The organism is Achromobacter pulmonis, from assembly GCF_021733725.1.
GTDB lineage: Bacteria > Pseudomonadota > Gammaproteobacteria > Burkholderiales > Burkholderiaceae_B > Achromobacter > Achromobacter pulmonis.
The window spans coordinates 3,958,190-4,182,930 of the sequence record NZ_JAIFOT010000001.1; the positions used below are offsets into that span (position 1 = coordinate 3,958,190).

General features: G+C 67.3%; 214 protein-coding genes and 1 tRNA gene (2 of these 215 running past the window's edge). 126 read left to right on the plus strand and 89 right to left on the minus strand.

The features are described 5' to 3' along the window. The 4 genes from K2W61_RS18200 to K2W61_RS18215 all read left to right on the plus strand — a co-directional run. Positions 1-588, plus strand: the final stretch of a protein-coding gene (locus K2W61_RS18200) for a lytic murein transglycosylase (protein ID WP_236756257.1). It extends 873 nt beyond the left edge of the window; the window shows 588 of its 1,461 coding nt (coding positions 874-1,461); its start codon lies beyond the left edge, outside the window; the stop codon is at positions 586-588. After that, complete coding sequence (locus tag K2W61_RS18205; protein WP_236756258.1) at positions 585-1,214, plus strand: class I SAM-dependent methyltransferase; 630 nt, start codon at positions 585-587, stop codon at positions 1,212-1,214. The genes K2W61_RS18200 and K2W61_RS18205 overlap by 4 nt, the downstream gene beginning before the upstream one ends. A gap of 91 nt (positions 1,215-1,305) precedes the next feature. Beyond that, on the plus strand, positions 1,306-1,881 hold the full coding sequence (locus tag K2W61_RS18210; RefSeq protein WP_175133893.1) for a GNAT family N-acetyltransferase: 576 nt from the start codon (positions 1,306-1,308) through the stop codon (positions 1,879-1,881). Then, positions 1,878-2,084 carry an oxidoreductase-like domain-containing protein gene (locus K2W61_RS18215; RefSeq protein ID WP_175133894.1) on the plus strand — a complete coding sequence of 69 codons (207 nt, stop codon included), beginning with the start codon at positions 1,878-1,880 and terminating at the stop codon, positions 2,082-2,084. Before K2W61_RS18210 ends, K2W61_RS18215 begins: the two co-directional genes overlap by 4 nt. A gap of 52 nt (positions 2,085-2,136) precedes the next feature. On the opposite strand, the gene K2W61_RS18220 is transcribed toward K2W61_RS18215, so the two are convergent. The 3 genes from K2W61_RS18220 to K2W61_RS18230 form a co-directional block, all read right to left on the minus strand. Further along, complete coding sequence (locus tag K2W61_RS18220; RefSeq protein ID WP_175133895.1) at positions 2,137-4,563, minus strand: TonB-dependent receptor; 2,427 nt, start codon at positions 4,561-4,563, stop codon at positions 2,137-2,139. A 244-nt stretch (positions 4,564-4,807) separates the two neighbouring features. Then, positions 4,808-5,872: a FecR domain-containing protein gene (locus K2W61_RS18225; RefSeq protein ID WP_236756259.1), complete on the minus strand. Its 1,065-nt coding sequence runs from the start codon at positions 5,870-5,872 to the stop codon at positions 4,808-4,810. After that, a complete protein-coding gene (locus K2W61_RS18230) occupies positions 5,865-6,392 on the minus strand; it encodes a sigma-70 family RNA polymerase sigma factor (RefSeq protein ID WP_175133896.1) in 528 nt (175 codons plus the stop codon). Before K2W61_RS18230 ends, K2W61_RS18225 begins: the two co-directional genes overlap by 8 nt. A gap of 243 nt (positions 6,393-6,635) precedes the next feature. On the opposite strand from K2W61_RS18230, the gene K2W61_RS18235 reads away from it, so the two are divergent. After that, the gene (locus tag K2W61_RS18235) at positions 6,636-6,902 is read left to right on the plus strand and encodes a CopG family ribbon-helix-helix protein (protein WP_175133897.1); all 267 of its coding nucleotides are present in this window, start codon (positions 6,636-6,638) and stop codon (positions 6,900-6,902) included. A 5-nt stretch (positions 6,903-6,907) separates the two neighbouring features. Next, the gene (locus K2W61_RS18240; protein ID WP_223203203.1) at positions 6,908-7,177 is read left to right on the plus strand and encodes a type II toxin-antitoxin system RelE/ParE family toxin; all 270 of its coding nucleotides are present in this window, start codon (positions 6,908-6,910) and stop codon (positions 7,175-7,177) included. 5 nt (positions 7,178-7,182) lie between these two features. Here the strand turns inward: K2W61_RS18240 and K2W61_RS18245 are convergent, their stop codons facing one another. The 8 genes from K2W61_RS18245 to K2W61_RS18280 all read right to left on the minus strand — a co-directional run bounded on the left by K2W61_RS18245 (position 7,183) and on the right by K2W61_RS18280 (position 16,019). Further along, entirely contained in the window at positions 7,183-7,620 is a 438-nt protein-coding gene (locus tag K2W61_RS18245; RefSeq protein WP_006385010.1) for an acetyltransferase, read from the minus strand. A gap of 12 nt (positions 7,621-7,632) precedes the next feature. Further along, the gene (locus K2W61_RS18250) at positions 7,633-9,372 is read right to left on the minus strand and encodes a M14 family metallopeptidase (RefSeq protein WP_236756260.1); all 1,740 of its coding nucleotides are present in this window, start codon (positions 9,370-9,372) and stop codon (positions 7,633-7,635) included. A 58-nt stretch (positions 9,373-9,430) separates the two neighbouring features. Beyond that, positions 9,431-10,297, minus strand: a complete 867-nt coding sequence (locus tag K2W61_RS18255; RefSeq protein WP_236756262.1) for an ABC transporter permease — start codon at positions 10,295-10,297, stop codon at positions 9,431-9,433. Positions 10,298-10,302: 5 nt separating this feature from the next. After that, on the minus strand, positions 10,303-11,226 hold the full coding sequence (locus K2W61_RS18260; protein ID WP_175140576.1) for an ABC transporter permease: 924 nt from the start codon (positions 11,224-11,226) through the stop codon (positions 10,303-10,305). A gap of 175 nt (positions 11,227-11,401) precedes the next feature. After that, entirely contained in the window at positions 11,402-12,934 is a 1,533-nt protein-coding gene (locus K2W61_RS18265; protein WP_236756263.1) for an ABC transporter substrate-binding protein, read from the minus strand. A gap of 54 nt (positions 12,935-12,988) precedes the next feature. After that, positions 12,989-14,842 (minus strand): ABC transporter ATP-binding protein, encoded by a 1,854-nt coding sequence (locus tag K2W61_RS18270; protein ID WP_272909315.1) that lies wholly within the window; start codon positions 14,840-14,842, stop codon positions 12,989-12,991. A 9-nt stretch (positions 14,843-14,851) separates the two neighbouring features. Next, positions 14,852-15,364, minus strand: coding sequence for a winged helix DNA-binding protein (locus K2W61_RS18275; RefSeq protein ID WP_175133902.1), 513 nt, complete (start codon positions 15,362-15,364; stop codon positions 14,852-14,854). Between the two features lie 172 nt (positions 15,365-15,536). After that, positions 15,537-16,019: an Lrp/AsnC family transcriptional regulator gene (locus K2W61_RS18280; RefSeq protein ID WP_217467967.1), complete on the minus strand. Its 483-nt coding sequence runs from the start codon at positions 16,017-16,019 to the stop codon at positions 15,537-15,539. A gap of 122 nt (positions 16,020-16,141) precedes the next feature. Between K2W61_RS18280 and K2W61_RS18285 the strand changes: the two genes are divergently transcribed. Next, entirely contained in the window at positions 16,142-17,620 is a 1,479-nt protein-coding gene (locus K2W61_RS18285; RefSeq protein ID WP_236756264.1) for an aminotransferase class V-fold PLP-dependent enzyme, read from the plus strand. Between the two features lie 51 nt (positions 17,621-17,671). Here the strand turns inward: K2W61_RS18285 and K2W61_RS18290 are convergent, their stop codons facing one another. Further along, entirely contained in the window at positions 17,672-18,037 is a 366-nt protein-coding gene (locus K2W61_RS18290; RefSeq protein WP_236756265.1) for a hypothetical protein, read from the minus strand. A gap of 129 nt (positions 18,038-18,166) precedes the next feature. Here K2W61_RS18290 and K2W61_RS18295 point away from each other — a divergent pair, with 129 nt between their 5' ends. The 3 genes from K2W61_RS18295 to K2W61_RS18305 all read left to right on the plus strand — a co-directional run bounded on the left by K2W61_RS18295 (position 18,167) and on the right by K2W61_RS18305 (position 20,561). Continuing rightward, entirely contained in the window at positions 18,167-18,775 is a 609-nt protein-coding gene (locus K2W61_RS18295; protein WP_175140578.1) for a class I SAM-dependent methyltransferase, read from the plus strand. Between the two features lie 201 nt (positions 18,776-18,976). Next, entirely contained in the window at positions 18,977-20,206 is a 1,230-nt protein-coding gene (gene fmdA, locus K2W61_RS18300; RefSeq protein ID WP_236756266.1) for a formamidase, read from the plus strand. 22 nt (positions 20,207-20,228) lie between these two features. After that, positions 20,229-20,561 (plus strand): zinc ribbon domain-containing protein, encoded by a 333-nt coding sequence (locus K2W61_RS18305; RefSeq protein WP_175133907.1) that lies wholly within the window; start codon positions 20,229-20,231, stop codon positions 20,559-20,561. Between the two features lie 152 nt (positions 20,562-20,713). On the opposite strand, the gene K2W61_RS18310 is transcribed toward K2W61_RS18305, so the two are convergent. The 11 genes from K2W61_RS18310 to K2W61_RS18360 form a co-directional block, all read right to left on the minus strand. Then, positions 20,714-21,460 (minus strand): ABC transporter substrate-binding protein, encoded by a 747-nt coding sequence (locus K2W61_RS18310; RefSeq protein ID WP_175133908.1) that lies wholly within the window; start codon positions 21,458-21,460, stop codon positions 20,714-20,716. Between the two features lie 112 nt (positions 21,461-21,572). Further along, positions 21,573-21,992, minus strand: a complete 420-nt coding sequence (locus tag K2W61_RS18315) for a copper resistance protein NlpE (protein WP_175133909.1) — start codon at positions 21,990-21,992, stop codon at positions 21,573-21,575. 142 nt (positions 21,993-22,134) lie between these two features. Further along, positions 22,135-23,052, minus strand: coding sequence for an SMP-30/gluconolactonase/LRE family protein (locus K2W61_RS18320; RefSeq protein WP_175133910.1), 918 nt, complete (start codon positions 23,050-23,052; stop codon positions 22,135-22,137). Positions 23,053-23,068: 16 nt separating this feature from the next. After that, complete coding sequence (locus tag K2W61_RS18325; protein ID WP_175133911.1) at positions 23,069-24,067, minus strand: Bug family tripartite tricarboxylate transporter substrate binding protein; 999 nt, start codon at positions 24,065-24,067, stop codon at positions 23,069-23,071. Positions 24,068-24,100: 33 nt separating this feature from the next. After that, complete coding sequence (locus K2W61_RS18330; RefSeq protein WP_175133912.1) at positions 24,101-25,063, minus strand: Bug family tripartite tricarboxylate transporter substrate binding protein; 963 nt, start codon at positions 25,061-25,063, stop codon at positions 24,101-24,103. 316 nt (positions 25,064-25,379) lie between these two features. Next, entirely contained in the window at positions 25,380-26,450 is a 1,071-nt protein-coding gene (locus K2W61_RS18335; protein WP_236756267.1) for a cyclase family protein, read from the minus strand. Positions 26,451-26,461: 11 nt separating this feature from the next. After that, the gene (locus K2W61_RS18340) at positions 26,462-27,409 is read right to left on the minus strand and encodes an NAD(P)-dependent oxidoreductase (RefSeq protein ID WP_419761606.1); all 948 of its coding nucleotides are present in this window, start codon (positions 27,407-27,409) and stop codon (positions 26,462-26,464) included. After that, positions 27,406-28,089, minus strand: coding sequence for an RraA family protein (locus K2W61_RS18345; protein ID WP_175133914.1), 684 nt, complete (start codon positions 28,087-28,089; stop codon positions 27,406-27,408). Before K2W61_RS18345 ends, K2W61_RS18340 begins: the two co-directional genes overlap by 4 nt. Before the next feature lie 38 nt (positions 28,090-28,127). Next, positions 28,128-29,123, minus strand: a complete 996-nt coding sequence (locus K2W61_RS18350; RefSeq protein ID WP_236756268.1) for a Bug family tripartite tricarboxylate transporter substrate binding protein — start codon at positions 29,121-29,123, stop codon at positions 28,128-28,130. 26 nt (positions 29,124-29,149) lie between these two features. Further along, complete coding sequence (locus tag K2W61_RS18355) at positions 29,150-30,016, minus strand: amidohydrolase family protein (protein ID WP_236756270.1); 867 nt, start codon at positions 30,014-30,016, stop codon at positions 29,150-29,152. A 7-nt stretch (positions 30,017-30,023) separates the two neighbouring features. Beyond that, positions 30,024-30,992 (minus strand): Bug family tripartite tricarboxylate transporter substrate binding protein, encoded by a 969-nt coding sequence (locus K2W61_RS18360; protein WP_175140582.1) that lies wholly within the window; start codon positions 30,990-30,992, stop codon positions 30,024-30,026. Between the two features lie 107 nt (positions 30,993-31,099). Here K2W61_RS18360 and K2W61_RS18365 point away from each other — a divergent pair, with 107 nt between their 5' ends. From K2W61_RS18365 to K2W61_RS18395, 7 genes are all read left to right on the plus strand, one after another. Next, entirely contained in the window at positions 31,100-31,825 is a 726-nt protein-coding gene (locus K2W61_RS18365; RefSeq protein ID WP_175133918.1) for an IclR family transcriptional regulator, read from the plus strand. A gap of 88 nt (positions 31,826-31,913) precedes the next feature. Continuing rightward, positions 31,914-32,387 carry an OsmC family protein gene (locus K2W61_RS18370; protein ID WP_175133982.1) on the plus strand — a complete coding sequence of 158 codons (474 nt, stop codon included), beginning with the start codon at positions 31,914-31,916 and terminating at the stop codon, positions 32,385-32,387. Positions 32,388-32,416: 29 nt separating this feature from the next. Further along, complete coding sequence (locus K2W61_RS18375; protein ID WP_175133919.1) at positions 32,417-33,064, plus strand: glutathione S-transferase family protein; 648 nt, start codon at positions 32,417-32,419, stop codon at positions 33,062-33,064. Between the two features lie 75 nt (positions 33,065-33,139). Continuing rightward, positions 33,140-33,715: a GNAT family N-acetyltransferase gene (locus tag K2W61_RS18380; protein ID WP_236756271.1), complete on the plus strand. Its 576-nt coding sequence runs from the start codon at positions 33,140-33,142 to the stop codon at positions 33,713-33,715. Between the two features lie 61 nt (positions 33,716-33,776). Continuing rightward, positions 33,777-34,322 (plus strand): cysteine hydrolase family protein, encoded by a 546-nt coding sequence (locus K2W61_RS18385; RefSeq protein ID WP_236756272.1) that lies wholly within the window; start codon positions 33,777-33,779, stop codon positions 34,320-34,322. A gap of 6 nt (positions 34,323-34,328) precedes the next feature. After that, the gene (locus K2W61_RS18390) at positions 34,329-34,553 is read left to right on the plus strand and encodes a DUF3820 family protein (protein WP_175133922.1); all 225 of its coding nucleotides are present in this window, start codon (positions 34,329-34,331) and stop codon (positions 34,551-34,553) included. 146 nt (positions 34,554-34,699) lie between these two features. Further along, a complete protein-coding gene (locus K2W61_RS18395; protein ID WP_236756273.1) occupies positions 34,700-35,035 on the plus strand; it encodes a hypothetical protein in 336 nt (111 codons plus the stop codon). A gap of 40 nt (positions 35,036-35,075) precedes the next feature. Here K2W61_RS18395 and K2W61_RS18400 read toward each other — a convergent pair whose 3' ends face one another. After that, positions 35,076-36,302, minus strand: a complete 1,227-nt coding sequence (locus tag K2W61_RS18400) for an MFS transporter (protein ID WP_236756274.1) — start codon at positions 36,300-36,302, stop codon at positions 35,076-35,078. 96 nt (positions 36,303-36,398) lie between these two features. Here K2W61_RS18400 and K2W61_RS18405 point away from each other — a divergent pair, with 96 nt between their 5' ends. From K2W61_RS18405 to K2W61_RS18425, 5 genes are all read left to right on the plus strand, one after another. Further along, positions 36,399-37,364: a GlxA family transcriptional regulator gene (locus K2W61_RS18405; protein ID WP_236756275.1), complete on the plus strand. Its 966-nt coding sequence runs from the start codon at positions 36,399-36,401 to the stop codon at positions 37,362-37,364. Positions 37,365-37,576: 212 nt separating this feature from the next. Continuing rightward, on the plus strand, positions 37,577-39,715 hold the full coding sequence (locus tag K2W61_RS18410; protein WP_236756276.1) for a TonB-dependent siderophore receptor: 2,139 nt from the start codon (positions 37,577-37,579) through the stop codon (positions 39,713-39,715). A gap of 202 nt (positions 39,716-39,917) precedes the next feature. Continuing rightward, positions 39,918-41,171 carry an Hsp70 family protein gene (locus K2W61_RS18415; RefSeq protein WP_175133928.1) on the plus strand — a complete coding sequence of 418 codons (1,254 nt, stop codon included), beginning with the start codon at positions 39,918-39,920 and terminating at the stop codon, positions 41,169-41,171. Between the two features lie 151 nt (positions 41,172-41,322). Then, the gene (locus K2W61_RS18420; RefSeq protein WP_236757020.1) at positions 41,323-41,910 is read left to right on the plus strand and encodes an NUDIX domain-containing protein; all 588 of its coding nucleotides are present in this window, start codon (positions 41,323-41,325) and stop codon (positions 41,908-41,910) included. 79 nt (positions 41,911-41,989) lie between these two features. Then, a complete protein-coding gene (locus tag K2W61_RS18425) occupies positions 41,990-42,325 on the plus strand; it encodes a 2Fe-2S iron-sulfur cluster-binding protein (RefSeq protein ID WP_175133929.1) in 336 nt (111 codons plus the stop codon). 12 nt (positions 42,326-42,337) lie between these two features. Here K2W61_RS18425 and K2W61_RS18430 read toward each other — a convergent pair whose 3' ends face one another. From K2W61_RS18430 to K2W61_RS18440, 3 genes are all read right to left on the minus strand, one after another. Beyond that, on the minus strand, positions 42,338-43,525 hold the full coding sequence (locus K2W61_RS18430) for a hypothetical protein (RefSeq protein ID WP_175133930.1): 1,188 nt from the start codon (positions 43,523-43,525) through the stop codon (positions 42,338-42,340). A 14-nt stretch (positions 43,526-43,539) separates the two neighbouring features. Further along, positions 43,540-44,268 carry a helix-turn-helix domain-containing protein gene (locus tag K2W61_RS18435; protein ID WP_236756278.1) on the minus strand — a complete coding sequence of 243 codons (729 nt, stop codon included), beginning with the start codon at positions 44,266-44,268 and terminating at the stop codon, positions 43,540-43,542. 88 nt (positions 44,269-44,356) lie between these two features. After that, positions 44,357-44,827, minus strand: coding sequence for a gamma-glutamylcyclotransferase family protein (locus K2W61_RS18440; protein ID WP_236756280.1), 471 nt, complete (start codon positions 44,825-44,827; stop codon positions 44,357-44,359). Between the two features lie 175 nt (positions 44,828-45,002). Here K2W61_RS18440 and clpB point away from each other — a divergent pair, with 175 nt between their 5' ends. Continuing rightward, complete coding sequence (gene clpB / locus K2W61_RS18445) at positions 45,003-47,609, plus strand: ATP-dependent chaperone ClpB (protein ID WP_175133933.1); 2,607 nt, start codon at positions 45,003-45,005, stop codon at positions 47,607-47,609. Positions 47,610-47,705: 96 nt separating this feature from the next. Here clpB and K2W61_RS18450 read toward each other — a convergent pair whose 3' ends face one another. Together K2W61_RS18450 and K2W61_RS18455 are read right to left on the minus strand one after the other, a co-directional pair. After that, complete coding sequence (locus K2W61_RS18450; RefSeq protein WP_236756282.1) at positions 47,706-49,343, minus strand: CehA/McbA family metallohydrolase domain-containing protein; 1,638 nt, start codon at positions 49,341-49,343, stop codon at positions 47,706-47,708. 112 nt (positions 49,344-49,455) lie between these two features. Next, entirely contained in the window at positions 49,456-50,121 is a 666-nt protein-coding gene (locus tag K2W61_RS18455) for a TetR/AcrR family transcriptional regulator (RefSeq protein ID WP_236757022.1), read from the minus strand. A 155-nt stretch (positions 50,122-50,276) separates the two neighbouring features. On the opposite strand from K2W61_RS18455, the gene K2W61_RS18460 reads away from it, so the two are divergent. From K2W61_RS18460 to K2W61_RS18470, 3 genes are read left to right on the plus strand one after another with little or no spacing between them, the layout of a single operon-like run. Further along, entirely contained in the window at positions 50,277-51,488 is a 1,212-nt protein-coding gene (locus tag K2W61_RS18460; protein WP_175133936.1) for a Tm-1-like ATP-binding domain-containing protein, read from the plus strand. Positions 51,489-51,499: 11 nt separating this feature from the next. After that, entirely contained in the window at positions 51,500-52,330 is an 831-nt protein-coding gene (locus K2W61_RS18465) for a phosphoenolpyruvate hydrolase family protein (RefSeq protein WP_175133937.1), read from the plus strand. 12 nt (positions 52,331-52,342) lie between these two features. Beyond that, positions 52,343-52,786 (plus strand): SRPBCC family protein, encoded by a 444-nt coding sequence (locus tag K2W61_RS18470; protein WP_175133938.1) that lies wholly within the window; start codon positions 52,343-52,345, stop codon positions 52,784-52,786. Positions 52,787-52,847: 61 nt separating this feature from the next. Here K2W61_RS18470 and K2W61_RS18475 read toward each other — a convergent pair whose 3' ends face one another. Next, a complete protein-coding gene (locus K2W61_RS18475; RefSeq protein ID WP_175133939.1) occupies positions 52,848-53,816 on the minus strand; it encodes a LysR family transcriptional regulator in 969 nt (322 codons plus the stop codon). A gap of 149 nt (positions 53,817-53,965) precedes the next feature. Between K2W61_RS18475 and K2W61_RS18480 the strand changes: the two genes are divergently transcribed. The 4 genes from K2W61_RS18480 (at position 53,966) to crcB (ending at position 57,504) form a co-directional block, all read left to right on the plus strand. Beyond that, complete coding sequence (locus tag K2W61_RS18480) at positions 53,966-55,432, plus strand: N-acyl-D-glutamate deacylase (protein WP_236756284.1); 1,467 nt, start codon at positions 53,966-53,968, stop codon at positions 55,430-55,432. Positions 55,433-55,465: 33 nt separating this feature from the next. After that, on the plus strand, positions 55,466-56,425 hold the full coding sequence (locus tag K2W61_RS18485; protein WP_175140592.1) for a tripartite tricarboxylate transporter substrate binding protein BugE: 960 nt from the start codon (positions 55,466-55,468) through the stop codon (positions 56,423-56,425). Positions 56,426-56,552: 127 nt separating this feature from the next. Further along, on the plus strand, positions 56,553-57,107 hold the full coding sequence (locus tag K2W61_RS18490) for an HdeD family acid-resistance protein (RefSeq protein ID WP_175140593.1): 555 nt from the start codon (positions 56,553-56,555) through the stop codon (positions 57,105-57,107). Between the two features lie 4 nt (positions 57,108-57,111). Beyond that, positions 57,112-57,504, plus strand: a complete 393-nt coding sequence (gene crcB, locus K2W61_RS18495; protein ID WP_175133943.1) for a fluoride efflux transporter CrcB — start codon at positions 57,112-57,114, stop codon at positions 57,502-57,504. A gap of 45 nt (positions 57,505-57,549) precedes the next feature. On the opposite strand, the gene hpnE is transcribed toward crcB, so the two are convergent. The 3 genes from hpnE to hpnC are packed head-to-tail and all read right to left on the minus strand — an operon-like array spanning position 57,550 to position 60,585. Then, positions 57,550-58,875, minus strand: a complete 1,326-nt coding sequence (gene hpnE / locus K2W61_RS18500) for a hydroxysqualene dehydroxylase HpnE (protein WP_236757027.1) — start codon at positions 58,873-58,875, stop codon at positions 57,550-57,552. Next, on the minus strand, positions 58,872-59,735 hold the full coding sequence (hpnD, locus tag K2W61_RS18505) for a presqualene diphosphate synthase HpnD (protein WP_175133944.1): 864 nt from the start codon (positions 59,733-59,735) through the stop codon (positions 58,872-58,874). Before hpnD ends, hpnE begins: the two co-directional genes overlap by 4 nt. Before the next feature lie 19 nt (positions 59,736-59,754). Beyond that, positions 59,755-60,585, minus strand: coding sequence for a squalene synthase HpnC (gene hpnC, locus K2W61_RS18510; protein ID WP_236756286.1), 831 nt, complete (start codon positions 60,583-60,585; stop codon positions 59,755-59,757). A 133-nt stretch (positions 60,586-60,718) separates the two neighbouring features. Here hpnC and alr point away from each other — a divergent pair, with 133 nt between their 5' ends. After that, positions 60,719-61,849 (plus strand): alanine racemase, encoded by a 1,131-nt coding sequence (gene alr, locus K2W61_RS18515; RefSeq protein WP_175133946.1) that lies wholly within the window; start codon positions 60,719-60,721, stop codon positions 61,847-61,849. A gap of 227 nt (positions 61,850-62,076) precedes the next feature. After that, on the plus strand, positions 62,077-62,796 hold the full coding sequence (locus tag K2W61_RS18520) for an SDR family oxidoreductase (protein ID WP_175133947.1): 720 nt from the start codon (positions 62,077-62,079) through the stop codon (positions 62,794-62,796). Positions 62,797-62,895: 99 nt separating this feature from the next. Here the strand turns inward: K2W61_RS18520 and hpaI are convergent, their stop codons facing one another. Genes hpaI through K2W61_RS18540 form a run of 4 tightly spaced genes read right to left on the minus strand, consistent with a single transcriptional unit; the run spans position 62,896 to position 66,338 of the window. Further along, positions 62,896-63,696 carry a 4-hydroxy-2-oxoheptanedioate aldolase gene (gene hpaI / locus K2W61_RS18525; RefSeq protein ID WP_175133948.1) on the minus strand — a complete coding sequence of 267 codons (801 nt, stop codon included), beginning with the start codon at positions 63,694-63,696 and terminating at the stop codon, positions 62,896-62,898. Positions 63,697-63,710: 14 nt separating this feature from the next. Further along, positions 63,711-64,514: a 2-oxo-hept-4-ene-1,7-dioate hydratase gene (hpaH, locus tag K2W61_RS18530; protein WP_236756288.1), complete on the minus strand. Its 804-nt coding sequence runs from the start codon at positions 64,512-64,514 to the stop codon at positions 63,711-63,713. Between the two features lie 25 nt (positions 64,515-64,539). Further along, entirely contained in the window at positions 64,540-65,289 is a 750-nt protein-coding gene (locus K2W61_RS18535; RefSeq protein WP_175133950.1) for a fumarylacetoacetate hydrolase family protein, read from the minus strand. 20 nt (positions 65,290-65,309) lie between these two features. After that, positions 65,310-66,338: a fumarylacetoacetate hydrolase family protein gene (locus tag K2W61_RS18540; protein WP_175133951.1), complete on the minus strand. Its 1,029-nt coding sequence runs from the start codon at positions 66,336-66,338 to the stop codon at positions 65,310-65,312. 216 nt (positions 66,339-66,554) lie between these two features. On the opposite strand from K2W61_RS18540, the gene hpaE reads away from it, so the two are divergent. After that, positions 66,555-68,021, plus strand: coding sequence for a 5-carboxymethyl-2-hydroxymuconate semialdehyde dehydrogenase (gene hpaE, locus K2W61_RS18545; RefSeq protein ID WP_236756289.1), 1,467 nt, complete (start codon positions 66,555-66,557; stop codon positions 68,019-68,021). Positions 68,022-68,056: 35 nt separating this feature from the next. Further along, entirely contained in the window at positions 68,057-68,908 is an 852-nt protein-coding gene (gene hpaD, locus K2W61_RS18550) for a 3,4-dihydroxyphenylacetate 2,3-dioxygenase (protein WP_175133953.1), read from the plus strand. Between the two features lies 1 nt (position 68,909). Here hpaD and hpaR read toward each other — a convergent pair whose 3' ends face one another. Continuing rightward, complete coding sequence (gene hpaR / locus K2W61_RS18555; protein ID WP_236756291.1) at positions 68,910-69,356, minus strand: homoprotocatechuate degradation operon regulator HpaR; 447 nt, start codon at positions 69,354-69,356, stop codon at positions 68,910-68,912. Between the two features lie 115 nt (positions 69,357-69,471). Beyond that, positions 69,472-70,101 carry a hypothetical protein gene (locus K2W61_RS18560; protein ID WP_236756293.1) on the minus strand — a complete coding sequence of 210 codons (630 nt, stop codon included), beginning with the start codon at positions 70,099-70,101 and terminating at the stop codon, positions 69,472-69,474. A 425-nt stretch (positions 70,102-70,526) separates the two neighbouring features. Here K2W61_RS18560 and radA point away from each other — a divergent pair, with 425 nt between their 5' ends. From radA to K2W61_RS18575, 3 genes are all read left to right on the plus strand, one after another. Further along, complete coding sequence (gene radA / locus K2W61_RS18565; RefSeq protein WP_175133956.1) at positions 70,527-71,891, plus strand: DNA repair protein RadA; 1,365 nt, start codon at positions 70,527-70,529, stop codon at positions 71,889-71,891. Positions 71,892-71,903: 12 nt separating this feature from the next. Then, the gene (locus K2W61_RS18570; protein WP_175140599.1) at positions 71,904-72,680 is read left to right on the plus strand and encodes a sulfite exporter TauE/SafE family protein; all 777 of its coding nucleotides are present in this window, start codon (positions 71,904-71,906) and stop codon (positions 72,678-72,680) included. A 200-nt stretch (positions 72,681-72,880) separates the two neighbouring features. Beyond that, the gene (locus tag K2W61_RS18575; protein ID WP_236756295.1) at positions 72,881-73,120 is read left to right on the plus strand and encodes a hypothetical protein; all 240 of its coding nucleotides are present in this window, start codon (positions 72,881-72,883) and stop codon (positions 73,118-73,120) included. A gap of 128 nt (positions 73,121-73,248) precedes the next feature. Here K2W61_RS18575 and K2W61_RS18580 read toward each other — a convergent pair whose 3' ends face one another. From K2W61_RS18580 to K2W61_RS18590, 3 genes are all read right to left on the minus strand, one after another. Then, positions 73,249-74,205 carry a 2-hydroxyacid dehydrogenase gene (locus K2W61_RS18580; RefSeq protein ID WP_175133959.1) on the minus strand — a complete coding sequence of 319 codons (957 nt, stop codon included), beginning with the start codon at positions 74,203-74,205 and terminating at the stop codon, positions 73,249-73,251. A 102-nt stretch (positions 74,206-74,307) separates the two neighbouring features. Continuing rightward, positions 74,308-75,279, minus strand: a complete 972-nt coding sequence (locus tag K2W61_RS18585; protein ID WP_236756297.1) for a Bug family tripartite tricarboxylate transporter substrate binding protein — start codon at positions 75,277-75,279, stop codon at positions 74,308-74,310. Between the two features lie 73 nt (positions 75,280-75,352). Beyond that, positions 75,353-76,354 carry a tripartite tricarboxylate transporter substrate binding protein gene (locus K2W61_RS18590; protein WP_175133961.1) on the minus strand — a complete coding sequence of 334 codons (1,002 nt, stop codon included), beginning with the start codon at positions 76,352-76,354 and terminating at the stop codon, positions 75,353-75,355. A gap of 233 nt (positions 76,355-76,587) precedes the next feature. Between K2W61_RS18590 and K2W61_RS18595 the strand changes: the two genes are divergently transcribed. The 5 genes from K2W61_RS18595 to garL all read left to right on the plus strand — a co-directional run bounded on the left by K2W61_RS18595 (position 76,588) and on the right by garL (position 81,459). Beyond that, positions 76,588-77,517 (plus strand): dihydrodipicolinate synthase family protein, encoded by a 930-nt coding sequence (locus K2W61_RS18595; RefSeq protein ID WP_236756298.1) that lies wholly within the window; start codon positions 76,588-76,590, stop codon positions 77,515-77,517. A 120-nt stretch (positions 77,518-77,637) separates the two neighbouring features. Next, positions 77,638-78,351: a FadR/GntR family transcriptional regulator gene (locus K2W61_RS18600; protein ID WP_175133988.1), complete on the plus strand. Its 714-nt coding sequence runs from the start codon at positions 77,638-77,640 to the stop codon at positions 78,349-78,351. A 53-nt stretch (positions 78,352-78,404) separates the two neighbouring features. Next, positions 78,405-79,511 carry an Ldh family oxidoreductase gene (locus K2W61_RS18605; protein WP_336885398.1) on the plus strand — a complete coding sequence of 369 codons (1,107 nt, stop codon included), beginning with the start codon at positions 78,405-78,407 and terminating at the stop codon, positions 79,509-79,511. 115 nt (positions 79,512-79,626) lie between these two features. Next, positions 79,627-80,622, plus strand: coding sequence for a Bug family tripartite tricarboxylate transporter substrate binding protein (locus tag K2W61_RS18610; RefSeq protein ID WP_236756299.1), 996 nt, complete (start codon positions 79,627-79,629; stop codon positions 80,620-80,622). 69 nt (positions 80,623-80,691) lie between these two features. Next, positions 80,692-81,459: a 2-dehydro-3-deoxyglucarate aldolase gene (gene garL, locus K2W61_RS18615; protein ID WP_175133964.1), complete on the plus strand. Its 768-nt coding sequence runs from the start codon at positions 80,692-80,694 to the stop codon at positions 81,457-81,459. A gap of 51 nt (positions 81,460-81,510) precedes the next feature. On the opposite strand, the gene lysA is transcribed toward garL, so the two are convergent. Then, positions 81,511-82,740, minus strand: a complete 1,230-nt coding sequence (gene lysA / locus K2W61_RS18620) for a diaminopimelate decarboxylase (protein WP_175133965.1) — start codon at positions 82,738-82,740, stop codon at positions 81,511-81,513. 127 nt (positions 82,741-82,867) lie between these two features. On the opposite strand from lysA, the gene K2W61_RS18625 reads away from it, so the two are divergent. Beyond that, positions 82,868-83,782 carry a LysR family transcriptional regulator gene (locus K2W61_RS18625; protein ID WP_175133966.1) on the plus strand — a complete coding sequence of 305 codons (915 nt, stop codon included), beginning with the start codon at positions 82,868-82,870 and terminating at the stop codon, positions 83,780-83,782. Between the two features lie 121 nt (positions 83,783-83,903). Here the strand turns inward: K2W61_RS18625 and rpsT are convergent, their stop codons facing one another. The 7 genes from rpsT to K2W61_RS18660 form a co-directional block, all read right to left on the minus strand. Next, entirely contained in the window at positions 83,904-84,167 is a 264-nt protein-coding gene (gene rpsT, locus K2W61_RS18630) for a 30S ribosomal protein S20 (protein ID WP_006396042.1), read from the minus strand. A gap of 327 nt (positions 84,168-84,494) precedes the next feature. Further along, a complete protein-coding gene (locus K2W61_RS18635) occupies positions 84,495-85,466 on the minus strand; it encodes a FecR domain-containing protein (RefSeq protein ID WP_175140604.1) in 972 nt (323 codons plus the stop codon). 197 nt (positions 85,467-85,663) lie between these two features. Further along, on the minus strand, positions 85,664-87,223 hold the full coding sequence (murJ, locus tag K2W61_RS18640) for a murein biosynthesis integral membrane protein MurJ (protein ID WP_236756300.1): 1,560 nt from the start codon (positions 87,221-87,223) through the stop codon (positions 85,664-85,666). 111 nt (positions 87,224-87,334) lie between these two features. Further along, entirely contained in the window at positions 87,335-88,093 is a 759-nt protein-coding gene (locus K2W61_RS18645) for a 3-hydroxyacyl-CoA dehydrogenase (protein ID WP_175133969.1), read from the minus strand. 133 nt (positions 88,094-88,226) lie between these two features. Continuing rightward, positions 88,227-88,883: an adenylate kinase gene (gene adk / locus K2W61_RS18650; protein ID WP_175133970.1), complete on the minus strand. Its 657-nt coding sequence runs from the start codon at positions 88,881-88,883 to the stop codon at positions 88,227-88,229. A 92-nt stretch (positions 88,884-88,975) separates the two neighbouring features. Further along, a complete protein-coding gene (kdsB, locus tag K2W61_RS18655) occupies positions 88,976-89,740 on the minus strand; it encodes a 3-deoxy-manno-octulosonate cytidylyltransferase (protein WP_236756301.1) in 765 nt (254 codons plus the stop codon). 11 nt (positions 89,741-89,751) lie between these two features. Beyond that, the gene (locus K2W61_RS18660; RefSeq protein ID WP_175140606.1) at positions 89,752-89,946 is read right to left on the minus strand and encodes a Trm112 family protein; all 195 of its coding nucleotides are present in this window, start codon (positions 89,944-89,946) and stop codon (positions 89,752-89,754) included. A gap of 210 nt (positions 89,947-90,156) precedes the next feature. Between K2W61_RS18660 and K2W61_RS18665 the strand changes: the two genes are divergently transcribed. Continuing rightward, positions 90,157-92,403 (plus strand): IgaA/UmoB family intracellular growth attenuator, encoded by a 2,247-nt coding sequence (locus tag K2W61_RS18665; protein WP_236756302.1) that lies wholly within the window; start codon positions 90,157-90,159, stop codon positions 92,401-92,403. Here the strand turns inward: K2W61_RS18665 and lpxK are convergent. The 3 genes from lpxK to K2W61_RS18680 are packed head-to-tail and all read right to left on the minus strand — an operon-like array spanning position 92,400 to position 94,467. Then, entirely contained in the window at positions 92,400-93,443 is a 1,044-nt protein-coding gene (gene lpxK, locus K2W61_RS18670; RefSeq protein WP_175140608.1) for a tetraacyldisaccharide 4'-kinase, read from the minus strand. The genes K2W61_RS18665 and lpxK overlap by 4 nt on opposite strands. Continuing rightward, positions 93,440-93,853 carry an ExbD/TolR family protein gene (locus K2W61_RS18675; protein ID WP_175133975.1) on the minus strand — a complete coding sequence of 138 codons (414 nt, stop codon included), beginning with the start codon at positions 93,851-93,853 and terminating at the stop codon, positions 93,440-93,442. Before K2W61_RS18675 ends, lpxK begins: the two co-directional genes overlap by 4 nt. Then, positions 93,850-94,467 (minus strand): MotA/TolQ/ExbB proton channel family protein, encoded by a 618-nt coding sequence (locus tag K2W61_RS18680; protein WP_236756303.1) that lies wholly within the window; start codon positions 94,465-94,467, stop codon positions 93,850-93,852. The genes K2W61_RS18675 and K2W61_RS18680 overlap by 4 nt, the downstream gene beginning before the upstream one ends. A 343-nt stretch (positions 94,468-94,810) precedes the next feature. On the opposite strand from K2W61_RS18680, the gene xseA reads away from it, so the two are divergent. The 5 genes from xseA to pcaF all read left to right on the plus strand — a co-directional run bounded on the left by xseA (position 94,811) and on the right by pcaF (position 101,830). After that, complete coding sequence (gene xseA, locus K2W61_RS18685) at positions 94,811-96,175, plus strand: exodeoxyribonuclease VII large subunit (RefSeq protein ID WP_236756304.1); 1,365 nt, start codon at positions 94,811-94,813, stop codon at positions 96,173-96,175. Positions 96,176-96,411: 236 nt separating this feature from the next. After that, the gene (sodB, locus tag K2W61_RS18690) at positions 96,412-96,990 is read left to right on the plus strand and encodes a superoxide dismutase [Fe] (protein ID WP_175131642.1); all 579 of its coding nucleotides are present in this window, start codon (positions 96,412-96,414) and stop codon (positions 96,988-96,990) included. Between the two features lie 287 nt (positions 96,991-97,277). Next, positions 97,278-98,987 carry a methyl-accepting chemotaxis protein gene (locus K2W61_RS18695; protein ID WP_175131641.1) on the plus strand — a complete coding sequence of 570 codons (1,710 nt, stop codon included), beginning with the start codon at positions 97,278-97,280 and terminating at the stop codon, positions 98,985-98,987. Between the two features lie 89 nt (positions 98,988-99,076). Next, positions 99,077-100,483 (plus strand): chloride channel protein, encoded by a 1,407-nt coding sequence (locus K2W61_RS18700; protein ID WP_236756305.1) that lies wholly within the window; start codon positions 99,077-99,079, stop codon positions 100,481-100,483. Between the two features lie 141 nt (positions 100,484-100,624). Further along, positions 100,625-101,830, plus strand: a complete 1,206-nt coding sequence (pcaF, locus tag K2W61_RS18705; protein WP_236756306.1) for a 3-oxoadipyl-CoA thiolase — start codon at positions 100,625-100,627, stop codon at positions 101,828-101,830. A gap of 120 nt (positions 101,831-101,950) precedes the next feature. Here pcaF and K2W61_RS18710 read toward each other — a convergent pair whose 3' ends face one another. Together K2W61_RS18710 and K2W61_RS18715 are read right to left on the minus strand one after the other, a co-directional pair. Beyond that, positions 101,951-102,463: a DUF192 domain-containing protein gene (locus tag K2W61_RS18710; RefSeq protein ID WP_175131638.1), complete on the minus strand. Its 513-nt coding sequence runs from the start codon at positions 102,461-102,463 to the stop codon at positions 101,951-101,953. 101 nt (positions 102,464-102,564) lie between these two features. Next, entirely contained in the window at positions 102,565-102,810 is a 246-nt protein-coding gene (locus tag K2W61_RS18715) for a cold-shock protein (protein ID WP_006220277.1), read from the minus strand. Between the two features lie 226 nt (positions 102,811-103,036). On the opposite strand from K2W61_RS18715, the gene clpS reads away from it, so the two are divergent. The 13 genes from clpS (at position 103,037) to K2W61_RS18780 (ending at position 126,058) form a co-directional block, all read left to right on the plus strand. Then, positions 103,037-103,351 carry an ATP-dependent Clp protease adapter ClpS gene (clpS, locus tag K2W61_RS18720; RefSeq protein ID WP_049073105.1) on the plus strand — a complete coding sequence of 105 codons (315 nt, stop codon included), beginning with the start codon at positions 103,037-103,039 and terminating at the stop codon, positions 103,349-103,351. Positions 103,352-103,500: 149 nt separating this feature from the next. Continuing rightward, positions 103,501-108,723 carry an alpha-2-macroglobulin family protein gene (locus tag K2W61_RS18725; RefSeq protein WP_419761607.1) on the plus strand — a complete coding sequence of 1,741 codons (5,223 nt, stop codon included), beginning with the start codon at positions 103,501-103,503 and terminating at the stop codon, positions 108,721-108,723. After that, positions 108,720-110,942, plus strand: coding sequence for a penicillin-binding protein 1C (gene pbpC, locus K2W61_RS18730; RefSeq protein ID WP_175131636.1), 2,223 nt, complete (start codon positions 108,720-108,722; stop codon positions 110,940-110,942). The genes K2W61_RS18725 and pbpC overlap by 4 nt, the downstream gene beginning before the upstream one ends. 55 nt (positions 110,943-110,997) lie before the next feature. Then, positions 110,998-113,307, plus strand: coding sequence for an ATP-dependent Clp protease ATP-binding subunit ClpA (gene clpA, locus K2W61_RS18735; protein ID WP_175131635.1), 2,310 nt, complete (start codon positions 110,998-111,000; stop codon positions 113,305-113,307). Between the two features lie 10 nt (positions 113,308-113,317). Then, complete coding sequence (locus tag K2W61_RS18740) at positions 113,318-114,643, plus strand: paraquat-inducible protein A (protein WP_175131634.1); 1,326 nt, start codon at positions 113,318-113,320, stop codon at positions 114,641-114,643. Positions 114,644-114,709: 66 nt separating this feature from the next. Then, entirely contained in the window at positions 114,710-116,374 is a 1,665-nt protein-coding gene (locus K2W61_RS18745) for a PqiB family protein (protein ID WP_175131633.1), read from the plus strand. 4 nt (positions 116,375-116,378) lie between these two features. Continuing rightward, positions 116,379-117,056, plus strand: a complete 678-nt coding sequence (locus K2W61_RS18750; protein ID WP_236756307.1) for a PqiC family protein — start codon at positions 116,379-116,381, stop codon at positions 117,054-117,056. Between the two features lie 170 nt (positions 117,057-117,226). Then, complete coding sequence (gene putA / locus K2W61_RS18755; RefSeq protein ID WP_236756309.1) at positions 117,227-121,048, plus strand: trifunctional transcriptional regulator/proline dehydrogenase/L-glutamate gamma-semialdehyde dehydrogenase; 3,822 nt, start codon at positions 117,227-117,229, stop codon at positions 121,046-121,048. 193 nt (positions 121,049-121,241) lie between these two features. Then, complete coding sequence (locus K2W61_RS18760) at positions 121,242-122,387, plus strand: branched-chain amino acid ABC transporter substrate-binding protein (RefSeq protein WP_175131631.1); 1,146 nt, start codon at positions 121,242-121,244, stop codon at positions 122,385-122,387. Positions 122,388-122,590: 203 nt separating this feature from the next. Continuing rightward, positions 122,591-123,442, plus strand: coding sequence for a branched-chain amino acid ABC transporter permease (locus tag K2W61_RS18765; protein WP_419761648.1), 852 nt, complete (start codon positions 122,591-122,593; stop codon positions 123,440-123,442). Beyond that, complete coding sequence (locus tag K2W61_RS18770; RefSeq protein ID WP_175131629.1) at positions 123,439-124,527, plus strand: ABC transporter permease subunit; 1,089 nt, start codon at positions 123,439-123,441, stop codon at positions 124,525-124,527. The genes K2W61_RS18765 and K2W61_RS18770 overlap by 4 nt, the downstream gene beginning before the upstream one ends. Next, positions 124,524-125,324 (plus strand): ABC transporter ATP-binding protein, encoded by an 801-nt coding sequence (locus K2W61_RS18775; RefSeq protein WP_175131628.1) that lies wholly within the window; start codon positions 124,524-124,526, stop codon positions 125,322-125,324. Before K2W61_RS18770 ends, K2W61_RS18775 begins: the two co-directional genes overlap by 4 nt. Continuing rightward, positions 125,321-126,058, plus strand: a complete 738-nt coding sequence (locus tag K2W61_RS18780) for an ABC transporter ATP-binding protein (protein ID WP_175131627.1) — start codon at positions 125,321-125,323, stop codon at positions 126,056-126,058. The genes K2W61_RS18775 and K2W61_RS18780 overlap by 4 nt, the downstream gene beginning before the upstream one ends. Positions 126,059-126,124: 66 nt before the next feature. Here the strand turns inward: K2W61_RS18780 and K2W61_RS18785 are convergent, their stop codons facing one another. Next, the gene (locus tag K2W61_RS18785) at positions 126,125-127,408 is read right to left on the minus strand and encodes an MFS transporter (protein WP_175140615.1); all 1,284 of its coding nucleotides are present in this window, start codon (positions 127,406-127,408) and stop codon (positions 126,125-126,127) included. A gap of 131 nt (positions 127,409-127,539) precedes the next feature. Here K2W61_RS18785 and K2W61_RS18790 point away from each other — a divergent pair, with 131 nt between their 5' ends. From K2W61_RS18790 to K2W61_RS18800, 3 genes are all read left to right on the plus strand, one after another. Continuing rightward, complete coding sequence (locus K2W61_RS18790) at positions 127,540-128,160, plus strand: TetR/AcrR family transcriptional regulator (protein ID WP_236756310.1); 621 nt, start codon at positions 127,540-127,542, stop codon at positions 128,158-128,160. Positions 128,161-128,355: 195 nt separating this feature from the next. Next, positions 128,356-128,577: an XRE family transcriptional regulator gene (locus K2W61_RS18795; protein WP_175131625.1), complete on the plus strand. Its 222-nt coding sequence runs from the start codon at positions 128,356-128,358 to the stop codon at positions 128,575-128,577. A gap of 280 nt (positions 128,578-128,857) precedes the next feature. Next, a complete protein-coding gene (locus K2W61_RS18800) occupies positions 128,858-130,540 on the plus strand; it encodes an ABC transporter ATP-binding protein/permease (RefSeq protein ID WP_236756311.1) in 1,683 nt (560 codons plus the stop codon). A 48-nt stretch (positions 130,541-130,588) separates the two neighbouring features. On the opposite strand, the gene K2W61_RS18805 is transcribed toward K2W61_RS18800, so the two are convergent. Then, positions 130,589-131,878, minus strand: coding sequence for an Nramp family divalent metal transporter (locus tag K2W61_RS18805; protein ID WP_175140618.1), 1,290 nt, complete (start codon positions 131,876-131,878; stop codon positions 130,589-130,591). 122 nt (positions 131,879-132,000) lie between these two features. Beyond that, the gene (locus tag K2W61_RS18810) at positions 132,001-132,426 is read right to left on the minus strand and encodes an OsmC family protein (RefSeq protein ID WP_175140619.1); all 426 of its coding nucleotides are present in this window, start codon (positions 132,424-132,426) and stop codon (positions 132,001-132,003) included. Positions 132,427-132,653: 227 nt separating this feature from the next. On the opposite strand from K2W61_RS18810, the gene lhpI reads away from it, so the two are divergent. The 7 genes from lhpI to K2W61_RS18845 all read left to right on the plus strand — a co-directional run bounded on the left by lhpI (position 132,654) and on the right by K2W61_RS18845 (position 139,230). Beyond that, entirely contained in the window at positions 132,654-133,598 is a 945-nt protein-coding gene (gene lhpI, locus K2W61_RS18815; protein WP_236756312.1) for a bifunctional Delta(1)-pyrroline-2-carboxylate/Delta(1)-piperideine-2-carboxylate reductase, read from the plus strand. 37 nt (positions 133,599-133,635) lie between these two features. Continuing rightward, a complete protein-coding gene (locus K2W61_RS18820; protein WP_236756313.1) occupies positions 133,636-134,805 on the plus strand; it encodes an ABC transporter substrate-binding protein in 1,170 nt (389 codons plus the stop codon). 175 nt (positions 134,806-134,980) lie between these two features. Beyond that, the gene (gene ehuB / locus K2W61_RS18825; protein ID WP_236756314.1) at positions 134,981-135,895 is read left to right on the plus strand and encodes an ectoine/hydroxyectoine ABC transporter substrate-binding protein EhuB; all 915 of its coding nucleotides are present in this window, start codon (positions 134,981-134,983) and stop codon (positions 135,893-135,895) included. A 9-nt stretch (positions 135,896-135,904) separates the two neighbouring features. Continuing rightward, entirely contained in the window at positions 135,905-136,558 is a 654-nt protein-coding gene (gene ehuC, locus K2W61_RS18830; protein ID WP_175131618.1) for an ectoine/hydroxyectoine ABC transporter permease subunit EhuC, read from the plus strand. Beyond that, positions 136,555-137,226 carry an ectoine/hydroxyectoine ABC transporter permease subunit EhuD gene (gene ehuD / locus K2W61_RS18835; RefSeq protein WP_175140621.1) on the plus strand — a complete coding sequence of 224 codons (672 nt, stop codon included), beginning with the start codon at positions 136,555-136,557 and terminating at the stop codon, positions 137,224-137,226. Before ehuC ends, ehuD begins: the two co-directional genes overlap by 4 nt. Next, positions 137,223-137,993 carry an ectoine/hydroxyectoine ABC transporter ATP-binding protein EhuA gene (ehuA, locus tag K2W61_RS18840; RefSeq protein ID WP_175140622.1) on the plus strand — a complete coding sequence of 257 codons (771 nt, stop codon included), beginning with the start codon at positions 137,223-137,225 and terminating at the stop codon, positions 137,991-137,993. The genes ehuD and ehuA overlap by 4 nt, the downstream gene beginning before the upstream one ends. Before the next feature lie 124 nt (positions 137,994-138,117). After that, on the plus strand, positions 138,118-139,230 hold the full coding sequence (locus K2W61_RS18845) for an NADH:flavin oxidoreductase/NADH oxidase (protein ID WP_175131615.1): 1,113 nt from the start codon (positions 138,118-138,120) through the stop codon (positions 139,228-139,230). 69 nt (positions 139,231-139,299) lie between these two features. Here the strand turns inward: K2W61_RS18845 and K2W61_RS18850 are convergent, their stop codons facing one another. From K2W61_RS18850 to K2W61_RS18860, 3 genes are all read right to left on the minus strand, one after another. Beyond that, positions 139,300-139,926 carry a dUTPase gene (locus K2W61_RS18850; protein WP_175131653.1) on the minus strand — a complete coding sequence of 209 codons (627 nt, stop codon included), beginning with the start codon at positions 139,924-139,926 and terminating at the stop codon, positions 139,300-139,302. Between the two features lie 120 nt (positions 139,927-140,046). Continuing rightward, positions 140,047-140,574 carry a hypothetical protein gene (locus K2W61_RS18855; protein ID WP_236756315.1) on the minus strand — a complete coding sequence of 176 codons (528 nt, stop codon included), beginning with the start codon at positions 140,572-140,574 and terminating at the stop codon, positions 140,047-140,049. Between the two features lie 11 nt (positions 140,575-140,585). Beyond that, the gene (locus tag K2W61_RS18860) at positions 140,586-141,224 is read right to left on the minus strand and encodes a DedA family protein (protein WP_175131612.1); all 639 of its coding nucleotides are present in this window, start codon (positions 141,222-141,224) and stop codon (positions 140,586-140,588) included. Between the two features lie 105 nt (positions 141,225-141,329). On the opposite strand from K2W61_RS18860, the gene K2W61_RS18865 reads away from it, so the two are divergent. From K2W61_RS18865 to K2W61_RS18880, 4 genes are all read left to right on the plus strand, one after another. After that, a complete protein-coding gene (locus K2W61_RS18865) occupies positions 141,330-142,370 on the plus strand; it encodes a metal-dependent hydrolase (protein WP_175131611.1) in 1,041 nt (346 codons plus the stop codon). 187 nt (positions 142,371-142,557) lie between these two features. Beyond that, complete coding sequence (locus K2W61_RS18870; protein ID WP_175131610.1) at positions 142,558-143,325, plus strand: IclR family transcriptional regulator; 768 nt, start codon at positions 142,558-142,560, stop codon at positions 143,323-143,325. Positions 143,326-143,415: 90 nt separating this feature from the next. Continuing rightward, the gene (pepE, locus tag K2W61_RS18875; RefSeq protein ID WP_236756317.1) at positions 143,416-144,120 is read left to right on the plus strand and encodes a dipeptidase PepE; all 705 of its coding nucleotides are present in this window, start codon (positions 143,416-143,418) and stop codon (positions 144,118-144,120) included. Then, entirely contained in the window at positions 144,117-145,046 is a 930-nt protein-coding gene (locus tag K2W61_RS18880; protein ID WP_236756318.1) for a DUF1177 domain-containing protein, read from the plus strand. Before pepE ends, K2W61_RS18880 begins: the two co-directional genes overlap by 4 nt. A gap of 90 nt (positions 145,047-145,136) precedes the next feature. On the opposite strand, the gene coaBC is transcribed toward K2W61_RS18880, so the two are convergent. The 4 genes from coaBC to K2W61_RS18900 form a co-directional block, all read right to left on the minus strand. After that, positions 145,137-146,333: a bifunctional phosphopantothenoylcysteine decarboxylase/phosphopantothenate--cysteine ligase CoaBC gene (coaBC, locus tag K2W61_RS18885; protein ID WP_175131607.1), complete on the minus strand. Its 1,197-nt coding sequence runs from the start codon at positions 146,331-146,333 to the stop codon at positions 145,137-145,139. A gap of 155 nt (positions 146,334-146,488) precedes the next feature. Beyond that, entirely contained in the window at positions 146,489-147,013 is a 525-nt protein-coding gene (gene lspA, locus K2W61_RS18890) for a signal peptidase II (RefSeq protein ID WP_175131606.1), read from the minus strand. Positions 147,014-147,015: 2 nt separating this feature from the next. Then, the gene (gene ileS, locus K2W61_RS18895) at positions 147,016-149,877 is read right to left on the minus strand and encodes an isoleucine--tRNA ligase (protein ID WP_175131605.1); all 2,862 of its coding nucleotides are present in this window, start codon (positions 149,875-149,877) and stop codon (positions 147,016-147,018) included. Further along, a complete protein-coding gene (locus K2W61_RS18900; protein WP_175131604.1) occupies positions 149,867-150,832 on the minus strand; it encodes a bifunctional riboflavin kinase/FAD synthetase in 966 nt (321 codons plus the stop codon). Before K2W61_RS18900 ends, ileS begins: the two co-directional genes overlap by 11 nt. A gap of 63 nt (positions 150,833-150,895) precedes the next feature. Between K2W61_RS18900 and purN the strand changes: the two genes are divergently transcribed. Both purN and K2W61_RS18910 read left to right on the plus strand, forming a co-directional pair. Next, on the plus strand, positions 150,896-151,561 hold the full coding sequence (gene purN / locus K2W61_RS18905) for a phosphoribosylglycinamide formyltransferase (RefSeq protein WP_175131603.1): 666 nt from the start codon (positions 150,896-150,898) through the stop codon (positions 151,559-151,561). 824 nt (positions 151,562-152,385) lie between these two features. Beyond that, positions 152,386-153,765: an RsmB/NOP family class I SAM-dependent RNA methyltransferase gene (locus K2W61_RS18910; protein WP_175131652.1), complete on the plus strand. Its 1,380-nt coding sequence runs from the start codon at positions 152,386-152,388 to the stop codon at positions 153,763-153,765. 102 nt (positions 153,766-153,867) lie between these two features. Here K2W61_RS18910 and K2W61_RS18915 read toward each other — a convergent pair whose 3' ends face one another. Beyond that, entirely contained in the window at positions 153,868-154,155 is a 288-nt protein-coding gene (locus K2W61_RS18915) for a hypothetical protein (RefSeq protein ID WP_419761608.1), read from the minus strand. 445 nt (positions 154,156-154,600) lie between these two features. On the opposite strand from K2W61_RS18915, the gene K2W61_RS18920 reads away from it, so the two are divergent. The 3 genes from K2W61_RS18920 to K2W61_RS18930 are packed head-to-tail and all read left to right on the plus strand — an operon-like array spanning position 154,601 to position 158,408. Beyond that, complete coding sequence (locus K2W61_RS18920; RefSeq protein ID WP_236756321.1) at positions 154,601-155,809, plus strand: DesA family fatty acid desaturase; 1,209 nt, start codon at positions 154,601-154,603, stop codon at positions 155,807-155,809. After that, a complete protein-coding gene (locus K2W61_RS18925) occupies positions 155,806-158,097 on the plus strand; it encodes a UvrD-helicase domain-containing protein (protein WP_175131600.1) in 2,292 nt (763 codons plus the stop codon). The genes K2W61_RS18920 and K2W61_RS18925 overlap by 4 nt, the downstream gene beginning before the upstream one ends. A gap of 5 nt (positions 158,098-158,102) precedes the next feature. Continuing rightward, positions 158,103-158,408, plus strand: coding sequence for a chorismate mutase (locus tag K2W61_RS18930; RefSeq protein ID WP_054430021.1), 306 nt, complete (start codon positions 158,103-158,105; stop codon positions 158,406-158,408). A gap of 117 nt (positions 158,409-158,525) precedes the next feature. Here the strand turns inward: K2W61_RS18930 and K2W61_RS18935 are convergent, their stop codons facing one another. The 11 genes from K2W61_RS18935 to dapC form a co-directional block, all read right to left on the minus strand. Continuing rightward, positions 158,526-159,842, minus strand: coding sequence for a cytochrome-c peroxidase (locus K2W61_RS18935; protein ID WP_236756322.1), 1,317 nt, complete (start codon positions 159,840-159,842; stop codon positions 158,526-158,528). Between the two features lie 209 nt (positions 159,843-160,051). Then, on the minus strand, positions 160,052-162,673 hold the full coding sequence (locus tag K2W61_RS18940; protein WP_236756323.1) for a TonB-dependent receptor: 2,622 nt from the start codon (positions 162,671-162,673) through the stop codon (positions 160,052-160,054). 101 nt (positions 162,674-162,774) lie between these two features. Further along, on the minus strand, positions 162,775-165,270 hold the full coding sequence (locus K2W61_RS18945; RefSeq protein ID WP_336885399.1) for a TonB-dependent receptor plug domain-containing protein: 2,496 nt from the start codon (positions 165,268-165,270) through the stop codon (positions 162,775-162,777). Between the two features lie 286 nt (positions 165,271-165,556). Continuing rightward, a complete protein-coding gene (locus tag K2W61_RS18950; protein WP_236756325.1) occupies positions 165,557-168,187 on the minus strand; it encodes a TonB-dependent receptor plug domain-containing protein in 2,631 nt (876 codons plus the stop codon). Between the two features lie 261 nt (positions 168,188-168,448). Then, a complete protein-coding gene (locus tag K2W61_RS18955) occupies positions 168,449-169,381 on the minus strand; it encodes a FecR family protein (RefSeq protein WP_175140632.1) in 933 nt (310 codons plus the stop codon). Further along, positions 169,378-169,866: an RNA polymerase sigma factor gene (locus K2W61_RS18960; protein ID WP_175131594.1), complete on the minus strand. Its 489-nt coding sequence runs from the start codon at positions 169,864-169,866 to the stop codon at positions 169,378-169,380. The genes K2W61_RS18955 and K2W61_RS18960 overlap by 4 nt, the downstream gene beginning before the upstream one ends. Positions 169,867-169,997: 131 nt before the next feature. Then, positions 169,998-171,932 carry an ABC-F family ATP-binding cassette domain-containing protein gene (locus K2W61_RS18965; protein ID WP_175131593.1) on the minus strand — a complete coding sequence of 645 codons (1,935 nt, stop codon included), beginning with the start codon at positions 171,930-171,932 and terminating at the stop codon, positions 169,998-170,000. Beyond that, positions 171,929-172,825 (minus strand): 50S ribosomal protein L3 N(5)-glutamine methyltransferase, encoded by an 897-nt coding sequence (prmB, locus tag K2W61_RS18970; protein WP_175140633.1) that lies wholly within the window; start codon positions 172,823-172,825, stop codon positions 171,929-171,931. Before prmB ends, K2W61_RS18965 begins: the two co-directional genes overlap by 4 nt. A gap of 10 nt (positions 172,826-172,835) precedes the next feature. Then, positions 172,836-173,975 carry a succinyl-diaminopimelate desuccinylase gene (gene dapE, locus K2W61_RS18975; protein WP_236756327.1) on the minus strand — a complete coding sequence of 380 codons (1,140 nt, stop codon included), beginning with the start codon at positions 173,973-173,975 and terminating at the stop codon, positions 172,836-172,838. Further along, the gene (gene dapD, locus K2W61_RS18980) at positions 173,976-174,797 is read right to left on the minus strand and encodes a 2,3,4,5-tetrahydropyridine-2,6-dicarboxylate N-succinyltransferase (RefSeq protein WP_175131590.1); all 822 of its coding nucleotides are present in this window, start codon (positions 174,795-174,797) and stop codon (positions 173,976-173,978) included. It lies immediately after the preceding gene. A 29-nt stretch (positions 174,798-174,826) separates the two neighbouring features. Continuing rightward, complete coding sequence (gene dapC, locus K2W61_RS18985) at positions 174,827-176,023, minus strand: succinyldiaminopimelate transaminase (RefSeq protein ID WP_175131589.1); 1,197 nt, start codon at positions 176,021-176,023, stop codon at positions 174,827-174,829. A gap of 46 nt (positions 176,024-176,069) precedes the next feature. On the opposite strand from dapC, the gene K2W61_RS18990 reads away from it, so the two are divergent. Further along, positions 176,070-176,156, plus strand: a tRNA-Leu gene (locus K2W61_RS18990). A gap of 318 nt (positions 176,157-176,474) precedes the next feature. After that, complete coding sequence (locus K2W61_RS27900; RefSeq protein ID WP_419761609.1) at positions 176,475-176,600, plus strand: hypothetical protein; 126 nt, start codon at positions 176,475-176,477, stop codon at positions 176,598-176,600. Between the two features lie 9 nt (positions 176,601-176,609). On the opposite strand, the gene K2W61_RS19000 is transcribed toward K2W61_RS27900, so the two are convergent. Both K2W61_RS19000 and K2W61_RS19005 read right to left on the minus strand, forming a co-directional pair. Beyond that, entirely contained in the window at positions 176,610-177,119 is a 510-nt protein-coding gene (locus K2W61_RS19000) for a hypothetical protein (protein ID WP_236756328.1), read from the minus strand. Positions 177,120-177,134: 15 nt separating this feature from the next. Beyond that, positions 177,135-177,497, minus strand: coding sequence for a hypothetical protein (locus K2W61_RS19005; RefSeq protein ID WP_175131586.1), 363 nt, complete (start codon positions 177,495-177,497; stop codon positions 177,135-177,137). 200 nt (positions 177,498-177,697) lie between these two features. On the opposite strand from K2W61_RS19005, the gene aqpZ reads away from it, so the two are divergent. Beyond that, on the plus strand, positions 177,698-178,408 hold the full coding sequence (gene aqpZ / locus K2W61_RS19010) for an aquaporin Z (protein ID WP_175131585.1): 711 nt from the start codon (positions 177,698-177,700) through the stop codon (positions 178,406-178,408). 35 nt (positions 178,409-178,443) lie between these two features. Here the strand turns inward: aqpZ and K2W61_RS19015 are convergent, their stop codons facing one another. Both K2W61_RS19015 and K2W61_RS19020 read right to left on the minus strand, forming a co-directional pair. Beyond that, the gene (locus K2W61_RS19015) at positions 178,444-179,661 is read right to left on the minus strand and encodes a DUF1444 domain-containing protein (protein WP_236756329.1); all 1,218 of its coding nucleotides are present in this window, start codon (positions 179,659-179,661) and stop codon (positions 178,444-178,446) included. Positions 179,662-179,720: 59 nt separating this feature from the next. Further along, positions 179,721-179,951 carry an HD domain-containing protein gene (locus K2W61_RS19020; protein ID WP_175131583.1) on the minus strand — a complete coding sequence of 77 codons (231 nt, stop codon included), beginning with the start codon at positions 179,949-179,951 and terminating at the stop codon, positions 179,721-179,723. A 43-nt stretch (positions 179,952-179,994) separates the two neighbouring features. Here K2W61_RS19020 and kdsA point away from each other — a divergent pair, with 43 nt between their 5' ends. From kdsA to K2W61_RS19035, 3 genes are all read left to right on the plus strand, one after another. Further along, complete coding sequence (gene kdsA / locus K2W61_RS19025) at positions 179,995-180,852, plus strand: 3-deoxy-8-phosphooctulonate synthase (RefSeq protein ID WP_236756330.1); 858 nt, start codon at positions 179,995-179,997, stop codon at positions 180,850-180,852. Positions 180,853-180,918: 66 nt separating this feature from the next. Next, the gene (locus K2W61_RS19030) at positions 180,919-181,227 is read left to right on the plus strand and encodes a carbohydrate isomerase (protein ID WP_175131581.1); all 309 of its coding nucleotides are present in this window, start codon (positions 180,919-180,921) and stop codon (positions 181,225-181,227) included. Positions 181,228-181,364: 137 nt separating this feature from the next. Beyond that, complete coding sequence (locus K2W61_RS19035) at positions 181,365-181,625, plus strand: hypothetical protein (RefSeq protein WP_236756331.1); 261 nt, start codon at positions 181,365-181,367, stop codon at positions 181,623-181,625. Between the two features lie 23 nt (positions 181,626-181,648). Here the strand turns inward: K2W61_RS19035 and K2W61_RS19040 are convergent, their stop codons facing one another. Further along, the gene (locus K2W61_RS19040) at positions 181,649-181,954 is read right to left on the minus strand and encodes a hypothetical protein (RefSeq protein WP_175131580.1); all 306 of its coding nucleotides are present in this window, start codon (positions 181,952-181,954) and stop codon (positions 181,649-181,651) included. 93 nt (positions 181,955-182,047) lie between these two features. Next, positions 182,048-182,629, minus strand: a complete 582-nt coding sequence (locus K2W61_RS19045) for a TetR/AcrR family transcriptional regulator (RefSeq protein ID WP_175131579.1) — start codon at positions 182,627-182,629, stop codon at positions 182,048-182,050. 131 nt (positions 182,630-182,760) lie between these two features. Here K2W61_RS19045 and K2W61_RS19050 point away from each other — a divergent pair, with 131 nt between their 5' ends. Together K2W61_RS19050 and K2W61_RS19055 are read left to right on the plus strand one after the other, a co-directional pair. Next, complete coding sequence (locus tag K2W61_RS19050; protein ID WP_175140637.1) at positions 182,761-183,951, plus strand: MFS transporter; 1,191 nt, start codon at positions 182,761-182,763, stop codon at positions 183,949-183,951. Positions 183,952-184,015: 64 nt separating this feature from the next. Next, the gene (locus tag K2W61_RS19055) at positions 184,016-184,414 is read left to right on the plus strand and encodes a RidA family protein (RefSeq protein ID WP_175131577.1); all 399 of its coding nucleotides are present in this window, start codon (positions 184,016-184,018) and stop codon (positions 184,412-184,414) included. A 21-nt stretch (positions 184,415-184,435) separates the two neighbouring features. Here the strand turns inward: K2W61_RS19055 and K2W61_RS19060 are convergent, their stop codons facing one another. Beyond that, on the minus strand, positions 184,436-185,353 hold the full coding sequence (locus K2W61_RS19060) for a LysR family transcriptional regulator (protein WP_175140638.1): 918 nt from the start codon (positions 185,351-185,353) through the stop codon (positions 184,436-184,438). Between the two features lie 145 nt (positions 185,354-185,498). Between K2W61_RS19060 and K2W61_RS19065 the strand changes: the two genes are divergently transcribed. The 3 genes from K2W61_RS19065 to K2W61_RS19075 all read left to right on the plus strand — a co-directional run bounded on the left by K2W61_RS19065 (position 185,499) and on the right by K2W61_RS19075 (position 187,489). Continuing rightward, the gene (locus K2W61_RS19065) at positions 185,499-186,647 is read left to right on the plus strand and encodes a DSD1 family PLP-dependent enzyme (protein ID WP_236756332.1); all 1,149 of its coding nucleotides are present in this window, start codon (positions 185,499-185,501) and stop codon (positions 186,645-186,647) included. A gap of 28 nt (positions 186,648-186,675) precedes the next feature. Next, positions 186,676-187,071, plus strand: coding sequence for a RidA family protein (locus K2W61_RS19070; protein WP_175131574.1), 396 nt, complete (start codon positions 186,676-186,678; stop codon positions 187,069-187,071). Between the two features lie 145 nt (positions 187,072-187,216). After that, a complete protein-coding gene (locus K2W61_RS19075) occupies positions 187,217-187,489 on the plus strand; it encodes a hypothetical protein (protein WP_236756333.1) in 273 nt (90 codons plus the stop codon). A 77-nt stretch (positions 187,490-187,566) separates the two neighbouring features. On the opposite strand, the gene K2W61_RS19080 is transcribed toward K2W61_RS19075, so the two are convergent. Beyond that, the gene (locus tag K2W61_RS19080) at positions 187,567-187,851 is read right to left on the minus strand and encodes a DUF2513 domain-containing protein (RefSeq protein ID WP_175131572.1); all 285 of its coding nucleotides are present in this window, start codon (positions 187,849-187,851) and stop codon (positions 187,567-187,569) included. Between the two features lie 125 nt (positions 187,852-187,976). Here K2W61_RS19080 and K2W61_RS19085 point away from each other — a divergent pair, with 125 nt between their 5' ends. The 5 genes from K2W61_RS19085 to K2W61_RS19105 all read left to right on the plus strand — a co-directional run bounded on the left by K2W61_RS19085 (position 187,977) and on the right by K2W61_RS19105 (position 190,606). Continuing rightward, positions 187,977-188,375, plus strand: coding sequence for a hypothetical protein (locus K2W61_RS19085; RefSeq protein WP_175131571.1), 399 nt, complete (start codon positions 187,977-187,979; stop codon positions 188,373-188,375). Positions 188,376-188,465: 90 nt separating this feature from the next. After that, the gene (locus tag K2W61_RS19090; protein WP_175131570.1) at positions 188,466-188,786 is read left to right on the plus strand and encodes a hypothetical protein; all 321 of its coding nucleotides are present in this window, start codon (positions 188,466-188,468) and stop codon (positions 188,784-188,786) included. A 374-nt stretch (positions 188,787-189,160) separates the two neighbouring features. Beyond that, complete coding sequence (locus K2W61_RS19095; RefSeq protein WP_006220190.1) at positions 189,161-189,364, plus strand: cold-shock protein; 204 nt, start codon at positions 189,161-189,163, stop codon at positions 189,362-189,364. Between the two features lie 204 nt (positions 189,365-189,568). After that, a complete protein-coding gene (locus K2W61_RS19100; protein WP_175131569.1) occupies positions 189,569-190,132 on the plus strand; it encodes a DUF924 family protein in 564 nt (187 codons plus the stop codon). 267 nt (positions 190,133-190,399) lie between these two features. After that, positions 190,400-190,606, plus strand: coding sequence for a cold-shock protein (locus K2W61_RS19105; RefSeq protein WP_046805802.1), 207 nt, complete (start codon positions 190,400-190,402; stop codon positions 190,604-190,606). Positions 190,607-190,697: 91 nt separating this feature from the next. Here K2W61_RS19105 and K2W61_RS19110 read toward each other — a convergent pair whose 3' ends face one another. Then, positions 190,698-191,243 (minus strand): TIGR00645 family protein, encoded by a 546-nt coding sequence (locus tag K2W61_RS19110; protein ID WP_175131568.1) that lies wholly within the window; start codon positions 191,241-191,243, stop codon positions 190,698-190,700. Between the two features lie 260 nt (positions 191,244-191,503). Between K2W61_RS19110 and loiP the strand changes: the two genes are divergently transcribed. From loiP to lon, 5 genes are all read left to right on the plus strand, one after another. Then, positions 191,504-192,259 carry a metalloprotease LoiP gene (gene loiP, locus K2W61_RS19115; protein WP_175131567.1) on the plus strand — a complete coding sequence of 252 codons (756 nt, stop codon included), beginning with the start codon at positions 191,504-191,506 and terminating at the stop codon, positions 192,257-192,259. 167 nt (positions 192,260-192,426) lie between these two features. Continuing rightward, on the plus strand, positions 192,427-193,737 hold the full coding sequence (tig, locus tag K2W61_RS19120) for a trigger factor (protein ID WP_175131566.1): 1,311 nt from the start codon (positions 192,427-192,429) through the stop codon (positions 193,735-193,737). Between the two features lie 4 nt (positions 193,738-193,741). Continuing rightward, positions 193,742-194,395, plus strand: a complete 654-nt coding sequence (clpP, locus tag K2W61_RS19125) for an ATP-dependent Clp endopeptidase proteolytic subunit ClpP (protein WP_175131565.1) — start codon at positions 193,742-193,744, stop codon at positions 194,393-194,395. Between the two features lie 101 nt (positions 194,396-194,496). Continuing rightward, complete coding sequence (clpX, locus tag K2W61_RS19130) at positions 194,497-195,795, plus strand: ATP-dependent Clp protease ATP-binding subunit ClpX (RefSeq protein WP_175131564.1); 1,299 nt, start codon at positions 194,497-194,499, stop codon at positions 195,793-195,795. 247 nt (positions 195,796-196,042) lie between these two features. After that, the gene (gene lon, locus K2W61_RS19135; RefSeq protein WP_175131563.1) at positions 196,043-198,493 is read left to right on the plus strand and encodes an endopeptidase La; all 2,451 of its coding nucleotides are present in this window, start codon (positions 196,043-196,045) and stop codon (positions 198,491-198,493) included. A 113-nt stretch (positions 198,494-198,606) separates the two neighbouring features. Here lon and lexA read toward each other — a convergent pair whose 3' ends face one another. Both lexA and K2W61_RS19145 read right to left on the minus strand, forming a co-directional pair. Beyond that, positions 198,607-199,257 (minus strand): transcriptional repressor LexA, encoded by a 651-nt coding sequence (lexA, locus tag K2W61_RS19140; protein ID WP_175131562.1) that lies wholly within the window; start codon positions 199,255-199,257, stop codon positions 198,607-198,609. 159 nt (positions 199,258-199,416) lie between these two features. After that, positions 199,417-200,616, minus strand: a complete 1,200-nt coding sequence (locus K2W61_RS19145; RefSeq protein ID WP_175140642.1) for an amino acid aminotransferase — start codon at positions 200,614-200,616, stop codon at positions 199,417-199,419. 77 nt (positions 200,617-200,693) lie between these two features. Here K2W61_RS19145 and uvrB point away from each other — a divergent pair, with 77 nt between their 5' ends. From uvrB to K2W61_RS19205, 12 genes are all read left to right on the plus strand, one after another. Beyond that, positions 200,694-202,817 (plus strand): excinuclease ABC subunit UvrB, encoded by a 2,124-nt coding sequence (uvrB, locus tag K2W61_RS19150; RefSeq protein WP_236756334.1) that lies wholly within the window; start codon positions 200,694-200,696, stop codon positions 202,815-202,817. Positions 202,818-203,066: 249 nt separating this feature from the next. Further along, the gene (locus K2W61_RS19155) at positions 203,067-203,558 is read left to right on the plus strand and encodes a low molecular weight protein-tyrosine-phosphatase (protein ID WP_006386176.1); all 492 of its coding nucleotides are present in this window, start codon (positions 203,067-203,069) and stop codon (positions 203,556-203,558) included. 191 nt (positions 203,559-203,749) lie between these two features. After that, positions 203,750-204,295, plus strand: coding sequence for a Fe-S cluster assembly transcriptional regulator IscR (gene iscR, locus K2W61_RS19160; protein WP_175131558.1), 546 nt, complete (start codon positions 203,750-203,752; stop codon positions 204,293-204,295). An 18-nt stretch (positions 204,296-204,313) separates the two neighbouring features. Next, the gene (locus K2W61_RS19165) at positions 204,314-205,525 is read left to right on the plus strand and encodes an IscS subfamily cysteine desulfurase (RefSeq protein ID WP_175131557.1); all 1,212 of its coding nucleotides are present in this window, start codon (positions 204,314-204,316) and stop codon (positions 205,523-205,525) included. Positions 205,526-205,558: 33 nt separating this feature from the next. Further along, complete coding sequence (gene iscU, locus K2W61_RS19170) at positions 205,559-205,963, plus strand: Fe-S cluster assembly scaffold IscU (RefSeq protein ID WP_006386173.1); 405 nt, start codon at positions 205,559-205,561, stop codon at positions 205,961-205,963. A 2-nt stretch (positions 205,964-205,965) separates the two neighbouring features. Continuing rightward, on the plus strand, positions 205,966-206,289 hold the full coding sequence (gene iscA / locus K2W61_RS19175; RefSeq protein WP_006386172.1) for an iron-sulfur cluster assembly protein IscA: 324 nt from the start codon (positions 205,966-205,968) through the stop codon (positions 206,287-206,289). 3 nt (positions 206,290-206,292) lie between these two features. After that, positions 206,293-206,799: a Fe-S protein assembly co-chaperone HscB gene (gene hscB, locus K2W61_RS19180; RefSeq protein WP_175131556.1), complete on the plus strand. Its 507-nt coding sequence runs from the start codon at positions 206,293-206,295 to the stop codon at positions 206,797-206,799. Positions 206,800-206,871: 72 nt separating this feature from the next. Continuing rightward, positions 206,872-208,734, plus strand: coding sequence for a Fe-S protein assembly chaperone HscA (hscA, locus tag K2W61_RS19185; RefSeq protein ID WP_236756335.1), 1,863 nt, complete (start codon positions 206,872-206,874; stop codon positions 208,732-208,734). 9 nt (positions 208,735-208,743) lie between these two features. Beyond that, positions 208,744-209,085, plus strand: coding sequence for an ISC system 2Fe-2S type ferredoxin (fdx, locus tag K2W61_RS19190; protein ID WP_175131554.1), 342 nt, complete (start codon positions 208,744-208,746; stop codon positions 209,083-209,085). Then, the gene (iscX, locus tag K2W61_RS19195; protein WP_175131553.1) at positions 209,085-209,279 is read left to right on the plus strand and encodes a Fe-S cluster assembly protein IscX; all 195 of its coding nucleotides are present in this window, start codon (positions 209,085-209,087) and stop codon (positions 209,277-209,279) included. The genes fdx and iscX overlap by 1 nt, the downstream gene beginning before the upstream one ends. Positions 209,280-209,381: 102 nt before the next feature. Further along, on the plus strand, positions 209,382-210,272 hold the full coding sequence (locus K2W61_RS19200) for a methylglyoxal synthase (RefSeq protein ID WP_175131552.1): 891 nt from the start codon (positions 209,382-209,384) through the stop codon (positions 210,270-210,272). 201 nt (positions 210,273-210,473) lie between these two features. Then, positions 210,474-212,576 (plus strand): TonB-dependent siderophore receptor, encoded by a 2,103-nt coding sequence (locus K2W61_RS19205; protein ID WP_236756336.1) that lies wholly within the window; start codon positions 210,474-210,476, stop codon positions 212,574-212,576. Between the two features lie 18 nt (positions 212,577-212,594). On the opposite strand, the gene K2W61_RS19210 is transcribed toward K2W61_RS19205, so the two are convergent. After that, a complete protein-coding gene (locus K2W61_RS19210) occupies positions 212,595-213,398 on the minus strand; it encodes an enoyl-CoA hydratase/isomerase family protein (RefSeq protein ID WP_236756337.1) in 804 nt (267 codons plus the stop codon). A 232-nt stretch (positions 213,399-213,630) separates the two neighbouring features. On the opposite strand from K2W61_RS19210, the gene K2W61_RS19215 reads away from it, so the two are divergent. The 12 genes from K2W61_RS19215 to K2W61_RS19270 all read left to right on the plus strand — a co-directional run. Further along, entirely contained in the window at positions 213,631-214,455 is an 825-nt protein-coding gene (locus K2W61_RS19215) for an ABC transporter ATP-binding protein (RefSeq protein ID WP_236756338.1), read from the plus strand. Further along, positions 214,455-215,333, plus strand: a complete 879-nt coding sequence (locus K2W61_RS19220; RefSeq protein ID WP_236756339.1) for a branched-chain amino acid ABC transporter permease — start codon at positions 214,455-214,457, stop codon at positions 215,331-215,333. The genes K2W61_RS19215 and K2W61_RS19220 overlap by 1 nt, the downstream gene beginning before the upstream one ends. Before the next feature lie 2 nt (positions 215,334-215,335). Beyond that, positions 215,336-216,373 (plus strand): branched-chain amino acid ABC transporter permease, encoded by a 1,038-nt coding sequence (locus K2W61_RS19225; RefSeq protein ID WP_236756340.1) that lies wholly within the window; start codon positions 215,336-215,338, stop codon positions 216,371-216,373. Between the two features lie 91 nt (positions 216,374-216,464). After that, complete coding sequence (locus tag K2W61_RS19230; RefSeq protein WP_419761649.1) at positions 216,465-217,586, plus strand: ABC transporter substrate-binding protein; 1,122 nt, start codon at positions 216,465-216,467, stop codon at positions 217,584-217,586. 40 nt (positions 217,587-217,626) lie between these two features. Beyond that, entirely contained in the window at positions 217,627-218,421 is a 795-nt protein-coding gene (locus K2W61_RS19235) for an ABC transporter ATP-binding protein (RefSeq protein WP_175140693.1), read from the plus strand. Beyond that, entirely contained in the window at positions 218,418-220,274 is a 1,857-nt protein-coding gene (locus K2W61_RS19240; RefSeq protein ID WP_236756342.1) for an AMP-dependent synthetase/ligase, read from the plus strand. Before K2W61_RS19235 ends, K2W61_RS19240 begins: the two co-directional genes overlap by 4 nt. Beyond that, positions 220,271-221,425 (plus strand): thiolase family protein, encoded by a 1,155-nt coding sequence (locus tag K2W61_RS19245; protein ID WP_175140648.1) that lies wholly within the window; start codon positions 220,271-220,273, stop codon positions 221,423-221,425. The genes K2W61_RS19240 and K2W61_RS19245 overlap by 4 nt, the downstream gene beginning before the upstream one ends. Further along, a complete protein-coding gene (locus K2W61_RS19250) occupies positions 221,422-222,081 on the plus strand; it encodes a TetR/AcrR family transcriptional regulator (protein WP_236756343.1) in 660 nt (219 codons plus the stop codon). Before K2W61_RS19245 ends, K2W61_RS19250 begins: the two co-directional genes overlap by 4 nt. Before the next feature lie 108 nt (positions 222,082-222,189). Then, on the plus strand, positions 222,190-223,605 hold the full coding sequence (locus tag K2W61_RS19255) for a COG3014 family protein (protein ID WP_236756344.1): 1,416 nt from the start codon (positions 222,190-222,192) through the stop codon (positions 223,603-223,605). A gap of 29 nt (positions 223,606-223,634) precedes the next feature. Further along, complete coding sequence (locus K2W61_RS19260) at positions 223,635-224,039, plus strand: YcfL family putative periplasmic lipoprotein (RefSeq protein WP_175131542.1); 405 nt, start codon at positions 223,635-223,637, stop codon at positions 224,037-224,039. Between the two features lie 64 nt (positions 224,040-224,103). Then, positions 224,104-224,712: a penicillin-binding protein activator LpoB gene (gene lpoB / locus K2W61_RS19265; RefSeq protein WP_175131541.1), complete on the plus strand. Its 609-nt coding sequence runs from the start codon at positions 224,104-224,106 to the stop codon at positions 224,710-224,712. A 26-nt stretch (positions 224,713-224,738) separates the two neighbouring features. Then, positions 224,739-224,741, plus strand: partial view of a penicillin-binding protein activator LpoB gene (locus K2W61_RS19270; protein WP_175131540.1) — the start only. Its footprint extends 813 nt past the window's final position; the window shows 3 of its 816 coding nt (coding positions 1-3); its start codon is at positions 224,739-224,741; the stop codon falls past the right edge of the window.

Below are 224,741 nucleotides of genomic sequence, written 5' to 3' on the forward strand. Positions count from 1 at the left end.
TCGACCGCCAACCACCTGCGCAAGCGCCGCGCCAAATGGACTCACGGCCTGCCGGCGGTGGTGGAAGTGCGCGTGCCGGCCGACGTGGCCGCCGCCATCCCGCCCGCGCCCGACGCCGAGTATGTCGGCTCGCAGGACCGCCGCAGCATCGCGCAATGGGCCCAGGCCGGCCTCAAGCAGGCGGATGGTTCGGCGCTCAAGCTGGCCTACGGCAATGACCAGCAGGCCTACCTGTTCGCGCCCACTGGCGCCAAGGGGCCGGTGTTCCTGGCCACCGTCAATTTCGACGCGATCCTGCACTACAACCAGTCGCGCCGCTACGGGCTGGCGGTGTCGCTGTTGCTGAACCGCCTGCAGGGCGGCCCGGCGCTGGCCACGCCCTGGCCGACGGACGACCCCGGCCTGTCGCGTGCGCAGATCAAGCAAGTGCAGGAGATGCTCAACGCCCGCGGCTACGACGTCGGCACCGCCGACGGCATTCCCGGCGCCAAGACCCGCGACGCGGTGCGCGCCGAACAGGAAAAGCGCAACCTGCCGCAGGATGGCCGTGTCGGCAAGCGCATCTACGACGCGCTCAAGGCCAAATGAGCGCGGACGCGCTTGCGCCCGGGACGGGCGCGGCGGTGGTGTCGGGCACCCAGGGCTACGGCGAAAACGCCGCGGCCCTGGCCGAGCAGTACGAAAGCATCGCCTTTGCCGACGTGCATCGCGACGTGGCGCACCTGATCCCGGCCGCGCCCGCGCGCATCGCCGACATCGGCGCCGGCTCGGGCCGCGATGCCGCCGCGCTGGCGCGCATGGGTCACCAGGTGGTGGCGGCCGAGCCCACGCCCGAATTGCGGCGCGAGGGCCAGCGCCGCCACGCGCTGCCCAACCTGGAATGGGTCGATGACGCCTTGCCTGAACTTGCGGGCCTGCAAGGGCGCGAGTTCGATGTGATCATGCTGACCGCCGTCTGGATGCACCTGGACGCGGACGAGCGCGCCCGCGGCATGGCGGCGCTGGCGGCCCTGCTGGCGCCCGGCGGACAACTCCTGATGTCGCTGCGCCACGGCCCCGTGCCGCCTGGCCGCCGCATGTTCGACGTCTCGGCCGAAGAAACCATCGCGCTGGCGGCAAGGCATGGCCTGTCGGCGCATCACCGCGTCACGCGCGAGGACATGCTGGATCGCGCCGACGTGCACTGGAGCTTTCTGGGCTTGCGGCGCGGCTAGCAGGGTGTGTCCACGGTGCGAAAGTGCGATGGCATGCAGGGGCGGGCATGGATATGATGCAAGGCACCGTGTGTGTCCATGCTTCGAGATCATGCCGTCCGCCCCGCTGCCCGAATCCTTCGTCACCCGGCGCCTGCGCGCCGAGCGCATGTCGTCGACCCATCTGCCCTTCATCACCGCGATGCACGCCGACGCTGCCCTGATGGCCACCATGGGCGGCACGCGCGACGCCACCGCGAGCCGGCGCTACGTCGAGCACAACATGCTGCATTGGGCCGAACATGGCTACGGCATGTATGTGCTGAGCGAGCGCGATAGCGGCGCGCTGGCCGGCCGCGCCGGCCTCAAGCTGGCGCTGTCGGGCAAGATCGAGCGGGTCGAGATCGCCTACGCGTTCATGCCCACCTGTTGGGGCCGGGGCTACGCCTCGGAAATCACCCGCGCCCTGCTGGCGCTGGGATTCGAACGCCTGCCGGTGGACGCGCTGAGCGCCGTGGCCATACAGGCCAACGCCGCGTCCCTGCGCGTCATGGAAAAATGCGGGATGCGCTGGATCGAGACCACTGGCGAAGGGGAGGCGCGCAAGCTGCGCTACGAGATCCGGCGCCAGCAATGGCGGGCGCTGGCGGACGAAGCGGCGCCGATCGGCGCTAACATGCGGCCATGAGTCCCGCGAATACCCCCGATACCCCGAACACCGCTCCGCCCGTCGACGACGATCCGCCGCCCGTGCCGCCCGAGGCCCCCGCGCCCGAGGAATGCTGCAACAGCGGCTGTATCCCCTGCGTCTACGATACCTACAACGAAGCCATGGACGAATACCGCGCCGCGCTCAAGGCGTGGCGGGTGCGGCACGGCGAGGCGGGGTAGGGGGCAAGGGCTGCCTGAGTGCGCAGTCGCAAGTCATGCGATGGGCCGCAAGTCAGAAATCCACGCTGACCGCCAGCTTGACCGTGCGTGGCGCGCCGACGGAGGAGAAGCCGTTCCACGCGCCTGACCAATAGCGCTGATTGAAGGCATTCTCCACGCTCGCACGGAAAGCGACAGGGTGCGCCGCCAGCCGGGTGACGTAACGGGCGCCCAGATCGACCCGAGTCCAGGCCGGCAATTTCTGCGTATTGGCGTTGTCGGCATATTGCCGGCCTGTGTGGATGGCTGCGGCCCGCAGCGTCAGGCCGGGTAACCACGGGGGATCCCATTCGGCGCCCAGGTTGACCAACCAGGTGGGAACGCCCATGGCCGTCCTTCCGTCCAGCAGCCCGGCGCGGGTCCGTGTGTTGATCGCCTTGAGATAAGTCGCTCCGCCCAGCAAGCGCAATCCCGGTGTCACCGCGCCGGCGATGTTCCATTCAAGGCCACGATTGCGCTGTTCTCCGTCGGGCGCATATCTGTTGCTGCCGTTGTCCTTGATGAGACTCGGACGAGTGATCTGGAATACGGCAAGGGTATTCAGTAGATTGCCTGCATCCCACTTTGCCCCCAGTTCCATCTGCTTGCTTTTGTACGGCGGGAAGACCTCGCCAAAGTTGGCGGCAGTGGTATCCGTGACTCTGTCGCCCTGCGAGAGTCCTTCGATATAGTTGGCGTAAATGGAGACGGGTGTGGTCCATGGCTTGACGACGAAGCCAACGGCGGGCGTCAGCGCTTGTTCATCATATCGGGTAGTCACGGCGCCCGATGGCGCATAGTTCTTCGTTCGGACGCGCTGCTGCCGCGCGCCCAGCGTCAGCAGGTACTTGTCCTGCGAGAACGAAAGCGTGTCGCTGAGGGCAATACTGCTGAAGGTGGAGTCGGACGATTTTGGCACCATGGCCGGGCCGACCGTCAGCGTAGGTTGGCTTGGCCTGTAGATGTTCGACGCCCACATCGTCACCGGGCCTTGGACGGCGCCGCCGGCTTGTTGGATGGCATTGCCGCTGAAGGTGATCTCGTGTCCGACGGGGCCCGTGCTCAGACGTCCGCGAATGCCGGTATTGGCGGAGTTGACGTTGGAGAAGCTTCTCGTATTCTTGGCCATGCCCATGTAGTCGCCTGAGGCTTGCGCATTCATGCCCAGCGCGTTGTTCATATAGCCGGAACTGCTTTGATGCTTGGTGCCGATGGCCGCGAATCCGGTCCAATGCTCATTGAAATCGAATTCGAGCGAGCCGATGAGCGCCTTGCTGCGCTCGGAGGAATACGCCCCCGGCATGGTGTTGGTCGTGGGATCGGGAGCCGCAGGAACGTGTTCGTTGGCGAAAGTGGTGAAGAGCGGCATGGCGCCGCGCTTCTTGCCATCGATGCTGTAGGCATCCAGCGCGATGCGCAGCCGCTCTGCGCGAAAGTCGAGTGCCACCGCGGCCATTTCCCGCTTCTCTCTCTGGCCGTCCAATGCGGTGTTGCCATTGGATGTGGCGGTATTGACCCGGATGCCGAATCCATTCTCCTGTCCGAATCGTCGCCCCATGTCCAAGTGGGCGCCCAGCTCCGAATCCGAGGCATACCTGGTAGTCAGGCGGGTCAACGGCTTGTCGCCAGCGCGTTTGGGCACCAAGTTGATGACCCCGCCCACGGAACCGGCCGGAGTCATGCCATACAACAGAGCGCCCGGGCCTTTCAGCACTTCCACCCGTTCAAGGAACTCCGTGGCGACGCGAAAGCCCGGCGTCAGACCGAAAAGGCCATTCCAGGCGAAATCCGTGCTTGGCATGTGGAAGCCCCGCACATTGAAGAATTCTGTCGGACCCGATTCGGGGAACGTCTCTCTTACCGATGAGTCCGCGCGCAACACCTCCGCCACCGTATCGGCCTGCCAATCCTCGATCATGCGCGAGGTATAGCTGCTCGTGCTGAACGGCGTTTCCATGACATCCTTGTTGCCCAGCAAGCCCAGGCGGCCACCCCGGGCCACGTGGCCGCCGGCATAGGGCTCGGGCAGTGCCGATGGCGCGGACGGCGCGGCCGTTACGCGCACGGCCGGCAAGGTCACGGCACTGCTATCTGGCGTGGACTGATGCAAGACATAGCTACCATCAGCCAGGCGTATTGCCTGCAATCCTTGGCCCTGAAGCAGCCGGGCGAAGCCCTGTTCGACCGTCGCCGAGCCGGACAGTCCAGGCCCGTACCTGCCTTGTGTCAGGGTGCCTGGCGCGGATAACAATATCCCTGCCTCTTCTGCGTAGCGGTTCAAGGTCGTGTTGAGCGGGCCGGCGGGAATGTCATAACGGCGTGCCGGTGCGGCGGCGGTCTGCGCCTGTGCGGCGGGCGTCGCGCCCATGGCGGCGAGCAGCGAGCCCGCCATGGCCAGGTTCAGTGCCAACGCCAACGGACGCAGCGCGGGGCCGCGCGGGCGGATAATGGGAAGCGGCATCAATTGATCACTCCGGAAGTCACTTGGATGGAGAGACGACCATCGATGGCAGGCACGGTTTTCCGTCGCATTCCGTGGGCGGGCCGGATCGGGACGAAAGGCCCGCGTTCCTCCGATCGTCGTCTCTTATGCACTAAACCGAACTGGACGGAAAAAGGGGAACTGCCTTTGGTCCTATTGAGGAGGCGAGGCCGGTACGATGCGTGCGGATCAAGGAAGACGATCGACGCGGGCGTGATGCCTTTCAACTCGGGGCGTTTGGGCGACCTTCGACCGTCGTCCACCACGGCAGGCGACGGCGTACCCGGATGGGCAGGGTCTGCTCCAGCATGGCCAGCGCCCGGTCCGTATCGTCGGTCGGGAAGACGCCCATGACGCGAATGTCCGCCACTTCCGGGGCGACGCCGAGATGGCCGTGGCGATAGCGGCCCAGTTCGGCCAGCAAATCCGCCAGGCGGATGTTGTCCGCCGGCACCACGCCGTGAACCCAGGCTTCACGCATCGGATCGGCGCCCGCCAGCGCGCGGATTTGCTGGGTGTCGAACGCGGCGGCCTGTCCGTTGTGAACCCGCAGTGTCCGTCCCGCGGTCGTGCGGATTTCCACCGAGCCCTCGAATACGTCGACGCGCGTCGATGCGCAGTCCAGGAGCACCGAGTAGCGGGTGCCCAGGGCTTGCAGCCGGCCATGCACCGTATCCACGTAGAACGGGCGCCGCAGCTTGTCTTGCGCGGTCTGGACCAGGATTTCACCGTCCAGAACGATGAGGCGCCGTTCCTGGCGCCGGTAGTCCACGTCCAGCGCGCTGCGGGTGTTGAGCCATACGCGTGAACCGTCCGTCAACACCAGGCGCTGCCGCTTGCCGGTGCCGGTGTGGTGGTCGGCGCGCAGCGCCGCCATCATCTCGGGCAGCGGCGTGTAGCGCCAACCCAGGGCGAACAGGCCCAGGCCCATGACGCCGGGAATGACTTTCAGGGCCTGTCGTCGGGCGTTCACCGTGCGTCGCGCCGCCTCGCCGCTGGCGACCGCGGCCGTCGTGCCGGGTGGGCCATAGCCGCGCAACGGGTCGAACTTGCGGCTGACCTTGTCGATACAGGCCCAGGCGGCCTGATGCTCCGGCGCCTGCAGCCAGGCCTGCCAGGCGACCCGATCCGCGTCGGTGGCGCGCTCGTCGCGCAGTCTGGCGTACCACTGCGCCGCCTGCTCCAGGCTCTGGATACCGGGCTTGGTTCGCGCCGCGGCAGGCGCGGTTGCCGCGGCCCGTTGGCTCCGCGGGGGGCGCTTCGCTTCGGCGGGCGCGGGATCAGTCACCCCGGCCGGCCTCGATCAAGGCGCATTGCAGCATGGCCTGGGCGATGTACTTCTTGACCATGCGTTCGGAGACGGACAACTGCGCCGCGATGGCGTGATAGGGCATCCCGTCCACCTGCGCCATGATGAAAGCGCTCGCCGCCTTTTGCGACAGGCGGCCGAGCATCGCGCCGATTTGCAGCAGGGCCTCGACGACGAGCGCCTGATCCTCGGGCGACGGCGCCAGCGGCTCGGGCTGGGCGGCCAGGGTTTGCAGCCAGACGCGTTCGATTTCGCGGCGACGCCACAGGTCCACGCACAGCCCGTTGGCGGCGGTGCGCAGCCAGGCGCGAGCCTGGAGAAAGCCGTGGAACTCGCGGCCCACCGGTTTGGCCAACAAGCGCAGGAAGGCGTCGTGCGCCAGATCCGCGGCATCGGAATCGTTGCCCAGGCGGTGTTGCAACCAGCTCCGTAACCAGCCGTGATGATCGTGGTAGAGGGTTTCCAGCGAGGGAGGGGAGGGATAGGCGGGGGCGCTCATGCACAAGTCACCATGCCGGGGTGACCGAAGGATCATGGTTTGTCTATTGCAAGGGAATGATTTTTATTATCGTATGGCTATCAAGCGTCCGAACCGGGCGATTGTCTGAAACCGTCTTGTCTTGTGCGGGGACGTCTGGCTTCTGACCTGCCAACCGCATCTGATGATCTTCTTTGATTGAAAATTAATCACTTCGATTAAAATAGGCTGCCCATGCTGACAGTACCCCTCTGGAGATACAAGATGAATCCCGCAACCAAGGTGCTGACCGCACATGTGCCGCTTCCGTTGGCCGAGAAGGTCGATCAGATGGCTGCGCGTCTGGACCGATCTCGCGGCTGGATCGTGAAGCAGGCACTGTCCGCTTGGATTGCCCAAGAGGAGGAACGTGACAAGCTCACCCAGCAAGCGCTTGCTGACGTGGATGCTGGTCGGGTTGTGGATGACCAAGCCGTGCAAGCCTGGGCGGAGAGCCTGGGCTCTGCCCAGCCATTGCCGCTGCCGCGATGATGGAAATGAAGTGGACCAGCAAGGCGCTTTCCGATCTGGCGCGCTTGCATGAATTCCTGGCGGCGGTGAATAGGCCCGCAGCCGTACGGGCTGTGCAAGCGCTGGTCAAGGCTTCAAGTGTTTTGCCGACCAACTCCCGCATTGGAGAGCAGCTATTTCAGTTCGAACCGCGCGAGGTACGCAGGATATTGGTCGGGGAGTACGAAATACGTTACGAGATCCGGGATTCGATCATCTACGTATTGCGACTGTGGCACACCCGGGAGAACCGCTGACGGCCTCAGCCCGCCAGCTTCATATGAATGATCGGCCGTGGCCGTCCCGCGTCGTCGGTTTCCGAACGGCCCACGTCCTCGAAGCCATAGTGCTTGTAGAACCCATGCGCCTGCGGGTTCTGCTCGTTGACGTCAACCCGCAGGCTGCCGTGCAGCGACAGCGCGAAATTCAGCAGGCGCCGCCCGGCGCCCTTGCCGCGCTTGTTGGCGTCCACGAACAGCATCTCGACCTTGTTGCCGTTCAGGCCCATGAAGCCGGCGACCTCGCCGGCATCGTCCTCGCAGACCCAGACGCGCACCGACGGCAGGTGGGTGTTGAGCACCTGCGGGTACATGGCCTGGATTTCCTTTTCGGACAGGAACGTATGCGTGGCGCGCACCGACCGGAGCCAGATGTCCACCAGGGCGAGGTCGTCGCCGTGGTTGCGTTCTCGGATGTTCATGTCGAGCGATGACTAATGTCCGGAGCGGTGGATGTCGGTCGCTGCCAGGACGGTTTCCATTTGCACAGTATGCGCGAAAACGAAGCGGTCCCCGTACACGGTTTCATCCGGAAACTCCGAGATCAGCGCCATGGGCAGCGCTTCGCGGTCGGTTTCGGTGACCTGCACGGGGATGCCGTTCAGCACATCGAATCCGGTTTCGAGCGCGTGCGCGTGGAATAGTTCAAGCTGGCGCGCATTGAATTCGACCAGGCCGGGCACTTTGCGGGCCAGCCGCGCCGTGACGCCCTCGATCAGGCGGCGGGCGCGTTCGCTCCAGCCCGGGTGGTGGCGCAACACCAGGAAAAAGCCCTTGGGAATGGTCCACAGCTCGAAATTGCGCGGCAGGTAGCCCGACAGGGGCCGCGTCCATTCGTGCGCCGGATAGCCGTGCAGGTTGATGTGCAGTTGCGCGCCGCTGATGGCGTGCGCCTGGTGGCGGCCCTCGCGCTCGAAGAACGGCGCGTGCTCGCGGTAGGCGATGTCGTCGCCCAGCGCGCTGTAGCGCGAGGCGTGCAGCATGTGGCGCGGATGCTGTTCGCGCAGGCGGTTGAAGAGCGCATAGCCGTCCGGGTTCTCGGCCGCGATCAGGGCGAAGTGGGCATCGCCGCGGGCCTTGAGCGCCTGCGCCGCGCGCAGCGCGCCCACCACGCCCGAGGTTTCATTGGCATGCTGCGCGCCCGAGATGAAGACCGCCGGGCCGGGGCCGCGCAGGTAGGTGCCGAGCACCGGGCGGCCCTGGCGCGAGATAGCCTGGAAGCTGTCGCCGCCCAGCGCCGCCATGCAGCCGGCGATCTGCGCCGCCGCCAGCGGCTCGCGCAGTCCGGCCAGCGGTTCGGCCGGCGCCACGGGCGTTACCGCCACGGGCGGCGCGAACGGCTCCAGCGTGACTAGCACGCGCGCCGCGCCATCATGGCGGCGGATATCGGGAATGATCTGGCCCGGTTGCAGGCCGCGGTCGCCCGAAGGGCGGCCGGAATGGTGCTGGAAGTGCTCCAGCAACGTGAAGTACAGATCTTCGTGCAGCGCTTCGAAGGTGCTGACGATTTCCTCGTCCACCGGCAGGGCGAAGTCCATGCCCGGCAGGTCGACGCGGATTTCCAGGCGGTCGAAATACGGTTCGTGCGCGCCCCAGGGGTGATTGCGCACGGTGTCGACGATGCTGCGGAAGACCTGCTGGTATTCGGTGGTCTGGGCGGCGTCGGTCTGCAGTGTGCCCCCGGCATCGCGCACACGCAGCCAGCCGGTGGGCGATAGCTCGGGGGTGCCGTCCTGCGCCTGGCCGAGCTGGTTGGGCGCGAACACGCGCGCCTCGCGGCGCGTGCCGTCGGCGTAGGCCAGGGCGACGTCGTAGTGCAGGTCCGAGGCGCCGGGCTTCATCGTCACGCGTACGCCCTGCAGCAGCGCCACCAACGGGTAGGCTTCCAGCGTGAAACGCTTGGCCTGGGCATGCTCGTGCAGCGGGTAGCCCAGCTCGACCGCCGTCAAGCCGTCGCGCTCGACCTCTTCCAGGAAGTAGTGCAGCAGCGGCTTGTAGGCGCTGCGAAAGCGCGCCGTCACGCCGGCCTGCGCCAGCCGCGCCTCGGCCTCGCGGCGCGCCTCGACGCCCTCGAACAGCCAGCCTTCCACCGCCGCGCCGCGCCAGGCGGGAGCCTTGTAGGCGTGGATCCAGGCGTCCAGGGTGCGGTCGAATGTCTTTTCCAGCAATGCCATCGTCAGTCATCCTCAAGTGCCCCGGCCGCGCGTCTGCCGCGCCGCCCGGGGCGGACATTTATACCTTGCCGGTCGGGTCCAGACGGTCGCGCAGCCAATCGCCCAGCAGATTCAGCCCCAACACCGTCAGCATGATCGCCAGGCCGGGAAACACGCTCACCCACCACGCCGTCTGCATGTAGGTGCGGCCATCGGCCAGCATGCCGCCCCAGCTCGGGATCATGGGGTCCACGCCCAGGCCCAGGAAGGTCAGGCTGCTTTCCAGCAGGATATTGTTGGCGACGTTCAGCGTCATCAGGATCACTAGCGGGCCCAGCAGGTTGGGCACGATGTGGTGGCGGATCATGGCCAGGTCGCGCACGCCGAAGGCGCGCGCCGCCAGCACGAATTCGCGTTCGCGCAGCGCCAGCACCTGGGCCCGCACCAGGCGCGCGTACTGCACCCACTGCGAGACGATCATGAAGAAGATCACGTTGAACAGGCCGCCGCCCAGGATCGCGATGAAGGTGATGGCCACCAGGATGAACGGCAGCGCCAGCTGCACGTCGGCGAAGCGCATCACTACCATGTCCCAGAAGCCGCGGTAATAGCCGGCGATCAGGCCCATGATGACCCCCAGCAGGGCGCCGCCCAGCACCGAGGCGAAACCCACCATCAGCGAGATCTTGCCGCCGACGATGACGCGGGCCAGCACGTCGCGGCCCAGCGGATCGGTGCCGAAGACGTGGGCGGCGGTGGTGAAGGGAGCGGTCAGGCGGGCGGCCAGGTCCATGGTTTCGCCGCCGTCGGGAAACAGCCAGCCCGAGGCCAGCACCAGGGCGACCATGATGCCGGTCAGCGCGGCGCCCAGCACGAATTCCAGCGAGCGGTAGCGGCTGCGCGGCTTGGTGGCCTTGGGGGCGGCGGAGGAAGTAGTGGTCTGCATGGCGTTCACCGCGTGCGGATACGGGGATCGACGATGCCATAGGCGATGTCGACGATCAGGTTGACCAGGACAATGACGGCCGCCAGCACGGTGACCGTGCCTTGCAGCACCGGGTAGTCGCGGCCGGAGATGGCGTCGAATGCCAGCGTGCCCAGGCCGGGCCAGTTGAACACCATCTCGATGACCACGATGCCGCCGATCAGGCCGCCGAATTGCAGCCCCAGGTAGGTGATGAGCGGAATGGCGCAATTGCGCAGCGCGTGCTTGTACAGCACGATGCGTTCTTTCAGGCCCTTGCTGCGCGCCACCATGATGTACTGCGCCGACAGCGTCTCCAGCATGGTGGTGCGCACCAGGCGGATGTTGGTGGCCGACAGGATGATGGCCATGGTCAGCGACGGCAGCACCAGGCTGGCCGGACCGCTCCAGCCCGATGGCGGCAGCAGCGGGAAGGTGATCGACAGCAGCAGCACCAGCATCAGCGCCAGCCAGAAATTGGGAAACGACAGCCCCACCAGCGACAGGATGCGGATGGCCTGGTCGGTGGGCTTGCCGCGCTTGATGGCGGCCTGGATGCCCAGCGGCAGTGAAATCAGGATCGAGGCGATCAGCGAGGTGAACGCCAGCATCAGCGTGGCCGGCAACGCGTCGCCGATCAGCTTGGCGACCGAGGTGCCGCCCATGAAGCTGCGGCCGAAATCGCCGTGCAGCAGGCCCTGCATGTAGCCCAGGTACTGCTCGTGGAACGGCCGGTTCAGGCCCAGCGCCTGGCGGATGTTGGCCAGGTCCTGCTCGGTGACGCTGCCCGAGCCCTGGCTGAGCATCAGGGCGGGGTCGCCGGTCAGGCGCACGGCATACGAGACGAGCAGCGTCACGGCCACGATCACGAAGACCGCCTGCAATACGCGTTTAATCAGAAATCCGGTCATGAGGCTCCGCCAGGCCTTTCGCCCCGGCGAATCAGTAGGGTTAATGCGTCAAGTGCTTCACAGACATCGCGACGCCCAATCAGGCATCGCCCCCCTAGCGGGATGCCGCGGATCCGGCTCCGCCGGTCCGCAGGCATGCCCCTGGGGGAAGGCGCGCAGCGCCTCGGGGGGGACTCTACTCCACCGCCGTATCGAGGAACCGGAAGCGGATGTCGCCCGGCACTTCCAGGTTCTTCACGCGCTTGTTCACGCCGACAATGGTGTTCAGGCTGTACAGCGGCATTTCCAGCGCCTGGTCGGCTACGTAGGCGGCGATCTCATGCAGCATGGCTTCGCGCTTCTTCACGTCATAGACGGTGCGCTGCGCCTCCAGCATGGCGTTGAGCTTGGGATCGTTGTCGTACGGGTTCCACTTCTGGCCCGAGTGGTACATCAGGTAGGCGGTGTTGTCGTAGTCGTAGGTCCAGCCGCCCCATTGGTTCTGCCACATCTCGCCGGTCTTGCCGCCGGGGATGATGTCGTTGAGCAGCACGCCGGTTTCATACGGCTTGATGGTGGCGCGCACGCCCACCGCCTGCAGGTAGCCGGACACTGCCTGGGCCACTTCGCGGAAGTTCGAATCGCTGCCGCGCACGTCGATCTGCACCGTCGCGCCCGGCTTGATGCCGGCGCCGGCCAGCAGCTTCTTGGCTTCGGCGGGGTTGAAGGGCAGGGGCTTCTGCTCGGGGTTGTAGCCGAAAGACTGCGGGCCCTGGAAGCTGGCGATGGTCTTGGCCTGGCCCAGCAGCAGCTGCTTGACGATGGTGTCGCGGTCCACCGCCATGATCAGCGCACGGCGCACGTCGCGGTGCTGGGTGATGCCGTTCTTGGTGTTGTAGCGCAGCGCGAAGGCGACCGGACCGCCGGTCGAGATGACATCGGCCTTGCCCGACTTCTTGACCGTCTCGATCAGGCCCAGCGGGATCAGCGTGGCAATGTCGACGCGGCCGGCCTGCAGCTCGGCAACCTGGGTGCCGGGCTCGCTGATGAAGCGGTACACCACCTTGTCCAGCTTGGGCTTGCCGCCCCAGTAGTCGTCATTGCGCGCCAGGGTCACGTTGACCTTGGGCTGGTAGCTTTCGAACTTGAACGGGCCGGTGCCGACCGGATGGGTGTTGAAGTTCTCTTCGCCCTTTTCCTGGATGTACTTGGGCGGCACGATCATGGCGCCGTAGCCGGCCAGCTTGGTCAGCAGCACGGGATCGGGGTGCTTGAGGATGAAGTCGACGGTGTATTCATCCACCACCTTGACCTCGCCGATCGAGTCGTAGTTCGACTTCTGCGGGCCCTTGGCGCCTTCCGCGCCCAGCAGGCGATCGAAGGTGAATTTGACGGCTTCGGCGTTGAACGGCTCGCCATTGTGGAACTTGACGCCCTGGCGCAGCGTGAAGCGCAGGCGCTTGTTGTCGTCCAGGTATTCCCACTTGGTGGCCAGGCCCGGTTGCAGCTTCAGGTCGGCGCCGCGCATGGTCAGGCCGTCGTACAGGTTGCTGCCGACCGAACCCCAGAAGGTCACGAAGGTGTCGATCGGATCCCAGCTGCCCGGGTCCTGGTTGATGGCTACATTGAGCGTGCCGGCGGCCTGGGCGGTCGACAGGACCGCGGGCAGGGCGCCGCCCAGCGCCAGGGCCAGGGCGGTGGCGGTGAAGGTTTTGCGTAGGAAGAGCATGTTCAACTCCAGGGACGGGAAATCGGCCGGGCCGACGTGTAGAAAACGGAAGGTTCAGGCGGCGCGGGCCACGCGGTGGCCGGGCGCGCATTCAACCAGGGGAATGATCGCCGGCTCGTCGCCCACGCGCCGCACCGGGCTGGGAATCTCGCCCTCGATCAGCGAGGTGTCGATGTGGCGGCCGGGCTCGGCCACCGGCACGGCGGCCAGCAACTTGCGGGTGTAGGCGTGCTGCGGCGACTCGAAGATCTGGCGGCGCGTGCCCAGCTCGACGATCTGGCCCAGGTACAGCACCGCCACGCGGTGGCTGACCTTCTCCACCACCGCCATGTCGTGGGTGATGAACAGGTACGACAGGCCGCGGTCCTGCTGCAGGTCCATCAGCAGGTTCAGGATCTGCGCCTGGATCGAGACGTCCAGCGCCGACACCGATTCGTCGGCGATGATCAGCTTGGGGTCGCTGGCCAGGGCGCGGGCGATGCAGACGCGCTGGCGCTGGCCGCCCGAGAATTCATGCGGATAGCGGCGCGCGTGCTCGGGCTTGAGGCCCACCTGTTCCAGCAGTTCGCCGACGCGGCGCGCGATGGCGGCCTCGTCGCTCAGCAGGCGGTGGGTGCGGATCGGCTCGGCGATGCTGAAGGCCACGGTCTTGCGCGGGTCCAGCGAGGCATACGGATCCTGGAAGATGTACTGGATCTCCTGCCGCAGGCGCTGGCGGCCGGCGGCGTCCATCGCGAAGATGTCCTGGCCGTTGTAGCGCACCGCGCCCGAGGTCGGCGCCACCAGTTGCTGCAGGGTCTTGCCGATGGTCGACTTGCCGCTGCCCGATTCGCCCACCAGCGCCAGCGTCTCGCCGGGGTAGACGTCGAAGCTCACTTCCTCGACCGCGTGCACGCGGTGGGTGACGCGGCCGAACAGGTTGTGGCCGACGTCAAAGCGCGTGGTCAATTTCTCCACGCGCAGCACCGGTTCGTCGTAGCGCGCCGTGTCCTGCTCGCGGGTCTGGCCCACTTCGCGCAGCGTGTCGCCTTCCAGCACCGTCTGCGGCGTGCGCAGCGGCAGGTCGCGGCCGGTCAGGCTGCCCAGGCGGGGCACGGCGGCCAGCAGGGCGCGGGTGTAGGGGTGCTTGGGGGCGCGGAAGATCTCTTCCACCGGCCCCTGCTCGACCTTTCTGCCGCGCAGCATCACCACCACGTCGTCGGCCATCTCGGCCACCACGCCCATGTCGTGCGTGATGAAGATGACGGCCGTGCCCAGGTCGCGCTGCAATTGGCGGATGGTGTTCAGGATCTGCGCCTGGATGGTCACGTCCAGCGCGGTGGTCGGCTCGTCGGCGATCAGCAGGCGCGGCTGGCACGACAGCGCCATGGCGATCATCACGCGCTGGCGCATGCCGCCCGACAACTGGTGCGGATAGCGGTCCAGCAATTGCTCGGCATCCGGCAGGCGCACCTTTTCCAGCAGCGCGCGCGCCGCCTTGCGGGCGGCCGAGCGCGACAACTGCTGGTGCAGCATGATGGCCTCGATGATCTGGTCGCCGATGGTGAACACCGGGTTCAGCGAGGTCATCGGCTCCTGGAAGATCATGGCGATGTCGTTGCCGCGGATCGCGCGCATCTGTTCGTCGGACGCGGCGGTCAGGTCGATCTCGCGGTCGTCGCCATCGCGCAGCAGGATCTGGCCGGTGGCGATGCGGCCGTTGTTGTAGTCCGTCAGCCGCATGATGGCCATGGACGTCACCGACTTGCCCGAGCCGGACTCGCCGACGATGGCCAGCGTCTTGCCGGGCCGCACGTCGAAGTCCAGGTTCTCGACGGCGCGGAACACACCGTTGTCGGTATTGAAGTCCACCGAGACGCCGCGCACGGACAGCAGCGGCTGGGCGGAGGGGGCGGGAATGCTAGACAACGTGGATTCTCACAGCGAGGTGGCGGCGCGGGCGGCCTGGTCGTACAGGCCCGACAGGGCGCGCAGGGTATTGGCCAACTGGTGGCTGGCATCGTCCGCGGCGGGGGAGTCGATGAAGGGTTGCACCAGGCATTGCTCGCGCACTTCGGCGTAGCGCTGGATAGCGGCCGCGCCGGCATCGGTGGTGGTGTAGATCACTTCCTTGCCGGTCTTGGCGCTTTGCACCACGCCCAGCCGCTCCAGCTTCTTGAGCGAATAGTTCACCAGATGGGTGTCTTCGACATTGAGCGTGAAGCAGATGTCCGCCAGTTTCTTGCCGCGGCCGCGATGGAACACGTGGTTCAGCACCAGAATGTCCAGCGAGGTCAGCTCGGGCAGGCCGGCGCAGGCCATGCAGCGGACCATCCAGCGGTTGAAGGCGTGCGAGGCGATGATCAGGCCGAACTCCACCTCGGACAACTCCGGGGCGGACGAGGCGAGATGAGAGGAGGAAACAATGGCGTCCCTGACGGAGACAGGCATGAGCAGATGGGGACGGATCGACAATAAAACGTTGGCGAATTATTGACGATTTGTCTATATGCAGGCACCCGGGATAACCCGTGGATATAAGGCGGCGGGCGACTCATGGGCAGGGGTCGCCTGGCGCCAGTCCCGGTCCGTGGCGCGCGCCGCCGGGCCGGCGTCCGTCGGGCTAGGCGGCGGCATCATGCAGCAACCCCAGGTCGGGTGGCCGGTTTTCGATGATGGCTTCCATGCTGAAGAACCCCGTCACCGTGGACAGTTCGAAATCGGTGATCAGCTTCTGATAGAAGCGGTCGTACCCGGCGATGCCGCGGCAGACCACCTGGATCAGGTAATCCCAGTCGCCGCCGATGCGGTAGAAGCCGGTCACTTCGGGCAAGCGCTCGACGTGCTTGCGAAAGCCGTCGGCCCATGCCTTGGCGTGGTGGCTGGTGCGGATCATCACGAACACCGTCAGGTCCAGCCCGAGTTCCGCCAGGTTCACCTCGGCGCGGGTGCCGCGAATGATGCCGCAGGCGTTCAACCGTTGCAGCCGGCGCCAGCAGGCGTTCTGTGACAACCCGACCCGGTCGGCCAGCTCGCGCTGCGACAGCGAGCCTTCGCGTTGCAGGCAGGAAATGATATTCAGATCAAACTTGTCAATTTTTTCCATAATCCAGTTCAAATGATCTGTTTTTGAGGATTTTAAGGAAAATTTAGGTGAGGTTTCAAAATTCCTTCCATCGTATGATATTCCGATAACTTTCCCGCCAGCCGTTTCTTCGAATCCTCATCATGTCTACCCCCGCGACCCCGGCCGCCACAGGGCCGTTGCGCCAGTTCCAGCTCTCCCTGCAATCCTCCGACATCGTCGCCAGCCTCGCCGACGGGCTGATCGGCAAGGACGCCGTCATTGAAGGCCCGTTCGGCCTCAAGCCTCTGGTCTACGCCGATTACGTGGCCTCCGGCCGCGCGCTCATGCAGGTCGAACGCTTCGTGCTCGAGCACGTGCTGCCGTACTACGCCAATTCGCACACCGAAGCCTCCTTCTGCGGCGGCTTCATCACGCGCCTGCGGCGCGAGGCGCGCGCCGCGGTCGGCCGCTGCTGCGGCGCCGGCGACGAACACGCCGTGATCTTCTCCGGCTCGGGCGCCACCCAGGGCATCAACCGCCTGGTGCACCTGTTCGGTGTGCCGGCCGCGCTGGCCGCCGGCCGCAAGGTGCGCGTGGTCATGGGGCCATACGAACACCATTCCAACATCCTGCCGTGGCGCGAATGCGGCGCCGACATCGTCGTGCTGGCGGAAAGCCCGCAGGGCGGCCCGGACCTGGGCGAGCTGGACGCCGCGCTGCAGGCGCCGGACGGCACGCTGGTCATCTGCGCGCTGTCGGCCGCCTCCAACGTCACCGGCATCGTCGCCGACGTCCCGGCCATCACCCGCCGCGTCAAGCGCGCCGGCGCCCGGATGATCTGGGACTACGCCGGCGGCGCGCCGTACCTGGACATCCGCATGACGCCCGCGGCCGATGCGCCGATCGACGCCATCGTGTTCTCGCCGCACAAGTTCATCGGCGGTCCCGGCGCCTCCGGCATCCTGATCGTGCGCCGCGATGCCGTGGTCGCCGCCACGCCCACCTTCCCGGGCGGCGGCACCGTCAAGTTCGTCTCGCCTACGGCCCACGACTACAGCGCCAGCCTCGAGGCGCGCGAAGAGGCCGGCACGCCCAATGTGGTGGGCGACATCCGCGCCGCGCTGGTGCTGCTGGTCAAGGAGGCGCTTGGCGCCGACCTGATGGCGCGGCGCAATGCCGCCTTCGTGCAGCGCGCGCTGGCCCGCTGGCAGGACGATCCCCGCCTCGAACTGCTGGGGTCATTGCGCGCGCCGCGCCTGCCGATCTTCTCGTTCCGCGTGCGCAACGGCCAGGGCGGCTACGTGCACCAGCAACTGGTCACGCGCATGCTGAGCGACCGCTTCGGCATCCAGGCGCGCGGCGGCTGCGCTTGCGCCGGCCCGTATGTGCATCAGCTGCTGGCGATCGACGAGGCCGAATCGGCGCGCATGCGCCAGGCCATCCTGGATGGCCGCGAGATCGAAAAGCCGGGCTTCGTCCGCCTGAACTTCAGTGTGCTGCTGTCCGACGCCAAGGCTGATTTCATTCTCGACTCGGTGCTGGCGCTGGCCGCCGACGCCACCGACTTCGAAAGCCGCTACGACTTCGATCCGGCCCGCGCGATCTTCTTTCCGCGGGCCGAACCGGCGGCGGTCGCTTGACGCGGCCACGATGCATCGCGGGGGCCTGGCCCCCGCTGCCAGACCGCCCCGCTATGGTTTCATGTAGGGACCGCAGGTATTGATCCACGCGGTCTTGAGCGCGGCCAGGTTGTCAGACTGGCCCGTCATCGCGCGCACGGTGTCTGCGGGAAATTCCCCGCCATCGCGCACGCATTGCTCATAGTCGTCGACCTGTTCGAACGCCATGTCCAACAGGTCCAGCCGGCCCTGGCACAGCGGCGCGTTCAGCTCTTGCCAGTTGGCCGTCTCGCGGCCTTTCTGCACCGCCACGGCGTCCTGGTAGCGGGCGGCGCTGGCGTCGAACCGCGCCACGCATTCCGCGGCCGCCTGGGCGGCGCCCAGGGGCAGGGCACAGGTGAGCAGGAGCAACGCGGGCAGGGGGCGGGAAAGGGACATGGTCAAAGTATTTCGTTGCGGCCGGAGCGCGCGTGTTCTAGGTACCGGTGTGAAAATATCGGATCATTCCCATAGTCACGCCAGCTTGTGTAACGCATATTGCTCTCCCTCGAAGCAAGAGGGACTGTGATGCGCAAATTGAAATATATCGCCAAGCGGGCGTTGTTCAGGCTGTCGCCTGTTCTGGCCGAACGCTGTGGGGCCCACTTCAGGCTGGACACCCCGAGCCGCGCATTTCTCGAAGCGTCTATTTTCGGATATCTGAACCGGCTGGCAGCCGCCGGGCCCGAACCACAGCAACTGCTGTTCCTCGGCGTGGACAAGCACAATTGGCACTATCCCCGCTTGCTGCGGGCAGACTTCCATTCGCTCGACATCTCGCCGCGCAACGCGGTCTACGGACGCCCGGGGCGGCATTGGACCGGCGATGCGCTCGAGATGGCGGCGCATTACGGCCCGGACGCCTTCGATGTGGTGGTCGCCAACGGCCTGCTCGGCTTCGGCATTGACGGTGAGGCCGCCCTGCGTCGCCTGCTGGCGCAATGCCACCAGGTGCTCAAGCCCGGCGGCGTGCTGGTGCTGGGCTACAACGATCTGCCCGAGCGCACGCCGTTTCCGGTCGTGGTGGACGACGGGTTGGAGGAGTTCGTGCCCGCCATCGACGGCATGACCGCCTCGCGCCACATGGTGGACGACTGCTACCGGCACGTCTATTGCTTCTGCCGCAAGCGCGGCTGACGGCGCGGTCCGGGCAAGGGGGCGCCGGCCCGCGGCGATGGCGTCACTGTGAAAAAACCCAGTTTACCGTTGCCTGAATCTGGCCTACCGTGCATGACGCATCAATGGTCGCCGACGCCCACGCGAACGCGTCAGGCCGGTCGGCAGGCCAAGGATGGCAAGTTCTGTTTTATCAACACGTTGCGTTGGAGATGAAAGAGAATGACCGACACCCTCATCCAGGTTGACCTGACCCAGTCCCCCTACGAGAACGAGAAGATTCACAACCGCTGGCATCCGGATATCCCGATGGCCGTCTGGGTCAAACCCGGCGACGACTTCATCCTGGAGACCTACGACTGGACCGGCGGCGCCATCAAGAACGACGACAGCGCCGACGATGTGCGCGATGTCGACCTGTCCACCGTGCACTTCCTGTCCGGCCCGGTCGGCGTCGAAGGCGCCGAGCCTGGCGACCTGCTGGTGGTGGACCTGCTGGACATCGGCGCCAAGCCCGACAGCCTGTGGGGCTTCAACGGCTTCTTCAGCCGCAACAACGGCGGCGGCTTTCTTACCGACCACTTCCCGCATGCGCAGAAGTCCATCTGGGATTTCCACGGCATGTTCACGTCGTCGCGCCACATCCCGGGCGTCAGCTTCGCCGGCCTGATCCATCCCGGTCTGATCGGATGCCTGCCCGACAAGAAGCTGCTGGATACCTGGAACCAGCGCGAGCAGGCGCTGATCGACACCGACCCCAACCGCGTGCCGCCGCTGGCCAACCCGCCGGCGCCCAAGACGGCGCACATGGGCGCGCTGCAAGGGGCCGAGCGCGACCGCGCGGCGGCCGAGGGCGCGCGCACCGTGCCGCCGCGCGAGCACGGCGGCAACTGCGACATCAAGGACCTGTCGCGCGGCGCGCGGGTGTTCTTCCCGGTCTACGTCAAAGGCGGCGGGCTGTCGGTGGGCGACCTGCATTTCTCGCAGGGGGATGGCGAGATCACGTTCTGTGGCGCCATCGAGATGGCCGGCCGGGTGCACATGCGCGTTACGCTGATCAAGGGCGGCATGGACAAGTACGCCATCCGCAATCCGATCTTCAAGCCCAGCCCGATCACGCCGGCCTACAAGGACTTCCTGATCTTCGAAGGCATCTCGGTGGACGAGGGCGGCAAGCAGCACTACCTGGACGTGAACGTGGCCTATCGCCAGGCCTGCCTGAACGCCATCGAATACCTGAAGAAATTCGGCTACTCGGGGGCGCAGGCCTATTCGCTCCTGGGCTGCGCGCCGGTGCAGGGGCACATCAGCGGGGTGGTGGACATTCCCAACTCCTGCGCCACGCTATGGCTGCCGACCGAGATCTTCGACTTCGACATCCAACCGTCGGCGTCGGGACCGGTCCAGCACATCAAGGGCGGCGTCGACATGCCCCTGTCGCGCGACCGCTGAGCCCCGCGCCAAGGAGACCGACATGCCCATGTATGACTACGCCTGTGCCGACTGCGGCGAGTTCGCGGCCTTGCGGCCGCTGGCGCAATGGCGCGATCCGGCCGACTGCCCGCGCTGCGGCGCCGCTTCGAGCCGCATCGTCGGCGGCGCGCCCGCGATCTCGGCGCTGTCCTCGGCCGTCAACCGCGCCCATGCCGCCAACGAGCGCAGCGCCAACGAACCGCGCAGCTCGCGTTCGGGCCACGGCTTGAACTGCGGCTGTTGTGCGGGCGCACGCAAGTCCGGCAAGACGCGCACCGCGGCCGACGGCGCCAAGTCCTTTGCCGGCGCCCGGCCCTGGATGATCAGCCACTGAGGCGCGCGCGGGTTGCCGCCGATGGCGCCCGGTTTGCCGGGCCGTCATCGGCGGATTGCGCCGGCCGGCGCGCGGCCGGCCGACAGGGCCGCGCGCGACACGCCCCGGGTGGCATCCAGGCCAGAGGGCCGCTGGCGTGGCCCGGCATCCCTTTATTGCGGCGCCGCGTCCAGCGGCGCCACCGCGGCGCCCTGGATCTTGTGGCGCGCCAGGGCCTCGGCGACGAAGCCGCTTTTCTTCATGGCTTCGACAAAGGCGGCCAGGTAGGCGCTGGCCTTGGCGCCGCGGCGCTTGGGCACGCCCATGGCCTGGCGGATCAGCATGAAATGGCCGTCCAGCAGGCGCAGGCCGCCCAGGCGTTGCGCATCGGCCTGCAACTGCTGCCTGACCCCGGCCGCCACTTCCATGTTTTCCTTGACGAAGGTGTCGACCACGGCGGGCGAGGTGGGCGCGCGGAACAACTCGGCGTGCTTGATCTCGCGCGTCAGGTACAGGTCATAGGCGCTGCCCTTGCCGACCACCACGCGCTGGCCGGCGCGGTCCACCTCTTCCATGCGGGTGATGGGGGAATCATCGCGCACCAGGTAGGCGCCTTCGATCACCACGTACGGCGCGGTGAAGGCGATCTGTTCGCCGCGCAGCGGATCGATCGCGAAAAAGCCCACGTCGGCCTGCTCGGCGGCGACCGCGTTGACCGATTCGCCGGCGGACTTGAACACCACCAGCTCCAGCTTCACGTCCAGCCGGCGGGCCAGTTCGGTGGCCAGGTCGACCGACACGCCGCCGGGCGCGCCGGTTTCCGGGTGGGTATTGGCGAGGATGGGGTTGCCCAGGTTGATGGAGGCGCGCAGCACGCCGGTCGGGGCAAAGGCGTCGAGCAGTTCGTGATCGGTCTTCATGGCTTCCTTTGTTGGAGGCGCGGCGCCCATGGCGGGGCGGGCGGCGCGGCGGGTGCTGCGGCAGAGAATAGCCGGAAGCGGGAGGCTTGCGGGCGGCCGGCGCGGCGGCGCGCTAGTGCGCGCGCCGCAGGATGTAGTGCGGCGCCAGCGGCCCGGTGGGGCGGGTGCCGTCGCGGTACAGCATGATCACCTGGTTTTCGGCGATGAAGTAACGCTGGCTGTCACCCGAGGCGTCCAGGCGGATGGTGCTGCCGTCGGACTCCCAGCTGAAGGTGCCGGCCACCGCTTCGGGTTGCGGCTGACGGTCCAGGTACTGCGTGGTGCGCTCGTAGCGGCCATCCTTCATCAGCGTCAGGCGGGTGCGGATGCCGGGGCAGTCGGCGCAGGGCAGGGTGCCTTCGTAGCTGCCGGGCCAGTCGAGCGAATCGCGCGCGGTGTGGCTGTCCACGGGCACGGCGGACGTGTGGCGGGAGGGGGCGCAGCCGGCAAGCAGGGCGACGGTCAGGGTGCAGGTCAGGGTGGTTTTCATCATGGCGAGCTCCTGTGTTGCTGTGCGTCCACGATACGGACGCAAGCCCATCCTTGCTGAAACGGGATGTAAGGGCACGCGCGGCGGGCGCCCCAGGCCCGCCGCGCTTGTCCCCCGTTCGAACTGGCCCGGCGCCGCGACCGTTTCAGCGCGGAGCGCGGGCCAGCAGGCCGGGGTGTGGCGCGCGCGCGGTCAGGATCGTGCCCGACACCGATTCGGTGCAGAACAGCGTGCGGCCGTCCTCGCCGCCAAAAGCGAGGTTGGTGGTCGACATGCCCTCGGGACTGCGCCAGACGATCTCCGGCTCGGCGCGGTGGTTGAGCAGCCACACGTAGCCCAGGCCGGGATTGCACACCAGCAGATTGCCGGCGCGGTCCACCGCCAGGCCGTCCGGGCCGCTGGGACCGTACGAGGTGAAGAACTGGCTCACCTTGCTGACGCCGCCGTCCGCCATCAGCGGCACGCGCCAGACGCAATTGCCGCGCGTCACCGCGAGGTACAGGACCTTGCCGTCAGGCGACAGCGCCACGCCATTGGGGCTGGGCACGTTGTCGAGCAGGCAATCGAGCTGGCCACCCGGGCGCAGACGGTACAGCCGGCCGCTGGGATCGTGCAGGCCGCTCTGGCCCTGGTCGGTGAAATAGATATTGCCCTGCGCGTCGAGGATCAGATCGTTCACGCCCTTGAAGCGCTCGCTGTTGCGGCGGGCCAGGTAGGGTGCGACCTGCCCGCTAGCCACGTCCAGGACCATCAGGCCGTTCTTGTAGTCGGTGATCAGCAGGCGTTGCTCGTCCAGGAACTTCATGCCGTTGGGCTCGCCGTCGTATTCGACCACCAGCGACCACTGGCGATCGGGCCCGATGCGGAACACCCGCCCCCAGGGGATGTCGGTGACGTACAGGTTGCCATGGCGATCGAACACCGGGCCTTCCAGGAACGAATCGACCGGCGCCCCGCCGCGGTTCGCGTCGGCCCAGTCGCTGCGCTGGTGGCGGCGGAAGCGGTCGGGCATGGCGGTCCATGCGTCCAGTTGCGCCACTTGGGGCGGTTGCAGGAAAAACATGCGGTCTCCTCGGCGTCTACTTGGCGTCGTAGCCAATGCTGCGGGCCACGTTGCCCCACATTGTGCTGCTGTCGGCCAGGATGCGGGCGAATTGCGCCGCGTCGACGGCGCGCGGCTCGGCGCCCATCTTGGTGGCGAAGGTCTGCATTTCCTGCGATGCCATGGCCTTGGCCACCTCGCGCTGCAGGCGTTCGGTGACCGCCGGCGGGGTGCCCTTGGGCGCCCACAAACCGGTCCAGTTGATCACGCCAAAATCCTTCACGCCGGCCTGCGCGAAAGTCGGCACATCGGGAAGCACCGGCAGCCGCTTGGTGCCGCTCACCGCCAGCAGGCGCAATTGCCCGCCCTGAGCCGGCCCCATCAGGCCGGTGGTCGAAGCGAATTGGAAGTCGATCACCTTGCCCAGCACCGCCTGGGTGGCTTCGGCGGCGCCCTTGAAGGGCACGTGCATGAACTTCACGCCGGTCGCCAGCGCCAGCCCTTCGGCGGCGAAGTGGGGCGTAGTGCCGGGGCCGCCCGAGCCATACGTGACGGTGTCGGGCTTGGCGCGCGCCCGCGCTATCAGATCATCGAGGGTGCGATACGGGCCATCGGCCGCCACCGCCAGCGCCATGGGCGCGAAGATGAAGGCCGACACGGGCTGCAAGTCCTTTGCCGGATCAAAGGGCAGTTGCTTGAAGATGTGCGGCAACAGCGAATAGGTGGTGTCGTTGGCCACCAGCGTGTAGCCATCGGCCGGCGCGCGGGCCACCTGGCTGACGCCGATGGTGCCGGTCGCGCCCGGCTTGTTCTCCACGACGAAACTCTGGCCGGTCTGCGTCGACAGCAACTGCGCGACCTTGCGCGTGGCCACGTCGACCGCGCCGCCCGGGCCGTAGGGCACCACGATCCGCACCGGGCGGCTGGGCCAGGGGTCGGCGGCGCGGGCGATGCCGCAAGCCAGCAGCGGCAGGGTGGCCGCGACAAGCAGCGCGGCGCGTCGACGGCAGGAGCGGGTTCGGGGATGGTGAGTCATCTGTCTTCCTCTGCTTATGGTGGTGCGGGAGCGTTATTCGGCTTTGAGTCCCAGCTCGCCGGCCAGGTTACGGTACGTATCGACTTCATGGGCCAACTGCGTGCTGAAGGCCTCGCCGCAGGTCTGGCGCGGCTGCATGCCCAGGGCGTCCAGGCTCTTGATCGTGGCGTCGGCCCGCGAGAACTCGCTCGCCACCTGCTCCAGCTTGGCGCGCACGTCCTGCGCCAGGCCAGCGGGGGCCAGCAGGCCATACCAGGCGTCGGCGCGGTAGCCCGGCACGCCGGCCTCGTCGAACGTCGGCACTTGCGGCAGTTGCGCCAGGCGCCGGGGCGCGGCCACGGCCAGGGCCGAGAGCTTGCCGGACTGGATCTGCGGCAGTACCGAGCCGAGCGTCGCCAGAGAGCTGTCGACCTGGCCGCCCATCAGATCGGAGACCGCCTGCGCCGCGCCCTTGTACGGGATGTGATTCATCTGGATGCCGGTCTGGCGCAGGAACTGCGCCGTGGCGAAGTGGCCGGAACTGCCGGTGCCGGGCGTCGCATAGGTCAAGCGGCCCGGCTCGGCGCGGGCGCGCGCCAGGAACGCGTCCAGCGTCTTCACCTTCAGGGCGGGACCGGTGACCAGCACGGTCGGGCTGACCGCCACCGCGCATAGCGGCGTGAAGGATTTCAGCGCATCGAAACGGACCCGGTCGGCGTAGAGCGCCGGAATCATGGTGTGGTTGGTGGCGCCGAACAACAGCGTGTAGCCATCGGGCGCGGACTTGGCGACGGCCTCCGCGGCCAGGATGGTGTTGGCGCCCGGGCGGTTCTCGACCACGAAGGTCTGGCCCAGCGCCTGCGAGGCATACGAGGCGAAGGCGCGGGCCACCACGTCGGTGGGGCCGCCGGGCGAGAAGCCGACGACGACGCGCACGGGACGGTCGGGATAGGCGGCTTGGGCGGCGCCGGCTGCAAGCAGCAGCGAGGCCGCCAGGGCGGACAGCTTGAATTTCATGGCAGGTCTCCGTTTGCCTTGGGGTCGCGGCAGGGCGCCGCGTTATTCGTTGTGGATGCCGGCGTCGGCCAGGGTGCGGGCCGCGCGTTCCGTCTGCGGGTCAGTCAATGACCGCGCGGAATTCGGCGGCGCCGCGGACAGCGTGGGTGCGCCGCCCGCTTGAGCGGACGGTCGGGCGATTGCGTGGCCACGATGCTGGCGCAGAACGCTGGCGCCAGCGGCAAAAGACGGATCGGTTTCACGAGATGTCTCCTCGGGGGGGGGCTGGGCGCGCTGCCTGTGCCGGCGGCTGCGCCCATGGGGAATTTGGGGGGATTCAGACCGTGGCGATGGGCGTGGCCGGTGAGCCGGCCGCGCCCGGCAGGCGTAGCGGGGGCGCGGTCAAGAGGAAGCGGTGGCGCCCATTGGCGCGCAGCCAGCGCGCCAATGGCGTCAGCCACCACAACTCGCCCAGGTGGATGCCATTCTTGAACAGGCAGTGCTCATGCAGCGGCAGGCGCGGGCGGCGCAGCGGCGTCGCCGGGCCGCCCAGGCTGACCGGCCACACCAGTTCGACGGCGGGGTTGTCGGCAATCAGGCATGCCAGGCGCGAGTCGACGATCCATTGCAGCAGCCGCGCATCGTCGCCGTCCAGACCGCTGCCGGTGGCATGCAGGTGCGCGACGTCGGGCTGGCGGTTCATCGACATCAGCGTGTCGCCGAAGCCGGTGTGCAGGCACACCATGTCGCCCGCTTCGATGGTCACGCCGTCGGCCTCCAGAATGCGCATCAGCGCGTCATAGCCCACGGCGGCGCGGGTGCGGCCGACATGGGCTTCCAGGTCGATCAGCACCGCGCGGCCCTGCACGCCGTGCTCGGCCAGTTGCTCGATGCCGAGCGCGTCGGCGCGGGGCCCGGGAAAGCGGGCCCAGTCCGCCACGGCCCCCGGGTCCTCCGAGGCCGCCAGGACCTCGGCGCCGGCCCGGAAGCCGTTGTAGAACACCGCCTCGGCCTGGCCGTCGCCGTCGGCGTCGAACCGGCTGCCCATGTGCGCCAGGCTGTCCCATTGCGTCGAGTACTGTGTATTCATCAGCAGTACGTCGTCGCACACCACGTCGGTGAGCAACGGGTCTTCCGTCGCGTAGGACCAGCAAAAGCCCTGGGCCCCGGCGCTCTTGCCGTCGCGCAGCGTGGCAAAGCGTTGCGGCGGCAGGCGGCGCGGGTTCAGCGCCATGCCGCCCGGCACGTCCAGCGGCAGCGACAGGCAGAATGTCAGGCCCTCGCGGACTTCCGCGATGCCCTGCAGTACCTTGGCGCGATCCACCAGGTTCATGCGGCCGCGTTGGTCGTCGGGGCCGAATTCGCCCCAGTTGCTGCCCGGCGGCGCGTGCTTCCAGCGTTGCGGCATGGCGTGGCTCCTCAGGCTGGCGAGGCTGCGCGGGCCAGCACATCCAGCACATTGCGCGCCGCGGCCACGCCCATGTTGACGTAGGCCGCGCTGGTCACGCCGCCGATGTGCGGGCTGAGAATGATGCGCGGCTCCTGCAGGAAGGGGTGGCCGGCCGTCATGGGCTCGACGGCGAAACTGTCCAGGCCGGCGGCGCGCACCTGGCCCGAGCGGACCGCCTGCAACAGCGCGTCTTCGTCGACCAGGCCGCCGCGCGCGGTGTTGACCAACACCACGCCGGGCTTGCACTGCGCCAGCGTCGCGGCATTGATCATGCCGCGGTTCCCGTCGGTCAGCGGACAGTGCAGCGACACCACGTCGGCCTCGCGCCAGATCGCTTCGAGCGGCGCCTGGGTGATGTAGCCGGGCAGGTCGCCGGCGTACGGGTCGAAGCCGATCACGCGCATGTTCAGGCCGTGCGCCATGGCGGCCATGCGCCGGCCGATGGCGCCCAGGCCCACCAGGCCGATGGTCTTGCCGTCCAGTTCCAGGCTCTTGTGCGTCGATTTGTCCCAATGGCCCGCGCGCATGCGCGCATCCAGGGCCACGACCGATTTGGCGCACGCCAGCAGCAACGCCAGCGCATGCTCGGCCACGGCGGCGGCATTCACGCCCACCGCGGCCACGACCTGGACGCCGCGCTGGGCGGCGGCGGCCTTGTCGATGGTGTCGGTGCCGCTGCCGTGCTTGGAAATCACGCGCAGCGCGGGCGCCGCATCCATGGCGGCGGCGCCGACCTTGCTGTAGCGCACGATGATGGCGACCGGGTTGTGTTGACGGCACAACGCCACGATGTCGTCTTCGGTGGGCGTCTTGCCGGCGAACACCAGGTTGAAATCCTGGAGCAGCGCGACCGCTTCCGGGGCCAGGTCGGCCGCGGTCACGACAATGGCGGCCTTGCCTGCGGCGATCGGATTCACAGCGACTCTCCTTCCTTCAGCACGCCCGCGGCGCGCAAGGCGGCGGTCAGCCATTTGGCCTCGGTGTCGCCGGCCTGGATCGCGGCGATGCGCGCGGCCTCGTCGCGGACTTTCTTTTCGGCGGCGGGCAGCAGGCCTTCGATTTTCTCGCGCTCGACCACCACCACGCCGTCGGCATCCCCGATGATGAAGTCGCCGGGGTGGACGGTCACGCCGCCGACCGACACCGGATGGCCGATGCGGCCGGGCACGTTCTTGGTCGGGCCGTTCGGATTGGTGCCCGCGGCGAATACCGGGTAGTCCATTTCGATGATCTCAACCGCGTCGCGCGCCGCGCCATCCATCACTACGCCGGCGATGCCCAGCTTGCGGCAGGCGTTCATCATGATGGTGCCCATAAGCGCCGAGCTGAGGTCGCCCTTGCCGTCGATCACCAGCACGTCGCCGGGCCTGGCCAGCGAAATGGCGGCATGGATCATGAGGTTGTCGCCGGGCCGCACTTCCACCGTCAGCGCCGTGCCGGCCAGCTTCATGCCAGGATGCAGCGGGCGGATGCGGCCGCTCAGCGCGCCGCGGCGGCCGGCCACATCGGCCAGGATGGCCGGTTGCAGCGCGGCGGCGCGGCTCACGATGTCTGCGCCGACGCGCGGGAAGTCCTTGATAATGTCCTGGTTGGCCATGAATGTTCCTGTGGAAGGTAAGTGTCTTGAAGGCAGGGTCAGGCCGGCTTGATGCCCGCCTCGCGGATGACCTTGCCCCATTTGTCGAAGTCCGCTTTGCGGACGGCATCGAGATCCTGCGGTGTGCCGCCGGCCAGCGTGATGCCGAGCTGATCGGCCAGCGTCGTCAGCGCCGGGCTTTGCAGGGCGCGCCCGATTTCGGCGTTGAGCCGGGCGATGATGGGAGCGGGCGTGGCGGCCGGGGCGAACACGGCCTGCCATTGCTCCACCACGAAATCGTTGAATCCGGCCTCGGCCATGGTCGGCACCTGCGGCAAGGCAGGCAGCCGCCGCGCCGACGTGGCGGCGAGCGCGCGCAGCGCGCCGGTCTGCACATGCGGCAGCGCGGCCGCCGCGGGAATGAACGCGAACTGCACCTGCCCGGCGAGCGTGTCCTGCAGCGCGGGCGTGTCGCCCTTGTACGGCACGTGCAGGAACCGCGCGCCGCTCTTTTGCTGCAGCAGTTCCCCCTGCATATGCAGGATCGTGCCGGTGCCGCCGGAGGCGTATGCCAGGCTTTCGGGCGCCTTTTTCGCGGCCGCGATCAGTTCGGCCACCGTGCGGAAGGGCTGTTCCTTGCCCACCACCAGCAGATGCGGAATGGTGCCGACCTCGATGATGGGCGCGAAATCCGCCACCGGGTCGTAGGTCAGCTTGCCCAGTATGTGCGGCGCAATCGCCTGCGGCCCGATCGAGGTGCCCAGCAGCGTCAGGCCGTCCGGCTCGGCGCGGGCCACGCGGGCGGCGCCGATGGTGCCGGTGGCGCCGGGGCGGTTGTCGACGATCACGCGCGTGGCCATCTGCGCGTCCAGTTGTTGCGCGATGGCGCGGCCCAATACGTCGGTGCTGCCGCCGGCCGGGTAGGGCACCACCCAGGTGATGGTCTTGCCGGCCGGCCAATCCTGCGCGGCGCGCGCGCTGAAGGCGGCGCTCGCGGCCAGGGCCGCGCCAACGGCGATGAAGCGCCGGCGAGAGAGGGTGAAGGGTGCATGCATGGGGTGTCTCCTCGGTGTTTTGGTATTTATGCCGGAAAGCCGTACAAGGCCGCCGGGTTGTGCACCAGGACTTGGCGCAACCGGGTGCTGCCGGTCCATTCGGCCAATCTGTCGAACTGGCGCGCGTCGTCGGGCATGGGCTGCATGCCGGCCGACGCCGATGCGTGGGGCCAATCGCTGCCCCAGACGATGCGTTCGGGGTTGGCATCGAGATAACTGCGGGCCAGGGCGTCGAGCGCCGGGTCCTCGACGCAGTGGCGCGGGCTGACGATGTAGCCGCCCGACAGCTTGAGCCAGGCGCGGCCTTGGCCCAGCAGGCGCAGCACCAGGGCATGGGCGGGATGCGCGCCGGCCTGCTGCGGACCGATACGGGCCATGTGGTCGAACACGACCGGCGCCGGCAATGCCGACAGCAGGCCATCCAGTTCCGCCAGCCGATCGGGCGGCATCAGCAACTGGACATGCCATCCCAGCGGGGCCACCCGCGCCGCCAGCGGCAGGATCTGGTCGACCGAGCCGGTCACCCCCAGCGAAAGGTTGAGCCGGATGCCGCGCACGCCGGCGCTGTGCAAGGCTTCCAATTGCGCGTCACTTTCGTTGCCGTCGATCACGGCCACCCCGCGCGCCTGTTCGCCCATTTGGGCCAGCGCATCGAGCATGGCGCGGTTGTCGGCGCCGTAGGTGGACGGCGTGACCAGCACCGCGCGCTGGGTGCCGAGGCGGGCCTGGACGGCGCGGTACTGCGTCATCGACGCGTCCGGCGGCAGCAGCCTGGCGCCGCTCGCCGCCGGATAGCGGCGGTCATAGGCGTGGATGTGGCAGTCGCACGCCCCGGGCGGAGCCGCGGTGGCCGGCCGGGCGTCACCGCTGGAGTAGGCATCGTCGGCAGCCACGGCAGGATCACTCCACCTTCGCGCCCGAATCCATGACGATCTTGCGCCACCGGATGCGGTCGTCGTGGATCAGCTTGGCGAATGCCTCCGGCGTGCCGGTGAGCACGCGCGCCCCCTGTTCCTGGTACTTGACGCGCAGATCCTGGGTCTGGAGCGCTTTGTTGAACTCGGCGTTCAGGCGCTGCACGATGTCCTTCGGCGTGCCGGCGGGGGCGGCCAGGCCGAACCAGGTGACGGCCTCGAAGCCGGGAAAGCCGCGTTCGGCGATGGTGGGCACGTCGGGCATGTCCGGTACGCGCTGCGCTGAAGTCACCGCCAGCGCCCGCATCTTGCCGCTGCGCACGTGGCCGATAAGGGTGGGAACCGACGACAGATACATGTCGATCTGCCCGCCGATCAGGTCGTTGGATGCCTGCGCCGCGCCCTTGTAGGGGATATGCGTGAGCTTGATGCCCGCGGCATTCTGCAACTGCACCGCCGCCAGGTGAGCCACCGTGCCATTGCCGGAGCTGGCGAAGTTCAGCGACCCCGGCTTGGCCTTGGCCGCCGCGAGCATGTCCTCGAAGGTCTTGAACGGCGAGTTGGCCGGCACCACGATGACCAGCGGCGCGTCGGCCACCAGGCCGATGGCGGTGAGGTCTTTCTCGGGGTCGTAGGGCAGCTTGGCGTACAGGGTGGGGTTGATCGCCAGATTGCTGGTCTGTCCCAGTACCAGGGTGTACCCATCCGGCGCCGATTTGGCGACCGCGTCCACGCCGATGTTGCCGCCCGAGCCAGGCCGGTTTTCCGTGACGATGTTCCAGCCGGTGTTGCCGGCCACCTTCATTGCCGCTTCCCGGGCCAGCACGTCGGTGCCGCCGCCGGGCGGGAACGGCACGATCAGGCGGATGGGTTTGTCGGGATATCCCTGGGCGGCACTCAGGCTGCTCATGCACACCAGGGCCAGGCCCGACAGCAAGCGCGCGAACGGCTTCATGTTTTGTCTCCGATGTTTGTTTTTGGTGGACGAATTGTCGAAGAGTGTTCCGTCCAATACAATACGAGTTCGTACAGTGAAACGTGTTGCGTATGGCGAACCATGATATGAATCCGGAATCTGGCGTGGACTCGGCCGAAGAGGGCGTGGTGGCCGTGCGCCGCGCGATGCGCATCCTCGAAGCGTTTGGCGTGGAGGACGCGCATTTGTCGCTGGCGGAACTGAGCCGGCGCACCGGCTGCCACCGTTCCACCGTATTGCGGCTGGCCCGCACCCTGGCGCTGGACGACTACCTGGCGCAGCGGCCCGACGGCACCTGGCGCCTGGCGCGCGCCGCGGGTTGGCTGGGCGCGTGTTACCAGGCCACCTTCAACATCGCGGAGGTGGTCCAGCCGATCCTGCGCGAGCTGTCGGCGGCGACCGGCGAAAGCGCGACGTTCTACGTGCGCGAGGGCAAGCAGCGCATCTGCATGGCGCGCGTCGAAGGCCCGAAGTCGATCCGGCACCACGTGCGCGTCGGCGCGGCCTTGCCTCTGGAGCTGGGAAGCCCGGGCCGCGTGCTGCTCGCTTTTTCCGGTGAAGCGGGCGAACCCTATGAATCGGTGCGCCGCGCCGGCTACATGGTGTCGTTGGGCGAACGCGAGGCCGAGGTGTCCAGCATCTCCGCGCCGGTCTATGGCATCAATTGGACGCTGCTGGGGGCGGTGTGCATTTCGGGACCGATCTCGCGCCTGAGCGAGAGCGTGCTGCTTGAATTGAAGGAACCCATCCTCGCCGCGGCCAGCCGCCTGTCGCGCTCGCTGATGGGCGCGCGACAAGGGAACAAGCCCTAGCGCCGCGGCAGCGTCCGGCGTGGCGCTCGCGCTTGCGCTACGCTACCCGTCTTTGCGCGCCATTGGCGCGAACACCGAGGATGCCGCGATGAATGGCGAACACCACTATGACGTCAGCGTGACCTGGACCGGCAACACCGGCAAGGGCACCGCCAGCTACACCGCGTATGCGCGCGACCACCTGATCCAGGCGCCGGGCAAGCCCGACATCGCCGGCTCGGCCGACCCGGCGTTCCGCGGCGATGCGGCACGCTGGAATCCCGAAGACCTGCTGGTGGCCTCGCTGTCGGCCTGCCACAAGCTCTGGTATCTGCACCTGTGCGCGGTCGAGAACATCACCGTGACGGCCTACCGCGACGATGCGCACGGCGTCATGCGCGAAGATTCCCAGCGTGGCGGCGCCTTCGCCTCGGTCACGCTGCGCCCCGAGGTCACCATCGCCGCCGGTGGCGATGCCGGTCTGGCCGAGGCCCTGCACGCCCGCGCCCATCACTTCTGCTATATCGCCAACTCGATGAACTTCCCCGTGCACTGCGAACCGCGCATCGTCGTGGCCGCGTGACCGGACCGGACCGGACAAAGGTGATCGCCATGCCGACAATCTGGGGCCGGCGCAGTTCATTCAACGTGCAGAAAGTGCTGTGGCTGGCCGGTGAACTCGGCCTGGCCTACGAACACATTCCCGCCGGCGGCCGATTCGGCCTGCTGGACACGCCCGAATTCCTGCGGATGAACCCGCATGGGCGGGTGCCGCTGCTGCGCGACGGCGACACCGTGGTGTGGGAATCGCACGCCATCCTGCGCTACCTCGCCGCGCGCCATGGCGCCGGGGCCTTCTGGCCGGCCGACCCGGCGCGCCGCGTGCGCGCCGACGGCTGGATGGACTGGGCCCAGACGGCGCTGCAGCCGGCCTTCCTGTCCGGCGTGTTCTGGGGCTACTACCGCACCCCCGAGGCCCAGCGCGATCCGTCCGCCATCGCGCGCAGCCTGGACGCCACCCATGCCTGCCTGCGCCAGCTCGATGCGGTGCTGGCCGCGCAACCCTATCTGGGCGGCCAGGCGTTGACGCTGGCCGACATTCCCGCCGCCACCACGCTGTACCGCTACTACGAACTGGACATCGCCCACGAGCCCCTGGCGCACGTGCGGGCCTGGTACGAGCGCCTGCGCGAACGTCCGGCCTACCGCGAACACGTCATGGTGCCGTTCGGCGAATTGAAGGGGCGGCTGGATTTCTGACGGTCGCGGGGCTGTTAAGCTTTCCCTGGCCGGTGCGAACGCATGCCGGCAGGCTTCTTTCTTGCGACATACCCCATGCTCCTGCCTCTTGCCGACTGGCCGCAATGCGCGCCCGAACTGGATATTGCCGGCTTGCGCCTGCGTCCGCTACGCCAGACCGATGCGGCCGACTGGTATGCCTACCTGCGTGACGACAACGTGACCCGCCACACCAGTTGGCAGATCGACGGCGCGCAGGTGCTGGCCGATCTGATCCAGGACTATGCCGACCCGGTGGCCAGTCATTGCATGCGCCTGGCGATCGTCGAGACTGACGACCGCTTGGTCGGAACCATCGGGTTCAACGAGATCGCGCCCGGCGCGCGCCGCGCCGAAATCGCTTATGACCTTTCGCCTTCGCACTGGCGTCGCGGCATTGCCTCGCGGGCCTGCGAGACCGTCACTGCGTGGGCCTTTCAGACGCTGGGCTTGGCCCGGGTCCAGGCCACGGTGCTGGATACCAATACCGCGTCGGCCGGCGTGCTGGAACGCTGCCATTTCGACCGCGAAGGGCTGCTGCATCATTACCGTCAGGTACGCGGCGAGCCGCGCCATTTCTGGATGTATGCGCGCATCTGGCCGCCCGCGCTGGTTGGCGCCGAATGTGGCTAGGCCTGCCTTCCCTTCCCGCGCGCCCGGCCTTGCCAAGCCGCCATTTCCTTCCGAGAGAACCATGAAGTCCGCTTTGATTGTGATCGATGTGCAACGCGCCCTGTTCGAAACCACACCCGAGCCCGCCGAGGCCGGCGCCGTGCTGGCGCGCATCGACGAGCTTACCGAACGTGCCCGCGCCGCCGGCGTGCCGGTGATCTATGTGCAGCATGAATCGCCCGGCAGCAAGCTGGCTCATGGCGCGCCGGGCTGGCAGATCGACACGCGGCTGCATCCTGCCGACGGCGATATTCGCGTTCGCAAGACCACGCCCGATTCCTTCCTGCGCACCGACCTGGACGACGCGCTGTCGCGGGTGGGTGCCACGCACCTGGTGGTGTGCGGCTATGCGAGCGAGTTCTGCGTCGACACCACCGTGCGCCGCGCCTCGGCGCTAGGCTATCCGGTGACGCTGGCGGCCGATGCCCACACCACCCAGGACAAGCCGCACGCGTCGGGCGCCCAGATCCGCGCGCACCACAACGCCACGCTGTCGTCGATTGTCAGCTTCGGCGTAAAAATCGCCGCCGTGCCGGCCGCCGACATTCGCTTCGGCGAGGAAGGATAAGCGGCCATGGATCCGGAACTGTTGCAATTGCTGGTGACGCGCAGCATGCCTTTCGGCAAGTACCAGGGACGCCTGATCGCCGACCTGCCGGGGCCGTACCTGGCCTGGTTCGCGCGCAAGGGCTTTCCGCCGGGAGAACTGGGGCGTCTGCTGGCCTTGATGCACGAACTCGACCACAACGGCCTGTCGTCCCTGCTGGCGCCGTTGCGCCAGCCGCCGGCGGCGCGCTGAGTCCGCACGGGAAACCGCAAGAAACAAATCTTGCTGCCGGCGTAGCGTCTTGGCACGCCCCATGGCCGCGCGCGGGGCTACGATAGACCGGCGCGTCACCGGGCCGGGCATCTGGCGCGGGCGCGTTCAACGAAGAGAGGTCGCTCATGAAGAAACTCCCGTTCACCGCTGTCCTGCTGGCTCTGGCCTGCCTCGGCGGCGTGGCCCAGGCGCAGACTGCGGCGCCGGTCACACAGGAATTCCAATATCCCAGCCAGCGCTCCAAGGATGGCAGCCTGTCGCCCCCGTCCACCTTGCGCATGACCGTCACGCCCGACCCGAATGTGGCCGCCCCGGCCGTGATCCGCGACACGCCCGCGAGTCAGGCCGAATACGCGCGTTGCCGCGAGGTCTCGGACCGCGCCGCGGTGTCCAATGCCCAGATGCAGGCCGGCGTCGCCCAGTGCCTGCGCGAACTGGAACAGCGCCGCCGGCAGCAATGAGCGCAGACGCGCGCCGCGTCCGCCCGTGGCCGCGCCGACGTCAGGCCGCGCCGGCCGCAGTGGCGTTGCGGACCGACCCGCGCGCCCAGTGCCAGGTCATCAGGCCGGCCGCCAGCACCACCGGCAGCATGGCGGCATTCAGCGCTTCCCAGCCGAACGCGTCCAGGGCCGGTCCGGCCGCCAGCGTCGCTACGGCGGTCGCCGCATAACGCAACATCTCGGCCGCGCCCTGGGCGCGCGCCCGTTCGGACGGGCGGTACGACTGCGCCAGCAGCGTGGTGCCGCCGACGAACATGAAATTCCACCCCACCCCCAGGCAGAACAGCGCGGCGTAGAACGCCGGCAGCGACGGCGATGACATCGCGATCAGCGCGCAGGCCACGTTCAACAGCATGCCCGCGCCCAGCACCTTGGGCAGGCCGAAGCGCTGGATCAGCGCGCCGGCGAAGAAGGCCGGCGCATACATGCCGACCAGGTGCCACTGCATGATGTTGGCGCCGTCGCCGATGCTGTGGCTGCAGGCCACCGCCGCCAGTGGCGCGGCGGTCATGATGAACATCATCGACACCGACCCCACCACGTTGTTGGCCAGCGCGGCGATGAACACCGGCTGGCGCGCCACGGTGCGCAGCGGCCGCGGCGGCAGGCCGGCCTGGATCTCGCCGGCCGCCACCGGCGCGTCGGCATCGCGATAGAAGCCGAACAGCAGGGCGGCCGACAACAGCGCCAGCAGCGCCACCATCAGGTAGGCGCCGGCGAACGTCACCGGCGCGAACAGGTCGCGGCTCCAGGCCGCCAGCGCCGGCCCGGCGATCGCGGCGATGACGCCGCCGGTCATCACCACCGAGATCGCGCGGCTCTTGGCCGCCGGCGGCACCGCGTCCGCCGCCGCCAGCCGGTAGTACTGCGCAAAGGCCTGGAACACGCCCACCAGCGCGGTGCCGGCGCAGAAGGCCCAGAAATCGGCGTGGAACACCGCCCACACCGAAATGCCGCCCCCGGCCGCGCCAGCCAGGGCGCCCAGCGCGAAGCCGTTGCGCCGGCCGATGCGCTGCATCAGCAGCGAGGCGAACCAGGTGACCACGGCGCCGGCCACCGTGATCAGCGCGAACGGCAGCGTCGACAGCGCCTTGTCGGGCGCCAGCATGTGGCCCGTCAGCGCGGTCAAGGTCAGGTCGATGGAAATGGCCGCGATGAACAGGCCCTGGCACACGGCCAGGATGCGGGCGTTGCGGCGGCCGGTGGCGGGCGGGGGCGTGAGGGACATGAGGTAGCAGGAGGAGGGCGGGTTTGACAGGCCTCAATGTACCGAAGCACACTATGGCGTAAATGACATAAATCCCTTAAAAAACGCCAAGCTGCCATGACCCACCACGTCGCCTTCCTGCTGGTGCCCGATTTCCAGCTGCTGGACCTGTCCGGCCCCGCCGCCGTGTTCCAGACCGCGGGCCGCTTCGCGCAGACCGCCGCCGGCCCGGCGTATGCGGTGCACGTCGTATCCGAGCACGGGGGCCTGGTGCGCAGTTCCTGCGGCATCGGCGTGCAGACATCGCCCTGGCGCGGCATGCCCGCCGATACGCTGGTGGTGCCCGGCGGCGAGGGCGCACGCGCCACTGCCATCACGCCCGCGTTGCGCGCCCGGCTGCTGGCGCAGCGCCGGGCGGGCCGGCGCCTGGCCAGTGTCTGTACCGGCGCCCTGATACTGGCGGGCGTGGGCCTGCTCGACGGCCGCCGCGCGACCACCCATTGGCGCCATGCCGCGATGCTGGCGCGCGATCACCCGGCGGTGCGTGTCGAACCCGACCGCATCTACATCCGCGACGGCGACACCTGGACCTCGGCAGGCATTACCGCCGGCATCGACCTGGCGTTGGCGATGGTCGAGGCCGACCTGGGCGCCGAACTGGCGGACGTCACCGCGCGCGAGATGGTGGTGTACCACCGTCGCTCCGGCGGCCAGTCGCAGTTCTCGGCCCTGCAGGACCTGGCGCCCGACAGCGAACGCATGCGCGCGGTGCTGGAACACATCCGCGCCAACCTGGGCGCGGCCCTGACGGTCGAGCATCTGGCCGAAGTGGCGTGCGTCAGCCCACGCCAATTGCTGCGCAGCTTCAAGGCCGAAACCGGCGAGACCCCCGCCAAGGCGGTCGAGCGCATCCGCGCCGAGGCGGCCCGGGCGCGCATCGAGGCGGGCGACGGCAGCATCGACAGCGTGGCGCGTCGCGTCGGCTTCATGGACAGCGAACGCATGCGGCGCGCCTTCCTGCGGGTCTACGGCCAGCCGCCGCAGGCCCTGCGCCGCGCCGCGCGCAACGCCGCGTTGGCATGACAGCGCCGATACCGAACGCCTGCGCCACGCGCGCGGTCTGCTCCGGGCCGGTCTTCTGCGTCCCCCCTCCGTGCGCGAGCCGGCGCATGTCCCGGTGTTCATGGCGCCGCGCATGATCACCACGGCAAGAGTCTTACAAACGCCGAGACGTTGCGGTTTCTCCGTGAAATTGTATGAGAATAATTCTCAGTTTCACAGAAGGAGAAGTACCCATGCGTTTACGGTTCAGGAACAAGGCGCGCCGCGCGCGGGCGGCACGCCATTGGCCGCTGTGGCTGGCGCTGGCGGCGGGGCCGGCGCTGGCCGATGGCGCCAAGGACGCGGCCACGTTGCCGGCGGTCACGGTCAGCGGCGAACGCCAGGCCGGCTCCGCGTCGCAACCGACGCTGGCCAAGCTGCCCTTGAGCGTGCGCGAGACACCGCAGTCCGTTTCGGTGATCGGCCTGCAACAGATCCGCCAGCAGAACCTGCATACCCTGGACGACCTCATGCGGCACGCCACCGGCATCACGGTGCAGCCGCACCATCACCTGACCACCGCCTACTTCGCGCGGGGTTTCCAGATCGAATCCTTTGAGCAGGACGGCGTTCCGGCGATGATGGGCAACCGGGCCGCCGCGCCGGAAGACATGGCCATTTACGAGCGCGTCGAGATCCTGCGCGGCGCCAACGGCCTGTTGCATGGCGCGGGCAATCCCTCGGCCACCGTCAATCTGGTGCGCAAGCGGCCGCAACGGCAATTCGCCTTCGGCGGTGAACTCAGCGCCGGCAGTTGGGACAACTATCGCACCGAAGTCGACCTGGGCGGGCCGCTGAACGGCAGTGGCAGTGTGCGCGGCCGCGTCGTTGGCGTCCTGGCCGACCGCGGCTTCTTCCAGGAAAGCGCGAACGAGAAGACCGGCCTGTTCTATGGCATTGGCGAGGTCGACCTGGGCCCGGCCACCGTGCTGTCGGCCGGCCTGCAGCACAGCCGCGTGCGCTCGCATCCGCCATCCAGCATGGGCGGGTTGCCGCGTTACACGGACGGCGCGCCGATCGGCCTGCGGCGCTCGGTCAACCTGGAGTCGGCCGGCAGCCGCTCCGACTGGAACACGACGCGCGTGTTCGCGGACCTGGACCACCGTTTCGGCCAGGGGTGGCGCGCACGGATCAGCGTGGACCACCTCCGTTCCGATTCCGAAATGAAATACCTCACCGTCAATGGCGGGATCGATCGCCAGACCGGCCTGGGCGCCAAACTGTCCGGCGGCGGCATCAAGTACGACAACAGCCAGACCAGCGTCGATGCCTACGTCAGCGGTCCGGTCGAACTGTTCGGCCGGCGCCACGAACTGCTGTTCGGCGCCAATTCGCTGCGAACTTCATACGAGAACCTGAATGCCGACGTGACCAGTCCTCAGTTGAACATGCCGATGGACGTGTTCAACTGGCATCCGCGCGACGTGCCCGGCTATGACATCGGCCCCTACGCGTCCGCGGGCATCAATCGGGCGCGTGAGCAGGGCGTGTACGGCATGGGCCGCTTCTCGTTGGCCGATCCGCTCACGCTGGTGCTGGGCGGGCGCGCGGACTGGAGCCGGCTGGAATCGCCCAAAGCGAGCCAGCGCATCAATGCCAAGTTCACACCCTATGGCGGGCTGATCGTCGACCTGGACCGGCAATGGTCGCTGTATGGCAGTTACGCGCAGGTGTTCATGCCGCAAATTGACCAGTTGGATCGCAACGGCCAGGCGCTCGATCCGGTCACGGGCACCAATTACGAGGCCGGCGTCAAGGGCGAACTGATGGACGGCGCGCTGAACGTGTCGCTGGCGCTGTTCCAGATCCAGCAGAAAAACCGGGCCCAGGCCGATCCCTCAGTGGTGTGCGCGGGCAGGCGCTGCCCCTCCGTTGCGGGTGGCGAGGTCCGCAGCCGCGGTTTCGAGGCCGAGGCCGCCGGCGCCATCACGCCGTACTGGACGGTGGCGGCGGGCTACACCTTCAACACTACGAAATACCAGGTGGACACACGCGCCGAGGGCCAGCCCTACGCCAGCTTCACGCCCAAGCACATCTTCCGCCTGTGGACCGAGTACGCCCTGCCGGCGCTCGAGCGGCGCCTGAGCGTGGGCGGGGGCGTGCAGGTGCAGTCGGGCTTCCACAACGTGGCGGGGCCCATCACGCTGCGTCAGGGGGGCTATGCGCTGGCCGACCTGCGTGTGGCCTACCGCATCGACAAGCACGTAACCGTGGCGCTCAACGCCAACAACCTGTTCGACCGCGTCTACTACCAGCGCCTGAACGACGCCAACTGGACCAACTACTACGGCGAGCCGCGCAACTTCATGCTGACGGTGCGCGCCGAGTACTGACCGCTGCCAGCCCGGCCATCCAGCGGCCGGGCTGGCTGGCGCAGGCACGGGGCTATGCCGCCGGCTTCGGCGGGGGACTGCTGGCGGCCGTGGTCACGCTGGCTTTCGTGGCGCTGGCGCTACGCCGTCCGGGGTGACATGGCGTTTCGGGCTGTTGCGGCTACACTTGTGCGCCGTTTTGCTTTCAAGCCCCCGAAATTCCATGATTTCCACCGCATGCGGCGTCGACTTCGGCACGTCGAACTCCACCGTCGGCTGGAGCCGCCCCGACCAGCGCGCGCTCCTGGCCCTTGAAGACGGCAAGACCACCTTGCCCTCGGCCATCTTCTTTCACGACGAGGATGCCGAGGTCAGCTATGGCCGGGCGGCCATCTCCGACTACCTGGCGGGCTACGACGGGCGCCTGATGCGCTCGATGAAAAGCCTGCTGGGCAGCTCGCTGATCGACGGCTCCACAGAAGTCCAGGGCCGCTCGATCCCGTTCCGCGTGCTGCTCACGCGCTTCATCGCCGAGCTCAAGCGCCGCGCCGAGACCGCCGCCGGCCGCGACTTCACCCGCGCCGTGCTGGGCCGGCCGGTGTTCTTCGTGGACGACAACCCCGCTGCCGACCAGACCGCTCAGGACACGCTGGGCGAGATCGCGCGCAGCGTCGGCTTCACCGACATCGAATTCCAGTTCGAGCCGCTGGCCGCGGCCTTCGACTACGAGTCGCAGATCGAGCGCGAGGAACTGGTGCTGGTCATCGACATCGGCGGCGGCACTTCGGACTTCTCGCTGATCCGCCTGGGGCCGGGCCGCGCCGCCAAGCCGGACCGGCGCGACGATATCCTGGCGTACGGCGGCGTGCACATCGGCGGCGTGGACTTCGACAAGCAGCTCAGCCTGGCGCACGTCATGCCTTTGCTGGGCCTGGGCAGCCAGCTGCGCAGCGGCAAGGACGTGCCGTCCACGCAGTACGGCAACCTGGCCTGCTGGCACACCATCAACCAGGCCTACTCCCGCAAGGCCGCCGAGCATTTCGCCTACATCCGCGCCGAGGCCGGCGAGCGCGACAAGATCGACCTGCTGCTGAATCTGGTCAAACAGCGCGCCGGCCACTGGGTAGCGGTGCAGGTGGAAGAAGCCAAGATCGCGCTGTCGGAGGCGCCGGCGGCGCGCATCGACCTGGCGCGTATCGCGCCCGAGCTGGGCGTGGACGTCACGCGGCCGTCGTTCGACGCCAGCGTGGCGCGGCTGATCGAGAAGATCGAGCAGACCGTCGGCGCCCTGCTGCGCGACGCGGGCGTGGCGCCCGCCGATGTGGACACCGTGTTCTTCACCGGCGGTTCGAGCCGCGTGCCGCGGCTGCGCGACTGCGTTTCGGCGCTGGTGCCGCAGGCGCGCAGCGTGGAAGGCGACCTGTTCGGCAGCATCGGCGCCGGCCTGGCGCTGGACGCTCGCCGCAAGTTCGACTGACGCACATGCTGGCCGGGCGGCCGCCACCGGCTGTCGCGGCGAGGGCGCCTGCGCCCTGCCGCGCGGCGCAACGGCCGCGGGCGCGATGGTAAGCTGCAAGCTCTTCGCGCCGCGCCCCGCGGGGCCGCGCTTGACCCCCCTCACGCCCGCCATGACCGACAAGCCCGATTCCCACCTGTTCGAAGAACGCGTCTCCAGCGAGGCCGCCTACGACGGCCGTTTCCTCAAGGTCCGCAACGACACCGTGCGACTGCCCAACGGCAACACTTCCACGCGCGAATACGTGGTGCATCCGGGCGCGGTGGTGGTGATCCCGCTGCTCGACGATGACCGCGTGCTGCTCGAACGCCAGTACCGCTATCCGATCGGCCGCGTCATGACGGAATTCCCGGCCGGCAAGCTCGATCCGGGCGAAGATCCGCTGGCCTGCGGCAAGCGCGAACTGCTGGAAGAAACCGGCTATACCGCCACGCAGTGGGCCCGCGCCGGCGCCTTGCACCTGGCCATCGCCTATTCCACCGAGATCATCCACATCTATTTCGCGCGCGGCCTGCGTGCCGGCCCCCGGCAACTGGACCAGGATGAGTTCCTCGACGTTTTCAGCGCGCGGCCGGAAGACCTGTACGCGGCCTGCGCCAAGGGCGAGGTCACTGACGCCAAGACCCTGACCTGCACGCTGTGGCTGCAGAACGTGCTGTCCGGCGCCTGGCCGCTCGACTGGCAGGATCATTGCGCTTGATGGCCCCCGCCGCATCGCGCCGGCGCCTGGCAACCGATATGCCCTGGCGCCGTGCCAAACCCGATTGATTCCGCCAGCCATGCCCGCTTTTCCTGTCCTGGTGCAACCCGCCGGCCTGCGCTTCGAGGCCGACGCCGACACGACGCTTCTGGCGGCCGCGCAAGCCGCCGGCATCAAGCTGCCCAGTTCCTGCCGCAATGGCACCTGCCGCGCCTGCATGTGCCTGCTGCTGGCAGGCCAGGTCGCTTACCGCATCGAATGGCCCGGCCTGTCGCGCGACGAGAAGGACGAGGGCTGGATCCTGCCCTGTGTGGCTCAGGCCCGGTCGGCGCTGGCGCTCCAGTCGTTGCAGGCCGCGCCGATCGAACCCGCGCCGCCGGCGCCAGCGCGGCCGCTGACCGGGGCGCGGCGCTGACCGGCGCGCGGGCTATTTCCGTGGGGGCGCGATGACGTCGCAGGGGGCGGCGCCGGCTGGCGCCTGGGCCTGGTCGCCCAGCAGCGCGCGCGCGCCGCAGACCGAGCCGAACATGCGTTTGCTGTCGTGGCCGACGCCAGTCACTTCGAAGCCGGCGCGGTGCAGCGGCACCGGCCGGTTGCCGCGCGCGGCGACGATGCGCTCGTATTGCAGGTATGCGGTGCCGCGCGCCAGCCGCGTCGCTCCCTGGGCCTCGGCGCCGCAGGTCTTGTCGAGCAGGCGGTGCTCGGGGTTGTTGTCGGCCCCGCCAAGCAGGTAGGTCACGTCGCGCGCCGCGTAGCGGATGAACAGGCGCGTATCGTCGGTTTCCTGGGCGTACGCGGGCAGCTTGTCGGTGCCGTATTTGTACTGGTTGTAGGTCGGGCAGATACCGCGTTCATAGGGCGCATAGCCCTTGCCGTCGGGACGCGGCCGCTCCCGGGTCAGGTACAGATACGACGAGGGATTGGCCACCACATAGCGCACGGCGATGCCATCGCGCCGCAGCGGCCCGTCGAGCGCGTTCAGCACGGCATAGCGCTGCACCAACTGGCCGCCGCCGGAATGGCCGGCCAGCACGATGCCGGCCAGGAACGGCAGGCGCTTGCGGTCATCCAGGGTGCGCAACAGGTCGTCGATCACCTGGAACGAACTGACCGGGGCGGGACGGCCGCTGGCCTGCACGCTGTCCTCGCCGTCCTCCCAGCTGGCTTTGCGCCAGGCGGCCATGCCGGCAAAACCCGAGTCGATCACGCCGACAAAGCGCGGCGCCAGGATCAGCGTGTCATCGGCGCGCGCCGGATTGGCGGCCAGCACCGTGGCAACGGTTTCGTAATAGGCGTCGGCATTGCGCCGAACGCCATGGAACACGATCACGATTTGCTTGATATCGCGCAGGTCGCCGCGCGCCAGGTTCCGGTTAGCATAGACCGGTATCTTGTAGCGGTGGCCGGGCCTGCCCAGTTCGAGCGTCTGCCAGGGCGGCACCACCGCCCGCTTGGGCGCGGGCAGGGGTTCGTCGTAATCGTAGGGGTCGGGGAGCGGCGTCTGCGCATGCCCCGTCAGGGGCAACAGGGCCGCCAGCGCCGCCGCGCCCAGGATCCGGCGCGCGCGCGACGGGCGCGGTGCCGGATGCGGCGGTACGGCAGGCGCAAGGCGCATGGCGCGGGCGGGCGTCAGCAGCCCTCGTGGCCCAGCAATTGCTTGAGCGCGGGCAGGTCGAGGATGCGCACCTCGCGCTGGTTGATGCGGATCAGGCCGTCGCGCGCGAAGCGCGAGAACAGCCGGCTGACCGTCTCCAGCGTCAGGCCCAGGAAGTTGCCGATTTCCTCGCGGCTCATGCGCAGCACGAACTCGGAGGACGAATAGCCCAGCGAGGCATAGCGTTGCGACAGGTTCAGCAGGAACGCGGCCAGGCGCTGTTCGGACCGCATCGAGCCGAGCGAGGCCAGCATCTGGTGCGAACGCGTGATCTCGCGGCTCATCAGGCGGCGGAACTGCTGCTGCAGCGAGGGCAGGTGGGCGGCCACGCGGTCGACTTCGTTCAGGCGGATCACGCACACCTCGGAGTCTTCCAGCGCCACGGCGGCCGAGACGTGCTTGCCATCGAGCATGCCGTCCATGCCGACGATTTCGCCGGGCAGGTGGAAACCGGTGATCTGGATCTGGCCGGTGGCATCCTCAAGCTGCGTCTTGAGGCTGCCGAAGCGCACGCCGTAGACGGCATCCAGGGGGTGGTCGAGCGAATACAGCGTCTTGCCTTTTTCGAGGCGTACACGCTCTTTCACCAACTCGTCCAGCTTCTCGACTTCGGCGGCTGCCATCCCGACGGGGACGCACACGTGGCCCAGCATGCATGTGGAACAGTGGGCGGCATCAGGGGCAACGGGAACCCGTTTTTGCATACGATGACCTTTTCAGTGCCCGGGCCTGGCCGGGTGGCCGGGGTGGGCTTAAAGCGTGAAGACAGGTACCCATTGTAGTCCGTTGTTACTACGGGTGTCTTACGAGGGGGTTTGCAGGGATATCTTGCGCCGCCGAAGGGGCGCGGCGGGCCCGGCGGTACGCGATCCAGTCGTCGCCGTTGACGTCGGGCGCGGCGCCGCGCCAGGCCGGATCGATGGGGTAATACTGGCAGGCCAGCGGGGCCGCGCCGGCTGGCGGCAGCGGCCTGGCCAGTACCGGCCGGCGCACGAAACAACCGGACCGGCCCGGCACGTATTCCTCGATTTCGTCCATCAGGCCGAGCAGGGCCGGCGTCACCGCGTAGATGTCGCCCAACACCCGGCGGCCGTCCCGCACCGGGAGCAGGCCGGGCCAGTCGCCGAAATCGACCAGGGCGCCGGGCACGGTGGCGGCGCCGACGTGGCGTGGCGGCGGCAGGCCGCGGCGGCGCGCGGCTTGCGCCAGATCATTGATTTCGCCCGCGCGTAGCGTGCCGTAGACAAAAACGTATATGCTCATGGTTCGGATTGTTGCTGCACGCGGATCACGGACAAGGACGACGCGCCTTGACGATACACCCTAAACCATGAGGCCGGCGGGGTATTGAAATTCCCGTATCTGGCCGCATATTCAGGTCATCGAGCCCGCCGGCGCGTATCGGTCAGGCTCACCAACGAAGCCTTCAACGACCATTATGCGATTCGACAAACTGACCACCAAATTCCAGCAAGCCCTGGCCGACGCCCAGAGTCTGGCCGCCCGCAACGATCATCCTTACATCGAGCCCGTCCACGTGCTGGCGGCGCTGCTGTCCGACCCCGACAGCGGCGCCGGCAGCCTGCTGGCGCGCGCCGGCGTGGCCGTCAACCGGCTGCAGCCGGCCCTGGATGCCGCGCTCAAGGCGCTGCCCCAGGTGCAGGGCGACGACAACGTCCAGGTCGGGCGCGACCTGCAGGGCGTGCTGACCCGCACCGACAAGGAAGCCGCGCGCCGCGGCGACACCTACATCGCCAGCGAACTGTTCCTGCTGGCGCTGGCCGACGACAAGGGCGAGGCCGGCCGCATCCTGCGCGAGGCGGGCCTGCAGAAAAAGGCCCTCGAAGCCGCTATCGACGCCGTGCGCGGCGGTGAAAACGTATCCGGCGCCGAAGGCGAATCCAACCGCGAGGCGCTGTCCAAGTACACCCTCGACCTGACCGAGCGCGCCCGCCAGGGCAAGCTCGATCCGGTGATCGGCCGCGACGACGAGATCCGCCGCACCATCCAGATCCTGCAGCGCCGCACCAAGAACAACCCGGTCCTGATCGGCGAACCCGGCGTGGGCAAGACCGCCATCGTCGAAGGCCTGGCGCAACGCATCGTCAACGACGAAGTGCCCGAAACCCTGCGCGGCAAGCGCGTGCTGTCGCTCGACCTGGCCGCGCTGCTGGCCGGCGCCAAGTTCCGCGGCGAATTCGAAGAGCGCCTGAAGGCCGTGCTCAAGGAACTGTCGCAGGATGACGGCAGCAACATCGTCTTCATCGACGAGCTGCACACCATGGTCGGCGCTGGCAAGGCCGAGGGCGCGATGGACGCGGGCAACATGCTCAAGCCGGCGCTGGCGCGCGGCGAACTGCATTGCATCGGCGCCACCACGCTCGACGAATACCGCAAGTACATCGAAAAGGACGCCGCGCTCGAACGCCGCTTCCAGAAGGTGCTGGTCGACGAGCCCGATGTCGAGTCCACCATCGCCATTCTGCGCGGCCTGCAGGAACGCTACGAAATCCACCACGGCGTCGAGATCACCGACCCGGCCATCGTGGCCGCGGCCGAGCTGTCGCACCGCTATATCACCGACCGCTTCCTGCCCGACAAGGCCATCGACCTGATCGACGAGGCCGGCGCCCGCATCCGCATGGAAATCGATTCCAAGCCGGAAGTGATGGACAAGCTCGACCGCCGCATCATCCAGCTCAAGATCGAGCGCGAGGCCGTCAAGAAGGAAACCGACGACGCCTCCAAGCGCCGCCTGGGCGTGATCGAGGACGAACTCGAAAAGCTGCAACGCGAATACAACGACTTCGAGGAAATCTGGAAGGCCGAGAAGGCCGCGGTGCAGGGCACCCAGGCCATCAAGGAAGAGATCGACAACGTCCGCGCCGAAATGGCCGAGCTGCAGCGCAAGGGCCAGTTCGACAAGCTGGCCGAGTTGCAATACGGCAAGCTGCCCGACCTGGAAGCGCGCCTGAAGGCGGCCGAGGTGGGCGCGGCCGAGGCGGCCGAGGATGCCGAGGGCGGCGAGGGCCGTCCGCGCCTGTTGCGAACCCGTGTCGGCGCCGAGGAAATTGCCGAGGTCGTGTCGCGCGCCACCGGTATTCCGGTATCCAAGATGATGCAGGGCGAACGCGAGAAGCTGCTGCACATGGAGGAATACCTGCACAAGCGCGTGGTCGGCCAGGACGAGGCCGTGCGCCTGGTGTCCGACGCCATCCGCCGTTCGCGCGCGGGCCTGGCGGACCCGTCGCGCCCGTATGGTTCGTTCCTGTTCCTGGGCCCCACCGGGGTGGGCAAGACCGAGCTGACGCGCGCGCTGGCCGAGTTCCTGTTCGATTCCGAAGAGCACATGATCCGCATCGACATGAGCGAATTCATGGAGAAGCATTCGGTGGCGCGGCTGATCGGCGCGCCGCCCGGATACGTGGGCTACGAAGAGGGCGGCTACCTGACCGAAGCCGTGCGCCGCAAGCCGTACAGCGTGGTGCTGCTCGATGAAGTCGAAAAGGCCCACCCGGACGTCTTCAACGTGCTGCTGCAGGTGCTGGACGACGGCCGCCTGACCGACGGCCAGGGCCGCACCGTGGACTTCCGCAACACCGTCATCGTGATGACGTCCAACCTGGGGTCGCAGCACATCCAGACGCTGGCCGGCCAGCCGTACGACGTGGTCAAGGAAGTGGTCTGGGGCGAACTCAAGCAGACGCTGCGGCCCGAGTTCCTGAACCGCATCGACGAAGTGGTGGTGTTCCACGGCCTGGAAGCGCAGCACATCGAGTCCATCGCCCGCATCCAGCTGCGCCGCCTGGCCGAGCGCCTGGAAAAGCAGGAGATGCGCCTGGAAGTGACCGAACCCGCGCTGGCGGAACTGGCCCGCGATGGTTTCGATCCGGTGTTCGGCGCGCGCCCGCTCAAGCGCACCATCCAGCAGCAGATCGAGAACCCGGTCGCCCGGCTGATCCTGGAAGGCCAGTTCGGTCCGCGCGACGTGGTGCCGGTGGATTGGCGCGACGGCAAGTTCGTCTTCACGCGCACCTTGCAGTAAGCGCGGACGCGCCGTCCCTCCCGCAGCGTGCAAAGAGAGCCCCGCAGGCAATGGCCTGCGGGGCTTTTTACCTAGTCCGCGCGGGGGCGCTTCGTGTTACTGCTTGACCGTCACGAACACCGGGTTCGAGTAGAACCACAGGTCGTTGTAGTTGCGCGCGTTGATGGCGTTAAAGCGCGCCGTGTTGTCGGCCAGGTCGACCTTGGCGTCGGGCAGGGGTTCGCCGTCGGCGGTCTCGCCGGCCACGTCCGGCGCCAGGTTGGTGCCGCGCAGGCGCAGGTATTGGCTCTTGTCGGCGCTCAGCTTGACCTTGATGACGTTGTAGCCGTCCGCGTCCACGGTCCAGTCCTTGCTCGTATAGCGGCCCAGCACCCGGGTGCTGGGATGGGTGGCGTTGTCGTAGTCCGGCGTGCCGACGGCCGCGCGCGGGCCGACGTCGCCGACGATCAGGTCGACATGGTGCACGGTCGGCTTGACGTAGGTGGGGTTGCCGCTCTCGATCGGGTACTCGTAGTGGTTGCTGTCGGGGCTGTGGAAGCGGATAGTCACTTCCACTTGTTCGCCCTTGGCCGCTACCAGTTCGCCGCCCATATGCGCGGTGCCCGAGGCGCCCTGCGCCTGGAATTCGAGCGCGTCGATCAGGTCGCCGAAAACGCCGAACATGCGGCCGCTCTTGAGGCCCGCGACCACCGCCGCCATGTCCTTGCCATCCTTCCAGACATAGGTCTTGGCGTATTCGCCGGGCGCGTAGCCGCTGCTGTACTGGCCGGTGCCATTGATGCGGAAGTGGAAATCCGAATCGGCCACGGTCCAGATATGGCGGCCTTCGCCCAGCAGCGCATCCCAGGTGCCGCCGAGCTTGGCCACCAGGTAATCGACGCCGCCGTAGGTGCGGTTGGGCAGCTTGTCGGCCGTGTAGGCCTCGGCATAGCCGCCGCGGTCGGGCTCCATCTGGTTGCCGACCATGCCTTCGATGGCGAAGAAGATCGACGGCGCCAGGTCATGCATTTCGCGCAACTGGCCGATGGTGTACTTGCCGGCGTAGCGCGACGGGTGGTTCAGCAGCATGTAGCTGTCGGGATGCTGGTCGCGCAGCCAGCGCAGCGCCGTCAGCGAATCGGCATGGGTGGTGTAGGCGCGCGGCTGGCCGGCCAGGTCGGCCACCAGCTGCGCGTCGAACAGGTTGTCGGCCTTGTTGGTGTACAGGTATTCGAACTCCGCCACGGCGCGTAGCGACTTCTCCGACAGCGGGTCGTGGGTGCCGATGCCGATATTGACGTGGTCGTGCGTGGGCATGTCCCATTCGAACGACGAGAAGATGATCTTGCCGGCATAGCGGCCGACGGCCTGGGCCTGCTTGATGAACGGCACTTCATAGCGCGCCATGCCGGCCGAGAACGGGATCGAGCCGCCGGGGATGTTGGCGCCGGTGTTGTCACGCGCGGACATGCGCAGGTGGTTCGAAAGCGCGGCCCAATCCAGCTTGTAGCGATCGAAGGCCTGATCCAGCACGCTTTCCAGCGTGGTCTGGGCGTCATCGGACTGGATCGTGTGCACGTGCAGGTCGCCGGCGCTCCAGGCGCCGGTCTTCACGGGGGGCGACGGCTCGGTCACGGCTGGTGGCGCGGCCGTGTCGTCCTCGTCATCGCTGCCGCCGCAGGCGCTCAACAGGGTGACGCAAGCCAGCGACAAGGGCATCATGGCCCGCCGCAGGCGGGTTGCTTCGAACTGCATTCCAAACTCCAGTGTCATGGCGGCCCGCAAAGCGCGGCGCCGCGAAGGCCCGCACTATGCTTGGCGTGAGTGACGTGGGAATTACAGTCGGCGGCCGGCGGCCGCGCGGGGCCTAGCGCTTGCCGCGCGCGGGAGCCGGCGTTTCGGCGGCCTCGGCCAGGGCCTGGCGGATGATGGCCTGGGCCGTCCAGCGCGCCACTTCGGTGACCGCCGGCAGCTCCAGGCCCCAGATGTCCTTGAGCACCAGGAATACCTCGGTGCCGTAGACCAGCGACAGCGCCTGCGCCACGCGTTCCCGCTGTGCCGGCGGCAGCGTGTCCGCCAGCGGCGCGATGGCGCGCTTGAGGATGTCGACGCGATGGCCGCGCACCAGCCGCGGCTCGTTGCCGGCGCGGCCTGCGCTGGCTTCGGCATGCTGCTGCAGCGACACCTGGATGGCCGCGCGCAGCGGCGCCTCATGCGCCTCCAGGCGCGGATAGGCAAAGCGCAGCAGTTCGTCGACCCGGGTGGCGGCGTCTGGCGCGGCCGAGTCCCAGGCCAGGATCGGACCCAGGCTCTCGTCGACCACGGCCGCGATCAGCGCGCTCTGGCTGGGGAAGTAACGGTAGGCGGTGGCGCGTGACACCTGGGCATGGCCGGCCAGTTCTGCCACCGAGGGCGTGATGCCCTGCGCCATCAGGCGCTGCGCGGTATCCAGCAGGATCTTGCGCATGCGCGCGCGCGGCCCATGCGGAGGCTCGCCGCTGGCGGCGGCCTGGCGGCTGGCGGGCGCGATCAGGCGCGTGGGCGGCCGGTTGCGCGGGGCGTCGCGGGTTTGACGTGAGACAGGTGTCTCAGTATGATTCTTTCGTCTCATTTCTTGATTCTACAGGGGCTCGCGCCCCGGAACACATATCGAGGCGCGCACCGAGTGTAGCCGCCCGCGGAGGAGTCATGACGCATTCGAACCGGCGGGTTTACGTGGCCGCCACTTACGACACCAAGGGCCACGAGGCCGAATACGTGGTCGATCTGCTCAAGCGCGATGGCCTGGACGTGGTCTCGGTCGACGTGTCCACCACCGGGGCCGCCAGCGCGGCGCGGGTGCAGGCCCGTGACGTGGCCCGCAGCCACCCGCAGGGCGAGCAGGCCGTGTTCACCGGCGACCGCGGCAGCGCCATCGCCGCCATGGCGCTGGCGTTCGAACGCTATGCCGCCGCCAACCCCGACATCGGCGCCTTGCTCGGCCTGGGCGGTTCGGGCGGCACCGCGCTGATCACCCCGGCCATGCGCGCGCTGCCCATCGGCGTGCCCAAGCTGATGGTCTCGACCATGGCATCCGGCAACGTCGCGCCCTATGTCGGGCCGTCGGACATCGCCATGATGTATTCCGTGACCGACGTGGCCGGCCTGAACCGCATTTCGCGCCGGGTACTGGCCAACGCCGCCGGCGCCATCGGCGGCGCCTTCCGCCAGGCTGGCGACAAGGGGGGCGATGACAGCCAGCCGGCCGTGGGCATCACCATGTTCGGCGTCACCACCGCCTGCGTGCAGCAGGTCACGCCGCTGCTCGAATCGCGCTATGACTGCCTGGTGTTCCACGCTACCGGGACCGGCGGCCAGTCGATGGAAAAGCTGCTCGACAGCCATCTGCTGTCCGGCGTGCTGGACCTGACCACCACCGAGGTCTGCGATTTCCTGTTCGGCGGCGTGCTGGCCTGCACCGAGGACCGCTTCGGCGCCGTGGCCCGTACCCGCGCCCCGTATGTCGGCTCCTGCGGCGCGCTCGACATGGTCAATTTCGGCGCCATGGACAGCGTGCCCGAACGCTATCGCGGCCGCACGTTCTACCCCCACAACCCGCAGGTCACGCTGATGCGCACCACCGCGGAAGAAAACCGCCGCCAGGGCGAATGGATCGCCGAACGGCTCAACCGCTGCGACGGGCCGGTGCGCTTCCTGATTCCCGAAGGCGGCGTGTCGGCGCTGGACGCGCCCGGCCAGGCGTTCTGGGATCCCGCGGCCGATGCCGCGCTGTTCGAGGCGCTTGAAACCCATCTGGAGCAGACCGCCGATCGCCGCCTGGTGCGCGTGCCGTGCCACATCAACGACCCGTTGTTCGCCCGCGCCGCGGTCGAACAGTTTCTCGACATCGCCACACACTGAGGATTGCCGCCATGCCGCGCTTTGACCGCAACCAACTCCTGGACAAGTTCCGCGCCATGGTGCGCGACCGCACCCCCATCGTGGGCGGCGGCGCCGGCACCGGACTGTCGGCCAAGTGCGAGGAAGCGGGCGGCATCGACCTGATCGTGATCTACAACTCGGGGCGTTACCGCATGGCCGGGCGCGGCTCGCTGGCTGGCCTGCTGGCCTACGGCAACGCCAACGAGATCGTGGTCGACATGGGCCGCGAGGTGCTGCCCGTGGTCAAGCGCACGCCGGTGCTGGCCGGGGTCAACGGCACTGATCCGTTCTGCGACTTCGACGTGTTCCTGGACGACCTCAAGCGCCAGGGTTTCGCCGGCGTGCAGAACTTTCCCACCGTGGGCCTGATCGACGGCACCTTCCGCGCCAACCTGGAAGAGACCGGCATGGGGTATGCGCTGGAAGTGGACATGATCCGCCTGGCCCATGAAAAAGGCATGCTGACCACGCCCTACGTGTTCAACGAGGACGATGCCGTGGCCATGACGCGGGCCGGCGCCGACATCATCGTGGCCCACATGGGCCTGACCACGGGCGGCTCGATCGGCGCCGAGACCGCCCTGACGCTGGATGACTGTGTCGCCGCCATCGACCGCATCGCGGCGGCCGCGCTGGCCGTGCGTCCGGACGTGATCGTGCTGTGCCACGGCGGCCCCATCGCCACGCCCGCGGACGCCGCCCACATCCTGCGCCATTGCCAGCATTGCCATGGCTTCTACGGCGCCAGCTCGATGGAACGCCTGCCCACCGAACAGGCGCTGACCGCAGCCACCCGCGAGTTCAAGCAACTGACCTTCTGAGAGGGAGTCCGCATGCCGCATACCGTCTACACCAGCGCCATCGTCCAGGCGCCGCTGGCCAAGGTCTGGCCGCTGTTTCGTGATTTCAACGGCCTGGCGGGCTGGCATCCCGGCATCGCGCAAAGCCGCCTGGAGGAAGGCGGCCGCCACGACGCGGTCGGCTCGGTACGGTACCTGACGCTCAAGCCTTCGGGCTTCGTGCGCGAGCAGTTGCTGATGCTGGACGACCCCGGCACCGCGCTGCGCTATTCCATCATCGAAACCGACCTGCCGATGCGCGACTACGTTGCTGGCGTGACGCTGCGCGCCGTCACCGAGAGCGGCGCCACGCTGGTCGAATGGTGGGCCGATTTCCGCGTCGAGGACGGCACCGATCTGCAGGCGGTGGCGACGGCGGTCGGGCAGGGCGTGTTCGCCGCCGGCCTGACGGCGCTGGACGAGAAGCTGCGCGCCTGAGCGGCGCCCGTCGTCCGGGGCGCGATGCCCGCCCGCATCGCCGCGCGGATGCCGATCCGCCTCAGGCGCGCCGGCGCATCGCGCCCGCCGCCAGCTTGCAGCCGGCCGGCAGCGCCGCCTCACGCAGATAGTCGCGAATCGCGAGCATCAATGCGGCGGCGGCCGGGCTCGGCGCGTATTCCTTGTGGCGGATGATGCACAGGGTGCGCACCACGGTCGGCCGCGCCAGCAGCGCGTAGTCCAGCCCGGGTTCCAGCACCCGCTGCGCCGCCAGCGCGGGCAGCAGCGCCACACCCATGCCGGCCTTCACCAGCGCCGCCTGCGAGGTGGTGCTGGAGGCTTCATAGAAAGGCGCGGCGGCCTCGATCGGCAGATCGGCCCGGGCCCGCAGCAGCGCCATGATGCCGGTCTCGTCCACTACCCCCACCAGCTTGCGGCCCGCCAGGTCGGACCAACGCATGGCGCCGTCGCGGCCCGGCCGCAGACGGGTGTCATCGCGTCGGTACAGCACGCCGAAGCGGTCCTCCAGCAGCGCGTCGAATTGCAGGCCGGGAGCGTCGGCCCAGCGGCTGGTCAGCCCGAAATCGACCTCGCGCGTAGCCACCTTGCGCTGGATGCGGCCGGAGTTGTCATCGCTCAGGTACAGGCGGATGGCGGGATACTGCGCGGCGAATACGGCCGCCGCCGGCGCGATCAGCTGGGTGATGGCCGAGGGCGCCGCGGCCACGCCGACACGGCCGCGTTCCAGCGCGCCGAAGCGCACCACGTCTTCGATCGCGCCATCGAAATCGGCCAGCAGGCGCATCACGCGCGGCAGGAATTCCTCGCCCGCCGCGGTCAGCAGCACGCGCCGGCTGGTGCGCGCGAACAGTTGCGTGGCCAGCGCGTCTTCCAGCTGACGCACCAGGCTGGTCACCGACGACTGGGTCTGGAACAGGCGCTTGGCCGCATGCGTGAAGCTGGACTCCTGCGCCACCGCGACGAAGGCGGTCAGGTGCTTGAGCGTGACGTGCTTGGGCAGGCGATACATTTCAAATACCGATAGATAGATCAATAAAAACAATTTTTCCAGATTGATCCCGCGGACGATACTAGGGGCTTCATCAGGCAGCGGGGCCGTCCATGGATGGCCCGCAAGCGGCCGGGGCCAAAGCCCGGCCTCATCGAGGCGGAAGTTGCATGCAGGAAAATCTGGATCTGGTTATCGAAGGCGGCTGGGTGATCGACGGGACGGGCGCCGCGCGCTGCCGCGCCGACATCGGCATCCGTGGCGAGCGCATCGCCGCCATCGGCGATCTGTCGGCCAGGGCGGCCGGCCGGCGCCTGGATGTCGGCGGCAAGATCGTCGCGCCCGGTTTCATCGACACCCACGGCCACGATGACCTGATGTTCGTGGAAAAGCCCGGCCTGGAATGGAAGACCAGCCAGGGCATCACTTCGGTGGTGGTCGGCAACTGCGGCATCAGCGGCGCGCCGGCGCCGCTACCGGGCAACACCGCCGCCGCGCTGGCCTTGCTGGGCGACTCCCCCTTGTTCGCGGACATGGCCACGTATTTCGACACGCTGCAAGCGCAGCGGCCGATGATCAACGTGGCCGCCCTGGTGGGCCATGCCAACCTGCGCCTGGCCGCGATGCGCGAGCCGGCGGCCCAGCCCAGCGCGCAGGAGCAGCAGGCGATGGAACGCATGTTGGCGGCGGCGCTGGAGGCCGGCGCGGTCGGCTTCAGCACGGGCCTGGCCTATCAGCCCGGCGGCGCCGCCGAAGCGGCCGAACTGGACGGCCTGGCGCGCGTCGCGGCGGCGCATGATGCGCTGCATACCAGCCACATCCGCAATGAAGGCGATGCGGTCGAGGCCGCCGTCGACGAAGTGCTGGCGGTCGGCCACCGCACCGGTTGCGCCACGGTGCTGTCGCACCACAAGTGCATGATGCCAGCCAACTGGGGCAAGAGCGCCGCCACCCTGGGCAGCATCGACCGCGCCCGCGCCGCAGGCGTCGAGGTGGCGCTGGACATCTATCCCTACCCGGGCAGTTCCACCATCCTGATCCCGGAGCGCGCCGACCAGATCGACGATATCCGCATCACCTGGTCGACCCCGCATCCCGAATGCGGCGGCCAATCGCTGGCCGAGATCGCCGCGCGCTGGGGTTGCGACACGGTCACGGCGGCGCGCCGACTGTGCCCGGCGGGCGCGATCTATTTCGCCATGGACGAAAACGAAGTGCGCCGCATTTTCCAGCACCCGTGCTGCATGGTCGGCTCCGACGGCCTGCCCAATGACGTCCATCCGCACCCGCGCCTGTGGGGCAGCTTCACGCGGGTGCTGGGCCGGTATGTGCGCGAGGCCGAGCTGCTGACGCTGGAGGCCGCGGTGGCCAAGATGACGGCGTTGCCGGCGCGCGTGTTCGGCCTGGCCGATCGTGGCCGGTTGGCCGTGGGCGCCTGGGCCGACGTGGTGGTGTTCGATGCCGACACGGTGTGCGACCGCGCCACCTGGGACGCGCCGACGCTGGCCTCGGCCGGCATCGAGCACGTGCTGGTCAATGGCTGCCCGGTATTTCCGGCGGTACCCGGGCAGCGACGCCCGGGCAGGATCCTGCGCCGTGATGCCAAGAGCGCAGGCGCGCCCGGTTTTTCCCGATAACAAGCAGAGCCCATCCTCACAGGAGATCCACCCATGATCCGCAAGACTTGCGCCGCGCTGGCGCTGGCCGCCATGCTGCCGGCGGCCCACGCCGAGTTTCCCGACCACCCCATCACCCTGATCGTGCCGTTCCCGGCCGGCGGCCCCACGGACATCGTCGGCCGCCTGGCCGCGGCCAAGGCCGGCGAGATCCTGGGGCAGCAGATCGTGGTGGAGAACCGCACCGGCGCCTCCGGCACCATCGGCATGACCGCGACCGCGCGCGCCAAGCCGGACGGCTATACCGTGGGCCTGGCCACCGTCAGCACCCACGGCACGGCGCCGCACCTGTTTCCCAAGCTGGCCTACGATCCGGTCAAGGATTTCACGCCCATCAGCAACCTGGTGACCAGCCCCAACATCCTCAGCGTCAACCCGCAATACCCGGCCAGGGACCTGGCGCAGTTCGTGACCTACGTGCGCGCCAATCCGGGCAAGGATGGCTATGCCAATGCCGGCGCGGGCGGCGTCAACGACCTGGGCATGATCTGGTTCCTGCAGATCATTGGCGGCAAGATGAACAGCATCTCGTACCGCGGCTCGGCCCCGGCCCTGACCGATACGGTCGGCGGCGTGGTGCCGGTGATTTTCGACAACTTCCCATCATCGTTGCCCTACATCAAGAGCAACCACCTGCGCGCGCTGGCCATCACGGGCAAGACGCGCAATCCGCGCCTGCCGGACGTGCCGACCTTCGCCGAGCAGGGCTACAAGGATTACGACGTCACTGCCTGGTATGGCGTGGTGGGCCCGGCCGGCATGCCGGCGGATGTGCGCGACAAGCTGGCGCAGGCCTTTGCCAAGGCGGTGCGCGATCCGGCCACCGCGGCCAAGATGGAAGAGACGGGCGCGTTCCCGCTGGGCAACTCGCCGGCCGAGTTCGGCGCGCAGATCCGCGCCGAGCGCGAACGCTGGAAGTCGGTCATCGAGCAGGCGCAGATCAAGCTGCAGTAATGAGGGTGGCCGCCGGCCCTGCCGCGGGCCGGCGCCGCCGCTGTCTGACGAGACCTCGCGGCGGTGGCCCGCGAACGGGAAATATCAAATAAGATAGGCCACCCGTTACGTGTTACCGGAGGTCGTCATGCTTGACTCGCAAGTTGTGGATCAGATCGGTCGTCACTGGGGTTGGGTGGCGTTGCGCGGCGTCGTCGCCATCCTGTTCGGCCTGATGGCCATGTTCATGCCGGCCATCACCCTGTCGGCGCTGGTGCTGGTGTGGGGCGCGTTCGCGCTGGCCGACGGCGTGCTGGCGCTGATCGCCGGCATTCGCATCCGCGACCAGGGCAAGCCCTTGTGGGCCCTGATCATCGTCGGGCTGCTGGGCGTGGCGGCCGGGATCGTCACCTTCCTGTGGCCGGGCCTGACGGCGCTGATCCTGCTCTACATCATCGCCATCTGGGCGCTGGTGGCCGGCGTGTTCCAGATCGTCGCCGCGATCCGCTTCCGCAAGGAAATCCGCAACGAATGGTTCCTGGGGCTGTCGGGGCTGGTGTCGGTGCTGTTCGGCGCCATGCTGGTCATGCAGCCGGGCGCGGGCGCGCTGGCGCTGGTCTGGGTGATCGGCATCTACGCCGTGTTCTTTGGCATACTGCTGCTGGTTTTTTCCTTCCGCCTCAAGCAGCACCGCGCGCCCTGAACCCATGTCCGTCTACCAGACCCTGATTCCCCTGCATTTCCTGGCCGTGGGCCTGGGCGCCATGGTTGGCGCGTGGGCCCGCTGGCTCGTCAGCCTCTGGTTCAATACCGAGTCGTGGCCCTGGGGCACGCTGACGGTCAATCTGGCGGGCGGGTATTTGGTGGGGCTGGCGCTGGCGCTGGTGGCAGGCCATCCGGAATGGCCGGCCTGGGTGCGGCTCGGGGTCATCACCGGCTTCATGGGCGGCTTGACCACGTTTTCGACCTTCTCGGCCGAAACCGTTGCCATGCTCGAACGTGGCGCCTACGCCGGCGCGCTGGGCTACGCCGGCTTGAGCCTGACCGGTTCGCTGCTGCTGACCGGTCTGGGCCTGGCCACCGCCAACCTGCTGCGCTGAATCGCGGCGGCGATCGCGGCCGGCGGGAACGCCGCGCGCGGGCTGTCAGTCGCCGGCGCGCGGGTTCAGCACCCGCGCCGCCTCCAGGCCGCTGCGCACGGCGCCTTCCAGCACCCCGGGATAACCGGTGTCGGTCCAGTCGCCGGCCAACGCCAGCGTCGGCCAGGGCGTGGTGTTGAGCGGCCGCGTCAGGCCTGGCACCGCCGCGAAGGTGGCGCGTTTCTCGATGAACAACTCCGCCGCGACGACGTCCGGCATCGGCGGCAGCCGCTGCGGGTGGCTGGCGGCCTGCTCGACCACCTGGTCGATCAGTGCCTCGATGGCCTGCCGCCGGTTGCGCTCGGCCAGCGTGGTGGCCGCGCTGGCCACGACGGCCAGTTCGCCGGCCAGGGCGTCGCCGGCCAGTTGCGCGCGGTCGAACAGCCATTGGCCGACGTGGCCACGGGCGGGTTCCTCGCGCAGCATCATCATCGGTTCGGGCAGGCGCCAGGGGCCTGCCAGCCGCAGATTGAGCGTGGCGATCGGCAGGTAATCGAAGGCGCGCAGCGCGTCCAGCAGGCCGGTGGCGCCGGCGGCCCGCAGCGGCGCTTCCAGCAGCCGCGCGGCGAAGGTCGGCGGCACGGCCAGCACGGCGGCGTCGAAGCGTTCCTGGTTGATGTCGATGCCGTCCGCTGCCGGCTGCAACTGGCGCACCGTGCTGCCATAGCGCATGGTGACCTGGCGCGCGGCGGCATCGGGCCATAGCGCCGACAGGTCGGTGCAGGGCAGCAGCAGGTCGCTGTCTTCGCGGCGGCCGGCCAGGCTGTCGCGCAACACACGGGCAAACAGCCCCGCGCTGGCGCGCGCCACGGGCGTGTTCAGGGCGGCCAGGCACAGCGGTTCCCAGAGCTGGCGGATCAGGGCGTCGGATTGCGCGTGATAGTGCAGCAGCTGCTGCACGGTCCAGTCGCGCGGCGGCGTCCAGGACATGGCGCGCAGGCCGCGCATCAGGCGCAGCGTAGCGAAGCGGTCGGCCCATGACAAGCCGCGCGCGCCCAGGATCGCCACCGCCATGTGCAGGGGCGCGGGCAGGCGCGGCGCCGCCAGCCGGAAGCGGCCGTCCAGGCTGGCCAGCCGCAGCGGGCGGCGCATCAGCAGCGCATCAGGATTGCGGCCGACCCGGCGCATCAGCGCCAGCGTGTGCCTGTAGGCGCCGCTCAGCAGGTGCTGGCCGTTATCCAGCGGCGACTCGAAGCCGTCGTGGAACACCCGGCGGGCGCGGCCGCCGGGTGTGTGGCCGGCTTCGAACACGGTGACCTTGGCGCCGGCTTCGCGCAGGGCCACGCTGGCCGCCAGACCCGCCCAGCCAGCGCCGATGACCGCCGCCTTCACCGTGCCAACCGGCGGACCAGCCCGCGCCCGCCGCCCACCCAGGTCTTCCATGCCAGCCACAGTTTGCGCAGCGGCGTCAGCGAGATGCGCTGGTGCAGCACCTGCCAGTTGTCGCGCTCGATCTCGTCGAGCAGCGCGTGATAGATCGCCGCCATCATCAGGCCGGGACGCTGCGCGCGCCGGTCGGCCTCGGGCAGGCTGCGCATCGCCTCGCGGTACAGCTCGCGGGCGCGGTCGGCCTGGAACTTCATCAGGGCCGAGAAGCGCTCGGAATACTCGCCATTCAGGATGTCCGAGGCCTTGACCTCGAACTGCTGCATGTCGTTGACCGGAATGTAGATGCGGCCGCGGCGGGCGTCGTCGCCCACGTCGCGGATGATGTTGGTCATCTGGAACGCCAGGCCGAGCTTCTCGGCGTACACCAGGGTGGCCGGATCGTTGTAGCCGAAGATGCCGGCCGAGAGTTCGCCGACCACGCCGGCGGCGTGCCAGCAGTACTTGCGCAGGCCGGGCCAGTCCAGGTAGCGGGTCTGGTCCAAGTCCATTTCCATGCCGTCGACCACCGCCAGCAGGCGCTCGCGGGTGATCGCACAGCTCTGCAGGTGCGGCTGCAGCGCGCGCGTCACGGGATGGTCGGGCTTGCCGTCGAACATCTGGTCGACCTGGGTGCGCCACCAGGCCAGCTTGATGCGCGCCAGCGACGGGTCGGAGCATTCGTCGACCACGTCGTCGACCTCGCGGCAATAGGCGTACAGCGCCGTGATGGCGCGGCGCCGCTCGGGCGGCAGGAACAGGAAGGAATAGTAGAAGCTGGAACCGCTTTTGGCGGCTTTCTCCTGGCAGTACTCGTCAGGCGTCATAGTTGGCAGGGCCGTTTGCTTACTTGATGGAGCGCCAGAGCATGATGGCCCAGTCCTTGGCGCCCAATTCGGGTCGGTTCATGAATACATCGTAGCCGCTCGCCTCGATCCGCTCCAGCACGCGCAGCCCGCCTTGCACCACCAGGCGCAGCTCCAGGCCGATGCGGCCCGGCAGGCGGCGCGCCAGTGGAGCGCCGAAGTGTAGCAGCGCGCGGGTGCGTTCCACCTGGAACGCCATCAGGGCGCGCCAGCCCGGGGTCAGGCGCGCGGCCGCCAGGTCTTCTTCCGAGACGCCGAAGCGGCGCAGGTCCTCCTGCGGCAGGTAGACGCGGTGCTTGTGCCAGTCTACCCGCACATCCTGCCAGAAATTCACCAATTGCAGCCCGGTGCAGATGGTATCCGACTGTTCCATGTTGCGCGGATCGGCCGCCTGGAACAGGCACAGCATCAGCCGCCCGACCGGGTTGGCCGAGCGGGCGCAGTAATCGGCCAGCGTGGCGTAGTCGTCGTAGCGCTTGACGCTGATGTCCTGTTCGAAGGCCGACAGCAGGTCGTAGAAAGGTGTGATCGGCAGCTGATGGCGGGCGATGGTGGCCGCCAGCGGCACGAAAATGCCGGCCAGTTCGGGCGCGCCGGGCGCGGGCACGGCGCCCGGTTCGGCGCCGATGCGGTGCAGTTCGGCGCGAAACGCCGCCAACTGGGCCAGCCGCTCCGGGTCGCTGGCGGCGCCTTCGTCGGCGATGTCGTCCGCGGCGCGGGCGAACCGGTAGAGATCGGTCACCGCGCCACGCAGCCGGCGCGGCAGCAGCAGCGAGGCGACAGGAAAATTCTCGTAGTGATCGATGGGCATGGTCGGGTCCTGCGTTCTGCCTGCGGTCGGGCCGCAGGGGGGAGCCGGCCCATTTTAGAGTACACGCGTATCCCCGGCCGCGCGCCGCAGGCACGCCGATCAGTTAGACTTGAGCGCCACAGGATCCCATATCATGCCCCGCCCGATTTCAGCCACTGTTTCCGTTTCCGCCCTGGCCCACAACCTGGCCGCCGTGCGCCGCCATCTCGACCAGACCGCCGCCGCCGCGTCCGGCGTGGCGCCGTCGATCTGGGCAGTGATCAAGGCCAACGCCTATGGCCACGGCATCGAACAGGCCGTGGCCGGCTTTTCCAAGGCCCAGGGCCTGGCCATGCTCGACCTGGACGAGGCCGTGCGTTGCCGCGAGGCCGGTTGGGGCGGGCCGATCCTGTTGCTCGAAGGTTTCTTCAATCCGTCCGATCTGGAAATCGTCGACCGCTACCACCTGAGCGTCACGGTGCACCAGCGCGAACAGCTCGACATGCTGGCCCGGGCCCGCCTGTCGCGCCGGGTCGACATCATGCTCAAGCTCAATAGCGGCATGAACCGGCTCGGTTTTTCACCGGCCGCCTATCCCGCCGCCTACGAGCGCGCGCTGTTGCTGCAACAGCAGGGCGTGGTCGGCTCGGTCGGCAGGATGACCCATTTCGCCTGCGCCGATGGCCCCCAGGGCATCACCGAGCAGATGGCCGTGTTCAATTCGGTGACGCATCGGCTCGGCAGTGGCCCCATCAGCGTTTGCAACTCGGCGGCGACCCTGCGTTTTGCCGGCGTGGCGGTCGGCTCCGAGACCCAGGCTCACTGGGTGCGTCCGGGCATCTGCCTGTACGGCGCCTCGCCTTTCGCTGACGCCGAGGCCAGCACGTTCGGCCTCAAACCGGCCATGTCGCTGCGTTCCGAGATCATCGCGGTGCAGGAACTCAAGGCGGGCGACTCGGTCGGCTACGGCGCCTTGTTCCGGGCCGACCGCGCCATGCGCGTGGGCATCGTCGCCTGCGGCTATGCCGACGGCTATCCGCGCCATGCCGCCACCGGCACGCCCGCGGTGGTGGCCGGCATCCGTACCCGGTTGGTGGGACGCGTCTCCATGGACATGCTGATCGTCGACCTGGACCCGGTTCCCGCGGCCGGCGTCGGCGCACCGGTTTCGCTGTGGGGCGAAGAGGGGCCTTCCGTGGACGAGGTGGCGCTGGCGGCGGGCACCATCGGCTACGAGCTGCTCTGCGCCCTGGCGCCGCGCGTGCCCGTCACGCGGGACGCCTGATCCCGCCGGGCCTGGCCGGGCACGTTCCCGGCCGCGGCAGGCCGTGGGCCTGGCGGCGTCCGATTTTCTGCCGGGACGTGCCGCGGTCTCCCCGGGGCGGCGGGTGTCCGGCATGCAAGAATTGCTACGCAATTTACAAGACAGGTGGCGCCGGATGGTGTCTACTTGAACGAGCGGGCGCGCAGGCGCCCGCTTTTGCCCAGTAACGAACGACGAGGTCTCGATCCATGAAGGACAAATGCGTGCTCATCACGGGTGCCACCAAAGGCATCGGCTGGGCCCTGACTCAGCGGCTGTCCGACATGGGATGTCATGTGGTCGGTATCGCGCGCAATACCAGCGATGTCGATTTCCCCGGCTACCTGTACGCCTGTGACCTGGCCGACGCCGGCCGCACCGAGGAAGTGCTGCGCGAGATCCGCGAGAAATTCCCGGTCGATGCGGTCGTCAACAACGTCGGCATCGCCTCGCCGCAACCGCTGGGCGAGATCGACCTGGCCACCCTGTACAACGTGCTGGACCTGAACGTGCGCGTCGCCGTGCAGGTGACGCAGGCCTTCATCGAATCGATGAAGGTGCGCCGCGCCGGCCGCATCGTCAACGTCTGCAGCCGCGCCATCCACGGCGGGCTGGAACGCACCGCCTATTCGGCCGCCAAGAGCGCGCTGGTGGGCTGCACCCGCACCTGGGCGCTGGAACTGGCCGAATATGGCGTGACCGCCAACGCGGTGGCGCCCGGACCCATCGAAACCGAATTGTTCCGCGCCACCCGCCCGGCAGGCAGCGAGGGCGAAAAGCGCGCCCTGGCCTCGGTGCCCATGAAGCGCCTGGGCACGCCGGCCGAAGTGGCGGCGGCCATTGCCTTCCTGCTGTCCGATGACGCCGGCTTCATCACCGGCCAGGTGCTGGGCGTGGATGGCGGCGGCAGCCTGGGCGGGCGTTCCTGATCTTGCCCCGTGGGCTGGCCCCGGCTGACGCGGCCGTCGGCTGCCCGGATGAAGCCGAACGGCGCCCGCGGGCGCCGTTGTCGTTTCCGCCGGCCGGTTTCAGTACGGTCCGCCGGTCTGGCCAGCCGGCTTGATGTCCTTGAATTCGCCCGCCAGCTTTTCGGCCGCGCGCGCCAGCAGCACCGCGTCCACCCCCACCGCCACGAACGTCGCGCCCAGCGACAGGTAATGCCGGGCCTGGGCCACGCCGCCATGCAGGATGCCGGCGGCCTTGCCCGACTTGACGATGCGGCCGATGGCCGCGTCGATCGTGCGGGCGACCTCGGGGTGCTCGGGCTGGCCCAGGTAGCCCATGCTGGCCGACAGGTCGGCCGGGCCGATGAAGGCGCCGTCGACGCCCTCCACGGCCAGGATTTCTTCCAGCGCATCCACGCCGCGCGGGGTTTCGATCTGCACCAGCACGCACATCTCGTCGTTGGCGCGCTCCAGGTAGTTGGGGATGCGGTTCCAGCGCGATGAGCGCGCCAGCGCGCTGCCCACGCCACGGATGCCGGCGGGCGGATAACGCACCGCGGCCACCGCCGCCGCGGCCTCTTCGGCCGACTGCACCATCGGCACCAGCAGCGTCTGCGCGCCGGTGTCGAGGATCTGCTTGATCTGTACCGGATCGTTCCAGGCCGGGCGCACTACCGGCGCCACCGGATAGGCGGCCACCGATTGCAGCTGCGCCAGCGTGGTTTGCAGCGTGTTGGGGGCGTGCTCGCCGTCGATCAGCAGCCAGTCGAAGCCGGCGCCGGCGATGATCTCGGAGGTATAGGCGCTGGCCAGGCCGGCCCACAGGCCGATCTGGGGCGTGCCGGCGCGCAGCGCGCGTTTGAACTGATTGGTCAGGATATCCATGGGCCGCGTTGAGGTCAGATGAAGTGGCAGTTGACGGAGCCGAGCACGCCGTAGTCGACGTTGAAGGTGTCGCCGGGGCGCGCGGCCACCGGACGGGTGAAGGAGCCCGACAGGATGATCTCGCCCGCCTCCAGCGCCACCTCATGCGCGGCCAGCTTGTTCGCCAGCCATACTACGCCATTGGCGGGATGGTTCAAGACGCCGGCGGCCACGCCGGTCTCCTCGACCACCGCATTGCGCGACAGGATCGCGCCGATCCAGCGCAGGTCCAGCTCGCCGATCTTCACCGGCCGCCCGCCCATCACCACGCCGGCATTGGCGGCGTTGTCGGCGATGGTGTCGAACACCTTGCGCGGGCGCTTGCTGTCGGGGTCGATGCCGTGCGAGCGGGCGTCGATGATCTCCAGCGCCGGGATCACGTAGTCGACCGCGTCGTACACCTGGAACAGGGTCACGTCCGGGCCTTGCAGGCGCTTGCCCAGCACGAAGGCCAGTTCCACTTCCAGCCGCGGCAGGATGAAGCGGCCGGCGGGAATGTCGCCGCCGTCCTCGAAGAACATGTCGTCCAGCAGCATGCCGAAATCGGGTTCGTCGATCTGCGACGACAACTGCATGGCGCGCGAAGTCAGGCCGATCTTGTGGCCGCGCTTGACGCGGCCCTCGCCCAGCTTGATGTCCATCCAGGCGCGCTGGATGGCGTAGGCATCGGCGAAGGTGATGTCGGGATGCTCCAGCGATATCTGGCGGATCTGCCGGCGGCTGCGTTCAGCGTCGTGCAGGCGCGCGGCCAGCGCGCGCACGGTGGTGGTGTCAAGCATGCGAAGGGTATCCAGGCAAGGGAAATCAGGTGGGGCAGGGCGCCAGCGTGTTGACCAGCCGGCCGATGCCGTCGATCTCGGTCACGACTTCGTCGCCCGGCTGCACGTTGACGATGCCGTCGGGGGTGCCGGTCAGGATCAGGTCGCCGGGCGACAGCGTCATGAAGCCGCTGAAGTACGCGATCAGGGCGGGGATGTCGAACACCATGTCGCGGGTGTTGCCGCGCTGGGTCTGGACGCCGTTGACGGTGGTGCGCAGGTCCAGGTTCATCGGATCGGGCACGTCGTCGCGGTCCACCAGCCACGGCCCCAGCGGGGTGCAGGTGTCGCGGCTCTTGACGCGCAGGTTGGGGCGATACCAGTTCTCCAGATAGTCGCGCAGCGCGTAGTCGTTGGCCACGGTATAGCCGGCCACGTAGTCGTAGGCCTGCTCGCGCGCGATGTTGCGGGCGGTCTTGCCGATCACCACTGCCAGCTCGCATTCATAGTGCATGAAGCCCACGTCCGCCGGCCGCAGCGTCTGCGCGCGATGGCCGACGAAGGTGTTGGCCGCCTTCAGGAAGCCCAGCGGTTCGGCCGGCGCCTTGAACGCCAGTTCCCTGGCGTGGTCGGCGTAGTTGATGGCCAGGGTGAAGGTGGTGCGCGGTTCGATCGGCGGCAGCCAGGTCACCGCGTCTTCGGCCAGCAGGCGGCCGTCGGCCAGGCGGATCATGCCATTGCCGGCATCGGTGGCGGCGTGGAGGGCGCCTTGGTAGGCGATGCGTGCGTGTCTCATGGCGGGTTCCGTGGGGCGCTTCAGGCGCTGGCGATAAGCATGTTGCCGAGCGTGCCGACCCCGGCGATGCGGATCTCGTAGCGTTGGCCGGCGCGTGCCAGCGGCGCGTCGGCGCGCGCCCCGGCCAGCAGGATGTCGCCCGGCTCGAAGCGCATGAACGCGGTGACGTCGGCGATCAGCCGGGCCACCGGCCGTACCAGGTCGGCGGTGCTGGCGCGCTGCGCCAGTGCGCCGTCGATCCAGGTCTCGATGGCGAGCGCGTCCGGCTCGGGCACCGCCGCGACGGGCGCCAGTTCGCGGCCGATCGGGCAGAAGCCGTCGCGGCACTGCTGCTTGAGCGCGGGGCGGAAATAGCTGTCGTGCGGCGCCGACAGGTCGGCCACCACGCGATAGCCGGCCACATGGCTCAGCGCCTCGGCTTCGCTGACGCGGCTGGCGCGCCGGCCGAACACGATGCCCAGGGTGGCGCCGATGCGCACCTCGGGCACGTCGGCCGGTAGCGTGATGGCATCGCCGTCGGCGGCATAGGTATTGGCCGGCTTGATGTAGAGCACGGGCGCGCGCGGCGCGGCCTGGTAGGGCGGTGCGTTGACGGCTTCGCCCAGCGCGGCCAGCGCCTGGCGTGTATTGAGCGCGGCGCCCGCCACCGTGCGCGGCAACGCGGCGGCGCGCGCCGCCAGGTAGTCGCGGTAGTTGCTGTGCTTGTAGTTGAGCACCGGGTCGGCTTGCTCGACCTGCAGCGACAGGCCCAGCGGCCGGCGCGCCATTTCCTGCGCCAGCGCGTCGCGCAGGGCCTGGAAGGTGCGCTCTCCCAATGCCGCCTGCTGCGCGGCGCTGCGGCCGTGGCCGATGCGCAGCAGCACGTGCACGAAGGCGTTGTCGGGATGGCCGTCGGCGATCAGGTAGTCGTCCACCCGCACGGCGCGGGTGCGCGCGCCGGCCAGCGGATACAGGCTGCCATCGCCGACAGCGGCGTCCTGCACCGCGCGCATCAGGGCGCGGGTGTCCAGGTCCAGGTTGGCGGAGTACTCAATCCAGATATGTGGCATGACAGACGCGCGACCCGCGCTTCTCCGCATATTGTTAGCATGTTAATTATCATAGTGAAAAAGCCAGCCCGCGGCAATCGCTGGCGTGTCCCGCGTGACAGGGGTTGTCCGCCGTTGACAGCGTTGCCGTCGACGCATAAAGTTAACAGGTTAACTAAATTGTCAGGCCGCCCGCCGCATCGGCGTCGGCCGTCCGCCAACGGCGAGGAGACGCACGTGAGCATCAAGCACTGGATCAACGGCAAACAGGTCGACAGCGCCGACCGCTTCACCACCTTCAACCCGGCCACCGGCGAGGCCATCGACGAAGTGGCCGCCGGCGGCCAGGCCGAGATCGACGCCGCCGTGGCCGCCGCGGCCGCGGCCTTCCCCGGCTGGGCCGGCACGCCCGCCAAGGAACGCGCGCGGCTGATGCGCCGCCTGGGCGAACTGATCGACCGCAACGTGCCGCAGCTGGCCGAACTGGAAACCCGCGACACCGGCCTGCCGATCTCGCAGACGCGCAAGCAGCTGATCCCGCGCGCCGCCGAGAACTTCACCTTCTTCGCCGAAGTCTGCACCCACATGAATGGCCACACCTACCCGGTGGACGACCAGATGCTGAACTACACGCTGTACCAGCCGGTCGGCGTGTGCGCCCTGGTGTCGCCGTGGAACGTGCCCTTCATGACCGCGACCTGGAAGACCGCGCCCTGCCTGGCGCTGGGCAACACCGCCGTGCTGAAGATGTCGGAACTGTCGCCGCTGACGGCCGACCAGCTCGGCCTGCTGGCGCTGGAGGCGGGTATTCCGCCCGGCGTGCTCAACGTGGTGCAAGGCTACGGCGGCACCGCCGGCGACGCGCTGGTGCGCCATCCCGGCGTGCGCGCGATCTCGTTCACGGGCGGCACCGTCACCGGCAAGAAGATCATGGCGAACGCGGGTGGCATCAAGAAGTTCTCGATGGAACTGGGCGGCAAGTCGCCGGTGCTGGTGTTCGACGACGCCGACGTCGAGCGTGCGCTGGACGCGGCGTTGTTCACCATCTTCTCGCTCAACGGCGAGCGCTGCACCGCGGGTTCGCGCATCTTCGTGCAGGAATCGATCTACGATGATTTCGTGCGCCGCTTCGCCGAGCGCGCCAATCGCCTGGCGGTGGGCGACCCGGCCGACGCGGCGACCCATGTGGGCGCGATGATCACGCGCCAGCACTGGGAGAAGGTCACCGGCTACATCCGCCTGGCCGGGGAAGAGGGCGCGCGCATCCTGGCGGGCGGCGCCGACGCGCCGCAAGGCCTGCCGGCGCACCTGGCCGGCGGCAACTTCGTGCGGCCCACGGTGCTGGCCGACGTCGATAACCGCATGCGCTGCGCCCAGGAAGAGATCTTCGGCCCGGTCGCCTGCCTGATTCCGTTCAAGGACGAGGCCCACGGGCTGGCGCTGGCCAACGACGTCAAGTACGGCCTGGCTTCCTACATTTGGACCCGCGATATCGGCCGCGCCCACCGGCTGGCGCGCGGCATCGAGGCCGGTATGGTATTCATCAATAGCCAGAACGTGCGCGACCTGCGCCAGCCGTTCGGCGGCACCAAGGAATCCGGTACCGGCCGCGAGGGCGGCGAGTACAGCTACGAGGTGTTCGCCGAGATCAAGAACGTCTGCGTCTCGATGGGCAGCCACCCCATTCCGAAGTGGGGCGCCTGAACGCGGTCCGGCACGACAACAAGGAGATACGCATCATGGGCAAGCTCGCGCTGGCGGCCAAGGTAACGCATGTGCCGTCCATGTACCTATCCGAAATGCCGGGCCGCCATCATGGCTGCCGCGAGGCCGCGATCCAGGGCCATCGCGTCATCGGCCAGCGCTGCCGCGACCTGGACGTGGACACGCTGGTGGTGCTGGACGTGCACTGGCTGGTGAACGCCGGCTATCACGTCAACTGCCATGAACGCTTCGCCGGCCGCTACACCAGCAACGAGCTGCCGCACTTCATCAAGGATATGGACTATGCCTATCGCGGCGATCCGGCGCTGGGCCGGCGGATCGCCGAATGCGCCAGCGCCGCTGGCGTGGCCACGCGCGCGCACGAAATTGCCAGCCTGGAACTGGAGTACGGCACCCTGGTGCCGATGCGCTACATGAATGGCGACGACCGCTTCAAGGTGGTGTCGGTGGCGGCCTGGTGCGCCTGGCACGCGCTGGATGACAGCCGCCGCTTTGGCGCGGCGCTGCGCCAGGCCATTGAGCAGAGCGACCGCCGCGTCGCGGTGCTGGCCAGTGGTTCGCTGTCGCACCGCTTCAACGACAACGGCAGTCCGGAGGCTGCCATGCACCGGATCAGCCGCGAGTTCTACCGCCAGGTCGACCTGCGGGTGGTGGACCTGTGGCGCCAGGGTGACTGGAAGACCTTCTGCGCCATGCTGCCGGAATACGCCGACCTGTGCGTGGGCGAGGGCGGCATGCACGACACCGCGATGCTGTTGGGGCTGCTGGGTTGGGACGCCTACGACCGGCCGGCCGAGATCGTCACGGACTACTTCACCAGTTCGGGCACGGGGCAGATCAACGCGATCCTGCCCGTGCCGGACTGATTCATTCGGTCGCGGCTTCGCGCTTGATCAGGTCGACCATGGTGTCGACATCGGTGTACAGGCGATCGAGCAATTCCTTGCCGATGCGGTCTTGGATTTCCTGGTACTTGGCGTCCACCTGGGGGCGCATGCGGTCGATCAGCCTATTGCTCTTGGGCGTCAGGGAAATCTCCTGGCGGCGCTGGTCGGCGTTCGACCGCGCCCGCTTGATCAGGCCCTGTTCTTCCATGCCGGCCAGCATGCGCGTCAGGCTGGGGCTGAGGATCTGGCAGCTGCGGGCGATCTGGTTGGGCTCCATGGCGCCCACTTCGCTCAATGTGCGCAATACGCGCCATTGCTGCTCGGTGACGCCGGCGGCGTGCAGGATCGGCCGGAAATGCGCCATCAGGGTTTCGCGCGCGTAAAGCAGCAGATGGGGAAGATTGCGGTGGTGGAAGCTCGGACTCATGGCGGCTATGTTAGCAAGAAGCCGTTCTATTTCTGTTGAATGCCCAGGGATACGAAGGTCCAGGCCCGCGACGGGCGCGGGCCTGGCGGCGAACGGAACGGAAGAGAAAAAGGGGTCAGGAAGCCGGGTTCTGCTGCGCCAGTTCCTGCAGGTCGTCGGGCAGCGCCAGGTCGGGCGCGCCCTGCTGCAGTTCGCGCAGCGCGGCCACGGCGTCTTCCTGCTGGTCGTCCTGCATCAAGGCGCGGATGTGCGCGATGCGGGCCTCGATGTCCTGCTCGCTGAAGGCGACGGGTTCGGTGCTGGCTTGTTCGGCCGGGGCGCCTTGCGCCGCCGCGTCGGAGGCCTGCTGCGCGGCGGGAAGGCCGGCCGGAATGGCGCCGGTGACGTCGGCGGCCCTTTGCACTGTCGCCGGCGTCGACCGCGGCGCGGGCGCTTCGGTCGGCGCGGGGCGCGGCGCCGGGCCGCGTTCGATGTGGATGACGGGCGCTTCCTGGGACACCGTCAGTTGCGGCGTGATGTCGGCCATCTCGGCGTTTTCGCGCATGTTGGTCCAGGCGAACAGCCCGGCCACCAACGCCGCGCAGGCGGCGGCGGCCCAGCCCGGGTGCCAACTGTGGCCGGGGTGCCAGGTGCGGCGCACGGCCGCGTCCAGTTCGGGGCTGCCGCCGGCCCTGGGCTTGCGATACAAGGCGCGCAAATCCAGTTCGTCGTCTTCGTCGAAGGGGGGGCGATAGGCAATGCTCATGCGCGTACTCCTCACGCATACGCCTGGTGGCAAGGCGTATCCGCGTTTGACCCGGGCCTGTGCCGCGCCGGTGGTCCGGCGGTCTCGTGCAGGATCGGATCGTGTTCCGGTTCAGGTGGCCACAGGTGGCCCAAGCGTCTTGCAATGTGCCGCTATTCCCGGCCGCCCGCCCTGGCGCGCCGCGCCAGACAGGACACCCGGGACCGTCGGCCCGGCATGACGCATCACGCGATGATTATGCGCGTATTGCAGAAATCCGCCAGCGAATTTCTTATGTCTGCAGGGGGGGATTGCGAGACGTCCCTGTTTACGCAAGGGGATTGAAAGCAAAGCGCACCAGGACGGGGCAACGTGTGTCCGCGCCGACGCGCCGTGCAGACGTCCGGCGGCCCCGCGGCCTGGCTTGTGCCGGTAAACTTGCGCCCATGGCCAAGACCCGAACCGTATACGTGTGCGCTGACTGCGGCGGCACCACCCCGAAGTGGCAAGGCAAGTGTCCGCACTGCAATGCCTGGAACACCCTCGAAGAAACCATTGAATCGGCCACGCCGGCCGCGGCGGCCTCGCACCGCTACGCGCCGCTGGCCTCCAGCAGCCCGGTGCGCAGCCTGTCGGAGATCGAGGCGCGCGAAACCCCTCGCACGCCCACCGGACTGGATGAATTCGATCGCGTGCTGGGCGGTGGCCTGGTGGCCGGCGCCGTGGTGCTGATCGGCGGCGATCCGGGAATCGGCAAGTCGACCCTGCTGTTGCAGGCGCTGGCGTCCTTGTCGGAAAGCACCAACGTCCTGTATGTCACCGGCGAAGAGTCGGCCGAGCAGGTCGCGCTGCGCGCGCGCCGGCTGGGCCTGCAGACCGGCAACGTCAACCTGCTGGCGGAAATCCGCCTGGAGGCGATCCAGGCGGCGGTGTCCGAGCAGAAGCCCAGCGTGGCCGTGATCGACTCGATCCAGACCCTCTATAGCGGCGAGCTGACCGCCGCGCCCGGCTCGGTGTCGCAGGTGCGCGAATGCGCCGCGCAGCTGACGCGGCTGGCCAAGCAGACCGGCATCGCCATCGTCATGATCGGCCACGTCACCAAGGACGGCGCGCTGGCCGGCCCGCGCGTGCTCGAACACATCGTCGACACGGTGCTGTATTTCGAAGGTGACACGCACTCGTCGTTCCGCCTGGTGCGCGCGTTCAAGAACCGTTTTGGCGCGGTCAACGAGCTGGGCGTGTTCGCCATGACCGACCGCGGCCTGCGCGGCGTGGCCAACCCCTCGGCGCTGTTCCTGTCGCAGCATGAGCAGCAGGTGGCCGGCTCCTGCGTGATGGCCACCCAGGAGGGCACGCGCCCGCTGCTGGTCGAGATCCAGGCGCTGGTGGACAGCTCGCACGCGCCCAACCCGCGCCGCCTGACGGTCGGCCTGGAGGGCAACCGCCTGGCGATGCTGCTGGCGGTGCTGCACCGCCACGCCGGTGTCTCGACCTTCGACCAGGACGTATTCGTCAACGCCGTGGGCGGGGTGCGCATCACCGAACCGGCGGCCGACCTGCCGGTGCTGCTGGCCATCATGTCCTCGTTGCGCGACCGGCCCCTGCCGCGCGGCCTGATCGCCTTCGGCGAAGTCGGCCTGGCGGGCGAGATCCGGCCCGCGCCGCGCGGCCAGGAGCGCCTGCGCGAAGCCGCCAAGCTGGGGTTCTCGATCGCGCTGATTCCCAAGGCCAACGCGCCGCGCCAGCCCATCGAAGGGCTGGAGATCTGGGCGGTGGACCGGCTCGATGCCGCCCTCGACAAGCTGCGCTGAAGGACGCGCCACATGAGTCTGTTGCTGATTGCCCTGTGCCTGGGCGCGGGGTGCCTCATTGGCTTCATGGGGGGCGTGCTGGGCATCGGTGGCGGCCTGATCGCGATTCCGGCGCTGGTGCTGTTGATGGGCATGTCGCAGCAGCTGGCGCAGGGGACCGCCCTGATCATGGTGCTGCCCACCATCATGATGGCGGTGCGCAAGTACAACCAGCAGACCCGTATCGACCGCCGTGTCGCGCTGGCCGGGGCGGCCGGCGCCGTGGTGTTCACCTGGGTCGGCGCGCGCCTGGCGCTGGGCATCGATTCCGGCGTGCTGCGCCTGAGCTTCGCCGTCTTCCTGTTTTTCATCGCGCTGTTCTATGCCTGGCAGACCTGGCGTGCCGGGCGGGCGCGGCATGCGGCCAGGCCGGCAGACCGCGCCGCGCCGGTGTTCACGCCGCGTCGCGCGACCCTGCTCGGGGTGCTGTGCGGCACGCTGGGCGGCTTTTTCGGCGTGGGCGGCGCGGTGCTGGCGGTGCCCATCATCACCTCGGTATTCAGGCTGCCGCAGACCAGCGCGCAGGCGCTGGCGCTGTGCATGGTGATTCCGGGCTCGGCGGTGGCGCTGGTGACGTACAGCTGGGCCGGGCAGGCCGCCTGGTTGGTGGGGCTGCCGCTGGCCGCGGGCAGCCTGCTGTTCGTGCCGGTGGGGGTGCGCCTGGCCTACCGCCTGCCTGAACGCAAGCTGAGAGCGTGCTTCGCGGCGATGCTGTTCGCCACCGTGGCGCTGCTGATATTCGAAAGCTGAACGTTGCCGCCCGCGCGGCGATTGTCACGATTTCATGACGAAGCGTTAACGCTGGAAAGGGCGCGAAAATTCCGCGTCCGGCGCTGAACCTTCAGCGGTCACGGGGTTCCAACGGAGTACGGGTTTTGCGGCGATGTTGCCGCCCCGTGTCGGCAAGGCCAGGGGGCGACCCCCGGTCTTCACCATTAGGAGTACATGCAATGACGACTCACTCCCGTATCGCTGCGTTCCTGTCCACTTCGGCCTTGTGCCTCGGTCTGGCTGCCGCGCCGTCGGCGTTCGCGGCGGGCGCCGATGCCACGACCAAGTCGGGCGAGAGCAAGGCCCAGGCCCAGCACAAGCATCACAAGTCCGACAAGATGTCCGCCAAGCACGGCACCGAGAAATCGGGCACCGCCAAGATGGGCAAATCGGGTACCGCCACGGCGCCCGCGAAGTAAGGCAGTTCACGCGGTACCGGATCGCAAGATCCCGCAGTTCCTTTGCACGGCGGACGGGTCTTCGGGCCTGGAAGTCGAAAGCCTCTCGGTATGGGCGCCGAGAGGCTTTTTCGTTGGTGCCGTCCGTGTCACGCCACCGGCGTGATCACGCGGCCGGTGTCGAAATACGCCGCCAGGTTCTCCAGCATCAGGTCTTCCATGGCCTGGCGTGTTTCCAGCGTGGCGCTGCCGATGTGCGGCAGCAGCACCGCCTGGTCGCTCTTGATCAGGGCCTCGGGCACCTTGGGTTCGTGTTCGAACACGTCGAGCGCGGCGCAGCCGAGCTTGCCGGCCTCGAGCGCGGCCACCAGCGCGGCCTCGTCGATGACCGGGCCGCGCGCGATGTTGACGATGATGCCGCGCGGACCGAGCGCTTCCAGCACCTCGCGGTTGACCAGGTGGCGCGTGGCCGGCCCGCCCACGGTGGCCACGACCAGGAAATCGGCCCAGGCCGCCAGGTCGGTCAGCGCGGCCTCGTAGCCGTAGTCGACATCGTCGCGCCGGCGGCGGTTGTGATAGCGCACCTGCATGTCGAAGCCGATGCCGCGGCGGGCGATGGCTTCGCCGATACGGCCCAGGCCGACGATGCCGAGCTTCTTGCCGCTGACGCGCTGGCCCAGCGGAATGCTGCCATGCACCTGGCCCCACTGGCCGGCGCGCACGAAGCGTTCGCCCTGGCCCATGCGGCGGGCGCCGGCGATCATCAGGCCCCAGGCCAGGTCCGCCACGCAATCGGTCAGTACATCCGGCGTGTTGCTGACCTGCACGCCGCGCGCCTGCGCCGCCTGCACGTCGATGGTCTCGTAGCCCACGCCCCAGCTGCAGATGGCCTTCAGGTCGGGCAGGGCGTTGATCAGTTCGGCGTTGGCGCCGAAGTTGGCCGAGGTGACGATGGCGGTGACGCCCTTGCCGAGTTCGGCCAGGGCGGCCTTGCGGTCCGGCTGCTTCCACAGCTCGATGACGTCGTAGCGCTCCGCGAGGCGCTGGTTGGCGGAGGGCGAGCCGGCCAGCGAGCCGACCTGGATGATGCGATGCTTGGTGGTCATGTTGTCGTACAGGTGGGTGGCGAAACCTTCATGCTACTTGATCCGGCCTTGAATCCGGCTGAGCGGGGCGCGGCCAACCGCGGGCCGCGCCGCCGCGTGGGCTCATTCCAGCTGGATGTTGGCTTTCTGGATCACATCCTTCCAGCGTTTGACCTCGGCCTGCTGGAACGCGGTGAATTGCTGCGGCGTATTGGCCACCACCTCGAAGCCCAGCCCCTGCAGCGTCTTCTCGGTGCGCGGCTCGCGCAAGGCGGCCTGCAATGCCTTGGCCAGCTTCTGCGCCACCTCCGGCGGCGTGCCCTTGGGCACCGCGAAGCCCTGCCATGAATACACCACCATGTCCTTGATGCCAGCCTCGGCCAGCGTGGGCACGTCCGGCAGGTCCGGCGCGCGCTTGTCGCCGGTGATGGCCAGGGCCTTGAGCTTGCCGGCCTTGATGTGGGTCTGCACCGCGCCCAGGTTCTGGAACGACACATTGACCTGGCCGCCGATCAGATCGGCGATGGCGGCGCCGCCACCCCGATAGGGCACGTCCACGCCCGTGGTCTGGGTGCGCTGGCGGAACAGCACGGCCGACAGGTGGTCGGACGAGCCCGTGCCGGATGAGGCGTACGACACCTTGCCGGGGTTCTTCCTGGCATACTCGACCAGTTCGGCCACGGTGGTGGCAGGGAACCCAGGCGAGGCCACCAGCACGTTGGGGTTGCGCACCGCCTGGGTCAGGTATTCGAAGTCCTTGCTGGGGTTGTACGAAAGGTTCTTGTACAGCGCTTCGTTGATGGCGAAGGTGCCGATCGAGCCGACCATCATGGTGTAGCCGTCGGCGGTGGCGCGGGCCAGTGCCTGCGCGCCGATGGCGCTGTTGGCGCCCGGTTTGTTCTCGACCACGAAGGTCTGGCCCAGGGCCGCGGTCAGCCCGGGCGTGACGCTGCGCGCGGTGATGTCGGACGAGCCACCCGGCACGAACGGCACGATCAGGGTAACGGGTTTGGCGGGATAGCCGGCGGCGTGTGCCGCCGGTCCGGCAAGCAGCGCGACGGCGGCCAGCGCGAGCGCGCGTAGCGATGGGTTCATGGTGTCTCCTGGTTCGCGTGATGATGAAGAACCCGGTGTCCACGCGTGACGGCCGGGTCCTGGCCGGCGCCGGTCAGTCGACCTTGGCGCCCGATTGCTTCACGACCGCGGCCCATTTGACGGTTTCCCGCGCCATGAACTGGGTGAACTGTGCCGGCGTATTGCCTGACGGCGTCGCGCCCTGGGCCTGCAATTGCGCGCGCACGGGCGCCTGCCGCAGCGCCGCGGCGACATCACGCTGGATCTTGTCGACGATCTCCTGCGACGTGCCGGCAGGCGCCAGCAGGCCGAACCAGCTGGAAGCCTCGTAGCCTTGCACGCCGGCCTCGGCCATCGTCGGCACGTCCGGCAGCGCCGGCGAGCGCGCGGTGGTGGTGACCGCCAGCGGCCGCAGCTTGCCGCCCTTGATGAAGCCCATCGACGACGGCAGGTTGTCGAAGATCAGGTCGGCCGAGCCCGCCATCACGTCGGTCAGCGCCGGGCTGCTGCCCTTGTAGGGCACGTGCGTCATGCGGGTGCCGGTCATGGTCTGGAACAGCTCGCCCGACAGATGCGTCGAAGTGCCGTTGCCGGTCGAGGCCATATTGACGCTGCCGGGGTTGGCCTTCAGGTACTTGATCAGGTCCGCCACGTTGCGGATGCCGTGTTTGTCGGCGAAGGCGGGATTCAGTTCCAGCACGTTCGGCACCGGGATCACCAGCGTCACCGGCGTGAAGTCCTTGACCGGATCGTAGGGCAGCTTGGCGTAGACGGATGGGTTGATGGCGTGGGTGCTGACGGTGCCCATGAGCAGGGTGTAGCCGTCGGGCTTGGCGCGCGCCGCTTCGGCGGTGCCGACGTTGCCGCCTGCGCCCGCCTTGTTGTCCACCACGACCGCCTTGCCCCAGGCCTTGCCCAGCTCGGCCGCCACCACGCGCGCGGCGATATCGGCGGTGCCGCCGGCGGGGAACGGCACGATGATCTTGACGTCGCGCGCCGGGTAGCCGGCGCCGGCCTGGGCCGCGGCCGGCAGCAGGGCCGCGGCGGCCAGACAGGCGGCAAGGGCCAGACGGCCGCGAAAAGGGGCTGCAAGCATGGAAGTCGTCTCCTCGTGTGCGCGTGGCCGCGCATCGTTTGTGGGGTGTTCCCGCCGGGCCCGAGGCCCGGGACTGAATGCTGCCGGCGTCTGTCGCGCCTTGCCGTCGTGATGCCGATGACTTGTGAAACGAATATAGGTATTGAGGGACTACTTGTCAACCAAGTATACTTTTTACAAGCTACTCATCTAACAACTGGATTTCCGCCCGGGAATCCGCCAGGAGCCCCGCCATGAAAACCTCCCCGGTCACCGTCCAGGACCTGCAGCGTTCCGTCATCGCGGTGCCCCCGCTGGCGCGCCATGCCGACCTGTCGCTGAACGAAGCCGCCAACCAGGCCCTGCTGCGGCACCTGGAAGCGGGCGGGGTGCGCAACGTGATGTACGGCGGCAATGCCAACTTCTACAACGTCGGCGTGGGCGAGTACGCGCGCATCGTCGACTTGCTGGCATCGCTGGCCGGGCCGGACACCTGGGTCCTGCCTTCGGTCGGCCCGGATTTCGGCAAGATGATGGACCAGGCAGCGCTGCTGTGCAGCCGCGCGTTTCCGACGGCCATGCTGTTGCCGATGTCGTTTCCCTGCACCGACGCCGGCCTGGCCGAGGGCGTGCGCCGCTTTACCGACGCGCTGGGCAAGCCCGCGGTGGTCTACATCAAGTCGGCCGATTACCTGGCGCCGGCCACCGCGGCGCGGCTGGTCGAGGAAGGCCGCATCGTCGCGTTCAAGTATGCCGTGGTGCGCGAGGACCCGGCGCGCGATGCCTACCTGGCGGCGTTGCTGCAAAGCGTGGATGCCAATCGCGTGGTCAGCGGCATCGGCGAACGCCCGGCCATCGTCCACTACCGCGATTTCGGCCTGAAGAGCTTCACCTCCGGCTCGGTCTGCGTGGCCCCGCGCGGCTCGATGCAACTGCTGCAATGGCTCAAGGAAGGCCGCTACGACGAGGCCGAGGCGGTGCGCGTGCATTACCTGGGCCTGGAGGATTGCCGTGACGCGATCAGCCCGATTCGCGTGCTGCACGACGCCGTCACCCTGTCCGGCGTGGCCGACATGGGACCGATGCTGCCGCTGTTGACAGGCCTCTCCAGCGCCGAGCGCGAGCGCGTGGCGCCGGTCGCGCGCGCCCTGGCGGCCTGGGATCGCGAAGCCGTCGCGGCCTGATGGCCGCGCGCGCGGCATTGACGGTACGATGAGCGCTGCCGATACGTCCCAGGAGAATTCGTGGTCCGACCCAAAGCATCGCCTCCGTCCGCGCCAGCCGCGTCCGCCGAGCCGGACGCCATGGGCGCGCTGGTGCTGGAGCGCGGCCACCGTGTGCGGCTGGCCGACCAGTTGTACGGTCAGATCTTCGAGCAGATCGTCGCCGGCAAGCTCAACGTCGGCGACAAGCTGCCTTCCGAGAACGAGATTTGCGAACGCTTCGGCGTGTCGCGGCCGGTGGTGCGCGAAGCGCTGCTGCGGCTGCGCGCCGATGGCCTCATCACCGCGCACCAGGGCCTGGGCACCTTCGTCAGCCACCAGCCGGCGCCGCGCCTGACCGCCTTCAGCGACGTCGGCAACGTCGGCGCCTACCTGCGCGCGCAGGAACTGCGCGTGGCGCTGGAAGGCGACGCCGCGCGGCTGGCGGCGCTGCGCCGCACCGATGAGCAACTGCACAAGATCGAGGCCGCGCACGCCGCGTTCGCCGACAGCCTGGCGCGCGGCCAGATGTCGGCCGAGGCCGACCTGGCGTTCCACGCCAGCATCACCGAGGCCACCGGCAACGACTTCTATCTCGGGGTGTTGGAAAGCATCCACGAGTCCATCCACGGCTTCATGCGCCTGACGCTCAACCTGACCCGCACCGGGTCGCGCCAGCGCGCCCAGCGCGTCCTGGACGAGCATGCCACCATTCTCGACGCGATCCGCGCGCAGGATGGCGAGCGCGCCCGGGTCGCCATGCAATTCCACCTGGGGCAGGCGCGCCACCGGCTGGTCGACCGCGAACGCGATTGACCGGCCCGCGCAGCGCCCACGGATGGCACACCGACAACAGCAGGAGACAGCGCGTGCAAGGCAAGGGTTTGGCAGGGACAGCGGCATCGGCGGGGCAGGTGCGTGAGCAGATTCTGATCGTGTTGCAGGCCTGGGGCATGGCGCCCGACCTGGCGGCCATCACCGCCGGCCTGATGGCCGAGACGGATCTGCTGGGCATCGATTCGCACGGCATCTCGATGCTGCCGTCGTACGAGGAAAAACTGCGCGCCGGCACGCTCAGGCTCGACGCGCGGCCGCGCCTGGTGCGCGACGGCGGCGCCAGCGCGTTGCTGGATGGCATGGGCGGACTGGGCTATCCGGTAGCGGCGCAGGCCATGAACCTGGCCGTCGACAAGGCGCTGGAGCATGGCGTGGGCGCGGTGTCGGTCTGCAATTCGCATCACTTCGGCGCGGCCGGCGTTTATGCGCGCATCGCGGTCGAGCGCGGCGTGGTCGGGCTGGTGACCAGCAGCGCCAACGGCGTCATCATGGTGCCCACGCGCGGGGCCATGCCCATGCTCGGCACCAATCCGATTGCCTTCGGCGCGCCGGCCGCGCACAACGAGCCGTTCGTGCTCGACATGGCCACCACCACCGTGGCGGCCAACAAGGTCAAGGTCTACGACTTCCTTGGCAAGCCGCTGCCGCCGGGCTGGGCGGTGGACGGGCAGGGCGAACCGGTCACCGCGGCCGATGCCGCCATGCAGTACATCTTCAAGCATCCCGAGGGTGGCCTGACGCCGCTGGGCGGCACGGCGGCGATGAGCAGCCACAAGGGTTATGGCTTGGCGATGATGGCGCAGATCCTGGGCGGCACGCTCAGCGGCAGCGCGCTGGCGGCGCGGCGCAACGTCACGCGGCGGCCGGGCGAACCGGACGATGTCGGCCATTTCTTCCTGGCGCTGAACCCCGATGCGTTCCGCGCCAGCGGTTCGTTCGAGTCGGACATGGACGACCTGATCGACACTTTGCACGACACGCCGCCCGCGCGGCCCGACGAGCCGGTGCTGGTGGCCGGCGAGCCCGAGGCCGCCGAGCGGGCGCGGCGCCGCATCGACGGCATCCCGATTCCTGCCGCCCTGGCTTCCCGCCTGCGCGAAATCTGCCAGCGCGCCGAGGTGCCGTATCTGCTGGATTGAGCGCGCCGCCAGGCGGCAATGAGGGTTTCCCCGCCGGGCGGCGCAAGCCGCGCGGTCATCCACCGACCCGGTCACCGGGCGGCAAGCATTAGAAAAACACGACAAGGAGACAACCATGCAACACAAGACATCGCCGGCGCGCCGCCGGCTGGGACTGGCCGCGATCGCACTGGGCGCGGCCGCCGCAGTGGCCCCGGGGTTGCTGCTGGCCCAGGACTGGCCGACGCGGCCGGTCAAGCTGATCGTGCCGTTCCCGGCCGGCGGCAGCACCGACGCGGTCGGGCGCCTTTTGGCTGCCGAACTGTCCAAGGAGCTGGGCCAGAGCGTGGTGGTGGAGAACAAGGGCGGCGCCAATGGCAACATCGGTTCCGACGTGGTGGCCAAGGCCGAGCCCGATGGCTATACGCTGTTGCTCTCGGGCGTGGGGTCGAACGCCATCAGCTATTCGCTCTACCAGAGCATGCCGTACCGCGACAGCGACTTCGCCCACATCTCGCTGCTGGCCACCGGCCCCAACGTGTTGGTGGCCAACATGGACTTCCCGGCCACCAACTTCGCCGACTTCATCAAGCTGGTGCGCGCCAATCCCGGCAAGTACACCCATGCCAGTTCGGGCAACGGCTCGTCCGGTCACCTGGCCATGGAGATGCTCGAGCAGGCCGCCAAGATCGATCTGGTGCACGTGCCCTACAAGGGCGGCGCGGCGGCCATTACCGACATGATCGGCGGGCGCGTGTCGGTGATGTTCCTGAACCAGGATACGCTGCTGCCGCAGGTCAAGTCCGGCAAGCTGCGGGCCCTGGCGGTGGCCAGCGCCAAGCGCAATCCGGCCTATCCGGACACGCCCACGGTGGCGGAGTCCGGCTATCCGGGCTTCGCCGCCGAATCCTGGTTCGGCCTGTCCGCGCCCGCCAAGACGCCGCCGGCCATCATCCAGCGGCTGAACCAGGCCACCGTCAAGGCCCTGGCCTCACCGGATATCCGGCAGAAGCTGGAGAGCGTGGGCTTCGTGGTGGTCGGCAACGATCCCAAGGCGTTCGCGGCCTTCGTCCAATCCGAAATCAGCAAGTGGGGCGGGGCGGTCAAGGCCTCCGGCGCCCGCATGGACTGACCACGGAGTGGCAACACACCCCGCGCGCCGGGCGGCGCCGGGGCTTCATCAGATGGGAAACACGCAGCAATGACTTCACCCTTGCCCAACCGCTTTCGCCAACGCATCCTGGCGCGCGAACGCCTGATCGGTTTCTGGATGTGCATGTCCAGCCACATCACCGCCGAACTGGCGGGCCTGGCCGACTTTGACTGGCTGCTGCTGGATGGCGAGCATTCGCCCAACACCGTGCCGATGTTCCTGCAGCAACTGCAGGCCCTGCAGGGCAGCGCCAGCGCCGCCATCGGCCGGCCGACCTGGAATGATCCGGTCGAGATCAAGCGCCTGCTCGATATCGGTTTCTACAACCTGCTGATCCCTTTCATCGAATCCGAGGACGACGCGCGCCGCGCCGTGGCCGCGACGCGCTATCCGCCGCAGGGCATGCGCGGCGTGGCCGGCATGCAGCGCAGCAACCGCTACGGCACGGTGCCGGACTACCTCAAGACCATCAACGACAATATTTGCGTGCTGCTGCAGATCGAGAGCCGCGCGGGTATCGAGGCGGTCGATGAGATCGCGGCGGTCGAGGGCGTGGACGGGGTTTTCATCGGTCCGTCGGACCTGGCCGCGGCCCTGGGTCATCTGGGCAATCCCGGGCATCCGGAAGTGCAGGAAGCGATCCGGCACCTCTACCAGCGCGTCAGCGCGCAGGGCAAGGCGGTGGGCATCCTGGCGCCGGTGCCGACGGACGCGCGGCGCTACCTGGACATGGGCATGCACTTCGTCGCGGTCGGCACCGACCTGGGCGTGTTCAAGCAGGCCACCTTCGCTTTGCGCGAGGCCTTTCCCACCTGAGTCCGTGGTGATGGCTCGGCCACGACCCGCGCCGCGGCCGAGCGCCGCGCCTTATTGCTCCAGCGCCAGCAGGTCGGCCACCGTCTGGCGGCGGCGGATCAGGCGGGCCGCGTTGCCGTCCAGCAGCACCTCGGCCGCCAGCGGCCGGGTGTTGTAGTTCGAGGACATCGACGCGCCATAAGCGCCGGCGTTATGCAAGACCAGGAAGTCGCCGATGCGCGGCCGCGGCAGCGGCTGGTCGGAGACCACGCCGCCGGCATCCTGCGTGAACACATCCCCCGATTCGCACAACGGACCGGCCACCGCGATGCGGGCCGTGGCCGTCGGCGGCGTGGCGCCGTCCGGCGCATGCACCGAGATGCGGTGATAGCTGCCGTACATGGCCGGTCGCATCAGGTCGTTGAAGCCGGCGTCGACCAGCGCGAAGTCGCGCTCGGGGCGGCGGTTGATCGCATGCACTTCGGCCACCAGCGCGCCGGCCTCGGCCACCAGGAAGCGGCCGGGTTCGATTTCGAGCCGCACGGCATGGCCCAGGCGCTGTTCGATGCGCTTGCGGGCCGCGTCCCATTGCTCGAAGTAGTGGTCGCAGTCGATGCGCGGCTCGCCCTCGCGGTACGGAATCGACAGGCCGCCGCCCGCCGAGATCGCCTCGATGTCATGGTCCAGCGAGGCGACCACATCGACCATCGCATCGCACACGCTGGACAGGTGGCCATAGTCCACGCCCGAACCGATGTGCATGTGGATGCCGACCAGCTTCAGGCCATGGCGGCGCACGATGGCGATGGCCTCGGCGACGTCGTCGATCCAGATGCCGTGCTTGCTTTGCGGGCCGCCGGTATTGGTCTTGTTGCTGTGGCCGTGACCGAAGCCCGGGTTGATGCGCAGCCATACGCGGTGGCCCGGCGCCTGCTGGCCGACCCGTTCGAGCATATCGAGCGAACCGGCATTGACGGTGATGCCGTGCTTGATCACCAGGGCCATCGTGGCGTGGTCGATCAGGTCGGCGGTGAACACCACGCCGGCCGGCTCGCCCGCGGGCTCGAAGCCGGCTGCCAGGCTGCGCTCGATCTCGCCCTGCGACACCGCGTCCACCATCACGCCCTCGGCGCGCATCAGGCGCAGGATGTGCAGGTTGGAGCAGGCTTTCTGCGCGTAGCGGATCACGTCGAAACGGCGCAGCTGCGCGATGCGCTCGCGGATCACGGCGGCATCGTAGACCCACAGCGGGGTGCCGTGCTCGGCGGCGAGTTGGGTGAGCTGGCGCGGATCGAAAGCCATCTGAACGAAACCTTATGGGGCAAGCGGGTGGAAAAAATGGAAATCAGGCCGCGATCATGCCCCAATCATGTCATCCAGTAAAATGCCTGGATTTTCGATATCTATTCATTGCTGATATGGATTTGGCATGTTGACCCACCGGCATATCGAGGTCTTCCGCGCGCTGATGATCACCGGCAGCGTCACCAAGGCCGCCGAACTGCTGTTCACCTCGCAGCCCACGGTCAGCCGTGAACTGGCGCGCATGGAACAGGCTATCGGCTTTGACCTGTTCGAACGCGTGCGCGGCCGCTTGCGGCCCACCATGCCTGCCCTGGCGCTGTATGACGAAGTGCGGCAGTCGTATGCCGGGCTGGAGCGGGTCGCGTCCACGGCGGCCCGCTTGCGCGCCTTTCAGGGCGGCCAGTTGGCCGTGATTGCGTTGCCTGCGTTCTCGCATTCGCTGCTGCCGGGCGCGTTCCGCCGGTTCAGCCAGGCGCACCCGGGCGTGAGTCTGGCATTGGAGGCGCAGGAATCGCCGTTCCTGGAGGAGTGGCTCACGGCCCAGCGCTATGACCTGGGGCTGACCGAACACGAGCTGGCGCCGGCCGGCACCCGGCTGGCATTGCTGATCGAAGTGGACGAAGTTGCCGTGCTGCCCGATGGCCACCCGCTGCTGGCGCGGCAGGCGCTCGACCTGGCGGATTTCTCCGGCGAGCCGTTCGTCAGCCTGTCGCCCAGCGATCCCTACCGTATCCAGATCGACGAGGCGTTCGCGGCGCAGGGGGTGTTGCGGCGTTCCATCATCGAAACGCCGACGGCGGTGTCGGTGTGCGCGTTCGTGCGCCAGGGGCTGGGCCTGGCCATCGTCAATCCGCTGACCGCGCTCGACTTCAGCGGCCGGGGCCTGCATCTGCGGCCGTTGCGGCGTTCATTTCCGTTCCGCGTCAATCTGGTGTTCCCCGAGCATCGCCCCAGAAACCCGCTGGTCGATCCCTTTACCGCCACCCTGCGCGACGAGGCGGCGCAACTGCTGGCCCGGCTCGCGGCGCGGCAGGATTGAAGGCGGCCGCGCACAGGCAAAACACGGGTAAAAAAACGCGAGCAAAAAAAAGGATGCCCTTGGGCATCCTTCTTCATTTGCCGTATTCATGACGCCCCGTGTGGCGGGGCGGCAGAATGGCTTAGGCCAGCGCCTTGATGGCGGCGGCCAGGCGGCTCTTGTGGCGAGCGGCCTTGTTCTTGTGGATGATGTTCTTGTCGGCCACGCGATCGATCACGCTGCTGGCCTTTTGGAACACTTCGCCAGCCGCAGCCTTGTCGCCAGCGGCGATGGATTGGCGAACGCGCTTGATGGCGGTGCGCAGCATCGAGCGCAGGCTGGAATTATGCTTGTTGCGCTCAACGGATTGGCGAGCGCGCTTGCGGGCTTGGGCGGTATTGGCCATGTTGCTATATAAGTTGAATTCGGCAAAGTCGAACATTTTAGCAAGTCCCCTGGGGATTGCAAGCTTTAAATGCCGTGTCTGCCGATGGAGCGCCCGTCAACCGGGCGGGGGGCGCTGCGGGGAAACCGTTGGGGCTGCGGGAGCTGCGCAAGCGGTTCCGCAGGGAGCGGGGTAACCAGGCCGGAACCTTGTGGCATCGAGGAAACAACGCCAGGTTGCGACCCAGTGGCGTTCCTGCTGCGCCTACTGGATAAAAATACGGTGCTCAGTATACAACGAAGCCGCTATTCGTTACAGCGCCGTGCCGTAAATAGGAAGCTGGCGTGGTCAGGTCGCGACGTTGATCGAGACGAACCACGGGGTGTAGCGCCGCACCTGGATCGGCATGGTGTCCTGCAGCGCTTCGAGGGCGGCGTCGGTGTCGTCCAGCGGAAAATGGCCGGATACCGGCAGGCCGCCGGCGGCCATGGAGACGCGCAGGGTGCCACTGCGGTAAGGGCGCAGGGCGGCGACGATTTCCGCCAGGGGGCGGCCACGGGCGTCGACCCAGCCGGACTCCCAGGCGGCCTCGGCCATCAGCTCGGCGCGCGGGGTGTCGATACGCGAGGCATCGAAGCGCGCGCCGGTGCCGGCGCGCACGATCCCATGGGCACCGGCCATGGTTTCCACCACGACCTCGTGTTCATGCACCACCACGACCGTGCGCTGGGCCTGCTGGCGCACCATGTAGCGGGTGCCCAGGGCGCGCACGGTGCCTTCGGCGGTCTGCACCAGGAACGGCCGGCGGGCATCGGGCGCCACCGACACCGTGACGGCGCCGTCCAGCAGCCGCACCTGGCGGTAGGCCGGCGTGAAGTCCAGATTGACGCGGCTGCGCGCGTCCAGCAGCAATTGGCTGCCGTCCGACAGGATGTAGCGGCGGCGTTCGCCGGTGGCGGTGGCGGCATCGGCCGCGACGTTGCTCAGGGGGTAAAAGGCATTGCCCACGTACGCGGCGCAGGCGCCGGCGCTGGCGAGCGCCAGCGAGCCGGCCAGGAAACGCCGGCGCGGCGGCGCGCCGACGGCCGAGGCGGCTGGCGGCGGGGGAATCTGCGGAGGCGGCGCGGTCGTGGCATAGCCGGCCGGATAGGCATCGCCCAACCGGCCGAAATTCGATCCCGCCAGTGTGCCCGTCAATTGCTGCCAGGCGTTTTCATGGAGAGGATCGGCTGCGCGCCACGCCAGGAAATCGTTGTAGTCCTGTGCTGTCGCTTTACCGGAGCGCAGCAGCAGCAACCAATTGATCACTTGGTCCGCCATGGGTTGTCCTTGGGCGTACTTCACTTCATCACGCCGCCTGGCTAGCCAGGCGGGAGTCCTTTCGATGGCAATTTGTAAATAATAAAGGTTTTTTACCAAAGATTACCGGCTGCTTGTCAATTCTTGACGAATCAAATGCAAAAAAAGCCGGCGGGTAGCCGGCTTTTCTTCGGAGATTGGGGCGTGAACGCCCCACATCAGGCGGCCGAGCGACGTCCGAAGTCCCGGGGACGGAACCCAAATAGTAACAACATGCCGAAGTAGACCACGCCGCTGGCCGCCAGCACACCGCCGAGCCACAGCGCGCGCAGGCCCGAGTGGGCCTGCAGCCCGATCCAGTCGATGCGGCCATCGGCGTAGACCAACAGGGCCGCCAGCGCCGCCAGGGCCGGAATCAGCCGCAGCGCGAAGCGGCCCCAGCCGCTGCCGGGCAGATAGATGCCACGGCGGCGCAAGCCGATCAGCAGGGCCAGTGCGTTCAGGCAGGCGCCCAGTCCGATCGCCAGTGCGAGGCCGGCATGCGCCAGTAACGGCACCAGCATCAGGTTCATCAATTGGGTCAGGATCAGCACGCCGATGGCGATTTTCACGGGGGTGCGGATGTCCTGCCGGGCGTAAAAGCCGGGCGCCAGGATCTTCACTGCCAGCAGGCCGATCAGCCCAGCCGAATAGGAAATCACGGCCAGCCGCGTTTGCAGCACATCCTGCGCCGAGAACGCGCCGTAATGGAATAGCGTGGCCACCAGGCCGTCCGACAGCAGCGCCATGCCCACCGCCGCCGGCAGACCCAGCAGCAGTACCAGCCGCAGGCCCCAATCCAGCAGCGCGCTGTAGCCGCCGCGATCGTCGCGGGCGTGGGCCGCCGAGAGGCTGGGCAGCAGCACCGTGCCCAGGGCCACGCCCAGCAGTGCGGTCGGGAATTCCATCAGGCGGTCGGCGAACGACAGCCAGGTGACGCTGCCGGGCGTGAGCCAGGTGGCGATGTTGGTGTTGATCAGCAGCGAGATTTGCGCCACCGACACGCCCAGCGTGGCCGGCGCCATCTGTCTGAGGATGCGCTGCACGGTCGGGTCGGCCCAGGCCGCGCGCAGGCCGAACGAGAAGCGCGGCGTCAGGCCCAGCCGCGCCAGCGCCACCCATTGCACCGCCAATTGCGCCACGCCGCCGGCCATCACCCCGATCGCCAGCGCGTATACCGGCACCTCCATGCGCGGCGCCAGCCAGAGGCAGGCGGCGATCATGGACAGGTTCAGCAGCACCGGCGTGAACGCCGGCACCGCGAAGCGCCGCCAGGTGTTGAGCACGCCCGAGGCGAACGCGATCAGGGACATGCAGAAGATGTAGGGGAACATCACCCGCGTCATCCAGACGGCGGCGCCGAATTCAGTATCGCGCGCCGCGCCGCGCAGGCCGCTGGCCATGGCCGACACCACCCAGGGCGCGGCGATGATGCCGACCAGCGTGACCGCCATCAGGGCCGCGGTCAGCAGCAGCGCCACCCGGTCAAGCAGAGTGCGGACCTCGGCTTCGGAACGGCTGTTGCGGGCATGGCCCAGGATCGGCACGAAGGCCTGCGCGAAGGCGCCCTCGGCGAACAGCCGCCGCAACAGGTTGGGAATGCGGAAGGCGACCCAGAAGGCGTCGGTGATGGGGCCGGCGCCGAAAGCGCGCGCCACCAGGATGTCGCGGATCAGCCCGGAAATACGGGACAGCAGGGTGAAGCTGCTGACGGTGGCGGCCGAACGGAACAGGCTCATGGGGTGACAGCGGAAGAAAACGGGCGGGCCTGCCCGGGGTATTGCAAGGAAGGGGCGCCGGCAGGCCGGCGCCCAAAGCATCGCCCCCTCCGGGGAGGGGGCGTCGGGCGATTACTTAGGCGGCATGCGGATGGCGCCGTCCAGGCGGATGGTTTCGCCGTTCAGCATGTCATTGGTGATGATGCTGTGCACCAGCTTGGCGTAGTCCTCCGGGCGGCCCAGGCGGGCGGGGAAGGGGATGCTGGCGGCCAGCGAGTCCTGCACTTCCTGCGGCATGCCGAAGATCATCGGGGTGCCGAAGATGCCGGGGGCGATGGTCATGCAGCGGATGCCGGTCTTGGCCAGGTCGCGGGCGATCGGCAGGGTCATGCCGGCAACGCCGGCCTTGGAGGCGGCGTAGGCGGCCTGGCCGATCTGGCCGTCGAACGCGGCGACCGACGCGGTGTTGATCATCACGCCGCGCTCGCCGGTGGGCTCGGGCGTGTTGCCGCTCATGGCCTCGGCGGCCAGGCGCATCATGTTGAAGCTGCCGATCAGGTTGATCGACACGACCTTCTGGAACAGGTCCAGCGGATGCGCGCCGTTCTTGCCGACGATCTTGGCGGCGGGCGCCACGCCGGCGCAGTTGACCAGGCCGAACAGCGGGCCGAGTTCCTTGGCCGCGGCCACGACACGCTGGCCATCGGCCTCTTGCGTCACGTCGCAGTGCACGTAGCGCTGGCCCAATTCCTTGGCCAGTTCCTCGCCCGGGCCGTCCTGCAGGTCGGCGATGACCACCTTGGCGCCGTTGGCCACCAGCATGCGCGCGGTGCCGGCGCCCAGGCCGGATGCGCCACCGGTAACGATGAATACCTTGTTCGCGATTTCCATGTCTCTACCACCAGATCAATTCAAAGGATGAAAACGGCGCGGCGGGCGCCGGATGCGACAAGGCCTTCGGGCCGGGGCCGGAACGCTGTGCGTCCGGCCGGCGCCGAAGGCCCCGGGGCCTGCGCAGCGCCAATCAGCTATTGACGGCGTCGAACAGGCGCGACTTGATTTCCTCGACCGCGCCGACGCCGGAGATCTTGCGATACTTCGGCGCGTCGGCCGGGCTCTGCTGGGCCCACGACGAGTAATAGTCGACCAGCGGGCGGGTCTGCTGGCGGTATACGTTCAGGCGGTTGCGCACCGTTTCCTCGCGATCGTCGTCGCGCTGGATCAGGTCTTCGCCGGTGACGTCGTCCTTGCCTTCGACCTTGGGCGGGTTGAAGCGCACGTGGTAGCTGCGGCCGCTGGGCTGGTGCACGCGGCGGCCGCTCATGCGTTCGATGATGTCTTCCTCGGGGACTTCGATCTCGACCACGTAGTCCAGCTTGACGCCGGCGCTCTTGAGGGCGTCGGCCTGCGGGATGGTGCGCGGGAAGCCGTCGAACAGGTAGCCGTTGGCACAGTCGGGCTGCTTCAGGCGGTCCTGCACCAGGCCGATGATGATCTCATCCGAGACCAGGCCGCCAGCATCCATGACCTTCTTGGCTTCGATGCCCAGGGGCGTGCCGGCCTTGACCGCCGCGCGCAGCATGTCGCCGGTGGAAATCTGGGGAATGCCGAAGTGCTGGGTGAGAAACGCGGCCTGAGTGCCTTTGCCGGCGCCGGGCGGTCCGAGCAAGATGAGACGCATGAGTGCTCCTGAATGGGGTTTAATTTTTGTGATCCGAGCGATTATGCCGCAATGCAACAGCCTCTGCGGGGCCGCGCCATGCGAAATAACCCTTATATACGATTGCGGTAGATCAAGCGAACGCGTTCCAGATCGTCCGGGGTATCTACGCCGGCGGCCGGAGGATGCGGAGCCTGATGGACGACGATGACGTGGCCATGCTCCATGGCGCGCAACTGTTCCAGCGACTCGAACCGTTCCAGCACGCCCTGCGGCAGGGTCGGGAAGCGGCGCAGGAACGACACGCGGTAGGCATACAGGCCGATGTGGTGCCAGGCGGGCAGGCCCTCGGCCAGCACGCGCGCGCCGCCGGCCAGCGCATCGCGCGCCCATGGGATCGGCGCGCGCGAGAAATACAGCGCGCGGCCGTCGTTGGCGCAGACCAGCTTGACCACGTTGGGATTGAACAGCGCCTCGGCGTCCGCCAGCGGACAGGCACAGGTGGCGATGTCCGCCTGCGGGCTGTCGGCCAGGCGCGCGGCCACCGCGTCGATGAGTTCCGGTTCGATCAGGGGTTCGTCGCCCTGCACGTTGACCACGATGGCGTCGTCCGGCAGGCCCAGCTGTTCGACGGCCTCGGCCAGCCGGTCGGTGCCGGTGGGGTGGTCGCCACGGGTCATCAGGGCATGCAGGCCATGGGCCCGCGCCGCCTCCTGGACCCGGGCGTCATCGGTGGCGATGTAGACCCGGGCTGCGCCGGATTGCAGCGCGCGTTCGGCGGTGCGCACCACCATCGGCTTGCCGGCGATGTCGGCCAGCGGCTTGTCGGGCAGGCGGGTGGAGGCGGTACGCGCCGGAATCAGGGCGATGAAGCTCACGATGGCGCGGGTCAGGCGGCGGCGGGGGCGGGGGCGGGGGCGTCGTCCAGCGAGCGCGCCTCCGATTCGAGCATGACGGGGATGCCGTCGCGCAGCGGGAAGGCCAGGCGGTCGGCGCGGCAGACCAGTTCGGCCCGGGTCCGGTCGTGTTCGAGGCGGCCCTTGCACAGGGGGCAGACGAGGATGTCGAGAAGGCGGGATTCCATGATCGCGATTCTAAAACAGTTTGGACCGTCACAGCCCGCGTCCGGTCTCGGTATGCGCCGCAAAGCGGGCGGCATCCGGTCCGCACGGGGGGGACGCTGAAGTATTCGCTCTGTTAAGTATTGTTATATTTTGACGCGGCCGTTAGAAATTTCGGGACGGATGGTGGCTATGATGCGCCGCAACACGAGGAAAGAGGAAAAAACAGGACAATGGATTCCAACACCATACGCATCGGGTTGATGCTCATCATCCTGGTCTGGTCTGTCATCAGCGCCATCACCTACATGATGCGCCGCAGTGACAACAAGGGGGCGTTGCGCCAGCTCAAGCAGAATGGCCAGCCCCTGCGCCGTTTGAGCGCCGAGGAACAGGCCCTGCTGCAGCCGTTCCTGGTGCAACCGGCCAAGCCCACCCAAAGCGTGGCGCTGGTGAGCGATGGGGTGTTCCCGCTGCGTGGCGCCTTTGTGCGCCACGGGCTGGAATCGAGCCACGGCGGCACCACCATGCACAACACGCTGGGTGACGTCGATGTGGTGCTGCCCTACGACGCGCTCGATTACCTGCGCGAGGACAACCAGGCCGAAGTGGTGGTGACGGAGAAATTCGCCATCGTGGTCGGGCTGAATGGCGAATTCGACCTGGCGGGCGGGCGCGAGCGCGAAGCGCGGCGGCAGAAGCAGAACCAGCAATGGAACAGCGGCAAGCTGGGCGACATGCAGAATGTGGTCGACGCCGGCGAGGCCGTCGACACGGATCGCGGCGCCCCGGCGGGCCAGGCCGAGCGCGAGTTCGAGCAGGCCATGCGTGTCGAGATCCTGAGCCAGCGCGACGAAACGCCTGCCGAGATCGCGGCGCGGCGCTCCGTCGGCATCGCTTTCTGGCCCGCGATGCTGTGGTTGGCGGCTTTCGGCTGCCTGGGCGTGGCCGCGGCTGGCGGCGGCTGGCCCTGGCTGGCCGGCGCGGCGCCGTGGGCGTTGCTGGCGCTGTGGTTGACCTGGCGCCGCCGCCCGCTGGGCGCGCCGCAGAAGGTCAATCGCGCGCGCGGCGAGCTCAACGCCATTGTGCTGACCAACCCGGCCAACGCGCAGGCGGTGTCGACCCAGCTGTTCCTGGGAGACAAGATCCCGGTATCGCTGCCGGACCATTGGCGCCAAGGGCTGGAATTGCCGGAGGACAGGCGCGTCGACGTCGATCTGCGGGTCGAGGATTACGCCGTGTTGCGGCTCGGGCAGCGTTATTCGGTGGACGAGGAACAGCGCCGGTTCCCGCAAGTGTTCTGGGGCCGCCATGTCACGCTGGCGCTGGCCGGTCTGATCGCCGGCGCCGCGCTGGGCCTGGGGTCTGGCGATCAATTGCCCGGCGATCTCGCGCTGACCACCGCCTGGGCGCGCGGCGCGCCGTTGCGCACCTACGAATCGGCCGCGGCGTTGGCGCAGGATCCGCCCGCGCCGGGCGATATGATCGCGCTCAAGGGCGCCGGGCGCTGCCAGTTCCAGCCGGATGCCGATCGGCCCGGCGAAGTGCATATCGACTGCGCGCGCGTACGCTGGCAGGGCGATGCGCTTGCGGCCAGCGATCTGGGCCTGGCGCCGGCGGTGCTGCAACTGTATTCGGGCGGCTTTCTCAAGACCCGTCCCAACCCGATGATGGATCTGCTGGTGCGCACCCAGGTCTATCGCGGCGCGGCCGCCAACCCGCTGGCCGGCTACAACGCCCGCAATATCTCGGCGCTGACGGTGAGCCGGGTGACCGATCTGATCCTGACCACGGAGTTGGCGTGCGATGCGGCCACTGGCGAGGCCATCGCCGAGTGCGATCGCTTGAAGTCCGGCCTGGTCGACAAGCTGCTGCTGGCGCGCGACGAGCCCGTCAACTGGCTGGAACTGCTGCGGCTGGCGCAGGCCGGCGCCTTCAAGCAGAAGGACAATTCCGACGATGCAGTGATCATTTCGCGCAATGCCGACGAGGTGCGCAACCAGGCCAGGGCCAGCATGGCGCTGGTGGTGCGCCACGCGGTGGCGCGGGCCAGCCAGGATCTGGCCGAGCGCCAGCGCGGCGGCGTGGTGTTGAACGTGGCGCCCGGCCCTTATGCTGAGCTGCCGCAATTGCCGCAGCCGCGCCACAACCGTGCCGGCGATTTCGACCCGCTGCAGGCCTGGAACCAGCGGGCCGCGATGATGGCGGCGGATGGCGCCCTGCCATTCCAGGTCGCCGGCTTCGTTACTGCGGTCGGCAAAGAGGCCTCGGGCGCCACCGTGGTCGACATCGATGCGCAGCGCGCGCTGCGCGACCCCTGGCCGTCGCTGGCGCGCGTGCTGTGGCTCGCGCTGGCGGCATTGCTGCTGTTGGTTCACTTGCCGCTGGCGCTGTTGCGCCTGCGCGCGGCATCTGCCCGCAAGCGTGCCCTGGCGGAATACGCCAAGCGTCCGGCCCCGGCGCGGGCGGCGTTCTTCTAGGCTGGGCGTGGCTGGCGCAGGCGCTGCGCCAGCCAGTCGAACAACAGGGGGTCGGAAAAGCCGGCCCGCACAGGCACTTCCCACAGGCGCGCGTCGTGCAGCGCCGCGCACTTGATGGCGTCCTTGGACGTCACCAGGATGGTCGTGGCCGCCAGGCCCGCGAAGGGCGAACGGGCGTAATCGTGATGATCCGGCAGCGCCAGCGTCGCGGCCAGCGTGATGCCCTGCGACCGCAAGGTGGTGAAAAAGCGTTCGGGATTGCCGATGCCGGCGGCCGCGGCCACGCCTGGCTGGCCGGCGAAGTCCGCCAGCGGTCGCCGGGCGCCATCCTCGATGCGGCGCGCGTCGGCCGGCTCCAGCCACATCGCCACCTGGCGCGGACCCGTCGCCTGCGGCGGCGCGGCGCGGCCGTCGGGCACGCCGATATTGGTCACCACCGCATCCACTTCGCGCAGCCGGCTGGCGGGTTCGCGCAGCGGGCCGGCGGGCAGCAGACGGCCATTGCCGATGCCGCGCGGGTCCTGCACCACGATCTCGACGTCGCGCGCCAGCGCCAGGTGTTGCAGGCCATCATCGGACACGATCACGTCCACCTGCGGATGCTCGCGCAGCAGTGCCTGGGCGGCCAGCGCGCGGCGCGGATGCACCGCCACGGGCGCGCCGGTGGTGCGCGCGATCAGCGCCGGCTCGTCGCCGAACCGCGCCGCTTCCAGTTCTCCCTGGCCGACGCGCGCCTGCGGTCCCAGCTTCACACCATAGCCGCGGCTGACCACGCCGGGCGTGTAGCCGCGCGCGCGCAGGCCCTCGACGGTGGCGATCACCATGGGGGTCTTGCCGGTGCCGCCGACGTAGATATTGCCGATCACCACCACCGGCACGGGGGCGCGGTACGCCGGCCTGCGGCCATCGCGATAGCCGGCGCGCTTGCGCGCCACCACGCGCGCGGTCAGTGCCGCCAGCGGCCGCAGCAGGGTGGAAAGCCAGCCGCCATGCTGCCATTGGCGCGCCAGCAGCGAGGCCTTGGGGGAAGGCGTGTTCACCGGGCGGTCTGGGCGGCGAAGTTGACGCGGCCGATGCCGGCCAGGCGGGCCGCTTCCATCACGTTGATCACGGACTGGTGGGTGGCCTGGGCGTCGGCGTTGATGACCACCAGCGGTTCGGTCTTGCCGGCCGCCGCCTGGCGCAGCACCTCGGCGATCTCGGGCGGCGTGGACACGTCGATCAAGGTGCCGTTGAGCGCATAGCGCCCGTCCTGGCTGATCGCCACTTCCAGCGCCGGCGGGGTTTCCTGTTCGGCCGAGGCCTGTGGCAGCGTGACCTTCAACTGCGTGAAGCGGGCGAAGGAGGTGGTGGCCGCGAGGAAGATGAGGATGACCAACAGGACGTCGATGAGCGGGATCAGGTTGATGTCCAGCTCGTCACGGTCGCCCCGCGAACCCCGGAAATTCATGAACGGTCCTCGCGCGAGCCGGGCGCGACGGCGCGCGCCAGGCGCGCGGCCGAGATTTCCATGGCGTTCAGATAGCCATCGACCCGGCTGCGCAGGTAGCGGTGGGCGATCATGGCGGGAATGGCGATGAGGATGCCGAAGCCGGTGTTGTACAGCGCGATCGAGATGCCGCGGGCCAACTGGGCCGGATCGCCACCGCCGGGCGTGTACGAACCGAAGATCTCGATCATGCCGACCACGGTGCCGAACAGGCCCATCAGCGGCGCCACCACCGCGATGGTGCCGATGGCGGGGATGTAGCGGCTGAGATCGTGGGCGATGGCGCGGCCGGTGTCCTCGACCACGCTGCGCAGTTCCTCGCGCGGCAGGTGGCGGTGGCGCATGACCTCGGCCAGCACGCGGCCCAGCGGGGAATTGCGTTCGAGGCGGTTCAGGGCCTCGGGGCTGTCCTGGCGGTTGCGCAGCATGTCGGCCACCTGTTCGTTCAGGCCGCGCGGCAGGATCTGGCTGCGGCGCAGCGACAGGAAGCGCTCGAAGATCAGCGCCAGGCCCAGCACGGAAGTCGCCAGCAGGGGCCAGATCGGCCAGCCGGCCTCGCGCAAGATGGAAAGCAAAACAGTCGACTCCAGGGGAGGGGCCGGGCGGCGCGCCGGCAACTGATCAAGCCGAAACTGTAACGGCGCGGCGCGGATGTGGCAAGGGTGGCCACCCTCCCAAACTATCCACAGAATTTGTGGATAATTCTGTGTAAAACTTCGCCGGAACGCTTGCGGGCACAGGGCTTGCGCTTGGTTGCTCTCATTTCGAGCAGCTGCGCTTGGCTAAAAATTCCATATAAATCATGGATTTGAGTCGAATTTGCTGGCTTTCGGGCCGGTGGCGGCAAAAATGTCCGGACGCGGTATCATTGCGGCCCGCTGCGTATGTCCTGTGGACAGCTAAGCGTCGGAAAGCCTTATGACAATTGAACTTGCGGTCACAAACAACGTATTTGCGCGGGATATCCTCACAGTTGCCCAGCTGAACCAAGCCGTGGGGCAATTGTTGGAGCGCAGCATTCCGGCGCTGTGGGTGCGCGGCGAGATTTCCAACTTCACGCAGGCGGCTTCCGGGCATTGGTACTTCACGCTCAAGGACAGCCGCGCCGCGGTGCGGGCCGTCATGTTCCGGGGCCGCGCCAGCGCAGTAGGGTTCGTGCCGCGCGCCGGCGACCAGGTCGAAATCAGGGCCAGGGTGTCACTGTACGAGCCGCGCGGCGATTATCAACTGCAGGCCGACGCCATGCGCCGCGCGGGTATCGGCAACCTCTACGAGGCTTTCCTGCGCTTGAAGGAACAACTGGCCGCCGAGGGCCTGTTCGATCCGGCGCGCAAGCGCGAGCCGGTGCCGCTGCCGCGCGCCATCGGCGTGATTACGTCGCTGCACGCGGCCGCGTTGCGTGATGTGCTGTCGGCGTTGGCGCGGCGCGCGCCGCAAGTGCCCGTCATCATCTATCCGGCGCCGGTGCAGGGCGCGGACGCGGCTGGCCGGCTGGCCGCGCAGATCCGCCTGGCCAATGCGCGGGGCGAGGTCGACACGCTGCTGCTGGTGCGCGGCGGCGGCAGCATCGAGGATCTCTGGAGTTTCAACGACGAGGACCTGGCGCGCGCCATCGATGCCAGCGCCATCACCACCATCAGCGGGGTCGGCCATGAAACCGACTTCACCATCGCCGATTTCGTTGCCGACGTGCGCGCGCCCACCCCGACCGCGGCCGCCGAGCTGGCGTGCGTGCCGCGTTCGGACCTGCTCGGCCGCGTGATGTATGCGGCCGAAACGCTGGCGCGCGGCCAGCAACGCCGACTGGAGCGCGCCGCGCAGCGGCTGGACCGCGCCACCGCGCAACTGGTGTCGCCGGCGCAGCGCCTGGAGCACCAGCGTGAGCGCCTGAGCAGCCTGGGCTACCGCCTGGCGGCGGCCTGGGCCGGCCCGCAGGCCCGGCGCGGCGCCCGCGTCAATCTGCTGGCGCAACGCCTGGCGCACCGCGCGCCCGAGGTGCGCAGGGGCGCCGAGCGCCTGGCGGCGGCCACGCGGCAACTGGGCCAGGCGCATGCGCGCCTGCTGGCGCGGCGCCGCGACCGGCTGGCGGCCGTCAGCGCGCAGCTGCGCGCCCTCGATCCCGGCAATACGCTGGCGCGCGGCTATGCGATCGCCCGCGACGCCGAGGGCCGCATCGTGCGCGATGCCGCTACCCTGGCGGCAGGGCAGGGCCTGGACCTGAGCTTCGCCCAGGGGGGCGCCCGCGTCGAGATCACGCAGGTGCGCGAGACGCGCGATCTCTGACGCGCAGGGCCTCGATGCCCGCGCCCTGCGAGGGTGAGGGAGTCCGATATCGCGGCCAGGGGCCGGGGTGCCGCGTCACCGGAAGGAGCTTCGTCACGAACGGGGCCGCGCGGCGGCGCGAGGCATGTGCCCATCCCCGTTAACCCCGCGCTGCCGCGGGGTTAACGCGGTATCCTCGTTGAGTTGCCGATACAATTGAACGGCTTGATCGTGCACTCAACAGAAGGAACCGACACATGGCACATACTCTTCCCCCCCTGCCTTACGATATGGACGCGCTGGCTCCGCACATCTCGAAAGAGACGCTGGAGTACCACTACGGCAAGCACCACCAGACCTACGTCACGAACCTGAACAACCTGATCCCGGGCACCGAGTTCGAGAACCTGTCGCTGGAAGACATCGTCAAGAAGTCCTCGGGTGGCATCTTCAACAACGCCGCGCAGATCTGGAACCACACCTTCTACTGGAACAGCCTGGCTCCCAAGGCCGGCGGCGCGCCGACCGGCAAGCTGGCCGACGCCATCAACGCCAAGTGGGGCAGCTTCGACGCCTTCAAGGAAGCCTTCAACAAGTCGGCCGCCGGCAACTTCGGTTCGGGCTGGACCTGGCTGGTCAAGAAGGCCGACGGCTCGGTCGACATCGTCAACACCAGCAACGCCGCCACCCCGCTGACCACGGCCGACAAGCCGCTGCTCACCTGTGATGTCTGGGAACACGCGTACTACATCGACTACCGCAACGCCCGTCCCAAGTACCTGGAGAACTTCTGGGCGCTGGTGAACTGGGAGTTCGCGGCCAAGAATTTCGCCTGATTCCGCTGCGCGCCCGGCGCGCACCGCAAGGCCGAAGCCCCTCGCATCGCGAGGGGCTTTTTCGTTTGGCGTCCCGCGGAAAGTGCCACTGAAATACGGCATTGCATGATTCTATTTTGTATATTGTCGAATCTATTCTGTCGAAAATGAGAATAAATCTCCCTTTCTTCTCGCCTACCGCGCGGGAGAGCTCCCGCTATTGTTAAAGGCAGTCTGCGGCCGAGCCATGGGGCCAAGGATCGCGGCATGCCCGCCACAACACCGTGGTGCTTGACGGGAAGGGAAGCATGTTGCGTTTGTTTTCGGGGTTGAATATCGGCGCGCGCATCGGCGTGCGTCTGTCGGGCGCGTTCCTGATGGTGGCGCTGCTGGGCGGCTGCATCGGCGCGTTCGGGGTGTGGGGGCTGGGCCGCATCAACGACATGAACGACCAGATCGCCGGGGTCGAATTCCGGGGGCTGTCCGACATCAAGGAAGCCAACATCAGCCTGATCGCCGCCGGCCGCGCGCGCAAGAGTTTCCTGGGCGCCACTACCCAGGAAGAAAGGCAGGCGCTGCGTGCCGAGTTCGACCGCGATGTCGCCAGCCTGGAGCGTCTGCGCGCCAAGGCAGCGCAAAGCTTCATCCGCGAGGGCGGCAAGCGCCTGCTGGCGCAATTCATCGAAGCCGAAGAGGTCTGGAAGCGCGAGGCCATCGAGTTCTTCGACGCGGCCCAGGCGCTGCCGCTGGCGCGGACCGATGACGCCATCGTCAACATCACGAAGCGCGCCGCTGCGTCTTCGGGCAAGGCCGAGGCGCTGATCACCGAACTGGTCCAGGCCAAGGAAAATGCGGCCGACCGCGCGGTGCAGGAAGTCACCGATCTCTACCGCAGCACCCGGCTCATCATGATCGGGCTGTCGCTGGCCGGCGTGGCCCTGGGCCTGTTGCTCGGCTGGCTGGTGACGCGCGGTATCACCCGGCCGCTGGGGCGGGCGGTGGAAGCGGCGCGCCGGGTCGCCAACGGCGACCTGAGCGGCGACATCCAGGTCACCTCGCGCGATGAGACCGGCGACCTGATGGCCGCGCTCAAGGCCATGAACGAAAACCTGGCGCGCATCGTGCGCGATGTGCGCGACGGCTGCGAGAGCATCGCCTCGGCTTCCTCGCAGATCGCGCAAGGTAATGCCGACCTGTCGCAGCGCACCGAGGAGCAGGCGGCATCGCTGGAGCAGACCGCAGCCTCGATGGAGCAGCTCACCAGCACCGTGCAGCAGAACGCCAGCAATGCCGGCGAGGCCGAAAAGCTGGTGACCCAGGCGTCGGCGGTGGCGGCGCGCGGCGGCGAGGTGGTCAATGTGGTGGTCCAGACCATGGGCGCGATTTCCGAAAGCTCGCGCCGCATCGCCGACATCACCAGCGTGATCGACGGCATTGCCTTCCAGACCAACATCCTGGCGCTGAACGCGGCGGTCGAGGCCGCGCGCGCCGGCGAGCAGGGCCGTGGTTTCGCGGTGGTGGCGGGCGAGGTCCGCACCCTGGCGCAGCGTTCCGCGGTGGCGGCCAAGGAAATCAAGGCCCTGATCGACGAATCGGTCCATCGCGTCGAAGGCGGCACGCGCCAGGCCGACGAAGCCGGCAACACCATGCGCGAGGTCGTCGACAGCGTGCGTCAGGCCGCGATCCTGGTGCATGAAATCGCCAGCGCCTCGGCCGAACAATCCACCGGCATCGGCCAGGTCAACCAGGCCGTGGCGCAAATGGACACGGTGACCCAGCAGAACGCCGCGCTGGTGGAGCAGGCCGCCGCCGCGGCCGGCAGCATGCAGGATCAAGCCAGCCGCCTGTCGCAGCAGGTGCGCCGCTTCAAGGTCGACGCCGGTGGGGCGCCGCAGGCCCGCCTGATCGAGGCCGGCCGCGCCACGCCGCATCCCGCGGTCGCGGCGCCGCGCCAGGACCCGGTCGTGACGCGCCCGGCGCTCAGCCATGCCGGGGAAGATGACTGGTCGTCATTCTGAGGGCGACGGCAGTTTGTGGGCTGCGCGTCAGGCGGCGATGGTAAGGTGTAGCCTCGTCTGGTTCCGTCCCTTGTCGCCCGACCTCGCCCATGCCCCTGCCCACTCCGTTGCGCCGTGTCGCCACCGGCTCCCGTCATCTGTTGCGCCGCAAGGCGCGTCAAACCAATCGCCTGTCTCGCAAGAGCCTGCCCGTGGCCCTGCTGCTGGGCGGCGCAGCGCTGGTGGCGCTGGTCTCGCTCGGATTCGCCTATCTGGCGGACCTGGCGCTGGAATGGAATCGGGAGTGGGTCGGCCGCGCCGGTTGGCTGGCGTTGCTGGTGTTGCCTTGCGCGCTGGCGGCCTTGCGCTGGGCCACCTTGCGATTCGCGCCCAATGCCGCGGGCAGCGGCATCCCGCAGGTCATCGGCGCCTTGTCGCTGCCGCCTGGGCCAAGCCAGCGCAGCCTGGTGTCACTGGTCCAGGTGCTGTGGAAGATCCCCCTGGCATTCTTCGGCATGCTGGCTGGCGCCTCGATCGGGCGCGAAGGGCCATCGGTCCAGGTCGGCGCCGCCGTTATGCTGGCCTGGGGCGATTTCTGGAAACGCCGCGGGTTGCAACTGCGTGGCTTCCATGCCAATGAACTGATCGCCGCTGGCGCCGCCGGCGGCCTGGCCGCGGCCTTCAACGCGCCGCTGGCGGGCGTCATCTTCGCCATCGAGGAACTGGGGCGCGGCACGGCGCTGCGCTGGCAGCGGCTGGTGCTGATCGGCGTGCTGGCGGCCGGCTTCCTGGTGGTTGCGGTGCAGGGCAACAACCCCTATTTCGGCGCCTTTGCCGGCGCGCCGCTGGCCCACGGCATGTTGTGGTGGGTGCTGATCTGCGCCGCGCTCAACGGCGCGCTGGGCGGCATCTTCGCGCGCCTGCTGGGCAAGGGGCCGGCAGCGATGGCGCCGGCGTCCTGGCGCGCCTGGGTGCGCGCGCATCCCATCTGGACAGCGTTCGCGATGGGCCTGGTGCTGGCCGTGATCGGCCTGGCCACCGCCGGCAGTGTGTATGGCACGGGCTACGGCGCGGCCGCCGACCTGCTGTCGGGCGAAACCCAGCACGTGCTGCCCGCCGGCTTCGGCCTGGCCAAGCTGGCCGCGACCGTCGCCTCCTACTGGGCCGGCATTCCTGGCGGGATCTTCACGCCAGCGCTGACCACTGGTGCCGGCATCGGCCACCACATCTGGGAGCTGGCCGGCGAAGGCGTGGACCAGCGCGTGCTGGTGCTGGTGTCGATGGCGGCGTTTCTGGCCGCCGCCACCCAGGCGCCGCTGACGGCCAGCGTGGTGGTCATGGAAATGACGGGCAGCCAGCCGATGCTGTTCTGGCTGCTGGTCGGTTCGCTGCTGTCCTCCGGCGTGTCGCGCCAGTTCTGCCCGCAGCCTTTCTATCACCTGGCGGCCGGCCGTTTCCGGCGCCAGGCCATCGTCGGCGCCGGGCGGGCCGCCCGCGCCGGCACGCCGGCGCCATAAGGGCGGATGGCGTACGGTGAGTGAACAGCTGCTGGACAGCGTCCGTGCTGCGGACATCCTGGGGATGCACCAACTTGGCGCGAAATCCGGTGCGTTAAGATCGACCGCATCCCATTTTTCCCACTTCGATCCGAGCATCCCATGACCGTGCATGCCTTTATCTGTGACGCGATCCGCACCCCCTTCGGCCGCTACGGCGGCGCGCTGGCTCCCGTGCGTCCCGACGACCTCGCGGCCGTTGCCATCAAGGCGCTGGTCGCGCGCAATCCCGGCGTGCGCTGGGAAGAGCTGGACGATGCCATCATGGGCTGCGCCAACCAGGCCGGCGAAGACAACCGCAACGTTGCGCGCATGGCCACGCTGCTGGCCGGCCTGCCGGTCGAAGTGCCCGGCGCCACCGTCAACCGCCTGTGCGGTTCCGGCCTGGACGCCATCGGCAGCGCCGCCCGCGCCATCCGCGCGGGTGAAGCCGGCCTGATGCTGGCCGGCGGCGTTGAAAGCATGAGCCGCGCGCCGTTCGTCATGGGCAAGGCCGACAGCGCCTTCTCGCGCAGCGCCGCCATCTACGACACCACCATCGGCTGGCGCTTCATCAACAAGCTCATGAAGGCCCAGTACGGCGTCGATTCCATGCCGGAAACCGCCGAGAACGTCGCCGACGATTTCAAGATCAACCGCGAAGACCAGGACCGGTTCGCCCTGGCCAGCCAGCAAAAGACCGCGCGCGCCCAGAAGGAAGGCTTCTTCGATGCCGAGATCGTGCCGGTCTCCATCGCCCAGAAAAAGGGCGATCCGGTCATCGTGTCCAAGGACGAACATCCGCGCGAAACCAGCATCGAAGCGCTGGCCAAGCTCAAGGGCGTGGTGCGTGAAGGCGGTACGGTCACGGCCGGCAACGCCTCGGGCGTCAACGACGGCGCCGCCGCGTTGCTGCTGGCCGACGAAAAGGGCGCCGCCCGCCATGGCCTGACGCCGCGCGCCCGCGTGGTCGGCATGGCCACTGCCGGCGTTGCGCCGCGCATCATGGGCATCGGGCCGGCGCCCGCCACCCGCAAGGTGCTGGCCCAGACCGGCCTGACGCTGGAGCAGATGGACGTGATCGAGCTGAACGAGGCGTTCGCCGCCCAGGGCCTGGCCGTGCTGCGTCAGCTGGGCATTGCCGACAACGATCCGCGCGTCAACCCCAATGGCGGCGCCATCGCTCTGGGCCATCCGCTGGGCGCCAGCGGCGCGCGCCTGGCGACCACCGCGATCAACCAGCTGCATCGCACCGGCGGCCGCTACGCCCTGTGCACCATGTGCATCGGCGTGGGCCAGGGCATTGCCCTGATCATCGAGCGCGTCTGATTTTCACGCGGCTCCGGCCGGGGCCGCGACGCGCGGCGCCAGGCCGGCCTGCCGGATGGCCAAGCAAAAGGGAGCCCGCAGGCTCCCTTTCTCATGGCGCCGCCAGCGCGGCCGGCGGTTTCAGGGCAAGCCGTCGATCTTGCGCCCGGCCTTCATGCCGTGGTCTTCGTACCAACCTTGCGCCATTTCCAGCGCGTAGCGCACCGGTTTCTTGGAGCAATGAGTGTCGTCGCTCTGCGGCGCCATGTCCTCGATGTTGACGATGGTGCCGTCGTCGGCGATAAAGGCGATCGACAGCGGCAGCAGGGTGTTATGCATCCAGAAGCACTGCAGGTCGGGCTGTTCGAACACGAACAGCATGCCGTCGTTGCCGCTCAGTTCCTTGCGGAACATGAGGCCGACGCGGCGGGTGGCTTCCGTATTGGCCACCTCTGCGCGGATAATATGGATGCCGGCAGCCAGTTGCGTGGTGGGCAGGGGAGGCTGCGGACCGCTCTGCGCGTGGGCGGCCAGCGGCAGGGCCAATGTGGCCGCGCCCAGCAGTGCCACGGCCGCCTTGCGCGTTGCCGCCTGAATGAACGCCGTCTTGGACAACGCACGACCTACCCGAAACAACACAGCATTCTTCAGCATAACCACACGCGATAATCGCAGTAATAAGAAAATAACAAGGCGGGGCTCGAAAGCCCCGCCTGATAATGGCGCAACCTTACCGTTGCGCTGTAAAGGGTAACTCAGGCAGCAGTGATATTGAGCGCCTGTTTGCCTTTGGGCCCCTGAATAATCTCGAAAGCCACTTTCTGGCCTTCCTTCAGGGTTTTAAAACCATTCATCTGGATGGACGAGAAGTGGGCGAACAGATCTTCACCGCCATCGTCGGGCGTAATGAAGCCGAACCCCTTTGCATCGTTGAACCATTTGACGGTGCCCGTCGATTTGGGATTGTCCCCTTGGACGGCGGTTGCGGTCGTATCAGACATGCGGACTGCCTCATTGAATCGTATGTTGACAGAAGGGCATCGCGGCCTAGACCCCTGTCCCCCCTCCGGCTTCCTGGCAGGTTTTCGGTGAATTGAAAACCCCAGAATGCGTGGATAATGCGCCGCTTTTCTTTGCGGAGTCAAGTATGGAAACTACGCATTTCTACGTGTAATTTTGCGTAAGTTACATGCAGGTCGTCCCCTGATTAAATAGAATAGCCGCCCTATGAGTTCTACCTTGGATACCCAGCATGATTTGGTCGTCGAAAAGGCGCCGGCCCGCGTTGCGCCGCCGCCGATGTACCAGGTTTTGCTGCTCAATGACGACTACACCCCGATGGAGTTTGTCGTGAAGGTGCTGCAGAAGTTCTTCAACAAGAATCACGAAGAAGCCACGCGCATCATGTTGCAGGTGCATCACGAAGGCCGTGGTGTCTGCGGCGTTTATCCGCGCGACCTGGCCGCCACCCGGATTGCCCAGGTGGCGCAGTATGCGCGGGCGCGCCAGCATCCGCTGCAATGCGTGATGGAACCAGTCTGAACCCGCAGGCCCCGCGCCGCCGCGACAGGCGGGGCGCTGCCGCACCGGGTCACAAAGCAGGAACCGCGCACCGGGAAGCGCGCGGAAAAATCAGGTCGGCAGCTCCGCCGCAAAGGAGCATCGCATTCGAGTAGGCGGGGAGGTTTGCCGTGAGTGGAAAGAACAGCAAGACCTGGCTGGCGGTCGCCGGCGCAATCGTGGTGGCCGGCGCCCTGGGCGTGGGGTGGTGGATGGGCAAGGGCGGCGAGTCGGCCGCGCCTGGTGCGCCACCGGTGGCCAGCGCGCCGGCAGCGGCGCCCGCCGCCGCGGCGGGTGATGCCAAGCCGCAGGCCTTGCCCGCCACGGCCACGGTCGGGTCGGCCGATCCGTTCGCCGCGCTCAATTGCCAGCCGCGCCAGTACAACGACGCGCTGTCGCTCGCGGTCACTTTCACCCAGCCAGTCGATGCCAAGGCCGACCTGAACAAATTCCTGCAGGTGATCGACACCGGCGCGGCCTCGGGAAAACCCGACCGTGACAACGAGCAGGCCGCCCAGAATGGCGACCAGCCGGCATCGGTCAAGCCGGGCGATGCCGCGCCCAAAGGCAAGGTCATCCAGGGAAGCTGGGTGGTCGGATCGAATCCGCGCATGGTGTATTTCCCTTATGTCCAGCCGCAGCGCTCGTACGCCATTGCGGTACGCGCGGGCTTGCCCGGCGCCGGCGACAAGGGGGTGCTGGCCACCGCTTCGCATTGTGCCGTGACCACCGACGCCATGCCGCCCTCGTTCTATTTCGCCAGCCGCGGCGTGGTGCTGCCGGCAGGGCAGAATGGCGGCCTGCCGGTGGCGACCGTCAACATGCCCGAAGTCGACGTGCAGTTCCTGCGCGTGGCTCCCGAGCGCGTGCCGGAACTGTTCGAAACGGTGCTGGGGATCGGCCGCAACAGCGCCGCATCGGAGGATGACGAGTCCGGCGGCTACGACGAAGACAGCTGGCGCTATTCCGGCAATCGCAGCCTGAAGGGCTCGGTCAGCAACTGGGACCTGGATCGCCTGAACACGCTGACCACCAGCGTCTACCAGGGCCGTTTCCTGACGGACGACAAGCCCAACCGCCGCCACGTCACTTTCCTGCCGGTCGAAGGCATCAAGGAACTGCAGGAACCCGGCATCTACGTCGCGGTGATGAGCCAGCCCGGCCGTTTCCGCTATGAGTACCAGGTTACTTATTTCTATGTCAGCGATATCGGTCTGCACGCCCGCCGCTACAGCGACCGCATCGAGGCCTACTCGGTGTCGCTCAAGAGCGGCCAGGCGATTTCCGGCGCGCTGTTCGAGCTGGTGGACGGCGCCGGTAAGACGCTGGCCAAGGCCCAGGCGGATGCCCAGGGCCACGTGCGCTTCGACGGCAGTTTCACCAACGCCCGTGTCATCCGCGCCTCGCGCGACAAGGAAATGACCGTGCTGGCGCTGGCCGAACCGGCGCTGGACCTGTCCGAATTCGATATCGGCGGCCATATCTCCCGCCCCAACAATCTGTTCGTCTACGCCGGCCGCAACCTCTACCGCCCCGGCGAAACCTTCCATGTGTCGGTATTGCCGCGCGACCTCGACGGCCGCGTGATGCCGGCTTCGCCGTTGACTGCCACCATCAAGCGTCCCGACGGCCGCGTGGTTTCGACCAACCTGTGGCAGCCGGCCAAGGACATGCAAGGCTATGTCGAGCGCGCCATCGACCTGCCGCCCGACGCCCAGACCGGCGCCTGGATGCTGGAACTGCGCGTTGACCCGGCATCGCGCGCGCCGGACGCCTCGTGGAAGTTCCAGGTCGAGGAATTCCTGCCCGAGCGCATGAAGATGGCGCTGACGTCCGACCAGGAAGTGCTGTCGCCGAACGAGACCCTGACGATCGATGTGCAGGGCGACTACCTGTATGGCGCGCCGGCCGCCGGCAACCGCCTGCTGTCCAGTTTCCAGGTCAAGCGCGACCGCTATGCATTGCCGCAGCAATGGCCCGGTTTCATCTTCGGCGACGTGGCCGACGATTCGCGCCGCCATTTCGAAGAGCTGCCGGAAGCCGCGCTGGATTCGACCGGCGCCGCGCAGTTGGAGGTCGAACCGCGCACCGAGGGCACCCACTCGCCCATGAAAGTGCGGGTATCGGCCAGTCTGCTGGAATCGGGCGGCCGCCCGGTGGTGCGTTCGATCGAGCGCAGCGTCTGGCCCGCTGACAAACTGATCGCCGTGCGTCCGCAGTTCGACGGCGATGTGGCGCGCGAAGGCTCCCCGGCCGCATTCGAAGTGCTGCGCGTGGATGCGCAGGGCAAGATCGCGCCGCTGGCGCAGGCGCAGATGCGCCTGTATCGCGAGGAACGCCAATATTACTGGCGCTTCGACGACCAGCGCGGCTGGAACAGCGGCTACACCGAAACCGAGGAACTGCTCGACTCGCGCGAGATCGCGCTGAAGGACCGCGGCCAGTTCACGGTGCCGGTCAAGTGGGGCCGCTACCGCCTGGAAATCGCCGATCCTGAGACGGGCGAGACCCTGCGCTACCGTTTCTACGCGGGCTGGGATGCCCAGGATGCCGACGCCATGGGCAACCGCCCCGACCGCGTGCAGATGAAGCTCGAAGGCGTGCCGGCCAAGCCGGGCGACAGCGTCAAGCTGACCCTGACGCCGCCGCACGACGGCCAGGCCCTGATCACCGTCGAGGGCGACCGCATGCTGTGGTCGACCTGGGTGGCCGTGAAGGCGACCGGCACGCAAGTCGAAATTCCGATCGACAAGAGCTGGAAGCGCCATGACCTGTACGTGGCCGCGGCGGTATTCCGCCCTGGCAGCGAAGGTGATCGCGTGACCCCGGCGCGCGCGCTGGGCCTGACGTTCCTGCCGATCGCCAGCGTCGACCGCAAGCTCGACGTCAAGCTGACGGCCGCCGCCAAGACCGAACCCGAGACCAAGACCACCGTTCGCGTGAAGGTCGACGGCGCCCAGGGCAAGCAGGCCATGGTGACGCTGTCGGCGGTCGACGTCGGCATTCTCAACATCAACCAGTACCGCACGCCCGATCCGCTCGACTTCTTCTTCGGCAAGCACCGCTACGCGCCCGAATTGCTGGACATGTACGGCAAGCTGATCGAGAAGATGGACGGCACCAAGGGCAAGCTGAAGTGGGGCGGCGATGCCGCTATGCGCGGCGACAGCAAGAGCCTGCCCAAGAAGGTCAAGCTGGTCGACCTGTTCTCGGGGCCGGTCAAGCTCAATGACAAGGGCGAGGCCGACATCCCGCTGGACCTGCCGGACTTCAACGGCACGCTGCGCCTGATGGCAGTCGCGTTCACCGCCGACAACTTCGGCAGCACCGACGCCGAAATGGTGGTGGCGGCGCCGATCGTGGCCGAGCTGAACACGCCGCGCTTCATCACTCCGGGCGACCAGGCCGCGATCGCGCTGGACGTGACCAACCTGAGCGGCGCCGACCAGAAGGTGACGGTCAAGCTGGAAGCGCTGGATCCGGTCGGCATCGTCGACGGCACCCGCACCGTAACGCTCAAGGACAAGCAGCGCACTACGCTGCGCTTTACCGCCAGCACCACCGGCTCGTATGGCCTGGGCCTGATGCGCCTGACCGTGGACGGGCAGGGCGGCGCCAAGCCGATCCATATCGTGCGTGAATCGGTGCTGCAGGTGCAGCCGGCCTACGCGGCCGAGCGCCAGGTGCGCCGCCTGCGCTTGAACCCGGGCGAGTCCAACACGCCGCAGGCGTCGTGGGTGGCGTCGTACTACCCGGACTCGACCACGGTCAGCATGACGGTTTCGAACCGTCCGCCGATCAACGTCAACCGCGTGGTCGAAGGCCTGCTCAACTACCCCTACGGCTGCACCGAGCAGACCATCAGCGCGACGCTGCCGTGGGTGCTGATCGACGAGGAAGCGGCCAAGCAGTTTGGTCTGAAGCCGCGCACCCAGGCCGAGCGCGAGGCCAAGGTCGCGGGCGCCCTCGGCCGCCTGTCGGGCATGCGCAACGCGGCCGGCTCCTACAACCTGTGGAGCAGTTCGTCGGCGCGCGATGTGTGGCTGACGGCCTACGCCGTGGGCTTCATGCAGGATGCGCGCGACAAGGGCTTCGCGATTCCCGAAGCCTCGCTGGATCGTTCGCGCCAGTGGCTGCTGGAGCAGGTGCAGCAGAGCAGCGGTTCGTTCGGCACCTGGTCGGCCAATCTGAAGCGCGACTTCGAGTCGGGCCGCCTGGACAGCAGCGGCATGAGCGTGCTGCGTGAAGACCATCGCCGCTTCGCCGGCCTGGCCACGGCCGCCCTGGCGCTGGCGCGCGACAAGAAGGCGCCGCTGTCGACGGTGCGCCAGCTGTTCGACAACTACCAGGACCGCGCGCGTTCGCCGCTGCCCCTGATCCAGCTGGCCGCGGCGTTCAAGCTGATGGGCGACGAAGGGCGCATGAAGAGCGCGCTCGACCAGGCCATGACGCGCGAGTACGGCATCACCCGCCGCGCCAACAGCTATTACGATGACTGGCTCGGCGACTACGGCAGCGCCGTGCGCGATTACGCCCTGTCATATGCGCTGGCCAATCAGTACGGGCTGCATCACGACCGCGTCGAGAACCTGATGACGCAATTGGCCGCGCGCATGGGCAACCGTTCGTACCTGTCGACCCAGGAACAGATGGCGCTGTTGCTGGCGGCGCGTGCCGCCGGGGGCGACAAGTCGACTCCCTGGCAGGCCACGCTGACCATCAACGGCGCGCGCAAGGCGCTCGAAGGCGGCAGGGCCGACCGCAGCGTTTCGCTGAGCGCGGCCGATCTGGCCGGCACCCAGCTCGTCAATACCGGCAGCCAGTCGCTCTTCGTCGAGTACGACATCCAGGGCAGCCCGACCACCGCGCCGGCGCCGCGCAGCGATGTGATCAAGCTCAAGCGCGGCTGGTATCGTCCGGACGGCAAGCCCTGGGATGGCGGCACGCTGCAGACGGGCGACATGCTGGTGGTGTGGGTCCAGGCCAGCGCCAACCAGAACATTCCCGACGGCCTGCTGGTGGACCGCGTGCCCGCCGGCTTCGAGGTCGAGAACCTGAACCTGTCGCAGAGTCCCGAGATGCAGGACTGGAGCATTGGCGGCCGCCGCGTGGCCGACGCGATGTCCGATCCCAACATCAAGCACCGCGAGTTCCGCGATGACCGCTATGTCGCGGCGGTCGCGCTGGGCCGTGGCAAGGTCGATGTGTTCTACCTGGTGCGGGTCGTGACGCCGGGCCGCTACGCGGTGCCGTCGACCGTGGCCGAAGATATGTACCGGCCCGAGATCCGTGGCGTAGGCGAGCAATGGAGCACGGTCGAAATCCGCGATCGCAGCGCCAAGCAGCGTCCTTGAACCCCGCCGCCACCCCGCCGGCGGGCGCCTCGCGCGCCCGCCGCTGGCGGCGGCGCGGACTCTACGCGGCCAGCGTGTGTGTAGCGCTGGCCGCGTTGTTATTCGTGTTCGACCGCCTCTATCCCTTGCCCCCCATCGATTCCGGCGGCGCGGCGGTGGTGGTCGCCGCCGACGGCACGCCATTGCGCAACTACCCCAGCCGCGATGGCATCTGGCGCTATCCGGTCAAACCGGAACAGGTGTCGCCGCACTATCTGGACACCTTGCTGACCTATGAGGACCGCTGGTTCTACTGGCATCCCGGGGTCAATCCGGTGTCGCTGGCGCGCGCGGGCTGGCAATGGGCCACCAATCGCCGCATCGTCTCGGGAGGCTCGACCCTGACCATGCAGGTGGCGCGCCTGATCGATCCGCAACTGGCCGGCAAGCCGTCGCGCACGATAGCGGCCAAGCTGCGCCAGGCCTGGCGCGCCGTGCAGCTGGAAATGCACTACAGCAAGGATGAGATCCTGTCGCTGTACCTGACGCATGCCCCGATGGGCGGCATTGTCGAAGGGGTGGAGATGGGCGCGCGCCTGTGGCTGGGCAAGCCCGCGCGCGACCTCAGCCCGGCCGAGGCGGCGATGTTGACCGCCTTGCCGCAGGCGCCGTCGCGGCTGCGGCCGGACCGCCATCCGCAGGCCGCGCAGGCGGCGCGCGACAAGGTGTTGGACCGCATGGTCGAACTGGGCCGCTGGACGCCGGCCGAAGTCGCCGATGCCAAGATCGAACAGGTGGTGGCGCCGCCACTGCGCGCCCGCTGGCTGGCGCCGCTGGCCGCGCAACGCCTGCTGCAGGAGGCCGGACGGCCCCGGGCCGGCTCGCACCGTCCGGGCAACCGGCCGCCGGTCCTGACCTCGACCCTGGATGCCGACATGCAGGCGGCGGTCGAGCGCATGCTGCTGGATCGTGTCGACAATCTGCCGCCCAAGGTCTCGATGGCGGTGCTGGTGATGGACAACGACACGCTGGCGGTCAAGGCCTACGCCGGTTCCGCGGATTTTTCCGACGATACCCGTTACGCCCATGTGGATATGGTGCGCGGCGTGCGTTCGCCCGGCTCGACCCTCAAGCCATTCCTGTATGCGCAGGCCCTCGATGATGGCCTGATCCATTCGGAAAGCCTGCTGATCGACGCGCCGCTGTCGTTCGGTGGCTACGCCCCGGGCAACTTCCAGGCGTCCTTCTCGGGGCCGGTCAGTGTGGCGCAGGCGCTGCAGCGCTCGCTCAATGTGCCGGCGGTGGACCTGCTGGACCGGGTCGGACCGAACCGCTTCGCCTCGGTTATGCTGACGGGCGGGGTCTGGCTGCGTCTGCCTGCGGGCGCCGAGCCGAACCTGAGCTTGATTTTGGGCGGGGGCGGCACCACATTGGAAGAACTGGTGGGGGCTTATCGGGCCCTGGCCCGTGGCGGCATCTCCGGGCGTCCGCGCCTGCGGCCGGAGCAGCCCCGGGTCGAGTCCCGTATGATGAGCGCAGGCGCGGCCTGGATTGTCCGCGACATCCTGGAGGGGGGCGGCCACCCGGACCGGCCCTTTTACCAGTCGGGCAGCCCGGCGCGGCGGCTGGCCTGGAAAACCGGGACGAGTTTCGGATTCCGGGACGCCTGGGCGGTCGGCGTGACCGACAGCTGGACCATCGGCGTGTGGGTGGGCCGGCCGGACGGCACCCCCAATCCCGGGTTTTTCGGGGCGAATGTGGCGGCGCCGCTACTGCAGGATATCGTCGCGGCCCTGCCCGAAGGCGTCCAGCACGTGCGCGTGCGGCCCGCCACGGTGCAGCCGGTCGTGACCTGCTGGCCGCTGGGCTACCGGCTGGGCAGCGTGCCGTCGGGAGAGTGTCCCGAACAGCGCGCGGCCTGGGCCTTGAATGACACGGTGCCGCCGTCGTTCGCCGGCTATGCCGATGCCACCCAGGGGCCGCTGCGCCTGGGCGGGGTGGCCAGCGGTTCGGTATTGCGGCCCGTGCCTGGCAGCGACCAGGTGGCGGTGGATGTGGATGTGCAGGGCGCCGAAGGAGAAGTTTGGTGGATGCTCGACAGCCGCGTGGTGGGTCATGCCGCGTCGGGTCGTCCGTTTAATCTGGTGCTGACGCGGGACGGACGGTATACGCTTACCGTCATGGACGCGCAAGGCCGTCATGACAGCGTGGTTTTTGAAATCGCTGGCGTTACGCCCTGATCGGCATAGAATATGAATCGTGTATTTGCCCGCTTCGATGCGTTACGGAGGAAGCGTGATTTCCCAAGAGCTTGAAGTCAGCCTGCATATGGCTTTCGTCGAGGCCCGTTCGGCCCGGCACGAATTTATTACCGTCGAGCACCTGTTGCTCGCGCTGCTCGATAACGCTTCCGCGGTTGAAGTGTTGCGCGCCTGCGCCGCCAACCTGGATGACCTGCGCCGCAACCTGCGTCAGTTCGTTTCGGAAAACACGCCGGTGATCCCCAGCGGCGCGGAAGTCGATACCCAGCCCACGCTGGGTTTCCAGCGCGTCATTCAGCGCGCGATCATGCACGTGTCCGCGGGCGGCACCGGCAAGAAGCCGGTCACCGGCGCGAACGTGCTCGTGGCCATTTTCGGCGAAAAGGATTCGCACGCCGTGTACTACCTGCAACAGCAGGGCGTGACGCGGCTGGACGTGGTGAATTTCCTGTCGCATGGCATTACCAAACAGCCACAGGTGGAGTCCGCCGCCGTGCAGAAAGAGCAGCAGACCAATGGTGAAGAGCAGGGCGAATCGCGCCAGTCGCCGCTGGACCAGTATGCAACCGACCTGAACGCCGCGGCGTTGGCCGGCCGCATCGATCCGCTGATCGGGCGCGAGCACGAAGTCGAGCGCGTGATCCAGGTGCTGTGCCGTCGGCGCAAGAACAACCCGCTGTTGGTGGGCGAGGCAGGCGTGGGCAAGACCGCCATCGCCGAGGGCCTGGCCTGGCGCATCACGCGCGGCGAAGTGCCCGAGATCCTGCAGGCCGCGCAAGTGTTCGCGCTGGACATGGGCGCGCTGCTGGCCGGCACCAAGTACCGCGGTGATTTCGAGCAGCGCCTGAAGGGCGTGCTCAAGCAGATCCGCGGCAATCCCGACGCGATCCTGTTCATCGACGAAATCCACACGCTGATCGGCGCCGGCTCGGCCTCCGGCGGCACGCTGGATGCCTCCAACCTGCTCAAGCCGGCCCTGTCCTCGGGCCAGCTCAAGTGCATCGGCGCGACCACGTACACCGAATATCGCGGCGTCTTCGAAAAAGACCACGCGCTGTCGCGCCGTTTCCAGAAAATCGACGTGCCCGAACCGAGCGTCGAGCAGACCGTGCAGATCCTGCGCGGCCTGAAGAGCCGCTTCGAAGAGCATCACAACGTGCGCTACTCGGCCGCCGCGCTGTCGGCCGCCGCCGAACTGTCGGCGCGTTTCATCAACGACCGCCACCTGCCGGACAAGGCCATCGACGTGATCGACGAGGCCGGCGCCGCGCAGCGCCTGCTGCCGCGTTCGCGCCAGAAGAAGGTGATCGGCAAGATCGACATCGAGAACATCGTTTCCAAGATCGCGCGCATTCCGCCGCAGTCGGTCTCCAACGACGACCGCAGCAAGCTCGCCACGCTCGACCGCGATCTCAAGACCGTGGTGTTCGGCCAGGACAACGCCATCGAGGCGCTGTCCGCCGCCATCAAGATGGCGCGTTCGGGCCTGGGCAAGCCGGAAAAGCCGATCGGCGCTTTCCTGTTCTCCGGCCCCACCGGCGTCGGCAAGACCGAAGTCGCGCGCCAGCTGGCGTTCACGCTGGGCGTCGAACTGCTGCGCTTCGACATGTCCGAGTACATGGAACGCCACGCGGTCTCGCGCCTGATCGGTGCGCCGCCCGGATACGTCGGGTTCGACCAGGGCGGCCTGTTGACCGAGGCCATCACCAAGCAGCCGCACTGCGTGTTGCTGCTCGATGAAATCGAAAAGGCCCATCCGGACGTCTTCAACATCCTGCTGCAGGTCATGGACCACGGCACGCTGACGGACAACAACGGCCGCAAGGCGGACTTCCGCAACGTCATCCTCATCATGACGACCAACGCCGGCGCCGAGACCCTGAACCGGCCGTCCATCGGCTTCGCCAATTCGCGCGTGGTGGGCGATGAAATGGCCGAAATCCGCCGCATGTTCACGCCCGAGTTCCGCAACCGGCTGGATGCCATCATCCCGTTCGCGCCGCTGGACCGCGAGATCATCCTGCGCGTGGTCGACAAGTTCCTGATGCAGCTCGAAGACCAACTGCACGAGCGCCGCGTCGAGGCCGTCTTCACCACGGCCCTGCGCGAGCACCTGGCCAAGGAAGGCTTCGATCCGCTCATGGGGGCGCGGCCGATGCAGCGCCTGATCCAGGACACCATCCGGCGCGCGCTGGCCGACGAGCTGCTGTTCGGCAAGCTGGTCGATGGCGGCACCGTCACGGTGGACCTGGACGAGGCCGGCAAGGTCACGCTGGATTTCGACGAACACGGCAAGCCGCCGTCGGCGAAGCCGGACAAGCAGGAAGTCGAACTCGTCGAATAAGGCCCTGCCTGTGAGTAGCGCGGAGAGCCAGCCGCTGATCGAGTGCGAACACTGCGCGAGCATCTATCGCCGACATCGGCTCGAACCTGGCGAGACCGCCAATTGCGCCCGCTGCGGCGCCATCCTGTGGCGCTACAGCGGGCTTACTTTGTCCAATTGGCTGGCGCTCGCCATCGCCGCGCTGATCGTCTTCGGCGTGGCCAACGCCTATCCGGTCGCCTCGATGTCGGTGCAGGGCATGGTGCAGCAGGCCTCGCTGCTGGACGCGGTCGGCATCACCTGGCGCCAGGGGCATTACACCGTGGCGATCATGACCGGCCTGGCGGGCTTCGTGCTGCCGTTGTTCCAGCTGGGGGTGCTGCTGTGGGTGTTGGGGCCCTTGTCGCGCGGGGCCGAGCCGGCGGGCTTTCGCGGCGCGATGCGCCTGCTGGGCTTGCTGCGTCCCTGGTGCATGGTGCCGGTGTTCCTGCTGGGCGTGCTGGTGGCGGTGGTCAAGCTGGCCGGCATGGCGGCGGTATCGCCGGGCGTCGGCTTGTTCGCCTTCGGCGTGCTGACTATCTTCCTGACCATGCTGGGCCGCCTGACGCCGCACGTGCTGTGGCGCTATGCCGAAAGCGAGGGCGTGGTGCCGGTGCATGTGCCCGAGGCCGGTCCCGATCAGGTGCTGACCGGTTGCCATGTCTGCGGCCAGGTGCAGGCGGTGCCGCGTGGCGGCGACCCCGAGGAAGAACACCACTGCGTGCGCTGCCACGCGGTGGTGCATTACCGCAAGCCGGATCACCTCAGCCGTACCTGGGCGCTGTTGCTGGCGGCCGTGGTGTTCTATATTCCCGCCAATGTGCTGCCGGTGATGAAGGTCAGTTCGGTGCTGGGCGACAGCGCCCACACCATCCTGGGCGGCGTGGTGGAATTGTGGGACATGGGGTCCTGGGACATCGCGCTGATCGTTTTCATTGCCAGCGTGGCGGTGCCGCTGACCAAGTTGCTGGCGCTGATCCTGTTATTGTTGACCGAGCAGTGGCGCAGTACCACCAACCTGCGCCCGCGCACCCGGCTGTACCAGATGGTCGAGTTCATCGGCCAATGGTCGATGCTGGACGTGTTCGTGGTGATCCTGCTGGCGGCACTGGCCGATTTCCAGGGGCTGATGGAAATCAGCGCCGGAGCCGGCGCCGCGGCGTTCGGCGTGGTCGTCATCCTGACCATGCTGGCGGCCATGAGCTTCGACCTGCGTCGCAGCTGGGATCTGGAAAATACCAGCGAGCTGGACGATGCCACCTTGGCCGCGGCCGATGGCCGGCCAAGCGCGTCCGCCGCTGGCGCGCGGGCGGGTTGACGCCGGCACGATTGCGGGGTGCGGGCGACCTGTCGCGTGCCGTTTCAAGAAGAAGAGGAAAAACCGATGTCCGACCAAGCCCCTGGATCTGGTGAAGAGAAGTTCGCGTCACCGACGATCTCGCGCAAGCGCAAGAGCCGGATTTCCTGGATCTGGCTGGTGCCCGTCGTCGCGGCGCTGATGGGCCTGTCGCTGGTGGTGCGGACCTGGATGCAGGCCGGCCCCGACCTGTCGATCGAATTCAATACCGCCGAAGGGCTGGAGGTCGGCAAGACCCAGCTGCGCTACAAAGACGTGAACGTCGGCACGGTCAAGTCGATCGGTTTCAACGCCGACCGCAGCAAGGTGGTGGTGCAGGCCGAACTCTCCAAGGACGTGGCCGACCTGGCGCGCGAGGGCACCAATTTCTGGGTGGTGCGTCCGCGCCTGGACGTCAGCGGCGTCTCGGGGCTGGGCACCCTGTTGTCGGGGGCCTATATCGGCGTGGACGCGGTCGAGGGCAAGGATCACGCCAAGAAGGCCACCAAGCTGCATTTCGTCGGCCTGGAGACGCCGCCGGCCGTCACGCATGACCGCGCCGGCAAGCGTTTCATGCTCAAGGCCTCGGATCTGGGGTCGCTGGATATCGGGTCGCCGGTGTATTTTCGCCGCATCAATGTGGGCCGGGTGATCGGTTATGCGCTCGACAAGACCGGCAACGCGGTCAACGTCGAGGTTTTCGTGGATGCGCCCAACGACAAGTTCGTCACCCACGGCACCCGTTTCTGGAACGCCAGCGGCGTGGATTTCAGCGTCAACGCCGAAGGCCTGAAAGTGCGCACCCAGTCGCTGGTCTCGATGGCGGTGGGGGGCGTGGCGTTCGAACCGGTTTACAGCGCGCGCGATGCCAACACGCCGGCGCCGGCCGACACGCACTTCGAGCTGTATCCGACCGAGACGGCGGCCAAGGCCAACCCCGACGGCGAAGCGTTCCCGATCCGCATGCGTTTCGACCAGTCGATCCGGGGGCTGGCGGTGGGCGCCGCCATCGATTTCTCCGGCATCACGCTTGGCAACGTCACGCAGATCACCATGGATTTCGATCCCGTCAGCAAGCGTTTCTTCGCGTTGGTGGACGCCACGCTGTATCCCGAACGCCTGGGCCGGGTCTACGACGAAATGCGCGAGCATGCCATCAAGGATGGCGACGAGGCTGGCGGGCGCCTGCTGGGCATCATGATCAAGCATGGCCTGCGCGCCCAGTTGCGCACCGCCAACCTGCTGACCGGCCAGTTGTATGTGGTGCTGGACGATTTCCCCAATGCCAAGCCGGCGGAATTCAAGATGTCCAATCCGGCCATCATTCCGACCGTGCCCGGGCAACTTGACCAGTTGCAGCAGCAGGTCAGCAATATCGTGGCCAAGATCGACAAGATTCCGTTCGACAAGATCGGCGAGGATTTGCGCGCGACGCTCTCGAGCACCTCCAAGTTGATGACTCGCCTGGACAAGCAGGTGGCGCCACAGGCCCAAGGCGTGCTCAAGCAGGCGCGCGACTCCCTGGCCAACTTGAATGCGCTGCTGGCGTCGGATGCGTCATTGCCCGTCAACACCGAGAAGGCCATGCAGGAATTGAGCCGTGCCGCCCGTTCGTTGCGCGCGCTGGCCGACTTCCTGCAGGCGAACCCCGAGTCGCTGCTGCGCGGGCGCGGCGATGACCCGATCCCCGGCGCCGGCCCGGTCAGGAACTGAACCCATGAATCGACTCCCTTCCTCTCCTTTTGCCGCCTGCCGCCGTGGCTTGGCGGCGCTGGCCTTGCCCTTGCTGCTGGCCGCCTGCGCATCGTCGCCGCCGGTGCGGTACTACACGCTGCAGGGGCCCGCGGCCCAGGCGCCGGCCGTGCCGCGCGCGTCCGCGCCATTCCTGCTGGAAGTGCAGGGCGTCAATGTCGCCGCGCAGGCCGACCAGCCGCAATTGATGGTGCGAACCGGCGATGGCAGTGTGGCGGCGCTGTATTCCGAACGCTGGAGTTCGCCGCTGGGCGACGAGATCCGTGGCGCCCTGTCCGACGCGCTCAAGCATGATCTTGGGGCGCTGGACGTGCAGGTCGTCAAGCCCGGCGCGGACGCGCCTGTGTGGCGGGTGCAGACGGATGTGCAACGGTTCGACCTGGTGTCGGGCCGCATGGCGCAACTGGATGTCACCTGGCGGGTGCGGCCGGTCAACCTCCAGGGCAGCGGGTTGCTGTGCCGCAGTGTCGTCACCGAAGCCGTGAGCGAGACCGGTGTGCCACCGCTGGTCGCGGCGCAGCAGCGCGCGGTGGCGGCCCTGGCGGGGGTGATGGCGTCGGCCATCCGCGGCCAGACGCCGGATAGCGGCGGCGCGGTGCGGATGCTGGGCTGCTCGCCCTTGGCCGAGGCCGCTGGCGCCTGATTCCAGGGAGCGGCAGACGCGGGGAAAGCTGCCGTGATCTCAGGCGGTTAACCATAGGGTTAACCTTAATACAAAGCCGGTTGCAACCTGACTAGCATACGGTCCTACCGATGCCGGGCCCCTTCGCGGGTCCGGTGTGACCTTTGCCATGCGACAGGAAGCAATCTCTTATGGCCAGCACCACCCTAGGCGTCAAGGTCGATGACGCGCTACGCGACCGCCTGAAGGCCGCCGCGCAAAAACTCAATTGCACGCCGCACTGGCTGCACAAGCAGGCGATCGTCGCCTACCTGGACAGGATCGAACGCGGCCACCTGCCGGCCGAGATGTCGCATCTGGGCGGCGACGAGGGGGGCGATGACGAGGGCGGCGAGCAACAGGTTGCCGCCACGCCGCCGTTCTACGAGTTCGGCCAGGACGTGCAACCGCAATCGGTGCTGCGCGCGGCCATCACCGCCGCCTACCGCCGTCCCGAGCCGGAATGCGTGCCTTTGCTGCTGGGGCAGGCCCGCATGCCCAATCTGGAAAAAGTGCACGCAATGGCCGCCGACCTGGTCAAGAAGCTGCGCGGCAAGCGCAGTGGCGGCGGGGTGGAAGGCCTGATCCAGGAATTCTCGCTGTCGAGCCAGGAAGGCGTGGCGCTCATGTGCCTGGCCGAGGCGCTGCTGCGCATTCCCGACCGCGCCACGCGCGATGCGCTGATCCGCGACAAGGTCGCGCGCGGCGACTGGAAATCGCACATGGGCGGTTCGCAATCGCTGTTCGTCAACGCCGCGACCTGGGGCCTGATGATCACGGGCAAACTGGTGGCCGTGAGCAGCGAGCAGTCCTTGTCCAAGGCGCTGACGCGCCTGATCGGCAAGGGCGGCGAGCCGCTGGTGCGCAAGGGCGTGAACATGGCCATGCGCATGATGGGCGAGCAGTTCGTGTCGGGCCAGACCATCTCCGAAGCGCTGGCCAACAACCGCAAGATGGAAAGCCGCGGCTTCCGCTATTCCTACGACATGCTGGGCGAGGCGGCCACCACGGCCGAGGACGCCGAGCGCTATTACGCATCGTACGAACAGGCCATCCACGCCATCGGCAAGGCCGCCGCCGGCCGCGGCATCTATGAAGGTCCCGGCATCTCCATCAAGCTGTCGGCGCTGCACCCGCGCTATTCGCGCGCCCAGCGCGAACGGGTCATGGCCGAACTGCTGCCGCGCATGAAAGCCTTGACGATCCTGGCGCGCAGCTACGACATCGGCCTGAACATCGACGCCGAAGAAGCCGACCGCCTGGAGATCTCGCTGGACCTGCTGGAGGCGCTGTGTTTCACCCCCGAGCTGGAGGGCTGGAACGGCATCGGCTTCGTCATCCAGGCCTATCAGAAGCGCGCGCCGTTCGTGATCGACTACGTCATCGACCTGGCCCGCCGCAGCCGCCATCGCGTGATGGTGCGGCTGGTCAAGGGCGCATATTGGGACAGCGAGATCAAGCGCGCCCAGGTCGACGGCCTGGAGGGGTACCCGGTGTACACGCGCAAGATCTACACCGACGTGGCTTACCTGGCCTGCGCCCGCAAGCTGCTGGGCGCGCCGGAAGCCGTGTATCCGCAATTTGCCACCCACAACGCTTACACCCTGTCGGCGATCTACCATCTGGCCGGGCAGAACTATTATCCGGGCCAGTATGAATTCCAGTGCCTGCACGGCATGGGCGAGCCGCTCTACGACGAAGTGGTCGGGCCGCTGGCGCAGGGCAAGCTGAACCGTCCCTGCCGCATCTACGCGCCGGTCGGCACGCACGAAACGCTGCTGGCGTATCTGGTGCGGCGGCTGTTGGAGAACGGCGCCAATACGTCGTTCGTCAATCTGATCGGTGATGAGACCATCCCGGTCGAGACGCTGGTGGCCGATCCGGTCGAAGCCGCGACGCGCATCGTGCCGTTGGGCGCGCCGCACGAGAAGATCCCGCTGCCGCGCGAACTCTATGGCAGCGTCCGGCAGGGCGCGCGGGCCAATTCGGCCGGCCTGGACCTGAGCAATGAACACCGCCTGGGTTCGCTGGCGGCCGCGCTGCTGGCCAGTGCCGCTACGCCCTGGCGCGCCGGGCCCATGCTGGGTGACGGCGAGGGCGCCTGGGATCCGGCCCGTGCCGTCGACGTGCGCAATCCCGCCAACCTGCGTGACGTGGTTGGCCAGGTGATCGAGGCCAATGCCGAGGAAGCCGAGGCCGCCCTGCGCGCCGCCGCCAATGCCGCGCCCATCTGGCAATCGACGCCGGTGGCCGAGCGCGCGCAGTGCCTGCGGCGCGCGGCGCAGCTCCTGGAAGAGCAGATGCAGACCCTGCTGGGCCTGATCGTGCGCGAAGCCGGCAAATCGCTGCCCAACGCGATTGCCGAAGTGCGCGAAGCGGTGGACTTCCTGCGCTATTACGCCGACCAGGCCGACCGCGAATTCGGCAACGACACGCACCGCCCGCTGGGCACGGTGCTGTGCATCAGCCCGTGGAACTTCCCGCTGGCCATCTTCACCGGCCAGGTCGCGGCGGCGTTGGCCGCGGGCAATACCGTGCTGGCCAAGCCGGCCGAGCAGACGCCGCTGATCGCGGCGCAGGCGGTGACCATCCTGCGCGCCGCCGGCGTGCCGGCCGGCGCCGTCCAGTTGCTGCCGGGCCGCGGCGAGACCGTGGGCGCCCAACTGGTGGCCAGCGCCGGCGTGCGCGGCGTCATGTTCACCGGCTCGACCGACGTGGCTCGCATCATCGCGCGCACGCTGGCCGATCGCCTGGACGACGACGGCCACACCATTCCGCTGATCGCCGAAACCGGCGGCCAGAACGCCATGGTGGTGGATTCCTCGGCGCTGGCCGAGCAAGTGGTGTTCGACGTGCTCAGCTCGGCTTTCGATTCGGCCGGGCAGCGCTGTTCCGCGTTGCGCGTGCTGTGCGTGCAGCAGGACAATGCCGATCATGTGCTGACCATGCTGCGTGGCGCCATGCGCGAGTTGAGCGTGGGCAACCCCGACCGCCTGTCGGTCGACGTCGGCCCGGTCATCGACACCGAGGCGCGCAACAACATCCAGCGCCATATCGACGCGATGCGCACGGCGGGGCACCGCGTGGACCAGGTGGAACTGAATGGTGAATGCCGCCATGGCACTTTCGTGGCGCCGACCATCATCGAGATCGATCACATCAGCGAGCTGACGCGCGAAGTCTTCGGTCCGGTGCTGCACGTGGTGCGCTATGCCCGCGACGAGCTGGACGCCCTGCTGGACGCCATCAATGGCACCGGCTACGGCCTGACCTTCGGCGTCCACACCCGCATCGACGAAACCATCGCGCATGTGACCGGCCAGGTCCATGCCGGCAACGTCTACGTCAACCGCAACATCGTCGGCGCCGTGGTCGGCGTGCAACCGTTCGGCGGCGAATGCCTGTCGGGGACCGGACCCAAGGCGGGCGGGCCGTTGTACATGTACCGCTTGCTGGGCACGCGTCCCGAGGGCCTGCCGCCGGCGCTGGACGCGGCGGCGCCATTGCCGCAGCGCATTGCGCTGCCGGGGCCCACGGGCGAGACCAATACCTACATGGTCGAGCCGCGCGGCGCGGTCTATTGCGTGGCGGCTACCGACGCCGGCGCGCGGGCGCAATGGGCGGCGGCGCGGCTGACCGGCAACCATGCCTGGTTCGCGGATACGCCCGCGGCGCAGGCGCTGCTGGCCGGGCTGGACGCCGAGCAGCAGGGGCAGGCCGGCATCCTGGCCGATGCCGAGGTTGACCAGGCCGATTACCAGGCGGTGCTGTTCGAGGGCGATGGCGATGCGCTGCGCGCGCTGAACCAGCGCATTGCGCAGCGTCCTGGCGCTATCCTGGCGGTGCACGGGCTGACTTCGGATGCCCTGGCGGCCGGCGCCGCTTATGTGCCGGAACGCCTGCTGACCGAGCGTTCCATCAGCGTGAATACGGCCGCGGCCGGCGGCAACGCCAGTCTCATGACCATCGGCTGAGCGTGACCGAGGGGTAACCCTAGGGCAACCAAGGGTTATCTCCAATATCGAGCCGGGTTGCACTCAAAGCAAAATCCGGTCGCACCTGAAGTTCGATTGTGGCAACCCGGCAATCGCACTCAAATAGACCATCTGGCCCAAAAGCCCAGGTATATATAAAACAAAGCCACATCCGACATACCGGAGGATTCCCATGAAGTTTCGCACCACTTTGAAGCTTGTCGCCGCCAGCATCGCCGCCGTCGGCATGGCCACCGCCGCGCACGCGGCCGACGTCAAATTCGGCTTTGCCGCGCCGCTGACCGGTCCGCAGTCGCACTACGGCGAGGACATGCAGAACGGCTTGAACCTGGCCCTGGAAGAAGCCAACAAGAAGGGCATCAAGGTCGACGGCCAGCCCGCCAAGTTCGTGCTGGTGTCGCGCGACGACCAGGCCGATCCGCGCGTGGGTGTGCAGGTCGCGCAGCAGTTGGTCGACGAGAACGTCGTCGGCATCCTGGGCCACTTCAACTCGGGCACCACGATCCCCGCTTCGCGCGTCTATCACGAAGCCGGCCTGCCGCAGATCGCCATGGCCACTTCGCCCGAGTACACCAAGCAGGGCTACGACACCACCTTCCGCATGATGACCAGCGACACCCAGCAGGGCGCCGCGGTCGGCAAGTTCATGGTGCAGAGCCTGAAGGCCAAGAAGGTCGCCATCATCGACGACCGCACCGCCTACGGCCAGGGCCTGGCCGACGAGGTCGAGAAGGCGGTCAAGGCCGCCGGCGGCCAGGTGGTGCGCCGCGAGTACACGACCGACAAGGCCAACGACTTCACGGCCATCCTGACCAACATCAAGGGTGCGGCGCCCGATGCCATCTTCTACGGCGGCCTGGATGCCCAATCCGGCCCGATGAAGCGCCAGCTGGCCACGCTCGGCCTGAAGGCGCCGCTGGTCTCGGGTGAAATGACCCGCAGCGACACCTTCATCAAGCTGGCCGGCGATGCCGCCGACGGCACCTACGCTTCGCTGGCCGGCGTGCCGCTGGACAAGATGGCCGCAGGCAAGGACTTCGAGCAACGCTACCAGGCCCGCTTCAAGAAGGCCCCGGGCGTGTATGCGCCGTATGCCTATGACGGCGCCTGGAACATGATCAGCGCCATCGAAGCGGCCGGCTCGGCCAAGCCCGAGAAGTACCTGCCGGAACTGGCCAAGCTGAACCGCAAGGGCGCGACCAGCGAGCACATTGCCTACGACAAGAACGGCGATCTGAAGGAAATCTCGGTCACCATCTACGAAGTCAAGAACGGCAAGTGGGAGATGGTCGAAACGATGGTCAGCCAGGCCAATTAAGGCTGCCTGGCCACCTTGACCCCGCGCGCGCCGCCCGGCGTGGCGGCGATTGGCGCGAAGGCGGCCCCCGGGCCGCGCCGCATCCGAACTTCGCGCGATTTTTTCCAGGCTTTTTTGCGGCCCCTATGGATATCTTCATTCAACAACTGATTAACGGCATCACGCTCGGCAGCGTCTATGCCCTGGTCGCCCTCGGCTACACCATGGTGTACGGCATCATCGGGCTGATCAACTTCGCGCATGGCGACGTCGTCATGATCGGCGCGATGGCGGCGACCACGATCGCCATTTCGCTGGTCGGCGGCGACCCGTCCGCCTCCGCCTTCATGGTGCTGGGCCTGGGCCTGCTGGTGTCGGTGCCGCTGTGCATGGCGGTCGGCTGGACCGCCGAGCGCGTGGCCTACCGGCCGCTGCGCCGCGCCCCGCGCCTGGCTGCCCTGATCACCGCCATCGGCGTATCGATCATCCTGCAGAACCTGGCGATGATGGGCTGGGGCCGCAACTACCTGAACTTCCCGCAGGTGCTGTCGCCGCGCGTGTTCGAGATCTTCGGCGCCCGCATGAGCACGCTGCAGATCGCCATTGTCGCGATCGCCGCGCTCATCATGGGCGGGTTGCTGGCGGTGGTGCACAAGACGCGCCTGGGTACCGCCATGCGCGCCACCGCGCAGAACCGCGAAGTGGCGGGCCTGATGGGCGTGAACATCAACACCGTGATCTCGGCGGCGTTCCTGATCGGTTCGGCGCTGGCCGCCGTGGCCGGCATGATGGTCGCCACCTATTACGGCGTGTCGCAATACACCATGGGCTTCATGCTGGGCCTGAAAGCCTTCACGGCCGCGGTGCTGGGCGGCATCGGCAACCTGGTCGGCGCCATGGCGGGCGGCCTGCTGCTGGGCATCATCGAATCGCTGGGCGCGGGTTACATCGGCGACCTGACCGGCGGCTTTCTGGGCAGCCACTACCAGGACGTGTTCGCGTTCTTCGTGCTGGTGCTGGTGCTGATTTTCCGTCCCTCCGGCCTGCTGGGCGAACGTGTGGGAGACCGCGCATGAGTACCACATTGAAAAACAGCGGGTTCTCGGCCCGCAACCTGATCGGCATCGCGCTGATCGGCATCGTGCTGGCGGTACTGCCGTTCGTGCTGGGCATGGCCGGCCAGAGCTGGGTCCGCATCCTCAACTTCGCGTTGCTGTATGTGATGCTGTCGCTGGGCCTGAACATCGTGGTGGGCTTTGCCGGGCTGCTCGACCTGGGCTATATCGCGTTCTACGCGGTGGGCGCCTACACCTGGGCGCTGCTGGCCTCGCCGCACTTCGGCCTGCATCTGCCGTTCTGGGCGATCCTGCCGATCGCGCTGGCGGTGGCGTGCCTGTTCGGCGTGCTGCTGGGGGCGCCGACGCTCAAGTTGCGCGGCGACTACCTGGCCATCGTGACGCTCGGTTTCGGCGAGATCATCCGCATCTTCCTGAACAACCTGAACGCGCCGGTCAACATCACCAACGGCCCGCAGGGCATCAACCGCATCGACACCTTCAAGGTGGGCGAGTTCGCCTTCGGCCGCACCGAGAGCCTGCTAGGCATCCGCGTGACCGGGCCGGAGAAGTACTACTACCTGCTGCTGGCCTTGACGCTGATCATCATCCTGGTGTGTGTGCGCCTGCAGAACTCGCGTATCGGCCGTGCCTGGGAAGCCATCCGCGAAGACGAGATCGCCGCCAAGGCGATGGGCATCAACACCCGCAACATCAAGCTGCTGGCCTTCGCCATGGGCGCTTCGTTCGGCGGCGTGGCGGGCGCGCTGTTCGCGTCGATGCAGGGCTTTGTCAGTCCGGAGAGCTTCTCGCTGATGGAGTCCATCTCCATTCTGTGCATGGTGGTGCTGGGCGGCATGGGCCACATCCCGGGCGTGATCCTGGGGGCATTGATCCTGGCCGCGCTGCCGGAGTTCCTGCGCGCGGTGGTCGAGCCGGTGCAGCAGATGCTCTTCGGCGCCGTGGTGCTGGACCCCGAGGGCATCCGCATGTTGCTGTTCGGCCTGGCGATGGTGTGCGTGATGCTGTTCCGCCCTGCCGGCCTGTGGCCATCGGCCGTGCGCCGGCGTGAGCTGGCGACCAAGGCCCAGGGAGGTGCGGCATGAACAAACTGCTGCAAGCCCAGGGACTGGGCAAACGCTTCGGCGGCCTGCAGGCCCTGTCGGACGTCAGTTTCGACATCGAGCAGGGCGAGATCTACGGCCTGATCGGTCCCAACGGCGCCGGCAAGACCACGCTGTTCAATGTGCTCACCGGCCTGTACATCCCGGAAGACGGCAGCTGCACCTTCAATGGCGCGTCCATGTCGGGCAAGAAGCCGCACGAGGTGGCGCATGCCGGACTGGCGCGCACGTTCCAGAACATCCGCCTGTTCGCCAACCTCAGCGCGATCGAGAATGTCATGATCGGCCGCCACCTGCGCACCCGCGCCGGCGTGCTGGGCGCCGTGTTCCGTACCCGCGCCACGCGCGCCGAGGAAGCCGCCATCGAGGCCCGCGCCCAGGAGCTGCTGGACTACGTCGGCATAGGTCACCGCGCCAACGATGTGGCGCGCTCGCTGCCTTATGGCGACCAGCGCCGCCTGGAGATCGCGCGCGCGCTGGCCACCGATCCCAAGCTGCTGGCGCTGGACGAGCCGGCCGCCGGCATGAACGCGTCGGAAACCGTGGTGCTGCGCAAGCTGATCGAGAAGATCCGCGGCGATGGCGTCACCGTGCTGCTGATCGAGCATGACATGAAGCTGGTCATGGGCCTGTGCGATCGCGTGCTGGTGCTGGAATACGGCAAGGTGCTGGCCATGGGTAAACCGGCCCAGGTGCAGCGCGACCCCAAGGTCATCGAAGCGTATCTGGGCGCGGGCGCCGCCCAGGATCCGCTGATTCATCAGGAGCGCCCGGCATGACGACGGCAAGCAAACCCCTACTGGAACTGCGCGGCCTGCAGGTCGCGTACGGCGGCATCCGCGCGGTGCGCGGCATCGACCTGCGCGTGGATGAAGGCGAACTGGTGTGCCTGATCGGCGCCAACGGCGCTGGCAAGAGCACCACCCTGCGCGCCATCTGCGGCCTGGTGCCGATGGCCGGCGGCGAAGTGGTCTACGGTGGCCAGTCCATCGGCGGCCAGAAATCGCACGAGCTGGTGCGCCAGGGGCTGGTGATGGTGCCCGAGGGGCGCGGCATCTTCGGTCAGCTAACCATCGAGGAAAACCTGGCGATGGGCGCGTATATCCGGCGTGACGCCGCGCAGGTGCGGCAGGACACCGACCGCGTGTTCACGCTGTTCCCGCGCCTGGCCGAACGCCGCAAGCAGGCGGCAGGCACGCTGTCGGGCGGCGAGCAGCAGATGGTGGCCATGGGCCGCGCGATGATCGCGCGTCCGAAGCTGCTGCTGCTGGATGAGCCCTCGATGGGTCTGGCGCCGCTGATGGTCGAGAAGGTCTTCGAGGTGGTGCGCACCATCGCCAGCGAGGGCGTCACGATCCTGCTGATCGAGCAGAACGCGCGCCTGGCGCTGGAAAACAGCCACCGCGGCTACGTGATGGAGTCCGGCGAGATCACCTTGTCGGGCCCGGCCCGCGACATGCTGCACGATCCCAAGGTGCGCGCGGCGTACCTGGGGGAAGTGGAAGAAGCCTAGGCCCGCTCCGCGGGCGACACGGAAAAGCCCGGCATGCCGGGCTTTTCTTTTGCATGGCGTCGAACATTACGCAGCTTGCGCCACGGCCCGTTCACGCCCGATCAGCAATGCGATGATCGCGGCGATCAGGCCGGTTGCGCCGGCCGCGACAAAGGCCATCAGGTAGCTGCCTTGCGACTGGCGCACCACGCCTGCCATCCAGGCGGCGCTGGCCGCGCCCAGCTGGTGGCCGGCCACGATCCAGCCGAACACGATGGGCGCCTCGCGGTCGCCGAAGGCCTCGGTGGCCAGACGCAGCGTGGGCGGCACGGTGGCGATCCAGTCCAGGCCGAAGAACACGGCGAAGATGGCCAGGCTGTAGAACGAAAAGTCGGAATAGGGCAGGTAGATCAGCGCCAGGCCGCGCAGCCCGTAATAGACGAACAGCAGCTTGCGCGGATCGTAGCGGTCGGTCAGCCAGCCCGAGGCGGTGGTGCCGAACAGGTCGAAGATGCCCATGATCGCCAGCAGGCCGGCCGCCTGCACTTCGGGCATGCCGTGATCGCCGCAGAGCGCGATCAGGTGCGTGCCGACCAGGCCGTTGGTGGTGAAACCGCAGATGAAGAAGGTGGCGAACAGGAACCAGAAGGTGCGGGTCCTGGCGGCGCGGCCCAGGGCGCCGAAGGTGGCGGCGATCATGCCGGTGCGTGGAGCCGCGGGCGCGGACGGCGCGTGCGGATCGCTGCCGAACGGCACCAGGCCGACGCTGGCCGGGCGGTCCGGCACCAGCCACCAGGCCAGCGGCACCAGCGCGGCGGCCGCGCCGGCTACGGTCCACACCACCCGGGTCCAATCGCCCGACGAGGCCAGCGCGGCCAGCAGCGGCAGGAAGATCAGCGTGCCGGTGGCCGTGCTGGCGGTCAGCAGGCCCATCATCAGGCCGCGATGCCTGGCGAACCAGCGGTTGACCACGGTAGCGCCCATGACCACGGCGACCGCGCCCGAACCGATGCCCGAGAACACCCCCCAGGTCATCAACAGGTGCCATGGCTGGGTCATGTAGGCGCTGAGGGCGCTGGAGGCGGCCATCAGCGACAGGGCAGCGATCAGCACGCGGCGCAGGCCGAAGCGTTCCATGGCGGCCGCGGCGAACGGTCCGACCAGACCGTACAGGAAGATGCCGACGGCGGCGGCGAACGAGGTGGTGCCGCGGTTCCAGCCGAAGTTCTGCTCCAGCGGCACCAGCAGCACACTGGGCGAGGAGCGCAGGCCGGCCGAGACCAGCAGGGCCAGGAACACGACCGCGACCACGACGAACGCATACTTCTGGCCGGCGCGGCGGAAGGGGACAGGGGGGTGGGCTATACTCATGTTACTGACCGGTACGTAATTTGGTTTGCGAATAGTACGTACCGGTCAGTAACATCGTCAAGTGACATTTTGGCGACCCTGTTTTCAGGGCGGCCGGCCTCGCCGGCCGGTCTCAGTGAGGAGTCTCCGTTATGGCCAGCAAATCCGCGGCCGGTGGCAAGGCCGCCACCGACCAAACCTCCGCGAAACCGCTCCTGGCGGCCGATCGCATCCGCAAGACCGCGCGCGAGATGTTCTACCGCGACGGCATCCGGGCGGTGGGGGTGGACGCCATCGTCAACCAGGCTGGCGTCACCAAGCCCAGCCTGTATCGCAGTTTTTCGTCCAAGGACGAACTGGCCGCGACCTATCTGCGCGACTACGACGCCGAGTTCTGGGGGCGCTTCAACGCCGCCTGCGATGCGCATCCGGGCGATCCGCGGGCGCAGTTGCATGCCTATCTGTCGGGCCTGGGTGTGCGGGCGGTGCAGAACGGCTATCGCGGTTGCGGCTTGACCAACGCGGCGGTGGAATATCCCGAGGATAGCCATCCGGCGCGCGTGGTCGCGGTCGAGCACAAGGTCGAGCTGCGGCGGCGCCTGGCGGCCATGGCGGCCGAAATGGGGGCGCCCGATGCCGAGGCGCTGGGCGATGGCCTGCTGCTGCTGATCGAGGGCGCGTTCGTGTCGAGCCAGCTGTTCCGCGAGGGCGGGCCGGCGGGCCGGGTGGCCGAGATGGCCGACAAGTTGATCGCGGTTCATCTGGCACGCTGAGCGTGGGCGCCGGCGTGCCATTTTGCACTGCACAATAATGGTGCCAGACTTGGTGCCTCATGCACCGTTATGGTGGTGTTTGTACCCATTTCGCAACGGCAAAAATAATGCTAGGCATTTTTATTGCAACGCAGCAAACACGGATCTAACATGAATTCGTGTTGTTCCCCATCGCGCTTTCTCAAGGAGAGAATCATGAGCGATACCGCGTTGAAAAATGCCCGCATGTCGGATGCGCTGGAGCGGTCCCTGATCCGCGAGGCCATCAAAGCGGAAACCCTGTCCGGCCCGTTCTCGCGCATGGGCTGGCGCCGGCTCAAGCTGCGCCTGCGCCGCTTGGGCGGGGCCGTCGGCGAAGTGCTGCACGACATGGACGCTGGCCGTCGCCAGCACCCGGTGATCTCCGCCCGCCATTGAGCCGCGGGTCCGCACCAGAGAAAACGCCAGCAATCGCTGGCGTTTTTCATTCCGGCACGGTATGCCGCAGGCCTGCCGGCCGGCGGTGTGAGCACGTGGGGCTGTCCATAAGAAACCGGCGTTATTCGATCGTGCATCTGGGTGAGCGTGTCGGACGCCTTTGGGTTTTCAGACGGATTTCCGTCGCCTGCTGAATGCGGTCTGGGTAGATTCAATCTTTTGGAAATATCCCTGACCGGATCCGCGGCGTACCTTTTCGCCGCATAACGTGCTTTCCCAGATGAAATCCCTGTCCAGCCAGATGGCTGGCCTGATACGAATATGCATCCGCGGCCGTGCAGGACGCATTGGCATCCTGTATCTCATCGCCATTCTCATTCTTGGCTTTTGCGGCATCGCGGTCTCGCTACGCATGATCAGCTGGAGCGCGAGGTTTTACGATGCCCTGCAGCAGTTCGACGGCAGACAAATCCTGAAGCAGGCCGGTGTGTTCGCCGTGCTCACGGCGAGCAGTGCCGCGCTCCATCTGCTCGGCAGGTACTTGCAGCAAGTGCTGCAGATCAGGTGGCGCACCGCGTTGACCAATGAATTGATGTCCCGCTGGCTGCGGCACCAGACCCACTGGAAGTTGAGGATGGCGGGCAATGAGGTCGACAATCCCGACCAGCGCATTGCCGACGACTGCCGCATATTTTCCGAGCGTTTCATCGCGCAAGGATTGGGCTTCATCAACGAGCTGGTCGCGGCGGTTTCGTATTTTTCCGTGTTGTGGAACCTGTCGACCTTCGTGCTCTCCATCCCGCTATTCGGAGCAAGCATCCAGATCCCCAAGTACATGGTCTGGACCGCGCCGCTTTACGTCCTGTTGGCGAGCTTATTGACCCACGTGCTGGGAAGGCCATTGCAACAGCTGAACTTTGCGCAGCAGAAACGCGAGGCCGACTTCCGCTTTTGTCTCGGACACGTCCGCAGATCGTCTGAATCCATTGCCTTGCAGCGGGGCGAGCGCACCGAACGGCACATTCTTGACCGCTTCTACGCCCAAGTCGTGCAGAACTGGAGGTTGCTGATCAAGCGCGAGTTGATATTGGGATGCTTCACACGCCCGTACATGCAAACGGTATTGCGCATTCCGATGTTTCTCGCGTTGCCCGCCTTTATTGCGGGGAAAGTCACGCTGGGTGGCTTGATGCAGACCGCATCGGCATTTTCCAACGTTGTTACCACGTTGTCCTGGTTCATCTTCTCCTACAAAGATCTGGCCGAACTGGCCGCCACGACCGGGCGGCTGGCGAAGTTTCTCGCTGGGTGCGATCAGGCCTGCAAGATGGCGTCCGGCATCACCGTCAGGCGGGGGGCGGGCAATCGAGCCTTGTCGCTGCGCGGCGTCGTGCTCAACGCTCCGGAAGGCGAACACATCCTTACGATTCCCGACTTGACCTTGCGCTGTGGCGAGAATGTATGGATAAAAGGCGCATCGGGCGTCGGCAAAAGTACATTTTTCAAAGCACTGGCCGAGCTTTGGCCTTATGGCGAGGGCAGCATACGCCTGCCCGGCGGGAAGCTGTTTTTCTTACCGCAGCAACCGCATTTTCCGCTGGCGGACTTGCCTGCGGCCGGCGCTTATCCGATACCGTTGACGGCAATCTCCGCACAAGAATGGGCAGCGCTGGCGCGCCGCACGGCAATGGCACGGAAACCCGGGCACCCCGCCGAGTCATACGGACATGCGGCGGCGGCCGGGTTGTCCGGTGGCGAGATGCAGCGGCTTGGCCTCCTCAGTGTCATCGCCAATAACCCTGCCTGGGCTTTCCTCGATGAACCCTGCAGCGCGCTGGACGAATCCACCGCCCGGCAGATGCTGCGATTGCTTCATCGGAAGTTGCCGGGAACGACGTTTGTCATCGTCGCGCATCACATGCCCACGGGTATTCCCATTCTCAGGACGATCGATTTCCGATAGCCCGATGCTCGGCGCCGCCTTTGCAAGCCGCCACGGGCGCTGCGGGGATCACGCCACCATGTCCACCAGCAGATAGCCATCCAGCAGGATGATGCCGATGGTGGCGACCGCCGCGGCCCAGGCCCAGGCGCCGCGCAATGCGTGGCGGCCCATCACCTGCTTGCGGCGGGCCAGCACCACCAGCGGACCCAGCGCGAAGGGCAGGGCCAGACTCAGGATGACCTGGCTCAGCACCAGCAACTGGTCGGGGTCCTGGCCGCCGGTGAAGGCCAGCAGGGCGGCGGCCACGGTGCCGGCGATCAGCCGCGTGGCCAGCGCGCGGCGGCGGTCGGACCAGCCGCTGTTGATCTGGAAGCCTTGCGACAGGATGCGGCCGGCCAGCACGCCGGTGATGGTGGAGCTTTGCCCGGCCGCATACAGGGCCACTGCGAACACGATGGCGGCGCCGATGCCGAGGGTATGGCCGATCACGGCGTGGGCGTCGTCCAGGCTGGAGACGATGAGGCCGGAGCCGGACAGCGAGGCCGCGGCGACGATCATGATGGCCGAGTTGATCAGCATGGCCAGGCCCAACGACACCACGGTGTCGTTGCGCGCCACGCGCATGGCCAGATCGCGGGCGTCGGCCGGCAGAGCCCGGGCACGCTGCGCCAGCGAACCAGAGTGCAGGTAGAGGTTGTGCGGCATCAGGGTCGCGCCCAGGATGCCCAGCGCGATCAGGAAGCCCTGCGGGTTGCGCAGCGCGTGGCCGGTCTGCGTCATGCCATGAGCCACGTCGGTCCAGGCTGGATTGGCCTTGAACAGCAGGAACACGAAAGATGCCGCCACCACCGACAGCAGCACGGCGATGACGCGCTCGTGGCGATCGGCATTGCCGCGCGTCAGGGCCAGCACCGCGAAGGTGCCGACGCCGGTGACGGCCACGCCGCCCAGCAGCGGCAGGTTGAACAGCAGGCGCAGCGCGATGGCGCCGCCGATGAGCTCGGCCAGCGCGGTGGCCAGGATGGCGGCCTCACCGGCCAGCCAGGCGGCCTTGGCGGTGCGCGGCGACAGATGGCGGGCGGTGAGGGTGGCGAGGTCTTCGCCGGTGGCCAGCGCCAGGCGCGATACCAGCACCTGGAAGCCCAGCGCCAGCAGCGCCGAGGCGATCACGACCAGTAGCAGGCCGTAGCCGAAGCCGCTGCCGCCAGCGATGTCGGTGGCCCAGTTGCCCGGGTCGATGTAGCCTACCGCCACCAGGATGCCGGAACCGACCACCCGGCGCAGATTGGCCGTGACCTGGGCGTCCTGGGGGTACGCCGCCTTGCCGCCTGAAATCGCGTAGATGAATCGGGTCATGTCATTTCCTGAGAATGGTTCTCATTTTCCATGTCTCTGGCATGACCGTCAAATTGATTTTCGGCAAGGCCCGGATAGGGCGGGCCAATGGCGCCGCCCGCGGCCGGGCCCGCCGCGACCGCTCAGGACTTGAGCTTGGCGTCCATGGTGATTTTGGCGTTGAGCACCTTGGAGACCGGGCAGCCCTTTTCAGCCTTGCGCGCGGCTTCCTCGAAGGCCTGGGCGCTGGCGCCGGGGATCACCGCCTCCACCGTCAAATGCACCGCGGTGATGGCGAAACCGTCGTCGGCCTTGTCGAGCGTGACCTCGGCCTTGGTGTCCAGGCTTTGCGCCGTCAGGCCGGCTTCGCCCAGGATGTTGGACAGCGCCATGGTGAAGCAGCCGGCGTGCGCGGCGCCCAGCAGTTCCTCGGGATTGGTGCCGGGGGTGTCGCCAAAGCGCGTATTGAAGCCATATGGCTGGTCCTTGAGCGCGCCGCTCTGCGTCGAAATCGTACCCTTGCCCGTCTTCAGATCGCCCGACCAGGCGGCGGTTGCGGTTTTCTTCATGCGTGACTCCTGTTGAGGGAACGCGCCCGCGACGGGCGCGTCCGGTTGGGGGAGCGCGCGGCCCGCCCGAGGGCGGTGCGCGTTGCCGGAAGGGGCATGGACCATGATACGGTGGCGGCGGCCGGCATCCGGCAAGCCGATGTAACCGCGGCGGGGGCGCCTTGCCAGCGTCACGCGGCGCCGTCACACTTCCTCCCTGGCTCAACCCGAACAGGCACTGGATACAGATGGTAGTGATCGACACTGAACAAACCCGCCGCGCATTGTCGTTCGACACGGCGATCCCGGCGCTGCGCGAGGCCTTCCGCCAGGGCGCCCACGTGCCCGCGCGCCACGTCCATGCCATCGAGTCGGGCGGCGCGCACGGCACCTCGCTGATCATGCCGGCCTGGAACGAGCAGGGCTATTTCGGCGTCAAGGTCATCAACATCTTTCCCGAGAACACGCGCCAGTCGCTGCCCGGCCTGCATGCCACCTACAACCTGTACAGCGCCCGCACCGGCGTGCCGCTGGCTCAGGTGGACGGCGACCTTGTGACGGTGTTCCGCACCGCCGGCGCGGCGGCCCTGGGCGCGTCCTACCTGGCGCGCGAGGACGCGCGGGTGCTGGCCATCGTGGGCTCGGGTCGCATTGCCGGGCTGGTGGCGCAGGCCATGCGCACGGTGCGGCCGATCGACAAGATATGGGTCTGGAACGTGCGTCCGGCCGGCGCCGAGGCGCTGGCGGCCACGCTGCGCGAACAGGGCTTCGACGCCAGCGCTACCGTCGACCTGGAGCAGGCCGTGCGCCAGGCCGACATCGTCAGTTGCGCGACGCTGTCGACCGTGCCGCTGGTGCGTGGCGATTGGTTGCGGCCAGGCACCCACCTGGACCTGATCGGCAGCTTCAAGCCCGACATGATCGAGACCGACACGGCCTGCTTCGACGGCGCCACGGTCTATGTGGACACCGACGAGGCGCCGACCAAGGCGGGCGACCTGCTGGCCGCGTTCGCGGCCGGCGTGCTGGCGCGCGAGGATATTCGCGGCAATTTGACGGACCTGGTGCTGGGACGCGCGCCGGGCCGCGTTGGCGCGGCGGAAATCACGGTGTTCAAGGCGGTCGGCAGCGCCCTGGAAGACCTGACGCTGGCGGCGCTGGTCTACGAGACCTGCGGCGGTCAGGCAAAATAGCGCCATCCGCTGTTTTTTCCTTCTTCGAGCCGTCGTCATGTCCCGCTTCTTTCTTCGTTATGCCTGCGCCGTCGCGCTGGCACTTCCCGCCCTGTCCGCCGCCCACGCCGAGATCGTGATCGGCGTGGATGTCTCCACCACCGGTCCGGCCGCGGCGATTGGCATCCAGACCAACAATGCCATCCGCCTGTGGCCCAGCACCCTGGGCGGCGAACCGGCGCGCTATGTCGTGCTGGATGACGGTACGGATGTCAGCCGCGCGGTCAAGAACCTGCGCAAGCTGACCTCGGAAGACAAGGTCGATGCCATCGTCGGCCCCAACACCACCGCCGCCGCGCTGGCCGCGCTCGACGTGCTGGCCGAGACGCGCACGCCGATGATCGCGCTGGCGGCCTCCAGCGTGATCGTCGAGCCGCTGTCCGATCCCAAGCGTGCCTGGGCCTTCAAGATGCCGCAGAACGATTCGCTGATGGCGACCGTGCTGGTCGAGGACATGAAGAAGAAGGGCTTCAAGAACGTGGCCTTCATCGGTTTTGCCGATTCCTACGGCGACAGCTGGTGGAAGGAATTCTCCGCGGCCGCCGGCAAGGACCTGAAGGTCCTTGCCCAGGAACGCTTCCAGCGCACCGATGCGTCGGTGGTGGGGCAGGTGCTGAAGGTGATCGCGGCCAAGCCTGATGCGGTGCTGATTGCCGGTGCCGGCACGCCGTCGGCGCTGCCGCAGAAGACGCTGCTCGAGCGCGGCTACACCGGCACGATCTACCAGACCCACGGTATCGGGACGCTGGAATTCCTGCAGGTTGGCGGCAAGGATGTCGAAGGCACGCTGTTCCCGACCGGCCCGGGCGTGGTGGCGCGCGAATTGCCCGATTCGAATCCGGTGAAGCAGGTGGCGGTGGCGTTTGCCGACAAGTACGAGCGCCAGTACGGCGCCCACACCCTGACGCAGTTCGCCGGCGATGCCTATGGCGCCTGGATGCTGCTGGATTCGGCGGTGGCGCGCGCGCTCAAGGGCGGCGCCAAGCCCGGCACCCCGGAATTCCGCGCGGCGCTGCGCGACGCCCTGGAGAACACGCGCGACCTGGTCGTGCCCAATGGGGTGCTAAATATTTCCAAGGACGATCACCAAGGCTTCGACGAGCGCGCCCGTGTGATGGGCGTGGTCCGCAACGGCAAGTTCTCCTATGCGGGGGCGGCACAAAAATAGGGACGAAATAGTCCCCTACGGTTCGTAACGAGTACTCACCCGCCATAGGGCCGGGTCGAGGAAAAGCAGGCTTCGGCCTGCTTTTTTTGTTCATATCGTTAGAGGTGAAATGATTTAATGTCGTATCATTTTTAGCGAAGCCATGTACCTAGAAATAAATTTGGGAGAAAAGACCATGATCGTCCAACGCACCCGCCGCGTCGTGCTGGCCCTGAGCCTGGGCCTGTTGGCCGCCTGCTCCGACTCCGGTTCGGACAAGACCGCCGCCAGCGGCGATAGCGCGCCCGCCGCCGGCGCCAGCACGTTGGAGGCCGCCAAGGCCGCCGGCAAGATCCGCATCGGCTACGCCAACGAGGCGCCGTTCGCTTACATGGACAGCAAAGAGGCCAAGGTCACGGGCGAGTCGGTGGAGATCGCCCGGGTGGTGCTCAAGCGCATGGGGATCAACGAGGTCGAAGGCGTGTTGACCGAGTTCGGTTCGCTGATTCCGGGCCTGCAGGCCAAGCGCTTCGACATCATCGCGGCCGGCATGTATGTCACGCCTGAACGCTGCGGCCAGGTGGCGTTCTCGAATCCGACCTATGGCGTGGGTCAGGCATTCCTGGTCAAGCAGGGCAATCCCAAGAACCTGCACAGCTACGAAGACGTGGTCAAGAACCCCGACGCCAAGCTGGGCGTGGTGGTGGGGGCCATCGAGGCCGAATACGCCGCCAAGGTCAAGGTGCCGCAGGGCCAGATCGTGGTGTTTCCGGACGCGGTCAGCGCGCTCTCCGGGGTCCAGGCCGGCCGCGCCGATGCCTATGCCGCCACCGCCTTGACGGTCAACGACCTGATGGGCAAGACCGATGCCGGCAGCGGCCTGGAGAAGGCCGAACCGTTCACCGACCCGGTGATCGACGGCAAGGGCGTACGCGGGTATGGCGCCTATGCCTTCCGCACCGAGGACAAGGCCTTCGCTGACGCCTTCAACGCCGAACTGGCCAAGTTCATCGGCACCGACGAGCACAAGAAATTGGTCGCGCCGTTCGGCTTCACGCCGGATGAATTGCCCAAGGGGGTCACGGCGGCCCAGCTCTGCGCCGGTCAGTAGGGGGCGCGGATGCAGCTCCTTTCCGAACATATCGCCGAGCTGGCGCCGCCGCTGCTGGAAGGCTTGGTGGTGACGCTGGAGATCATGGCGGGCGCCGTGGTCCTGGCGGTGCCGCTGGCGCTGGTGGCCGGCATCGGGCGCTTGTCGACGCTGCGGCCGGCGCGCTGGCTGGCGTCGATCTACATCGAAGTGTTCCGCGGCACGTCGGCGCTGGTGCAGTTGTTCTGGTTCTATTTCGTGCTGCCGCTGTTCGGCGTGCAACTGCCTGCCATGCTGGTGGGCATCGTGGTGCTGGCGCTCAACGCCGGCGCCTACGGCGCGGAGGTGGTGCGCGGCGCGATCCGCGCGGTGCCGCCCGGCCAGCGCGAGGCCGGCATCGCCCTGAACCTGACGCGCGGCCAGATCATGCGCCGCGTCGTGCTGCCGCAGGCCATCCCGGCGATGTTGCCGCCAGCCGGCAACCTGCTGATCGAACTGCTCAAGAACACCGCGCTGGTGTCGCTCATCACCATCACCGACCTGACCTTCCGCGGCCAGCTGCTGCGCAGCGAAACGCTGCGCACCACCGAGATCTTCACGCTCATGCTGCTGCTGTACTTCGCGGTGGCGCTGCTGATCACCGCTGGCGTGCGCCTGCTTGAACGGAGGGTCCGGATCCGATGAAACCGATATTCGACTGGTCCTTCGCGCTGGAAATCCTGCCCACGCTGGGCTCGGCGCTGGTCATCACCATCCAGGCCACGGTGCTGGGCATGCTGGTGGCCGTGACGCTGGGCCTGGCGCTGGCGCTGCTGCGGCGTTCGCGCCTGGCGCTGCTGTCGCTGCCTACGGCCTTCGTCATCGAGTTCGTGCGCAGCACGCCGCTGCTGGTGCAGATGTACTTCCTGTTCTACGTGCTGCCCTTGACCGGGCTGCGGATGTCGCCGTTGGCGACCGGCATCGTGGCGCTCGGCCTGCACTACGCCACCTATTGCGCCGAGGTCTACCGCGCCGGCATCGAGGCGGTGCCGCGCGGCCAGCTGGAAGCGGCGCGGGCCCTGAACATGTCGCCCTGGCGCACCGCCGTCGGCGTGGTGCTGCCGCAGGCAATTCCGCCGGTGGTGCCGGCTCTCGGCAATTACCTGGTGGCCATGTTCAAGGACACGCCGCTGCTGTCGGCGATCACGGTGGTCGAGTTGTTGCAGCAGAGCAAGATAATCGGCTCTACCACCTTCCGCTACACCGAACCCCTGACCCTGGTCGGCGCGCTGTTCCTGGCGCTCAGCCTGGTCGCGGCCTGGGGCGTGCGCGGCCTGGAGGCCCGCCTGCAACGATATGGAGGAAAACGATGAGTTCCAGCATCACCATCAAGGACCTGCACAAGCGCTATGGCGAGCTGGAGGTGCTCAAGGGCATCAATCTGGAAATCCCCGCCGGCCAGACTGTGGCCGTGATCGGGCCGTCGGGCTCGGGCAAGTCGACCTTGCTGCGCGTCTTGATGACGCTGGACCAGCCGACCAGCGGGGACATCGAGATCGACGGCGAGTCGATGTGGACCGACGCCCAGGGCCGTCCGGCCGGCCCCAACTCCGAGCACCTGCGCAAGGTGCGAGGCAAGATCGGCATGGTGTTCCAGCACTTCAACCTGTTCCCGCACATGACGGCGCTCGGCAATACGATGGAAGCGCCGGTGCACGTGCTGGGGCTTTCGCGCAATCAGGCCCGCGAGCGCGCAGCGGAATACCTGGAGATGGTGGGGCTGGGCGACAAGCTCGACGTCTATCCGGCGCAGCTCTCGGGCGGCCAGAAGCAGCGCGTCGGCATCGCCCGCGCGTTGGCGATGCGCCCGGAGATCATGCTGTTCGACGAGGTCACTTCGGCGCTCGATCCGGAGCTGGTGGGCGGCATCCTGCAGATTCTGCGCGACCTGTCGTCGCGCAAGAGCATGACCATGATCATCGTCACTCACCAGATGAAGTTTGCCGAGCGCAGTTCGGACCGCACGCTGTTCTTCGACCAGGGCAACATCGTTGAGGACGCGGCGTCGCAGACACTGTTCAGCAATCCGCGGGAGGCGCGCACCCAGCAGTTCCTGGACTGCGTGATCGAAGGGCAATGAGCCAGGCGTGACAAGGCCGGCGCCGCCGCGCCCTAAGCCCCCACGCGGGCGTCGGGATTGGCGGCGCGTGCGCGAAGGTCGGCGCTATGCTGTGCATCCGCGTCCATCGCCTGGAGCCTTACGCATGAGTCATCTTTTCAGTCCCACGTCAGTCGGCAACGTCGCGCTGGCCAACCGTATCGTCATCGCGCCCATGTGCGAGTATTCGGCGGAGGAAGGCTGCGCCACCGACTGGCACATGATCCACCTGGGGCATCTGGCCCTGTCGGGGGCGGCCCTGCTGTTCACCGAAGCGACCGCGGTCGAGGCCGATGGCCGCATTTCGCCGGGCGACCTGGGCCTGTGGTCCGATCAGACCGAGGCCGCGCTGGGCCGCGTGGTCCAGGCGATACGGCGTTATTCGCCGATCAAGCTCGGTATCCAGTTGGGCCACGCCGGCCGCAAGGCGTCGAGCCATGCGCCCTGGGAAGGGGGCCAACTGGTGCCGCCGGAGCAGGGCGGCTGGCAGGGCTGGGCGCCTTCGGCGCTGCCGCACAATGCCGCCGAACCGGCGCCGCGCGCGCTCGACGCGGTCGGTCTGGCGCGGGTGCGCGATGCTTTCGTCGGCAGCGCCCGCCGCGCCATCGGCCTGGGTTTCGATGCCATCGAACTGCATGCGGCCCATGGCTACCTGCTGCACCAGTTCCTGTCGCCGCTGGCCAACCAGCGCGACGATGCGTATGGCGGCTCGCTGGAGAACCGCATGCGCTTCCCGCTGGAAGTATTCCGCGCGGTGCGCGAGGTGACGCCGGCGTCGGTGGCGCTGGGCGTGCGGGTGTCGGCCACCGATTGGGTCGAGGGCGGCTGGGATCTGGCGCAGACCGAGGCGTTCGCGGCGTGCTTGAAGGAAGCCGGCTGTGAGTTCATCGATGTCTCCAGCGGCGGGGTGTCGCCGTTGCAGAAAATCCCGGTGGGGCCGAACTATCAGGTGCCGTTCGCCGAGGCGATCAAGCGCTCGGTGGGTCTGCCCACCATCACCGTCGGCCTGATCACCGAGGCGCAGCAGGCCGAGGACATTCTGGCGCAGGGCCAGGCCGATATGGTGGCGCTGGCGCGCGGCATGCTGTATGACCCGCGTTGGCCCTGGCATGCCGCCGCGCAGTTGGGCGGCCAGGTCAATGCGCCGCGCCAGTACTGGCGCTCGCAGCCGCGCGACCTGAAAGAACTGTTCGGGGAGACCCGCTTCGGCCAGCGCTAGCGGCCGCAGCCGTCGTCCAATGAAAAACGCCGCATGACGCGGCGTTTTTCATGGCTGGGCGGCGCGCGCCTACAGGCGCGAATATGCCGCTTCCAGTTCGCGGTGCAGGATGTCCGCGAAATCGGCGCGGCCGGCGTCATGCTGCGACAGCAGGCGCGCCAGCACCACATTGTCTTCCTCGCCGTTCCAGATCTTGATGTAGGTGCCTTCCTTGTAGCCATGCCGCTGGCGGAAGATGTTCAGCACGTTCTTGGAAACGTACTGGGTGTAGGCATCGTTCCAGCGCATTTCGCAGGCGGTCATGCTCTGTTCCAGCAGCTTGAAACTGGCGCGGCCGCACACCGCCAGGCCGCCGATCAGTTCCAGCAGCTCGGGCACGTTCAGGCTGGCCAGCGCGTAGCTCTTGCCGTCCAGCGTGATCGAGGCGGGGCCGGCCAGGTCGGCCACCAGCGCGGCGGCGGCCGCGTTGACGTCGCCCTTGGCCTGCACGATGGTGTGCGACAGGTAGAAGTGCAGGATGTCGACCAGTTCCATCTGCACCTGTGGCAGGTCGATGGTCTGCTTCTTCCACCATTTCCAGCCGTAGTGCTCCAGGGCCTCGGCCGATTCGACGAAGGCGGCGCGCAGGAAGCGGGCGCCGCCGTTGATCCAGTCCGGATTGATCATGCTGTTCAGGTCGCCTTGCAGCTTCAGCATCGTGGCCGCCTGGGCCTGGTTCAATCCGACAACGTTATTCACTTTTACTCCGGGTATTCATGGGGTCTATGCGACGGCGGCGGAAATGTTAGCACCATTGCCGCCGCGGCCGGGGCCGCTTCAGCCGTCCTTGCGGTATGACGAGGTCTTGAGCGGCGGCAGCTTTTCCAGCGGGCGCTTGCGCGGGTTGCGCGCGCCGCCGGCCGCCTTGAACAGCATCAGGGCGAAAAAGCCCAGAAACACCGCCGGCATGAAGTCGTCCAGGTCGAAGCGCGGCGCGCGCAGCGCCGTGAAGGCGATGTTGACCGCCGCCCACCCGGCCACGGCGCCGGCGATGGTCAGGAAGATGCCCTGCTTGCGCTGGCGCGCGCGCTTGGCCAGCGAAACCGCCTCGGCCTCGCTCTGGTCGGGGATGGTGTCGGCGGACCGCGATTGCAGCGGCGGCGGCGCGGTCTTGCCCCAGGTCAGGTCGTTCAGGGAATCCTGGCTCGGCACGGCTACCGGGACCGGGACCGGGGCTGGCGCCGTCGCCTGGCGCTTGGCCTCGGCCTTGCTCGGTACCCTTCCGGGCGTGACGCCGCCCGCGCGCGACAGATTCTCGATGTAGCGCGCGAAGTCGCCGTCCTTGGGCTCCATGTCGATGGCCATGCCATTCTCCGCTAGTTGCCACGACGGACGCGCGCCGGTTGCCGGCGTTTGCGCATCATCGCGATCAGGAGTCCGCATCCTAGCAGTACCGAGAGTCCGGCGCCGATCATCATGGCGATCTGCTGCGCGTTTTCGGCCGCGCCCAGGCTGCGCGCGGTGACGTAGCCGGGCGCCAGCATCAGCGGCAACCACAGGATCGCCGACAGCACGTTGGCCATCTGGAAACGGCCATGGGCCATGCCCATCACGCCCGCGACAGTGGGGATGGTGGAGCGGATCGGGCCCAGGAAGCGGCCGATCAGCACCGAGGCGAAGCCATAGCGGTAGAAGAACAGCCGGGCGCGCGCCACGGCGGTACGCTGCTGCTTGAGCGGCCAGCGCCGCAGCACGCCGGGGCCGGCCCAGCGGCCCAGGCCGTAGGACAGCGCGTCGCCGACGATCGCGCCGGCTATGCCCCAGGCCAGGATGCCCCAGGGGTCCAGCGTGCCGGCGCCGATCAGACCGCCGGTCAGCAGCATCAGCGCCGTCGCGGGGATGAACAGCCCCAGCAGCACCATCGATTCCCCCAGCGTGAGCAGGAAGGTGATGGGGCCGGCCCAGGCCTGGTTGGTCTCGATCAGCATGCCGATCTTGTCGATATATTGGTCCATGAGGCGGAACTTGAAAATCAGCTGAACGTAATCGGGTATCTTAACGCCTGCATGGAGGCGCCTGTGTGAAACAGGCGTTCCACGGAAGGCGATCGTCGGAGTGTTATGGATTCGGTTACACAAGCCGTGCTGGGCGCGGGCATACAGGGGGCGCTGTTGGGGCGCATGCAGGGCCGGCGGGCGCTGATCTACGGCGCGGCGCTGGCGACGGTGCCGGACCTGGACGTGCTGATGCGCTACCCGGACCCGGTATCGCTGATGACCTACCACCGGGGTTTCTCGCATTCGATTTTCGTGCTGACCGGCCTGGCCGCGCTGCTGACCTGGCTGATCCGCAAGTACTGGCCGCAAGCGCAGTACAGCGCCGGGCGGCTGTTTCTGACCCTGTGGCTGGTATTGGTGACGCATCCATTGCTGGACGCCTTCACGGTTTACGGCACGCAGCTGTTCTGGCCGCTACCGTCGATCCCGGAAAGCTGGTCCGCCATATTCATCATCGATCCGCTCTACACCGTGCCGTTGCTGCTGGCGGCGGTGTACGCGGTGATCGCGGGCATGACGCGCAACGCCCGCCGCTTCCTGGCCGGGGCGCTGATCTTCAGCACTGCCTACCTGGGGTTCGGGCTGGCCGGCCGCCTCGCCGCCGAACATCGGGTACGCGAGGCGATGCAGACGCAGGGCATCGCCATCACCGAGCTGCGGGGTATCCCCATGCCACTCAATACGCTGTTGTGGCGCGTCGTGGCCAAAACCCCCGACGGCCATTACTACGAGGCCGTCAGTGGCTGGTTCGACCGCGAGCCGCCGGAATGGCTGCGCCTGCCGCTCAACCCTGGGCTCGGACAGGCGCTGGCGGACATGCCGCTGCTGCAACGCCTGCGCTGGTTCACCGACGATTGGCTGCGTTATGACGCGCTGGGCGACGCGCTGGTGGTGACCGACCTGCGCATGGGCGTGGCGGGGCACTACAGCTTTCGCTTCAAGATGGCCGAACGCGATGCCGAGGGCGGCTGGCGGCCGGTAACGCCAGCGCGCTGGCCGGGCGAACGCGGCGGCTGGGCCGAATTCAAACTGATGCTGGCGCGTATCCTGCACGCGCAACCGCCACTGCCACTGGCGCAATGGGCGCAGACAGCGACGCGCTAACCGCGGCTGCCCGGCGCTGTCAGGCAGGCCTGCCTTGCGGTGGGCTTTTTTTCGTCCGACGGGGGGCATGAAACGCGGCTTGTGTTGGCGTGCCCGCGATCCGGGCCACCCGGATTGACCGGAAAACCGCCGTTGCATTATTCTTGTTCGATATTAAGGAACCAGGGTTCCGTTTTTTGGAACATCAATGAGTATTCTCGACGGCGTCCAGCGCGTGCTGGCGCTTTACGCGGAAGGCGCGGTCGAACTGAGCTTCACCGATGTGGCGCAGCGGCTGGCAATGCCCAAGAGTACCGCCTCGCGCCTGCTGAACCAGATGCAGCACTACGGCCTGCTGGATCAGGACGCGGCCACGCGCCGCTATCGCGCCGGCGCCCTGTTGTCGCAGGCGGTGCGGGCCGGGCAGGCCGCGACGCCGCTGGACGAGGCCTGCCGCAAGGTGCTGGCGCGCCTGTCCGACGACAGCGGCCTGACCGCGTACTTGTCCACCCTGAACCAGCGCGAAACCGTGGTGCTGCAACGCCTGAACGGCTCGCAGCCGGTGCAGGTACTGTCGCCGCCAGGCTCGCGCCGTGCCGCCTCGGGCACGGCAATGGGACGCGCGCTGCTGTCGCGCCTGACCCAGGAAGAGTTCGACGCGCTGTACGGCAGCGATCCGGCCCGGCCCCTGCCGGTGGAGGGCAAGGATTGCCCGGCCACCGTCGGCGAACTGGCGCAGCGCGTGGCGCAGATCCGCGCCGACCATTGCGGTGTCGCCATCGACCAGGCCATGCCCGGTATCGGCGCGGTGGCGGCGGCGGTGCGCGACCCCGACAGCGCCGAACTGCGCGGCCTGTGCCTGTCATTCGTGTCGTTCCAGGCCGACGCCGCCCGCGTGGCCGCGTTGCGCGAGTCGCTGACGCGCCAGGTGGCGGCGCTGGGCCGCGAATTGAACGATCCCTATTGGCTGGCCTGACGCGCCGGCGCGCACCCGATTGACCGTATTGCCCTATCCGGCCGCATGCTCGCGGCACCCCGACTCCACCGATTTCACGGAACGCCTTTCATGAATCTTCTGCTTCTCAGCAATTCCAGCAGCGATGCCGGTTACCTGGCGCACGCGCTGCCCGACATCCGCGAACTGATCGCGGGCTTGCCGGCCGGCGCGCCGGCGGTGTTCGTGCCGTACGCGGGGGTCACCCGCAACTGGGACGACTACGCCACGCAGGTCACCACGGCGCTGACCGACACCGGCCTGGACATCCAGCCGCTGCACCGCGCCGCCGATCCGGTGGCTGCGCTGGAACAGGCCGCCGTCATCATCGTCGGCGGCGGCAACACCTTCAACCTGCTCGGCCAACTGCGCCGCCAGGGGCTGCTGAGCGTGGTGGCGCGCCGCGTGCGCGAAGGCGCCGCCTACCTGGGCTGGAGCGCCGGCTCCAACCTGGCGTGCCCCAGCATCCGCACCACCAACGACATGCCGATCACCGATCCCGAGGGCCTGGACGCGCTGGGCCTGCTGTCCTTCCAGATCAATCCGCACTACACCAACGCCCATCCGCCCGGCCATCGCGGCGAAACGCGCGCGCAGCGGCTGGCCGAGTTCTGCGTCTTGAACCCGGCCATGCCCGTGCTGGGCCTGCCCGAAGGCGCCGCGCTGCGCGTGCGCGATGCGGCCATCACGCTGGTCGGCCCGCACGATGCGCCGCTGTTCATCGGCGCCGCCGAACCGCGCCTGTTCAGGCCCGGTCCGGTTGAGATCCCGGCATGAAGCAGGTCATCGATACCATCGAACTGCTGTCCTGTGCCCACATCACGGGCGAGGCGGTGGCGCAGCATCTGCGCGAGGCGGGTGATTGCGAGGTCGAGGTCACGCGGCTGGCGCGTGACGGCGCCGCCACCGACTTTCTGTCCATCGTCATCCGGGGCGCCGATGACAACGCGCCGCAGTTGGGCATCGTCGGCCGTCTGGGTGGCATTGGCGCACGCCCGGCCGTGACCGGCCTGGTGTCCGACAGCGACGGCGCCGTGGTCGCCATCGCCGCCGCCCTCAAGATCATGGCCATGGCGCGCCAGGGCGATGTATTGCCCGGCACCGTGCGCATCCACACCCACATCTGCCCGCGCGCTGGCACCCGCCCGCACCATCCGGTGCCGATGATGCGCTCGCCGTTCCCGATGCGCGAAATGATGTCGCACGAGGTCGATCCGCGCATGGATGCGATCCTGTCGGTCGACACCACCCGCGGCAACCGTCTGGTGAACCGCCGTGGCGTGGCGCTGACGCCGGTGGCCAGGCAGGGCTATCTGCTCCCCATCCCCGACGCCATGCTGGACATGATGGGTTGGGTCAGCGGCGAACTGCCCGTGACGCTGCCGCTGACCACGCAGGACATCACGCCCTACGAAAACGGTCTGTGGCACTTCAATTCTCTGATGCAGCCGGCCATCGCCACCGGCGCGCCGGTGATCGGCGTGGCGCTGACCGCGCAGACCATGGTGCCCGGTTGCGCCACCGGCGTGACCAACGCGGTCGATGCCGACGTGGCGATGCGCTTCTGCATCGAGATCGCCAAGCGCTTCGGGCAAGGCGCCATGACCTTCTTCGATGCGGCCGAATGGGATGCGCTGCAAGGCCGCTATGGCTCGATGGCGCATCTGCAGACCACCGGCCGCGAACCGGAGCCGGCGCCATGAATGCGCGCCCGCCCTCGCATGCGGCGGGCGCCACAAACAAAAACGCCAGACTGGTGTCTGGCGTTTTTCCTGGCCCGATAGGCGCTTGCGTCAGGCCGGCAGCCGCGCCGCGATCTCGGCGATCAGGCGGCGCGCGGCATCCAGCTTGTCGGCGGCCGGCAGCGGGTGCGCGCCTTGCGCGTCGAACAGCACCAGTTCGGTGGTGTCGGCGTCCATGACCTTGTGCGCCAGGTTGCCCACCAGCAGCGGGATGCCCTTGCGCTGGCGCTTGGCTTCGGCGTGCTCGGCCAGCTTCTCGGTCTCGGCGGCAAAGCCCACGCACCACGGGCCGTCCGGCAGCTTGGCGACTTCGGCCAGGATGTCGGGGTTGGGTTCGAATTCCATCTGCGGCGCGCCGCCGCCCTCGCTGGTCTTCTTCAGCTTCTGGTCGCTGACATTCTTGACGCGCCAGTCGGCCACGGCCGCCACGGCGATGAACACGTCGGCGTCGGTGGCGCTGGCCATCACGGCGTCGTGCATCTGGCGCGCCGTCATGACCGACAGGGCGGTCACGCCGCGCGGCACGGGCAGGGCGGTGGCGCCGGTGATCAGCGTGACGCGGGCGCCGGCCTCGCGCGCGGCGCGGGCCAGGGCGTAGCCGGTCTTGCCCGACGAGCGGTTGCTCAGCACGCGCACCGGATCGACCGGTTCGGAGGTCGGACCGGCGGTCAGCAGTACGTGGCGGCCAGCCAGCAGCTTGGGCTGGAAGAAGGCAATCAGATCGGCGAGGATTTCATGGGCTTCCAGCATGCGGCCGTCGCCGGTTTCGCCACAGGCCTGTTCGCCGGCCGACGGGCCCAGGATGCTGATGCCGTCGGCGCGCAGTTGCGCCACGTTGCGCTGGGTGGCCGGGTTGGCCCACATTTCGCGGTTCATCGCAGGCGCCACCAGCAGCGGGCAGGCGCGCGCCACGCACAGCGTCGACAGCAGGTCGTCGGCCATGCCGTGCGCCAGCTTGGCCATGAAATCGGTGCTGGCCGGCGCGATCAGCACCGCGTCGGCGCCGCGCGTCAGGTCGATGTGCGCCATGTTGTTGGGCACCCGCGGATCCCAGGCATCGACGAACACGGGGCGGCCGGACAGCGCCTGCATGGTCACGGGCGTGATGAAGTGCGTGGCCGCCTCGGTCATCACCACGTCGACGATGGCGCCTTGTTCGGTCATACGCCGCACCAGCTCGGCGATTTTGTAGCAGGCGATGCCACCGGTCAGGCCGAGGACGATGCGTTTGCGGGCGAGGTCGAGCATGGGTCTCGGACGGCGTTGGGACGCCGTCAAATCAGGGAACGGACAGTGATTTTATTCTGCATTGCCGCATCGCGCCGTTCGCCATGCGTGCAGGGGGGCTCAAACAAGGCAAAAACCCGGCCAGGGGCCGGGTTTCGAAAGGGCGGGTGACAGGGTCAGACGCGTGGCTTGCGGGCCCGCAGCAGTTCGTCCAGCACCAGCAGCACGGCGCCGCAGGTGATGCCGACGTCGGCCACGTTGAAGGCCGGGTAGTACCAGTCGCGCCAATAAAACAGCAGGAAGTCCACCACGTGGCCATACACTACCCGGTCGATCACGTTGCCGATGGCCCCGCCCAGGATCATGGCCAGGGCCAGGCAGAAGCGCGGCTGGCCGCGGGTGCGGCGCAGGATCACCAGGATGACCCCCGCGGCGACCACGCCCAAGCCGGTGAACAACCAGCGCTGCCAGCCTTCTTCGGACGCCAGGAAGCTGAACGCCGCGCCGCGGTTGTACAGCAGCGTGAAGTCGAAGAACGGCAGCAGGTTCAGGCGTTCGCCATACTGGTACGAGGTGTTGAAGTACACCTTGGTCAGTTGGTCCACCACGACGATCGCCAGGGCGATGGCCAGCCAGCGCCCCACCCGCGCGCGGGGCGCGCTGGCGGACGCAGCGGCGGCGGAGCCTTGTGGGCCGGCCATGCTCAGGCCTTGTCGCGGGCTTCGCCCGAGCCGAACAGGTTGGACACGCAGCGGCCGCAGATCTCGGGGTGATCCGGATCCTGGCCCACGTCCAGGCGCCAGTGCCAGCAGCGCTCGCACTTCTTGTGCCTGGACGGCGTGACCTCGATGCGGGTCTCGCCTTCGCCTGCGTGCACGCTGGCGCGCGACACGATCAGCACGAAGCGCAGGTCGTCACCCAGGCTCGCCAGCAGTTGCTGGTCTTCGCCGCTGGCGTACAGGTCAACCTCGGCCTGCAGCGACGAACCGATGTCGCCCGCCGTGCGCACTTCTTCCAGCTTGCGCTGGACCTCGGCGCGGATGGCGCGCAGGCGCGTCCATTTGGCCGACAGGGCCTCGGCGTCCGCGAACGGCGGCAGCGCGTGGTAGACCTCGGTGAAGATGGTGACGCGGGCGGCGTCGGCCTGGTGCTTCAGGGCCGAGCCGACCAGTTCCTTCCAGGCCTCTTCGGCCGTGAACGACAGGATCGGCGCCATCAGCTTGAGCAGCGTCTGGGTGATGTCCAGCAGTGCGGTCTGGGCCGAGCGGCGGGCCACGCTGTCCACCTTGGAGGTGTAGAGGCGGTCCTTCAGGATATCCAGGTAGAACGCGCCCAGGTCTTCCGAGCAGAACGTCTGCAGGCGCGACACCGCCGGGTGGAAGTCGTAGCGCTCGTAGTGGCCCTGCACCTCGGCCTGCATCTGCGCCGTCATGGCCAGCGCGTAGCGGTCGATTTCGAACAGTTCACCGTAGGGCACCGATTGCGACACGGCGTCGAAGTCGGCCAGGTTGGCCAGCAGGAAGCGCAGCGTGTTGCGGATGCGGCGGTAGCCCTCGACCACGCGCTTGAGGATTTCATCGGAGATCGACAGCTCGCCCGAGTAGTCGGTGGAGGCGACCCACAGGCGCAGGATTTCCGCGCCCAGCGAATCGGACACCTTCTGCGGCGCGATCACGTTGCCGACCGATTTGCTCATCTTGCGGCCCTGGCCGTCCACCACGAAGCCGTGCGTCAGCAGGGCCTTGTAGGGCGGCTGGCCGTACAGCATGCAGCCGGTCAGCAGCGACGAGTGGAACCAGCCGCGGTGCTGGTCGGAACCTTCCAGGTACAGGTCGGCGGGCCAGCCCAGTTCGGCGCCGTGCGAGCCGGCGAAATCACGGTCCTTGCCGCCCAGCACGGTAGCGTGGGTGCTGCCCGAGTCGAACCACACGTCCAGCGTGTCGCGGTTCTTTTCGTATTGATCGGCCTCGTCGCCCAGCAGCTCGCGCGGGTCCAGCGTCTGCCAGGCCTCGATGCCGCCTTGTTCGACGCGCTGCGCGACCTGTTCCAGCAGTTCGGCGGTGCGCGGATGCAGCGCGCCGGTTTCCTTGTGCACGAAGAAGGCCATCGGCGTGCCCCACTGGCGCTGGCGCGACAGGGTCCAGTCCGGACGGTTGGCGATCATGGCGTGCAGGCGGGCGCGGCCCCAGGCCGGATAGAAGGCGGTGGCGTCGATGCCGGCCAGCGCCGATTCGCGCAGGGTCGGGCCGCCGTCCTTGGGTTTGACGTCCATGCCCGCGAACCATTGGCTGGTGGCGCGGTAGATGATCGGCGTCTTGTGGCGCCAGCAATGCATGTAGCTGTGCTTGTGCTTTTCCACGTGCATCAGCGCGCCGGCTTCTTTCAGGGCCTCGACGATCTTGGGGTTGGCGTCCCAGATCGACAGGCCGCCGAACAGCGCCAGGCTGTCGACGTACTTGCCGTCGCCCATGACCGGGCTGATGAAGTCGGTGTCCTTCATGCCGTGCTCCTTGCACGAGATGAAGTCCTCGATACCGTAGGCCGGAGCCGAGTGCACCACGCCGGTGCCGGAATCGGCCGTGACGTAGTCGCCCAGGAACACCGGCGCCTTGCGGTCGTAGGCGGCTTCGAACCGCGCCAGCGGATGGCGGAACGCGATGCCCGCCAGCGCCGCGCCCGGGGCGGTGGCGATGACTTCGCCTTCCAGGTCCCAGGCCTTCAGGCAGGCCTCGACGCGCTCGCGCGCGAGCAGCAGCAGCGGGCCGAACTTGGGCGCGGGCGACACGCGCACCAGCGCGTATTCGATTTCGGGATGCAGGTTCAGCGCCTGGTTGGACGGGATGGTCCAGGGCGTGGTGGTCCAGATGACGATGGCGCCGTCATCGACCTGGTCCAGGCCGAAGGCCTGGGCCAGCTTGGCATGCTCGGCGAACGGGAAGGCCACGTCCACCGCCGGGTCGACGCGGTCGGCGTATTCGACCTCGGCCTCGGCCAGCGCCGAGCCGCAGTCGAAACACCAGTTCACGGGCTTGAGGCCACGGAACACATAACCCTTGTCCAGGATGCGGCCCAGGGCGCGGATCTCGTCGGCTTCATTGCTGAAGTTCATCGTCATGTAGGGACGATCCCACTCGCCCAGCACGCCCAGGCGCTTGAAGTCCTTGCGCTGGCGATCGATCTGTTCGAGCGCGTAGGCGCGCGCCTTGGACTGCACTTCGGCCACCGGCAGGTGCTTGCCGTACTTCTTTTCGATCTGGATCTCGATCGGCATGCCGTGGCAATCCCAGCCCGGCACGTAATGCGCGTCATAGCCGGCCATGTTGCGGCTCTTGACGATGATGTCCTTCAGGATCTTGTTGACCGCGTGGCCGATGTGGATGTCACCGTTGGCATAGGGCGGGCCATCATGCAGCACGAAGCGCGGACGGCCGCGGCTGGCGGCGCGGATGGCCTGGTAGACGTGGTTTTCCTCCCACTGCGCAATCCAGGCGGGCTCGCGCTTGGCGAGGTCGCCCCGCATGGGGAAGGGGGTATCGGGCAGGTTGAGGGTTTTTTTATAGTCCATGAACGGCAAAATAGGCGCGCGCGTTTCGCGCGTCTTCGGCGATGGCGGCAGTCAGGGAAGGGAGATCAGGGAATTTTTCTTCGTCCCGCAGCTTTTGCAGGAATTCGACACGCACGAGTTTACCGTATGCGTTGACGGTCTCGCCGAGCAGATGCGCCTCGAGCAGGACACGGCCGCGGTCCTCGACGGTCGGGCGCACGCCCAGGCTGGCCACCGCCGGCAGGGCGCGTTCGGCCAGGCCGTAGACCTGCACCACATAGATACCGGAACGGGCCGCGCAGCGCTCGGCCACCCGCAGGTTCATGGTCGGATAGCCCAGGGTGCGGCCCAGCTTCTGGCCGTGGATCACGTGGCCGCTGATGTGGAACGGGTGGCCCAGCAGGTGGCGGGCGCGGTCCAGGTCGCCCACCGCCAACGCGGTGCGCACTTCCGAACTGGAGATGCGGTGGCCGTGGCGGTCGGTGACGTCGGCCAGGGTCTGCACCTCGAAACCATGGCGCAGGCCGGCTTCGCGCAGCAGATCGATGTCCCCGCTGCGCTTGTGGCCGAAGCGGAAGTCCTCGCCCACCAGCAGCCATTTGGTGTCCAGGCCGCGCACCAGCAGGTTCTCGATGAAGGCGTTGGCCGACATTTCGGCCAGGCGCGCGTTGAAGCGCTCGACCACGACCTGGGAAATGCCGTACCGCGCCAGCGCCGCCAGCTTGTCGCGCAGCCCGGAGATGCGCGTGGGCGCCAGCTCGGGGCGCTGGTTGAGCGTGGCGAAGTACTCGCGCGGGTGGGGCTCGAAGGTCATCACGGCCGGGGTCAGGTCCCGGTCACGCGCGACCTGGCAGACCCGCGCCAGCATGGCCTGGTGTCCGCGGTGGACGCCATCGAAATTGCCGATGGTCAGTGCGCTGGGAGCGCGCTGGGCGGGCGGCGGAAGGGATCGGTAGATACGCAGCGGTGGTTTCACGAGCGAGAGTTTACAATTTTGGGTTACGGGATTGTTCGTCATCCCCAATTTGGATTGCTCATCTTGCCGGAAACCTCTTCATCGCCACGCCGCATCGTCATCCTGATCTCGGGACGAGGCAGCAACATGCAGGCTCTGGTTCAGGCCTGTCGCCAACAAGGCTGGCCGGCCACCATCGCCGCCGTGATCGCCAGCCGGCCCGACGCCGCCGGCCTCGAATGGGCCGCCGCCCAGGGCATTGCCACCGCCGCGCTGTACCACAAGGACTACGCCAGCCGCGAAGCCTTCGACACCGCGCTGGCCTCCGAAATCGACCTGCACGCGCCGGATTACGTCATCCTGGCAGGCTTCATGCGGGTGCTGACCCCCGGCTTCGTCAACCGCTACAGCGGCCGCCTGGTCAACATCCATCCGTCGTTGCTGCCGGCGTTCCCGGGGTTGCACACCCACGCCCAGGCGCTGGCCACCGGCGTGCGCGTGCACGGCTGCACCGTGCATTTCGTGACGCCGGTGCTGGACCATGGGCCCATCATCGCCCAGGGCTGCGTGCCGGTCCTGGCCGGCGATACTCCCGAACTGCTGGCCGAGCGGGTGCTGGAAGTCGAACACCAGGCATTTCCGGCCGCCGTGCGCTGGCTGGCCGAAGGCCGGGTTACGCTGACGAATGACCATCGGGTGGACGTGCAGGGCGATCCCGACCGCCTGTTCACCTGGACCGCCGCGGCCTGAGCCGACGCCAGCCGCGCAGCCGGGCCGTCAATGGCCCGGAAATCGCATTTATCGGGCGGCATGTGCCCGTCCCACTGGAATACACCATGAGCAAACCTCAAACTCCGCGTTCCCGCCCGGCAGCCACCGGCGGACGCTCCGCCGAAGGGCGTGACGGCCGGTCCTTTTTCTCGCGCCCCAAGGGCGAGGCCCGCACCGCCCAGGAACGCGCGCCGCGCGCCGAGCGCGCCGCCGGCGGCCGTGACGGCGAAGGCCGTCCGGACGAGCGCCGCGACAGCCGTCCGGCGCCGCGTCCATCCTACGATGCGGCGCGTGGCGAAGGCCGTGGCGAACGCGGTTCCGTCGGTGGCGACCGGCGCGAAGGCGCCGGCCGCCCGACGCCACGCCCTTCCTATGACGCGCCGCGCGGCGAACGCGGCTCGTACAGTCCGGATCGCCGCGAAGGCCAGGGCCGCCCGGATTCGCGCCCGTCCTATGGTGCCTCGCGTGGCGAGAGCCGTGGCAATGAGCGCGGCGCTTTTGCCTCGGACCGCCGCGACGGCGCCGGCCGTCCGGATTCGCGCCCGTCCTACGGTTCGCCGCGTGGCGAAGGCCGTGGCGGTGACCGGGGTTCCTTCGCCGCGGACCGCCGCGAAGGCGCTGGCCGCCCGGATTCACGCCCGTCCTATGGCGCCCCGCGTGGCGAAGGCCGAGGCGGCGAGCGCGGTTCCGCCGGCTCGGATCGTCGCGAAGGCCAAGGCCAGCGCGATGCCGCCACGCACAAGCCGCAGTTCAACCGTCCGCGCCTGTCCTACGCCGCCAGCCGCATCGACCAGGTGCAGCGGGTGCTGGGCGAGGTCCTGCAATGGACGTATCCGGCCGACGCCGCGCTGTCGCACTGGCTGCGCGGCCACCCCGGCCTGGGCGCGCGCGACCGTTCCGAGGTGGCCGAGGCCGTCTATGACGTATTGCGCCACCTGCGCCGCTACCGCCAGTTCGGCGAAAGCGGCGTCGGGCCGGCCTCGCGCCGCCTGGCCATCCTGGGCCTGGCCGCCACGCTGGGCAAGGAAGCGCTGCAGGAAGGCCTGGACGCGGCCGAGGCCGAATGGCTGCAACGCGTGCTGCAGATCGACCTGGCGACCCTGCCGCGCGCCGTGCGCGGCAGCATCCCCGACTGGCTCGACGAGCGCCTGGGCGCGATGGACAGCCCGGAATCGTTGATCGAGGCGCTCAACCGCCAGGCCAGCCTGGACCTGCGCGTCAATCCGCTCAAGGTCGAGCGCGATGCCATGCTGGCCGAGCTGCAGCAAACGGCCGGCCGCTACGAACCCGTGGCCATGCCTTATTCGCCCTGGGGCATCCGCATGGAAGGCCGCCCCGCCATCAACCGCTGGCCGCAGTTCGAGAACGGCAGCATTGAAGTGCAGGACGAGGGCAGCCAACTGCTGGCTTTGCTGGTGGCGCCGCGCCGCGGTGAAATGATCATCGACTTCTGCGCCGGCGCGGGGGGCAAGACGCTGTTGCTGGGCGCGTTGATGCGCTCGACCGGCCGCCTCTACGCCTTCGACGTCTCGGCTGCCCGCCTGGCGCGCGCCAAGCCGCGCTTTGCCCGCAGCGGCCTGTCGAACGTAGTGCCGGTTGTCATCGACAGCGAGAACGACGCCCGCGTCAAGCGCCTGGCCGGCAAGGCCCAGCGCGTGCTGGTCGACGCGCCGTGCAGCGGCATCGGCACGCTGCGCCGCAATCCCGACCTGAAATGGCGCCAGCATCCCGAGGCGCTGGCCGAACTGGGGCAGTTGCAGGAGCGCATCCTCAACAGCGCTGCGCGCTGCGTCGCGCCCGGCGGACGGCTGGTGTATGCCACCTGCAGCCTGCTGGCCGAGGAAAACGAGACGCAGGCCGAGCGCTTCCTGGCCAGCCATCCGGACTTCGAACGCCTGGATGCCGCCGAGATCCTGGCCGGCCGTTGCGAGAACCTGACGCTGCAAGGACCCTACGTCCAACTGCGTCCGGACGTCCACGGCACCGACGGCTTCTTCGCCGCCGTGTTCGAGCGCCGCAAGAAGGGCGCCGCAACCGCGGCGCAGGCTGAGGCCGGTCTCGACGCCGCCGCCGAGGCGCGGCCGGAAGAGGGCGCGCAGTCCGCCGACGTGGCGGTTGCCGACGCCGAAGACGCCATCGCGCCCGTCACGGCCGGCGCGGACCAGGACAAGCCCGTGGCCTGAGCCCGGGCCGAGTGCGCCGATGGCGGGTCAGTCGATGCGCTGGCCCGCCATCGGTGGTATGGGCCTGGTCAGGCTGCGGTACGTGAGTTCGCCGGGGCCGGCTCAAGGCGCCGGCGCGATGCCGAGCGTGGCGCTGTAGCGGCGGATGCCGACGGTCTTGTTCTGATATTTCACTTCCCAGGCCAACGAATCGGACCCGGGCTGATTTGCCTGATACACCACTTGCGCGATCGGCACTGTCTTATATGCGCAACGTCCCGAATTGCTGGACTGGCCTCGCGTATGCACCACGCTGGCGCTGCCCAGCCGAGGCTGGAGCGTGATGGTCACGCGTGGCGCGCGCAACGCCAGGCAATCCGCGCCGCGGATTTCATAATAGGACGCCAGCACAGCCACGTCCCCCGTTTTGAGTGACTGGGCGCCGGCGGGCGAGGCCAGAGCGAGCATCGCGGCGGCCAAAGCGGCGGTAAAAAGGGGTCGGATGGTTATGGGAAGCATCGTGTAGCGGTGTGGGCGGGTTGACTGCGGGCCAAAGTGTGCGCCAGGTGCGTGGCGGTCGCAAGACAGCGCGTCCGCCTTACAGGAACTTTAATCAGCCAGACTGTCCAAATCACAGTGGCCATGCGGCGACGTTTCCCTGCCTGGAAGGCGCCGGCGGCGTCGCAGCCAGGGCGCCGACCCGGCCGCAAGCTTGCCGTCAAAAGTTCAAAAGCAGGTCAAAAGTGGGGCTTAGTCCTTGATTTCCCTCAAAAACTATTTTGAAACTCCATTGTCATAACGCGGCAAAGGTAAGCTAAACTTCAGGCACTCTTCAAGCGAGGCTCACTACAGCTTTATGGATTACATCCTCTCCTTCATTGCCGGCGGTCTGACCCAAGCCACTTGGTGGCAGGTCGTCGTTTTCACCCTGGTCATGACGCACATCACCATTGTGTCCGTCACCGTCTTCCTGCACCGCAGCCAGGCGCACCGGGGCCTGGATCTGCATCCGGCCGTCATGCATTTCTTCCGCTTCTGGCTCTGGATGACGACCGGCATGGTCACCAAGGAATGGGTGGCCATCCACCGCAAGCACCACGCCAAGTGCGAAAAGGAAGGCGATCCCCATTCGCCCATCCTGTTCGGCATCTGGAAGGTGCTGTTCCGCGGCGCCGAACTCTACCGCGAAGAATCCAACAACAAGGAAACCATGGCCAAGTTCGGCCACGGCACGCCTGACGACTGGCTCGAACGCAACGTCTACAGCAAGCACAGCCTGTGGGGCGTGCTGACCATGCTCGCCATCGACATCGCCCTGTTCGGCGCGATCGGCGTCACGGTGTGGGCGGTGCAGATGGCCTGGATCCCCTTCTGGGCGGCCGGCGTCGTCAACGGCATCGGCCACTACTGGGGCTACCGCAACTACAACAGCCCGGACACCAGCACCAACGTGTTCCCGTGGGGCATCGTGATCGGCGGCGAAGAGCTGCACAACAACCACCACGCCCACGGCACGTCGGCCAAGTTCTCGGCCAAGTGGTATGAGTTCGACATCGGCTGGTGCTACATCAACATCCTGAAGTTCCTGGGCCTGGCCAAGATCAAGAAGGTCGCGCCCAAGCTCAAGCTGGATGATTCCAAGACCGGCATCGACCTGCGCACGCTGCAAGGCGTGATCACGCACCGCTACGAAGTCATGGCCCGCTATGCGGACGTGATCAAGAGCGCCGCCCGCGAGGAACTCGCCAAGCTGAAGGGTTCGCGCAACAAGGGCAGCGCGGAATGCGACTGGACCAAGCTGCACCAGGTGCGCCGCGCCATCCACCGCAATGAGGACATCCTGCAGCCGGAAACGCTGGCCGCCGTGGATAGCGCCATCGCCCAGAGCAAATCGCTGTCCACGCTGGTGCAGATGCGCCGCGAGCTCGGCCGTATCTGGGAAAGCTCCAGCGCCAGCAGCGAACAGCTCCTCCATGACCTGCAGGCCTGGTGCCTGCGCGCCCAGCAAAGCGGCATCGCCGGGCTCGAGCAATTCGCTCAACGTCTGCGCCGCTACGCGGCATGATGCTCGAGAAGCTCAATCCTGAACAACGCGCAGCAGTAACCTTAGAACCGCAGCACGCCCTGGTCCTCGCCGGGGCGGGCAGCGGCAAGACCCGGGTGCTCACCACCCGCATGGCCTGGCTGATTCAAACCGGCCAGGCCTCGCCTTTTGGGCTGCTGGCGGTCACGTTCACCAACAAGGCCGCCCGTGAAATGCTGGCGCGCATGTCGGCCATCCTGCCGATCGATACGCGCGGGCTCTGGATCGGCACCTTCCACGGCCTGTGCAACCGCATGCTGCGCGCGCATCACCGCGACGCGGGCCTGCCGCAAACCTTCCAGATCCTCGACGTCACCGACCAGCTCGCCGCCATCAAGCGGCTGATGAAGGCCAACGGCGTCGACGACGAGAAGTATCCGCCGCGCGACGTGCAGCGCTTCATCAACGGCGCCAAGGAAGAGGGCCTGCGCCCGGCCGACGTCGAAGCCTATGACGCGCACCGCCGCCGCCTGATCGAGATCTACCAGCTCTACGAAGCCCAGTGCCAGCGCGAAGGCGTGGTCGACTTCGCCGAGCTGCTGTTGCGCGCCTATGAACTGCTGTCGCGCAACGCGCCGGTGCGCGAGCACTACCAGCGCCGCTTCCGCCATATTCTGGTCGACGAGTTCCAGGACACCAACACGCTGCAGTACAAGTGGCTGCGGCTGCTGGCCGGCGGCGGCGCGGCGATCTTCGCCGTGGGCGACGACGACCAGTCCATCTACGCGTTCCGCGGCGCCAACGTCGGCAACATGTCCGACTTCGAGCGCGACTACGCGCACGGCACGGTCATCCGCCTGGAGCAGAACTACCGCTCTTACGGCCACATCCTGGACTCCGCCAACGCGCTCATCGGCCACAACAGCGGCCGCCTGGGCAAGAACCTCTGGACCGACCAGGGCGAAGGCGAGCCGGTGCGCGTCATCGAGCAGCCCTCGGACGGCATGGAAGCGCAATGGATCGTGGACGAGATCCGCTCGCTGATCCACGAGGGCAGCCTGCGCCGCGAGATCGCGGTGCTCTACCGCAGCAATGCGCAATCGCGCGTGATCGAACACGCCATCTTCTCGGCCGGCATTCCCTACAAGGTGTATGGCGGCCTGCGCTTCTTCGAGCGCCAGGAAATCAAGCACGCGCTGGCCTACCTGCGCCTGATGGCCAATCCGCACGACGATACCTCGTGGATGCGGGTGGTCAACTTCCCGACGCGCGGCATCGGCGCGCGCACGCTGGAACAACTGGCCGACGCGGCCCGCGCCCATGACTCCAGCCTGTACGCGGCGGTGGCGCTGGTGGGGGGCAAGGGTGGCTCCAACCTGGCCCAGTTCGCCCAGCTGATCCATCGCATGACCGAGGAAACGCGCGACCTGCCGCTGCCCGAAATGGTCGAGCACATGCTCGAAGCCAGCGGCCTGAACGCGCACTACAAGGCCGAGCGCGAAGGCGCCGAACGCCTTGAAAACCTGAACGAACTGATCACCGCCGCGGCGGTGTTCGCCTCCGAGGAAAACTACGACGGCCTGCCGGCGGGCGTGGTGCCGGCGCAGGACACGTCCAGCACGCTGATGCCCGGCGTGGTCGATGCGGCGCCGGTGGTGGCCGACGGCCTGACGCCGCTGGCCGCCTTCCTGTCGCACGCCGCGCTGGAAGCGGGCGACAACCAGGCGCAGCAGGGCCAGGACGCGGTGCAGCTCATGACCGTGCATGCGGCCAAGGGCCTGGAGTTCGACGCCGTTTTCATCACCGGTCTGGAGGAAGGCCTGTTCCCGCACGAGAACAGCATCCTGGAACAATCCGGCCTGGAAGAAGAGCGCCGCCTCATGTACGTGGCGATCACCCGCGCGCGCCAGCGCCTGTACATCAGCCTGGCGCAAAGCCGCATGCTGCATGGCCAGACGCGCTACGCCATGCGCTCGCGCTTCCTCGACGAAATCCCCGAGCAGCACCTGAAATGGTTGTCGCCCAAGGCCGGCCTGGCGCCTGCCCTGAACGCGGGCGGCGGCTGGAACGGCAATCGTGGCGACGCCTTCGGTCGCAAGCCGACCAACACCATTGCGCCGCGTCAACCGCGCGGCACGGCCGCCGGCGTCACGGTGGGCGACAAGCAGTATCGTGTGGGACAGGGCGTGCACCACGCGCGCTTCGGCGACGGCACCATCGTCAGCCTGAGCGGCGCGGGACAGGACGCCCAGGCGGAAATCCATTTCCGCGATGTCGGCGCCAAGACGCTGGCGCTGGGCATCGCCAAGCTGGATATCGTTCAAGGTTGAAAGACATGGCCAATCAAGATTCCCCGAAAGCCGAACTGGCATCGCTGCGCGCCGAGATCGATGAAATCGACCAGCAGATCATCCTGCTGCTCGGCGTGCGCTTCCGCTGCACGGACATGATCGGTGAACTCAAGCAGGCCAACGATATGGACCTGGTGGACCCGGTGCGCGAAGACCAGCAGGTCCAGCGCATCCGCCGCCTGGCCGAAGAGGCCGGCGTGCCGCCGGCCCTGGCCGAAACCATCCTGCGCGAAGTGATCGACACGGTGGTCGATCATCACACGCGTCTGCGCGAGCGTCCCTACTCGTGATGCGCGCCTGATGGCCGCTGCCCGCCAGGGCGCGGCCGTCCGCACACAGAAAGGTCCATGGCCGCGGCTCTGCCGCGGCCATTCTTTTTTCTCGCGCCGCGTTGTCGGCGGATCGGATTACAAGGTCTTCAGGAACGCCAGCAGGGCGTCGATCTCGGCCGGGCTCAGGTCGAGCGGCTTGATGTGTTCCGACTTGCGCGGCGCATACGGGTCCGGGGGATCCGCCGGCGGCGCTTCACGGCCCATGCCGGCGTTGTACATCCGCAGCAGCCCCCGCAGGTCCGGGAACAGGCCGTTGTGCATCCATGGGCCGGCCTGCGCCACGTTGCGCAGGCTCGGCGTGCGGAACTTGCCCAGGTCGGCGGGATCGCGCGTCACCTCGTAGCGCCCCAGATCCTGGTTGCGTCGGCCGTAGAAGGACAGGCCGATGTTGTGGAACTGATGGTCGGTGAGCAGCGGGCCGTTGTGGCAGTTCATGCAGCGCGCCTGGGTGCGAAACAGGTGCAGGCCCAGCAGTTCGGTGTCGTCCAGCGCATCGGCGCGACCGGCCAGGACGTCGTCGAAGCGCGTCTTCTCGGGGCGCAGCGAGGCCACGTAGGCGGCCAGTGCGCGTGCCAGGCGGTCGGCGTCGATCGCGGATGTCGCGGTCGATGCCGTAGATGCAGCAGATGCAGCAGATGCAGCAGATGCAGTAGATGTCGTAGATGGCGTAGATGTCGTAGATGCCGCTACCGTCGCGCCGCCGAACGCCTCGAGGAAGTGCGCCGAATACACGTCGTTCTGCCGCAGCCGCGCCACTGCCCCGGCGGCGTCGTGGTTCATCTCCCGCGGGTCGTGCAGCGGCCCCATCACCTGTTTCTTGAGGCTGGCCGCGCGGCCGTCCCAGAACAGGCTCGGCGCGAACGGCGCGGCATACAGCGGCGTCGAGCGGCGCCGCCCCATCAGCTTGTCCTCGCCCACCGCCAGCGGCAGGCCGTCGGTGAACGCGCGCTGCGGTTGGTGGCAGGAGGCACAGGACACCTCGCCCTTGCGCGACAGGCGGGTATCGAAGAACAGCATCTGGCCCAGCGCCACGACTGCCGGCCGCGCCACGTCGGCGGCCAGTTCGGCCTGACCCAGATTGGCGGCGGTCCATTGCAGCGGGGGGCTGGCGACGGCGGGGACCGGCGCCCATTCATTCCATTGCACGCCGGCGTCGATGGTGGGCGCGGGCCAACCGGCTACGGGTCCGGAATAGCGCGCGCGCAGGCAGGCGATGTTCCAACCCGCCGGGGCGTGGCAAGCGGCGGCGTTGGACGCGATGCCGGATGGCATGGAGGCGGGCTGCCGGCCAGACACGGTGGACGGGGCCGCCAGCAGGAGGGCCAGCGGAATGGCATGCAGGACGGCGGCCAGGGCGTTCGGCCGCAGCCGGGTTTTGCCACGCAGGGGCATCGATACGTTCCATGTCGCGTTGGTGTCAGGCGTAGGACGCAGCGACAGTTGCAATACCTCAGCGCGCAATCGATGAATAATCTATATGGATTTCGATTTGTTGATTGATGCGTGAGATCCGATCGTCCGCGCGCCGTGGCCGGGATGGCCGCGGCGCATGTTAGGGACTGCGGCCTTGGCGCTCCATGGCGCGTGGTCTGATATGTTGTTCAGAAGCGGTAGCCGACCTGCACCCAGAGTTCACGCCCTGATTGATAGGTGCCGTAGTCGGTCGTCAGGTTGGGATTGCTGGCAACGATCGCGGGCATGCGGTTGAGCAGATTGAGGATATCCACGGTCAGCTCCAGCCGAGGCATGAAGGTGGGTTGCCAGGTGAGCCGAGTGTCCCAGGTCCAGTATGAGGGCAGGCGAGCCGATTGGTAGCTGTCCAGCCGGTACGGCTCGGGACCCCTGCCCACGAACATGATGCCGTCGTGCCTGCCGCGCCAGTTGATCATGTTGCTCCACGTCAGCCCCGTGGCAGGGTAGGCGCCGGTGAAGGCAAGCGTGGCGGTCTGGGGCTGGTGGTAGCTCCTGGGCGGCAGATCCATGGAGCGGATCTCCGTGCCGTTGTAGATCACCCGCTCGTCGGGACCGTGGGCGTCATCGCCATACCCTTTGGCCAGGTCGGCGTTGGCCTTGCGCTTCTGCCAACTCCACGACGCCAGCATGGTCCAGCGGGTAGGGCCGGCGTGCCACGGTTCCAGCGTGCGCAGCGTCAGGCTGACGGCGTCGGTGATGGAGCTGCCGCCATTGCGGTACTTGAACCCCTTGTCGATCCTACCGCTCTTGGTCCATTGTTGCCGGCCGTTGCGACGCACGTAGCCCAGCAGGCCTTCCAGTCCCGCCATGCGCTGGCGCAGCGACAGCGCCCATTCGTCGTCATACGGCATGCGCAGCCCGCTGTAGTCCACGGAAAAATCCTGTTTGCCGGCGGGCACGGGCTTGCCCTGGAAGTCGGTCAACTGTTTCAACAGCCGCAAGCGCCGGGCTTCCAGCGCGGTTTCCAGCACCGTCCCACCGAAGTAACGCGACCAGCCGCCGCTCAGCAAGGTGTCGCCCGATCCGAACACGTCCCAGTCCAGGCGCGTGCGCGGCGCGAGGTTGTTGCTGCCGAACAGGCTTTCGTGGTCATAGCGCAGCCCGGCATCCAGCGCCAGCCGCCGCCACTCGACGCGATCGGACAGATACAGCGCGGCCGTGCGGCTGCGCGCCCGCACGGTGCCCGGCCGCCACAGGTACATATTGGTATCAATGTAATCGCCCAGACTGTCGTAGATGCGCGTGTAGGCGGTCGACAGCCTCGGCCGCTTGAACGCCGCGTCGATCTGTTGCACGTCGATCCCCGCGTACACATTGTGTGTGAATGCCCGGCCGCGCTGCGGGTCCAGGTCGATACGCGCTTTGAGGTGTGCGGTGTCCTGTTGCTTCTGTTCCCGGCCGAACCCGCCTTTGAAATACAAGGGCCGGTTGTAGGGCCGTGTCGTAACCCACTCGCGGCTGGCGGAGCGGCGGTTGCTCATGGCGTGGTCCCAGCCCGTCTGCAACATCAGGCGTCCTGCCGGCAACCGGTGCTCCAGGCGCCCGGTCAGGCCGTATGCGCCATGGTTGTTGTCGTATTGCGTGTCGCGGGCGGTATTGCTGACCAGCCTTTCGTTGCGATCGCTGTATTTCAGCGTCAGGTCGACCAGGGTGTCGGCGCTGGCGCGCACGCTGAATTTGCCTAGGAAGTTGTCGATGCGGTCGCGATAGGAATTCGGCGTGCGCAGCGGCTTGCCGGCGTCATCGGCCGTCAGGCCCCAGCGCTCGATCCGGGATTGCCGGTGCGACATGGACAGCACCATGCCGGCCTTGTCATTGACGGCGAGGTCCGCCACGGCCGAATAGAAGCGTTTTTCCCAGCGCGGCGTGAAGCCGGGTTCCCCCTGCGCCCATTTTTTCTGCTGCCCCGGCGAGACGCGTTGCCGGGTCATGTTCGACGTGTTCCAGCGGTAGTCGAATTTCAGGTGGTTCTTGCCGGAAAAACGGCGCAACTGCGCATCGACGACGCCGCCGTTGAAGCGTCCATACTCCACCGGCACAAAACTGTCTCGCACGTGCACGGCTTCCAGAAGGCTGGTGTCGATGAAGTACGACTGCGGGTTGCTGGGCACGTTGCCGCCGATCTGGGCCAGGTTCTTGTTGGCCGGGTCGACACGGTTGGTGGCATCGACGCCATCGATCTGGAACAGGTTCTGGTAGGGGCTGGCGCCGTAGAAGGAAACGTCTTCGACAGCGAGCGAGCCGCGGTTCTGGGAGCTGGCGGCGCCGGGGTTGGTGCGCACCGCGGGATGGTTCGCCACCAGCGTGCTCAGGTCGTGGTTGGCGGACGGGGTTGAGGCGATTTCCCGCTCGCCGTAGAGACGTTCGCCGACCTGCGCGCCATAGACTCGCACGGGATCGAGCTGCGAAGTGCTGGCCGCGTTGGGCTTGTCGACCTGGATGATGTAGCGGTTCGCGCCGGCCGCACGCGGCGCCAGCCCCGAGCCTTCCAGCATCCGGTCAAGGGCCAATCGGGCGGCAAACTTGCCGCGCACCACCGGGGACATCTTGCCCGCCACCGCCTCCGGCGGGAAGGATATCTCCAGGCCGGATTGGCGGCCCAGTTCGACCAGCGCATCGCCCAGCGGCAGGGAGGGGATGCACAGGCGCAGGGCGTCGGTCAATGGTTGGGCGACCGCGGGAACGGCGAGGGCGAGCAAGGCGCAGAAAAGAAGCGTCGATGCGCGCGCGGGGTGGGCATGGCGTGGCATGAGGGCGTCCTGGCTCCGTGGATGTCGGCAGTGGGACGCCGCGAGCCGAGGGATACCTCAGTGCCGAAGCGACGTGTGATCGGTCATATCGTCCGATTCGGTCAGAAGCGGTAGCCGACCTGCAGCCAGAGTTCGCGTCCGGATTGATAGGTGTCGGGGCTGGTTCTTCTTCTGGGATTGCTCGGTGCGACCGCCGGCATCCGGTTCAACAGATTCAGGACCTCAATCGTCAACGTCAGCCTCTGGATGACAGGCGGCTGCCAGGTCAGCTTGGTGTCCCACGTCCAGTACGACGCCATATCCGCCGATTTGTAGCGGTCCAGGAGCGCCGGCGCCGGGCCGCGTCCGTCATAAACGGTTGCCGCGCGCCGGCCGCGCCAGTTCAGCATGTTGCTCCATGTGACGCCGACGCTGGGATAGGCGCCGATCAGGGTCAAGGTGGCGACCTGGGGCTGGTAGAAGGAGGTGGGGGGCAGGTCGATGGCGCGAATTTCGGCGTTGTTGTAGAGAACGCGTTCGTCAGGGTCGCGCGCGTCGCCGTCGTAGCCCTCAATCAGATCGTTGTTGGTCTTGCGTTTCTGCCAGCCCCAGGTGGCCACCAGGTTCCAGCGGGTCTTGCCGACGCGCCACGGCTCCAGGGTCTTGAGCATGATGTGGATGCTGTCGGTGGTGGACCCGCCGTCGTTGGTGTAGCGATAGCGGTATGGATCGTCGTTGGCGATGCGCTGCCGGGTCCATTGATCCCGTCCGTTTCGGCGCACGTAATTGATCCTGCCTTCCACGTTGGCGATGCGCTGGCGCAACGAGACGGCCCACTCGTCGTCATGGGGCATGCGCAGCCCTGCATACTCCGTCACGTAGGGCTTGGGGCCACGGTCGACAGGGTTACCTTTGCCGTCGATCTCCAGGCGCGACAGTCGTTGGCGTTCGGCCCATAGTGCTGTCTGCAGTACTTCGGCGCCGTAATAGCGGGACCAGCCCGCGCTCAAGAGCGTATCGCCCGAACCGAACATATCCCAATCCAGGCGGGTGCGCGGCGCAAGGTTGCCGGTGTGCAGGAAGCTCTCGTGGTCGTAGCGCAGTCCCGCGTCCAGGGCCAGTCTGCGCCATGCAATGCGATCGGACAGATACAGGCTTTCCGTGTGGTATTTCACATCGACGCTGCCGGGGAGATTGTGGGTCTTGCTGCGATCCGTATAGGTGCCGTCGGCGTGGTGGACGCGGTTCAGAGAATACGAATCCTGGAAGCGCTTGAATCCGGCATTGATCTGGTGGAGATCGATGCCCGCATAGGCGATGTGGGTGAGCGCGCCGGTGCGCAGTGGATCGAAGTCGACGCGGCCCTTGACCGACCAGGTGTCCTGTTCGGTTTGTTCCCGCCCGAAGCCGCCGCTGGTGTACTTGGGCAGCGGCAAAACGACGTGGGTCACCAATTCGTCGTCGGGCGATTTGCGATTGCTCAGGGCATGATCCCAGCCGGCCTTGAGGGTGATCAGTCCGCCCGGGAAGAAGCGCTCCAGGTTGCCGCTCAGCCCATAGGCGCGATGATTGTGGTCCCAATGGGTGTAGCGAAAAATATCGCTGGCCAGCGTTTCGCGCCGGTCGCTGTATTTCAGGACGAGGTCGGCGGTCGTATCGGCGTTGGCCTGCACGCTGAACTTGCCCAGGAAGTTATCGATGTGGTCGCGATAGTGGTTGTGGTTATAGACGATTTGTTTGCCGGTCTCATCCACGCCCAGGAGCGCGCGGGTTATCTGGGATTGCCGCTGCGACATGGCAAGGACCATACCGGCCTTGTCGTTGACCGCGATGTCACCGATGGCGGAGTAAAACTGCTTTTTCCATTTGGGCGCAAAGCCGGGTTTGCCCTGCGCCCAAGCGTTCTCTTCGCCAGGGGCGATCCGCTGCTGGGTCATATTGGACGTGTTCCAGCGGTAATCCAGCTTCAGCCCGTTTTTGCCGGAGAACCTGCGTAGCCGCGCGTCGACCACGCCGCCGGTGAAACGGCCGTATGCCGCCGGCACGAAGCTGTCGTGGACGTGGACTTCTTCGAGCAGGCGGGTATCGATGAAATAGGACTGCGAATTGCTCGGTACGTTGCCAATCTGCAGGTTGAGGTTCTTGCTGGCCGGATTCACCCGGTTGGTCGCGTCCATGCCGTCGATGCGGTACAGGTTCTGATAGGGGCTGGCGCCGTAGAATGAGATTTCCTCGACATCCAGCGAGCCACGATTCTGCGACCCCGCCGCGCCCGGGTTGGTGCGCACCGCCGGATGCGTGGCCACCAAGGTGCTCATATCCCGGTTGGACGATGGCGTCTCCTCGATCTCCTCGCGGCTGTAGACACGCCCGCCGATCTGTTCGCCGTAGACCCGGACCGGTTCCAGGCGCGATGGCGAGAATGGCGTGGCCCTGTCCACGAAGACGATGTAGCGGCCCGGGCCATCGGCGCGCAGCGCCAGGCCGGAACCGGCCAGCAACTGGTTTAGCGCCGCCAGCGCCGAGTTTTCGCCCCGCAGGGCGGGCGCGACCTTGCCGGCCACTGCGGCCGGCGGAAACGAGATCTGCAGGCCCGATTGGCGGCCCAGCGCCAGCAAGGCGTCGCCCAGCGGTTGCGCTGGCATGTCGTAGGCGAAAGTGCGGCCGGGCGACTGGGCATGGGCGGGCGCGGCCATGGCCAGTGCGGCGCAGAAGATAGCGATCGACGCGTTGGGGCGGAAACGGCCGTTGAAAGAGAGAGGCATGCGAGCGTCCTTGGCTGATTGAAAACCAGCCATAGGACGCGGCGGACGGCGGCGAACCTCAGCGCCAAACTGGCGAATGGGCGATGGGAGGCTTCGAAGTCAGACCGGATGAATGCCTGCGCACCGCTTCATCGCCGCTTCAGAACCGATACCCCACCTGCAGCCACAGCTCACGCCCCGACTGGAACGTGCTGCGGTTGGTCTTCAGGTTCGGATTGCTGGCCGTGACCGCCGGCATGCGGTTCAGCAGGTTGAGCACTTCCACCGTGAATTCCAGGTTGCGCGCGAACGTTGGCTGCCAGGCCAGCTTGGTGTCCCAGGTCCAGTACGACGGCAATTCGCCCGATTCGTAGCGGTCGAGGTATTGCGGCCGCGGGCCGACGCCGACGTAGATGGTGGCGTCGCGCTTGCTGCGCCAGTTCAGCTTGTTGCTCCAGGTCAGGCCCGCGCGCGGGTAGGCGCCGATCAGCGTGAGCGAGGCGACCTGCGGTTGGTAGAAGGTGCTGGGCGGCAGGTCGATGGCGCGGATTTCCGAGCCGTTGTAGATCACCCGGTCATCCGGATCGCGCGCATCGGCGGTGTAGCCCGTGACCAGATCGCCGTTGGTCTTGCGCTTCTGCCAGCTCCACGATGCCTGCATGTTCCAGCGCGTCGGCCCCAGGCGCCAGGGCTCCAGCGTGCGCAGCGTCAGGCTGACGCCGTCGGTGGTGGAAAAGCCGTCGTTGCCATAGGTGTAGCCCGCGGCCTGCGTGCCGCGCTTGGTCCATTGGTCGCGGCCATTACGATGCACGTAGCTCAGCAGGCCTTCGATGCCCGCCATGCGTTGGCGCAGCGACACCGCCCATTCATCGTCATAGGGCATGCGCAGGCCGCGGTAATCGACAAAGTATTCCTTGCCGCCATCGGCCACGGGCCTGCCCTTGCTGTCGAGCACCTGGCGGCGCAGGCGGCTGCGTTCGGCTTCCAGCGCCGTCTGCAGCACTTCGCTGCCGTAGTAGCGCGACCAGCCCGCGCTCAGCAGCGTATCGCCCGAGCCCAGCACGTCCCATTCCAGGCGGGTGCGCGGCGACACGTTGGTGTTGCCCAGGAAGGTCTCGCGGTCGTAGCGCAGCCCGGCGTCCAGTGCCAGCCGTTGCCATTCGATGCGGTCGGACAGGTACACGCTGGCCATGTTGTATTTCACGTTGACCGTGCCAGGCAGGTAGTGGACCTTGCTGAAGTCCTGGTAGGTGCCCTTGTTGTTGTAGGCGCGGCGGAACGAATACGAATCCTGGAAGCGCTTGAAGCCCGCGTCGACCTGCTGCAGGTCGGCGCCCGCGTACAGGCTGTGGGTGAAGATGCCGGTGCGCACCGGGTCGAGGTCGACGCGGCCCTTGAGGGTCCAGGTGTCCTGCCGCGTCTGTTCCTTGCCGAAGCCGCCCGCGGTGTATTGCGGCAGCTTGTAGGGTTGGTAGGTCACCAGTTCGTCGCCGACGGATTGGCGGTCGCTGGTGGCGTGGTCCCAGCCGGCCTGCAGCGTGAAGCGCCCGCCCTGGAACAGGTGGTCGAGGTTGCTGCTCAGGCCGTAGGCGCCGTGGTTGTTGTCCCAACGAGTGTCGCGGAACAGGTAGCTGGATAGCGTCTCGCTGCGGTCGCTGTATTTCAGCGTGAGGTCGGCGGTGGTGTCGGCGCTGGCGCGCACGCTGAACTTGCCCAGGAAGTTGTCGACGCGGTCGCGGTAGGTGTCCTGACCCTGCTGCGGCTGGCCCTTGTCGTCCACCCCCATGTTCCAGCGCGTGATGTCGGATTCACGGCGCGACATGGCCAGCACCACGCCGGATTTGTCGTTGAAGGCGAAGTCACCCACCACGGAGTAGAAGCGCTTTTTCCATTCGGGGGAATAGCCCGGCTGGCCCTGCGCCCAGCTGTTCTCCTCGCCTTCCGACACCTGCTGCCGCGTCATCTTCGAAGTGTTCCAGCGGTAGTCGAACTTCAGGTGGTTCTCGCCCGAGAAGCGGCGCAGCCGCGCGTCCACCACGCCGCCGGTGAAGCGGCCGTATTCGACCGGCACGAAGCTGTCGTAGACCCGTACCGCCTCCAGCAGACTGGTATCGACGAAGTACGACTGCGGGTTGCTGGGGACGTTGCCGACCTGCAGATTGAGATTCTTGCTGGCCGGATCGACGCGGTTGGTGGCGTCGATGCCGTCGATCTGGAACAGGTTCTGGTAGGGGCTCGAGCCGTGGAAGGAGATGTCCTCGACGTTGAGCGAGCCGCGGTTTTGCGAGCCGCTGGCGCCCGGGTTGGTGCGCACCGCCGGGTGGCTGGCGACCAGTGTGCTCAGGTCGCGGTTGGACGACGGCGTTTCGGCGATTTCCTGCTGGCCAAAGATGCGCTCGCCGGCCTGTTCGCCATAGACCCGCACGGGCTCCAGCCGCGACGTCGAGAACGGATGGGTCTTGTCGACGAAGACAATGTAGCGGCCCGGGCCGTCGGCGCGCAGCGCCAGGCCGGAACCGGCCAGCAGGCGGTCCAGCGCCAGCAGGGCGGAGTACTCGCCTTGCAGCGCGGGCGAGACCTTGCCCGCCACGGCGGCCGGCGGGAAGGAGATCTCCAGGCCCGATTGGCGCCCGAGCGCGAGCAGGGCGTCGCCCAATGCCTGCGACGGAATGTCATACGCGATGGTGCGCGCGGGCGGCTGGGCGGCGACGGGCGCGGTAATGGCCAGCATGACGCAAAGGAGGGCGGCCGAGGCGCTGGGCCGGCGTTTGCGGTCAAGAGGGAGAGGCATGAAAACGTCCTACGCTGTGTTGATGTCAGCCGTAGGACGCCGCGTAGGGCGCAATCCCTCATTGCGGAATTGATGAATAATTTATATTGATTCTTATTTACCGATTGAGAAGGCCAGCGAAAGACGGCGAGCGCAGTCCGGGATATCGCGAGTGGCGGGGGCGTGAAAGGGCGGCGTCGCGGAGCGTCGATGCGCCCGCGATGCAGAGATCCCCTGCCATGCGGAGCGCGCCGGACCCGCCAGTCCTGCGAGGGCAAGCCCTCAGCGCAGGATCAGCAGGCCGGGCAGGTCGGTGATGCCCACCTTGGTCTGCGCCAGCAGCAGGTCGAGCGCGCGCTTGGGATCGGCGATGCTCGCCGTGCCGGACACGCGGGTGCCGCGCGCCAGTTCGCCCACCACCAGGATGTGCTTGCCGGTGTAGCGCGCCAATTGCGCGGCGGCGTCGGGCAGCGCGGTGTCGTTGAAGGCCAGCAGGCCCTGACTCCAGGCGGGCGCGGTTTCGCGCGGGGCCGGGTCGCGGATCATGCCGCGGGCCGAGACCGTGATGCGTTGCCCAGGTTCGAGGGTCTGCGGCTGCCCGGCGGCGCAGGCCAGGCATTGCACCGCCACCTGGTGCTGGTAGACGGTGATGCGGGTCGCGTCGGCGTCGCGTGCGACGGTGTAGCGCGTGCCCAGGGCCGTGGCGCTGGCGTCCGCGGTGACGACCGTGAAGGCGGGGCCGTCGGCGCCGCGGGGCGTGGCCTCGAACAGCGCCCGACCGGACAGCAGGCGCACCTCGCGCTTGCCCGGCCCGAAGTCCACGGCGATGGCCGAATGCGCGTCCAGGATGGCGCGGGAGCCGTCGGGCAGGGCCACGCGCAGCGGCTGTGTGCCGCTGGCGTAGTCGGCGTCCGGCCGGAAGTCGCGCAGGGAATAGGCGGCCATGCCCGCGGTCGTGGCGAGCGCCAGGGCCAGTACCGCGCGGCGTTTGCGAGGAGGGCGGATGGTCAGCTTGCCGCGGTCGATCTCGCCCATGCGGCGCCATACCCGCGCCAGCCGGTCAAAGGCGGCGGCATGGCGGGGATCGGCGTGGTACCAGGCGTCGAATTCCGCCTGCGCCTGCGCGTCCAGGGGCTGGCCGCTGCGCCGGATGACCCAGCGCGAGGCCTGTTCGTCGGCGGCCGTGGCGTTGCCTTGGGCGGCGGCCTTGTTCACGCGGTCAAGGCCTGGTCGCAGGCCAGCAGGATGCGCATCATGTGTTTCTCGACCGCGCTGACCGAGATCGCGAGGCGCTCGGCGATGGCGCGGTAGGTCAGCCCTTCGTGGCGATGCAGGACGAAGACGTCGAGACTGCGGCGCGGCTGGCGCAGCAGGGCGGCTTCGAGCCGGTGCAGCAGTTGGTTGGCCGAGGCGACGTCCAGCGTGTCGGCCTCGAACGCCGGCGGCTGGGCGGCGGCGTAATCGGCCAGGGCGGTGATTTCGCGGCCCCGGCGCCGATGCCAGTCGGTGGCGATGTTGGCCGCCACCCGAAAGACATAGGCGCGTTCGTTGTCCGGCAGCGTCTTGTCCCGGAATTCGGCCAGCTTGATCCACGTGTCCTGGGCGCAATCCTGGGCCACGTCACGCGAGCCGGTGCGCAGGGAAAGAAAGCCCAGCACTTCGCGGTAGTGCCGGAGGAATACGTTGGTAAGCGAAGACATGTCGCGATCGCCTGGCGCCAGGTGAGAGTCAGATTTGCGACGAATTATAAATGATAATTATTATTGTTAGCTGCGGTTTCAGCGCATGGCATGTCTGGGGCGGGCTGCAGGGCGCCGCCCGCCCCAGGGGGTCAGACTTCCGTCTGCCCGATTTCTTCCAGCGAACCCTGCAATTCGAGCCACTGTTCTTCCAGCGTCTCCATGCGCTTGCCGTACTCGCCGTGTTCGGCCATGACCTTCTGGCGCTCCGCGCGGCGCGCGTCGGAATACAGATCCGGGTCGGCGATGACCGCATCCAGCGCCTGCAGCTTGGTCCGCAGCTTTTCCATGTCGGCCTCGACCTTGGCCAGCTTGGCTTCCAGCGGCTTGCGCAGCGCCGACAGACGTTGGCGTTGTTCGGCCTCGGCGCGCCGTTGCGCCTTGCGGTCGACCACGGCCTCGCCGTTCTCGGCGTTTTCACGGGCCGCTTCGGCGCGCTCGCCGGCGTTGCGGGCGGCCAACCAGTCGCGGTAGTCCTCCAGGTCGCCATCGAACTCGCGCACGGCGCCGTCGGCAACGATCCAGAAGCTGTCCACGGTCGTGCGCAACAAGTGGCGATCGTGCGACACCAGCAGCATGCTGCCGCCGAATTCGGCCAGCGCGGCGGCCAAGGCCTCGCGCGTTTCGACGTCCAGGTGGTTGCTGGGTTCGTCCAGAAGCAGCAGGTTGGGCTTCTGCCACACGATCAGCGACAGCGCCAGGCGGGCTTTCTCGCCGCCCGACATCGGGCCGACCTTGCTGTTGACCGTGTCGCCCGAGAAGCCGAAACCGCCCAGGTAGTTGCGTAGTTCCTGCTCGCGCGTGTCCGGCGACAGCCGCGCCAGATGGGCCAGCGGCGTGCTGTCCACATCCAGCATGTCGAGCTGGTGCTGGTGGAAGTAACCGATCGCCAGGCCGCGCGAGGCGCGGCGCTCGCCGGCCTGCACCGGCAGTTCTTCCGCCAGGGTCTTGATCAGCGTGCTCTTGCCGGCGCCGTTGGCGCCCAGCACGCCGACGCGGCTGCCGGCGCGCACCATCAGCGTCACGTCGCGCAGGATCGGCACGGCTTGGCCGGCGGCGTCGGTGTAGCCGGCCGACAGGTGCTCCAGCGTCAGCAGCGGGTCCGGCACCTGATCGGGCGAGGGGATGCGGATGTCGATGCCGGCCTCGGCGTGCAGCGGCGCCAGCACCTGCATGCGCGCCAGGGCCTTGACCCGGCTCTGGGCCTGCTTGGCCTTGGAGGCTTTGGCCTTGAAGCGATCGATGAAGCCTTGCAGGCGCGCGGCTTCGCGCGTCTGGCGCTCGTAGGCGATGTTGGTCTGGCGCAGGCGCTCGGCGCGCTGCGTCAGGAAGTCGCCGTAGCCGCCGCGGTAGCGCACCAGCTTGGCGTGGTCGAAATGCAGAATGGACTTGGCCACCGCGTCCAGGAACTCGGTGTCGTGGGAGATCAGCATGACGGTGCCGGGATAGGCGGCCAGCCATTTCTCCAGCCACAGCATGGCATCCAGGTCCAAGTGGTTGGTGGGCTCGTCCAGCAGCAGCAGGTCGGACGGCGCCATCAGCGCGCGCGCCAGCGCCAGGCGCATGCGCCAGCCGCCGGAGAAGCTCGCCACCGGCTGCGTCCATTCGGCCGGCTTGAAGCCCAGGCCGGCCAGCAACTGCTCGGCGCGCGAGGCCGCGCTCCAGGCGCCGGCCTCGACCAGCGCCGCCTCGACTTCGGCGATCTGCGTGCCCTGGTCGTCGGTGAGTTCGGCGCGGCGCGCCTGCAGCGCGCGCAGCGGCGTGTCGCCGTCGATGACGAATTCGCGCGCAGGGCGGTCGTCGGCGCGCAGCTCCTGTTCGACGCTGGCGATGCGCCAGCCGGCCGGCAGCGCCAGATTGCCGGCGTCCAGGTCCAGCGCGCCCGTCAGCAGGGCGAACAGCGACGATTTGCCGGCGCCGTTCTTGCCGACGATGCCGACGCGCTCGCCCGGGTGCACCACGAATTCGGCGTCGTCCAGCAGCACCTTGGTGCCGCGACGCAAGGTCAATCCAGAGGCGCGGATCACGTCGTCAACTGCTCGCGGGTCAGCAACAGCAACTGATCCGACGCTTCCGCCGTGTCGAGCCATACCGGCGACAGTTCAGGGAAGGCGGCTTCGAAGAACTCGCGCTCGTGGCCGATCTCCAGCACCAGCACGCCGTTCTCCGACAGGTAGCGCGGCGCCGCCTGAAGGATACGGCGCACCAGGTCCATGCCGTCGGCGCCGCCGGCCAGGGCCAGGTGCGGCTCGTGGCGGTATTCCTGCGGCAGCACGTCCATCGAACCGCTGTTGACGTAGGGCGGGTTGCAGACGATCACGTCGTACTGGCGCTCGGGCAGGGCGTCGAACAGATTGCTCTGGTGCAGCGCCAGCCGGTCGTCCAGGCCGTAGTCGTCGACGTTGCGGCGGGCGACCTCGAGCGCGTCGGACGACACGTCGACGGCATCCACCTGGGCATGGGGGAACGCCAGGGCCGCCAGGATCGCCAGGCAGCCCGAGCCAGTGCACATGTCGAGCACGCTGTCGACGGCCTGCGGGTCCTGCACCCAGGGCGACAGGCCTTCGTCCAGCAGCTCCGCGATGGGCGAGCGCGGCACGATGACGCGCGCGTCCACGTAGAAGCGATGCCCGCGCAGCCAGGCCTCATTGGTGAGATAGGCGGCCGGCACGCGCTCGGTGACGCGGCGGTCTATCAGCTCCAGCACGCGGTTGCGCTCTTCGCTGAGCACGCGGGCGTCCAGGAAGGGCTCCAGCGTGTCCAGCGGCAGGTGCAGCGCGTGCAGGACCAGGTAGACCGTCTCGTCCCAGGCGTTGTCGCTGCCGTGTCCCAGCGCCACCTGGGCGGCGTTCAGGCGCGATACACCGTAGCGGATCAGGTCACGCAGGGTCAGCAGTTCTTGGCGGGCGGATTGATACATGTGGGCTTTGTTACTTGGCGGGCAGGAGGTTTTCCAGCGTGCGCCGATAGATGTTTTTCAGCGGGTCCAGCGAGGCCAGCTCGATACGCTCGTTGACCTTGTGGATCGTGGCGTTGCACGGGCCGAACTCGATGACCTGCGGGCAGATCTTGGCGATGAAGCGGCCATCGGAGGTGCCGCCGGTGGTCGACAGCTCGGCCATCACGCCGGTTTCCTCGTGGATGGCCTTGACCAGCGCATCGGTCAGCGAACCGCGCGGGGTCAGGAAGGGCTCGCCGCCCAGTTCCCAGTCCAGCGTGTATTCCAGGCCATGGCGGTCCAGCACGTCGTGCACCCGTGCCTTCAAGCTTTCCGGCGTGCTGGCGGTGGAGAAACGGAAGTTGAACAGCGCCACCGCCTCGCCCGGCACCACGTTGGTGGCGCCCGTGCCCGAGTTCAGGTTCGAGACCTGGAACGTGGTGGGCGGGAAGTACTCGTTGCCCTGGTCCCATTCGATCGCGACGATCTCGGCCAGCGCCGGCGCCAACTGGTGCACCGGGTTGCGCGCCAGGTGCGGGTAGGCCACGTGGCCCTGGATGCCCTTGACTGTGAGCTTGCCCGACAGCGAGCCGCGGCGGCCGTTCTTGCAGGTGTCGCCGAGCACGTCACCGGAAGTGGGTTCGCCGACGATGCAATAGTCCATCTGCTCGCCACGCGCCTTGAGCGCGTCACAGACGATGGCGGTGCCGTCGATCGACGGGCCTTCCTCGTCGGACGTGATCAAGAGGGCGATCGAGCCGCCGTGCCGCGGGTTGGCCGCCACGAATTCCTCGGCCGCCACCACGAAGGCGGCGATCGAGCTTTTCATGTCGGCGGCGCCGCGGCCATACAGGTAGCCGTCGCGCTCGGTGGGCACGAACGGATCGCTTTCCCACTTTTCGCGCGGGCCCGGCGGCACCACGTCAGTGTGGCCGGCGAAGACCACCAGCGGCGCCGTGTCGCCACGGCGCGCCCACAGGTTGGTGACACCGCCCTGGGCGATGGTTTCGCAGGTGAAGCCAAGCGGCGCCAGGCGCGCGGCCAGCGTCGCCTGGCAATCGGCGTCCGCCGGGGTGACCGACGGACGGGCGATCAGGTCCTTGACCAGATCCAGAACAACGTGGGCCGACATTTACGCCCTCAGCAGATCGTTGATGCTGGTCTTGGCGCGGGTCTGCGCGTCGACACGCTTGACGATGACGGCGCAGGCCAGGCTGTGCGAGCCGTCGGCCGAGGGCAGCGAGCCCGGCACCACCACCGAACCGGACGGCACGCGGCCGTAGGTGATCTTGCCCGTGGCGCGGTCATAGATCTTGGTGCTTTGCGACAGGAACACGCCCATGGCCAGCACCGAGTTCTCTTCGACGATCACGCCTTCGACCACTTCCGAGCGGGCGCCGATGAAGCAGTTGTCTTCGATGATGGTGGGATTGGCCTGCAGCGGCTCGAGCACGCCGCCGATGCCGACGCCGCCGGACAGGTGGACGTTCTTGCCGATCTGCGCGCACGAGCCGACGGTGGCCCAGGTGTCGACCATGGTGCCCTCATCGACGTAGGCGCCGATATTGACGTACGAGGGCATCAGCACCACGTTGCGGCCGATGAAGGCGCCGCGGCGGGCGACGGCGGGCGGCACCACGCGATAGCCGCCTTGCTTGAAGGCGTTGTCGCCGTATTCCGAGAACTTGAGCGGCACCTTGTCGTAGAACTGCAGCGGGGCCTGGCCCATGATGGCGTTGTCGTACAGGCGGAACGACAGCAGCACGGCCTTCTTGATCCACTGGTGCACGACCCAGTCATCGTTGATTTTCTCGGCCACGCGCAGGCGGCCCAGGTCCAGCCCGTCGATGGTGTGTTCGACGGCTTCGCGCACTTCGGCGCTGGCGTCGACGGGCGACAGGTTGGCCCGGTCGTCCCAGGCTTTTTCGATGGTGGTCTGCAGGTCGAGAGTCATAGCGGCTCAGCTTTTTTCAAAAAGGTTGATCAAACAGAAGTATGGACGAAATGGGCGATGCGTTCGGCCGCCTGCACGCAGTCGGCCAGGGGCGCCACCAGGGCCAGGCGGATGCGCCCCTCGCCCGGATTCACGCCGTGGGCTTCGCGCGCCAGGAAACTGCCCGGCAGCACGGTAACACCGGTACGGCCATAAAGGTCGCGCACGAACGCGGTATCCGAGCCCGGGGTGGCCGCCCACAGGTAGAACGAAGCCTGCGGACGTTGCACGTCCAGCACGTTCTGCAGGATCGGCAGCACGGCCTCGAACTTCTCGCGGTACAGGCGGCGGTTTTCCTTGACGTGGGTCTCGTCGGTCCAGGCGGCGATGCTGGCGGCCGACACCAGCGGGCTCATGGCGCTGCCATGATACGTGCGGTACAGCAGGAAACGGCCGATCAGCGCGGCGTCGCCCGCCACGAAGCCCGAGCGCAGGCCCGGCACGTTGGAGCGCTTGGACAGGCTGGAGAACACCATCAGGTTGTGGTAGCCGTCACGGCCCAGCCGGCGCGCCGCCTGCAGGCCGCCCAACGGCGGGTTGCCTTCGTCCAGATAGATCTCGGAATAGCATTCGTCGGAGGCGATGACGAAGCCGTGGCGATCGGACAGGGCGAACAGGTCTTCCCATTCGTCCAGCGACATGACATTGCCGGCCGGGTTGCCGGGCGAGCACACGAACACCATGCGGGTCTTTTTCCAGACCTCGTCCGGCACCTGGTTCCAGTCGCAGGCGAAATTGCGCAGCGCGTCGGCGTTGACGTAGTAGGGGGTGGCGCCGGCCAGAACGGCGGCGCCCTCGTAGATCTGGTAGAACGGGTTGGGACAGATCACCACCGACCCGGCCGACGGGTCGATCACCGTCTGGGTGAAGGCGAACAGCGCCTCGCGCGAGCCCAGCGCCGGCAGCACCTGGGTATCGGCATCGGGCGCCGGAATGCTGTAGCGCCGCGCCAACCACTGGGCGATGGCCTGGCGCAGTGCGGGATCGCCCTTGGTTGACGGATACACCGACAAGCCGCCAAGATGGTCGCGGATGGCCTGCCCGATGCGTTCCGGCGCCGCGTGTTTGGGCTCGCCGATCGACAGATTGATGGGCGTCAGGCCGTCCGGCAGCGCGCCGGCCGAGGCCAGCAGGGCGCGCAGTTTTTCGAACGGGTAGGGGTGCAGGGCATCGAGGCGCGGATTCATAACGCAAGATTTTAACAAGCAAGCTACAATAGCGGGCTTGGCCTTTGCGAAGGTGGCGAAATTGGTAGACGCACCAGGTTTAGGTCCTGACGCCGTAACAGGTGTAGGGGTTCGAGTCCCCTCCTTCGCACCACCCTATTCGGACACCGATCTGGCGCAGCGCCAACGATGTCCAGCCACCCCGCGGCGCATGCGCGTCGCGGGGTTTTTCTTTGGCGGGCCGGGCGTGCCGGCCGCCGCTTGTCCGGCATTTGCCGCGCTTGCTATAAAGAAGCCTGTCGTATTCCTAGTCGAGCGAGGGTGAATAGTGTCGATTCAATTACTTGGCCGCGGTGGCTTGGTGCTGCTGCTTGCCGCGCTCGCCGGCTGTTCTTCGTCTTCCACGCCCAATCCCTGGTCTTCGCCCGCCTCATCTGGCCCCGATTCGTCGCGCGTCAGCCTGGAGTGCCGCTTGAGCCGCAGCAGTTGCATCTATGAAGGCAAATACGAGGCTGGCGAGCGCGACTACGCCGAAGACGAGGCGAAACGGCTGAACCGGGCCGAAATGGAACGCTTGCGCCGAGCCACCGGCGGTTGATCCCGCGCATCAGCCGTTCGCGCTGGCCGTAGTCCCGCGCCTGCCATACAGCGCCCGCGCGCACAGCGCCCCGGCCACCAGTCCGGGCACGCCGCCGGCGATCAGTGGCACCGGCAGTTCGTGCCAGGCGCCGTCGCGGCTCGATAAACCCAGCAGGAACACCGTGCCGTACAACCCGCCCACCAGGCCGGCCAGGCAATACGCGCGCCCCGACGCGAGCGCGGGTTTGCAGGCGCCGGCCACCAGGCCGCTCAGCAGCGCGGGCACGCCGCCAAACAGGTATGCCCAGGGGATCAGCAGGATCGACGTCAGCAGGTGCTCGGCGCTGCGCGCCGCCACGGCCAGCATCAGCGATAACACCAGGACGCCGATCGGCGGGCCCATGAACAGATAGAGCGCGGCGCCGCCAGCGGCCGCGCGTCCGATGTCGCGGGGGGCCAGGCCGGGCGGGCGGCGGCGTATGCGCCACGCCAGCACGGCCAGTGACAGCAGTGCCAGGGTACTTGTCGATAGCAACATCTCGGTGCGGCGTGCTCAGGCGTCGGTAGGGCGGTTGGGGAACAGGTTCAGCGACAGGATGGCATCGGGGTAGGTGGCCAGCAGCATACCCGACAGATGGCCGTGCAAGGCGCCGAACAGCGGCCAGGTCAGCGGCTCGCTGCCGGGCAGCAGGTCCAACAGCATCAACTGGCCGGTGCGCACAGTGCCCACGAAATAGGCGCGCTCGTCATGCTGGCCGGTGGGCGTGGCGCGATAGATCTTGGCGGCGCGGCCGCTGTCGTCCTTGCGCCAGGTATTGCCGCCGCCGGAGGTGGCCTTGGCGCCGATGGGGGCGATGTCGGCCTGGATGGTCTCCCAGAGCGCGCGGGCATTGGTGGCGTAAACGACAATGGTCATGGCGGTCGCGCTCCTGTCGGTAATCGAGACGTGCCAAAGGTAGCAACGTCGTCGCGTTACGGCAAGCGACAGCGCATGATCGTCGATGCGGTCATCGACATCGTCAAGCATCGTCAAGAATCGCCTGGAATTTACATTGCTTTGAAGTCGTAACGCCCGCCTCGCGCTACCGTCGCGTTTTCAATCGCGGAGGGCGAAATATGTACCCACTTTCGAAGCGCTGCGGCGCGGAATTCTTCGGCACGTTCTGGCTGGTGCTGGGCGGTTGCGGCGCGGCGGTGCTGGCGGCGGGATTCCCGCAACTGGGCATCGGCTTTGCCGGTGTCGCGCTGGCGTTCGGCCTGACGGTGCTGACCATGGCATTCGCCGTGGGCCACATCTCGGGCGGGCATTTCAATCCCGCGGTCACGGTCGGGCTGGTTGCCGGCGGCCGTTTCCCGGCCCGTGAGATCCTGCCGTACGTGGTGGCGCAGGTGTTGGGTGCGGTTGCGGCGGCGGCGGTGCTGGCGGTGATCGCCAATGGCCAGCAGGGCTTCGACCTGCAGGCCAGCGGCTTTGCCGCCAACGGCTTTGGCGCCCATTCGCCGGGCAAATATTCGATGGCCGCCGCCCTGGTCACCGAAATCGTGATGACGGCGGGTTTCCTGTTCGTGATCCTGGGCGCGACGTCCAAGCGCGCGCCGGCGGGTTTCGCGGCCATCCCGATCGGCCTGGCGCTGACGCTGATCCACCTGGTCAGCATCCCGGTCACCAATACCTCGGTGAATCCGGCGCGTTCCACCGGCCCCGCGCTGTTTGTCGGCGGCTGGGCGCTGGAGCAACTGTGGCTGTTCTGGGTGGCGCCGATCGCCGGCGCGATCATCGGCGCGCTGGCGTACCGCCTGGTGAGCGAACGGGCGTCGCAGGCGTAGCAGCGCCGGGCGCGGCGGTCGCGGGCCGGGATCGATCAATCCACGGCACGCAGCCGCGCCAATTGCGCATCGTCCGGAAAGCCCCGGGTGCGATAGCGCACCGGATAGCAGTCTTCGGGTTCGAGCAGCAGCGCCAATTCGGCGGCCGCCTGCTCCCAACTCACCACCCGGACCTCGCCAAGCTCATCGCTGGCCTCGGGGCGCACTAATGCCAGGCGATCGACCTTGGGCAGCAAGGTGTCCACGCCACGCGTCCAGGTGGCCAGTGAGAACGAGGCGGCTGCGGCATCGTTCTGCGTGAACAGGTTGTAGGACGCCACGAACACGTCGATCCCGCGTGCTTCGTGCAGGCGGTCCAGGGCTTCTTTCTGCGCGTCGTAGTCGCCCTGGGCCAGCACCCGCGCCAGGTGCGCCTGCAGGCCGATGAGAGGTTGCTGTCGCGGCAGGTAGCGTTCGACCCCGGCATCGCCGTAGCGGTACATGCAGGCGGAGACGGGGCGCCCATGCTCCACCACCTGCAGGCAGAGTTCGGTCATCTTCAATAGCCCGGCATCGTCGTTGTCGCCGCTGACCAGCAGCAGGTCGCGGGTCGGCATCATGAATATCGGGCGGCCGCGCGCCGGGATGCGTTCCAGCATGTCGGGTAGCAGCGCGCGGCTGATGTCGTAGCCGTCTTCCCAGCCGCCGCCGTACACGCCCGGCGCCACCTCCACGAAGTGGTCGACGGATTCGCGCAGATTGTCGATGGCGATTTCCAGGGCTTCGTCGAACGACAGGCCCCATGCTTCATCGGGCCCGGTGGTGAGCATGGCGATGGACTCGGGATGGTCCAGCGCGAGCAACACCACACAATCATCGCCGAAAGGGCGTAGTGCCGGAGGGGGGGCGTCGTCGTTGCCGTCGTTGCGCAGGTGGTGCATGCGTACCGCTTCGAGCATGGCGCGGCCGCGGATCACGGGCCGCAGCAGCGGGCGGGCCTCGGCCAGCGATGCCGGGTGCGTCTGGCTGCTGGTCAGCAGGGTCGAGACATAGCCCTGCAGCGCCCCCTGGCGTTGCCCGCCAGGCGCATCGCAATAGGCGCGGTATGCATTGTGCAGATTGAAGTACGCGCTTTCGCCGTGCAGCAACCGGAATTCATCCGCCTTGTAGTCCAGGTTGCCGGTGAAGCCCCGCTGCCGCACGGCGGCGATGAACAGCGCGGCGAACTGGTCTTGCGTGGGTTTGCGCCGGAACAGCGCGTCGAGGAATCCCATGCTTGTCTCACGTGGTGGAGCCGGCGCCGGATGGTCCGCCGCTGCAGGGCCCGGCGCTGCTACGCCAGCCCGGCGTGCAAGTTTGGCCGGCTGGCGGATGTCCCGGAGCAGGGGCACCCGCCGGCTTGCTCGCGGCCGTAGTCCTGGTTGAGCTCATCGTCGAAATCCGGGGCATTGGCGCCCTGGTTATGTTGTAGCAGGGTTTCCTGCCGATCCATCGGTTTGACTGCCCGGGTTGCGGGCAACGGGGCGGTTTCGTAGTCGGCCCACAACGCCGTCAGGTTGTACATTACGCACTTGTCACCTGCTTCACCATTACAGGATCGCCCCATCATGACCGCCCCGGAAGTCGCCATCTCGCCCTCGATCACCTGCGCCAACGACCAGCCTTTCGTGCTGTTCGGCGGGATCAACGTGCTGGAATCCAAGGATCTGGCCCTGCGCGCCTGCGAGGAATACCAGCGCGTGACCACCCGGCTCGGCATTCCCTATGTGTTCAAGGCCTCGTTCGACAAGGCCAACCGGTCATCGATCCACTCCTATCGCGGTCCGGGCCTGGAAGAGGGCATGAAGATCTTCGAGGCGGTCAAGCAGAACTTCGGCGTGCCGGTGATCACCGACGTGCATGAGCCATGGCAGGCCGCGCCCGTGGCCGAAGTGGCCGACATCCTGCAATTGCCGGCGTTCCTGGCCCGCCAGACCGATCTGGTGGTGGCGCTGGCCAAGACCGGCCGTATCGTCAACATCAAGAAGCCGCAATTCCTCAGCCCCACCCAGGTGCTCAACATCGTCGAGAAGTTCACCGAGGCCGGCAATCAGCAGATCATCCTGTGCGACCGCGGCACCAGCTTCGGCTACGACAACCTGGTGGTGGACATGCTCGGCTTTGGCGTCATGAAGAAGGTAAGCGGCAACCGGCCGGTGATCTTCGACGTCACGCACGCGCTGCAGCAGCGCTCGGCCCTGGACGCGGCCTCTGGCGGACGCCGCGAACAGGTCGCCGAACTGGCGCGGGCGGGCATGGGCGTGGGCCTTGCCGGCCTGTTCCTGGAAGCCCATCCCGACCCCCGTCATGCCAAGTGCGACGGTCCCAGCGCCTTGCCGCTGGACAAGCTCGAACCGTTCCTGACCCAGTTGAAGCAACTGGATGATCTGGTGAAATCCTTTGAACCCATCGATATCGACCCCTGACGGCTGTCATCGCGGATCCGTGAAGTTGTTATACGATCCCGGCCACCAGATTTGAGGGAGGCCCGGATGTCGTTTTACGCGATCGTCGCCGTTCGTAAGGAAGCCGTCAGCGGCCACGTCGCCTATGTGCGGTGGGGCTTGGCCGAGCGTGGCGTGCCCGGCTGGGTCAACGAACCCGTGACGGCGGCCGCGTCCGAAGTGATCGAGGCCATCAAGGCCGGCGCCGATGTTGAAACCGTGGTCAGCGTCGATGGCGTATCCGTGGCCTCGCGTCCGGTGCGGGTGCTGACCGACGACGACGGACGCGAACACCTGGCCTCGGCGCCGGCGCCCAGTTCCACCCTGCATACGGTGTTCGACCTGCCGGAGTTCTGACCGGCTTCGGTGGTAATTTCTCCACCGTGCCGCCAGTGCGTCTCCCGCCCGCCACGGCGGGCATGGCGCTTGCTGCCTTCAAGCCCGTGATGTCGCCGCGTTCCTCGTGGTCGCGGCGAGGCTTCGGGGGAAACAGCATGATGGACCACAGCGAGATGATGGCCCGCATGATCAGCAAGACCGTCGCGCCCGGCAGGCCCGAGCAATGGGACGGCATCCTGTCCGCGTATGCGGATTGTCTGCTGGCGGTGCAGGGCAAGCTGACCGGGGACGATCTGCATCGCTTCCTGGATGTGGGCGCGCGGATATTCAGGACCTGCTGCCAGGAAGAGGCGCGGCAGCGCTGGACCGCCGAGCAACTGGCGGCCTATCACCGCAAACCGCCCGCAAAGCTGTGAAAAGAGGGCTCTGCGCGGCCGCCTCAGAGGCACTGCCGCAGCGCGAACTTGCGGCCGAAGGCGCGGATTTCATCGCCGTCGACCGAGGCGGCGACGTCCCAGTGATCGCCGCGCGTGACCAGCATGGATTGCGATGCAAACGCATGGCGCAGCGCGAATAGCCAGAAGGCGGTTTCCGAGCCGATCGGCGCCAGATCGTGCGGGCCGATCCGCAACCGCGCTGGCCGGGGCGTCGCGCCCAGGGACCAGCGCAGCGCGATCGCCAGGAAGGCGAAGCGCGCGGACACTGACGACGGCTGGACGCAAAGCACGCGGATCTTGGGCTTCATGGTCGGACGACCTCCACAAGGGGTGACCCAGCGTAGCAAAGAAGGCCGCGGCATTCCATACCGCGTTTGGGCGATTCCATGCCTGGCGCCGTTTCAGGGGTGGCGCATGCCTTGCAGCAGCAGGTCGAGCGCCTGCAGGGCGTGCGCCAGCCGGTCCTCACCCTCGTCGCCGGCGATCCAGAAGGCGCTTTCAGCCAGGCCGCCGTGCAGCAGCCGCGCCAGCGCGCGGGGCTCGACCGGTTTGAGGTCGCCCTGATCCATCAGGGTCCGCAACAGGGCGGCGAGCGACGCGGTGCATTGTGCCTGCGCGAGGGTATCGGCGGGGCCCAGCACCGCGCGCGCGTCCTGCAGCACGATCCGCCGGATTTCGGGCTCGGCCGCCATCGCCAGGTAGGCGCGGCAGCGTTCGCGCAAAGCGGTCCAGGCATTGGGCGCGGCGCGCGAAATCGCTTGCAGGCGCTGTTCCATTTCGTCGTCGATCTGCGACGCGACCGCCGCCAGCAGGCCTTGTTTGTCACCGAAATGGTGATACAAAGCTCCCCGGGTCAGCCCGGCGGCGGCGGTGAGGTCATCCATTGATGTACCGGCATAGCCAGCGCGGCGGAACGACTCGCGCGCCGTTGCCAGCAGCTTGGCGCGGGTTTCTTCGATCATTTCGGCGCGGGTGCGCGGCATGGCGGACTCCAGTGGCATACGGAGCGTATGTTAATTGACAGTCGCCGCATGAGCGAATACGATTTCACATACGTTACGTATGTAAATTTGTCCGGCGCTCCCGCCGGGCCGCAACATCGCCTGAGGTCCCGGTGTCCAACCCCTATCGTGAACTGTTCCAGGCGCCCGGCGCCACCGCCTTCGTTGCCGCCTGCGCGGTGGCGCGGCTGGCGCTGCCGATGATCGGCATCGGCATCATCACCATGCTGTCCCAGGTGCGCGGCTCCTACTCCCTGGCGGGCGCGGTGGCGGCCACCTTCGCGCTGGCGACGGCGCTGCTGGCGCCGCACATTTCCCGCCTGGTGGATCGCCATGGCCAGGGCCGCATCCTGCCGCTGGCCGCTGGTGCCAGCGTTGCCGGGCTGGCAGGCTTGGCCTTGTGCGTGCGATGGCAGGCGCCGGACTGGACCTTGTTCGTGTTTGCGGCGCTCGCGGGCAGCCTGCCGAGCATGCCCGCCATGGCGCGCGCGCGCTGGACCGAGATCTATCGCGACCGCCCGCAATTGCGCACCGCCTACGCGCTGGAGTCGGTACTGGATGAGGTCAGCTTCATCATCGGGCCGCCATTGGCGGTGGGGCTGTGCGTCGTCCTGTTCCCGGAGGCCGGCCCGCTGGGCGCGGCGATTTTGCTGGGCCTGGGCGTCACTGCCTTCGTGCTGCAGCGGGCCACGGCGCCGAGGGTGCAGCCGCCGGCGGCCGGACGCGAGACCTCGGTGCTGGGGATGCCGCTGATGCGCCAACTGACCGCGATGATGGCGGCGATGGGCGTCATCGTGGGCACCATCGACGTGATGAGCTTGGCGTTCGCGCGCCAGCAGGGGCTGCCGGCGGGGGCCGGCGTGGTGCTGTCGGCCTATGCCTTCGGTTCCTGCGTTGCCGGGCTGGCATTCGGCGTGCTGACGTTCCGGATGCCGCTGGCGCGCATGCTGGCCATCGCCGCCAGCATCACCGCCTTGACGACCTTGCCGCTGCTGCTGGTGAGCGATCTGCTGAGCCTGTCGCTGGGGGTGTTGCTGGCCGGCCTGTCGTTCGCGCCGACCATGATCATTGCCATGGCGCTGGTGGAGAACACCGTGCCCGGAAGGCGCCTGACCGAAGGCCTGACCTGGCTGGTGACGGGGCTGGGCGCGGGGGTGGCGGGGGGCGCGGCGCTGGCCGGCTGGATCGTCGACCGGTATGGCGTCGGCACGGGCTTCTGGACCGCCGTCGGGGCCGGCGCGGGGGTATGGCTGGCCGCCCTGTATGCCGCGCGGGGCCGCCGGCCCGCGTCCGCGGCGGCCTGAGCCCGCCGCGAGATTCTAGAATGATGCCCCGGCGCTGGCCTCGGCGCCCACCAGGAGAATCGTCATGACCCGAACCGTCGTCAATCCCGACACTGTCTTCAACACGGTGCAATACGGCTTCAGCCAGGCTGTCATCGTGACCGGGCAGCGCCGCATGCTGCTGTCTGGCCAGGTCGGCGTCGATGTCCACGAGCGCACCGTCGGACCCGGCCTGCAAGTGCAGACCGAGGCCGCGCTGGACAACATCGAGCGCGTCCTGGCGGCTGCCGGCGCGACACTGGCGCAGGTCATCATGCTGCGCATCTACATCTGCGAAACGGCGCGCGAGGACCAGGAAGTAATCGCCCAGGCGCTGCGCGACCGTTTCCCGCAGGATCCGCCGCCGTCGTCATGGATCATCGTCAGCGGCCTGTCATTGCCCGAATGGCTGGTCGAGATCGAGGCCGAGGCGATGCTGGACTGACCCGCTTGGGCTGCGCAAAGGCTAGCCGGAGGCCTTTTCACGCCACGGCGTGACCGCGAAGGCCTCGCGCAGATGCGCCAGGAAGCCCGCCGTGCGCGCTGGCAGTTCCTGGCGCGATTTCACCAGCGCCACCACATTGGCCTCGGGCAGGTTCCAGCCCGCCAGCAGGGGCACCAGCGTGCGTGCTTGCACGTGTTCGGCCACATCCCATTCCGAGCGCGCCACGATGCCGTGGCCGGCCAGGGCCCAGGTCACCGCCGCCGCGCCCGCGTTGCTCGATAGCACCGGCGCGATGCGCACGCCCACCGCCGGCCCGCGGCCGCGCTTGAAGCGCCACAGGGTGACGTCCTCTTCATTTTCGCGCAGGGCGATACAGTCATGCTCGCGCAGGTCCTCGGGCTTGGCCGGAGCGCCACGGCGCGCCAGATAGGCGGGCGAGGCGCACAGGATGCGCCGGTTCGGCGCCAGCGGGTAGGCCACCAGGGTGGAATCGCGCAGCTCGCCGATATGGATCATCACGTCCCAGTCATCGCTGGCCAGGCGCGGCGGCCCGTCCGACAGGGTCAGGCTGGCAGTCACGTCAGCCTGACCCTGTCGGAACCCGGCCACCAGTGCCGCGATATGGCGCTGGCCGAACCCCAGGGGCGCCACCACGCGCAGATGGCCGGCCACCACGCCGCGGCGGCCGGCCAGCTCATCGGCCAAGTCGTTCAGTTCGCCGCAGATCTGGCCGGCGCGCAGCGCCAGCAGCCGGCCTTCGTCGGTCAAGGCAGTGCCGCGCCCCGAGCGGTTGACCAGCCGCACGCCCAGGCGCTTTTCCAGCGCATGCAGGCGCTGCGTCACGGCCGGCGGCGTCACGTCCAGGGCGCGCGCTGCCTGGGCCAGCGAACTGGTGGCGGCCAGGCTCAGGAAGAAACGCAGGTCGTCGGTCGTGATCATTCAGAATCACCTTAATGATTGATTAAGAATCTATTAAACACGCAAGGCTCGCTCGGCGCCATACTCCGGGCATGCGGATGCGTCCCGGGCGGCGCCCGCATCGATTCCTGTCCGCACCGTCCGTCATCGTCCCGCCGTTATCGCCATGACCTCTGCTCCCGCCACCCTGGATCTGCTCGACACGCCCTGCCTGGTGCTGGACGAAACCCGCATGCTGCGCAACATCGAACGCCTGAACGGCCTCATGGCCGGCCACGGAGTGCAGTTGCGCCCGCATCTGAAGACGCCCAAGTCGATCGAGGTCGCGCGCCGCGTGATGACGCGTCCGGAGGGGCCCGCGGCGGTCTCGACGCTGCAGGAGGCCGAGCAGTTTGCGGCCGCCGGTGTCACCGATTTGCTATATGCGGTGGGCGTGGCCCCGGCCAAGCTCGACCGTGTGCTGGCCCTGCGGCGCCAGGGCGTCGACCTGACGGTGGTGGTCGATAGTGTCGACGCCGCCCGCGCCCTGGCCGCGCGTGCCACGCAGGAGGGCGTTGCCATTCCCGCGCTGATCGAAATCGATTGCGACGGCCATCGCGCGGGCGTGCAGCCCGGCCACACCGATCAACTGCTGGCGATCGCCCGCGTGCTGGCGGCGGCGGCAAGCCTGCGCGGTGTCATGACCCATGCCGGGGAGTCCTATGGCTGCCGCAGTGTGGCGGCGATTGCCGACATGGCCGAGCAAGAGCGCGCCGCCGCGGTCGGTTGTGCCGAGTCGATCCGTGCCGCCGGCCTGCCGTGTCCGGTCGTGAGCGTCGGCTCGACGCCGACCGCCCACTTCGCCCGCAGCCTGGCGGGCGTGACCGAAGTGCGCGCCGGGGTGTACGTATTCTTTGACCTGGTCATGGCCGGCCTCGGCGTGTGCGCCGTGGATGATGTCGCCGCCACTGTGTTGACCACGGTGATCGGCCACCAGCGCGAAAAAGGCTGGATCCTGGTGGATGCGGGCTGGATGGCCATGTCGCGCGACCGTGGTACCGCCAAGCAGCCGGTGGACCAGTTGTATGGGCTGGTGTGCGATGCCGACGGCAAGGTCTACCCCGACCTGCTGCTGGCCGAGACCAACCAGGAGCAGGGCATCATCAAGCTGCGCGCCGGCAGCACCGCCGCCTTGCCGGACCTGCCGCTGGGCACCCGGCTGCGGATCATGCCCAATCATGCCTGCGCCACCTGCGCCCAGCACGATGCCTACGCGGTCGTGCGCGGCGGGGAACGCGCGGTCGTGGCGCGGTGGGAACGCTTCCGTGGCTGGTAACCCGGCGCCTTGCGCAACAGGAGTCGAGATGGACATCCTATACACTCCCCATGCCACGCCGCCCGCCGGCCATTATTCCCAGGCGGTGCGCGCCAACGGCTTCATTTTCGTGTCCGGCCAGCTCGGTTTCCTGCCGCCCGTCCGACCTGGCGAGCGCCCGCCGTTGGCGCAAGGCGCGGCCGCGCAGACCGAAGCCGCCTTGCGCAGCCTGGCGGCCATCCTGGAGGCGGCGGGCGCCTCCCTGGCCTCGGTGGTCAATGTCACCGTCTACATCCCCGATGTCGGCCTGTGGAATGAGGTCAACAGCGTCTACGAGCGCAGTTTTGGCGAGCACCGTCCGGCCCGCGCCATGGTGCCCACCCGCGATCTGCATTACGGCGCGCTGGTGGAAATCAGCGCCATTGCGGTCGCGCCGCCGGCCTGAAGGGATCATGCGCCCCGGGGCGGGGAGGGTGTCGCCCACCCGGATTGGCGTCCGACAGCCGCTTCGGCTGCGGCTCTCGGGGACGGATAGCGCACGCGCCGGCCTATAATGCGGTCGCCTCATCATCCCCGGGGAGTCGGTCCGCATGCATTACGAATACTTGTTCTGGTCCATGGCCGCGATGGTGGCGGCGGCATTGGTGGGCGGCTCGCTCTGCGGTCGGTTGCGTTCGCCTGGCCGCGTGCTGGCGGGTGTGGCCTTGCTGGCGGCGGCAATCTGCGCCGCGGCGGTGGTGCTCTCGCGCTCGGCCGGATTTGGCGACCAGTCGGCGATGCTGGCCATCGCCGCGTTCATGTTCAGCCTGGTGATCGGCGCGGCCGCCGCCTTGCTGACGCGCCGCATCCTGCGGCGCCGCTGAGCGCCGCCGGTCCGGCCGGAAGGCGGGGCTGGCAGGTAGGCGACGCGCGCCACCTGCGCCGGAGAGGGCAGGGCGCCTTACTCTTCGGCGTCGAAGTCCTCGTCGTCTTCTTCATCCTGCTCCAGGGCGTCGTAGCCCTTCCAGGTGATGCGCCAGCGCGTGTCGCCGGCGGTTGCCGTCGTTTCGCTGACCTGCTTGACCAGGCCGGCGTCGGCCAGCAGGTCGAGGTGGTGCGCAACCAGTTGCAGGCCTTGTTCGTGGGCCAGGGCCGCTTCCTTGATGTCGTGGGTGCTCAGATTGGGGCCGGGCGCGTCGCGCAGGGCTCCCAGGATGGTGACGACCAGATCGAAATCGCGTTGCATGATGTCCGCCATATGAAGTTGGAAAGAAACAGGCCGACGATAGCAGAGTTCGATGGCGGCCAAGCGACAGCCCGCTGCCCCGGGTTACAGTGCGGGATTACCGACAACCGATACAGGCAGTACCCATGAAGAAACCCGCCGAGCGCGATTGCCTCGCCCTGGTCCCCGGCTATACCGGGCAGGCCGCCAAGCTCTTTCTGACCCGCGCGGAGGACGGCGCCATCGCCGGCGTCACCGTGTTCGACCTGCAGGGTCACGTCAAGCAGCAAGGCGACGCGCAGGCGGCCGCGGACTGGGTCGCCGCCTGGCTCGCCCAGGAAGCCGACAATCGCAAGGCCCGCCGTACCCAGTTGCTGGCGCAGATATTCGTGTGCAAGTTGACTGGCGAAGAGAAAGCCGCGTTCCTGGACGCCCAGAAGCCGCTGCTGGCGGCCCTGGCCGCGGCCGGCGTGCGCAGCCGTAGCGTCAGCGCCACTTCCGGCGCGGCCCGGCCGTCGCGCGGGCCGACTGCCAAGAAGTCTTAGCATAAGGCTGTTATAGTCGCGCCTGGGCGTACGCGCACCCGAGTGGTGCCTGCCCGGCGGGCCTGGCCCGCAAGTCTAGGAAGAGTGATCATGGAAATACTGAGTCGGCATGTTGCCGACGTGGCGGGCGGCGTTGAGCTGCACACAACGCTGGATGGCGAGAGCATCAGCGCCTATGTCGTGACGGGCGTAACCGATCTCAACGCGATCGCCGATATCGTGCCCCCCGAAAAAGTCGCAGGCGGAGCGGACATACACGCCGCCAGTGTCGACAATGTTGATAATGCGCAAGACCAAATCGACCAGGTCCTGGAAAATATCAATCCCGGCGACGTGGCGGTTTTTCTTTGCTCGGGCCCCGATGCTTTTGGCGCGGCGCTCGACCTGTTGGGTTTACCTATCGAAGAGTAAGCCTGGCGGCAAACCAAAGTGCTCGCCCAAACGGCGTATGGGTTCAATACGCGTTTGGCGGCGGGGCATTTAAATAAGCCTTGATTGTTTTTTTATTGTGCGTGGGTGTTTACACCTATGCAGGGCCTCTTTTTGCCTATGAAAACGTGTAAATTTTGTCCGCAGTTTCTCTTTGTTGCATTATTGGCACGCATTTTTTAGGATTATGTTGACTTGTGAGGGGAACATAACCATAGTGTCGGCACACGATCACAAGCGTTGCGATTTTCGTTCAGTGCCGTGCCTTTTCCGGCTCAGCGTTATTGTTCTACTGTCCCCTCCTTGATTGATTCGTGACCTCCGGGCATTTGCCCATTATCTCTAGGAAATACAGTATGGAAACCGGCGTCGTTAAGTGGTTCAACTCGGAAAAAGGCTATGGCTTCATCACCCCGGAAGCGGGTGGTAAGGACCTGTTCGCTCACTTCTCCGAAATTCAGGGCTCGGGCTTCAAGTCTCTGGAAGAGAACCAGCGCGTCAGCTTTGTGACGGCCAATGGCCCCAAGGGCCCGCAAGCCACGAAGATTCAGGTCCTGTAAGGTCCTGCGTTTTCTGAAAAGCCCCTTCGGGGGCTTTTTGCATGCAAGGCTCCCTACGGGGAGCCTTGTCGTTTCCGGCCGTCCGATTGGCGGCCCGGCGCGCGCCGGATGCCACGTCCCGGACCCACGCGGTATCCTTGCCGCGGGTTCCCCGCCGCCCCATCCGACCGCCGCGGCACTCGCCACAGACCAAGGACGTTTCCCATGACCCAATCCGGTTCCATCCCTGTTTCTCCGCAGCCGCGGGATATCGTGGCGTTCTGGCGCGATGCCGGGCCGCAACAATGGTTCACCAAGAACGCCGACTTCGACGAGCGCTTTCGCCAGTATTGCGGGCAGGCCCACATGGCCGCCGCCGCGCGCCAGCTCGATGCCTGGCTGGACGTGCCGGAGGGCGCCCTGGCCCTGCTGATCCTGCTGGACCAGTATCCCCGCAACGCGTTCCGCGGTACCGCCCACATGTTCGCCACGGATCCGCTGGCGCTGGTATTCGCCGAGCGCGCCATTGCCGCCGGCCACGACCTGGCGGTCGATCCGGCCCTGCGCCAGTTTTTCTACCTGCCCTTCGAGCATGCCGAGACCCTGGCCGCGCAGAACCGCGCGGTGGCCTTGATGGAGCCCCTGGGCGCCGAGGCGGTGCGCTGGGCGGTCCTGCATCGTGACATCATCAAGCGTTTCGGCCGCTTCCCGCACCGCAACGCCGCGCTCGGCCGGCAGACCTCGCAGCCCGAGCAGGAGTTCCTCGACGCAGGCGGCTTCGCCGGCTGAGGCAGGCCGCCGCGCGACCGTATCCGCCTGTATCGGCATGTGGCCAGTTGCAAACCGCGCCGGCGCCGGCGCATCGCGGCACCCGGGGCGGCCATGTATTTGACGTTTTTCGCGGTTCGCCAATACACTGGGTACAGCGAGATTCTCAAGCGACGCGGTCTGCGTTTAACTTGTCGCGGTCAGTGGTACTGCAGTGGCTTCCTCTCCCATCCCTTGATGATCTGGCGCCCCGCGAGCAATCGCTTTTTTTAGGTTCGAGGAAATTCCATGGCAACCGGCATCGTCAAGTGGTTCAACGCCGAAAAAGGGTATGGATTCATCATGCCCGACGACGGCAGCAAGGATCTGTTCGCCCATTATTCGGAAATCCGCAGCGAAGGCTATAAGTCGCTGCAGGAAAACCAGCGCGTCACGTTCGAGGTCGGCACCGGTCCCAAGGGGCCCAGCGCCAAGAACATCAAGGTCGCTTCCTGATCGCGGATCCGTGGCGTGCCGCCTGACGGCGCGCCACAAGGACAAAGCCCCGCTGCTGGTGCGGGGCTTTTCTTTTGTGCGCGGCGCGCTGTCAGTGCCGCGGATGCGGCGGAGTCGCCAGCTTGTCGACCAGGGCGATCCCCAGCGCCGAGAGGATGAACAGGCCATGGATGATGGTCTGCCACATGACGCCGGCCTCCGAGAAGCGCGCGGCGGGCGTGCCCAGCGTGCCTGCCTCGATGAAGGTGCGCAGCAGGTGAATCGACGAAATGCCGATGATGGCCATGGCCAGCTTGACCTTCAGGACGCTGGCGTTGACGTGGCTGAGCCATTCGGGCTGATCGGGATGGCCCTGCAGTCGCAGGCGCGACACGAAGGTTTCATAGCCCCCCACGATCACCATGACCAGCAGGTTCGAGATCATCACCACATCGATCAGGCCCAACACCAGCAGCATGATTTCCATTTCTCCGAAACTGGTGGCGTGGGTCAGCAGATGCCAGAGTTCCTTCAGGAACAGCATCACGTAGACGCCCTGGGCGACGATCAGCCCCAGATAGAGCGGCAATTGCAGCCAGCGCGAACTGAAGATCAGGCTGGGCAGCAGGCCGAGGCGGGTAGAGGTATGGGAGGTCATGATGGGTGCGAGCCGTTATAGGAAATATGCCGAAAAAACTGCGGCGGCAATTCTATCAATCCAGGGCTGCGCCGCGTTGTGTCTTTGATGTCGGGACCAGGCGTGGCGCAGGTACTTACCACGGTAAGAAGTCATTCGCATGCCTTTTGTGTAAGCGAAATTCGCATTTGCGAAACTCTGTGGCGAAACGGTTTGAATGCTTTTGGCGTATATAGAATTGCCGCCTCACTCGTACAGAGTCAGTCAAGAGGAGTTTTTTCATGAAGATTCGCTACACCGTTGCCGCGCTGGCCGTCGCGCTCGCCCCTTATTCCGCGTCGCATGCTCTCGACATCGGGGGGCTTGTGGGCGCCGGCAGCAAGGTGGTGCAGGCCGCTACCCTGAGCGATGCGGAAATCAAGGCCTTGTCCGACAAGGCTTGCGCGCAAAGCGATTCCCAGGAAAAGATCGCCGCTCCGGGTAGCAAGTACGACGTTCGCCTGCAGAAGATCGCCAAGCAACTGGGCGGCACCGTCAATGGCCAGAAGGCCAACTACAAGGTCTACCTCACCAAGGACGTCAACGCCTGGGCCATGGCCAACGGCTGCATCCGCGTCTATAGCGGCCTGATGGACATGATGACCGACGACGAAGTGCTGGGCGTGGTGGGCCACGAAATCGGCCACGTCGCGCTGGGCCACAGCAAGAAGGCCATGCAGACCGCCTATACGGTTTCGGCCGCGCGCGACGCCGCTGGCGCCGCCGGTGGCTCCACGGTTGCCGCCCTGAACGCGTCGCAACTGGGCGACCTGACCGAGAAGTTCATCAACGCGCAATTCTCGCAATCGCAGGAAAGCGCCGCCGACGACTACTCCTTCGACCAGTTGCAAGCCAAGAAGCTGAACACCCGCGGCCTGGTGACGGCGTTCCAGAAGCTCGCCAAGCTGGACGGCGGCAAGAGCGATATGATGAGCTCGCACCCGTCCTCGGCCAAGCGCGCGCAGCACATCGAAGATCGCATCGCCAAGGCCAAATAAAGCGTCCTGGCGAGGCTTCGCCGCCCTTTCCGGGTGGAAAACGGGGTGCGGGCATCCGGGCTTATCCGGGTGCTCGCGCCCCTTTGCGTCAGGGGTCCGGAAGTTTCCGGTAAAATGCTTCGTTTATCCGCCCGTCATCTCATATCTCTCGGAAAATAGGTCTTTTAATGCAGCCTGTGGTTGAAACCCTCTCCGGCCTCGAGCGCCGTGTTGATCTGGCCGTCTCGGTGGCCGACGTCGAAAAGGAAGTCCAGGCGCAGCTGAAGCGCGTGGCCCGCACCGCCAAGGTTCCCGGCTTCCGTCCTGGCAAGGCGCCGCTGGCCATGCTCGAGCGCAGCCATGGCCCCGGCATCCGCTACGACGTGATCAACAGCCAGGTCGGCCGTGCATTCGAGCAAGCCGTCGACGGCGCCAAGCTGCGCGTCGCTGGCGCCCCGAACCTGGAACCCAAGACCGAAGGCATCAGCGATGACACGCTGGCCTTCACGGCCACCTTCGAGGTCTATCCCGAAGTCACCGTGCCGGATCTGTCGGCCCTGGCCGTCACCCGCTATGAAACCGCCGTCACCGACGCCGAAGTGCAGCAGACCCTGGACGTCCTGCGCAAGCAGCGCGCCACGTTCGAAGCCCGTGAAGGCCGCGCCTCGCAAGACGGCGACCGCGTCACGCTGGACTTCGCCGGCACCATCGACGGCGTGCCGTTCGACGGCGGCAAGGCTGAAGACTTCCCGTTCGTGCTCGGCCAAGGCCGCATGCTGCCGGAATTCGAAGAAGCCGCCCGTGGCCTGAAGGCTGGCGAAAGCAAGGTCTTCCCGCTCAAGTTCCCCGATGACTACCAGGGCAAGGAAGTCGCCGGCAAGACCGCCGAATTCACCATCACCGTCAAGGAAGTGGCTGAAGGCGTCCTGCCCGAACTGAATGCCGAATTCGCCAAGTCGCTCGGCCAGGCCGAAGGCGACGTCGAAAAGCTCAAGGCCGACATCCGCAGCAACATCGAACGCGAAGTCAAGGTGCGCGCGCAAGGCCGCACCAAGTCCAGCGTGATGGACGCCCTGGTCGAAGCCGGCAAGTTCGACGTGCCGAAGGCGCTGGTCGACAACGACGTGCAAAGCCGCATCGCCGCCGCCCGCGAAGAGCTCAAGCAGCGTGGCGTGCCGAACGCCGAGTCGGTGCCGATCCCGGCCGAGGCCTTCGCGACCGAATCCGAGCGCCGCGTGCGCCTGGGTCTGCTGGTGTCCGAACTGGTCAAGCAAGCCCAACTGCAGGCCAAGCCGGAACAGGTCCGCGCCCGCATCGAGGAATTCGCGGAAAACTACGAACAACCCGCCCAGGTTGTCAGCTATTACCTGGCCGACCGCCAGCGTCGTGCTGAAATCGAGGCGATCGTGCTCGAAGACAACGTCGTCGCGCACGTTCTGGAAAAAGCCAAGGTCACCGACGAAAAGGTGCCTTTCGATCAGTTGATGGGGATGGCGTAACACTATGCAGAGATTCACCGATTTCTATGCGGCAATGAATGGCGGGTCGTCGGTGACGCCCACCGGCCTGGGCTACATTCCCATGGTGATCGAGCAGTCGGGGCGTGGCGAACGCGCCTACGACATCTATTCGCGTCTGCTCCGCGAGCGGCTCATCTTCCTGGTGGGCCCGGTCAACGACGCGACGGCCAATCTGGTCGTGGCGCAGTTGCTGTTCCTGGAATCGGAGAATCCTGACAAGGACATTTCCCTGTACATCAACTCGCCCGGCGGGTCGGTGTACGCGGGCATGGCCATCTACGACACCATGCAGTTCATCAAGCCGGATGTGTCGACCCTGTGCACCGGCCTGGCGGCCAGCATGGGCGCCTTCCTGCTGGCGGCAGGCAAGAAGGGCAAGCGCTTTACCTTGCCCAACTCGCGCATCATGATCCACCAGCCCTCGGGCGGCGCCCAGGGCCAGGCCTCCGACATCCAGATCCAGGCTCGCGAGATCCTGGACCTGCGCGAGCGCCTCAATCGCATCCTGGCCGAAAACACCGGCCAGTCGATCGAGCGCATCGCCGTGGACACGGAACGTGACAACTTCATGTCGGCCGAAGATGCGGTATCGTATGGACTGGTGGACAAGGTGATGACGTCCCGCTCGGAAGGCTGACTTCCGGCTTGCGTCCCACCGGCTGCCACCTTGTTTGAGTAAGCGCAGGCGCCGGGTCCTTTACCCGGTCCGGCGCTTCTTTACCTGAGATACGACTACATATGCCTGATAAAAAGGGATCGGCAGACGCAAAAGTGCTGCATTGCTCGTTTTGCAATAAAAGCCAGCACGAAGTCCGCAAGCTGATCGCGGGTCCGTCGGTATTCATCTGCGATGAGTGCATCGACCTGTGCAACGACATCATCCGCGAGGAAGCGCAGGCCACCGCGCGCGCGGCGATTCGTTCCGAACTGCCCACTCCGGCTGAAATCAAGACGTTCCTGGACCAGTACGTGATTGGGCAGACCTCGCCCAAGCGCATGCTGGCGGTGGCGGTCTACAACCACTACAAGCGCATCCGCCACGGCGAGATCAAGGGCGACGAAGTCGAGCTGTCCAAGAGCAACATCATGCTGATCGGCCCCACCGGGTCGGGCAAGACGCTGCTGGCGCAGACCCTGGCGCGCATGCTGAACGTGCCGTTCGTCATGGCCGACGCGACCACGCTGACCGAAGCCGGTTACGTCGGTGAAGACGTCGAGAACATCATTCAGAAGTTGCTGCAGAACTGCAACTATGAAGTCGAGAAGGCGCAGCGCGCCATCATCTACATCGACGAGATCGACAAGATTTCCCGCAAGTCCGACAACCCGTCGATCACTCGCGACGTGTCGGGCGAGGGGGTGCAGCAGGCCTTGCTCAAGCTGATCGAAGGCACGGTGGCCTCGGTGCCGCCGCAGGGCGGGCGCAAGCACCCCAACCAGGACTTCGTCCAGGTCGACACGACCAATATCCTGTTCATCGTGGGCGGCGCCTTCGACGGGCTGGAGAAGGTCATCCGCGACCGCACCGAAAAGTCCGGCATCGGTTTCTCCGCCTCCGTGCGCGCCAAGTCCGAACGTGGCGTGGGCGAGCTGTTCTCCGAGGTCGAGCCCGAAGACTTGATCAAGTTCGGCCTGATTCCCGAACTGGTCGGCCGCCTGCCGGTGGTCGCCACGCTCGACGAGCTTGACGAGGCCGCCTTGGTGCAGATCCTCACCGAGCCCAAGAACGCCCTGCTCAAGCAATTCCAGAAGCTGTTCGCGATGGAAGGCGCCGAGCTGGACGTGCGCCCCGCCGCGCTCAAGGCCATCGCCCGCAAGGCGCTGCGCCGCAAGACCGGCGCCCGCGGGCTGCGTTCCATCATCGAGCAGGCCCTGCTCGACACCATGTATGACCTGCCGTCGCAAGGCAACGTCAAGCGCGTGGTGCTCGATGAAAACGCGATCGAGGGCGAAGGCAAGCCGCTGCTGATCTACGCCGACGAAGAAGGCACCGCCGAAAAGCCCGAGCGCGGGGAAGTCCGCGACGCCGCGGCCTGACGGATATTTCAGAAAAACCCGTTTCCGAAACGGGTTTTTTTGTCTCCGGCCCCCGATTGAACGCACACTGGCGGGGCGTGTCCAATAAAAAGATACCGGCGCCGTTTTTTTTGCCGTTTTGTTTATCCGGCCGCCGGGATCTTGAATTTTCGGCTATTGTTCCCATAACAGACGTAACTGATGGGGCTGTCCGGGTATTCCCGGTCATCCTGTCCCCGATACGCCGAGTCATACCGAGGAACCTCCTATGTCTGCCAGCCAGACCCTGCCTTCCGACCCGATCGACCTCCCCCTGCTGCCACTGCGCGATGTCGTAGTGTTCCCGCACATGGTCATCCCGCTGTTCGTCGGCCGTCCGCGCTCTATCCGCGCGCTCGAGGTTGCGATGGAAGCGGGCAAGAGCATCATGCTGGTGGCCCAGAAATCCGCCGGCAAGGATGATCCCACTCCCGAAGACGTCTACGAGATCGGCTGCGTCGCCGGCATCCTGCAGATGCTCAAGCTGCCCGATGGCACCGTCAAGGTGCTGGTCGAAGGTACCCAGCGTGCCCGCATCAACAGCATCGAAGACGCCGATTCGCACTTCACCTGCCAGGTCACCCCGATCGAGCCGGACGCCGTCCAGGGCTCCGAGACCGAGGCCCTGCGCCGTGCGATCGTGGCCCAGTTCGAACAGTACGTAAAACTCAACAAGAAGATCCCACCGGAGATCCTGACCTCGCTCGCCGGGATCGATGACGCCGGTCGCCTGGCCGACACGATCGCCGCGCATCTGCCGCTGAAGCTCGAGCAGAAGCAGAAGATGCTCGAGATCGTCGGCACCTCCGAGCGCCTCGAAGGCTTGCTCACGCAGCTGGAAACCGAAATCGACATCCTCCAGGTCGAGAAGCGAATCCGCGGCCGCGTGAAGAAGCAGATGGAAAAGAGCCAGCGCGACTACTATCTGAATGAGCAGGTCAAGGCCATTCAGAAGGAGTTGGGCGAAGGCGAAGAGGGCGCCGATATCGAGGAGCTCGAAAAGAAGATCATCGCCGCGCACATGCCCAAGGAGGCGCGCAAGAAGGCCGATGCCGAGCTCAAGAAGCTCAAGCTCATGTCGCCCATGTCGGCCGAAGCCACCGTGGTGCGCAACTACATCGATACGCTCATCAATCTCCCCTGGAGGAAGAAGAGCAAGATCAACAATTCCATCTCCAACGCCGAGACCGTGCTCGACAACGATCACTACGGCCTGGAGAAGGTGAAGGAACGCATCCTCGAATACCTCGCCGTGCAACAGCGCGTGGACAAGGTCAAGGCGCCGATCCTGTGCCTGGTCGGTCCTCCGGGGGTCGGCAAGACCTCGCTGGGCCAGTCCATCGCCAAGGCCACGAACCGCAAGTTCGTGCGCATGGCGCTGGGCGGCGTGCGCGACGAAGCCGAGATCCGCGGCCATCGTCGTACGTACATCGGCTCGATGCCCGGCAAGATCGTCCAGAACATGTCGAAGGTCGGCGTGCGCAATCCCCTGTTCCTGCTCGATGAAATCGACAAGCTGGGCATGGATTTCCGCGGCGATCCTTCGTCGGCGCTGCTCGAAGTGCTGGACCCGGAACAGAACCATACGTTCCAGGACCACTACATCGAAGTCGACTTCGATCTGTCGGACGTCATGTTCGTGGCCACCAGCAACACGCTGAACATTCCGCCGGCCCTGTTGGACCGGATGGAAGTGATCCGCCTGTCCGGCTACACCGAGGAAGAAAAAATCCACATCGCCCGCGACCATCTGCTGCCCAAGCTGATGAAGAACAACGGCGTCAAGGAGTCCGAGCTGACGGTCGACGACAGCGCGCTGCGCGATATCGTGCGCTACTACACCCGCGAAGCCGGTGTGCGTGCGCTCGAACGCGAAGTGGGCAAGATCTGCCGCAAGGTGATCAAGCAACTGCTGACCCAGAGCGACCGCGCCAAGGCCGAAGGCAAGCCCTTCGAGGTCAAGCCGGTCAACGTGACGGGCGACAACCTCAGCGATTACCTCGGCGTGCGCCGCTACACCTTCGGCATGGCCGAAAAGGAAAACCAGATCGGTCAGGTGACCGGCCTGGCCTGGACCGAAGTCGGTGGCGACCTGCTCACGATCGAAGTGGCGGACATGCCTGGCAAGGGCGTGATCCAACGCACCGGTTCGCTGGGCGACGTGATGAAGGAATCGGTCGAGGCGGCCCGTACGGTGGTGCGCTCGCGGGCACGGCGCCTGGGCTTTGCCGACAGTGTGTTCGAGAAGCACGACATGCACGTGCACGTGCCGGAAGGCGCGACGCCCAAGGACGGCCCGTCCGCTGGTATCGCGATCACCACCGCCATGGTGTCGGCGTTGTCGCGCATCCCGGTGCGCGCCGACGTCGCCATGACCGGCGAGATCACGCTGCGTGGCGAAGTCCTGCCGATCGGCGGCTTGAAGGAAAAGCTGCTGGCCGCGCATCGTGGCGGCATCAAGACGGTCTTGATTCCGGAAGAAAACGTCAAGGATTTGGCGGAGATTCCGGACAACGTCAAGAACCATCTTGAGATCGTGCCGGTGCGCTGGATCGACAAGGTGCTGGAGCTGGCCCTGGAACGCCTGCCCGAGCCGCTGGCGGAAGACGAAGCGGTCAAGGAACCGCTGGTCGCCAAGCCGGCCGAACCTGGCTCGACGGACCCGGTGCTCAAGCACTGATCCCGTCCCGAGGCGGCCCGCTAGGGTCTGCCCAAAAAGAAACCCCGCACGAGCGGGGTTTCTTTTTTTAGCGCGGCCGTTGGGCCGGCGTCCGTTCCCGGAAGGGGCGGGACTCAGTGCAGGGCGTGCGGGCGGATCAGGCCGACGGCAATGCCTTCCAGGGCGAATTCCTGGTCGGCTTCGACCACGATGACGTTGAAGTCGGGGTTCTCGGGCAGCAATTCCACGCGGCCGTTCTGGCGCTGCAGCCGCTTGACGGTGACGTCGTCGCCCAACCGGGCCACCACGATCTGGCCGTTGCGTGCTTCAGAGGCCTTCTTGACGGCCAGCAGGTCGCCTTCGAGGATGCCCGCATCGCGCATGCTCATGCCGCGCACCTTGAGCAGGTAATCGGGAGCCTGGGCGAACAGGCTGGGATCGACGCCGATCTCGCGCTCGACATGTTCGGCGGCCAGGATCGGGCTGCCGGCCGCCACACGGCCCACCAGCGGCAGCAGCAGTTGTGCCAGGCCGGGCAAAGGCAGCGGCGCCTGGGCCGGCGCGGAGGAGGCGTCTTTCAGGCGGATGCCGCGCGAGGCGCCGGCGGTGAGCTCGATGGCGCCCTTGCGCGCGAGGGCCTTGAGATGGTCTTCGGCCGCGTTGGGCGAGCGGAACCCCAGGGCCTGGGCGATCTCGGCGCGGGTGGGCGGAAAGCCGGTGCGCGCGACGGTTTGCCGGATGAGGTCCAGGATTTGCTGTTGACGATCAGTGAGTTTGCTGGCCATGGCGGTGATCCGATTCGAAGCGGACTGTACATATATACAGCGGCATTCTGGGGGACATAACGCAAAAATGCAAGCGCTGATCAGATCGCGGCGGCGGCCGCCAATGAAAAACGGGACCCGTGGGTCCCGTTTTTGGATACTGCCTGCCTTCTGGATGCCCTACAGCACCGCAGCGATGCCCTTGGCCACCTGATCGATGTTGCCGCTGTTGAGCGCGGCCACGCAGATGCGGCCGCTGGAGACGGCGTAGACGCCGTGCTCTTCACGCAGGCGGTCGACCTGGGCCGAGGTCAGGCCCGAATAGGAGAACATGCCGCGCTGCTGCAGCACGAAGCTGAAGTCCTGCTTGCCGCCGTGTTCCTTGATCTTCTCGACCAGCTGCTTGCGCATCAGGCGGATGCGATCGCGCATCGCGCCGAGTTCTTCTTCCCACATGGCGAACAGCTCGGGCGAGTTCAGCACCGTGGAGACGATGGTGCCGCCGTGGGTGGGCGGGTTGGAGTAGTTGGTGCGGATGACGCGCTTGAGCTGGCTCAGCACGCGGGTGGCTTCGTCCTTGCTGCCGGCCACGACGGTCAGGGCGCCGACCCGCTCGCCGTACAGCGAGAACGACTTCGAGAACGACGAACTGATGAACATGGTCAGGTCGAGATCGGCGAACAGGCGCACGACTGCCGCGTCTTCATAGAGGCCGTCGCCGAAGCCCTGGTAGGCGATGTCCAGGAACGGCACCAGCTTGTTTTCCTTGACGACCGCGGCGATCTGCTTCCATTGGTCGAAGGTGGGGTCAACGCCGGTGGGGTTGTGGCAGCAGGCGTGCAGCACGACGATGGTCTGGGCCGGGGCGGCCTTCAGGGCGGCCAGCATGCCGTCGAAGTTCAGGCCGCGGGTGGCAGCATCATAGTAGGCGTAGGTGCCCACTTCGAAGCCGGCGCGTTCGAACAGCGCGCGGTGGTTCTCCCAGCTGGGATCGCTGATCAGGACCTTGGAGGCCGGCAGCAGCTGGCGCAGGAAGTCGGCGCCGATCTTGAGGGCGCCGGTGCCGCCCAGGGCCTGGGTGGTCAGGACACGGCCGGCGGCCGCCAGCGGCGAGTCCTTGCCGAGCAGCAAGGCTTGCGCGCCCTGGTTGTAACCGGCGATGCCTTCGATCGGCAGGTAGCCGCGGGCGGCGGCGGCCTCGACGCGGGCGATTTCGGCCTTGCGCACCGCACCCAGCAGCGGAATGCGGCCCTGGTCGTCGTAATACACGCCCACGCCCAGATTGACTTTACCGGGGCGGGTGTCCGCGTTGTATTGTTCGTTCAGGCCAAGGATGGGGTCGCGCGGCGCGAGTTCGACGGAATCGAAAAGGGTGCTCATGGGACTCTGCTGAGGGTGAGTGGACGCAGTCGGAAGTGCTGTGGATAATGGGGGGTTTACCCTGGGAACAGTCTAGCATGCCTAAGAGCCCGATAGACCCGAGCGCGGCGGGTGCCGCGGCCGCTGAAGCGACGGCCGTTGCCGTCGCCGGGGCAACCGCAGGAGCGAACGCCGGGGCGACAGGCGGCTATGTCGATTTTCCCGGCAGCCCGTTTCACTTGTACCAGCCCTATCCGCCCGCTGGCGACCAGCCCAACGCGATAACGGGGCTGGTCCAGGGTGTGCAGGACGGCCTCATGTACCAGACCCTGCTGGGTGTGACCGGTTCGGGCAAGACCTACACCATGGCCAACGTCATCGCCCAGCTCGGGCGGCCGGCGCTGGTGTTGGCGCCCAACAAGACCCTGGCGGCGCAGTTGTACGCGGAGATGCGCGAGTTCTTTCCCAAGAACGCGGTGGAGTACTTCGTCTCGTACTACGATTACTACCAGCCGGAAGCCTACGTGCCCACGCGCGACCTGTTCATCGAGAAGGACTCGTCGATCAACGAGCACATCGAGCAGATGCGCCTGTCGGCCACAAAAAGCCTGCTGGAGCGGCGCGACACCATCATCGTCGGCACCGTGTCGTGCATCTACGGTATCGGCAACCCGGGTGACTACCACGCCATGGTGCTGATCCTGCGCGCCGGCGACCAGATCTCGCGGCGCGAGATCCTGGCGCGGCTGGTGGCCATGCAATACACCCGCAACGACGCGGAATTCACGCGAGGCGTGTTCCGCGTGCGTGGCGAAACCATCGACATCTTTCCGGCCGAAAGCGCCGAGCTGGCGCTGCGCCTGACGCTGTTCGACGATGAAATCGAAAGCCTCGAGCTGTTCGATCCGCTGACCGGCCGCATTCGCCAGAAGCTGCCGCGCTTCACGGTCTACCCTGGCTCGCACTATGTGACGCCGCGCGATACCGTACTGCGTGCCATCGAGACGATCAAGGAAGAGCTGCGCGAACGCACCAAGCGCTTCGTCGACGACGGCCATCTGGTCGAGGCCCAGCGGCTCGAGCAGCGCACCCGTTTCGACCTGGAAATGCTGCAGGAACTGGGCTTCTGCAAAGGCATCGAGAACTACTCGCGCCACCTGTCGGGCGCCGCGCCGGGCGAACCGCCGCCAACCCTGATCGACTACCTGCCGGCCGATGCGCTGATGTTCATCGACGAAAGTCACGTCACCATTGGCCAGCTCAGCGCCATGTACCGGGGCGACCGCTCGCGCAAGGAGACCCTGGTGCAGTATGGCTTCCGCCTGCCGTCGGCGCTGGACAACCGGCCGCTCAAGCTCGAGGAATTCGAGGCCCGCATGCGCCAGTGCGTTTTCGTGTCGGCCACGCCCGCGGCCTACGAGAAGGAGCACGCCGACAATGTGGTCGAACAGGTGGTGCGTCCGACCGGCCTGGTCGATCCGATTGTCGAGGTGTTGCCGGCGCGCACGCAGGTTGACGACCTGCTGGGCCAGATCAAGCTGCGCACGGGGCAGGGCGAGCGGGTGCTGGTCACGACCCTGACCAAACGCATGGCCGAAGACCTCACCGACTTCCTGTCCGAGCACGGCGTGCGGGTGCGCTACCTGCACTCGGACATCGATACGGTCGAGCGGGTGGAAATCATCCGCGACCTGCGCCTGGGCACGTTCGACGTGCTGGTGGGCATCAACCTGCTGCGCGAAGGCCTGGATATTCCGGAGGTGTCTCTGGTGGCCATCCTGGATGCCGACAAGGAAGGCTTCCTGCGTTCCGAGCGCAGCCTGATTCAGACCATCGGCCGGGCGGCGCGCAATCTCAATGGCCACGCCATCCTGTACGCCGACCGCATTACCGATTCGATGCAGCGCGCCATGGAGGAGACCAGCCGCCGCCGCGCCAGGCAGCTGCAATTCAATATCGACCATGGCATTACGGCGCGTGGTGTGCAGAAGGCGGTGCGCGAGCTGATCGACGGCATTGTCGCGCCGGTGCAGCATGATGCGCTGGAAGCCGCGGTGCCGGCCGAATTGCTGAAGGACGAGAAGGCCCTGGCGCGCGAGCTCAAGCGTCTCGAAAAGCTGATGATGGACCATGCCCGCAACCTCGAATTCGAGCAGGCCGCCGCTGCCCGCGATGCCCTGACGGCACTGAAGCAGCGGGTGCTGCTGGATGGCGCCGTGTGACGGGAGCCCGGTATCTGGATGTATCCATTCGCTGACAGACTGCTGAATAGCGAACGGAATCGGAGTGTTGCGGAAGTGGGCTCGGAATTTGCGTAACTGATCCCGTCCTTATCTTCGGATTAACCTTAAATAGAGCCTTCAACTAGTTGATTTTTAGGAAATATTCAAGGGGACGTATTGAGCCGAAACGGGCGCCCGGGACACAAAAAAAGCTTGCCTTATCTCGGGTTTTCCCGCACACTTACTTCCATGATGACCAAGGTACTTTTCGTTTGCATGGGCAATATCTGTCGCTCGCCGAGCGCAGAGGGCGTGTTTCGCCATTTGGTGAACGACGCGGGTTTGGGCGATGTGGTTCGCATCGACTCCGCGGGCACGCACGCGTTTCACATCGGCGAGGCGCCTGATGCCCGGGCGCAGGCTGCGGCGCGCAAGCGCGGCTACGAGATCACGCACTGTGAGGCCCGTCAGGTCACCGCGGAGGACTTCCGCGATTTCGATCTGATCCTTGCCATGGACTGGGACAACCTGTCCGCCATGCAGCAACAGTGCCCCAAGGCCTACCAGCACAAACTGATGCTGCTGATGCGCTTTGCCAATGAGTTCGAAGAGGCCACCGTGCCCGATCCCTACTACGGCGGCGCCGACGGCTTTGGCAAGGTGCTGGACTACCTCGAAGATGCCTGTCAAGGTGTGCTCGAACTGGTCCGCAAGCGCGCTACCCAATATCAGGCGGCCTGAGGCCCCTGGTGTGCCGGGACGCCCTGTGGGGCGCCTGGCGAACAGGCAGTGAAAAAACCGCGCAATTGCGCGGTTTTTTCTAGTCGGGAGTCATACCAAATTACTCGGGAATTTGCTATACTTGAGCCAATTACTCGGGTATTGGCCGTCGGATTCGCCGGCGGCCATTGCCGAATCACAGGGAATTCACCATGCGGCTAACTACCAAAGGGCGTTTCGCCGTGACTGCCATGATCGATCTGGCTATGCGGCAACATAGCGGCCCGGTCACTCTTGCGGCCATCAGCCAGCGTCAGAATATTTCGCTTTCCTATCTGGAACAGCTGTTCGGGAAGCTGCGCCGCCACGAACTCGTGGACAGCGTGCGCGGCCCCGGCGGCGGTTACTCGCTCGCGCGCCTGGCGCGCAACGTGACCGTGGCCGACATCATCTTTGCCGTCGACGAACCGCTGGACGCCACCAGCTGCGGCGGCAAGCGGGACTGTACGAGCGGCAACGACGGCAAGCCCGGCAAGTGCATGACGCATGAACTCTGGGCCACGCTGAATCGCAAGATGGTCGATTACCTGGATTCGGTGTCGCTGCAGGATCTGGTCGATCAACAGCGTGTGCGCCAATTGCAGGAAGCCAACAATCAAGCGCAGGCCTGCGCGGTGCGCGTGAACCGGGTGGGAGGCGCCAACAATACCGCCGCCAACGCCCCGACCACCGCCGTCGCGGCCAATGCCACCGTATAAGCAGTAGGAGTTGTAGAAATGACCAACCGCCCGATCTATCTGGACTACTCGGCCACGACCCCCGTCGACCCGCGCGTCGTCGAAAAAATGATTCCCTGGCTGTACGAGAGCTTTGGCAACCCCGCCTCGCGCAGCCACTCGTTCGGCTGGGAAGCCGAGGATGCCGTTGAGCGCGCCCGCGAGGAAGTCGCCAAGCTGGTGAACGCCGATCCGCGTGAAATCGTGTGGACCTCCGGCGCCACCGAGTCGGACAACCTGGCCATCAAGGGCGCCGCCAACTTCTACGCTGAACGCGGCAAGCACATCATCACCATCAAGACCGAGCACAAGGCCGTGCTCGACACCTGTCGTGAACTGGAGCGCCAGGGCTTCGAAGTGACCTACCTGGACGTCAAGGACAACGGCCTGATCGACCTGGACGTGTTCAAGGCGGCGCTGCGCCCCGACACCGTGCTGGTCTCGGTGATGATGGTGAACAACGAAATCGGCGTCATCCAGGACATCGAAACCCTGGGCGAGATCTGCCGCGAGAAGGGCATCATCTTCCACGTCGACGCCGCGCAGGCCACCGGCAAGGTGGAGATCGACCTGCAGAAGCTGAAGGTCGACCTGATGTCGTTCTCGGCCCACAAGACCTACGGCCCCAAGGGTATCGGCGCGCTGTACGTGCGCCGCAAGCCGCGTGTGCGCATCGAGGCGCAGATGCATGGCGGCGGCCACGAGCGCGGTTTCCGCTCGGGCACGCTGGCCACGCACCAGATCGTCGGCATGGGCGAGGCCTTCCGCCTGGCCCGCGAGGAAATGGGAACCGAGAACGAGCGCGTCCGCATGCTGCGCGATCGCCTCTGGGCCGGTCTGTCGCAGATCGAAGAGGTCTACCTCAACGGCGACATGGACCACCGCGTGCCGCACAACCTGAACGTCAGCTTCAACTACGTCGAAGGCGAGTCGCTGATCATGGCGATCAAGGAACTGGCCGTGTCCAGCGGCTCGGCCTGCACCTCGGCCAGCCTGGAGCCTTCCTATGTGCTGCGCGCCCTGGGCCGCAACGACGAGCTGGCGCACAGCTCGATCCGCTTCACGCTGGGCCGGTTCACCACCGAGCAGGAAGTGGACTACACCATCGAACTGCTCAAGAGCCGTGTCGGCAAGCTGCGCGACATGTCGCCGTTGTGGGAAATGGCCAAGGAAGGCATCGATCTGAATACCGTGCAGTGGGCCGCGCACTGAGCGCCCGCGCCAAAGAATACGTGGAGAACTAACATGTCTTACAGCACCAAAGTCCTGGATCACTACGAAAACCCCCGCAACGTCGGCTCGTTCGACAAGTCGGACGACTCGGTGGGCACCGGCATGGTCGGCGCGCCGGCCTGTGGCGACGTCATGAAGCTGCAGATCAAGGTGAACGAAGCGGGCGTCATCGAGGACGCGCGTTTCAAGACCTACGGCTGTGGCTCGGCCATTGCATCGAGCTCGCTCGTGACCGAATGGGTCAAGGGCAAGACGCTGGACGAGGCGATGAACATCCGTAACACGCAGATCGCCGAGGAACTGGCCCTGCCGCCCGTGAAGGTGCACTGCTCGATCCTGGCCGAAGACGCGATCAAGGCCGCCGTGCAGAACTACAAGGAAAAGCATTCGGTTCCGGCCGAAGCTGTTGCGAGCTGAACATGTCCGTTACCCTGACCCAACAGGCTGCCACCCACATCGGCCGCTACTTGCAAAAGCGCGGCAAGGGGATCGGCTTGCGCCTCGGCGTTAGGACGACGGGTTGTTCCGGCATGGCCTACAAGTTGGAGTACGTGGACGACGCGGCGCCCGAGGACCAGGTGTTCGAGAGCTTCGGCGTGAAGGTATTCGTCGATCCCAAGAGCCTGGCCTACCTGGACGGCACCGAGCTGGACTACGCCCGCGAAGGCCTGAACGAAGGTTTCAAGTTCCGCAACCCCAACGAGAAGGCGACCTGCGGCTGCGGCGAGTCGTTCACGGTGTAAGTCTTGGCTGGAGACGATCACTTCAGCCTGTTCGGCTTGCCGGCACGCTTCGACCTGGACGCCCAGGCACTGGAATCAGCGTGGCGCACCGTCGCCGCGCAGGTGCATCCCGACCGCTTTGCCACCGCCAGCCCCGCGGAACGCCGCGTGGCGATGCAGTGGGCGGCGCGCGCCAACGAGGCCTATCGCCAGTTGCGCGATCCGCTGTTGCGGGCGCGCTACCTGTGCGAGCAGGCCGGCGTGGATCTGCAGACCGAGAGCAATACGTCGATGGACACGGCTTTCCTGATGCAGCAGATGACCTGGCGCGAAATGATGGACGACGCGCGTGACGATGCCAATGTCCTGGCCGAGCTGCGGACCGAGCTGGAGCAAGCCCGCCTGCAGATGCGCGGCGAGTTGACGCGCCTGCTCGATGAACGGCGCGACTACGCCGCCGCGGGCCTCAAGGTGCGGGAATGGATGTTCGTGGAAAAGCTGGCGCAAGAGCTGGCCCACGCTCATCCCTAGCCCCGGGCGGCAGGGGAGGGCCCGGCCACCGGGCGCCTGGACCGCGCCGCCTACTGAACAGAAAAAACAATCATGGCCTTATTGCAGATATCCGAGCCCGGTGAATCGCCCGCGCCGCACCAGCGCAAGCTGGCGGTGGGGATCGACCTGGGCACGACCAATTCCCTGGTGGCCGCGGTGCGCAGCAGCGTCGCCGAAGTCCTGCCCGATGCGCAGGGTCATGTGCTGCTGCCGTCGGCGGTGCGCTATTACCCCGACGGTAAGGTCACCACGGGCCGCGAACCCCTGGCGCAGCAGGCCGAGGATCCGCTGAACACGGTGGTGTCGGTCAAGCGTTTCATGGGGCGCTCGCTGGAAGAGGCGCGCGCGACCCGCGCGCCGTATGAATTCGTGGAGGCGCCCGGCATGGTGCGCATCCGCACCGCGCAGGGCGACCTGAGCCCGGTGGAGGTGTCGGCGCAGATCCTGGCGGTGTTGCGCCAGCGCGCCGAGGACGTGCTGGGCGACGATCTGGTGGGCGCCGTCATCACGGTGCCGGCGTATTTCGACGACGCCCAGCGCCAGGCGACCCGTGACGCGGCGCGCCTGGCCGGCCTGAACGTGCTGCGCCTGCTGAACGAGCCGACCGCCGCGGCGATCGCTTACGGTCTGGATAATGCCGCCGAGGGCGTGTACGCGGTCTATGACCTGGGCGGCGGCACCTTCGATATTTCCATCCTGCGATTGACGCAGGGCGTGTTCGAGGTGATCTCGACTGGCGGCGATACGGCGCTGGGCGGCGACGACTTCGATTCGCTCATCGTCGATCACGTGGTGGCGGCCGCGGGCGCGGCCGGCCTGACGCACGCCGACCGGCGCGGCTTGCTGATGGCGGCGCGCGCGGCGCGCGAGGCGCTGTCCGACGCGCAGGACGCCAATCTGAAACTGGCGCTGGCCAGTGGCCAGGTGATCGACCACACGTTGACCCGCGACCAGTTCGAGGCGCTGGCGCAGCCGCTGGTGCAGCGCACGCTGGACAGCGCGCGCCGGGCGCTGCGCGATGCCGCGCTGAAGCCGGTCGATGTGCGCGGCGTGGTGATGGTGGGCGGCGCCACGCGCATGCCGGTGGTGCGCGCCGCGGTCGGCGAGATGTTCGGCACCGAGCCCCTGACCGATCTGGATCCGGACCAGGTGGTGGCGCTGGGCGCCGCGCTGCAGGCCAATCTGCTGGCTGGCAATCGCGCGCCGGGCGAGGACTGGCTGCTGCTGGACGTGACGCCGCTGTCGCTCGGCCTGGAAACCATGGGCGGATTGGTCGAGCGCGTAATTCCGCGCAATAGCACCATTCCGGTGGCGCGCGCGCAGGAATTCACGACGTTCAAGGATGGCCAGACGGCCATGAGCATCCATGTGCTGCAAGGCGAGCGCGACCTGGTGACGGATTGCCGTTCGCTGGCGCGCTTCGAACTGCGCGGCATTCCGCCGATGGTGGCGGGCGCCGCGCGCATCCGCGTGACGTTCCAGGTGGACGCCGATGGCCTGTTGAGTGTGACCGCACGTGAACAGAGCACGGGCGTGGAGGCGGCGGTGTCGGTCAAGCCGTCGTACGGCCTGAGCGACGACGAAGTCGCGCGCATGCTGGCCGACAGCGTGGCGCAGGCTGACAGCGATGCCCGCGCCCGCATGCTGCGCGAGCAGCAGGTGCAAGCGCGCCAGTTGGTCGAATCGGTGCAGGCCGCGCTGGCGGTCGATGGTGACCTGCTCAATGCCGAGGAACGCCAACGGGTCGATGACTGCCTGCAGGCGGCCACCCGCGCCCAGGAGGCGCAGGACGTGGACGCGGTGAAGGCCGCGGTCGAGGCCCTGTCGGCCGCGACCGATGAATTCGCCGCCCGCCGCATGGACCGCAGCATCCGCGCCGCGCTGGCCGGCCGCAAACTTGACGAGATTGCCTGATAGGAAACTATGCCGAAACTGACCGTACTGCCTCATCCCGACTATTGCCCTGAAGGCGCCGTGATAGAGGACGCGCCCAAGGGCGTGTCGATCTGTCGCGTGCTGCTGGACAACCACATCGACATCGAGCACGCTTGCGAACTGTCGTGCGCGTGTACGACCTGTCACGTGGTGGTCAAGCAGGGCTATTCGTCGCTGGAAGACGCGACCGACGACGAAGAGGATCTGCTGGATAAGGCCTGGGGCCTGACGCCGACCTCGCGCCTGTCGTGCCAAGCGTTGGTGGCGGATACCGACCTGACGGTGGAGATTCCCAAGTACACCATCAACCACGCGAAAGAGGGGCATTGATGAAGTGGACTGATACTTACCAGATCGCCGAGGCGCTGGTGGACGCCCATCCGGACGTCGACCCCAAGACGCTGCGTTTCACGCAGTTGCGCGAATGGGTGCTGGCCTTGCCCGGCTTCAATGATGATCCGGAACGCAGCGGCGAGAAGATCCTGGAGGCCATTCAGATGGCCTGGATCGACGAGGCCGACTGATCCGCCTGCGAAACGCTCCCGAAGGGCGTTTTTTTCATTGGGGCGGGGCGCGCGGGGTATCATCAAGGCTCTTTTCGTTGTCCTTGTCATTCGAGTCTACCGATGCCCGCTGCCCCATTGCGCTTTGGCCTGGCCGCCAATCGACTGCACCATGAAACGCCCGACGCTGCCCTGTTCACGTGGTTGCGGGCCTGTTCGTCCACCATCCGCGAGTTGGGGGTGCAGCTGCATACCGTGGGCCGCACGCACGATGCCATTGTGCGCGAGGGCATGCTGCAGGGCTATTCCGGCCTGATCCGCTACCCGTATGGCCGTGAGGGTGGGCTGATGAAGCTGGTGGCGCGCGTGACCGAGGGCCGCGATGGCCAGGCGCCGTTCGATGGCGCGATCTACCTGATCGATCCGGTCGATCCGTCGTCGATCTTCCCCGAGGCGCTGGCGCTCAAGCGCCAGTGCATCACGCACGGCCGGCCGTTCATCTCGACGCTGGCCGGCGCCATCGAATGGATGGAGGTCGAGCGCGTGCATGCGGGCCTGGCGCCGGACGTGTCGGCGTCGCGCCTGTTCAACTACACCGGCCAGACACTGGCGCTGATCGCGCACGATGCGCTCAAGGACGAGATGGTGGCGTTCGCGGCCGAGCATTTCGACGTGTTGTCGCAGTTCGCGCGGCGCGTGGCCACCGGCACCACCGGCGGCCGCCTGAACGAACTGGCATGGTCGCGCGGCTGGCCCAAGGACACGCCGTGGGTGCATCGTTACCTGAGCGGGCCGCTGGGCGGCGATGCGCAAATTGCGGAACTGGTGCTGGAGCACCAGTGCCAGCGCGTCATCTTCTTCGAGGATCCGCATGTGGCGCGCCAGCACGAGGCCGACATCCAACTGCTGGAGCGCGCGGTGCGCGTAGTGACCGAGTCGGCGACCTGCGCGACCTCGCCGTCGGTGGCGCGGCGCTGGGCCCAGGCGGTGGAGTTGCGGGCAGGACGCGGTTGAGCCGCCAGCCTGCCGGCAGGGCGCCCTTCGGGGCGCCTTTTTCTTGTCGTTTTCCCTGATGCGCCGGAAGGCGGAGCCCCGTTTCGGGCAGGAGAAGCCTTTTCCTTTGTAGGGAAAAGGAACCATTTCAATAACGAGAAACATTAACATTTGGATCTCTAAAATTCGTCAAGGGGAGCTACGTCGATGTTTCATCCTGCCATGTCCCGCCGTGCCGGCCTGGTGGCGGCGCTGAGTGTCTTGCCGGCAGCGCTGACAGCACAGCCGGCGCCTGTGGAACCGACCACACTGCCGTCGGTCAGGGTGGAGGGGGGCGCGGAGACGGCCACCAGCCCGGTCCTGGGCTACGCCGCCACCCGCTCGGCCACCGCCACGAAGACCGACACGCCGCTGAACGAGACCGCGCAGTCAATTACCGTAGTGCCGCGCGACCAGATCGTGGACCAGGGCGCCACCAGCCTGCAGGATGCGCTCGGTTATGCGGCCGGGGTGCGCTCCGATGCCTACGGCCTGGATGCGCGTAGCGACAGCGTGCGGGTGCGGGGGACCGATGTCGATGTCTACCTGGACGGGATGCGCCAGGCGTTCGATTACTACACCAGCACGACCCGCCCGGATCCGTACATGCTGGAGCGCATCGAGGTGCTGCGCGGGCCGGCGGCCATGATGTACGGCCAGGGCAGCACGGGCGGCCTCATCAACCTGGTCAGCAAGCGCCCGCTCGCCGAGACACAGCGCGAAGTTGGGGTGCAACTGGGCAATCACGGGCGCAAGCAGGCGCAGATCGACCTGACGGGGCCCATCACCGAGGATGGCCAATGGCTGTATCGCCTGGTGGCGTTGCAGCGCGATGCCGATACCCAGGTGCATCATGTGCCGGATGACCGCACGCTGGTGGCGCCATCGCTGACGTGGCGGCCGAGTGCGGCGACGACGTTGACCTTGCAGGCGCTGTATCAGAAGGACAAGTCGGGTTCGACCGCGCAGTTCATGCCGTGGTCCGGCATGCGCACGCCCAATCCCAACGGCACTATTCCGACCTATCGTTTCATCGGTGAACCGGATCATGATCGCTACGATTCCGAACGCCGTACGTTCGGCTGGTTGTTCGAGCACAAGTTCAACGACAAGTGGGCGTTCAGCCAGGGGTTCCGGCACGCCAACAACAAGGTGACGTACTTCACGCATTATGCGGATTCGTTCAGCCTGCCCGGCGGCTGGGCCGCTGACCCGGTCAACCAGCGCATCATCGGCCGCTATGCCGATGACACCATCACCAAGGTGCGCATGGATACGCTGGACCAGCACCTGAGCGGCGAGGTGCGCACCGGCGGGGTGACGCACAAGTTGCTGCTGGGGCTGGATTGGGTGCGCTATCGACGCGACCGCGAGAGCGGCAGCGGCAAGGATACGATCGATGCGTACGACCCGGTGTACGGCAATGGCTACATCCCCGAGCTGACCGGCGAGCCGCGTTTCACGCAGCGCCAGACGGGCATCTACCTGCAGGACCAGATGAAAATCGGCCAGCACTGGATCGTGACGGCTGGCCTGCGGCACGACCGCGCGCGCAGCCAGCTCGAGGGCGGGAATACGGACAAGGCCCAGGCCACCACCAAGCGCTTCGGCCTGATGTACGCGGCCAGCAATGGCTGGTCGCCCTACATCAGTTACAGCGAATCATTCACGCCGGTGGCCAGCACCACGCGCCGCACACCGGATGGTGACGTGCCCGAACTGTACCAGCCACTGCGCGGCAAGCAGTGGGAGGCGGGCGTGAAGTACCAGTCCGCCGATGGCGGTCAGCTGGCGACGGCCTCGGTGTACGACTTGCGGGAGAAGAACCGCCTGGTGCCGGATCCGACGTCGGCGCTGAACAACGTGCAGACCGGCAAGACGCGCACGCGCGGCCTGGAACTGGAATGGCGCGGCCAGGTGACGTCGTCGTTCGACGTGATCGCGCACTACAACTACATCGACCTGGATCCACAGCTCGAAGGCATTCCACGCCACCAGGCGGCGGCATGGGGCCGGTACCGTTTCGCGCTGGACAACCTGGACGGGCGTTTCACGGTGGGCGCGGGCACGCGTTGGATGTCATCGTTCCGCGATGGCGACGCGCCCAAGCTGTCGCCGGTGTGGCTGGTGGACGCCATGATGGCGTACGAAACCAGCCACTGGCGTTATGCCTTGAACGTCAACAACCTGACGGACAAGACCTATCTGGCCACGTGTCTGTCGCGCGGCGATTGCTGGTATGGCGCGCGCCGCAGCGCAATCGCCAGCGTCACCTACAAGTTCTGACGCGGGGCTGCGCGCGTGTCAGCGGCCCTGGAAGCGCGGCGCGCGCTTTTCGCGGAAGGCGCGCACGCCTTCGGCGAAATCCTCGCGCCGGGCAGTCTGCAGGAAGCAGGCGGTTTCTTCGGCCAGTTGTGTCTCCAGCGATGCCTGCGCGGCGCTGCGCAGCAGCTGCTTGGCGCCGGCGATGCCGTGCGGTGCGTGGTTGGCCAGCTGTTGCGCATAGGCTTGTGCTTGCGGCGCCAGTTGGCCGGTGTCGGCGACGCGGTTGATGAGCCCCCAGGCATGTGCCTGCGCGGCGGTGAAGGCATCGGGGCGCAGCAGCAGGTCGAGCGCGCGGCGCGGGCCGAGCAGGCGGTTCAGGCCGTGGGTCATGCCGGCGTCGGGCGTGGCGCCGAGTTTCAGGTAGGCGGTCATGAAGCGCGTGTCGGCATCGGCGATGGCCAGGTCGCAGGCCAGGACGAGAGACAGGCCGGCGCCGGCCGCGACGCCGTGGACCTGCGCCAGCCAGAGCTTGTCCATGCGCGCGATGTGCGCCACGAAGTCGTTGAGCGGCGTGAACAGCTCGAGCAGCCTGGCGCGCACCGCATTGACGTCGCCTTCGAACAGCGCGATGTCGCCACCCGCGCAGAAGGCCTTGCCCGCGCCGCGCAACAGCACCAGCCGGATGTCGGCGCGCGTATCGAGCCATTGGGCCGCCCGCTGCAGGTCCTGGGCCATGGCGATGTCGATGGCGTTGAAGGTGGCGGGCTGGTTCAGCGTCAGCGTGGCGATGCCGTCGCCGGCCTCCAGCAGCAGGGTGGGAAATACCGGCAGAGCAGGGGTCATGGCTTGTCTCCGTTATCGGGTAAATACCAACTTTCGATCCAAAAACCACGATGCTAAGGTCGCAACCAAGCGCTTGCTCGGTTGCCGTCCGAGCCGCAAGCGTAACGCATAGAACGATTTTCCGGCGCTGTACAGCGTAGGTAAAAGACAGGTTCGCCGCATCGCCTGCCTCGGGGCTACGCTGATTCACCGCCATTAAAAAAACAGCTTCGCGATCACAGCGAGGAGACAAATGGTGGATCAATCCGATAGCCCTCCCTTGCTGGAGGTGGATGGGGTCACGTTGGCGTTCGGCGGGATCAAGGCGCTTACCGGCGTGGGCTTTCGTGTCGCGCCCGGGTCCATCACCACGGTCATCGGCCCCAATGGCGCGGGCAAGACCTCGCTGTTCAACACCATATCGGGTTTCTACCGTCCGACCGCGGGGGCCATCCGCTTCGCGGGCCGCGACATCACGCGCGTGGCGGCGCCCGAGCGCGCGCGGCTGGGGTTGGCGCGCAGTTTCCAGAACATCGCGCTGTTTCGCGGCATGACGGTGCTGGACAACATCAAGCTGGGGCGCCATGCCCACCTGCGCACCAATGTGCTGGACGCGCTGCTGTACCTGGGACGGGCGCGGCGCGAGGAAATGGCGCTGCGCGCCGATATCGAGGAACGCATCATCGACTTCCTGGAGATCGACCACATCCGCCACGCGCCGGTGGCGGCGCTGTCGTACGGGTTGCGCAAGCGGGTGGAGCTGGCGCGGGCGCTGGCGATGCAGCCCAAGGTGCTGATGCTGGACGAGCCGGTGGCGGGCATGAACCGCGAGGAGACCGACGACATGGCGCGCTTCATCCTCGACGCGCGCGCCGAGTGGGGCGTGACGGTGCTGATGGTGGAGCACGACATGGGCATGGTGATGGATCTGTCGGACCACGTGGTGGTGCTGAACTTCGGCCAGGTCATCGCCGACGGCACGCCCGCGGCGGTGCAGGCCGATCCGGAGGTCATCAAGGCCTATCTGGGCGCGGGCGACGTCGGCGATCTGCGTCGGCGGCTGCGCGAGGCGGCTTGATGGACGGCCTGTTCTTCGTGGAGGTGACGCTGGCCGGGCTGGGCAGCGGCGGCCTGTATGCGCTGGCGGCGCTGGCGTTCGTGATTGTCTACAAGGCGACACGGGTGGTGAACATCGCCATCGGCGAATTCCTGATGATGGGCGCTTATGTGTTCTATGCCTTTGCCGCCGGCATGGCCTGGCCGATATGGGCGGCGATTGCCGCCGCGGTGGCGCTGTCGGCCGCGCTGGGCGCGCTGGTCGAGCGCGTGACGATCCGGCCGATGCTGGGCGAGTCGCCGATTTCGGTGTTCATGATCACAGTGGGGCTGGCCTCGATCCTGGTGGGCGTGGTGGAACTGATCTGGACGGCGGACCAGCGCCGGCTGCCGGAGTTCATGCCGCGCGCGCCGGTGATGCTGGGCGAGGCATTCGTCGCGCCCAAGGTGTTCTACGGGTTCTGGGTGGCGCTGGCAATGGCCTTGTTCGTATTGGCGGTGTTCCGCTATTGGCGCGGCGGCGTGGCCTTGCGGGCCACCGCGTCGGACCAGGGGGCAGCCTACGCGATGGGCATCAATGTGCCGCGGGTGTTCTCGCTGTCATGGGCGGCGGCAGGGGCGATCGCGGCGGTCTCGGGCGTGATCGTGGGCGCGATCGGCGGCATCTCGTCGTCGATGGGCGTGTTTGGCCTGTCGGTGCTGGTGGTGGTGATCGTGGGCGGACTGGACAGCGTGGCGGGGGCGCTTGTCGGGGGCATTTTCATCGGCCTGCTGGAGGCCTGGGCCGGCGCCTACCTGGGCGGCGAATACAAATTGCTGGCGACCTTTGTGGTGCTGGTGGCGGTGCTGATGATGCGGCCCTACGGCTTGTTCGGCACGCGTGAGATCGAGAGGCTGTAGCCATGCGCATCGCGACCGCGAAAGAGACCTACCGCGCCGACGAGGCGCTGTTCGATACCCACACCCAACGGCTGTGGCTGGTGCTGCTGGCGGCGTCGCTGGCGCTGTTCCCATTCGTGGCCGACGCCTACTGGCTGTACCTGGCGTGCCTGGTGGCGATCAACGTGGCCAGCGCGACCGGACTCAACATCCTGACGGGCTATACCGGATTGGTGAGCCTGGGGCAAGCGGCTTTCATGGGGCTGGGCGCGTATACGGTGGCGGTGATGGAGTTGCGGCTGGGCACGCCGGTGCTGCTGAATCTGGCCGGTGGCGGCGTGGTGGCGATGCTGGGGGGGCTGCTGGTGGGGATTCCGTCGCTGCGGGTCAAGGGCCTGTACCTGGCGATCTCGACGATCGCGGCGTCGTTCATTGCGCACTTCGTGTTCGCCAACTGGGCCTTCACGGGGGGCACGGGCGGGTTGCAGGTGCCGCCGGCACGGCTGCTGGGGATCGACCTGGACACCTCGTTCAAGCTCTATTGGCTGATCGTGCCCTTGACGGTGTTGATGGTGCTGGGCGCGGCCAACCTGTTTCGTACCCGCATCGGCCGCGCCTTCATCGCGATCCGCGACCGCGACATCTCGGCCGAGGTGTTGGGCATCCACCTGCTGCGCTACAAGTTGCTGTCGTTCGGCCTGTCGTCGTTCTACGCGGGCGTGGCCGGCGGGCTGTGGGCCTATTTTTTCCGCGTGGTCACGCCGGAGAGTTTTCCGCTGATCATGTCGATCTTCTTTCTGGCCGCCATTATCGTCGGCGGCATGGGGTCGATCCTGGGCGCCATCCTGGGCGCCGTGTTCATGACCATGGTGCCCGAGCTGCTCAAGCTGGTGGTGGGCTGGCTGCCGGTGGGCGGCGACGCGCTGCGTTTGATTTCGCCGGTGCGAACCATCGTGTTCGGCCTGCTGATCGTGGGCTTTCTGATCTTCGAGCCGCACGGGCTCGCGGAAATCTGGCGCCGCGTGCGCCGCTATTTTCACCTCTGGCCTTTCCGCACGTAGGCCAGTCCCAAGATAACCAGGAGACGAAACCATGAAGCGCATCCGGATAGGCAGCGGTTTATCGAAGTTGCTGGCGCCCTTGGGCGTGGCAATGACGCTGGCGGTGGCGCCGCCGGCCCAGGCCGAGGAGGACCTGGTGCTGGGCGGCTCGATCCCGTTGAGCGGCGTGTTCGCGTTTGCCGGGCAGGGCATTCACGCCGGCATTACCGACTACGTCAAGATCATCAACGAGCAGGGCGGCATCAAGGGCCGCAAGCTGCGTTATGTGCCGGAGGATACGGGCTACAAGGTGGACGCGTCGGTGGCGGCTTTCAAGAAGATCACCAGCCAGAACAAAGTGAACTTCTACTATGGCGATTCGACCGGATTTTCCAAGACCATCAATGCCGAGCTGGATCGCTCGGGCAAGATCCTGATGACGGGCGCCTCGTTCGCCACCGAATTGAACGATCCGGCCAAGTATCCGGCGCAGTTCATGCTGGGGCCGGACTACACGGAAATGTTCGGCATCCTGCTGCGCTACATCGCCAAGGAAAAGCCGGGCGCCAAGGTGGCGTTCGTGTACTCGGACACGGAGTTCGGCCGCGATCCGATCGCCAGTTCGCGCGCGGTGGCGCAGAAGCTGGGGTTGACGGTGGCCACCGAGATCATGACGCCGCCAGGCAGCGTGGACGTATCGACGGAGGTCATCAAACTGCGCCGCGCCGATCCGGACTTCACGATCTTCCACGGCTACGTGCTGGCGCCAATTCCCGAGTTCGTCGGGCAGGGCAAGCGCATGGGCCTGAAGACGCGCTACATGGGTACGTTCTGGACCATGGACAATTCCACCGTGATGCAGATGGGCGAGGATGCCGAGGGCTTCATGGGCGTGATGCCCTATCGTTACTACTATGACCAGGCGGCCGATGCGCCGATGCTCAGGAAGATCCGCGAGATGCGTCCGCAATACCAGAGCACCGGCTACATGCAGGGCTTCCTGGCGGCGATGCTGTTCTCGGAAGTGGCCAAGCGCACGCTGGAGGCAGGCAAGGAATTGACCAGCGCCAACATGAAGGCGGCGCTGGAAGGAATCAAGGACTTCGACACCGGTGGACTGATCGGCGTGCCCATCAGCATCAAGGGCAACTCTATCCCGGTGGGCCGTATCTACCGGGCCGACACCAAGCAGAAGCAGATGGTGCCGGCATCCGATTGGATCGTGCTGCAGTGAGGCGCCCGTGAGCCCGGAACACGATGCGTCGCCGCCGACGGTGCTGGACATCAACAACATCGAGGTGGTCTACAACAAGGCGGTGCAGGTACTGCGCGGACTGTCCCTGTCGGTGCCGGCCGGCGCCATCGTGGCGCTGCTGGGCAGCAATGGCGCCGGCAAATCGACCACGCTGAAGGCGGTGTCGCGCCTGCTCGACCTGGAGGACGGCGAGCTGGCGCGCGGGCGCATTCTGTTCGACGGCGCTGATACCGCCGGGGCGCGGCCACAGAACCTGGTGCGGGCCGGCCTGGCGCATGTGATGGAAGGGCGCCGCGTATTCGAGGACCTGTCGGTGGAGGAAAACCTGGTGGCCGCGACCTATGCGTTGAGCGGCCGCGCCGGCGCCAAGGCCGACTTCGATCTGGTGTATGGCTATTTCCCGCGGTTGTACGAGCGGCGCCGCGGTCTGGCGGGCTATCTGTCGGGCGGCGAACAGCAGATGCTGGCGATCGGGCGGGCGCTGATCGCGCAGCCCAAGCTGATGCTGCTGGATGAGCCATCGCTGGGACTGTCGCCGCTGCTGGTGGAGGCGATCTTCACCATCATCGCGCGCATCAATCGCGAGCAGGGGGTGTCGATGCTGCTGGTCGAGCAGAACGCGTCGGTGGCGCTGGCGGTGGCCCACTACGGCTACATCATGGAAACGGGCAAGGTGGTGATCGACGGCACGGCAGAGAAGTTGGCGGCCGATCCCGACGTGCGCGAGTTCTACCTGGGGGTGGGGGGCGCGGGCGAGGCGCGCGGCTTTCGCGATATCAAGCACTACAAGCGCCGCAAGCGCTGGCTGTCATGAGCCCGGCCCGCGCACCCTCCGGCGCCGCGCCGGACAAGTGGCCGGCACTGACGTTGCCGCAGATGCTGCGCGAACAGGCGCGGCGGCAGCCGGCCGCCATTGCGCTCCGGCAGAAGGACTTCGGCATCTGGCGGCCCGTGTCATGGGCGGAGTATTGGCGCCGCGCCTGCCACGTCGGGCTGGGCCTGCAGGCGGCCGGCCTGTCGCGCGGCGGGCGCGTGGCGGTGGTTGCCGAGAACCGGCTGGAGTGGCTGCTGACCCAGTTGGGCGCGGGCGCTGTCGGCGGCGTGGCGGTCGGCGTGTACGCGACCAGTCCGGCCGAGGAAATGGGCTATGTGCTGGAGCATGCCGATGTCGAACTGGTGGTGTGCGAGGACCAGGAGCAGACCGACAAGGTGCTGCAGGTGGCACACCGGCTGCCGCTGCTGCGGCGGATCGTGGTGATGGAGACCAAGGGGTTGCGCTCCCACGCACCGGCCGAGCGCGCGCGCATCATGGCGTTTGCCGAGCTGGAGGCCGATGGCCAGCGGCTCGAGCCTGATGGCCTGGCGGCGCTGAACACATGGCTCGACGCGCAACAGTTGGACGACCTGGGACTGATGATCTACACGTCAGGCTCTACCGGCAAGCCCAAGGGCGCGATGCTCAGCTACCGCAACATGCGGGGTGTGGCGCCAGGCATCGCCGAGCGCCTGGGGATGAATGCGGCCAGCGTGCACCTGTCGTATCTGCCGCTGTGCCACGTGGCCGAACAGATGCTGTCGACCTTCGTGCCGATCTACCTCGGGGCGCAGGTCAATTTCGGCGAGTCGATCCGCACGGTGCAGGAGGATCTGCGCGAGGTGGCGCCGACGATATTCCTGGGCGTGCCGCGCATCTGGGAAAAGCTGCATGCGTCGATCTCGATCAAGATGCAGGAAGCCGGCCGCCTACAGCAATGGTTGTACCGGCGCGCCCTGGCGGCGTGCGCGCCGTTCGCGCACAAGTCGCCGCGGCAACGCGGGCCGCGCGAACGCCTGACCTATGCGCTGTGGTACTGGCTGGTGCTGCGCGCCTTGCAGAACTTCATCGGCCTGCGGCGCGCGCGGGTGGCGATGACGGGGGCGGCGCCGATCGCGCCGGAGGTGGTGCGCTACTTCCGCAACCTGGGCGTGCCGCTGGTGGAGGTCTATGGCCTGACCGAATCGACCGGCATGATCTTCGGCCAGCATCCGGACCGGGTGATGGCGGGCACGGTGGGCGAACCGATCCTGGGCGTGGATTGGCGCCTGGGGGCGTCGGGCGAATTGCAGGTGCGCGGCGAGATGGTGTTTGCCGGTTACTACAAGAACCCGGCCGCCACCGCCGACACGGTGCGCGATGGCTGGTTGCATACGGGCGACGTGGCCGAGGTGCGCGACGGCCAACTGCGCATCGTCGACCGCCTGAAGGACATCATGATCACTGCTGGAGGCAAGAACCTGACGCCGTCGGAAATCGAGAACGCGGTCAAGAGCAGCCCGTACGTGAAGGAGTGCGTGATCGTGGCCGACGGCCGGCGCTATGTCGCGGCCTTGATCCAGCTGGAGTTCGAGACGGTGGCCAAGTGGGCCGAATCGCGCCGCATCGCCTTTACCCATTTCCGTTCGCTGGCCGAATGCGCCGAGGTGCGCGAGCTGGTGGCGGCCGAAGTGGCGCGCGCCAACGCGGGGCTGGCGCCGGTGGCGCAGATCAAGCGCTTCCACCTGTTGACCAAAGAGCTGGACCATGACGACGGCGAGGTCACCGCGACTATGAAGGTGCGCCGCGCCAGCATTTACCGCAGCTACGCGGACCAGATCGAACGGCTCTACGCCGAGGAGACGCCAGCATGAATGAAGCGGTGATCGTGGAAGCGGTGCGCACGCCGTTCGGAAGGCGCGGCGGCTGGTGGGCTGACAAGCGCCCCGATGACCTGTTGGCCGAGGTAATCCAGGGCCTGCTGGCGCGTGCCGGCCTGCCGGGCGGCCAGGTAGACGATGTGATCGCCGGCTGCGTCAGCCAGGCCGGAGAGCAGGGCGCCAACATCGGCCGCCTGGCGGCGCTGCTGGCCGGCCTGCCGGAGACGGTGCCGGGCGTGGCCCTGAACCGCATGTGCGGTTCGAGCCAGCAGGCGGTGCATGCGGGGGCGCAGGCCATCGCGGCCGGCGACATGCGCTACGTGGTCGCCGGCGGGGTCGAGAGCATGAGCCGCGTGCCGATGTTCCTGGACGTGACCTTGGGCCAGCGCGAATTCCGCGGCTTCGAATCGCTCAACCCAGGCCTGTTGCAGCGCTATCCGCTGATCCATCAGATCGAGAGCGCTGAACGCATTGCCGAGCAGTGGCAACTGGGACGCGCCGAGCTGGATGCGTGGTCGATGCAGAGCCATGCGCGCGCCTGGGCCGCGGCCAGCGCCGGCCGTCACAGCGAATTGCTGCCGGGGCCGGTTGGCACGCCCGCGCGCGACGAGGGGATCCGTGAACGGGCCGATCCGGCCAAGATGGCGGCGTTGCCGCCGGCGCTGCGGCCGCCGGGGCAGGGCAACGTGACGGCGGCGCAGTCGAGCCAGCTGGCCGATGGCGCGGCGGCGGTGCTGCTGGCGGACCGCGCGGCCGCGCTTGCGGACGGGCTCCGGCCGCAAGCGCGCTTTCGCGCCCGGGTGGCGATCGGCTCGGACCCGGTATTGCAATTGACCGGCGTGATCGCGGCCACCGAGCGCGCGCTAGAGCGTGCCGGGCTGCGGTTGCAGGATCTGGACTGGATCGAGATCAACGAGGCATTTGCCAGCGTGGTGCTGGCCTGGCTGAAGACGCTGGACGCGGACCCGGCGCGCGTCAATCCGTGGGGCGGCGCGATCGCGCACGGACATCCACTGGGGGCCACCGGCGCGGCGTTGATGGCGAAAATGCTGGCGGGCCTGCGCGCCGGCGGCGGTCAGTTCGGCTTGCTGGTCATGTGCATCGGGCACGGCATGGCGACCGCGACGATCGTCGAACGGCTATGAGCGGCCCGGCTGCGCCGGATGGCCACGAGGACGGCGCCGAATCGTTGCGCCGGGCCGAGGTTGTCCTGACCGCGGCCCGGCTGTTTCGCCAGCATGGCTATGAGCGCACCACGGTGCGCGAGCTGGCGCGCGCCGTGGGCCTGCAATCGGGCAGCCTGTTTCATCATTTCCGCAGCAAGGAGGAAATCCTGGTGGCGGTGATGAACAATGGCATCCAGGAAGTCCTGGACGCCGGCCGCCAGGCGCTGGCGCAGTATCGCACGCCGGCCGACCGGCTGGCGGCGCTGTTCCGTGTGCATATGTGGAGCATGTTGCACGGCGCCGGCGGCGACGCGATGAACGCGCTGGTCTACGAGTGGCGCAGCCTGTCGGCGCCGAGCCAGGCCAGGGTCAAGGTATTGAGCGACCGCTACGAGGCGATGTGGCAGGACGCCGTGGCGGCCGCGGTCGAGGCCGGGGTCTTGAGCGGCGATGCGCGGGTCATCAAGCGCTGCGTGCTGGGGGCCATGAATCTGACGGTGCAATGGTACAAGCCGGATGGGCGGCTGCGGCCGGCCGCCTTCATTGATGAAATGCTGCGCGCCAGCCTGCCGGCCTTGCCGCAGGGGGCGGGCCCTTGGCCGCTGGCGGCCGGTCTGGGTACGGGAAATTGCTGAAACAAATGCAAATATTGTTGTTCATTTGTTAAGTATGTAGAAATAATGTTAAAAGCTTGTTTCTCTTAGAAACATAATCCGGGATCACTCCGGGAGGGATAGAGGAACATGCTGCGAGTCTTTACGGCTTCGGGCCTGGCGTTGCTATTGGCCGGCTGCGCTGCGACACACCAGAGCAAAGTGGGACAGAGCACGGCTGACGCCAGCCAGGGACGGTTGCAGGAAGCAATTGTCAATGTGGATGGACAGTTGCAGGGTGACAAGGCCAACGATGTGCTGCTCAACCTGGAGAAAGGCGAATTGCTGCGCATCGCCTCGAACTACGGCGAAAGCATGTCGGCCTTCGAGATCGCCGATGGCGCGGTCAAGGAATGGGAAGCGCAGGCGCGCGGTCTGACCACCGAAGTCGCCACCCAGGTGGGGGCGACGTTGCTCGGCGACGGCATCCGCGATTACGAAGTGCAGGACTACGAAAAGGTCATGCTGACCACGCTCATGGCGATGAATCGCCTGTCTCAGGGCGATCTGGACACGGCCCGCGTCGATATCAAGCGTACCCACGAGCGCGAAGCCCTTATCGCGCAGGTGCGCGCCAAGCAAACCGAAGCGGCTGAAGCCAAGGCCAAGGAAAACGGCGCCGAGGTCCAGAGCGCGGAGCTCCAGGGCTATCCCATCGAGACCTTGAATGACCCCGAAGTGCTGGGGTTGAAGAACGGCTATCAGAATGCCCTGAGCCACTACCTGTCGGGTTTCGTCTATGAAGCGTTGAACGAACCCAGCCTAGCGGCGCCGGGCTACCGCCAGGCGATCCAGTTGCGGCCGGGCAGCGCGGTGCTCGAAGCCGGTCTCAAGGGACTGGACGCGCGCCGTGGTCAGCAGCGCAAGAACGGGTTGACCGATGTGCTGTTCGTGATCGAGTCGGGCAATGCGCCGGCGCGCGAATCGAAGAAGTTCATGTTGCCGGTGCCGACGCCGCAGGGCCTGGTGACCGTGGGCATGTCCTATCCCGTGATCAATGCGCTGTCGGACGCCCCTGATGTGGCACGGATCGCGGTGGGGGACACGATGCTGGAGACCGGATTGGTCGCCGATTTCAATGTCATGGCGCGCCGTGCGTTGAAAGATGATCTGCCTGGCATGCAGGCCCGCGCGGCGGTGCGCATGCTGGCCAAGGCGGGCGCGCAGGTGGTGCTGAACAAGGAGGGCGGCGTGTTGGCCGGCCTGCTCGGCAACATCGCGGCCGCGGTGATCGAGCCGCCGGCCGACGATCGCATGTGGCGCACGTTGCCGGGGCGCGTCTACGTGGCGCGTGCGTTCCTGCGGCCGGGTGACTACAACGTCTCGCTGCCGGGCCTGACGGGCACGCCGCACGCCATTTCGGTGAGCGGGCGCCACATGGTGGTGCCGCTTCGCACGTATGCATCGGTGACCTATTTCGGCGTGCCGGGGCGTTTTGGCGAACTGGCCGTGCCGAAGGCGCCGGGCAAACGCCGTCCCGCTCCCAAGTCCGTTTCCCTGAACTGAGCGCGCCCTGCGCGTATCGGAAGACTCCCATGAAGCAATTCATCCAATGCTCGATGGCGTTGGTGCTGGGGCTGGCCCTGGCGGGCCAGGCCGCGGCCCAGGCCAATCCCGCGCCTTCGTATGCGGCCTCGACCGGCATTGCCGCCAAGCTGATGGTGCGCGATTCGGTGCGCGACCTGCGCGTCGAAAGCCTGCGTTCGCAGCGCCGCAATGACGTGATGGTGGTGCAGGCCGAGATCGTCAACACCAGCGGCCTGAGCACTCGCCTGTATTACCGCTTCCGTTGGCTCGACGCGGACGGCATGCAGGTCGGCGACGACGCGGCCTGGCAGCCGTTGACGTTCCTGAATCGGCAGAACCACGTCATCAAGGGCGTGGCCTATGGTCCGCAGGCGACCGATTTCCGCCTCGAGATGAGCGCCGGCGCGCCTTGATGGCATGGGCCGCGGGCCCCGGTTCCTGTTTTCGACATTCCAGAAAAGTACTCACGGAGTTTGTATGCATTCCATTCTGTTCCGCCGGCTGCTGACCGGCGCGTCCGTGTCCTCGGCGCTGTTGCTGGCGGGTTGCCAGACGATGCAACCGACGGTCGATTCGTCTTCCGGCGTGAGCTATGGCGATGCCAAGGCGGTCGAGACGGTGAGCAATGAGTTCGGTTCGACCGACCTGCAAATGATCGCCGAGAAAATGACCGGCTCGTTGCTGGAAAGTCCGGTGCTGACTGGCCGGCCGACGCTGACCCTGGCGCCGGTGCGCAACAAGACCAGCGAATACATCGATACCAAGTCGATCATGAATACCATCCAGACCCGGTTGGTCAAGAGCGGCAAGGTGCGGTTCACTCGCAGCATGGATGAAATGCAGCCCGGCGTGGAGGAATTGCAGCGCCAGAATCAGAGCGGCCTGTACAAGAACCAGGGCAGGGCCAAGATGGGCAACATGGTCGGCGCCAAGTACGCGCTGGAAGGTGAGATCGGTTCCATCGTCAAGCGCGCCGGCGGCGTCAAGGACGTTTATTACAAGATGACGCTCAAGCTGTACGACGTGCAGGAAGGCACCATCGAATGGCAGGAAGAAAAGGAAATCCGCAAGACCACGCGCCGTTGACCCCATCGTCCAGCCGAGGCATTTCAATG

What these genes read in the sequence shown, in the direction of transcription:
- K2W61_RS18635 (WP_175140604.1), bottom strand. Translation starts at nt 85,466, where the DNA reads ATGGCGGACCAAGTGATCAATTGGTTGCTGCTGCTGCGCTCCGGTAAA.
- K2W61_RS18855 (WP_236756315.1), bottom strand. Translation starts at nt 140,574, where the DNA reads ATGGCCATCGACATGGAGCCCAAGGACGGCGACTTCGCGCGCTACATC.
- iscR (WP_175131558.1), top strand. Translation starts at nt 203,750, where the DNA reads ATGCGGCTAACTACCAAAGGGCGTTTCGCCGTGACTGCCATGATCGAT.
- ileS (WP_175131605.1), bottom strand. Translation starts at nt 149,877, where the DNA reads ATGGACTATAAAAAAACCCTCAACCTGCCCGATACCCCCTTCCCCATG.
- K2W61_RS18675 (WP_175133975.1), bottom strand. Translation starts at nt 93,853, where the DNA reads ATGAATTTCCGGGGTTCGCGGGGCGACCGTGACGAGCTGGACATCAAC.
- K2W61_RS18745 (WP_175131633.1), top strand. Translation starts at nt 114,710, where the DNA reads ATGTCCGACCAAGCCCCTGGATCTGGTGAAGAGAAGTTCGCGTCACCG.
- K2W61_RS18235 (WP_175133897.1), top strand. Translation starts at nt 6,636, where the DNA reads ATGAATCCCGCAACCAAGGTGCTGACCGCACATGTGCCGCTTCCGTTG.
- hpnD (WP_175133944.1), bottom strand. Translation starts at nt 59,735, where the DNA reads ATGACGCCTGACGAGTACTGCCAGGAGAAAGCCGCCAAAAGCGGTTCC.
- K2W61_RS18770 (WP_175131629.1), top strand. Translation starts at nt 123,439, where the DNA reads ATGAGTACCACATTGAAAAACAGCGGGTTCTCGGCCCGCAACCTGATC.
- K2W61_RS18695 (WP_175131641.1), top strand. Translation starts at nt 97,278, where the DNA reads ATGTTGCGTTTGTTTTCGGGGTTGAATATCGGCGCGCGCATCGGCGTG.
- tig (WP_175131566.1), top strand. Translation starts at nt 192,427, where the DNA reads ATGCAGCCTGTGGTTGAAACCCTCTCCGGCCTCGAGCGCCGTGTTGAT.
- K2W61_RS18220 (WP_175133895.1), bottom strand. Translation starts at nt 4,563, where the DNA reads ATGCCGCTTCCCATTATCCGCCCGCGCGGCCCCGCGCTGCGTCCGTTG.
- K2W61_RS18215 (WP_175133894.1), top strand. Translation starts at nt 1,878, where the DNA reads ATGAGTCCCGCGAATACCCCCGATACCCCGAACACCGCTCCGCCCGTC.
- K2W61_RS18950 (WP_236756325.1), bottom strand. Translation starts at nt 168,187, where the DNA reads ATGCCTCTCCCTCTTGACCGCAAACGCCGGCCCAGCGCCTCGGCCGCC.
- K2W61_RS18375 (WP_175133919.1), top strand. Translation starts at nt 32,417, where the DNA reads ATGCCGACAATCTGGGGCCGGCGCAGTTCATTCAACGTGCAGAAAGTG.
- iscX (WP_175131553.1), top strand. Translation starts at nt 209,085, where the DNA reads ATGAAGTGGACTGATACTTACCAGATCGCCGAGGCGCTGGTGGACGCC.
- K2W61_RS18865 (WP_175131611.1), top strand. Translation starts at nt 141,330, where the DNA reads ATGGATTCGGTTACACAAGCCGTGCTGGGCGCGGGCATACAGGGGGCG.
- ehuA (WP_175140622.1), top strand. Translation starts at nt 137,223, where the DNA reads ATGAGTTCCAGCATCACCATCAAGGACCTGCACAAGCGCTATGGCGAG.
- K2W61_RS18715 (WP_006220277.1), bottom strand. Translation starts at nt 102,810, where the DNA reads ATGTCTGATACGACCGCAACCGCCGTCCAAGGGGACAATCCCAAATCG.
- K2W61_RS19165 (WP_175131557.1), top strand. Translation starts at nt 204,314, where the DNA reads ATGACCAACCGCCCGATCTATCTGGACTACTCGGCCACGACCCCCGTC.
- K2W61_RS18760 (WP_175131631.1), top strand. Translation starts at nt 121,242, where the DNA reads ATGAAGTTTCGCACCACTTTGAAGCTTGTCGCCGCCAGCATCGCCGCC.
- K2W61_RS19070 (WP_175131574.1), top strand. Translation starts at nt 186,676, where the DNA reads ATGGACATCCTATACACTCCCCATGCCACGCCGCCCGCCGGCCATTAT.
- iscA (WP_006386172.1), top strand. Translation starts at nt 205,966, where the DNA reads ATGTCCGTTACCCTGACCCAACAGGCTGCCACCCACATCGGCCGCTAC.
- clpB (WP_175133933.1), top strand. Translation starts at nt 45,003, where the DNA reads ATGCGATTCGACAAACTGACCACCAAATTCCAGCAAGCCCTGGCCGAC.
- K2W61_RS18470 (WP_175133938.1), top strand. Translation starts at nt 52,343, where the DNA reads ATGCCGCATACCGTCTACACCAGCGCCATCGTCCAGGCGCCGCTGGCC.
- K2W61_RS19090 (WP_175131570.1), top strand. Translation starts at nt 188,466, where the DNA reads ATGGAAATACTGAGTCGGCATGTTGCCGACGTGGCGGGCGGCGTTGAG.
- K2W61_RS18850 (WP_175131653.1), bottom strand. Translation starts at nt 139,926, where the DNA reads ATGCTGAAGCTGCAAGGCGACCTGAACAGCATGATCAATCCGGACTGG.
- K2W61_RS18370 (WP_175133982.1), top strand. Translation starts at nt 31,914, where the DNA reads ATGAATGGCGAACACCACTATGACGTCAGCGTGACCTGGACCGGCAAC.
- K2W61_RS19105 (WP_046805802.1), top strand. Translation starts at nt 190,400, where the DNA reads ATGGCAACCGGCATCGTCAAGTGGTTCAACGCCGAAAAAGGGTATGGA.
- K2W61_RS18535 (WP_175133950.1), bottom strand. Translation starts at nt 65,289, where the DNA reads ATGAGACACGCACGCATCGCCTACCAAGGCGCCCTCCACGCCGCCACC.
- K2W61_RS19225 (WP_236756340.1), top strand. Translation starts at nt 215,336, where the DNA reads ATGCGCATCGCGACCGCGAAAGAGACCTACCGCGCCGACGAGGCGCTG.
- K2W61_RS18430 (WP_175133930.1), bottom strand. Translation starts at nt 43,525, where the DNA reads ATGCGCCTTGCGCCTGCCGTACCGCCGCATCCGGCACCGCGCCCGTCG.
- clpS (WP_049073105.1), top strand. Translation starts at nt 103,037, where the DNA reads ATGAGTTCTACCTTGGATACCCAGCATGATTTGGTCGTCGAAAAGGCG.
- K2W61_RS18540 (WP_175133951.1), bottom strand. Translation starts at nt 66,338, where the DNA reads ATGCCACATATCTGGATTGAGTACTCCGCCAACCTGGACCTGGACACC.
- K2W61_RS18405 (WP_236756275.1), top strand. Translation starts at nt 36,399, where the DNA reads ATGACCCACCACGTCGCCTTCCTGCTGGTGCCCGATTTCCAGCTGCTG.
- adk (WP_175133970.1), bottom strand. Translation starts at nt 88,883, where the DNA reads ATGCGTCTCATCTTGCTCGGACCGCCCGGCGCCGGCAAAGGCACTCAG.
- K2W61_RS19055 (WP_175131577.1), top strand. Translation starts at nt 184,016, where the DNA reads ATGACCCGAACCGTCGTCAATCCCGACACTGTCTTCAACACGGTGCAA.
- hpaR (WP_236756291.1), bottom strand. Translation starts at nt 69,356, where the DNA reads ATGAGTCCGAGCTTCCACCACCGCAATCTTCCCCATCTGCTGCTTTAC.
- K2W61_RS18585 (WP_236756297.1), bottom strand. Translation starts at nt 75,279, where the DNA reads ATGAACCCATCGCTACGCGCGCTCGCGCTGGCCGCCGTCGCGCTGCTT.
- K2W61_RS19240 (WP_236756342.1), top strand. Translation starts at nt 218,418, where the DNA reads ATGAGCCCGGCCCGCGCACCCTCCGGCGCCGCGCCGGACAAGTGGCCG.
- K2W61_RS18440 (WP_236756280.1), bottom strand. Translation starts at nt 44,827, where the DNA reads ATGAGCATATACGTTTTTGTCTACGGCACGCTACGCGCGGGCGAAATC.
- K2W61_RS18420 (WP_236757020.1), top strand. Translation starts at nt 41,323, where the DNA reads ATGACCGACAAGCCCGATTCCCACCTGTTCGAAGAACGCGTCTCCAGC.
- alr (WP_175133946.1), top strand. Translation starts at nt 60,719, where the DNA reads ATGCCCCGCCCGATTTCAGCCACTGTTTCCGTTTCCGCCCTGGCCCAC.
- K2W61_RS18410 (WP_236756276.1), top strand. Translation starts at nt 37,577, where the DNA reads ATGCGTTTACGGTTCAGGAACAAGGCGCGCCGCGCGCGGGCGGCACGC.
- K2W61_RS18570 (WP_175140599.1), top strand. Translation starts at nt 71,904, where the DNA reads ATGAGTCTGTTGCTGATTGCCCTGTGCCTGGGCGCGGGGTGCCTCATT.
- K2W61_RS18750 (WP_236756307.1), top strand. Translation starts at nt 116,379, where the DNA reads ATGAATCGACTCCCTTCCTCTCCTTTTGCCGCCTGCCGCCGTGGCTTG.
- K2W61_RS18395 (WP_236756273.1), top strand. Translation starts at nt 34,700, where the DNA reads ATGAAGAAACTCCCGTTCACCGCTGTCCTGCTGGCTCTGGCCTGCCTC.
- putA (WP_236756309.1), top strand. Translation starts at nt 117,227, where the DNA reads ATGGCCAGCACCACCCTAGGCGTCAAGGTCGATGACGCGCTACGCGAC.
- lhpI (WP_236756312.1), top strand. Translation starts at nt 132,654, where the DNA reads ATGGTAGTGATCGACACTGAACAAACCCGCCGCGCATTGTCGTTCGAC.
- K2W61_RS18960 (WP_175131594.1), bottom strand. Translation starts at nt 169,866, where the DNA reads ATGTCTTCGCTTACCAACGTATTCCTCCGGCACTACCGCGAAGTGCTG.
- K2W61_RS18930 (WP_054430021.1), top strand. Translation starts at nt 158,103, where the DNA reads ATGGCCAATCAAGATTCCCCGAAAGCCGAACTGGCATCGCTGCGCGCC.
- K2W61_RS19020 (WP_175131583.1), bottom strand. Translation starts at nt 179,951, where the DNA reads ATGTACAACCTGACGGCGTTGTGGGCCGACTACGAAACCGCCCCGTTG.
- loiP (WP_175131567.1), top strand. Translation starts at nt 191,504, where the DNA reads ATGAAGATTCGCTACACCGTTGCCGCGCTGGCCGTCGCGCTCGCCCCT.
- K2W61_RS19065 (WP_236756332.1), top strand. Translation starts at nt 185,499, where the DNA reads ATGACCTCTGCTCCCGCCACCCTGGATCTGCTCGACACGCCCTGCCTG.
- K2W61_RS18880 (WP_236756318.1), top strand. Translation starts at nt 144,117, where the DNA reads ATGAAGCAGGTCATCGATACCATCGAACTGCTGTCCTGTGCCCACATC.
- hpaH (WP_236756288.1), bottom strand. Translation starts at nt 64,514, where the DNA reads ATGCTTGACACCACCACCGTGCGCGCGCTGGCCGCGCGCCTGCACGAC.
- K2W61_RS18335 (WP_236756267.1), bottom strand. Translation starts at nt 26,450, where the DNA reads ATGCCGCAACGCTGGAAGCACGCGCCGCCGGGCAGCAACTGGGGCGAA.
- K2W61_RS19015 (WP_236756329.1), bottom strand. Translation starts at nt 179,661, where the DNA reads ATGGGATTCCTCGACGCGCTGTTCCGGCGCAAACCCACGCAAGACCAG.
- K2W61_RS18920 (WP_236756321.1), top strand. Translation starts at nt 154,601, where the DNA reads ATGGATTACATCCTCTCCTTCATTGCCGGCGGTCTGACCCAAGCCACT.
- K2W61_RS18490 (WP_175140593.1), top strand. Translation starts at nt 56,553, where the DNA reads ATGCTTGACTCGCAAGTTGTGGATCAGATCGGTCGTCACTGGGGTTGG.
- dapC (WP_175131589.1), bottom strand. Translation starts at nt 176,023, where the DNA reads ATGAATCCGCGCCTCGATGCCCTGCACCCCTACCCGTTCGAAAAACTG.
- K2W61_RS18205 (WP_236756258.1), top strand. Translation starts at nt 585, where the DNA reads ATGAGCGCGGACGCGCTTGCGCCCGGGACGGGCGCGGCGGTGGTGTCG.
- K2W61_RS18295 (WP_175140578.1), top strand. Translation starts at nt 18,167, where the DNA reads ATGCGCAAATTGAAATATATCGCCAAGCGGGCGTTGTTCAGGCTGTCG.
- K2W61_RS18280 (WP_217467967.1), bottom strand. Translation starts at nt 16,019, where the DNA reads ATGGAAAAAATTGACAAGTTTGATCTGAATATCATTTCCTGCCTGCAA.
- K2W61_RS19215 (WP_236756338.1), top strand. Translation starts at nt 213,631, where the DNA reads ATGGTGGATCAATCCGATAGCCCTCCCTTGCTGGAGGTGGATGGGGTC.
- K2W61_RS19060 (WP_175140638.1), bottom strand. Translation starts at nt 185,353, where the DNA reads ATGATCACGACCGACGACCTGCGTTTCTTCCTGAGCCTGGCCGCCACC.
- K2W61_RS19200 (WP_175131552.1), top strand. Translation starts at nt 209,382, where the DNA reads ATGCCCGCTGCCCCATTGCGCTTTGGCCTGGCCGCCAATCGACTGCAC.
- hscA (WP_236756335.1), top strand. Translation starts at nt 206,872, where the DNA reads ATGGCCTTATTGCAGATATCCGAGCCCGGTGAATCGCCCGCGCCGCAC.
- hpaD (WP_175133953.1), top strand. Translation starts at nt 68,057, where the DNA reads ATGGGCAAGCTCGCGCTGGCGGCCAAGGTAACGCATGTGCCGTCCATG.
- K2W61_RS18310 (WP_175133908.1), bottom strand. Translation starts at nt 21,460, where the DNA reads ATGAAGACCGATCACGAACTGCTCGACGCCTTTGCCCCGACCGGCGTG.
- K2W61_RS18775 (WP_175131628.1), top strand. Translation starts at nt 124,524, where the DNA reads ATGAACAAACTGCTGCAAGCCCAGGGACTGGGCAAACGCTTCGGCGGC.
- prmB (WP_175140633.1), bottom strand. Translation starts at nt 172,825, where the DNA reads ATGTATCAATCCGCCCGCCAAGAACTGCTGACCCTGCGTGACCTGATC.
- K2W61_RS18590 (WP_175133961.1), bottom strand. Translation starts at nt 76,354, where the DNA reads ATGCTTGCAGCCCCTTTTCGCGGCCGTCTGGCCCTTGCCGCCTGTCTG.
- K2W61_RS19080 (WP_175131572.1), bottom strand. Translation starts at nt 187,851, where the DNA reads ATGCAACGCGATTTCGATCTGGTCGTCACCATCCTGGGAGCCCTGCGC.
- K2W61_RS19100 (WP_175131569.1), top strand. Translation starts at nt 189,569, where the DNA reads ATGACCCAATCCGGTTCCATCCCTGTTTCTCCGCAGCCGCGGGATATC.
- K2W61_RS18485 (WP_175140592.1), top strand. Translation starts at nt 55,466, where the DNA reads ATGATCCGCAAGACTTGCGCCGCGCTGGCGCTGGCCGCCATGCTGCCG.
- clpP (WP_175131565.1), top strand. Translation starts at nt 193,742, where the DNA reads ATGCAGAGATTCACCGATTTCTATGCGGCAATGAATGGCGGGTCGTCG.
- K2W61_RS18600 (WP_175133988.1), top strand. Translation starts at nt 77,638, where the DNA reads ATGGGCGCGCTGGTGCTGGAGCGCGGCCACCGTGTGCGGCTGGCCGAC.
- K2W61_RS18425 (WP_175133929.1), top strand. Translation starts at nt 41,990, where the DNA reads ATGCCCGCTTTTCCTGTCCTGGTGCAACCCGCCGGCCTGCGCTTCGAG.
- K2W61_RS18820 (WP_236756313.1), top strand. Translation starts at nt 133,636, where the DNA reads ATGTCCCGCTTCTTTCTTCGTTATGCCTGCGCCGTCGCGCTGGCACTT.
- K2W61_RS18350 (WP_236756268.1), bottom strand. Translation starts at nt 29,123, where the DNA reads ATGCATGCACCCTTCACCCTCTCTCGCCGGCGCTTCATCGCCGTTGGC.
- K2W61_RS19220 (WP_236756339.1), top strand. Translation starts at nt 214,455, where the DNA reads ATGGACGGCCTGTTCTTCGTGGAGGTGACGCTGGCCGGGCTGGGCAGC.
- K2W61_RS18255 (WP_236756262.1), bottom strand. Translation starts at nt 10,297, where the DNA reads ATGCAGACCACTACTTCCTCCGCCGCCCCCAAGGCCACCAAGCCGCGC.
- iscU (WP_006386173.1), top strand. Translation starts at nt 205,559, where the DNA reads ATGTCTTACAGCACCAAAGTCCTGGATCACTACGAAAACCCCCGCAAC.
- fmdA (WP_236756266.1), top strand. Translation starts at nt 18,977, where the DNA reads ATGACCGACACCCTCATCCAGGTTGACCTGACCCAGTCCCCCTACGAG.
- K2W61_RS18380 (WP_236756271.1), top strand. Translation starts at nt 33,140, where the DNA reads ATGCTCCTGCCTCTTGCCGACTGGCCGCAATGCGCGCCCGAACTGGAT.
- K2W61_RS18320 (WP_175133910.1), bottom strand. Translation starts at nt 23,052, where the DNA reads ATGTTTTTCCTGCAACCGCCCCAAGTGGCGCAACTGGACGCATGGACC.
- K2W61_RS19035 (WP_236756331.1), top strand. Translation starts at nt 181,365, where the DNA reads ATGATGGACCACAGCGAGATGATGGCCCGCATGATCAGCAAGACCGTC.
- K2W61_RS19085 (WP_175131571.1), top strand. Translation starts at nt 187,977, where the DNA reads ATGAAGAAACCCGCCGAGCGCGATTGCCTCGCCCTGGTCCCCGGCTAT.
- K2W61_RS18805 (WP_175140618.1), bottom strand. Translation starts at nt 131,878, where the DNA reads ATGACCCGATTCATCTACGCGATTTCAGGCGGCAAGGCGGCGTACCCC.
- K2W61_RS18260 (WP_175140576.1), bottom strand. Translation starts at nt 11,226, where the DNA reads ATGACCGGATTTCTGATTAAACGCGTATTGCAGGCGGTCTTCGTGATC.
- K2W61_RS18390 (WP_175133922.1), top strand. Translation starts at nt 34,329, where the DNA reads ATGGATCCGGAACTGTTGCAATTGCTGGTGACGCGCAGCATGCCTTTC.
- K2W61_RS18240 (WP_223203203.1), top strand. Translation starts at nt 6,908, where the DNA reads ATGAAGTGGACCAGCAAGGCGCTTTCCGATCTGGCGCGCTTGCATGAA.
- K2W61_RS18385 (WP_236756272.1), top strand. Translation starts at nt 33,777, where the DNA reads ATGAAGTCCGCTTTGATTGTGATCGATGTGCAACGCGCCCTGTTCGAA.
- K2W61_RS18560 (WP_236756293.1), bottom strand. Translation starts at nt 70,101, where the DNA reads ATGAGCATTGCCTATCGCCCCCCCTTCGACGAAGACGACGAACTGGAT.
- K2W61_RS18290 (WP_236756265.1), bottom strand. Translation starts at nt 18,037, where the DNA reads ATGTCCCTTTCCCGCCCCCTGCCCGCGTTGCTCCTGCTCACCTGTGCC.
- lexA (WP_175131562.1), bottom strand. Translation starts at nt 199,257, where the DNA reads ATGGCCAGCAAACTCACTGATCGTCAACAGCAAATCCTGGACCTCATC.
- garL (WP_175133964.1), top strand. Translation starts at nt 80,692, where the DNA reads ATGACTTCACCCTTGCCCAACCGCTTTCGCCAACGCATCCTGGCGCGC.
- K2W61_RS18810 (WP_175140619.1), bottom strand. Translation starts at nt 132,426, where the DNA reads ATGAAGAAAACCGCAACCGCCGCCTGGTCGGGCGATCTGAAGACGGGC.
- lspA (WP_175131606.1), bottom strand. Translation starts at nt 147,013, where the DNA reads ATGGCCGGCCCACAAGGCTCCGCCGCCGCTGCGTCCGCCAGCGCGCCC.
- clpX (WP_175131564.1), top strand. Translation starts at nt 194,497, where the DNA reads ATGCCTGATAAAAAGGGATCGGCAGACGCAAAAGTGCTGCATTGCTCG.
- K2W61_RS18315 (WP_175133909.1), bottom strand. Translation starts at nt 21,992, where the DNA reads ATGATGAAAACCACCCTGACCTGCACCCTGACCGTCGCCCTGCTTGCC.
- K2W61_RS18305 (WP_175133907.1), top strand. Translation starts at nt 20,229, where the DNA reads ATGCCCATGTATGACTACGCCTGTGCCGACTGCGGCGAGTTCGCGGCC.
- K2W61_RS18345 (WP_175133914.1), bottom strand. Translation starts at nt 28,089, where the DNA reads ATGGCCAACCAGGACATTATCAAGGACTTCCCGCGCGTCGGCGCAGAC.
- K2W61_RS19040 (WP_175131580.1), bottom strand. Translation starts at nt 181,954, where the DNA reads ATGAAGCCCAAGATCCGCGTGCTTTGCGTCCAGCCGTCGTCAGTGTCC.
- K2W61_RS18625 (WP_175133966.1), top strand. Translation starts at nt 82,868, where the DNA reads ATGTTGACCCACCGGCATATCGAGGTCTTCCGCGCGCTGATGATCACC.
- K2W61_RS19005 (WP_175131586.1), bottom strand. Translation starts at nt 177,497, where the DNA reads ATGACCATTGTCGTTTACGCCACCAATGCCCGCGCGCTCTGGGAGACC.
- kdsA (WP_236756330.1), top strand. Translation starts at nt 179,995, where the DNA reads ATGACCGCCCCGGAAGTCGCCATCTCGCCCTCGATCACCTGCGCCAAC.
- lon (WP_175131563.1), top strand. Translation starts at nt 196,043, where the DNA reads ATGTCTGCCAGCCAGACCCTGCCTTCCGACCCGATCGACCTCCCCCTG.
- K2W61_RS18360 (WP_175140582.1), bottom strand. Translation starts at nt 30,992, where the DNA reads ATGAAGCCGTTCGCGCGCTTGCTGTCGGGCCTGGCCCTGGTGTGCATG.
- K2W61_RS18595 (WP_236756298.1), top strand. Translation starts at nt 76,588, where the DNA reads ATGAAAACCTCCCCGGTCACCGTCCAGGACCTGCAGCGTTCCGTCATC.
- K2W61_RS19155 (WP_006386176.1), top strand. Translation starts at nt 203,067, where the DNA reads ATGATGACCAAGGTACTTTTCGTTTGCATGGGCAATATCTGTCGCTCG.
- K2W61_RS18285 (WP_236756264.1), top strand. Translation starts at nt 16,142, where the DNA reads ATGTCTACCCCCGCGACCCCGGCCGCCACAGGGCCGTTGCGCCAGTTC.
- K2W61_RS18645 (WP_175133969.1), bottom strand. Translation starts at nt 88,093, where the DNA reads ATGGAAATCGCGAACAAGGTATTCATCGTTACCGGTGGCGCATCCGGC.
- K2W61_RS19045 (WP_175131579.1), bottom strand. Translation starts at nt 182,629, where the DNA reads ATGCCGCGCACCCGCGCCGAAATGATCGAAGAAACCCGCGCCAAGCTG.
- K2W61_RS18940 (WP_236756323.1), bottom strand. Translation starts at nt 162,673, where the DNA reads ATGCCACGCCATGCCCACCCCGCGCGCGCATCGACGCTTCTTTTCTGC.
- K2W61_RS19000 (WP_236756328.1), bottom strand. Translation starts at nt 177,119, where the DNA reads ATGTTGCTATCGACAAGTACCCTGGCACTGCTGTCACTGGCCGTGCTG.
- K2W61_RS18780 (WP_175131627.1), top strand. Translation starts at nt 125,321, where the DNA reads ATGACGACGGCAAGCAAACCCCTACTGGAACTGCGCGGCCTGCAGGTC.
- K2W61_RS18660 (WP_175140606.1), bottom strand. Translation starts at nt 89,946, where the DNA reads ATGGAATCCCGCCTTCTCGACATCCTCGTCTGCCCCCTGTGCAAGGGC.
- xseA (WP_236756304.1), top strand. Translation starts at nt 94,811, where the DNA reads ATGACAATTGAACTTGCGGTCACAAACAACGTATTTGCGCGGGATATC.
- crcB (WP_175133943.1), top strand. Translation starts at nt 57,112, where the DNA reads ATGTCCGTCTACCAGACCCTGATTCCCCTGCATTTCCTGGCCGTGGGC.
- K2W61_RS18480 (WP_236756284.1), top strand. Translation starts at nt 53,966, where the DNA reads ATGCAGGAAAATCTGGATCTGGTTATCGAAGGCGGCTGGGTGATCGAC.
- K2W61_RS18475 (WP_175133939.1), bottom strand. Translation starts at nt 53,816, where the DNA reads ATGTATCGCCTGCCCAAGCACGTCACGCTCAAGCACCTGACCGCCTTC.
- ehuB (WP_236756314.1), top strand. Translation starts at nt 134,981, where the DNA reads ATGATCGTCCAACGCACCCGCCGCGTCGTGCTGGCCCTGAGCCTGGGC.
- K2W61_RS18265 (WP_236756263.1), bottom strand. Translation starts at nt 12,934, where the DNA reads ATGCTCTTCCTACGCAAAACCTTCACCGCCACCGCCCTGGCCCTGGCG.
- K2W61_RS18580 (WP_175133959.1), bottom strand. Translation starts at nt 74,205, where the DNA reads ATGACCACCAAGCATCGCATCATCCAGGTCGGCTCGCTGGCCGGCTCG.
- K2W61_RS18925 (WP_175131600.1), top strand. Translation starts at nt 155,806, where the DNA reads ATGATGCTCGAGAAGCTCAATCCTGAACAACGCGCAGCAGTAACCTTA.
- dapD (WP_175131590.1), bottom strand. Translation starts at nt 174,797, where the DNA reads ATGACTCTCGACCTGCAGACCACCATCGAAAAAGCCTGGGACGACCGG.
- K2W61_RS19245 (WP_175140648.1), top strand. Translation starts at nt 220,271, where the DNA reads ATGAATGAAGCGGTGATCGTGGAAGCGGTGCGCACGCCGTTCGGAAGG.
- K2W61_RS18245 (WP_006385010.1), bottom strand. Translation starts at nt 7,620, where the DNA reads ATGAACATCCGAGAACGCAACCACGGCGACGACCTCGCCCTGGTGGAC.
- K2W61_RS18610 (WP_236756299.1), top strand. Translation starts at nt 79,627, where the DNA reads ATGCAACACAAGACATCGCCGGCGCGCCGCCGGCTGGGACTGGCCGCG.
- K2W61_RS19030 (WP_175131581.1), top strand. Translation starts at nt 180,919, where the DNA reads ATGTCGTTTTACGCGATCGTCGCCGTTCGTAAGGAAGCCGTCAGCGGC.
- hpnC (WP_236756286.1), bottom strand. Translation starts at nt 60,585, where the DNA reads ATGCCCATCGATCACTACGAGAATTTTCCTGTCGCCTCGCTGCTGCTG.
- lysA (WP_175133965.1), bottom strand. Translation starts at nt 82,740, where the DNA reads ATGGCTTTCGATCCGCGCCAGCTCACCCAACTCGCCGCCGAGCACGGC.
- K2W61_RS18665 (WP_236756302.1), top strand. Translation starts at nt 90,157, where the DNA reads ATGGATTCCAACACCATACGCATCGGGTTGATGCTCATCATCCTGGTC.
- K2W61_RS18860 (WP_175131612.1), bottom strand. Translation starts at nt 141,224, where the DNA reads ATGGACCAATATATCGACAAGATCGGCATGCTGATCGAGACCAACCAG.
- K2W61_RS19230 (WP_419761649.1), top strand. Translation starts at nt 216,465, where the DNA reads ATGACGCTGGCGGTGGCGCCGCCGGCCCAGGCCGAGGAGGACCTGGTG.
- K2W61_RS18465 (WP_175133937.1), top strand. Translation starts at nt 51,500, where the DNA reads ATGCCGCGCTTTGACCGCAACCAACTCCTGGACAAGTTCCGCGCCATG.
- K2W61_RS18250 (WP_236756260.1), bottom strand. Translation starts at nt 9,372, where the DNA reads ATGGCATTGCTGGAAAAGACATTCGACCGCACCCTGGACGCCTGGATC.
- K2W61_RS18520 (WP_175133947.1), top strand. Translation starts at nt 62,077, where the DNA reads ATGAAGGACAAATGCGTGCTCATCACGGGTGCCACCAAAGGCATCGGC.
- K2W61_RS19145 (WP_175140642.1), bottom strand. Translation starts at nt 200,616, where the DNA reads ATGAGCACCCTTTTCGATTCCGTCGAACTCGCGCCGCGCGACCCCATC.
- K2W61_RS18795 (WP_175131625.1), top strand. Translation starts at nt 128,356, where the DNA reads ATGAGCGATACCGCGTTGAAAAATGCCCGCATGTCGGATGCGCTGGAG.
- K2W61_RS18325 (WP_175133911.1), bottom strand. Translation starts at nt 24,067, where the DNA reads ATGACTCACCATCCCCGAACCCGCTCCTGCCGTCGACGCGCCGCGCTG.
- K2W61_RS18765 (WP_419761648.1), top strand. Translation starts at nt 122,591, where the DNA reads ATGGTGTACGGCATCATCGGGCTGATCAACTTCGCGCATGGCGACGTC.
- ehuC (WP_175131618.1), top strand. Translation starts at nt 135,905, where the DNA reads ATGCAGCTCCTTTCCGAACATATCGCCGAGCTGGCGCCGCCGCTGCTG.
- K2W61_RS19255 (WP_236756344.1), top strand. Translation starts at nt 222,190, where the DNA reads ATGCTGCGAGTCTTTACGGCTTCGGGCCTGGCGTTGCTATTGGCCGGC.
- K2W61_RS19260 (WP_175131542.1), top strand. Translation starts at nt 223,635, where the DNA reads ATGAAGCAATTCATCCAATGCTCGATGGCGTTGGTGCTGGGGCTGGCC.
- K2W61_RS19210 (WP_236756337.1), bottom strand. Translation starts at nt 213,398, where the DNA reads ATGACCCCTGCTCTGCCGGTATTTCCCACCCTGCTGCTGGAGGCCGGC.
- K2W61_RS19250 (WP_236756343.1), top strand. Translation starts at nt 221,422, where the DNA reads ATGAGCGGCCCGGCTGCGCCGGATGGCCACGAGGACGGCGCCGAATCG.
- K2W61_RS18330 (WP_175133912.1), bottom strand. Translation starts at nt 25,063, where the DNA reads ATGAAATTCAAGCTGTCCGCCCTGGCGGCCTCGCTGCTGCTTGCAGCC.
- fdx (WP_175131554.1), top strand. Translation starts at nt 208,744, where the DNA reads ATGCCGAAACTGACCGTACTGCCTCATCCCGACTATTGCCCTGAAGGC.
- rpsT (WP_006396042.1), bottom strand. Translation starts at nt 84,167, where the DNA reads ATGGCCAATACCGCCCAAGCCCGCAAGCGCGCTCGCCAATCCGTTGAG.
- dapE (WP_236756327.1), bottom strand. Translation starts at nt 173,975, where the DNA reads ATGTCGGCCCACGTTGTTCTGGATCTGGTCAAGGACCTGATCGCCCGT.
- ehuD (WP_175140621.1), top strand. Translation starts at nt 136,555, where the DNA reads ATGAAACCGATATTCGACTGGTCCTTCGCGCTGGAAATCCTGCCCACG.
- K2W61_RS18460 (WP_175133936.1), top strand. Translation starts at nt 50,277, where the DNA reads ATGACGCATTCGAACCGGCGGGTTTACGTGGCCGCCACTTACGACACC.
- K2W61_RS18365 (WP_175133918.1), top strand. Translation starts at nt 31,100, where the DNA reads ATGAATCCGGAATCTGGCGTGGACTCGGCCGAAGAGGGCGTGGTGGCC.
- K2W61_RS18575 (WP_236756295.1), top strand. Translation starts at nt 72,881, where the DNA reads ATGACGACTCACTCCCGTATCGCTGCGTTCCTGTCCACTTCGGCCTTG.
- K2W61_RS18415 (WP_175133928.1), top strand. Translation starts at nt 39,918, where the DNA reads ATGATTTCCACCGCATGCGGCGTCGACTTCGGCACGTCGAACTCCACC.
- K2W61_RS18870 (WP_175131610.1), top strand. Translation starts at nt 142,558, where the DNA reads ATGAGTATTCTCGACGGCGTCCAGCGCGTGCTGGCGCTTTACGCGGAA.
- K2W61_RS18790 (WP_236756310.1), top strand. Translation starts at nt 127,540, where the DNA reads ATGGCCAGCAAATCCGCGGCCGGTGGCAAGGCCGCCACCGACCAAACC.
- lpoB (WP_175131541.1), top strand. Translation starts at nt 224,104, where the DNA reads ATGCATTCCATTCTGTTCCGCCGGCTGCTGACCGGCGCGTCCGTGTCC.
- K2W61_RS18450 (WP_236756282.1), bottom strand. Translation starts at nt 49,343, where the DNA reads ATGCAGTTCGAAGCAACCCGCCTGCGGCGGGCCATGATGCCCTTGTCG.
- K2W61_RS18800 (WP_236756311.1), top strand. Translation starts at nt 128,858, where the DNA reads ATGAAATCCCTGTCCAGCCAGATGGCTGGCCTGATACGAATATGCATC.
- K2W61_RS19095 (WP_006220190.1), top strand. Translation starts at nt 189,161, where the DNA reads ATGGAAACCGGCGTCGTTAAGTGGTTCAACTCGGAAAAAGGCTATGGC.
- pepE (WP_236756317.1), top strand. Translation starts at nt 143,416, where the DNA reads ATGAATCTTCTGCTTCTCAGCAATTCCAGCAGCGATGCCGGTTACCTG.
- K2W61_RS19205 (WP_236756336.1), top strand. Translation starts at nt 210,474, where the DNA reads ATGTCCCGCCGTGCCGGCCTGGTGGCGGCGCTGAGTGTCTTGCCGGCA.
- aqpZ (WP_175131585.1), top strand. Translation starts at nt 177,698, where the DNA reads ATGTACCCACTTTCGAAGCGCTGCGGCGCGGAATTCTTCGGCACGTTC.
- K2W61_RS18710 (WP_175131638.1), bottom strand. Translation starts at nt 102,463, where the DNA reads ATGCTGAAGAATGCTGTGTTGTTTCGGGTAGGTCGTGCGTTGTCCAAG.
- radA (WP_175133956.1), top strand. Translation starts at nt 70,527, where the DNA reads ATGGCCAAGACCCGAACCGTATACGTGTGCGCTGACTGCGGCGGCACC.
- K2W61_RS18400 (WP_236756274.1), bottom strand. Translation starts at nt 36,302, where the DNA reads ATGTCCCTCACGCCCCCGCCCGCCACCGGCCGCCGCAACGCCCGCATC.
- uvrB (WP_236756334.1), top strand. Translation starts at nt 200,694, where the DNA reads ATGCCTAAGAGCCCGATAGACCCGAGCGCGGCGGGTGCCGCGGCCGCT.
- K2W61_RS18700 (WP_236756305.1), top strand. Translation starts at nt 99,077, where the DNA reads ATGCCCCTGCCCACTCCGTTGCGCCGTGTCGCCACCGGCTCCCGTCAT.
- pcaF (WP_236756306.1), top strand. Translation starts at nt 100,625, where the DNA reads ATGACCGTGCATGCCTTTATCTGTGACGCGATCCGCACCCCCTTCGGC.
- K2W61_RS18210 (WP_175133893.1), top strand. Translation starts at nt 1,306, where the DNA reads ATGCCGTCCGCCCCGCTGCCCGAATCCTTCGTCACCCGGCGCCTGCGC.
- K2W61_RS19110 (WP_175131568.1), bottom strand. Translation starts at nt 191,243, where the DNA reads ATGACCTCCCATACCTCTACCCGCCTCGGCCTGCTGCCCAGCCTGATC.
- hpaI (WP_175133948.1), bottom strand. Translation starts at nt 63,696, where the DNA reads ATGGATATCCTGACCAATCAGTTCAAACGCGCGCTGCGCGCCGGCACG.
- K2W61_RS18275 (WP_175133902.1), bottom strand. Translation starts at nt 15,364, where the DNA reads ATGCCTGTCTCCGTCAGGGACGCCATTGTTTCCTCCTCTCATCTCGCC.
- K2W61_RS18230 (WP_175133896.1), bottom strand. Translation starts at nt 6,392, where the DNA reads ATGAGCGCCCCCGCCTATCCCTCCCCTCCCTCGCTGGAAACCCTCTAC.
- murJ (WP_236756300.1), bottom strand. Translation starts at nt 87,223, where the DNA reads ATGAGCCTGTTCCGTTCGGCCGCCACCGTCAGCAGCTTCACCCTGCTG.
- K2W61_RS18845 (WP_175131615.1), top strand. Translation starts at nt 138,118, where the DNA reads ATGAGTCATCTTTTCAGTCCCACGTCAGTCGGCAACGTCGCGCTGGCC.
- K2W61_RS18935 (WP_236756322.1), bottom strand. Translation starts at nt 159,842, where the DNA reads ATGCCCCTGCGTGGCAAAACCCGGCTGCGGCCGAACGCCCTGGCCGCC.
- sodB (WP_175131642.1), top strand. Translation starts at nt 96,412, where the DNA reads ATGGCACATACTCTTCCCCCCCTGCCTTACGATATGGACGCGCTGGCT.
- K2W61_RS18785 (WP_175140615.1), bottom strand. Translation starts at nt 127,408, where the DNA reads ATGAGTATAGCCCACCCCCCTGTCCCCTTCCGCCGCGCCGGCCAGAAG.
- K2W61_RS19075 (WP_236756333.1), top strand. Translation starts at nt 187,217, where the DNA reads ATGCATTACGAATACTTGTTCTGGTCCATGGCCGCGATGGTGGCGGCG.
- K2W61_RS18435 (WP_236756278.1), bottom strand. Translation starts at nt 44,268, where the DNA reads ATGCAAAAACGGGTTCCCGTTGCCCCTGATGCCGCCCACTGTTCCACA.
- coaBC (WP_175131607.1), bottom strand. Translation starts at nt 146,333, where the DNA reads ATGCTCGACCTCGCCCGCAAACGCATCGTCCTCGGCCTGACCGGTGGC.